At 59.0% G+C, this 166,529-nt stretch carries 135 protein-coding genes, 1 other RNA gene and 1 pseudogene (1 of these 137 cut by a window edge); 72 read left to right on the forward strand and 65 right to left on the reverse strand.

Going from position 1 to position 166,529, the window contains the following annotated elements; all coding sequences use genetic code 11:
- The 3 genes in view from AC3WK5_RS18700 to rloA are tightly spaced (at most 5 nt apart) and all read right to left on the reverse strand, a layout consistent with a single transcriptional unit that may run on beyond the window.
- Positions 1-657: the 5' portion of an alpha-L-glutamate ligase-like protein gene (locus AC3WK5_RS18700; protein WP_103315382.1), read on the reverse strand. The gene continues 330 nt to the left of window position 1, outside the view; only the first 657 of its 987 coding nucleotides appear in the window; the start codon lies at positions 655-657; its stop codon lies beyond the left edge, outside the window.
- Complete coding sequence (gene rloB, locus AC3WK5_RS18705; protein ID WP_054593264.1) at positions 657-2,189, reverse strand: osmotic stress tolerance membrane protein RloB; 1,533 nt, start codon at positions 2,187-2,189, stop codon at positions 657-659. The genes AC3WK5_RS18700 and rloB overlap by 1 nt, the downstream gene beginning before the upstream one ends.
- Before the next feature lie 5 nt (positions 2,190-2,194).
- Positions 2,195-2,734: a retropepsin-like aspartic peptidase RloA gene (gene rloA / locus AC3WK5_RS18710; RefSeq protein WP_103315381.1), complete on the reverse strand. Its 540-nt coding sequence runs from the start codon at positions 2,732-2,734 to the stop codon at positions 2,195-2,197.
- A gap of 270 nt (positions 2,735-3,004) precedes the next feature.
- On the opposite strand from rloA, the gene AC3WK5_RS18715 reads away from it, so the two are divergent.
- From AC3WK5_RS18715 to prpD, 6 genes are all read left to right on the forward strand, one after another.
- Positions 3,005-3,727: a GntR family transcriptional regulator gene (locus AC3WK5_RS18715; RefSeq protein WP_019689463.1), complete on the forward strand. Its 723-nt coding sequence runs from the start codon at positions 3,005-3,007 to the stop codon at positions 3,725-3,727.
- Positions 3,724-4,617, forward strand: coding sequence for a methylisocitrate lyase (gene prpB / locus AC3WK5_RS18720; protein WP_054593262.1), 894 nt, complete (start codon positions 3,724-3,726; stop codon positions 4,615-4,617). The genes AC3WK5_RS18715 and prpB overlap by 4 nt, the downstream gene beginning before the upstream one ends.
- A 67-nt stretch (positions 4,618-4,684) precedes the next feature.
- The gene (prpC, locus tag AC3WK5_RS18725; protein WP_054593261.1) at positions 4,685-5,812 is read left to right on the forward strand and encodes a bifunctional 2-methylcitrate synthase/citrate synthase; all 1,128 of its coding nucleotides are present in this window, start codon (positions 4,685-4,687) and stop codon (positions 5,810-5,812) included.
- A gap of 209 nt (positions 5,813-6,021) precedes the next feature.
- Positions 6,022-8,616: a Fe/S-dependent 2-methylisocitrate dehydratase AcnD gene (gene acnD / locus AC3WK5_RS18730; RefSeq protein WP_054593260.1), complete on the forward strand. Its 2,595-nt coding sequence runs from the start codon at positions 6,022-6,024 to the stop codon at positions 8,614-8,616.
- Between the two features lie 54 nt (positions 8,617-8,670).
- Positions 8,671-9,861 carry a 2-methylaconitate cis-trans isomerase PrpF gene (prpF, locus tag AC3WK5_RS18735; RefSeq protein ID WP_103315380.1) on the forward strand — a complete coding sequence of 397 codons (1,191 nt, stop codon included), beginning with the start codon at positions 8,671-8,673 and terminating at the stop codon, positions 9,859-9,861.
- 208 nt (positions 9,862-10,069) lie between these two features.
- Positions 10,070-11,554 (forward strand): 2-methylcitrate dehydratase, encoded by a 1,485-nt coding sequence (gene prpD / locus AC3WK5_RS18740; RefSeq protein ID WP_103315379.1) that lies wholly within the window; start codon positions 10,070-10,072, stop codon positions 11,552-11,554.
- Between the two features lie 20 nt (positions 11,555-11,574).
- Here the strand turns inward: prpD and ppsR are convergent, their stop codons facing one another.
- Positions 11,575-12,393 carry a posphoenolpyruvate synthetase regulatory kinase/phosphorylase PpsR gene (gene ppsR, locus AC3WK5_RS18745; protein WP_054593257.1) on the reverse strand — a complete coding sequence of 273 codons (819 nt, stop codon included), beginning with the start codon at positions 12,391-12,393 and terminating at the stop codon, positions 11,575-11,577.
- A 176-nt stretch (positions 12,394-12,569) separates the two neighbouring features.
- Between ppsR and ppsA the strand changes: the two genes are divergently transcribed.
- From ppsA to AC3WK5_RS18790, 9 genes are all read left to right on the forward strand, one after another.
- Complete coding sequence (gene ppsA, locus AC3WK5_RS18750) at positions 12,570-14,945, forward strand: phosphoenolpyruvate synthase (protein WP_103315378.1); 2,376 nt, start codon at positions 12,570-12,572, stop codon at positions 14,943-14,945.
- A 101-nt stretch (positions 14,946-15,046) separates the two neighbouring features.
- Positions 15,047-16,036, forward strand: a complete 990-nt coding sequence (locus AC3WK5_RS18755) for an alpha/beta fold hydrolase (protein ID WP_103315377.1) — start codon at positions 15,047-15,049, stop codon at positions 16,034-16,036.
- A gap of 100 nt (positions 16,037-16,136) precedes the next feature.
- On the forward strand, positions 16,137-16,436 hold the full coding sequence (locus tag AC3WK5_RS18760; protein ID WP_054593254.1) for a Rieske (2Fe-2S) protein: 300 nt from the start codon (positions 16,137-16,139) through the stop codon (positions 16,434-16,436).
- Positions 16,437-16,520: 84 nt separating this feature from the next.
- On the forward strand, positions 16,521-17,012 hold the full coding sequence (rraA, locus tag AC3WK5_RS18765) for a ribonuclease E activity regulator RraA (RefSeq protein ID WP_054593253.1): 492 nt from the start codon (positions 16,521-16,523) through the stop codon (positions 17,010-17,012).
- A gap of 26 nt (positions 17,013-17,038) precedes the next feature.
- Complete coding sequence (locus tag AC3WK5_RS18770) at positions 17,039-18,034, forward strand: zinc transporter ZntB (RefSeq protein WP_103315376.1); 996 nt, start codon at positions 17,039-17,041, stop codon at positions 18,032-18,034.
- A gap of 63 nt (positions 18,035-18,097) precedes the next feature.
- The gene (locus tag AC3WK5_RS18775; RefSeq protein WP_054593251.1) at positions 18,098-18,343 is read left to right on the forward strand and encodes a hypothetical protein; all 246 of its coding nucleotides are present in this window, start codon (positions 18,098-18,100) and stop codon (positions 18,341-18,343) included.
- A gap of 2 nt (positions 18,344-18,345) precedes the next feature.
- The gene (locus AC3WK5_RS18780) at positions 18,346-19,170 is read left to right on the forward strand and encodes a mechanosensitive ion channel family protein (RefSeq protein WP_103315375.1); all 825 of its coding nucleotides are present in this window, start codon (positions 18,346-18,348) and stop codon (positions 19,168-19,170) included.
- A 90-nt stretch (positions 19,171-19,260) separates the two neighbouring features.
- The gene (gene sigX, locus AC3WK5_RS18785; RefSeq protein WP_075949123.1) at positions 19,261-19,851 is read left to right on the forward strand and encodes an RNA polymerase sigma factor SigX; all 591 of its coding nucleotides are present in this window, start codon (positions 19,261-19,263) and stop codon (positions 19,849-19,851) included.
- A gap of 107 nt (positions 19,852-19,958) precedes the next feature.
- Positions 19,959-20,933 (forward strand): OmpA family protein, encoded by a 975-nt coding sequence (locus AC3WK5_RS18790; RefSeq protein WP_103315374.1) that lies wholly within the window; start codon positions 19,959-19,961, stop codon positions 20,931-20,933.
- A 105-nt stretch (positions 20,934-21,038) separates the two neighbouring features.
- Here AC3WK5_RS18790 and cobA read toward each other — a convergent pair whose 3' ends face one another.
- The 8 genes from cobA to AC3WK5_RS18830 form a co-directional block, all read right to left on the reverse strand.
- On the reverse strand, positions 21,039-21,812 hold the full coding sequence (gene cobA, locus AC3WK5_RS18795; RefSeq protein ID WP_103315373.1) for a uroporphyrinogen-III C-methyltransferase: 774 nt from the start codon (positions 21,810-21,812) through the stop codon (positions 21,039-21,041).
- Positions 21,813-21,822: 10 nt separating this feature from the next.
- Positions 21,823-24,540, reverse strand: coding sequence for a nitrate reductase (locus AC3WK5_RS18800; protein ID WP_103315372.1), 2,718 nt, complete (start codon positions 24,538-24,540; stop codon positions 21,823-21,825).
- Positions 24,540-24,857: a nitrite reductase small subunit NirD gene (nirD, locus tag AC3WK5_RS18805; RefSeq protein WP_103315371.1), complete on the reverse strand. Its 318-nt coding sequence runs from the start codon at positions 24,855-24,857 to the stop codon at positions 24,540-24,542. Before nirD ends, AC3WK5_RS18800 begins: the two co-directional genes overlap by 1 nt.
- A complete protein-coding gene (gene nirB / locus AC3WK5_RS18810; RefSeq protein ID WP_054593245.1) occupies positions 24,854-27,307 on the reverse strand; it encodes a nitrite reductase large subunit NirB in 2,454 nt (817 codons plus the stop codon). Before nirB ends, nirD begins: the two co-directional genes overlap by 4 nt.
- A gap of 470 nt (positions 27,308-27,777) precedes the next feature.
- Positions 27,778-29,448: a bifunctional protein-serine/threonine kinase/phosphatase gene (locus tag AC3WK5_RS18815; RefSeq protein ID WP_103315370.1), complete on the reverse strand. Its 1,671-nt coding sequence runs from the start codon at positions 29,446-29,448 to the stop codon at positions 27,778-27,780.
- Positions 29,449-29,455: 7 nt separating this feature from the next.
- Positions 29,456-30,667 carry a nitrate/nitrite transporter gene (locus tag AC3WK5_RS18820; RefSeq protein WP_054593243.1) on the reverse strand — a complete coding sequence of 404 codons (1,212 nt, stop codon included), beginning with the start codon at positions 30,665-30,667 and terminating at the stop codon, positions 29,456-29,458.
- Between the two features lie 380 nt (positions 30,668-31,047).
- Positions 31,048-31,623 carry an ANTAR domain-containing response regulator gene (locus tag AC3WK5_RS18825; protein ID WP_054593242.1) on the reverse strand — a complete coding sequence of 192 codons (576 nt, stop codon included), beginning with the start codon at positions 31,621-31,623 and terminating at the stop codon, positions 31,048-31,050.
- A gap of 15 nt (positions 31,624-31,638) precedes the next feature.
- On the reverse strand, positions 31,639-32,850 hold the full coding sequence (locus AC3WK5_RS18830; protein ID WP_103315424.1) for a CmpA/NrtA family ABC transporter substrate-binding protein: 1,212 nt from the start codon (positions 32,848-32,850) through the stop codon (positions 31,639-31,641).
- A gap of 249 nt (positions 32,851-33,099) precedes the next feature.
- Between AC3WK5_RS18830 and AC3WK5_RS18835 the strand changes: the two genes are divergently transcribed.
- The gene (locus AC3WK5_RS18835) at positions 33,100-34,119 is read left to right on the forward strand and encodes a quinone-dependent dihydroorotate dehydrogenase (RefSeq protein ID WP_054593241.1); all 1,020 of its coding nucleotides are present in this window, start codon (positions 33,100-33,102) and stop codon (positions 34,117-34,119) included.
- Between the two features lie 307 nt (positions 34,120-34,426).
- On the opposite strand, the gene rmf is transcribed toward AC3WK5_RS18835, so the two are convergent.
- Entirely contained in the window at positions 34,427-34,642 is a 216-nt protein-coding gene (gene rmf / locus AC3WK5_RS18840) for a ribosome modulation factor (RefSeq protein ID WP_003223300.1), read from the reverse strand.
- Between the two features lie 545 nt (positions 34,643-35,187).
- Between rmf and rlmKL the strand changes: the two genes are divergently transcribed.
- A complete protein-coding gene (gene rlmKL, locus AC3WK5_RS18845; RefSeq protein WP_103315369.1) occupies positions 35,188-37,458 on the forward strand; it encodes a bifunctional 23S rRNA (guanine(2069)-N(7))-methyltransferase RlmK/23S rRNA (guanine(2445)-N(2))-methyltransferase RlmL in 2,271 nt (756 codons plus the stop codon).
- Positions 37,459-37,596: 138 nt separating this feature from the next.
- A complete protein-coding gene (locus AC3WK5_RS18850; RefSeq protein ID WP_103315368.1) occupies positions 37,597-39,996 on the forward strand; it encodes a sensor domain-containing diguanylate cyclase in 2,400 nt (799 codons plus the stop codon).
- Positions 39,997-40,181: 185 nt separating this feature from the next.
- Here the strand turns inward: AC3WK5_RS18850 and dacB are convergent, their stop codons facing one another.
- Positions 40,182-41,642, reverse strand: a complete 1,461-nt coding sequence (dacB, locus tag AC3WK5_RS18855; protein WP_103315367.1) for a D-alanyl-D-alanine carboxypeptidase/D-alanyl-D-alanine endopeptidase — start codon at positions 41,640-41,642, stop codon at positions 40,182-40,184.
- Positions 41,643-41,876: 234 nt separating this feature from the next.
- On the opposite strand from dacB, the gene AC3WK5_RS18860 reads away from it, so the two are divergent.
- Complete coding sequence (locus tag AC3WK5_RS18860; protein WP_054593237.1) at positions 41,877-42,221, forward strand: YggL family protein; 345 nt, start codon at positions 41,877-41,879, stop codon at positions 42,219-42,221.
- 46 nt (positions 42,222-42,267) lie between these two features.
- Here AC3WK5_RS18860 and AC3WK5_RS18865 read toward each other — a convergent pair whose 3' ends face one another.
- The gene (locus AC3WK5_RS18865; protein WP_103315366.1) at positions 42,268-43,458 is read right to left on the reverse strand and encodes a benzoate/H(+) symporter BenE family transporter; all 1,191 of its coding nucleotides are present in this window, start codon (positions 43,456-43,458) and stop codon (positions 42,268-42,270) included.
- Between the two features lie 376 nt (positions 43,459-43,834).
- Between AC3WK5_RS18865 and AC3WK5_RS18870 the strand changes: the two genes are divergently transcribed.
- Entirely contained in the window at positions 43,835-44,599 is a 765-nt protein-coding gene (locus AC3WK5_RS18870) for a GntR family transcriptional regulator (RefSeq protein WP_103315365.1), read from the forward strand.
- Positions 44,600-44,797: 198 nt separating this feature from the next.
- Here the strand turns inward: AC3WK5_RS18870 and guaD are convergent, their stop codons facing one another.
- The 4 genes from guaD to xdhA form a co-directional block, all read right to left on the reverse strand.
- On the reverse strand, positions 44,798-46,102 hold the full coding sequence (gene guaD / locus AC3WK5_RS18875) for a guanine deaminase (RefSeq protein ID WP_103315364.1): 1,305 nt from the start codon (positions 46,100-46,102) through the stop codon (positions 44,798-44,800).
- A gap of 24 nt (positions 46,103-46,126) precedes the next feature.
- Complete coding sequence (xdhC, locus tag AC3WK5_RS18880) at positions 46,127-46,969, reverse strand: xanthine dehydrogenase accessory protein XdhC (protein ID WP_103315363.1); 843 nt, start codon at positions 46,967-46,969, stop codon at positions 46,127-46,129.
- A 138-nt stretch (positions 46,970-47,107) separates the two neighbouring features.
- Entirely contained in the window at positions 47,108-49,507 is a 2,400-nt protein-coding gene (gene xdhB, locus AC3WK5_RS18885; protein ID WP_103315362.1) for a xanthine dehydrogenase molybdopterin binding subunit, read from the reverse strand.
- Positions 49,500-50,969, reverse strand: a complete 1,470-nt coding sequence (xdhA, locus tag AC3WK5_RS18890) for a xanthine dehydrogenase small subunit (protein ID WP_103315361.1) — start codon at positions 50,967-50,969, stop codon at positions 49,500-49,502. The genes xdhB and xdhA overlap by 8 nt, the downstream gene beginning before the upstream one ends.
- A 266-nt stretch (positions 50,970-51,235) precedes the next feature.
- On the opposite strand from xdhA, the gene AC3WK5_RS18895 reads away from it, so the two are divergent.
- The 5 genes from AC3WK5_RS18895 to ffs all read left to right on the forward strand — a co-directional run bounded on the left by AC3WK5_RS18895 (position 51,236) and on the right by ffs (position 59,360).
- Positions 51,236-51,895, forward strand: coding sequence for a GntR family transcriptional regulator (locus AC3WK5_RS18895; protein WP_103315360.1), 660 nt, complete (start codon positions 51,236-51,238; stop codon positions 51,893-51,895).
- A 2-nt stretch (positions 51,896-51,897) separates the two neighbouring features.
- On the forward strand, positions 51,898-55,386 hold the full coding sequence (gene smc, locus AC3WK5_RS18900; protein ID WP_103315359.1) for a chromosome segregation protein SMC: 3,489 nt from the start codon (positions 51,898-51,900) through the stop codon (positions 55,384-55,386).
- Positions 55,387-55,642: 256 nt separating this feature from the next.
- A complete protein-coding gene (zipA, locus tag AC3WK5_RS18905; protein ID WP_103315358.1) occupies positions 55,643-56,491 on the forward strand; it encodes a cell division protein ZipA in 849 nt (282 codons plus the stop codon).
- Positions 56,492-56,704: 213 nt separating this feature from the next.
- Positions 56,705-59,062, forward strand: a complete 2,358-nt coding sequence (ligA, locus tag AC3WK5_RS18910; RefSeq protein WP_103315357.1) for an NAD-dependent DNA ligase LigA — start codon at positions 56,705-56,707, stop codon at positions 59,060-59,062.
- Positions 59,063-59,263: 201 nt separating this feature from the next.
- Positions 59,264-59,360: signal recognition particle sRNA small type (gene ffs / locus AC3WK5_RS18915), an RNA gene on the forward strand.
- 119 nt (positions 59,361-59,479) lie between these two features.
- Here the strand turns inward: ffs and AC3WK5_RS18920 are convergent.
- Both AC3WK5_RS18920 and AC3WK5_RS18925 read right to left on the reverse strand, forming a co-directional pair.
- Positions 59,480-59,848, reverse strand: a complete 369-nt coding sequence (locus AC3WK5_RS18920) for a VOC family protein (protein ID WP_103315356.1) — start codon at positions 59,846-59,848, stop codon at positions 59,480-59,482.
- 136 nt (positions 59,849-59,984) lie between these two features.
- On the reverse strand, positions 59,985-60,299 hold the full coding sequence (locus AC3WK5_RS18925; RefSeq protein ID WP_054593225.1) for a helix-turn-helix domain-containing protein: 315 nt from the start codon (positions 60,297-60,299) through the stop codon (positions 59,985-59,987).
- 490 nt (positions 60,300-60,789) lie between these two features.
- Between AC3WK5_RS18925 and AC3WK5_RS18930 the strand changes: the two genes are divergently transcribed.
- The gene (locus AC3WK5_RS18930; protein WP_054593224.1) at positions 60,790-62,490 is read left to right on the forward strand and encodes a putative bifunctional diguanylate cyclase/phosphodiesterase; all 1,701 of its coding nucleotides are present in this window, start codon (positions 60,790-60,792) and stop codon (positions 62,488-62,490) included.
- Between the two features lie 3 nt (positions 62,491-62,493).
- Here the strand turns inward: AC3WK5_RS18930 and AC3WK5_RS18935 are convergent, their stop codons facing one another.
- Positions 62,494-63,252: a substrate-binding periplasmic protein gene (locus AC3WK5_RS18935; RefSeq protein ID WP_103315355.1), complete on the reverse strand. Its 759-nt coding sequence runs from the start codon at positions 63,250-63,252 to the stop codon at positions 62,494-62,496.
- Between the two features lie 146 nt (positions 63,253-63,398).
- On the opposite strand from AC3WK5_RS18935, the gene dnaX reads away from it, so the two are divergent.
- From dnaX to AC3WK5_RS18955, 4 genes are all read left to right on the forward strand, one after another.
- Positions 63,399-65,510, forward strand: a complete 2,112-nt coding sequence (gene dnaX, locus AC3WK5_RS18940; RefSeq protein ID WP_103315354.1) for a DNA polymerase III subunit gamma/tau — start codon at positions 63,399-63,401, stop codon at positions 65,508-65,510.
- 67 nt (positions 65,511-65,577) lie between these two features.
- Positions 65,578-65,916 (forward strand): YbaB/EbfC family nucleoid-associated protein, encoded by a 339-nt coding sequence (locus AC3WK5_RS18945; RefSeq protein ID WP_008028561.1) that lies wholly within the window; start codon positions 65,578-65,580, stop codon positions 65,914-65,916.
- Positions 65,917-66,238: 322 nt separating this feature from the next.
- Positions 66,239-66,841 (forward strand): recombination mediator RecR, encoded by a 603-nt coding sequence (gene recR, locus AC3WK5_RS18950; protein ID WP_103315353.1) that lies wholly within the window; start codon positions 66,239-66,241, stop codon positions 66,839-66,841.
- 206 nt (positions 66,842-67,047) lie between these two features.
- A complete protein-coding gene (locus AC3WK5_RS18955; RefSeq protein WP_103315352.1) occupies positions 67,048-68,196 on the forward strand; it encodes an acyl-CoA dehydrogenase family protein in 1,149 nt (382 codons plus the stop codon).
- Between the two features lie 120 nt (positions 68,197-68,316).
- Here AC3WK5_RS18955 and AC3WK5_RS18960 read toward each other — a convergent pair whose 3' ends face one another.
- From AC3WK5_RS18960 to ccoG, 8 genes are all read right to left on the reverse strand, one after another.
- On the reverse strand, positions 68,317-68,865 hold the full coding sequence (locus tag AC3WK5_RS18960; RefSeq protein WP_103315351.1) for an adenine phosphoribosyltransferase: 549 nt from the start codon (positions 68,863-68,865) through the stop codon (positions 68,317-68,319).
- Between the two features lie 78 nt (positions 68,866-68,943).
- A complete protein-coding gene (fnr, locus tag AC3WK5_RS18965) occupies positions 68,944-69,678 on the reverse strand; it encodes a fumarate/nitrate reduction transcriptional regulator Fnr (RefSeq protein ID WP_054593218.1) in 735 nt (244 codons plus the stop codon).
- Between the two features lie 79 nt (positions 69,679-69,757).
- Positions 69,758-71,140, reverse strand: coding sequence for an oxygen-independent coproporphyrinogen III oxidase (hemN, locus tag AC3WK5_RS18970; RefSeq protein ID WP_103315350.1), 1,383 nt, complete (start codon positions 71,138-71,140; stop codon positions 69,758-69,760).
- Between the two features lie 318 nt (positions 71,141-71,458).
- Positions 71,459-72,142, reverse strand: a complete 684-nt coding sequence (locus tag AC3WK5_RS18975; protein WP_103315349.1) for a sulfite exporter TauE/SafE family protein — start codon at positions 72,140-72,142, stop codon at positions 71,459-71,461.
- Complete coding sequence (ccoS, locus tag AC3WK5_RS18980) at positions 72,135-72,365, reverse strand: cbb3-type cytochrome oxidase assembly protein CcoS (RefSeq protein WP_019689547.1); 231 nt, start codon at positions 72,363-72,365, stop codon at positions 72,135-72,137. Before ccoS ends, AC3WK5_RS18975 begins: the two co-directional genes overlap by 8 nt.
- Before the next feature lie 22 nt (positions 72,366-72,387).
- Positions 72,388-74,838 carry a heavy metal translocating P-type ATPase gene (locus AC3WK5_RS18985; protein ID WP_103315348.1) on the reverse strand — a complete coding sequence of 817 codons (2,451 nt, stop codon included), beginning with the start codon at positions 74,836-74,838 and terminating at the stop codon, positions 72,388-72,390.
- Positions 74,839-74,994: 156 nt separating this feature from the next.
- Positions 74,995-75,534 (reverse strand): FixH family protein, encoded by a 540-nt coding sequence (locus tag AC3WK5_RS18990; protein WP_054593213.1) that lies wholly within the window; start codon positions 75,532-75,534, stop codon positions 74,995-74,997.
- Between the two features lie 11 nt (positions 75,535-75,545).
- Positions 75,546-76,961 carry a cytochrome c oxidase accessory protein CcoG gene (gene ccoG / locus AC3WK5_RS18995; RefSeq protein WP_103315347.1) on the reverse strand — a complete coding sequence of 472 codons (1,416 nt, stop codon included), beginning with the start codon at positions 76,959-76,961 and terminating at the stop codon, positions 75,546-75,548.
- Positions 76,962-77,433: 472 nt separating this feature from the next.
- Between ccoG and AC3WK5_RS19000 the strand changes: the two genes are divergently transcribed.
- Positions 77,434-78,444: a metallophosphoesterase family protein gene (locus AC3WK5_RS19000; RefSeq protein ID WP_103315346.1), complete on the forward strand. Its 1,011-nt coding sequence runs from the start codon at positions 77,434-77,436 to the stop codon at positions 78,442-78,444.
- 78 nt (positions 78,445-78,522) lie between these two features.
- Here the strand turns inward: AC3WK5_RS19000 and ccoP (AC3WK5_RS19005) are convergent, their stop codons facing one another.
- The 8 genes from ccoP (AC3WK5_RS19005) to ccoN (AC3WK5_RS19040) form a co-directional block, all read right to left on the reverse strand.
- Entirely contained in the window at positions 78,523-79,500 is a 978-nt protein-coding gene (ccoP, locus tag AC3WK5_RS19005) for a cytochrome-c oxidase, cbb3-type subunit III (protein ID WP_054593210.1), read from the reverse strand.
- On the reverse strand, positions 79,497-79,682 hold the full coding sequence (locus AC3WK5_RS19010; RefSeq protein WP_003175465.1) for a CcoQ/FixQ family Cbb3-type cytochrome c oxidase assembly chaperone: 186 nt from the start codon (positions 79,680-79,682) through the stop codon (positions 79,497-79,499). Before AC3WK5_RS19010 ends, ccoP (AC3WK5_RS19005) begins: the two co-directional genes overlap by 4 nt.
- 5 nt (positions 79,683-79,687) lie before the next feature.
- The gene (gene ccoO / locus AC3WK5_RS19015; protein WP_054593209.1) at positions 79,688-80,296 is read right to left on the reverse strand and encodes a cytochrome-c oxidase, cbb3-type subunit II; all 609 of its coding nucleotides are present in this window, start codon (positions 80,294-80,296) and stop codon (positions 79,688-79,690) included.
- Complete coding sequence (ccoN, locus tag AC3WK5_RS19020) at positions 80,296-81,738, reverse strand: cytochrome-c oxidase, cbb3-type subunit I (RefSeq protein WP_054593208.1); 1,443 nt, start codon at positions 81,736-81,738, stop codon at positions 80,296-80,298. The genes ccoO (AC3WK5_RS19015) and ccoN (AC3WK5_RS19020) overlap by 1 nt, the downstream gene beginning before the upstream one ends.
- A 483-nt stretch (positions 81,739-82,221) precedes the next feature.
- Positions 82,222-83,175 carry a cytochrome-c oxidase, cbb3-type subunit III gene (ccoP, locus tag AC3WK5_RS19025; RefSeq protein WP_054593207.1) on the reverse strand — a complete coding sequence of 318 codons (954 nt, stop codon included), beginning with the start codon at positions 83,173-83,175 and terminating at the stop codon, positions 82,222-82,224.
- Entirely contained in the window at positions 83,172-83,378 is a 207-nt protein-coding gene (locus AC3WK5_RS19030) for a cbb3-type cytochrome oxidase subunit 3 (protein WP_103315423.1), read from the reverse strand. Before AC3WK5_RS19030 ends, ccoP (AC3WK5_RS19025) begins: the two co-directional genes overlap by 4 nt.
- A gap of 9 nt (positions 83,379-83,387) precedes the next feature.
- Positions 83,388-83,996 carry a cytochrome-c oxidase, cbb3-type subunit II gene (gene ccoO, locus AC3WK5_RS19035; protein WP_103315345.1) on the reverse strand — a complete coding sequence of 203 codons (609 nt, stop codon included), beginning with the start codon at positions 83,994-83,996 and terminating at the stop codon, positions 83,388-83,390.
- 10 nt (positions 83,997-84,006) lie between these two features.
- Positions 84,007-85,431: a cytochrome-c oxidase, cbb3-type subunit I gene (ccoN, locus tag AC3WK5_RS19040; protein WP_103315344.1), complete on the reverse strand. Its 1,425-nt coding sequence runs from the start codon at positions 85,429-85,431 to the stop codon at positions 84,007-84,009.
- A 98-nt stretch (positions 85,432-85,529) separates the two neighbouring features.
- On the opposite strand from ccoN (AC3WK5_RS19040), the gene AC3WK5_RS19045 reads away from it, so the two are divergent.
- Positions 85,530-86,207 carry an alpha/beta family hydrolase gene (locus AC3WK5_RS19045; RefSeq protein ID WP_103315343.1) on the forward strand — a complete coding sequence of 226 codons (678 nt, stop codon included), beginning with the start codon at positions 85,530-85,532 and terminating at the stop codon, positions 86,205-86,207.
- Between the two features lie 206 nt (positions 86,208-86,413).
- Here AC3WK5_RS19045 and AC3WK5_RS19050 read toward each other — a convergent pair whose 3' ends face one another.
- The 3 genes from AC3WK5_RS19050 to acnA form a co-directional block, all read right to left on the reverse strand.
- Positions 86,414-87,979 carry a methyl-accepting chemotaxis protein gene (locus AC3WK5_RS19050; RefSeq protein ID WP_103315342.1) on the reverse strand — a complete coding sequence of 522 codons (1,566 nt, stop codon included), beginning with the start codon at positions 87,977-87,979 and terminating at the stop codon, positions 86,414-86,416.
- A gap of 100 nt (positions 87,980-88,079) precedes the next feature.
- Positions 88,080-88,871 (reverse strand): CPBP family intramembrane glutamic endopeptidase, encoded by a 792-nt coding sequence (locus tag AC3WK5_RS19055; protein WP_103315341.1) that lies wholly within the window; start codon positions 88,869-88,871, stop codon positions 88,080-88,082.
- Between the two features lie 124 nt (positions 88,872-88,995).
- Positions 88,996-91,746, reverse strand: coding sequence for an aconitate hydratase AcnA (gene acnA, locus AC3WK5_RS19060; protein WP_103315340.1), 2,751 nt, complete (start codon positions 91,744-91,746; stop codon positions 88,996-88,998).
- 222 nt (positions 91,747-91,968) lie between these two features.
- On the opposite strand from acnA, the gene rlmM reads away from it, so the two are divergent.
- Both rlmM and tusA read left to right on the forward strand, forming a co-directional pair.
- Positions 91,969-93,042 carry a 23S rRNA (cytidine(2498)-2'-O)-methyltransferase RlmM gene (gene rlmM / locus AC3WK5_RS19065; RefSeq protein WP_103315339.1) on the forward strand — a complete coding sequence of 358 codons (1,074 nt, stop codon included), beginning with the start codon at positions 91,969-91,971 and terminating at the stop codon, positions 93,040-93,042.
- 228 nt (positions 93,043-93,270) lie between these two features.
- Complete coding sequence (gene tusA, locus AC3WK5_RS19070; RefSeq protein WP_054593199.1) at positions 93,271-93,522, forward strand: sulfurtransferase TusA; 252 nt, start codon at positions 93,271-93,273, stop codon at positions 93,520-93,522.
- 48 nt (positions 93,523-93,570) lie between these two features.
- Here the strand turns inward: tusA and AC3WK5_RS19075 are convergent, their stop codons facing one another.
- Complete coding sequence (locus AC3WK5_RS19075; RefSeq protein ID WP_103315338.1) at positions 93,571-94,980, reverse strand: MATE family efflux transporter; 1,410 nt, start codon at positions 94,978-94,980, stop codon at positions 93,571-93,573.
- Positions 94,981-95,314: 334 nt separating this feature from the next.
- On the opposite strand from AC3WK5_RS19075, the gene pdxB reads away from it, so the two are divergent.
- Positions 95,315-96,457, forward strand: a complete 1,143-nt coding sequence (gene pdxB, locus AC3WK5_RS19080; RefSeq protein ID WP_103315337.1) for a 4-phosphoerythronate dehydrogenase PdxB — start codon at positions 95,315-95,317, stop codon at positions 96,455-96,457.
- Positions 96,458-96,644: 187 nt separating this feature from the next.
- Here pdxB and AC3WK5_RS19085 read toward each other — a convergent pair whose 3' ends face one another.
- On the reverse strand, positions 96,645-96,824 hold the full coding sequence (locus AC3WK5_RS19085) for a PA1571 family protein (RefSeq protein ID WP_019689567.1): 180 nt from the start codon (positions 96,822-96,824) through the stop codon (positions 96,645-96,647).
- A gap of 258 nt (positions 96,825-97,082) precedes the next feature.
- On the opposite strand from AC3WK5_RS19085, the gene AC3WK5_RS19090 reads away from it, so the two are divergent.
- Positions 97,083-98,882 (forward strand): ABC transporter transmembrane domain-containing protein, encoded by a 1,800-nt coding sequence (locus AC3WK5_RS19090; protein ID WP_177474749.1) that lies wholly within the window; start codon positions 97,083-97,085, stop codon positions 98,880-98,882.
- A 142-nt stretch (positions 98,883-99,024) separates the two neighbouring features.
- Here AC3WK5_RS19090 and AC3WK5_RS19095 read toward each other — a convergent pair whose 3' ends face one another.
- A complete protein-coding gene (locus AC3WK5_RS19095) occupies positions 99,025-100,953 on the reverse strand; it encodes a transglycosylase SLT domain-containing protein (RefSeq protein WP_054593196.1) in 1,929 nt (642 codons plus the stop codon).
- A gap of 213 nt (positions 100,954-101,166) precedes the next feature.
- Here AC3WK5_RS19095 and AC3WK5_RS19100 point away from each other — a divergent pair, with 213 nt between their 5' ends.
- Positions 101,167-103,083 carry an ATP-binding cassette domain-containing protein gene (locus AC3WK5_RS19100; RefSeq protein WP_054593195.1) on the forward strand — a complete coding sequence of 639 codons (1,917 nt, stop codon included), beginning with the start codon at positions 101,167-101,169 and terminating at the stop codon, positions 103,081-103,083.
- Positions 103,084-103,262: 179 nt separating this feature from the next.
- On the opposite strand, the gene AC3WK5_RS19105 is transcribed toward AC3WK5_RS19100, so the two are convergent.
- The gene (locus AC3WK5_RS19105) at positions 103,263-103,700 is read right to left on the reverse strand and encodes a universal stress protein (RefSeq protein ID WP_019689573.1); all 438 of its coding nucleotides are present in this window, start codon (positions 103,698-103,700) and stop codon (positions 103,263-103,265) included.
- Positions 103,701-103,804: 104 nt separating this feature from the next.
- Here AC3WK5_RS19105 and AC3WK5_RS19110 point away from each other — a divergent pair, with 104 nt between their 5' ends.
- The 7 genes from AC3WK5_RS19110 to AC3WK5_RS19140 all read left to right on the forward strand — a co-directional run bounded on the left by AC3WK5_RS19110 (position 103,805) and on the right by AC3WK5_RS19140 (position 112,260).
- Positions 103,805-104,242, forward strand: a complete 438-nt coding sequence (locus tag AC3WK5_RS19110) for a hypothetical protein (protein ID WP_103315336.1) — start codon at positions 103,805-103,807, stop codon at positions 104,240-104,242.
- 538 nt (positions 104,243-104,780) lie between these two features.
- Positions 104,781-106,928 carry a fatty acid oxidation complex subunit alpha FadB gene (gene fadB / locus AC3WK5_RS19115; protein ID WP_103315335.1) on the forward strand — a complete coding sequence of 716 codons (2,148 nt, stop codon included), beginning with the start codon at positions 104,781-104,783 and terminating at the stop codon, positions 106,926-106,928.
- A gap of 30 nt (positions 106,929-106,958) precedes the next feature.
- Positions 106,959-108,134, forward strand: a complete 1,176-nt coding sequence (gene fadA, locus AC3WK5_RS19120) for an acetyl-CoA C-acyltransferase FadA (protein ID WP_019692749.1) — start codon at positions 106,959-106,961, stop codon at positions 108,132-108,134.
- 100 nt (positions 108,135-108,234) lie between these two features.
- A complete protein-coding gene (locus AC3WK5_RS19125) occupies positions 108,235-108,471 on the forward strand; it encodes a DUF1653 domain-containing protein (RefSeq protein WP_019692748.1) in 237 nt (78 codons plus the stop codon).
- Positions 108,472-108,585: 114 nt separating this feature from the next.
- Positions 108,586-111,207, forward strand: a complete 2,622-nt coding sequence (gene topA / locus AC3WK5_RS19130; protein ID WP_054593192.1) for a type I DNA topoisomerase — start codon at positions 108,586-108,588, stop codon at positions 111,205-111,207.
- A 143-nt stretch (positions 111,208-111,350) separates the two neighbouring features.
- Positions 111,351-111,875 carry a DUF6586 family protein gene (locus AC3WK5_RS19135; RefSeq protein WP_054593191.1) on the forward strand — a complete coding sequence of 175 codons (525 nt, stop codon included), beginning with the start codon at positions 111,351-111,353 and terminating at the stop codon, positions 111,873-111,875.
- A gap of 151 nt (positions 111,876-112,026) precedes the next feature.
- Positions 112,027-112,260 (forward strand): hypothetical protein, encoded by a 234-nt coding sequence (locus tag AC3WK5_RS19140; protein WP_019692745.1) that lies wholly within the window; start codon positions 112,027-112,029, stop codon positions 112,258-112,260.
- 106 nt (positions 112,261-112,366) lie between these two features.
- On the opposite strand, the gene sulA is transcribed toward AC3WK5_RS19140, so the two are convergent.
- Positions 112,367-112,840, reverse strand: coding sequence for an SOS-induced cell division inhibitor SulA (gene sulA, locus AC3WK5_RS19145; protein WP_103315334.1), 474 nt, complete (start codon positions 112,838-112,840; stop codon positions 112,367-112,369).
- A gap of 10 nt (positions 112,841-112,850) precedes the next feature.
- Positions 112,851-113,459 carry a transcriptional repressor LexA gene (lexA, locus tag AC3WK5_RS19150; protein WP_054593187.1) on the reverse strand — a complete coding sequence of 203 codons (609 nt, stop codon included), beginning with the start codon at positions 113,457-113,459 and terminating at the stop codon, positions 112,851-112,853.
- Between the two features lie 252 nt (positions 113,460-113,711).
- Between lexA and AC3WK5_RS19155 the strand changes: the two genes are divergently transcribed.
- Genes AC3WK5_RS19155 through AC3WK5_RS19170 form a run of 4 tightly spaced genes read left to right on the forward strand, consistent with a single transcriptional unit; the run spans position 113,712 to position 116,377 of the window.
- Complete coding sequence (locus AC3WK5_RS19155; RefSeq protein WP_054593186.1) at positions 113,712-114,419, forward strand: TetR/AcrR family transcriptional regulator; 708 nt, start codon at positions 113,712-113,714, stop codon at positions 114,417-114,419.
- A 48-nt stretch (positions 114,420-114,467) separates the two neighbouring features.
- Positions 114,468-114,620 (forward strand): hypothetical protein, encoded by a 153-nt coding sequence (locus tag AC3WK5_RS19160; protein ID WP_158248910.1) that lies wholly within the window; start codon positions 114,468-114,470, stop codon positions 114,618-114,620.
- Positions 114,617-115,627 carry a beta-N-acetylhexosaminidase gene (nagZ, locus tag AC3WK5_RS19165; protein ID WP_103315333.1) on the forward strand — a complete coding sequence of 337 codons (1,011 nt, stop codon included), beginning with the start codon at positions 114,617-114,619 and terminating at the stop codon, positions 115,625-115,627. Before AC3WK5_RS19160 ends, nagZ begins: the two co-directional genes overlap by 4 nt.
- A gap of 12 nt (positions 115,628-115,639) precedes the next feature.
- A complete protein-coding gene (locus AC3WK5_RS19170) occupies positions 115,640-116,377 on the forward strand; it encodes an S-methyl-5'-thioinosine phosphorylase (protein ID WP_103315332.1) in 738 nt (245 codons plus the stop codon).
- A gap of 134 nt (positions 116,378-116,511) precedes the next feature.
- Here the strand turns inward: AC3WK5_RS19170 and AC3WK5_RS19175 are convergent, their stop codons facing one another.
- Genes AC3WK5_RS19175 through mfd form a run of 3 tightly spaced genes read right to left on the reverse strand, consistent with a single transcriptional unit; the run spans position 116,512 to position 123,240 of the window.
- Entirely contained in the window at positions 116,512-119,202 is a 2,691-nt protein-coding gene (locus AC3WK5_RS19175) for a DEAD/DEAH box helicase (protein WP_103315331.1), read from the reverse strand.
- 11 nt (positions 119,203-119,213) lie between these two features.
- Entirely contained in the window at positions 119,214-119,780 is a 567-nt protein-coding gene (locus AC3WK5_RS19180) for a CsiV family protein (protein WP_054593182.1), read from the reverse strand.
- Positions 119,781-119,790: 10 nt separating this feature from the next.
- Entirely contained in the window at positions 119,791-123,240 is a 3,450-nt protein-coding gene (mfd, locus tag AC3WK5_RS19185) for a transcription-repair coupling factor (RefSeq protein WP_103315330.1), read from the reverse strand.
- 168 nt (positions 123,241-123,408) lie between these two features.
- Between mfd and AC3WK5_RS19190 the strand changes: the two genes are divergently transcribed.
- The 6 genes from AC3WK5_RS19190 (at position 123,409) to AC3WK5_RS19215 (ending at position 133,067) form a co-directional block, all read left to right on the forward strand.
- On the forward strand, positions 123,409-124,872 hold the full coding sequence (locus tag AC3WK5_RS19190) for a glyceraldehyde-3-phosphate dehydrogenase (RefSeq protein ID WP_103315329.1): 1,464 nt from the start codon (positions 123,409-123,411) through the stop codon (positions 124,870-124,872).
- 169 nt (positions 124,873-125,041) lie between these two features.
- Positions 125,042-126,202 (forward strand): class C beta-lactamase, encoded by a 1,161-nt coding sequence (ampC, locus tag AC3WK5_RS19195; RefSeq protein WP_103315328.1) that lies wholly within the window; start codon positions 125,042-125,044, stop codon positions 126,200-126,202.
- A 790-nt stretch (positions 126,203-126,992) separates the two neighbouring features.
- Positions 126,993-128,201: an HlyD family secretion protein gene (locus tag AC3WK5_RS19200; protein ID WP_103315327.1), complete on the forward strand. Its 1,209-nt coding sequence runs from the start codon at positions 126,993-126,995 to the stop codon at positions 128,199-128,201.
- Complete coding sequence (locus tag AC3WK5_RS19205; RefSeq protein WP_103315326.1) at positions 128,201-129,466, forward strand: hypothetical protein; 1,266 nt, start codon at positions 128,201-128,203, stop codon at positions 129,464-129,466. Before AC3WK5_RS19200 ends, AC3WK5_RS19205 begins: the two co-directional genes overlap by 1 nt.
- 1 nt (position 129,467) lies before the next feature.
- Positions 129,468-131,618, forward strand: coding sequence for a glycosyltransferase family 2 protein (locus AC3WK5_RS19210; protein WP_103315325.1), 2,151 nt, complete (start codon positions 129,468-129,470; stop codon positions 131,616-131,618).
- 9 nt (positions 131,619-131,627) lie between these two features.
- The gene (locus AC3WK5_RS19215; RefSeq protein ID WP_103315324.1) at positions 131,628-133,067 is read left to right on the forward strand and encodes an efflux transporter outer membrane subunit; all 1,440 of its coding nucleotides are present in this window, start codon (positions 131,628-131,630) and stop codon (positions 133,065-133,067) included.
- A 119-nt stretch (positions 133,068-133,186) separates the two neighbouring features.
- On the opposite strand, the gene AC3WK5_RS19220 is transcribed toward AC3WK5_RS19215, so the two are convergent.
- Positions 133,187-134,488, reverse strand: a complete 1,302-nt coding sequence (locus tag AC3WK5_RS19220; RefSeq protein WP_054593174.1) for an MFS transporter — start codon at positions 134,486-134,488, stop codon at positions 133,187-133,189.
- 279 nt (positions 134,489-134,767) lie between these two features.
- On the opposite strand from AC3WK5_RS19220, the gene AC3WK5_RS19225 reads away from it, so the two are divergent.
- Positions 134,768-135,754, forward strand: coding sequence for an FAD:protein FMN transferase (locus AC3WK5_RS19225; protein ID WP_371919117.1), 987 nt, complete (start codon positions 134,768-134,770; stop codon positions 135,752-135,754).
- 210 nt (positions 135,755-135,964) lie between these two features.
- Positions 135,965-137,359: a Si-specific NAD(P)(+) transhydrogenase gene (sthA, locus tag AC3WK5_RS19230; RefSeq protein ID WP_103315322.1), complete on the forward strand. Its 1,395-nt coding sequence runs from the start codon at positions 135,965-135,967 to the stop codon at positions 137,357-137,359.
- Between the two features lie 42 nt (positions 137,360-137,401).
- Here the strand turns inward: sthA and AC3WK5_RS19235 are convergent, their stop codons facing one another.
- Together AC3WK5_RS19235 and AC3WK5_RS19240 are read right to left on the reverse strand one after the other, a co-directional pair.
- Entirely contained in the window at positions 137,402-138,124 is a 723-nt protein-coding gene (locus tag AC3WK5_RS19235) for a glycerophosphodiester phosphodiesterase (protein ID WP_054593172.1), read from the reverse strand.
- A gap of 13 nt (positions 138,125-138,137) precedes the next feature.
- The gene (locus AC3WK5_RS19240; RefSeq protein ID WP_054593171.1) at positions 138,138-138,722 is read right to left on the reverse strand and encodes a PilZ domain-containing protein; all 585 of its coding nucleotides are present in this window, start codon (positions 138,720-138,722) and stop codon (positions 138,138-138,140) included.
- 94 nt (positions 138,723-138,816) lie between these two features.
- Here AC3WK5_RS19240 and AC3WK5_RS19245 point away from each other — a divergent pair, with 94 nt between their 5' ends.
- From AC3WK5_RS19245 to AC3WK5_RS19255, 3 genes are all read left to right on the forward strand, one after another.
- Entirely contained in the window at positions 138,817-140,067 is a 1,251-nt protein-coding gene (locus AC3WK5_RS19245) for a lipoprotein-releasing ABC transporter permease subunit (RefSeq protein WP_103315321.1), read from the forward strand.
- 7 nt (positions 140,068-140,074) lie between these two features.
- On the forward strand, positions 140,075-140,758 hold the full coding sequence (lolD, locus tag AC3WK5_RS19250) for a lipoprotein-releasing ABC transporter ATP-binding protein LolD (protein ID WP_173859959.1): 684 nt from the start codon (positions 140,075-140,077) through the stop codon (positions 140,756-140,758).
- A gap of 66 nt (positions 140,759-140,824) precedes the next feature.
- Complete coding sequence (locus tag AC3WK5_RS19255; RefSeq protein WP_103315320.1) at positions 140,825-142,069, forward strand: lipoprotein-releasing ABC transporter permease subunit; 1,245 nt, start codon at positions 140,825-140,827, stop codon at positions 142,067-142,069.
- A 58-nt stretch (positions 142,070-142,127) separates the two neighbouring features.
- Here the strand turns inward: AC3WK5_RS19255 and AC3WK5_RS19260 are convergent, their stop codons facing one another.
- Positions 142,128-143,489: a heavy metal sensor histidine kinase gene (locus tag AC3WK5_RS19260; protein WP_103315319.1), complete on the reverse strand. Its 1,362-nt coding sequence runs from the start codon at positions 143,487-143,489 to the stop codon at positions 142,128-142,130.
- Positions 143,489-144,169, reverse strand: coding sequence for a heavy metal response regulator transcription factor (locus tag AC3WK5_RS19265; RefSeq protein ID WP_103315318.1), 681 nt, complete (start codon positions 144,167-144,169; stop codon positions 143,489-143,491). The genes AC3WK5_RS19260 and AC3WK5_RS19265 overlap by 1 nt, the downstream gene beginning before the upstream one ends.
- A gap of 155 nt (positions 144,170-144,324) precedes the next feature.
- On the opposite strand from AC3WK5_RS19265, the gene copI reads away from it, so the two are divergent.
- Both copI and queF read left to right on the forward strand, forming a co-directional pair.
- Positions 144,325-144,882, forward strand: coding sequence for a copper-resistant cuproprotein CopI (gene copI, locus AC3WK5_RS19270; protein ID WP_103315317.1), 558 nt, complete (start codon positions 144,325-144,327; stop codon positions 144,880-144,882).
- Between the two features lie 61 nt (positions 144,883-144,943).
- On the forward strand, positions 144,944-145,774 hold the full coding sequence (queF, locus tag AC3WK5_RS19275) for an NADPH-dependent 7-cyano-7-deazaguanine reductase QueF (protein WP_103315316.1): 831 nt from the start codon (positions 144,944-144,946) through the stop codon (positions 145,772-145,774).
- A gap of 170 nt (positions 145,775-145,944) precedes the next feature.
- On the opposite strand, the gene AC3WK5_RS19280 is transcribed toward queF, so the two are convergent.
- Positions 145,945-146,208: a DUF4404 family protein gene (locus tag AC3WK5_RS19280; protein ID WP_054593163.1), complete on the reverse strand. Its 264-nt coding sequence runs from the start codon at positions 146,206-146,208 to the stop codon at positions 145,945-145,947.
- Positions 146,209-146,331: 123 nt separating this feature from the next.
- Positions 146,332-146,952: an HAD superfamily inactivated hydrolase PcrP gene (gene pcrP / locus AC3WK5_RS19285; RefSeq protein WP_103315315.1), complete on the reverse strand. Its 621-nt coding sequence runs from the start codon at positions 146,950-146,952 to the stop codon at positions 146,332-146,334.
- Positions 146,953-147,154: 202 nt separating this feature from the next.
- On the opposite strand from pcrP, the gene AC3WK5_RS19290 reads away from it, so the two are divergent.
- Positions 147,155-147,844, forward strand: a complete 690-nt coding sequence (locus AC3WK5_RS19290) for an MlaA family lipoprotein (RefSeq protein WP_054593161.1) — start codon at positions 147,155-147,157, stop codon at positions 147,842-147,844.
- Positions 147,845-147,907: 63 nt separating this feature from the next.
- Here AC3WK5_RS19290 and AC3WK5_RS19295 read toward each other — a convergent pair whose 3' ends face one another.
- Entirely contained in the window at positions 147,908-148,207 is a 300-nt protein-coding gene (locus AC3WK5_RS19295; protein ID WP_103315314.1) for a PilZ domain-containing protein, read from the reverse strand.
- Between the two features lie 276 nt (positions 148,208-148,483).
- Between AC3WK5_RS19295 and rssB the strand changes: the two genes are divergently transcribed.
- Together rssB and rssC are read left to right on the forward strand one after the other, a co-directional pair.
- Positions 148,484-149,665, forward strand: coding sequence for a two-component system response regulator RssB (gene rssB, locus AC3WK5_RS19300; RefSeq protein ID WP_103315313.1), 1,182 nt, complete (start codon positions 148,484-148,486; stop codon positions 149,663-149,665).
- Entirely contained in the window at positions 149,665-150,147 is a 483-nt protein-coding gene (gene rssC, locus AC3WK5_RS19305; RefSeq protein WP_054593158.1) for an anti-sigma factor antagonist RssC, read from the forward strand. The genes rssB and rssC overlap by 1 nt, the downstream gene beginning before the upstream one ends.
- A 123-nt stretch (positions 150,148-150,270) precedes the next feature.
- Here the strand turns inward: rssC and tal are convergent, their stop codons facing one another.
- From tal to AC3WK5_RS19320, 3 genes are all read right to left on the reverse strand, one after another.
- Entirely contained in the window at positions 150,271-151,197 is a 927-nt protein-coding gene (gene tal / locus AC3WK5_RS19310) for a transaldolase (RefSeq protein ID WP_103315312.1), read from the reverse strand.
- A 229-nt stretch (positions 151,198-151,426) separates the two neighbouring features.
- The gene (locus tag AC3WK5_RS19315; protein WP_371919157.1) at positions 151,427-151,924 is read right to left on the reverse strand and encodes an RES family NAD+ phosphorylase; all 498 of its coding nucleotides are present in this window, start codon (positions 151,922-151,924) and stop codon (positions 151,427-151,429) included.
- Positions 151,924-152,394 (reverse strand): Xre family toxin-antitoxin system antitoxin, encoded by a 471-nt coding sequence (locus AC3WK5_RS19320; RefSeq protein WP_019692710.1) that lies wholly within the window; start codon positions 152,392-152,394, stop codon positions 151,924-151,926. Before AC3WK5_RS19320 ends, AC3WK5_RS19315 begins: the two co-directional genes overlap by 1 nt.
- A gap of 368 nt (positions 152,395-152,762) precedes the next feature.
- Here AC3WK5_RS19320 and AC3WK5_RS19325 point away from each other — a divergent pair, with 368 nt between their 5' ends.
- Genes AC3WK5_RS19325 through AC3WK5_RS19340 form a run of 4 tightly spaced genes read left to right on the forward strand, consistent with a single transcriptional unit; the run spans position 152,763 to position 160,178 of the window.
- Positions 152,763-154,112, forward strand: coding sequence for a condensin subunit MukF (locus AC3WK5_RS19325; RefSeq protein WP_103315310.1), 1,350 nt, complete (start codon positions 152,763-152,765; stop codon positions 154,110-154,112).
- Positions 154,112-154,789, forward strand: a complete 678-nt coding sequence (locus AC3WK5_RS19330; protein WP_103315309.1) for a chromosome partition protein MukE — start codon at positions 154,112-154,114, stop codon at positions 154,787-154,789. Before AC3WK5_RS19325 ends, AC3WK5_RS19330 begins: the two co-directional genes overlap by 1 nt.
- On the forward strand, positions 154,786-159,204 hold the full coding sequence (gene mukB / locus AC3WK5_RS19335; protein ID WP_103315308.1) for a chromosome partition protein MukB: 4,419 nt from the start codon (positions 154,786-154,788) through the stop codon (positions 159,202-159,204). Before AC3WK5_RS19330 ends, mukB begins: the two co-directional genes overlap by 4 nt.
- The gene (locus tag AC3WK5_RS19340; protein ID WP_103315307.1) at positions 159,204-160,178 is read left to right on the forward strand and encodes a Wadjet anti-phage system protein JetD domain-containing protein; all 975 of its coding nucleotides are present in this window, start codon (positions 159,204-159,206) and stop codon (positions 160,176-160,178) included. Before mukB ends, AC3WK5_RS19340 begins: the two co-directional genes overlap by 1 nt.
- A 16-nt stretch (positions 160,179-160,194) precedes the next feature.
- Here AC3WK5_RS19340 and dusA read toward each other — a convergent pair whose 3' ends face one another.
- Positions 160,195-161,196 carry a tRNA dihydrouridine(20/20a) synthase DusA gene (gene dusA, locus AC3WK5_RS19345; RefSeq protein ID WP_103315306.1) on the reverse strand — a complete coding sequence of 334 codons (1,002 nt, stop codon included), beginning with the start codon at positions 161,194-161,196 and terminating at the stop codon, positions 160,195-160,197.
- A 202-nt stretch (positions 161,197-161,398) separates the two neighbouring features.
- Here dusA and AC3WK5_RS19350 point away from each other — a divergent pair, with 202 nt between their 5' ends.
- The 4 genes from AC3WK5_RS19350 (at position 161,399) to AC3WK5_RS19365 (ending at position 164,077) form a co-directional block, all read left to right on the forward strand.
- Complete coding sequence (locus AC3WK5_RS19350; protein WP_103315305.1) at positions 161,399-161,866, forward strand: cupin domain-containing protein; 468 nt, start codon at positions 161,399-161,401, stop codon at positions 161,864-161,866.
- Positions 161,867-161,930: 64 nt separating this feature from the next.
- Complete coding sequence (locus tag AC3WK5_RS19355; RefSeq protein ID WP_256585134.1) at positions 161,931-162,431, forward strand: AraC family transcriptional regulator; 501 nt, start codon at positions 161,931-161,933, stop codon at positions 162,429-162,431.
- Between the two features lie 342 nt (positions 162,432-162,773).
- Complete coding sequence (locus AC3WK5_RS19360; protein ID WP_103315304.1) at positions 162,774-163,658, forward strand: ParA family protein; 885 nt, start codon at positions 162,774-162,776, stop codon at positions 163,656-163,658.
- A complete protein-coding gene (locus AC3WK5_RS19365) occupies positions 163,655-164,077 on the forward strand; it encodes a hypothetical protein (RefSeq protein ID WP_218275942.1) in 423 nt (140 codons plus the stop codon). Before AC3WK5_RS19360 ends, AC3WK5_RS19365 begins: the two co-directional genes overlap by 4 nt.
- Before the next feature lie 258 nt (positions 164,078-164,335).
- Here the strand turns inward: AC3WK5_RS19365 and AC3WK5_RS19370 are convergent, their stop codons facing one another.
- From AC3WK5_RS19370 to AC3WK5_RS19380, 3 genes and pseudogenes are all read right to left on the reverse strand, one after another.
- Positions 164,336-164,806, reverse strand: a complete 471-nt coding sequence (locus AC3WK5_RS19370) for a J domain-containing protein (RefSeq protein ID WP_146039802.1) — start codon at positions 164,804-164,806, stop codon at positions 164,336-164,338.
- A gap of 97 nt (positions 164,807-164,903) precedes the next feature.
- Positions 164,904-165,896, reverse strand: coding sequence for an HNH endonuclease (locus AC3WK5_RS19375; RefSeq protein ID WP_103315302.1), 993 nt, complete (start codon positions 165,894-165,896; stop codon positions 164,904-164,906).
- A gap of 69 nt (positions 165,897-165,965) precedes the next feature.
- Positions 165,966-166,180: pseudogene (locus AC3WK5_RS19380) on the reverse strand (hypothetical protein).
- Positions 166,181-166,529 lie beyond the last annotated feature (349 nt).

Below are 166,529 nucleotides of genomic sequence, written 5' to 3' on the forward strand. Positions count from 1 at the left end.
GTGTTTGAGAATGAACTTGTTCAGCCAGGTGCCGCGCAAGGTCATGCCGGTGGCCAGGTCGACACCGACGCCGATAGCGCCCTGGTGCAGGTTGGCCTTGCCGCTGGATTGCCGGGTGGGCAAGCGCAGCATGGCCATCACCGGGTAACCCATCAGCACGATGATGCGGATGTCCGGCACGCCTTCATAGCTGATGCTTTTGAAGATCTGGTCGGGAATCACCCGGTATTCGATCAGCGCGCGGTCGCGGTGACCGCCCAGGGAATACAGGCCGGTCAGAATGCTGGAGATCTGGTGCTCGATTTCTTCATGGCTGATGATCCTTCCGGAAACCGTGCGGTACTGGCCCTCGAAACGGTCGGCGATCACCAGGATGCCGTCACCGCCGGCACCCTGTGCCGGTTTGATCACGAAGTCGCTGTGGTTGCCGATGATTTCGCCGAGTTTGTCGATTTCTTTCTCGGTGGAGATCACGCCGTACATCTCCGGCACGTGAATGCCGGCCTTGATTGCACGTTCCTTGGTGATGATCTTGTCATCGACAATCGGATACAGGCTGCGCTTGTTGTACTTGAGTACGTAGTCCGCGTTGCGCCGATTGATGCCCATGATGCCCCGGGCGTGCAGGGCCTTCCAGGTCTTCCAGAAACCAAACATTACGAATCGGCCTTGACGAAGGCTTTGAAGCGCATCAGCTCGGTCAGGCGGTAGCCGCGATAGCGACCCATGGCCAGCATGAAACCTACCAGGATCAACAGGATCGCCGGGAAGGTGAACACAAAATAAACCAGTTCCGGAATGCTCATGATCAGGTGTCCCAGAGAGGCGGCGAACAGCGTACCAATCGCGACTTTCAGCGCATGCCCGGCGCCACGTTCTTCCCAGGTGATCGACAGGCGTTCGATGGTCATGGTCAGGATCACCATCGGGAACAGCGCTACCGACAGCCCACGCTCCAGCCCCAGTTTATGGCTGAACAGGCTGATGGCGGCAATCAGCACCACAACGAAGGTCAGCACCACCGACAGCCTCGGGAGCATTTGCAACTTCAGGTGCTCAAGGTAGGAGCGCAACGAAAGCCCCAGTGCCGTGATCACTGTAAACAGCGTAATGCCGAAACCCAACCCGGTTTCGCGAAAGGCCAGGGCAACCAGCACCGGGGTAAAGGTGCCAAGGGTCTGCAAGCCGATCAGGTTGCGCAGGATCAGGATAACCAGCACGCCGATCGGGATCATCACCATGATCATGAAGGTTTGCTGGGTTTGCAGCGGCAAGCCGTACAGCGAGTAATCGAGGAAGCTGGCGTCGGTATTTTCGTCGGTCAGCTTGGCCAGGCGAATGGCGTTCATTTCGCTGTTGTTCAGGCTGAAGGTGACGTTGGCCTTCTTGCCACCCTCGACGGTGATCAGGTTGTCATCGCCGGTCCACCACAGCAGGCGATCGGTGGGCAGGCCTTGCTCGCCGGTTTCCGGGTTGAAGTACAGCCAGTCAGTGCCGTTGAAGCTACGTAGCCAGAGCTCCGGGGTTTGCGGCTGATCGGCGACCAGGCGGATGGTGTGGACCTTTTCCAACGGTACGTGGGCGATGGACAGCAGCAGTTCGACGATTTTCGCTTTGTGCGCTGGTGACGGATCGCCGGCCAGCAGCAGTTTTGCATTGTCGTCATTGGAATTGTTGACGCGTTTGATCGCTTCGCCGATGAAGGTCTCGACGTCTGCCGAGTGCTGGCGAATCGGCGCGAGCAGGGCGTCGGCGGCGACTTTCTCCGGGCCTTCGACGGCGATGCTGTCGCGGAAGGTCGGGCCTTTGACTTTGGATTTTTCACCGGTGTAGCGCTTGGTCAGCACCAGGCGGTAGTAAAGCGTCTGGTTGCCCTTGGCCCGGCGTGCCGACCAGGTGACCTTGCGGTTGCCGTCGACGCGGTTGACTGCAACGCCATAGTTGTTGGAGATAAAGCTTTCATTGAGGCTGACGTAGTCGCGACTCAGCGGTGGCACGAACATCTGGATCTTGACCGGGTCCTTGGCACTGGCGACGAACTCGACCTTGGCGTCGATGTTCCACAAGTCGTCGGTGGCGTCTTCGGTCACCGGAATGCCCAGCACGAAAATCTGATAGGCCGTAACTGAAAGGCCCAGCACCACCAATAGGGTGATCAGGATTTTCAGGTGGAGGGTAAGGGAGCGCATGGGCATTACTCTGCGGTATGAGCGTCGACGGCGCAGGCGGGTTTGCCAGCAGCGTATTTAAGACTCGGGTCGACCAGCGCATCAAAGCGTTTCAAGGCTTCGGAACCGATCAAGAGCGGGAATTGGAATGCACTTCGGTCGGTCAGGTTAACTTCTATGCTGCGCAACGCCGTGCCCATGCAGATATCCAGCTCGATCACCGGGCGAGCGGTGTACTGCTTGCCTTCCTCGGGATCGAAGTCGCCAGCGCGGCGTTTGATTTTGCTGACGCGTGCCAATGGGCGCTCGATCGGGTGCGAGTGGGCGGTGTCGATGGCCAGATAAAAGCGCACCCACGATTCGCCATTGCGTTTGAAGCGCTTGATGTCACGGGCACTGAGGGAGGCGGTTTTGGCCCCGGTGTCGAGTTTGGCCGCGACTTCCAGGTCGATTCCTGCCAACTGCGCGTATTCGTTGAGACCGTACACAGTCTTTTCACCCGCGATAGCGAGACCTGGCAGGCAGAGGAGTAGACAGATCAACAGGGTGAAGGGCTTGAGTCTCATAGATCCTGGCGCGGCGCCGTCCGTTCTTCAGTTCAAGGCGACTGGCATTGCTGCACAAGCTCCTTCTAGTGCCTGCCATAAAAAGATGACAGACAAATGCGGGCGGCATTCTAGCACGGTGGTTTTATGGCGCCAGCCGCGGGTCAGTCCTTTACTTAGGTTTTACTTACGGCGTTTATTAGACGATTGTCGACAATAGTTCTTTTTCCTTTGACTGGTTGCGCGATATTGGTTAGTTTTTGGCGCATTGGCTTATGAGGTGTCGACAATATGCTGGATCAACTTGATCCCCCGGTGATGGCGTCAGACGATTCGGAAACCCTTTCCGAAAACGTCTTCCGACGCATTCAGGCGGCCATCGTCAAAGGCGAGATCGCCCCGGGCAGCAAGATTTCCGAGCCTGAACTGGCGCGCACTTACGGCATCAGTCGTGGGCCGTTGCGTGAGGCGATCCATCGTCTCGAAGGTCAACGCCTGCTGGTCCGCGTCCCGCACGTAGGGGCGAGGGTGGTGTCGCTGAGTCACGCCGAACTGCTTGAGCTCTACGAAATTCGCGAGTCCCTGGAAGGCATGGCCTGTCGTCTGGCCGCCGAGCGCATGACCACCGAAGAAATCGACGAGTTGCGTCAGGTGCTGGAAACCCATGAGCGCGATGCGGCGTTTCAGGCAGGCGTCGGCTATTACCAGCAGGAAGGCGATTTCGACTTTCACTACCGAATCATTCAAGGCAGCGGCAACCGCACGCTGACGCAAATGCTCTGCGGCGAGCTGTATCAGCTGGTGCGCATGTACCGCATCCAGTTTTCCGCCACGCCCAATCGGCCGCGCCAGGCGTTTGCCGAGCACCACCGGATTCTCGATGCCATCGCCGACCGTGACGGTGAATTGGCCGAGTTGTTGATGCGTCGTCACATCGGCGCTTCAAAACGCAATATCGCCCGTCACTATCAGGACGGAGCCCATCAGACAGCCACTCCACGAGGTGAGTCATGAGTTCGAACAAGAGCACACCAGGCCAGCGTTTCCGCGATGCGGTTGCCAGCGAGCATCCTTTGCAAGTGGTCGGCACGATCAACGCCAACCATGCGCTGCTGGCCAAACGCGCCGGTTTCAAGGCTATTTATCTGTCCGGTGGCGGGGTCGCTGCCGGTTCTCTCGGTGTGCCGGACCTGGGGATTACCGGGCTCGATGACGTGTTGACCGACGTACGCCGGATCACCGATGTCTGCGACCTGCCGCTGTTGGTGGACGTGGACACAGGTTTTGGTTCCTCGGCATTCAACGTCGCGCGCACCGTGAAGTCGATGATCAAGTTCGGCGCGGCAGCGATTCATATCGAAGACCAGGTTGGTGCCAAACGCTGCGGTCATCGCCCGAATAAAGAAATCGTTTCCCAGCAGGAAATGGTCGACCGGATCAAGGCGGCAGTCGATGCGCGCACCGATGACAGCTTCGTGATCATGGCCCGCACCGACGCCCTGGCGGTGGAAGGTCTGGAGTCGGCACTGGATCGCGCCGCGGCGTGCATCGAAGCCGGCGCCGACATGGTGTTCCCGGAAGCTATCACCGAACTGGACATGTACAAGCTGTTCGCCAGCCGCGTCAAAGCGCCAATCCTGGCCAACATCACCGAGTTCGGCGCCACGCCGCTGTACACCACCGAACAGCTGAAAGCCGCCGATGTGTCGCTGGTGCTGTACCCGCTGTCGGCCTTTCGCGCGATGAACAAAGCAGCGGAAAACGTCTACACCGCGATCCGTCGCGACGGTACGCAACAGAACGTCATCGACACCATGCAGACCCGCATGGAGCTTTACGATCGCATCGATTACCACACCTTCGAGCAGAAGCTCGATGCGTTGTTTGCCCAGAAAAAGGGTTGATCGGCAATACTCGATTCATCGTTTAGATGTTGCAGATTCCCTAACAAATTCAAGATTGGAGACAGCAATGGCCGAAGCAAAAGTATTGAGTGGCGCCGGTCTGCGTGGCCAGGTGGCCGGGCAAACCGCATTGTCCACCGTAGGGCAAGAGGGCGCAGGCCTGACCTATCGCGGCTATGACGTTCGCGAATTGGCGGCCCAGGCGCATTTTGAAGAAGTGGCGTACATGCTGTTGTACGGCGAACTGCCGAACAAGGCGCAACTGGCCGCCTACATCAACAAACTGAGCAAGCTGCGTGACCTGCCGCAAGCCCTGAAGGAAGTGCTCGAACGCATCCCGGCCGACGCCCACCCGATGGACGTGATGCGCACCGGTTGCTCGTTCCTCGGCAACCTTGAGCCGGAGCATGACTTCTCCGAGCAACATGACAAAACCGACCGGCTGCTGGCCGCGTTCCCGGCGATCATGTGCTACTGGTATCGCTTCAGCCATGACGGCAAACGCATCAACTGCGTGACCGATGAAGAGTCGATTGGCGGGCACTTCCTGCACCTGCTGCACGACAAGAAGCCGAGCGAGCTGCACGTCAAGGTGATGAACGTTTCGCTGATCCTTTATGCGGAACACGAGTTCAACGCATCGACCTTCACCGCCCGCGTGTGCGCATCGACCTTGTCCGACCTGTTCTCCTGCGTTACCGCGGCCATCGGTTCCCTGCGCGGCCCGCTGCATGGCGGCGCCAACGAAGCGGCGATGGAAATGATCGAGCGCTTCGCGTCGCCGCAAGAGGCGATCAAAGGCACCCTCGACATGCTTGCGCGCAAAGACAAGATCATGGGTTTTGGTCACGCGATCTACAAAGACAACGATCCGCGTAATGAAGTGATCAAGGGCTGGTCGAAAAAGCTCTCTGACGAAGTCGGCGACACCGTGTTGTTCCCGGTGTCCGAAGCCATCGACAAGACCATGTGGGAACAGAAGAAGCTGTTCCCCAACGCGGACTTCTACCATGCCTCGGCATACCACTTCATGGGCATTCCGACCAAGCTGTTCACGCCGATTTTCGTCTGCTCGCGCCTGACCGGCTGGGCGGCGCATGTGTTCGAACAGCGTGCCAATAACCGAATCATCCGCCCGAGCGCCGAGTACGTCGGCGTCGAACAGCGCAAGTTCGTGCCAATCGAACAACGCTGACCGGTGGAGCCTGAAAGACGCTGATTTTTCTATGTGGTAATTGGACCCTGTGGGAGCGGGCTTGCTCGCGAAGACGGACTGACATTCAACATTGATGTCGACTGAAGCACCGCTTTCGCGAGCAAGCCCGCTCCCACATTTAAAGGTATTCCAACCACAGGCCGGCGCCAGGCCCCACCTTTTGTAATCACCGTGACCGAGTCCTGACGATGAACACAGATTTCCGCAAATCGCTGCCCGGCAGCCATCTGGATTACTTCGACACCCGCGCGGCAGTCGAGGCCATCCAGCCCGGCGCCTATGACACCCTGCCGTACACCTCTCGCGTACTGGCGGAAAACCTGGTGCGCCGCTGCGACCCGGCCACGCTCACCGAATCCCTGAAACAGTTCATCGAGCGCAAACGCGACCTCGATTTCCCATGGTTCCCGGCCCGCGTGGTGTGCCACGACATTCTTGGCCAGACCGCCCTGGTCGATCTCGCTGGCCTGCGTGATGCCATTGCCCTTCAAGGTGGTGATCCAGCGCAAGTGAACCCGGTGGTACCGACGCAATTGATCGTCGACCACTCCCTGGCCGTCGAGCGCGGTGGCTTCGATCCGGAAGCGTTCGAAAAGAACCGCGCCATCGAAGACCGTCGTAATGAAGACCGTTTTCACTTTATCAACTGGACCAAAAAGGCCTTCAAGAACGTCGACGTGATTCCGCCAGGCAACGGCATCATGCACCAGATCAACCTGGAGAAAATGTCGCCGGTGATCCAGGTGCGTGACGGCGTGGCCTTCCCGGATACCTGCGTCGGCACCGACAGTCACACCCCGCATGTCGATGCCCTGGGCGTGATCGCCATCGGTGTTGGCGGTCTGGAAGCGGAAAGCGTGATGCTCGGCCGTGCCTCCTGGATGCGTCTGCCGGAAAGCGTCGGCGTCGAACTCACCGGCAAGCTGCAACCAGGCATCACCGCCACCGACATGGTGCTGGCGCTGACTGAGTTCCTGCGCAAGCAAAAAGTCGTTGGAGCCTGGCTGGAGTTCTTCGGTGAAGGCGCCTCCGCGCTGACCCTCGGCGACCGTGCAACCATTTCCAACATGGCTCCGGAATACGGCGCCACCGCGGCGATGTTCTACATCGACCAGCAGACCATCGACTACCTGAAACTCACCGGCCGCGAAGACGAGCAGGTGCAGTTGGTCGAAAATTACGCCAAGACCACAGGCCTGTGGGCCGATAGCCTGAAGGGCGCGCAATACGAGCGCGGCTTGACCTTCGACCTGTCTTCGGTGGTGCGCAACATGGCGGGGCCGAGCAATCCTCACGCCCGTGTCGCTACGTCTGATCTCGCGGCCCAGGGCATCTCCGGCCAGTGGGACGATGTGCCCGGCCAAATGCCGGACGGCGCGGTGATCATTGCCGCCATCACCAGTTGCACCAACACCAGCAACCCGCGCAACGTCATCGCTGCAGGCCTGTTGGCACGCAATGCCAATAAGCTCGGCTTGACCCGCAAGCCGTGGGTCAAATCGTCCCTCGCACCGGGTTCGAAAACCGTGGCGTTGTACCTCGATGAAGCCGGCCTGACTTCTGAACTGGAGCAACTCGGTTTCGGCGTGGTGGCATTCGCCTGCACCACTTGCAACGGCATGTCCGGTGCGCTGGACCCGGTGATCCAGCAAGAGATCATCGACCGCGACCTGTACGCCACTGCCGTGTTGTCGGGTAACCGCAACTTCGACGGCCGGATTCACCCGTACGCCAAGCAGGCGTTCCTCGCGTCGCCACCGCTGGTGGTGGCTTACGCCATTGCCGGGACCATCCGTTTCGACATCGAAAAAGACGTGTTGGGCCTGTCGGCGGATGGCAAGGAAATCCGCCTCAAGGACATCTGGCCGAGCGACGAAGAGATCGACGCGGTGGTCAAGGCATCGGTCAAGCCGGAGCAGTTCCGTCAGGTCTACATCCCGATGTTTGCCATCCACGAAGACACCGGCCCGAAAGTCAAACCGTTGTACGACTGGCGCGAGATGAGCACCTACATCCGTCGTCCGCCGTACTGGGAAGGTGCACTGGCCGGGGCGCGTCCACTCAAGGGCATGCGCCCGTTGGCGGTGCTGCCGGACAATATCACCACCGATCACCTGTCGCCGTCCAACGCCATCATGCTCGACAGCGCCGCTGGCGAATACCTGGCGAAAATGGGCTTGCCGGAAGAGGACTTCAACTCCTACGCGACACACCGCGGTGACCACTTGACTGCGCAACGCGCGACTTTCGCCAACCCGAAACTGTTCAACGAAATGGTTCAGGAAAATGGCAAGGTCAAGCAGGGTTCGCTGGCGCGTGTCGAGCCGGAAGGCCAGGTCATGCGCATGTGGGAAGCCATCGAAACCTACATGGAGCGCAAACAGCCGCTGATCATCATCGCCGGCGCCGACTACGGTCAGGGTTCGTCCCGTGACTGGGCCGCCAAGGGTGTGCGTCTGGCCGGAGTCGAAGCCATTGCTGCCGAAGGTTTCGAGCGCATCCACCGCACCAACCTGGTGGGCATGGGCGTGTTGCCGCTGGAGTTCAAGCCGGGCACCGACCGCAAGACGCTGGGCATCGATGGCACTGAAACTTTCGATGTGATCGGCGAGCGCACGCCGCGGGCCACGCTGACCCTGGTCATCACCCGCAAGAACGGTGAACAGGTGTCGGTGCCGGTTACCTGCCGTCTCGACACTGCTGAAGAAGTTTCGATCTATGAAGCCGGCGGCGTGTTGCAGCGTTTCGCCCAGGACTTCCTTGAATCGGCTGTTGCTGTCTAACGCGACTTGCCGGGGCAGGGCGGTGACGTCCTGCTCCGGCGCATAAGGAACATTATGGCCCACGTACCTCAGATCAAGATTCCCGCCACCTACATGCGCGGTGGCACCAGCAAAGGCGTGTTCTTCAGTCTGCAAGACCTGCCTGAATCGGCGCAGGTTCCGGGCCCGTCTCGCGACGCGCTGTTGTTGCGCGTGATCGGCAGCCCTGACCCGTATGAAAAGCAAATCGATGGTATGGGCGGGGCGACCTCCAGCACCAGCAAAACGGTGATCGTGTCCAAGAGCATCAAGGCCGATCACGATGTCGATTACCTGTTCGGTCAGGTCTCCATCGACAAGCCTTTTGTCGACTGGAGCGGTAACTGCGGCAACCTCTCGGCGGCGGTCGGTTCGTTCGCCATCAGCAGCGGTCTGGTCGAGGCCAGTCGCGTTCCACGTAACGGTATCGCGGTGGTGCGCATCTGGCAGGCCAATATCGGCAAGACCATCATTGCCCACGTGCCGATCACTGACGGCGCGGTGCAGGAAACCGGTGATTTCGAACTCGATGGCGTGACCTTTCCGGCCGCTGAGGTGCAGCTCGAATTCATGAACCCTGCGGCCGAGGAAGAGGGCGCAGGCGGCTCGATGTTCCCGACCGGCAACCTGGTCGATGACCTGGAAGTGCCTGGTGTCGGCACGCTCAAAGTGACCATGATCAACGCCGGCATTCCGACCATCTTCGTTAACGCCGAAGCCATCGGCTACACCGGCACCGAGTTGCAGGGCGATATCAACGGCGACCCGAAAGCGCTGGCGATGTTCGAGACCATTCGTGCGTATGGCGCGCTGCGCATGGGGCTGATCCAGAATCTTGAAGACGCCGCCAAGCGTCAGCACACCCCCAAGGTGGCGTTCGTCGCACAGCCTGCCGATTACCTCGCTTCCAGCGGCAAGCCGGTGGCGGCAGGCGATGTCGACCTGTTAGTTCGGGCACTGTCCATGGGCAAGTTGCACCACGCGATGATGGGCACGGCTGCTGTAGCGATTGGCACCGCGGCAGCGATTGACGGCACGCTGGTCAACCTCGCCGCGGGCGGTATTCCTCGCAACGCGGTGCGCTTCGGCCATCCGTCAGGCACCTTGCGGGTGGGCGCCGAAGCCCAACAGGTCGATGGCGAATGGACCGTGACCAAAGCCATCATGAGCCGCAGTGCGCGAGTATTGATGGAAGGCTGGGTGCGCGTGCCGGGCGATTCTTTCTGAGGTAATGCAAACCCGAAGTGAACCCTGTGGGAGCGGGCTTGCTCGCGAAGACGGACTGACATTCAACATTGATGTCGGCTGATACACCCTCTTCGCGAGCAAGCCCGCTCCCACATTCAATCCCGTTCCTACAATAAGAAAGATTAGCCCCCGAGATTGATCCTGAACCGAGGTCCCATTTACGAACCACTGCCAGAGTGAATCGAACATGAGCGCCAACGTCGACCTGAACATTCGTCCCGACTACGACAAGGTCCTGCAGGACATTGCCGATTACGTTCTCAATTTCAAGATCGAGTCCAAAGAGGCGCTGGACACCGCCCGCAATTGCCTGATGGACACCCTCGGTTGCGGCCTGTTGGCCCTGCGCTTTCCCGAATGCACCAAACACCTGGGTCCTATCGTTGAAGGCACAGTCGTGCCTTTTGGCGCACGTGTTCCCGGCACCCATTTTCGTCTCGACCCGGTAAAAGCGGCGTGGGACATCGGCTGTATCGTCCGCTGGCTCGATTACAACGACACCTGGCTGGCTGCCGAGTGGGGCCATCCGTCCGATAACCTCGGCGGGATCCTCGCGGTTGCCGACCACCTGTCGCAAAAACGCGTGGCCAATGGCGATGCGCCGCTGACCATGCGAGCGGTGCTGGACGCGATGATCATGGCCCACGAGATTCAGGGTGTGATTGCCCTGGAGAACTCCTTCAACCGGGTTGGCCTGGACCATGTGCTGCTGGTCAAAGTCGCCTCGACGGCGGTGACCGCGAAACTGATGGGTGCCAATCGCGAGCAACTGTTGGCGGCGCTGTCCCACGCGTTTGTCGATGGTCAGGCACTGCGCACTTACCGTCATGCGCCGAACGCCGGTTCGCGCAAGTCCTGGGCAGCGGGCGATGCCTCCAGTCGTGGCGTGCGGTTGGCGGACATCGCCATGCGTGGCGAGATGGGCATTCCGGGCGTATTGACGGCGCCGCAATGGGGTTTCTACGACGTGCTGTTCAGCCATACCAACAAGGACCTGGCGCTCAAGCCCGCAGATAAACGCACGTTCAGCCTCGCGCAGAAGTACGGCACTTACGTGATGGAAAACGTGCTGTTCAAGATCAGTTTCCCGGCCGAGTTTCACGCGCAAACCGCTTGCGAAGCGGCGGTGACCCTGCACCCGCAGGTGAGCAATCGTCTGGATGAAATCGACAAGATCGTTATCACCACTCACGAGTCGGCGATTCGTATCATTTCCAAGGTCGGCCAACTGGCCAATGCCGCCGACCGCGATCACTGCATCCAGTACATGACCGCCGTGCCGCTGGCCTTCGGCACTCTGGTGGCTGAACAGTACGAAGACGAGTTTCACGCGGCGCACCCGATCATCGACGAGTTGCGCGAGAAGATGGTCATTGTCGAAGAGCCGCGCTACACCCGCGAGTACCTGGAGGCTGACAAGCGGTCTATTGCCAACGCCTTGCAAGTGTTCTTCAAGGACGGCTCAAGCACCGGACAAGTGGTGGTCGAATACCCGATTGGTCATCGTCGTCGCCGCGCCGAGGGCATTCCCTTGCTGGAGGACAAGTTCAAGGCCAATCTGGCAACCCGATTCACTGCACAACGGTCGGCGCAGATCTTTGCCTTGTGCCAGGATCAGGCAAAGCTCGAGGCTACGCCGGTTAACCGTTTCATGGATCTCTTCGTGATCTGAAGCTGAACCCGCGGCAGCTCCTACTTGAAGCGCCGCTCGACGCCTTTTTCCACCAGGATCTTCGCCGAAATCTCTTCCACGGAAAAATGCGTGGAGTTGATGTGTGCGATGTTCTCGCGGCGGAACAGGTTTTCGACTTCACGCACTTCGAACTCGCACTGGGCGTAGCTCGAGTAGCGGCTATTGGGCTTGCGTTCGTTGCGGATCGCGGTGAGACGGTCCGGATCGATGGTCAGGCCAAACAGCTTGTGCTTGTGGGCGCGCAATGCCGATGGCAGTTGCAGGCGCTCCATGTCGTCTTCGGTCAGCGGGTAGTTGGCCGCGCGAATGCCGAATTGCATGGCCATGTACAGGCAGGTCGGGGTTTTGCCGCAGCGCGACACGCCGACCAGGATCAGGTCGGCCTTGTCGTAATAGTGGGTGCGGGCGCCGTCGTCGTTGTCGAGGGCGAAGTTCACTGCCTCGATACGCTCCATGTAATTGGAGTTGTGGCCAATGGAGTGGGACTTGCCGACCGAATACGACGAGTGTTCGCTCAGTTCCTGCTCGAGCGGCGCGAGGAAGGTCGAGAAAATGTCGATCATGAAACCATTGGAGGTCGCGAGGATCTCACGAATATCCTGGTTGACGATCGTGTCGAAGATGATCGGACGAAATCCGTCCTTTTCGGCGGCCATATTGATTTGTTGTACCATGGCCCGCGCTTTGTCCACGTTGTCGATGTACGGTCGTATGACTTTGCTGAAGGTAATGTTTTCGAACTGCGCCAACAGGCTTTGACCCAGGGTTTCGGCTGTAATGCCCGTGCCATCGGAGATAAAGAAAGCAGATCGTTTCATTTGCGCCTTGGGCCTTAAGCTGGTGACGATTCTTGGATATGATAGGCGCGGTTTGTCGGCCTGGATTGGCCCGCATTCTCACTTATTTTCCAGGTCCAGGCCATATTGCTGGCAAATGCTCCTGATGAGCTGCCGGCGCCCTGAGCTTTTCCAACACAGTTAGTGGAGAGATCACCTTGGTAGAGTACGTAGTTTCCCTCGATAAGCTCGGCGTCCATGATGTAGAGCATGTGGGGGGCAAGAACGCATCCCTGGGCGAGATGATCAGTAATCTTGCAGGTGCCGGTGTATCGGTCCCGGGTGGCTTCGCCACGACGGCTCAGGCTTATCGTGATTTTCTCGAATTAAGTGGTTTGAACGACCAGATCCACGCAGCCCTCGACGCGCTGGACGTCGACGACGTGAACGCCCTGGCGAAAACCGGTGCGCAAATCCGTCAATGGATCATGGAAGCCGAGTTCCCGGAGAAGCTCAACGCCGAAATCCGCACCGCGTTCGCCACGCTGTCGGCCGGTAACCCGGACATGGCCGTGGCCGTGCGCTCTTCGGCAACGGCTGAAGACTTGCCGGACGCTTCCTTTGCCGGTCAGCAGGAAACCTTCCTGAACATCCGCGGCGTCGAAAACGTCATTCGCGCTGCCAAGGAAGTGTTTGCTTCCCTGTTCAACGACCGTGCCATTTCCTACCGCGTGCACCAGGGCTTCGACCATAAACTGGTTGCCCTGTCGGCCGGCGTACAGCGCATGGTCCGTTCGGAAACCGGCACTGCTGGCGTAATGTTCACCCTCGATACCGAATCCGGCTTCCGTGACGTAGTGTTTATCACCGGCGCCTACGGCCTGGGCGAAACCGTCGTGCAGGGCGCGGTGAACCCGGATGAGTTCTACGTCCACAAAGGCACGCTGGCAGCCGGGCGTCCGGCGATTCTGCGCCGTAACCTGGGCAGCAAAGCCATCAAGATGATCTACGGCGACGAAGCCAAGGCCGGTCGTTCGGTCAAGACTGTCGATGTCGACAAGGCCGAGCGTGCACGTTTCTGCCTGACCGATGCTGAAGTCAGCGAACTGGCCAAGCAGGCGATGATCATCGAGAAGCACTACAAGTGCCCGATGGACATCGAATGGGCCAAAGACGGTGACGACGGCAAGCTGTACATCGTTCAGGCTCGCCCTGAAACCGTGAAAAGCCGTACCCACGCCAACGTCATGGAACGTTACCTGCTGAAAGAAACCGGCACCGTGCTGGTGGAAGGTCGCGCCATCGGCCAGCGCATCGGCGCCGGTAAAGTGCGCATCATCAAAGACGTTTCCGAGATGGACAAAGTCCAGCCGGGCGACGTTCTGGTTTCCGATATGACCGACCCGGACTGGGAACCGGTCATGAAGCGCGCCAGCGCCATCGTCACCAACCGTGGCGGCCGTACCTGCCACGCGGCGATTATTGCGCGTGAGCTGGGGATCCCGGCCGTCGTGGGTTGCGGTAACGCCACCGAACTGTTGAAAGACGGCCAGGGCGTGACCGTTTCCTGCGCTGAAGGCGACACCGGTTTCATCTTCGAAGGCGAGCTGGGCTTCGACATCAAGAAAAACTCCGTCGACGCCATGCCGGAACTGCCATTCAAAATCATGATGAACGTCGGTAACCCGGATCGCGCCTTCGATTTCGCGCAGTTGCCGAACGCCGGTGTGGGCCTGGCCCGTCTGGAGTTCATCATCAACCGCATGATCGGCGTGCACCCTAAAGCACTGCTGAACTACGACGGCCTGCCGTTGGAAATCAAGGAAAGCGTCGATAAGCGCATTGCCGGATACAACGATCCGGTCGGCTTCTACGTCGAGAAACTGGTCGAGGGCATCAGCACCCTGGCTGCCGCGTTCTGGCCGAAAAAGGTCATCGTGCGTCTGTCGGACTTCAAGTCCAACGAATACGCCAACCTGATCGGCGGCAAGCTCTACGAGCCGGAAGAAGAAAACCCGATGCTGGGCTTCCGTGGCGCTTCGCGTTACATCAGCGAGTCGTTCCGTGACTGCTTCGAACTCGAATGCCGCGCGCTGAAACGCGTGCGCAACGAGATGGGCCTGACCAACGTCGAAATCATGGTGCCGTTTGTCCGTACCCTGGGCGAAGCCAGCCAGGTTGTGGAGCTGTTGGCCGAAAACGGCCTGGCCCGTGGCGAAAACGGTCTGCGCGTCATCATGATGTGCGAACTGCCGTCCAACGCGATCCTTGCTGAAGAGTTCCTCGAGTTCTTCGACGGTTTCTCCATCGGCTCCAACGACCTGACCCAGCTGACCCTGGGCCTGGACCGCGACTCCGGGATCATCGCGCATCTGTTCGACGAGCGTAATCCAGCGGTCAAGAAGCTGCTGTCCAACGCGATTCAGGCCTGTAACAAGGCCGGCAAATACATCGGTATTTGCGGCCAGGGCCCTTCCGACCACCCAGACCTGGCCAAGTGGCTGATGGAACAGGGTATCGAAAGCGTTTCGTTGAACCCCGATTCCGTACTGGAAACCTGGTTCTTCCTGGCTGAAGGTCAGGCTGAAGTCTGATCCGTGAATGAAGCCCGGGTCGGCTACACTGCTGACACGGGCTTTAAGATTCAAGTAGGGCGGGCTCCGGTGGACGCCGCCCTTTTTTGTGCAAGAGCATTATGCAAAGCAGCAGCAACCTGTTTCCTGTCGCCTTGATCAGCGCCGAGCGTCGCGGCGATCTGAGCGAGGACGTCTATCGTTTGAAACCCGGCAACAGCCCGGACGGCACCGTAGAACTGGCGGTTACCCGCCTGGGTATGGCCGATGAGCCCGCCGTGCGTGGCGTTCCGGTGATTTTGCTGCATGGCAGCTTTTCCAATCGGCGTTTCTGGTTTTCCCCCAAAGGCCTTGGTCTGGGCGCCTATCTGGCGCGTGCCGGCTTTGATGTGTGGATACCGGAAATGCGCGGTCACGGCTTGTCCCAGCGCAACCAGAACTATCGAAAGAACCGCGTTGCCGACTATGCCCGTTACGATCTGCCGGCGATTGCTGCGTTCGTTCGTGAGCAAAGCGCTCAGGTTCCGCACTGGATTGGCCATTCACTGGGCGGCATCACCCTGGCGGCAGCGCTGGGTGGTCAGTACCTGGGCGAGCCTGCCGTGGCCTCTGCGGCATTTTTTGGTACGCAGGTCAGTCGCACCTATTGGCCGTTGAAAATTCCCCCGGTGGAGTGGAGCGGGCGGTTCATCCTGAAGCGTTTCGCGCAAATTTCGGGCTCTCGCCTCAAGCGTGGTCCGGAGGACGAGCCGATAGGCCTGGCCCTGGAGGGCATGCGCTGGTACGGCCTGTTCGGACGTTTCGGCGATGCCGAGAAAGACTGGTGGGCCGGGCTGGCAGAGGTTCAGGTGCCGGTCCTGGGCGTCAGCGCGACCAGCGATCATCAGGACCCGGATTGGGCGTGTCGCAAGCTGTTCGATCAGATCGGTTCCGAGCACAAGCAGTTCATCTGCCTGGGGCGCGACCAGGGTTTTTCGGATAATTTCGGGCATGTTGAAATGCTTGTCAGCAAAGCTGCTCAGGCCGAAGTCTGGCCGTTGGTGCAGCGCTGGCTGACAGATCCGCAGGCGCCGTTGTTGGCTGATAAGCCGAGTTTGGCGACAGCAGTCTGAGTACGAATGCTCTGACAAGAGCGTTTCACTCCGATCAGCGAACGGCTAAGATATGACGCATTGAGCTGTTCTGGTCACAAACGGTTGTTGAGTCGACCTTATGTTCGTACCGCTTGAGCGTCTGATCAATCTGAATGAAGGTTATCGGCGGACGTTCCAGGTTGAAGGGCGTAGCCTGCTGCTGTTGGTGCTGGATAATCAGCCGTTGTTGCTGATAGACAGCTGCCCGCACCAAGGCTCGCCGCTCGGCAGCGCGACATTGTCGGGAAATATTCTGCGTTGTCAGCGCCACGGTATCGAGTTTCAGTTGCCCAGCGGCGTGCCGGTACAGGCACAGTGCCCTGGCTTGAGTATGCTGAAGGTGGCTTACAAGGGTGATCGCGTCGGGATCGATGTTTAACCGTGGCGAATACACATTCAATACCGTAACCCCTGCGATTTTCGACAGCCCACGATCTGTTCTTTCTCTTACAGGAGTTTCTCGATGAACCATTACCTTACTCCCGACCTGTGTGATGCCTACCCGGAACTGGTGCAGGTGCTTGAGCCGATGTTCAGCAATTTTGGTGGCCGTGACTCCTTTGGCGGCGAAATCGTTACCATCAAGTGCTTCGAAGACAACTCGCTGGTCAAGGAGCAGGTCGAGCACAAAGGGAATGGCAAGGTGCTGGTGGTCGATGGCGGTGGTTCGCTGCGCCGCGCATTGCTGGGCGACATGATCGCCGAGAAAGCCGTGAAAAACGGCTGGGAAGGGCTGGTTATCTACGGCTGCATCCGTGATGTCGACGTTATCGCGCAAACCGACCTGGGCGTGCAGGCGCTGGCCAGCCACCCGATGAAAACCGACAGGCGTGGCGTCGGTGAGCTGAACATTGCGGTAACCTTCGCCGGCGTGACTTTCCGTCCGGGTGAATACATTTACGCGGACAATAACGGCGTGATCGTCTCGCCAAGTCCGCTGAAGATGCCAGAATAAACAGCCGATTCAAGCCAGGGGTGAGGATGTTCGAGGAAGAAAACGCGCAGTGGGGGCTGGTGCATGCCCTGGTGCTGGATGGTAAAGGTGGTGCGCGTTGGCTTGCCCGGACTGAACTGGATGACCTGCAACTGCAACCTCATGAAAGCCTTTGGCTGCATTGGGACCGTAGTCACCCGCAAACTCAGACCTGGTTGCGTAAATCCAGCGGTCTGAGTGAGTTCAGCTGTGACCTGCTCCTCGAAGAGAACACCCGGCCGCGCCTGTTGGCGCTGCCGGACTCCGAGTTGTTACTGTTTCTGCGCGGAATCAACCTCAACCCGGGTGCCGAGCCTGAAGACATGGTGTCGGTGCGGATCTTCGCCTCTGCTCAGCGGGTCATTTCCCTGCGTTTACGCCCGTTGCGCGCCACCGATGAGTTGCTGGTGCAACTGACTGAGGGCAAGGGGCCGAAAACCACCTCCGAACTGGTCCTTTATATGGCTCAGTACCTCACCCATAAAGTGCAGGATCTGGTCAGTGATCTCTCCGAAATCGTCGATGACGAAGAAGAAAAGCTGGATGCCGACGAACGGTATACTCCGGAACATGGCGCCATTGTGCAGATCCGTCGGCGAGCGGCAGGACTGAAGCGCTTCCTTGCTCCGCAGCGGGATATTTTCGGCCAGCTGACGCGGATAAAACTGCCATGGTTTGTCGACGACGACGGCGACTACTGGAACGAATTGAACAACAGCCTGACGCGTTACCTGGAAGAGCTGGAATTGACCCGGGAGCGCGTGGGGCTTGTGCTGGAGACCGAAGACCGGCGTTTGAACGTGCACATGAATCGCATCATGTACCGCTTCGGGATCATCACCGGGATCTTTTTGCCGATGAGTTTTCTGACCGGTTTGCTCGGGATAAACGTCGGCGGAATTCCTTTTTCCGGGAACCCTTATGGCTTCGTGATTGCCTGCCTGATGATGGTGACAGTAGGGGTGGGGCAGTGGTGGTTGTTCCGGCGTTTGCGCTGGGTATGAGGGAGAGCCATGTGACCCGAAGAATTTTGATCGCGTCTTTCACAGATATCACGAGAGGTGCGTATGCACGATCCGTTTGAACAGTCCTTGCGCGACATGCTCAAGGCATCACCGTCCACCCGTGACGACGATGCCTGTCTGGGGCGTGTGCTGAAAACCGCCAACCGCCAGGTTGGCGCCGGTGATCTGTTCAGTCTGCTGGGCCGCTGGCTGCCCGCGCTGATGATCGCCCTGAATAACGGATCGGCCCATGTCATGCCGGTTTCCCGTCATAAACCTGCTGCCCGCACTGCTGATAAGGCTGATTGAATATGGAACTTGATCTCTGGACTCAGAGCCTCGTCACGGCAATGACCGCGTTGTGGACCAAGGTAGCGAACTTCATTCCGAACCTGTTCGGCGCACTGGTAGTGCTTCTGCTGGGGTTTGTCGTGGCCAAGCTGCTCGACACCCTGCTCTCGAAATTGCTTGCAAAACTGGGCCTGGATCGCTTGATGGGCGGTACCGGCTTGACCAAGCTGCTGTCCCGCGCAGGGCTGCGGGTGCCGATTTCTACGCTGATCGGCAAGATCGTTTATTGGTTCGTTTTGCTGATTTTCCTGGTTTCTGCTGCAGAATCCCTTGGCTTGGAGCGAGTTTCGGCTACGCTCGACATGCTGGCACTGTATTTGCCGAAAGTATTTGGTGCCGCGCTGGTGTTGCTGGTGGGCGTATTGCTCGCTCAATTGGCCAACGGGCTGGTGCGTGGCGCCGCAGAAGGCGTAGGGCTGGATTACGCATCGGGCCTTGGACGTATCGCTCAGGGCCTGGTGATCATCATCAGTATTTCGGTTGCGATCAGTCAGCTTGAAGTCAAAACAGACCTGCTGAACCATGTGATCGTGATTGTCTTGATTACCGTTGGTCTGGCAGTTGCCTTGGCCATGGGCTTGGGAAGCCGGGAAATCGCTGGTCAGATCCTTGCTGGAATCTATGTGCGTGAGTTGTATCAGGTTGGGCAACAAGTGCGTGTTGGTGAGGTCGAAGGTCAGATCGAAGAGATCGGCACGGTTAAAACTACATTGCTGACCGATGAGGGTGAGCTAGTCTCACTTTCCAATCGGATCCTCCTGGAACAGCATGTTAGTAGCCGCTAACCCGGCAAACCCTGCTAATGTATGCCGCCGCAAAATGCCCGATACGATGGGCTGCGGCGGACATTGACCTGACTGTCGGCCCGACTTGTTTTGAATAAAGCCCAATCGCTATCCATGCGCTACGACCCCCGCGAGCTCTCTGATGAGGAGTTGGTCGCGCGCTCGCACACGGAGCTGTTTCACGTGACGCGCGCCTACGAAGAGCTGATGCGGCGTTATCAGAGAACATTATTTAACGTTTGTGCACGGTATCTTGGGAACGATCGTGATGCAGATGATGTCTGTCAGGAAGTGATGTTGAAGGTGTTGTACGGTCTGAAGAACTTCGAGGGTAAATCGAAGTTCAAAACGTGGCTCTACAGCATCACGTACAACGAATGCATCACACAGTATCGGAAGGAGCGGCGTAAGCGTCGCTTGATGGATGCTTTGAGTCTGGACCCCCTTGAGGAAGCGTCTGAAGAGAAGGCGCCGAAACCTGAGGAAAAGGGTGGACTTGATCGCTGGTTAGTGTATGTGAACCCGATTGACCGAGAAATTCTAGTGCTACGATTTGTCGCAGAGTTGGAGTTTCAGGAGATCGCGGACATCATGCACATGGGTTTGAGTGCAACGAAAATGCGGTACAAACGCGCTCTTGACAAATTGCGTGAGAAATTTGCGGGCATCGCTGAAACTTAGTTCAGCGCAAATATTTCTTACGTGTAGGCAAGTTCTGATAGACTTGCCGCCGAGTTGTCCCCCGGTTTGCGGGACTGCTTTACAATCACCAGATGGGGATTTAACGGATGAAACTGAAAAACACCTTGGGCTTGGCCATTGGTTCTCTTATTGCCGCTACTTCGTTCGGCGCTCTGGCACAAGGCCAAGGCGCGGTCGAAGGGGAAGCATTCTGGGGCAAAACCTGGAACCACAGCGTCGATTCCTACCAGAACGGCCGCACTCCTGGCGTCTCGATCGGCTACTTCCTGACCGATGACGTGTCTGTGAACGCGACCTATCGCAAAGACGAATACACTCGTTCGGACACCGACACTGGCAACCAGCGGATCAAAGGCGATCACTTCGGTCTGAAATCCCAGTACCACTTCGGTACCGTAGGCGACGCTATCCGTCCTTACGTTGAAGGCGGTGTATCCCACGGCAGCATGACCAACGTCGCTGCTGACGGTCACACTGGTCGTGACAAGTCCACCTACCTGACCACTGGCGCTGGCGCCAAGTGGTACATGACCGACAACCTGTACGCTCGTGCTGGCGTTGAAGCCGACTACAAGCTGGACAACGGTCGTTGGGACTACCAGGCTCTGATCGGCCTGGGTGTTAACTTCGGCGGCACTGGCGGCAAAGTTGCTCCAGCTCCAGTAGCTCCGGCACCGGCTCCAGAGCCAGTTGCAGAAGCTCCAGTTGCTGAAGTTGTTCGCGTTCAACTGGACGTGAAATTCGACTTCAACAAGGCTGTTGTTAAGCCAAACAGCTACGGCGACGTGAAGAACCTGGCTGACTTCATGAAGCAGTACCCGAACACCACCACCGTAGTTGAAGGTCACACCGACAACGTCGGTCCTGACGCTTACAACCAGAAGCTGTCCCAGCGTCGTGCTGACGCTGTTAAGCAAGTTCTGGTCAAAGACGGCGTTGAAGCTAACCGCGTTCACTCGGTTGGTTATGGCAAGTCCCGCCCAATTGCTGACAACAGCACTGAAGCTGGCCGCGCTGCAAACCGTCGCGTAGAAGCGCAGGTTGAAGCTACCGCTAAGTAATTAGCCTGGTAGTTCGGAAAAGCCCGGCTTAGGCCGGGCTTTTCTTTGTCTGCGATTTAGCTTTTTGAAAGATCGTCCGAGCGCGGTCCGAGCCTTTGAGGGCGCTTACGCCAGGTTAGCGTTCCAGAACTCTTCTCTAGAAGCTGTTGCAGGCTGCGATCTCTTGGCATTGTCACTGGCAGCCACCGCACCGATCACCAGGATCGCCGGGCTTTTCAGTTGGAAGCTGTGGGCATCTTCCTGCATCGCTGTCAGGCTGCTCCGACATTCACGCTGGTGTGGCAATGAAGCATTTTCAATCATCGCCACGGGCGTATCAGCCGCCATCCCACCGGCGAGCAATTGCTCGCCAATTGAGCTCAATTTCGCCACGCCCATGTAAATCACCAGCGTCGTACCGCTTTGGGCCAAGGCTCGCCAGTTAAGCTCGCTGTCGTCCTGAGTGTGCGCGGTGACCAGAGTTACGCCGCGGGCAACGCCGCGCAGGGTCAGGGGAATATCGCATTGCGTTGCGCCGGCCAGGCCTGCGGTGATGCCATTGACCAACTCCACTTCAATCTCGCGCTCGCGTAGCCACTGCGCTTCTTCACCGCCACGCCCGAAAATGCACGGATCGCCGCCCTTGAGCCGCACCACACACTTGCCTTGGCGGGCATAACGCAGCATCAAGCGATGAATGAACGCCTGCGGAGTAGAGCGACAGCCACCACGTTTGCCGACCGCAATGATTCGTGCCTGCGGGCAATGCACCAGCACCGCGTCGTTGACCAGGTCATCGATCAGCACCACATCGGCTTCGTTCAGCGCCCGTACAGCTTTGAGGGTCAGCAATTCGGGGTCACCGGGACCTGCACCCACCAACCAGACTTTTGCGCTCATGTTCTATTCCTCACGAGGTGATTGCGATGGGCTGCACATTGGCCGCCAACAGACGCTTGATTTCCGGGACACAGGAGCCGCATTGCGTGCCGCAACCGAGTTGTTGTTTCAGGCCCTGCAAATCCAGGCCACTGCGAATGCCAGCGCACACCGCGCTTTCGCTGACGTTCTTGCAGTTGCACAGAGTTTTCGTGGCGCTGACGGATGAGCCCGCACTGCCGGGTGGCGTGCTCAACGGTGCCAAGAGCCAGCGCCGCAGTTGTTCGTCGGCGCGGCCTTCCAGCCAGAGGTTTTGCAGCCAGTGTTGGGCAAGGGTTTCACCGGCCAGGCGAATGGCGGTAATCCGGCCCTGTTCGATGCGCACGCGTTTGCCAATGGCGCGCCGTGGATCGTCGTAAGCCAGGACCGGGCCATCGTTGAGTCCCAGTTGCTGATCGATGGCATGCAGCCGTTGCGGGTCGGGTGCCTGGGCGCTGGCAGCGCGTATCAGCAGCGCTGGGCGTTCACGGCCGGCCAAGCTGAGGCTGGCATAGGAAAAGTCCTCACAGAGCGGTCGTAAGGTCTCGAAATGCTGCTGAACATCGCCCTCAACCAGTGCGAATAAATGCCAGGGCAGCTTTACCGGCTCGATACGCACGCCGCTGTGTTTGAGTTCGGGTTGCTTCGACAGGGGATCGAATGCCGGCTGCGTGAGCGTATTGACGCCACCCTTGAGGAAACGGTCTCCCCAGTGCATCGGCAGAAATGCCTGGCCCGGGCGCACACTGTCATCACTGCCGACCGCAACGATCACGCTGCCTCGACGGCTTTTGAGGTTGACCAGATCGCCGGTCTGCAGTCGATAGCGACGCAGTTCATCAGGGTGCAGGCTCAGCAGGGCTTCGCTGACGTGGCCGAACAATTGTGCAGCCGTGCCGGTGCGGCTCATGCCGTGCCATTGATCGCGCAGGCGCCCGGTGATCAGGGTCAGCGGAAAGCGTGCGTCACGCTGCTCCTTGGCCGCGCGATATGGATCGGCGACAAACTGTGCACGGCCGCTCTCTGTAGGGAAAATCCCGTCCGCGTAAAGCCGTGGCGTTCCGCTCGAGGCGCCGTCCGGGAACGGCCATTGCTGCGGGCCGAGGCGATCGAGCAGCGCATGGCTGATCCCGCAGAGGTCCAGATCGCGTCCGCGTGTCAGTTGTTTGTATTCATCGAAGACCTGCGCCGGTTGTTCGAAAGCAAACAGGCTGGGCTGTCCTGGACGCAGACGCCGCTCCAGGCGTTGTGCGAAATCCACTGTGATCGCCCAGTCCGGGCGCGCTTCACCCGGTGCGTTGATGGCGCGGCGAACATGGGAAATCCGCCGTTCGGAGTTGGTCACCGTGCCTTCTTTCTCACCCCAACTGGCGGCCGGCAGCAGCAGGTCGGCAAACGGCGCGGTTTCGGTGGTGCGAAAGGCTTCTTGCAGCACCACGAATGGGCAAGCCTGCAATGCAGCGCGCACGGTGTGCTGATCCGGCAGCGACTGCGCAGGGTTGGTGCAGGCGATCCACAATGCTTTGATCTTGCCGCTCTGGACCTGTTCGAACAGTTCAATGGCAGTTAGCCCGGTGGTGTCAGGTAGTTTTTCGACACCCCAGTAAGCCGCCACTTCGGCGCGATGTTGCGCATTGGCTGCTTCGCGATGGCCAGGCAGCAAGTTCGACAAACTGCCGGTTTCGCGCCCGCCCATGGCATTCGGCTGACCGGTAAGCGAGAAGGGGCCGGCGCCCGGCCGACCGATTTGCCCGGTGGCCAGGTGCAGGTTGATCAGTGCACTGTTTTTTGCGCTGCCAGCGGTGGACTGGTTCAACCCCATGCACCACAGCGAGAGAAAACCGGTTGAGGTGCCGACCCACTCGGCGCATTGCTGCAGCTGTTCAACGCTGACCCCGCAGAGTTGCGCGACCATTTGCGGGGTGTAATCGCGTACCAGGCTTTTCAGTTCGGCCAAGCCTTCGGTGTGCGCCTTGATGAACTCACGGTCGACCCAGTCTTCCCACAACAGCAGGTGCAAAATTCCGTGGAACAGCGCGACATCGGTACCCGGCAGAATGGCCAGGTGCAGGTCGGCAAGGTCACAGGTGTCAGTACGTCGAGGGTCAATGACGATGACTTTCATCTGTGGTCGGCGGGATTTGGCTTCTTCCAGTCGACGAAACAGCACCGGATGAGCGTAGGCCATGTTGCTGCCGACGATCATTACGCAATCGCTCAGCTCAAGGTCTTCATAGCTGCATGGAGGGGCGTCGGCGCCCAGGCTGCGCTTGTAGCCGACCACCGCCGACGACATGCAGAGTCGCGAATTACTGTCGATGTTGTTGGTGCCGACCAGCGCCCGGGCCAACTTGTTGAAGGCGTAATAGTCTTCCGTCAGCAGTTGCCCGGAGATATAGAACGCCACGCTGTCCGGGCCGTGCTCGGCGATGGTGTCGGCGAACACGCTGGTGGCGTGATCGAGGGCGGTGTCCCAATCGGTACGGCTGCGGGCCATACCTTTGCCGAGGCGCAGTTCCGGGTACAGCGCCCGTGCCGCGAGGTCGCCGGTGAGGTGCAGGGTCGAGCCTTTGCTGCACAGCTTGCCGAAGTTGGCCGGGTGCGTCGGGTCGCCGCTGACGCCGAGGATCTGCTCGCCGTCATGCTCGATCAGTACGCCGCAGCCCACCCCGCAATAACAGCAGGTCGAGGCGGTCGTCTGGCGGCTCATCAGCCTGCTTCCCGCAGAGCCAGCATGACCCGACCGTTCTCCACCCGTGCCGGATGGTGATGAGCGCAGCCGACATCAGGCGCCAGGGCCTCACCGGACTCCAGGTCGATCTGCCAGTTGTGCAACGGGCAAGCGACGCGTTTACCGTAGATCAGTCCTTGGGACAGCGGTCCGCCCTTGTGTGGGCAGCGGTCGTCGAGTGCGAAAACCTCATCGTCGCTGGTGCGAAAAATCGCGATGTCACCTTTGGGGCCGCTGACGATGCGCGAGCCCAAGGCGTTGATTTCTTCGAGTGCGCAGATATCCAGCCAGTTCATGCCGGCACCTCCAGGTTTTTCACGGGGATCACATCGAACTCCTTCTTCAGCAATGGTTGCTCAAGACGTTCTTTCCATGGGTCCTGCTCGAACGACAGGGAGAATTGCAGCCGGTCGTTGAGCGCTTTGCGGCGCTCCGGGTCTTCCAGCACGGCTTTCTTGATGTGCTCCATGCCGACCCGTTGCAGGTAGTGCACGGTGCGCTCGAGGTAGAAGGCTTCTTCGCGGTACAGCTGTAGGAAAGCGCCGTTGTACTCGCGCACCTCTTCGGCGGTTTTCAATTTGACGAAGAATTCCGCGACCTCGGTTTTGATCCCGCCGTTGCCGCCGATGTACATCTCCCAGCCAGAATCGACGCCGATGATTCCGACGTCCTTGATCCCGGCTTCCGAGCAGTTGCGCGGGCAACCTGAGACCGCCAGCTTGACCTTGTGCGGCGACCACATGTTGAACAGGTCATGCTCCAGTTCAATGCCCAGTTGCGTGGAGTTTTGCGTACCGAAGCGGCAGAACTCGCTGCCGACGCAGGTTTTCACCGTGCGAATCGATTTGCCGTAGGCATGGCCGGACGGCATGTCGAGGTCCTTCCAGACGCCGGGCAGATCCTGCTTCTTGATCCCCAGCAAGTCGATGCGTTGGCCGCCCGTGACCTTGACCATGGGCACGTTGTACTTGTCGGCGACATCGGCAATGCGCCGCAGCTCCGAAGGATTGGTCACACCGCCCCACATCCGAGGGACTACAGAGTACGTGCCGTCTTTCTGAATGTTGGCGTGGGCCCGTTCGTTGATCAGCCGTGATTGCGGATCGTCCTTGGCCTCGCCTGGCCATGTGGAAATCAGGTAGTAATTGAGCGCCGGACGGCAGGTGGCGCAGCCATTCGGGGTACGCCAGTTCAGGTAGCTCATGGTCCCGGCGATGGTCAGCAGATGCTCTTCGCGGATCGCCTGGCGGATCTGTCCGTGGTTGAGGTCGCTGCAACCGCAGATGGCTTTTTCGCTTTTCGGTTTGACGTCCGCCGCGCCGCCGACGGTGTTGATCAGGATCTGTTCCACCAGTCCGGCGCAAGAGCCGCAGGAGCTGGCCGCTTTGGTGTGTTTCTTGACCTCATCGACACTGAACAGCCCGTGTTCCTGAATCGCCTTGACGATGGTGCCCTTGCAGACGCCATTGCAACCGCAGACTTCGGCGTTGTCAGCCATGCTCATGGCTTTGTCCTGGCCTTGATGGCCTACATCGCCCAGAGCGTTTTCGCCAAACATCAGGTGATCGCGGATCTCGCCGATGGCGTGGTTCTCGCGAATCTGCCGGAAATACCAGCCGCCATCCGCGGTGTCGCCGTACAGACAGGCACCGACCAGCACGTCATCCTTGATCACCAGTTTTTTATAGACCCCGCCGATCGGGTCGGAGAGGGTGATGGTTTCGGTGCCTTCGCCGCCCATGAAGTCGCCAGCGGAGAACAGGTCGATGCCGGTGACTTTCAATTTGGTCGAGGTCACCGAGCCCGAATAGCGGGCAAACCCCAGTTGCGCCAAGTGGTTGGCGCAGACCTTGGCCTGCTCGAACAGTGGCGCTACCAGGCCGTAGGCGATGCCGCGGTGACTGGCGCATTCGCCGATCGCATAGATGCGCGGGTCATAGGTTTGCAGGGTGTCGTTGACCAGAATCCCGCGGTTGCACGGGATGCCGGATTTTTCCGCGAGTTCGGTATTGGGGCGAATGCCGGCAGCCATCACCACAAGGTCAGCGGGAATGATGTCGCCGTTCTTGAACTGCACCGAGCCGACCCGGCCATTGCCGGCGTCGTGCAGGGCCTGGGTCTGTTCGCACAGGCGAAAGTGCAAGCCGCGTCCTTCCAGGGCAGTTTGCAGCAACTGGCCGCTGGTTTTGTCCAGTTGCCGCTCCAGCAACCACTCGCCGAGGTGCACCACGGTCACGTGCATGCCGCGCAGCATCAGCCCATTGGCCGCTTCAAGGCCGAGCAGGCCGCCGCCGATGACCACCGCGTGCTTGTGGGTCTTGGCGGTGTCGATCATGACCTGGGTGTCGGCGATGTCGCGGTAACCGATGACGCCTTCCAGGGTATTGCCCGGAATCGGCAGGATAAACGGCGTCGAGCCGGTGGCGATCAGCAGCCGGTCGTATTCGGCTTCGCTGCCATCTTCGGCGATGACCCGGCGTTTGACCCGGTCGATTTCCACTACCTTGCGGTTGAGCAGCAGTTTGATGTTGTTTTCCAGGTACCAATCAAGATCGTTAAGCACGATCTCTTCAAAGGTCTGCTCACCCGCCAGCACCGGCGAAAGAAGAATGCGGTTGTAGTTGGTGTGGGGCTCGGCACCGAAGACCGTGATGTCATACAGCTCGCTGCTCAGCTTGAGCAATTCTTCCAGGGTGCGAACCCCGGCCATGCCATTGCCGATCATCACCAGTTTTAGTTTTTTCATCAGGTTCTCCGGGGAGCTCAGGCTTGCCTCATCAGGGCGGTCAGGCTGGCTCGACAAATTTTGCGCAAACAAAAAAAGGCGTCCCGCTAGTTACCTAGCGAGGACGCCTTTGTCCTGGTCCCGTTCTCTCGGGAAGCACGCCCTTCGTCGTTGAAGGCCGGGCTTTATGTCTGTTGGAAAAGGTAATGCAGAGGTCGTGCCAAATCGGCAGAGGGCGTGGTTTTGTTGGGTTCTGCTTCGTTAAGCAGTGTCGGGTTTGAGCTTTTTGCACCAAATCAAGGCGCGCCGCCCAGTCATGGCGCGGAGAAGACCTGTGGCGAGGGAGCTTGCTCCCGCTCGAGTGCGCAGCACTCGTAAAACCTGAAACCGTGGTCTGCCTGAAACACCGCGATTGAAGGTTTGGGGTCGCTTCGCCCGAGCGCGGACCGACCCGCGGGAGCAAGCTCCCTCGCCACAAGGGGGTGTTTGACTCAGGAATGGAGCAGCAGATACAACAACACCAGATTGATCAGCAGCGACACCAGCGCCAACGTCCGCCACACCTTCAACGGTTCACGTTCCAGCAACGGCCTGGGCCGTACACTCAAACTGCGTCGTTCGCCTTGTTCCAGCAGCAGTAACCATTCCTCCGCCGTTTCATAGCGTTGCGCCGGGTCGGCGCACACCGCACGCTCCAGGCTTTGTCCCAGCCAGTCGGGTAAATCCGGCCGATAACGATTGGCGTTGATTGGCAGGCCAAAGCGCGGACGTTGAAAGGCTTCGATTTCGCCGTAGGGATAATGCCCGGTGGCCAGGTAATAAAGCGTCACGCCGACGGCATACAGATCCTGTTGCGGTGTCGGTGGACTCCCGTTGAACGCTTCCGGGGCGATATAACTCGGGGTGCCCGGCAGCGCGTTCGATTGGTCTTCGGATAAACCGGTGCAGTATGCCAGGCCGAAATCCAGCAGCCGTAACTCACCGTCCTCAGACAGCAGCAGGTTTTCCGGTTTGATGTCGCGATGGAAGATCTGCCGCCGATGCAGCATGCCCACCGCCCGCAGCAAACGTTCGGCCAGTTGTTGCCATTGGGGCAGCGGCAACGGACCGTTTTGCGCGAATAGCTCGGCCAGGGTCACCCCCGGATACTCGCGCATTACGTAATACAGGTGCTGACGTTGCGCCGCCGGGTGAACTTCCGGAAAGCTTCGACCGGCAACGCGCTTGAGAAACCACTCTTCAGAGAGCAGCGCCTGGGCGGCCGTGGTGTCGTTGTTCAACGATGAGGGAAGCGTCTTCAGTAGCCAGGGCTGTTGCTGCCCATCACGAACACGGTAAATCAGTGACTGCTGACTTTGCCCGAGCAGCCTCTCGACGTGCCAGCCCTCGAAGGCCTGACCGGGTTTGAGCGGCGGTGGCAATGGCCATTGCTGCAGCTGGATCAGCGTATCGCCGATGCTCGTTTCGCCGAGGGTGTCGACCCGTACCAGCAGCGCACTGGCGTTGTCCTGACTACCGGCCAGGTGAGCGGCGTTGACCAGGGTTTGCGCCGCGCTGTCGAGGTCGGGTTGATCACGCAGAATGGCGGCGATGGCGGTGTCGCCCAGCGTCGCCCAAACGCCGTCGCTCAGCAGGACGAAACTCTCGCCGGCGCGCAATTCGCCGTCGAGAAAGTCCAGCACCAGATGCTGATCCAGCCCCAATGCGCGCTTGAGCACATGCTGCATGCCCGGTTGTTCCCAGACGTGGTCCTCAGTGATGCGCTGCAACTGGTCGGCGTGCCAGCGATACACCCGACAATCGCCAACATGCGCCAACGTGAAGCGACGACCGCGCAGCACTAGCGCGCTGACGGTGGTGAGCAATGGCTGGCCGCCGCCATTGGCCTGCAACCAGCGATTCTGCGCCAGTAGCAGGCGGTCCAGCGCTTGCGCCACAGCCCAGGTTTGCGGCGTGGCGTAGTAATCGAGGGCCAGGGCCTGCAAGGTTGCCCTGGCTGCTAGCCCGCCATCGGCGCATTGACTGACGCCGTCGGCGATGGCGAACAGAAACCCCTTGCTCGCCGCCAGTTCAGCGGCGGGCGTGACCAGGCGCAGGGCGTCCTGGTTTTCGTCCCGTGGGCCGATGGCGCTGGCCTCGGCGAAGCTCAATTGCAGGCTCATTGGCGCATCATACCCGCGCGGCAGTCACAGCAGCCGAACCCCATGTAGTTCTCCAGCGGCGCTTGACCCCGTGCAGGCCAAACCAGGCCAGGACACCGAGGCTGGCGAACAACCACAAGGCCAGTTGATAGCTACCAGTGCTCTGCTTGATCGCACCCATGCCCGCTGCGAGGGCGAAACCACCGATGCCGCCTGCCATGCCGATCAACCCGGTCATCACGCCGATTTCGCGGCGAAAGCGTTGTGGCACCAGCTGGAACACCGCACCGTTACCCGCGCCAAGGCCGAGCATGGTGCAGACGAACAGAGCCAGCGCAGCGTAAGAACTGGGCAGGTTGAAACCCACGGCAGCAATGCAGGTCGCGGCCAGCGTGTACATCACCAGCAAGGTGCGAATACCACCGAAACGATCCGCCAGTGCACCACCGAGTGGCCGCATCAAACTGCCGCCGAACACGCAGGCTGCGGTGTAGTAGCCAGCGGTGACCGGGCTCAGGCCGTATTGGTCGTTGAAGTAGCCGGGCAGGGCGCTGGCCAGGCCGATGAAGCCGCCGAAGGTCACGCTGTAGAAAAACATGAACCACCAGCTGTCGCGGTCACCGAGGGCCTTGAAGTAGTCAGTCATGGATTTGGCTTTCGGCCGTTCAGGTGCGTTTTTCGCCAGCCAGGCGAAGATAATCAGCGTCAGGATCAGCGGGATCAGTGCAAAGCCAAAGACGTTGCTCCAGCCAAACGAGGCCGCCAGCATCGGGGCGATCAGCGCAGCGAATACCGTGCCCGAGTTGCCCGCACCGGCGATGCCCATCGCCTTGCCTTGATGCTGTGGCGGATACCACTGCGAGGCCAGGGGCAGGGCGACCGCGAACGAGGCGCCGGCCATGCCGAGGAACAGGCCCAGCAGCAGCGCTTGTTCGTAGCTGTGGATGCCCAGCTTCCAGGCGCCAAACAGGGCGCAAATCACGATCACTTGACCGATCAGCCCGGCGGTTTTCGGTGACAGACGATCTGCCAGCAGTCCCATCACGAAGCGCAGGAACGCCCCGGCCAGAATCGGCGTGGCCACCACGAGCCCGCGTTGCTGGGTGGTCAGGTGCAAGTCGGCGGCGATTTGCACTGCCAGTGGACCCAGCAGGTACCAGACCATGAAGCTCAGGTCGAAATACAGAAAGGCCGAGAAGAGTGTCGGGGTATGGCCGGATTTCCAGAAGCTTGAATTCATCGCGCACCTCAGCTGTGAAGAGTCTCGAAGGGAGTCATGAGCTTTGCGGTGGCGCGCCGCGACGGCCGCACCACCGGCCCCGGGCTGTGGGGCCAAAACGAAAAAACGCCGCAACCCGCTGCACTTGCGCGAAAGGGGTATGCGACGTCTTTGTCGTAGGTGGGGCAACCGCCGTTGGTTACCTGTGTGGTTTACCTAGCGAGATCTGTGCCAATAACTAGCTATTGTGGCGAGGGAGCTTGCTCCCGTCGGCCGGTCCGCGCTCGGGCGGATCAGTCGTGATCTGGCTGACGGGCTTTAACTGACACTATGCGCTGGCGGGTTTTGGGGGGGCGCTTCGCACCCCAGCGGGAGCAAGCTCCCTCGCCACAAAGATCGGCTCAGCCCAGCAACTCGCTCATGGCAATGATCTGTTCGGCCACCTGGATCAGTTTCTGCTGACGGCTCATGGCCTGGCGGCGCATCAGGGTGTAGGCCTGTTCTTCATTGCAGTCCTTCATTTTCATCAGCAAGCCCTTGGCCAGTTCAATGCGCTTGCGCTCGGCCAGTTGCTGGTCGCGGGCCTGGAGTTGGGCACGTAAGGCCTGATCGCTTTCAAAGCGTGCCATGGCCACGTCGAGGATCGGTTGCAGGCGCGCGGCATGAATGCCTTCGACGATGTAGGCACTGACGCCGGACTTGATCGCCTGGCGCATCACGTCCGGGTCGTGCTCGTCGGTGAACATCACGATGGGCCGTGGCTGGTCGCGGCTGACCAGCACCACTTGCTCCAGCACATCGCGGCTCGGTGACTCGGTATCGATCAGGATCACGTCCGGACGCACCGTTTCGACGCGCGCAGGCAGGTCGACGGTCAGGCCTGACTCATCGATCACCTCAAACCCGGCTTCGGTCAGCGCGGCCTTGAGCCGCCCGACCTTTTTCGCGGTGTCGTTGATCAGCAGGATACGCAACATATTTGCAGCCTCCTGTCAGCGGCGGGCGAGAAGAGCGGGGGTGTCGGCCATGGCGTGCAGCTTGAAGCTGCGGGCATACGCCGCCGGGTCCGAGCCATTCCATATTTTACCGTCGATCAACTGGCTGCTGCGCATTTCCTGATCCCGGGCCGCGATGCCCAGCGCACTGGCGGCATCGCGATAGACACCAAGTTGCTGGACCTGACGCGCCACCTGCAGATAGTCCGGGTCTTCGCGCAGCAGGCCCCAGCGCCGGAATTGGGTCATGAACCACATGCCGTCGGAAAGGTACGGCAGGTTGACGTCGCCACCGCCATGGAAGCGCAACGCGTGAGGGTCCTGCCAGCGATTGCCCAGGCCGTCGGCATAATCGCCCAGCAAGCGCGGTTCGATGCAGTCGAGCGGTGCATCCAGGTATTCGGCAGCACTCAACAGTTGCGCGGTGCTGCGGCGGTTTTCCGTGCTTTGTTCAATGAAGCGGCTGGCCTCCAGGACTGCCATGACCAGTGCCCGTGCGGTGTTCGGGTATTGCTCGACGAAGGCGCGGGTGCAGCCGAGGACTTTTTCCGGGTGGTCGGGCCAGATGGTCTGGCTTGTCGCCAGGGTGAAGCCGAGGTTCTGCTTCACCGCACTGGCGCTCCAGGGTTCGCCGACGCAGAAACCGTCGATCCGTCCGGCCTGCAAGTGCGCGACCATTTGTGGCGGTGGCACCACGACGCTGTCGACATCCTGCAACGGATGGATGCCCTGGCTCGCCAGCCAGTAATACAACCACATGGCGTGGGTGCCAGTGGGGAAGGTCTGGGCGAAGGTGAGTTTTGGGCGACTTTGGTGCACGTGACGTTCCAGCGCTTCAGGACCGGTCACGCCCAGCGCTTGCAGGCCATGAGAAAGGTTGATGCTCTGGCCGTTCTGGTTCAGCCCCATCAGCACGGCCATGTCCGTCGCGGCGACGCCGCCAATGCCCAGATGCACCGCATAGATCAAACCATAGAGGCTGTGGGCGGCATCCAGTTCGCCGCTGACCAGTTTGTCCCGCAGGTTGGCCCACGACGACTGGCGCTTGAGGTTCAGGGTCAACCCGTAGGGTTGGGCGAAGCCCTGAGTCGCCGCAACCACCACGGATGCGCAGTCGCTCAGGGCCATGAAACCGAGGTTGATCGCGGTCTTTTCCGGGGCATCGCTGCCATTGACCCAGGCCAGCGGTCCTGCTTCAGGTTCAGTCATCACATAAGCACCTTGCATGAAAAAAGCGCCGTACCCAGGCCCCAAGTGCAAACCAGGCCAGGTGACGACGCCGTTGTCCTTTTTAATCGTTACCTGGCACGCATCCCGCCATTGGCATGGGTGCCGATGTGAGTACCAGTGCAAGGCATATGCCACTGATGGCTGATTTCATCGCGCACCTCGCTTGCGACCCCGATGCACGGCTATAATCGCCGCCTTATTTCGCCGCCAACCGAGTCAAGCCCGCCCATGTATACCCTGGCCCGCCAACTGCTGTTCAAACTCTCCCCGGAAACCTCCCACGATCTGTCCCTGGACCTGATCGGCGCAGGTGGGCGTTTGGGTCTCAATGGCTTGCTGTGCAAGGCGCCAGCGCAGTTGCCAGTGAATGTCATGGGCCTGGACTTTCCAAACCCGGTGGGGCTGGCGGCCGGTCTGGACAAGAACGGTGCGGCGATCGACGGGTTTGCGCAGTTGGGTTTCGGCTTCGTTGAAATCGGCACCATCACCCCGCGTCCGCAACCGGGCAATCCCAAGCCACGGATTTTCCGCTTGCCGCAAGCCGAGGCGATCATCAACCGCATGGGATTCAACAACCTCGGCGTCGATCATCTGCTGGCGCGTGTGGCAGCGGCCAAATACAAGGGCGTGCTGGGGATCAACATCGGCAAGAACTTCGACACGCCGGTTGAGCGTGCGGTCGACGACTACCTGATCTGCCTGGACAAGGTTTACGCCCACGCCAGTTACGTGACGGTCAACGTCAGCTCGCCGAACACTCCGGGCCTGCGCAGCCTGCAGTTTGGCGATTCGCTCAAGCAACTGCTCGAAGCCTTGCGTCAGCGTCAGGAAGATCTGGCTCAACGCCACGGCAAGCGTGTACCGCTGGCGATCAAGATTGCACCGGACATGACTGACGAAGAAACCGTTCAGGTGGCACAAGCGCTGATCGACACCGGGATGGACGCGGTAATTGCGACCAACACCACCCTGAGCCGCGTAGGCGTCGAAGGCATGGAATACGGTGACGAGGCGGGCGGCTTGTCCGGCGCTCCGGTGCGCGACAAGAGCACTCACACGGTCAAGGTGTTGGCAGCCGAGTTGGCCGGGCGTTTGCCGATCATCGCGGTGGGCGGTATTACCGAAGGCAAGCACGCGGCTGAGAAAATCGCTGCGGGCGCCAGCCTGGTGCAGCTCTACTCTGGCTTCATCTATAAGGGCCCGGCGCTGATTCGCGAATCGGTGGATGCGATCGCCGCCCTGAGATAACCCAAACCCACGTGGTGAGAGGCCTTTGTGGTGAGGGAGCTTGCTCCCGCTGGGGCGCGAAGCGGCCCTAAAATCAGCAAATGCGGTGCATCAGGAATAACGCGGTGTCTGGATAGGGGCCGCTTCGCTGCCCAGCGGGAGCAAGCTCCCTCGCCACACAGTATTTCATCGTTGGTTTTGAGTTGATTGCAGGCATAAAAAAGGGCTCCTCGAAGGAGCCCTTGGGCCGAAGCCCGCCGTCCGGAGAGGACGTGCGTGGTTAAGTCGTTACCTGTTCAGATTTTCGTGTCGGAGTGTGTGCCCTGTTTTAGCCGACGGCGTGAAGTTCGTTGAGTCTATGGATTCCCGCAGTGCCGGTCATACCGTCCCAGTTGTCGCCGCGTCCTTCTCGCCAGCCGTTGATCCAGGCTTGGCGTACCGACGGTAGAGTAAAGGGGCAAAGCTCACGGGATTTTCCACCAACGCCATATTGATATCCGCGCAAAAATGCTCTTTCCAACGGATCACGCTTAAGTCTTCTCATAGGGTGTTTCCCTCACTTGTTGACTGTATTTGTCGCGTCGACCTCGATTGAGGTCAGGCAGAAAAATTTCTGCCGTTGGTGGCTCGCTGCCGGCGTCACGAGCCAAGGTGTTGACGTCGTTGCGGCGTCAACCTGTGTTGAGTTCTAACCAATGCGTCACATCGAGGGAATGATCGTTTTGTCATAAGGACGTAACGATAATGATGCTAAGGCCATAAGTAACACGATGTAATTCCCGTGTTCATTGACCAAAGCTCGCTATGATCAGCCTTTCACTGGATGATGAGGCTAATGATTGAGTAAAAATGTCCACCCGTTGCACTCGGGTACTATTCGACGAAGGGTCGAGTTATGACATTTTGTTGCACAGAATTTTTTATCTGCCCTGGCATCTAAGCTCATTCAACCGGTTGGTTGGGTGAGCGGCCAGGGTGGGGCGGCACACTTTCGTGCCACGCGAGCGCTCTTCAAGAAAAGCGCTTGATTGAAAACCGAGCGGTCAATGCGTTGCCCGTTCACTTATTGCTAAAGGCCCTGGAACTCCCATGTCGGATCGTTACGAACTCTTCCTCACTTGCCCCAAGGGCCTCGAAGGCCTGCTGATCGAGGAAGCCGTCGGGCTTGGCCTTGAGGAAGCGCGTGAGCACACGTCGGCTGTGCGCGGCATGGCCGACATGGAAACGGCTTATCGCCTGTGCCTGTGGTCGCGTCTGGCCAACCGGGTGCTGCTGGTACTCAAGCGTTTCCCGATGAAGGATGCCGAAGACCTGTACCACGGCGTGCTGGATATCGAGTGGCAAGACCATATGCTCAATGACGGCACCCTGGCCGTCGAATTCAGCGGTCACGGCTCGGGCATCGACAACACGCACTTTGGCGCCCTGAAAGTGAAGGACGCCATCGTCGACAAGCTGCGCACCCCATCGGGTGAGCGTCCGTCCATCGACAAGCTCAATCCGGACCTGCGCATTCACCTGCGCCTGGACCGTGGCGAAGCGATTCTGTCCCTCGATCTATCCGGCCACAGCCTGCACCAGCGCGGCTATCGCCTGCAGCAAGGTGCGGCGCCGCTGAAGGAAAACCTCGCGGCAGCGATTCTGATCCGCTCCGGCTGGCCACGCATTGCGGCTGAAGGCGGCGCCCTGGCTGACCCGATGTGCGGTGTCGGTACATTCCTCGTCGAAGCCGCGATGATCGCTGCCGACATGGCGCCGAACCTGCGTCGCGAGCAGTGGGGCTTCACCGCCTGGCTCGGTCACGTGCCGGCGCTGTGGAAAAAACTTCACGAAGAAGCCGTCGCCCGCGCCGCTGCCGGTCTGGCCAAGCCGCCGCTGTGGATTCGCGGTTACGAAGCCGACCCACGGCTGATTCAACCGGGCCGCAATAACGTCGAGCGCGCAGGCCTGAGTGAGTGGATCAAGATCTACCAGGGTGAAGTCGCAACCTTCGAGCCGCGTCCGGACCAGAACCAGAAAGGCCTGGTGATCTGCAACCCTCCGTACGGCGAGCGTCTGGGCGACGAGGCGAGCTTGCTCTATCTCTATCAGAACCTCGGCGAGCGTCTGCGCCAGGCCTGCCTGAACTGGGAAGCGGCGGTGTTCACCGGCGCACCGGACCTGGGCAAGCGCATGGGTATTCGCAGCCACAAACAGTATTCGTTCTGGAACGGCGCCTTGCCGTGCAAATTGCTGCTGATCAAAGTACTGCCGGACCAGTTCGTCACAGGGGAGCGTCGTACCCCGGAGCAGCGTCAGGCCGAACGCGAGCAGGCGGCTTATGATCAGTCGCCGGCCGAGCCGCAAGAGCGTCAGTACAACAAGAACGGCAACCCGATCAAGCCTGCGCCGGCACCGGCTCCCGTTATTGAACAGCCACGTCTGAGCGAAGGCGGGCAGATGTTTGCCAACCGCCTGCAAAAAAACCTCAAGGCGCTGGGCAAGTGGGTCAAGCGTGAAGGTGTCGACTGCTACCGCGTTTACGATGCCGACATGCCGGAATACTCCATGGCCATCGACCTGTATCACGACTGGGTCCACGTGCAGGAATATGCGGCGCCGAAGTCGATCGATCCGGAAAAAGCCTCGGCGCGGATGTTCGATGCGTTGGCAGCCATTCCGCAGGCCTTGAACATCGACAAAAACCGCGTGGTCGTCAAACGTCGCGAGCGTCAGAGCGGCACCAAGCAGTACGAGCGCCAGAGCGCGCAGGGCAAGTTCACCGAGGTGAACGAAGGCGGCGTGAAGTTGCTGGTCAACCTGACCGACTACCTCGACACCGGCCTGTTCCTGGATCACCGTCCAATGCGTTTGCGGATTCAGAAAGAGGCCGCCGGCAAGCGCTTCCTCAACCTGTATTGCTACACCGCAACCGCCAGCGTTCATGCAGCCAAGGGCGGCGCGCGCAGCACCACCAGCGTCGACCTGTCGAAAACCTACCTGGATTGGGCGCGTCGCAACCTGTCGCTGAACGGTTTCTCCGACAAGAACCGTCTGGAGCAGGGCGACGTGATGGCCTGGCTGGAAGCCAACCGTGACGAGTTCGACATGATCTTTATCGATCCGCCGACCTTCTCCAACTCCAAGCGCATGGAAGGGATCTTCGACGTGCAGCGTGACCACGTGCAGTTGCTGGACCTGGCCATGGCCCGCCTGGCGCCGGGTGGTGTGTTGTATTTCTCCAACAACTTCCGCAAGTTCCAGCTCGAAGAAAACCTCACGGCGCGCTATGCCGTCGAGGAGATCACCGCACAAACCATCGACCCGGACTTTGCCCGCAACGGCAAGATCCATCGCGCCTGGAAAATCATGGCGCGCTGAGGCCTGATTGGATCCACAGAGCCTTGATTTTTCGAGGTTCTGTGGTCTTTTTACGCTGGCTAATCTAATGGCTAATGGCTATAACATCACTCAAAGCCAAGGTGACGCCAAAGCACGCTGGCGTTTTGAGTTTCGCTTATGCCGTTGCACGCCGTACGACCCAAGATCCTGGGCTTGATCAGTGAAGATGTTTCGGCCTGGCTCGTTGCGCTGCTGGTGTTGCTGGCCGGGGGCGTACTGACGGGGCTGCTCGCCTGGGCCAGCTTCAATGCGCAGCATCAGCAGATGGCACAGCGTTTCCAAATGCTGGTCAGCGAGCGCAAGAGCCGGATTGCCGAGCGTTTCGACGATCAGGAGCAGCGCCTTGATAGCCTGCGGCGATTCTTCGTCAACTCCGAGTCGGTTTCCCGTGAGGAGTTCGACGGCTTTACCAAAGCACTGTTGCACAGGACTCAGGCCTACGCCTGGGCGCCGCTGGTTGCCCGCAGTGAGCGTTCCGCGTTCGAGCAACGGGTGCGCGAACAAGGTAAAGCAGGATTTTCCATCCGCGATCTGACACCTTCCGCAGAGCTGCAACCTGCCGCCTTGCGCGATGAATACGCGCCGGTGTTGTACAGCCAGGCGCTAGGCTCAAAAGCCGCGCCGCTGGGTTTTGATTTGCTCTCGGAACCGACACGTCGGGCAACTCTGGAAAGGGCCCGCACCCTCAACGCGATGGCGGTGTCCGAGCCCACGCTGCTGATTGGCGTCGATCCTGAATATGCCCATGGCGTGCTGCTGGTCGAGCCGGTTTTGCGCGGTACCGCAGCGTCAGCTCATGACGCTACGCCCCTTGGTTATGTGCTGGCAGTGATCAGCATGCGTCAGTTGGTAGTCGATGGTTTTCCGTTGCCCGGGCAGGACAACCTTGTGGTGCAGATTCGTGATCGGGCACAGGGCGCTCAGGCGCAAGCGCTCTACGAATCTACCAACCCGGTGGCGAATCAGCCGCTGCATTACAGCTCGATGTTGCGACTGGGCGAACATGTCTACGATCTCGATATTCGTACCAGCAGCGTGTTTGAACATGCCACTCATTCGGCAGTTGCCAGCCTGATCGTGATGGGGACGCTGTTGAGCGTGCTGCTCAGTGCCTTGCTCTACATTCTGGTCAGTCAACGGCAACGAGCGCTGGCGCTGGTCGAGCAACGTACCCGCGAGTTGCGCCTGCGAGAACAGGAGTTGAGCGGCGCTCATGGTCAATTACGCGGGGTACTGGCCGCGGCGACCCAAGTGGCGGTGATTGCCACCAACCTGCGCGGTGTGATCACAACGTTCAATGCCGGTGCCGAGCATATGCTCGGCTATCGCAGTGTCGATGTGTTGGGACAGGCGACCCTGGAAAGCCTGCATCTGCCCGCTGAGCTGGAAGCGCGAGCCGTGGAACTCAGTCAGCGTTACTGCAAGCCGGTGCCGGGCTGTCAGGCGATGCTGGTGGAAGGTGGCAAAGCGGGTGGGCATGAAGCGCGTGAATGGACCTTGGTGCGCCAGGACGGCAGCCATCTGACGGTGAACATGCTCGCCACCGCAGTGCTTGATGAGCAGGGGCTGTGGGTCGGGAATCTGGCGATCTGCATCGACATTACCGAGAGTAAACGCGTGCATGAAGCGTTGGCCGCGCGCGATTTACTGCTCAAGAAACTCAGCGCTCATGTGCCGGGCGGCATTTATCAATTCAAGATGGCGGCAGACGGGCGCTTCAGTGTGATCTACGCCAGTGATGGCATTCGCGATATTTACGAAATCGACCCGGACGTACTGCAACAGAACGCCGAGGCCATTTTCGAGCGGATCCATCCGCAGGATGTCGCTCGGGTGCGTGCCTCGATCCGGGTCTCTTCGTTAAAGCTCAGCCCGTGGCGCGAAGAGTACCGCGTTCAGTTGCCGGTCCGTGGTCTGCGTTGGGTACGCGGTGAGGCAACGCCGGAAGAACTGCCCGGCGGCGGGGTGTTGTGGCATGGCTACATTTCGGATATTTCCGACCTCAAGCGGGTCGAGGAAGAGCTTCGCGCCTTGTCGGTGACCGACTCGCTGACCGGCATTCACAATCGACGCTATTTCCAGGAGCGGTTGACCATGGAAATGGCCCGGGTCGAGCGAGGTGTCGGGGACTTGGCGGTGATCATGCTGGATATCGATCACTTCAAACGTATCAATGATGTGTACGGCCATGCGGCAGGCGATCGGGTGTTGCAGGCGATCTGTCAGCGCATTCGCCAACGCTTGCGGCGCACCGATGTGTTCTGTCGCCTGGGAGGCGAGGAATTCATGGTGTTGTGTCCGGACACCGACGGGCAGCATGCCCATACGTTGGCCGTCGAGCTATGGCAGAGCTTGCGCAATGCGCCTATCGAGGGCCTGGGCACGGTGACTGCCAGCTTTGGTATCGCCAGTTGGCGTTCCGGGGAGGGGGCTGATGCCTTGCTGTTGCGCGCTGACTCGGGGGTTTATGCGGCGAAGCAGGCCGGGCGGGATCGGGTTGAGATGGAACTGGTGTAGGCCGGTACGCACAAGCTTTTGTGGCGAGGGGGCTTGTCGGAACGCCGAACCGCCCCGTTCGGCGGCGAAGCCGTCGTAAAACCGTCTGACACATTACGTCTGAAAAACCGCATTCACTGATCTTGGGGTCGCTGCGCAACCCAGCGGGGGCAAGCCCCCTCGCCACATGATTGATCTGAAAGACGTTAAAGCGCCGACTCGGTCGTTGCCAGTTTCGGCTGGCGGTACAGGTCCAGCAGCACCTGATCGAGCACCGTATGCGCACCAAAAGGTGCCGGATCGTTGAGGATCGCAACCACTGCCCAGGTGTTGCCATTGTTGTCGCGGCTGAAGCCGGCGATGGCGCGCACAGTGTTCAGGGTGCCGGTCTTGACGTGTGCTTCACCCCGCATCGCGGTGGTCTTGAGGCGTTTGCGCATGGTGCCGTCCATGCCGCTGATCGGCAGCGAGCTGACGAACTCGGCCGAGTACGGGCTTCTCCAGGCAGCCTGCAGCATGCTCGCCATTTCACGGGCGCTGACCCGTTCGGCACGCGACAGGCCCGAACCGTTCTCCATCACCAGGTGCGGCGCGGTGATGCCTTTCTTCGCCAGCCACTGACGCACTACGCGTTGTGCGGCTTTTGCATCGTCAGCATCGGCATCGGTACGGTATTTCGCGCCCAGGCTGAGGAACAGCTGCTGAGCCATGGTGTTGTTACTGTATTTGTTGATATCGCGGATGATTTCCGCCAGGTCCGGCGAGAACGCCCGCGCCAGTACCTTGGCATCCTTTGGTACGGCGGCCAGACGATCCTTGCCCTGGATGCTGCCACCCAGTTCCTGCCAGATTGCCCGTACGGCGCCGGCGGTGTAGGTCGCATGATCGAGCAGCGAAAGGTACGTCTGCGAGCTGCAGCCGTCGGCCAACTGGCCTGCAACGGTCACGCTCACGCTGCCGTCGGCCTGGGTTACCGGGTTGTAGCGCACGCCCCCGGAACACTGTTTGCCGCTAAGCGCTTTGACCTGGTTGTCGATGCGAATACTGGCGATCGGTGGTTCGACCGACACCAGCACCTTGCCCGAGTCGTTGCGAGCTACGAAGCGCAAGGCCTTGAGGTTGACCATCAGCGCGTCGGGCTTGACCAGGAACGGCTTGTTCTCGTCTTTACCATCGTCATTGAATTCGGGAAGTTGCGGCTGGACGAAGAAGCTGCGGTCCAGCACCAGGTCACCGGTAACTTGCTGCACGCCATTGGCTCGCAGGTCACGCATCAGCAGCCAGAGTTTTTCCATGTTCAGCTTTGGGTCGCCGCCACCCTTGAGGTACAGGTTGCCGTGCAGGATGCCGCCATTGAGGGTGCCGTCGGTGTAGAACTCGGTTTTCCACTGGTGGTTCGGGCCAAGCATTTCCAGCGCGGCGTAGGTAGTGACCAGTTTCATGGTCGAGGCCGGATTGACTGAAACGTCAGCGTTGAAAATGGTCGGTGTGCCCGGGCCGTTGAGTGGGATCATCACCAGCGACAGGGCGCTGTCCTGCAGCTTGCTGGCTTTGAGTGCTTTTTCAACGCTGGGTGGCAGGGTGGTGTTGACCGGGGCAGCGGAAACAGGGAAGGCCAGCGGTACAAGCAGGCTGGCGAGAAGCAATGGACGCAAAGATTTGATCATCTGAAATAAAACCCTACTGCCGAGGGGGAAAAAGATGAGGGCATGAGAATAAATTCCCTCGGTGGTCGCGAAAGTGTCGGCATTATGCCCCAAGGAGTAGCGGCTTGTGCCGTATCCAAAGGGCCGAATCCGCTATTTTTTTACCGGCGGTAGGCGCAAGCCGCCAGAGAATCGGGCAAACCACGGCTTAAACTGCTAAAGTGCCGCCCGTTATTACTTTTGAGGATTGTTCCAATGGCGACTAACCGTTCCCAGCGTCTGCGCAAAAAACTCTGCGTCGATGAATTTCAAGAGCTGGGTTTCGAACTGAACCTGGATTTCAAAGAAGATCTGGCTGATGAGGCTGTTGACGCTTTCCTCGACGCGTTTCTGAAAGAAGCCATGGAAGCTAACGGCCTCGGCTACGTTGGCGGCGACGACTACGGTCTGGTTTGCCTGCAAAAACGTGGCTCGGTCAGCGCTGAACAACGCGCCGCCGTTGAAGCCTGGCTGAAAGCCCGCACCGAGCTGACCAGCGTAGAAGTCAGCCCGTTGCTGGACGTTTGGTACCCGGAAAAGCCGATCAATCCGGTAGCCTGATGTTCAAAAAAACGGCGACCTGAAGGTCGCCGTTTTTTTTTGCATTTCAGGCATTGCGCCAATTCAGAATCATTAACGTAATCACCCCCGCCACAATTCCCCAAAATGCCGAGCCAATGGAAAACAGCGTCAGCCCCGACGCAGTGACCATAAAGGTGATCAATGCCGCTTCACGCTCCTTCACTTGCGCCATAGCGATGCTCAGGCCGTTGATGATCGAGCCGAATAGCGCCAGCGCGGCAATCGACAGCACCAGCTCTTTTGGCAAGGCGGCGAACAGCGCTGCGAGCGTTGCGCCAAAGACCCCGGCAATCCCGTAGAAAATCCCGCACCAGACGGCCGCGGTGTAACGCTTGTTGCGATCTTCATGGGCGTGTGGCCCGGTGCAGATTGCGGCACTGATCGCTGCCAGGTTGATCCCGTGGGAGCCAAATGGCGCCAGCAACAGTGAGGCGATGCCGGTGGTGGTGATCAGCGGCGAGGCCGGCACGTTGTAGCCATCTGCGCGTAACACGGCGATGCCGGGCATGTTCTGCGAGGTCATGGCCACCACGAACAATGGAATGCCGATGCTGATGGTCGCCGCGAGGGAGAAGTGCGGGGTGGTCCAGACCGGGGTGGCCACTTCCAGATGAAAACCGCTGAAATCCAGCAGGCCCATGACGCCGGACAATGCAGTGCCGATCAGCAGCGCCGCCAGCACCGCATAACGCGGCGACAGGCGCTTGACCACCAGATAGGTGAAAAACATCCCCAATACCAGGCCCGTGCGGTGCTGGGCAGCGACGAAAATTTCGCTGCCGATCTTGAACAGAATCCCCGCCAGCAACGCCGCCGCCAGTGACGCGGGAATGCGTTTGACCAAGCGTTCGAAACTGCCGGTCATGCCGCAAAGGGTGACGAGCACAGCGCAGGTGATGTAAGCGCCAATCGCCTCGCCGTAGGTCACGCCCGAAAGGCTGGTGATCAGCAGCGCCGCGCCGGGCGTCGACCAGGCGATGGTGATCGGTGTGCGATAACGCAAGGACAAACCGATCGAGCACACGGCCATTCCAATCGAAATCGCCCAGATCCACGATGAAATTTGCCCGCTGGTCAGGCCCGCCGCCTGGCCGGCCTGGAACATCAGCACCAGCGAGCTGGTGTAGCCGGTCATCATGGCGATGAACCCGGCGACGATGGCCGAAGGTGAAGTGTCGGCCAATGGGCGAAGTTGCGCGTGAGTGGCGTCGGTCATGGCGCAGTGTTCCTTGTTCTTGATATACGAATAAAGTCCGCAGCTACCCGTGTGGCGAGGGAGCTTGCTCGCGCTCGGCCGCGCAGCGGTCGTAATGTGTGAGCGAGGTTATCTGAATAAACGAGTCGGCAGGTTTCAGGACTGCTGCGCAGTCCAACGGGAGCAAGCTCCCTCGCCACGGGCCAAGTGTTCAAGCCTAAACTTAAACGTGGCAGCTCGTTGCAATACAGCCGGGGGCGTATATGGCCGTACAGTCGTGTTGCCACCAGCGGTTGTGTACAATGTGCTGTGTTTTTTACGCAATACTTGCCAGCGACCCTCTGTGCCGTATTACAGTCACAGTCAATTCGCCGCAGTTCTCCCGACTCGAGTGCCCATGAACGAACAGTTGCAGCCCCTCAAGAAACAACCGCGAGCAGGCAAAGCCGGCCGCAGCGGAACCCAGGACGATATCGTCTATGCGCATATCTTCGAGGCCATCCTCGAACAGCGCCTGGCGCCCGGTACAAAGTTGAGCGAAGAGGCGCTGGGAGAAATTTTCGGGGTCAGTCGCACCATCATTCGCCGCGCGCTGTCGCGTCTGGCCCACGAAGGCGTGGTGCTGTTGCGTCCCAACCGGGGTGCCGTGGTTGCCAGCCCGAGTGTCGAAGAGGCCCGTCAGGTATTCATGGCGCGGCGTCTGGTCGAGAAGGCGATCACTGAACTGGCAGTCGTACACGCGACGGCCGAACAGATTGCCGAGCTGCGGCAAATGGTCAACGACGAGCGCGACAGCTTCTCCCGTGGCGACCGCGGTGCCGGTATCCGGCTGTCTGGCGAGTTCCACCTGAAGCTGGCCGAGGCGGCGAAGAACGCCCCGCTGATCAGCTTCCAGCGCAGCCTGGTGTCGCAGACTTCGTTGATCATCGCCCAGTATGAAAGCGGTAACCGCTCGCACTGTTCCTACGATGAACACACTCAGCTGATCGACGCCATCGAGGCCCGCGACGCCGACCTGGCGGTGAACCTGATGATGCATCACATGGATCACATCGACAGCAAGCTCAACCTCGACGAAGAAAGCGCCTCGGACGATTTGCATGCGGTGTTCTCGCACCTGTTGCAGACCAAAAAGCCGGGGCGGCCAACCGCCAAACTCTGAGTCGAGTCAGAGCCACCGAGTTGCGTCTTTCGCGAGCAAGCCCGCTCCCACACTCGTTATGTGCTGAATCCACTATCTGTGGTCTGGCATAAATCTAATGTGGGAGCGGGCTTGCTCGCGAAAGCGGTCTTAAAGACACAAAAAAATCCCCCGTTGCCTGTTTCTCAAGGCAGCGGGGGATTTTTGTTTCAGAAGGGCTTAGCGCTGGTGCACCAGATTCCCCGCCGCGTAAGTTTGCAGAACAGTTCGGTCATCCCCCAATGTCATCAGCACAAACAGCGTCTCGGCGATGCTCTTGGCCTGTTTCAGGCGATAGCCGAGCAGCGGCGTGGCGTTGTAGTCCAGCACCAGGAAGTCGGCGTCGGTGCCCGGTTGCAGGGTGCCGATCTTGTCTTCCAGGCGCAGTGCGCGGGCACCGCCGAGGGTTGCCAGGTACAGCGATTTGAACGGGCTCAGGCGTGCGCCTTGTAGCTGCATGACTTTGTAGGCTTCGTTCAGGGTTTGCAGCAGTGAGAAACTGGTGCCGCCACCGATGTCAGTGCCCAGGCCGACGTTCAGGTTGTGCTTCTCGGCCATCGGCAGGTTGAACAGACCACTGCCGAGGAAGAAGTTCGAGGTCGGGCAGAAGGCGATCGCCGAACCGGTTTCGGCCAGGCGTGCGCATTCGTCATCGCACAGGTGCACGCCGTGCGCGAATACCGAGCGTTCACCGAGCAATTTGTAGTGGTCGTAGACGTCCAGGTAGCCCTTGCGCTCCGGGAACAGTTCCTTGACCCATTCGATTTCCTGCAGGTTTTCACTGATGTGGGTCTGCATGTACAGGTCGGGGTATTCGCTGAGCAACTGGCCGGCCAGGGTCAGTTGTTCCGGGGTGCTGGTCGGTGCGAAACGTGGCGTCACTGCGTAGTGCAGGCGACCCTTGCCGTGCCAGCGTTCGATCAGCGCCTTGCTGTCGACATAGCTGGATTCGGCGGTGTCGGTCAGGTAATCCGGGGCGTTGCGGTCCATCATCACCTTGCCGGCGATCATCCGCAGGTCGAGCGTCCGTGCCGCTTCGAAGAACGAGTCCACCGATTGCGGGTGCACGCTGCCGAACACCAGCGCGGTGGTGGTGCCGTTGCGCAGCAGTTCCTTGATGAAGATACCGGCGACTTCTTCGGCGTGGGCCTTGTCAGCGAATTGGCTTTCACACGGGAAGGTGTAGGTGTTCAGCCAATCCAGCAATTGTTCGCCGTACGCGCCGACCATGCCGGTTTGCGGCAGGTGAATGTGCGTATCGATGAAGCCCGGCGTGATCAGCGCATCCTGGTAATGGTTGACTTGAATGTCGGCGGGCAGGCTGGCGAGCAGTTCGCAGGCAGGGCCGACGGCACTGATCTGGCCGTTTTCAGTCACCAGCAAGCCGTCTTCGAAATACTCGTAGGAGGCTTCGATACCCACCACGGCTGGGTCGGCGATGCTGTGCAGAATGGCGGCACGGTAGGCTTTGCGAGTCAAAGGCATTGTCGTTCTCGGTTCGTGGCTTTTTTAGTTCGAAGCGTGACTGCGGCGTGAGGCGGGCAGCAGTTTGGCAATAGGTTCGGCTTTCGCGCCGTGCTGGCCGAAATTCGCGTTATAGGTGGCGATGATTTCGCCGGCGATGGAGATGGCGATTTCCACCGGCAACTTGCCTTTGACCTCACCCAGGCCCATCGGGCAGCGCATGCGTTGCAGCACGGCATTGTCGAAACCGCGCTCGCGCAGGCGGTGTTCGAACTTCACCCGTTTGGTCTTCGAGCCGATCAGGCCGAAGTAGGCGAAGTCGTTGCGCTTGAGGATTGCCGCGGTGAGTTCCAGGTCGAGCTGGTGATTGTGGGTCATGACGATGCAGTAACTGCCAGCGGGCAGGTCGTCGATTTCGTCCACCGGTTCTTCGGCGACGATTTTACGCACGCCGTGGGGGATCTGTTCGGGGAACTCGGCTTCCCGCGAATCGATCCAGCGCACCCGGCAGGGCAGGCTGGCCAGCAACGGCACCAACGCCCGACCGACGTGGCCGGCACCAAATACGGCGATCTGTGCCTGTACCTGGCCCATGGGTTCGAACAGCAGCACCGTGACGCCGCCGCAGCATTGACCGAGGCTGGCGCCGAGGGTGAAACGCTCCAGGTGGGTGTCCTGTTTGCCGCTGGCAAGCATCTCCCGGGCGACCTGCATGGCCTTGTATTCCAGGTGCCCGCCACCGATGGTGTCGAACGCCTGCGTGGCGCTGACGACCATCTTCGAGCCGGCATTGCGCGGCGTTGAGCCGAGCTCTTCGATGATGGTCACCAACACGCAGGGTTCACCCTGGTTTTGCAGGTCGGCGAGGGCGTCGATCCAGTTGTACATGTTCACCTCAACATCTGCGTTGTCTGTTCGGGCCTCATCGCGAGCAGGCTCGCTCCCACATTGGATTTGTACAGGTCCAACAATCAGCACATAACCCTGTGGGAGCGAGCCTGCTCGCGATTGGCCGCGACGCGGTCTTTACAGCGAAGCCAGTTCGGTCTCGACTTCCACGGCTTTCACCGCCTTCAACTGGCGCATCTGCTCACAGCCCCACAACACCCGCTCCGGTGTGGCCGGTGCGTCGATTTTCGGCTGATGTCGGTAATCGCCCAGGCTCGCCACCGCATCCTTGATCGCGCACCAGACGGATATGCCGAGCATGAACGGCGGTTCGCCCACGGCTTTGGAATGGAACACCGTGTCTTCCGGGTTCTTGCGGTTTTCCACCAGCTTGACCCGCAAATCCAGCGGCATGTCGGCGACCGCCGGGATCTTGTAGCTGGCCGGGCCGTTGGTCATCAGTTTGCCCTTGGCATTCCAGACCAGCTCTTCCATGGTCAGCCAGCCCATGCCCTGGATGAAGCCACCTTCGACCTGGCCCATGTCGATGGCCGGGTTCAGCGAGGCGCCGACGTCATGCAGGATATCGGTGCGGAGCATTTTGTATTCGCCGGTGAGGGTGTCGACGATCACCTCGGCGCAGGCTGCGCCAAACGCGTAGTAGTAGAACGGCCGGCCGCGTGCCTGGCTACGGTCGTAGTAGATTTTCGGAGTCTTGTAGAAGCCGGTGCTGGACAGCGACACCTGGGCGAAATACGCCTGCTGGATCAGTTCTTCGAAGGTCAGGATCTGATCGCGAACCCGCACGTGGCCGTTGTGAAACTCCACGTCTTCTTCGCTGACCGCATACTTGCGCGCGGCAAATTCCACCAGGCGTTGCTTGATGATTTCGGCGGCGTTTTGCGCAGCCTTGCCGTTCAGGTCGGCACCGCTGGACGCGGCGGTCGGCGAGGTGTTCGGCACTTTGTCGGTGTTGGTCGCGGTGATCTGCACACGGTCGATTTCAACCTGGAACACTTCGGCCACGACTTGCGCGACTTTGACGTTCAAGCCCTGGCCCATTTCGGTGCCGCCGTGGTTCAGGTGAATGCTGCCGTCGGTGTAGACGTGAATCAGCGCACCGGCCTGGTTGAGGAAGCTGGCGGTGAAGGAAATACCGAATTTCACCGGGGTCAGCGCCAGGCCTTTTTTCAGGATCGGGCTGTTGGCGTTGTAGCGGCGGATCGCTTCGCGGCGTTCGGCGTACTGGCTGCTTTCTTCCAGCTCGGCGGTGATTTCCTCGAGCATGTTGTGTTCGACGGTCTGGTAGTAATGGGTGACGTTGCGCTCGGTCTTGCCGTAGTAGTTGGCCTTGCGCACCGCCAGCGGGTCGAGGCCCAGATGACGGGCGATGGCGTCCATCACTTCTTCGATGGCGACCATTCCTTGCGGGCCGCCAAAGCCGCGATAGGCGGTGTTCGACGCGGTGTTGGTCTTGCAGCGGTGACCGTTGATGGTCGCGTCGCCCAGGTAGTACGAGTTGTCCGAGTGGAACATCGCCCGGTCGACGATCGACGCCGACAGGTCCGGTGAACAACCGCAGTTGCCGGCCAGTTCCAGCTGGATGCCGTGCAGGCGTCCGCTGTCGTCGAAGCCGACATCGTATTCAATGTAGAACGGGTGACGCTTGCCGGTCATCAGCATGTCTTCGACCCGTGGCAGACGCATTTTGGTCGGCTGTCCGGTCAGGTGCGCGATCACCGCGCAGAGGCAGGCCGGGCTGGCGGCCTGGGTTTCCTTGCCGCCGAAACCACCGCCCATGCGGCGCATGTCGACGACGATTTTGTTCATCGAGACGTCGAGTACTTCCGCCACCAGTTTCTGCACTTCGGTGGGGTTCTGGGTCGAGCAGTAGACGATCATGCCGCCGTCTTCGGTCGGCATCACCGAAGAGATCTGGGTTTCCAGATAGAAGTGTTCCTGGCCGCCGATGTGCAGCGTGCCTTGAATCCGGTGCTCGGCAGTCGCCAGCGCAGTGGCCGAGTCGCCGCGCTTGTGGGTGTGGCTGTCGAGCACGAAATGGCGTTTGCGCAAGGCTTCGACGACGTCGAGCACCGGCTCCAGATCTTCGTATTCGATGATCGCGGCCATGGCCGCCTTGCGCGCGGTATCCAGGTCTTTCGCGGCCACCGCGAGCACCGGCTGACCGACGAATTGCACGTCGTCGATGGCCAGTAAGGGGTCGCCCGGCAACAATGGGCCGATGTCTTTCAGGCCCGGTACGTCCTCGTGGGTAATGGCGATGCGCACGCCTTCGAAGGCGTAGCAGGGCTTAGTGTCGATGCTGATGATTTTCGCGTGGGCACGGTCCGAGAGTCGCGCGTAAACGTGCAGCTGATTCGGGAATTCCAGCCGGTCGTCGATGTACTGCGCTTCACCGGACACGTGTTTGTCGGCGCTGTCGTGCTTGACGCTGCGACCGACACCGGTGGTCAGGTCCTTGGCAAACAGTTCGGCCAGTTCGGCTTGGGTCTTCTCGACTTTGTGATGGTTAGACATAAGCGGTCACCCGAGTCTCGATGTGCGGTGTTTGCAGTTCGATGAAGTATTTACGCAGCAGGTTCTGCGCGCTGAGCAGGCGGTATTCCTTGCTCGCACGGAAGTCCGTGAGCGGTGTGAAGTCTTGCGCAAGGGCGGCGCAGGCACGTTCGACCGTTGTCTGCCCTTGAGAAAGTGAACTCCACTGCGCGCCGAGCAGTGCGGCTTCGCAGCTTTTCGCGCGTTTCGGCGTCGCGGCCATGCCGCCGAACGCGACGCGGGCGTCGGCAACCACGCCGTTTTCGATGCGCAGGTTGAATGCCGCGCAGACCGCGGAAATGTCATCGTCCAGACGCTTGGAGACCTTGTAGGCGCGGAACAGTTGTTCCGCGCTGGCACGCGGCACGATGATCTTTTCGATGAACTCGCTTTCCTGGCGCGCAGTGACCCGGTAATCGATGAAATAGTCTTCCAGTGCCAGCGTGCGGCGGGTTTCGCCTTTGCACAAAACAATCTGTGCGCCCAGGGCGATCAGCAGCGGAGGTGAGTCACCAATCGGCGAGGCGTTGCCGATGTTGCCGCCGAGGGTGCCCTGATTGCGGATTTGCAAGGAGGCGAAGCGTTGCAGCAATTCGCCGAAGTCCGGGTACTCGGCCTCGAGGGCATCGTAGCAGTCGGAGAGGGCGGTGGCGGCGCCGATTTCCAGGCGATCGTCAAAGCGCTCGATGCGCTTCATTTCTGCGACGTTGCCGACGTAGATCATCACCGGCAGCGTGCGGTGGAACTGGGTCACTTCCAGCGCCAGGTCGGTACCGCCGGCCAACAGTTTGGCTTGCGGATAGGCGTCGTAGAGGTCGGCCAGATCGGCGACGGTCAGTGGCACCAGGCAGCGTTTATCGCCGCTGTTCAGTTCACCGGTGTCGGTCGGAGCAATGGCTTTCAGGCGAGCGATGGTTTCGGCTTCGCGAGCATCGAACTGGTCGGGCTGTTTGGCGCTGCACACTTGTTCGGCGGCGGCGAGGATCGGCCGGTAGCCGGTGCAGCGGCAGAGGTTGCCGGCGAGGGCTTCGTGAGCTTTGTGGGAATCGGCGTGATCGCTGTTTTTCTGTAGCGCGAACAATGACATTACAAAGCCCGGTGTGCAGAAGCCGCACTGTGAGCCATGGCACTCGACCATGGCTTTTTGCACGCTGTGCAGCTTGCCTTGGTGTTTGAGGTCTTCGACGCTGATCAGCTGTTTGCCGTGCAGTGACGAAACAAACGTCAGGCACGAGTTGAGGCTGCGATAGCGAATGTGTTCGCGGCCGTTGTCATCGGTCTGCAATTCACCGACCACCACCGTACACGCGCCACAGTCACCGCTGGCGCAACCTTCTTTGGTACCGGGTTTGCCCAAATGTTCGCGCAGATAGTTGAGCACGGTCAGGTTTGGGTCCAGGGCGTGCTCGCTACGGAGTTCCTGGTTAAGTAAAAACTGGATCACGGAAGGCCTCGCAGACTCATTATTGTTGTTAACCGACGAACCTGAATTTATCAGGTCTGACCTTTCGGTCAATGATTTTCTGACTTGGGGGTCAGGAAAAATCGCTTTTGCCGATCAACAGTGGCTTATTTCATTATTGACCCTCTCGGGATACCTCGCTTTTTGCTTGAATCGTGCCAAATTCCGCTGGCTTGGCCCTGCGCCATCACCCCGCAAGTGCGCTACACTGCGCCGCTTGTACAGATCGAAGAGTTTGAAGGAAAACCATGACGTTCAAGGCGCCGGACAGCCTCGCCGAGCAAATTGCTCACCACCTCGCCGAACGCATCATTCGCGGCGACCTCAAGCCCGGAGAGCGCATCCAGGAACAGAAGGTCACGCTGGCCCTCAATGTAAGCCGCGGCTCGGTTCGCGAAGCCTTGCTGATTCTCGAGCGCCGGCACCTGATCGCCATCTTGCCGCGTCGTGGTGCTCATGTGACCGAACTCACCGCACACAAGGTGCAGAGCCTGTGCACGCTGATGAGCGAGCTGTACATCCTGCTTGGTAATTCAGTGGCCAGTGGCTGGCAGGTTCAGGCCGACATGGCGCCGTTCGTGCAAATCCAGCAGCGCCTGATCGCCAGTTACGAGCGTCAGGACATCCGCGCCTTTGTCGAAGACAGCTTCAGCGTGATGCGCGCGGCGTACCCATTCGCCAATAATCCGTACTTGCAGGAAACCGTCGAGAACCTGCAACCGGCCATGAGCCGTGCGTATTTTCTCGCCCTGGAACAGCGCAAGGCCGAGATGAGTGAGTTCCTCGAGCTGTTCGAGCGCTTGCTCGCGGCCGTGCTGGCTCGTGATCTGCCAGAGATTCGCGTCGTGCTCTCGGCTTATGCCCGGCGCAGTTGCGATCTGGTGCTGTCTGCCTTGCCGGTTGCCTGAGCGTGCGGCTCAAGTGCATCAAACTGGCGGGGTTCAAATCCTTCGTCGACCCGACCACGGTGAACTTCCCCAGTAACATGGCGGCGGTGGTCGGGCCCAACGGTTGCGGCAAGTCGAACATCATCGACGCCGTACGCTGGGTGATGGGCGAGAGCTCGGCCAAGAACTTGCGCGGCGAGTCGATGACCGACGTCATCTTCAACGGCTCTACCAGTCGCAAACCGGTGAGCCAGGCAAGCATCGAACTGGTTTTCGACAACTCCGACGGCACGTTGCTCGGTGAATACGCGGCTTACGCGGAGATTTCCATTCGCCGCAAAGTCACCCGCGACAGCCAGACCACGTATTACCTCAACGGCACCAAATGCCGTCGCCGCGATATCACCGACATTTTTCTCGGTACCGGCCTGGGCCCGCGCAGCTACTCGATCATCGAACAAGGGATGATCTCCAAGCTGATCGAGTCCAAGCCGGAAGACCTGCGCAACTTCATTGAAGAAGCGGCGGGGATCTCCAAGTACAAGGAGCGCCGGCGCGAGACCGAAAACCGCATCCGTCGCACCCACGAAAACCTCGCCCGCCTGACCGATCTGCGTGATGAGCTGGAACGTCAGCTCGAACGCTTGCATCGTCAGGCCCAGGCGGCCGAAAAGTATCAGGAATACAAAGCCGAAGAGCGTCAGCTCAAGGCACAACTGTCGGCGCTACGCTGGCAGGAATTGAACGAACAGGTTGGCCAGCGCGAAGCAATCATTGGCAACCAGGAAATCAGTTTCGAAGCCCTGGTCGCTGAACAGCGCAATGCCGATGCGAGCATCGAGCGGCTGCGCGACGGTCATCACGACCTGTCTGAGCGCTTCAATCTGGTGCAGGGACGTTTCTATTCGGTCGGCGGCGACATCGCCCGGGTCGAGCAAAGCATCCAGCACGGCCAGCAGCGTTTGCGTCAGTTGCAGGATGACCTCAAGGAAGCCGAGCGTTCGCGCCTGGAAACCGAGTCGCACCTGGGCCACGACCGCACCTTGCTGGCAACTCTCGGCGAAGAGCTGGACCTGCTCACGCCTGAGCAGGAAGTCACCAGCGCCGCCGCTGAAGAGGCCGCCGCCGCGCTGGAAGAATCCGAAACCACCATGCACGGCTGGCAGGAGCAGTGGGACAGTTTTAACCTGCGCTCGGCCGAGCCACGGCGTCAGGCTGAAGTCCAGCAGTCGCGCATCCAGCAGCTGGAAACCAGCATGGAACGCCTGGCCGAGCGCCAACGTCGCTTGGCCGAAGAGCGCGACCTGTTGTCGGCAGCCCCGGAAGACGCGGCGATTCTCGATCTGAGTGAACAGCTCGCCGCCAGTGAAGCGACCCTCGAAGATTTGCAGGCCAGCGAAGAAGCGCAGGTCGAGCGGCTTGAGCAGTTGCGTCAGGAACTGCAACTGGCCCTGCAAAACCAGCAGCAGGCGCAGGGTGACTTGCAACGGCTCAACGGGCGCCTGGCCTCGCTGGAGGCGTTGCAGCAAGCGGCGCTCGATCCGGGCACCGGCGCCGCCGAGTGGTTGCGTGAACAGCATCTGGCCGAACGCCCGCGTCTGGCCGAAGGCTTGAAGGTTGAGGCGGGTTGGGAGCTGGCGGTGGAAACCGTGCTCGGTGCCGACCTGCAAGCCGTGCTGGTCGATGACTTCGCGGGCTTCGATCTGTCCGGCTTTGCCCAAGGCGATCTGCGTTTGCTCAGCCCGGCCAGCGATGGAGTGCGGATCCCCGGCAGCCTGCTCGACAAAGTTGAGGCGCAGATCGATCTGTCGCCGTGGCTGGGGCAGGTCAAACCGGTGGACAGTCTTGAACAAGCGCTGTCGCTGCGTGGGCAATTGTCGGTTGGCGAAAGCCTGATCAGCCGTGATGGCTACTGGGTTGGGCGGCACTTTTTGCGGGTGCGCCGCGCCAGTGAGGCCGAGAGCGGCATGTTGGCGCGCGGGCAGGAAATCCAGCGTCTGGGGCTTGAGCGCGAAGAGCGTGAAGCCACCGTCGAGACGCTGGAAACCACCTTGCAAAACCTGCGCGCCCAGCAGCGTCAGCAAGAGAATGGCCGCGAACACCTGCGCCGTTTGCTGCAGGACGAAGCGCGCCAGCAAGGCGAATTGAAAGCTCAGTTGTCGGCCGGCAAAGCCAAGGCCGAGCAACTGATGCTGCGCCGCACACGGCTCGACGAAGAGCTCGGTGAACTGGCGGAGCAGCGTGCGCTGGAGCATGAACAGATTGGCGAGTCGCGCCTGCAATTGCAGGAAGCCCTCGACAGCATGGCGATCGACACCGAACAGCGCGAATTGCTGCTGGCTCAGCGCGACAGCTTGCGCGAACGCCTGGATCGGGTGCGGCAGGAGGCCCGTCAGCATAAAGACCATGCGCACCAATTGGCGGTGCGTCTGGGCTCGCTCAAGGCGCAACACGATTCAACCCGTCAGGCACTGGAACGGCTGGAATTGCAGTCCGAGCGCCTAACTGAAAAGCGCGAGCAGCTCAGTCTTAATCTGGAGGAGGGCGAAGCGCCGCTGGAAGAGTTGCGGCTCAAGCTTGAAGAGTTGCTCGACAAGCGCATGAGCGTCGACGAAGAACTCAGAACCGCACAGATCGCCCTGGAAGATGCCGACCGCGAATTGCGTGATGCCGAGAAACGCCGCAGCCAGGCCGAGCAGCAATCACAGCTGATCCGTGGTCAACTTGAACAGCAGCGCATGGAATGGCAGGCCCTGACCGTGCGCCGCAAGACCTTGCAGGATCAATTGCTCGAAGACGGCTATGACCTGCAGGGGGTGCTCGCCACTCTGGTGGCTGAAGCGAACGAAAAAGACGCTGAAGAAGAGCTCGAGCGCATTGCTGCGCGAATTCAGCGACTGGGCGCGATCAACCTCGCGGCTATCGACGAGTACCAGCAGCAGTCCGAGCGCAAGCGTTATCTGGATGCTCAGGACGCTGACCTGGTGGAAGCGCTCGACACCCTGGAAAACGTCATTCGCAAGATCGACAAGGAAACCCGCAATCGCTTCAAAGATACCTTTGATCAGATTAACGGTGGATTGCAGGCGCTTTTTCCAAAAGTTTTCGGTGGAGGCAGCGCTTATTTGGAACTGACGGGCGAAGATCTACTCGATACAGGGGTGACGATCATGGCGCGTCCGCCCGGGAAGAAGAACAGCACCATCCATTTGCTGTCAGGCGGTGAAAAAGCCCTGACGGCATTGGCGCTGGTTTTTGCGATCTTCAAGCTGAACCCGGCGCCGTTTTGCATGCTCGACGAAGTTGACGCACCTTTGGATGACGCTAACGTTGGACGCTATGCCCGATTGGTGAAAGAGATGTCGCAAACGGTGCAGTTCATCTATATCACCCACAACAAGATCGCCATGGAAATGGCCGACCAATTGATGGGGGTCACGATGCACGAGCCTGGTTGTTCGCGTCTGGTAGCCGTGGATGTCGAGGAGGCGATGGCGATGGTGGACGCCTGAGTCATGGCGCGTAGGCCAGATATTTGCGGGAATCAGGGATTTTTACCCACAGAGAATGCTGGCTAATCGACATAATGGCTGAAGCCATTGTGACTGACGGTGTAAAGTTATCTTTGGTCGTGCTAGTTTAATGTCAATTTTTCGTATGCGTGGGCAAAACGCCATTCAGAACATAGAGTTGGCGCCACGTTTTAAAGCGGTTTACAGCTTGTAAACCCCTTATTTTCCAGCATTTTTTATAGAGGCACGGGATTACATGGAAATCGGTCTGCGCGAGTGGCTGATCGTCATCGGCATTATTGTCATTGCCGGTATTCTTTTTGATGGCTGGCGGCGCATGCGCGGCGGCAAGGGCAAGCTGAAGTTTCGCCTGGACCGAAGCCTGTCCAACCTGCCGGACGAGGACAGTGGTGCCGAACTGCTGGGCCCGCCACGCGTGCTGGATACCCATAAAGAACCGCAACTCGACGAGCATGACTTGCCGTCGGTGAGCATGCCTGCCCGTGAGCCGCGTGAGTCGGGCTCCAAGCGCAGCAAGCGTGGTGGCGAGCCATCCCAGGGCGACCTGAATTTGAATCTGGACCTGGATGGCGGCCCGAGCTTCAGCAGTCGTGATGATTTCCCGGACGAAACCAAATCGTCGAGCGCTGCAGTCAATAAAGAACAGCCGCAGGCAGAAGAAGTCCTGGTCATCAGCGTGATCTGCCGTGACCCGGGCGGATTCAAAGGCCCGGCCCTGTTGCAGAACATCCTGGAAAGCGGTCTGCGTTTTGGCGAGATGGATATCTTCCATCGTCACGAAAGCATGGCCGGCAACGGCGAAGTGCTGTTCTCCATGGCCAACGCGGTCAAGCCTGGCGTGTTCGATCTGGACGATATCGATCTGTTCAGCACCCCGGCTGTCAGCTTCTTCCTCGGTTTGCCAGGCCCGCGCCACCCGAAACAGGCCTTCGACGTGATGGTCGCCGCTGCCCGCAAACTGTCTCAGGAGCTCAATGGCGAACTGAAAGACGATCAGCGCAGCGTACTGACCGCTCAGACCATCGAGCACTACCGTCAACGTATCGTCGAGTTCGAGCGTCGCGCCCTGACCCAGAAGCGCTGATATCGAATGGTCAAGCTCTCTATGACTAGAGAGCTTCTTGTGGCGAGGGAGCTTGCTCCCGCTGGGCTGCGAAGCGGCCCCATTCTGGTTTACGACGGCTTCGCCGCCGAGCGGGAGCAAGCTCCCTCGCCACAGAATCTGCGTCTTTACGCGATATCGTATTTTGAAGATTGAGCAGCCTCGGCTGCTCTTTTGCTTTATGAGAGAGCACCCATGACCGCCGTTGAAAAACGCATTCTAGAGCTGCGCGCTGAGCTGGATCAGCACAACTACCGTTACTACGTTCTCGACGAGCCGAGCATTCCGGACGCCGAATACGATCGGCTGTTCCATGAGCTCAAGGCGCTGGAAACGGCAAATCCCGAGCTGGTCACTGTCGACTCGCCGACCCAGCGGGTTGGCGGTGCGGCGCTTGCAGCATTCACTCAAGTGCGGCACGAAGTGCCGATGCTCAGCCTCGGTAACGCCTTCGAAGAAAACGACATGCGCGAGTTCGATCGCCGGGTCACCGAAGGTCTGGATTTGCCGGCCGGCGATTTGTTTGGCGCTGGCGCCGAGGTGGAGTACAGCTGCGAACCGAAGCTCGATGGCCTGGCGGTCAGCTTGCTGTATCAGGACGGCATGCTGGTGCGTGGTGCTACTCGCGGCGACGGCACCACCGGTGAAGACATCAGCGTCAACGTGCGCACGGTGCGCAACATTCCGCTCAAGCTGCAGGGCAGCGGCTGGCCGTCGACCCTGGAAGTGCGCGGCGAAGTGTATATGTCCAAGGCTGGTTTCGATCGCCTGAACGCCGCGCAACTGGAAGCCGGCGGCAAAACCTTCGCCAACCCGCGCAACGCCGCGGCAGGCAGCTTGCGTCAGCTGGATTCGAAGATTACCGCCAGTCGCCCACTGGAGTTTTGCTGCTACGGTCTCGGCCAGGTCTCGGCCGAGATTGCCGACACGCACATCGGCAATCTGCAACAACTCAAGCTATGGGGCTTGCCGGTCAGTCACGAGTTGAAACTGGCCAAGGGTATTGGTGAATGCCTGGATTACTACCGCGATATCGGCGAGCGCCGTAATGCGCTGCCTTATGAAATCGATGGTGTGGTGTTCAAGGTCAACAGCCTCGCCTCGCAGCGTGAGCTGGGCTTTCGTGCTCGCGAGCCGCGCTGGGCAATTGCCCACAAGTTTCCGGCGATGGAAGAGCTCACCGAGTTGCTCGACGTGGAGTTCCAGGTCGGTCGAACCGGTGCAGTCACTCCGGTTGCACGCTTGAAACCGGTGAAAGTGGCGGGTGTGACCGTGTCCAACGCGACATTGCACAACATGGACGAAGTCGCGCGTCTGGGCTTGATGATCGGCGATACGGTGATCATTCGCCGCGCCGGTGACGTGATCCCGCAAGTGGTGCAAGTGGTTACCGAGCGTCGCCCGGAAAATGCCCGTCCCGTGCAGATTCCCAAGTGCTGCCCGGTCTGTGGTTCGCATGTCGAGCGCACGCAGTTGGTCAAGCGCAGCAAGGGTCGCGAAACGCTCAGCGAAGGGGCGGTGTATCGTTGTGTCGGGCGTCTGGCCTGTGGGGCCCAGCTCAAGCAAGCGATCATCCATTTCGTTTCGCGCCGGGCCATGGACATCGAGGGGCTGGGCGAGAAGAGCGTCGAGCAGTTGGTGGATGAAGGTCTGGTCAGTTCGCCGGCGGATTTGTACGCCTTGAGCTTCGAACAGATCGTCGACCTTGAAGGGTTCGCCGAGTTGTCGAGCAAGAACTTGCTCAGCGCGATTGCCGACAGCAAGAAACCGGGTTTGGCGCGCTTCATCTACGCCCTCGGTATTCCGGATGTCGGCGAAGAGACGGCCAAGGTCCTGGCGCGCTCGCTGGCATCGCTTGCGCGGATTCAGCAGGCATTGCCGCAGGTGCTGACGTACTTGCCGGATGTCGGCCTGGAAGTCGCCTACGAGATTCACAGCTTCTTCGAAGACGCGCACAACCGGAAGGTGATCGAAGAACTGCTCAAGCATGGCCTGGAGATTCAGGATCAGGGCGAATTGGGCGCCGAGTTTGCCGCCAGTACCACGCTGGGCGGGATGATCGACAAGCTGAACATTCCCTCGGTCGGACCGGGCGGGGCGCAGAAGTTGGCTGACAAGTTCGGTTCGCTGGAAGCGATCATCAGCGCCGACTGGCTGGACATGCGCCAGGCGCTGCCGGAGAAGCAGGCCAACGCCGTTCGGGAATTCTTCGCCATCGAGCAGAACCGTCGGTTGGCGCTGGATGCCGAGCAGCAGTTGCGCGACTTTGGCATGCATTGGCAAAGCGAGAAAAAAGTCGTCGAAGGCTTGCCGCTGGCAGGCCAGACCTGGGTGCTCACCGGCTCTCTGGAGCTGATGAGCCGTGACGTCGCCAAGGACAAGCTCGAAAGCCTCGGCGCCAAGGTGGCGGGCTCGGTGTCGGCCAAGACTTACTGTGTAGTGGCGGGGCCTGGCGCCGGCTCCAAATTGGTCAAGGCCAATGAGCTGGGGTTGAAGGTGCTGGACGAAGAAGCGTTCGTGGCGTTTTTGGCCGGGCACGGCATTACTGCCTGAAGTCGGCAAGGTCGCAGCCTTCGGCAGTTCCTGCGGGGCAATGTATGCATGTAGGAGCTGCCGTAGGCCGCGACCTTTTCAAGACCAACGCATGTCCTTGAACCGGTTCATATTTTTTAATCTGCGCGAACGGTTGTAACTTCGTCTCAGATAGGTACAATGGCGCGGCTCGCCGTCAGGTGAGCGTCGTTATGGTGACCCCATCGGTCCCCCCGCAACGATTACCCGTGAACCTGGTCAGATCCGGAAGGAAGCAGCCACAGCGGGAACATTGTGTGCCGGGGTGTGGCTGGTGGGGTCGCCACCTTAACGCCAAGCCTTCATTCGCAAGGCTTGTGATCCTCAAAAAAATCCAGAATTTTTATCTCATTGATCTTTCCTGATCGATGCCTTGCTTCGTCCAAAATAACCTCGCCGTCATTCCGAAAGCGCAAACACCCGCAGCCGATGCCCATCCGGATCGAGCGCCACGAAGGTGTAGCCGAAATCCAGTTCAATCGGCTCTTGGGCGATGCGCAGCCCTTGTGCGGTCCATGCTGCGTACAGCGTGTCAACTGCCTGTTGGTCGGCCACCGAGAATCCCAGTTCGCCGCCACCGCCCGCCGCTTCGGCTGCAGGTTCCACGGTGTGCCTGGACCACAACCCAAGTTTTACACCCGAATCGAGAATGAACAGCGCAAAGGTCGGTTGTAGTTCAACCGGTGGTTTGTCGAGCAGGCGGCTATAGAAGTTGGCGCTGGTGGCGGGGCTGTCGACGTACAGCAGCAGGTAATGTTGGGCGTTCATGGCGACTCCGATGTCGTTGGCGTTGATGGCTCAAGCCTAAACGGTCGGTCTGTCAGTTTCTGTCAGTAGTCGATAGCAAAAGAGCAGGCAGGTGTATCAATCCAATACACGTGCCTGCTCTTTTTTGTTTCTGGCTCTAAGGCTTGGACAAGGCCTGGTCTACCGCCGCGATCAGCTTTCCCAGATCCTTCGGGGTGGCTTTGTGTATGACACCGAACAAATACGCTCGCTGTTCGTCTTCGTCGCCAAGATCGGCAAAAAACGCTTTGAGCTTCACTCCCAGCACATCGGCAAGCATGAACAGGGCTTCCACGCTGGGGGTATAGGTGCCGGTTTCGAAGCGGCTGATGGTTTTGGGGTCAAAACCGGTTTTTTCACCGAGTTCAGCCTGAGTAAGCCCCGCCACCTTGCGATAGCGTCTTATGGCTGGACCCAAACTTGAAATTTGCATCGCTCAATTCCCATTTAGAATCAAGAACTTAACGATAGATTTTTGCATTAGACAACTGCATGATCCATCACCTTGCTTTGCAAAATGTGATGTATTTCGTAGAATCCCCGTTTCGTACAGGCATTTGGTGACCTGGCTTCATAAGTCCAGGCAATGTGAGACGGCCAGCATTGCGTTACCTCGCAGGGTGTGCAGAGACGCCGCCGACGACGCGAAATGCCGTTTCAATATTACCAGAGTCGGTGTTTTTGGCGTGCCTGTACGAGGCCTCTGAGCCTAGTTGATCTTCGTTTGTTCGGGGGCCATCAAATGCTGTTCATGGAGTTTTAACGTGCATCTGAATTTGCCGGCCCGCTCTTTTACAAGGATGTTGCCCTGGCAGCATCACGCGCTGCGACCCTCTGCGCAGTGCCGCATCCTTCAAAACATCTCTTCCGGGCGTTGTGCGCTGGTCGAGCGGTACAACCGCTAGCCACAGTGAGCCGGACTCATGGATGAGAAGTACCGCAGGGCCGTAGATGCAGCCGCCATTTTTTCCGAGACAGACCTGGCGGGGCGCATTACTTACGTCAACGATTTGTTTTGCGCAGTGTCTGGCTACAGTCGCGAGGAGTTGTTGGGGGCCAATCACCGCATCCTCAATTCAGGTCTGCATCCTGACGATTTCTTCACAACGATGTGGCGCACGGTTGCCCTGGGCAAAGTCTGGAAGGGCGAAATCTGCAACCGGTCCAAAGACGGTAGCCTGAATTGGGTCGACAGCACCATGGTGCCGGTGCTGGATGAGTCGACCGGACGGGTTCATCGGTATCTGTCGATTTGCTTCGATATCAGTGAAAAGCGGCAGTTGCTGCACTCGCTGCAATGGCGGGTCGGCCATGACGTCCTGACCGGCCTGCCCAATCGGGCGTATCTCTCCGACTTGCTCGAGCAGGCCCTGGATTATTCTCGCATCGAGAAGGTGCCGTTGGCGGTGTGCATGCTCGACCTCGACGGCTTCAAGGCGGTCAATGACGGCTATGGTCACGCCAGCGGCGACTTGTTGCTGGTCGAGGTGGCCAAGCGTCTGCGCACCATCGTTCGCGGCGAGGATGTGGTGGCGCGGCTGGCCGGGGACGAGTTCGTGCTGATCTTGCGGTTTGTGCGCGATATGCCGGAATTGCGCGCGGCGCTGCATCGCGTGCTCGAGGCGATCTCTGCGCCGTACTCGATTCTGGGCAAGGACATCAATGTGTTTGCCAGCATCGGTGTCACGTTGTTCCCGGTCGATAGCGAAGATGCGGAAACCCTGCTGCGCCATGCCGATCAGGCAATGTACGTGGCCAAGCAGAGCGGGCGTAACCGATTCCACCTGTTTGATGTGGTGCGCGACCAAGAGGTCAAGGCCACTCACCAGACGGTTGCGCGGGTGCGTCAGGCCTTGCTCAACGATGAGCTGCGCCTGCATTTTCAGCCCAAGGTCAATATGCGCTGCGGTGCGGTGGTTGGTTTCGAAGCGTTGCTGCGCTGGGAGCACCCGCAGGATGGCCTGGTGCCGCCCAGGGAGTTTCTGCCGTTTGTCGAGGAGACGGACCTGATCGTCGATATTGGCGAATGGGTGATGGAGCAGGTTCTGGCGCAGTTGTCGCGATGGCAAAAGAACGGTCAACGCTGGCCGGTCAGCGTCAACATCGCTGCCCGGCATTTTCAGCGGGCGGACTTTTTTGATCGGCTCAAGACCGTGCTTGCACGGCACGCCTGGGTCGCGCCCCAGTTGCTTGACCTGGAGATTGTCGAGTCGGTGGCGATCGAGAATATTCAGCACGTCAGCACCTGCCTGCAGGCCTGTCAGGCGCTGGGCGTAAGGTTTTCCCTGGGGGATTTTGGCACGGGTTATTCGTCGCTGAGTTACCTCAAGCGTCTGCACACGCAAACCATCAAGATCGATAAGTCATTTGTGCGCGACATACTGCATGATCGCGATGATCTGGCGTTGACCACCGCAGTCATTGGTCTTGCCCGGGCGTTTGGGCGAGAGGTGATCGCCGAGGGCCTGGAAAGCATCGAGCATGGCGAGTTGCTGTTGCGCCTGGGCTGTGAGGTAGCGCAGGGCTATTTCATTGCGCGGCCGATGCCGGCCAGCGAGGTGCCGGGCTGGGTCGAGGCCTTCGTCGCACCAACCCGGTGGCAGACGCTGGACCAGGCGGTCTGAGGCTTACTGGTCGGCCAGGGTCGGTTCGTTGGTTCCGGTGTAGAGCCTGATGATGTCGTCGACTTCCCCGGACATTTTCATCTTGAGCAGCGTTTGCAGAATCAACTGGACCGGCAGTCTTGGGTCGTTACGCACGTAGCAGCCGACGTTTTGCTCCTGCAACACCGCGACTGCCCGCAATGGCTGGTCGGGCAACAGTTGCAGGTTGACCCAGTCCAGGGCCCATTGATTGCTGACAGCGTAGTGATTGCGGCCGGCCGCCAGCTTTCGTAGCACCTGTTCCTGATTGCGCGCATCGTCGCGTTTGAGTTGGCCGCTGTCGAAGAGTGGTTGCAGGGTCGGATAGCTGTAGCCGAGTACGGTGCCGATCGGCTGCACAGGAAGGCTGGCAGGGATGACCGAGGCAGGAGAGCCTTGCGTGCTGACTAGCACGTCGCGTTGAAACCACAACGGAACGCTCCAGAGATAGTCTGCGGACTGATTTGGTAGCCAGGACTGCGCCGCGTAGCAGCGGATGTCGATTTCCCCGTGCTCCATGGCGCTTTGCACGCGTGCGCGGGCCAGCACGTGAAACTCGGCCGGCAGTCCCAGTTGTGTGGCCAGGCTGAGCATCACATCGTACAGAATGCCCTGGGTCGGTCGGCCATGATCGATTTGCACCATGGGCATCGCCCAGCTGTCGGTGATCGCAAAGCGCAAGGGGGCAGGCGCACCAGTAGCGCTGACGCTGATCAACAGCAAAGCCCCCAAGGCTGAACGCATAAATTCTCCAGCAATAAGACCGGCAGGAACCGATTAAAACGGATCCAAATACCAGCTTAGCCAGATTAGCGGAGCACACCGGATGCAATTTTGGCCTTGCTCCGCTAGCATTACCCGCTTCCGCTTCCCAGTTGCGACGGTTTTCGATGAGTTATCAGGTTCTTGCACGTAAATGGCGTCCGCGCTCGTTCCGCGAAATGGTCGGCCAGACCCATGTGCTCAAGGCTCTGATCAATGCCTTGGACAGCCAGCGGCTGCACCACGCCTATCTTTTTACCGGTACCCGGGGTGTGGGCAAGACCACCATCGCGCGGATCATTGCCAAATGTCTGAACTGTGAGACAGGTATCACGTCGACGCCATGTGGCGAGTGCTCGGTGTGCCGCGAAATCGATGAAGGGCGCTTTGTCGACCTGATCGAGATCGACGCCGCGAGCCGGACCAAGGTCGAGGACACCCGTGAGCTGCTCGATAACGTGCAGTACGCGCCGAGCCGTGGGCGCTTCAAGGTCTACCTGATCGACGAAGTGCACATGCTCTCCAGCCATTCCTTCAATGCGCTGTTGAAAACCCTCGAAGAGCCGCCGCCCTACGTCAAGTTCATCCTGGCGACCACCGATCCACAGAAACTTCCGGCAACGATTCTGTCGCGGTGCCTGCAGTTCTCGCTGAAAAACATGACGCCGGAGCGTGTGGTCGAGCATTTGACCCATGTGCTGAGCGTCGAGAATGTGCCGTTCGAAGACGATGCGCTGTGGCTGTTGGGCCGCGCTGCCGACGGTTCGATGCGCGATGCCATGAGCCTCACCGACCAGGCCATTGCCTTCGGTGAAGGCAAGGTCATGGCGGCCGACGTGCGGGCTATGCTCGGCACGCTCGATCACGGTCAGGTCTACGACGTCCTGCACGCGCTGCTCGATGGCGATGCCAAGGCGTTGCTCGAAGCGGTGCGGCATCTGGCCGAGCAGGGCCCGGACTGGAATGGCGTGCTGTCGGAAATTCTTAACGTGCTGCACCGCGTCGCGATTGCCCAGGCCTTGCCTGAGGGCGTCGATAACGGTCATGGCGACCGCGATCGGGTGTTGGCGCTGGCTCAGGCCTTGCCAGCCGAAGACGTGCAGTTCTATTACCAGATGGGCTTGATTGGTCGCCGCGATTTGCCGCTGGCGCCGGACCCGCGCGGCGGATTCGAAATGGTCTTGCTGCGAATGCTCGCGTTCCGCCCGGCAGACACTGCAGACGCGCCGAGGCAGCCGCTAAAGCCAGTGGGGATCAGCCAGGCCACAGTTGATTCCGCAAACTCAGTGGCTGGCGCACCGCGTGTTGCGCCGGTAGTTGCGCCTGCTTCCGTTGCCGCTGCACCTGTCGCTGCGGCGCCGGTCCAGCCGGTTGCCGAGGTGGTTGAACCAGTGCCGACACCTGAGCCTGTTGCTCCAGTGGTCGTGCCTGCGTCGGTGGTCGAAGCGGTGGCTGAACCCGTGGCCATTGTCGAAGAAGTCGTCGACTTGCCCTGGAACGATCCGGTAGAGCCTGAGATCGTGCAGCAACCGGCTGTCGAGCCGGTGCTGGAGACGATTGCCGAGCAGCCTGACCTGACGCCAATACCGACGCCGACTCCGGATAGCGTTGTACCCGATGCACCGGAGTGGGTGGCAGCGCCGATTCCCGAGCCGTCGGTGGCTGAAGTCGACGCCGCCACGCCGGACATGGACCTGGATGACGAGCCGCCGCTGGACGAGGACTACATCGAGCCGGACATGGATTCGGCCTATAGTTACCTCGATGAGCTGGCCAGTGAGCACGCCGCAGAACCCGCGCCGGCCCCCGAACCTGAACCGGCTGCGATGCCGGCCACAGGGCTGGCATTGCAATGGCTGGAGCTGTTCCCGAAATTGCCGATTTCCGGCATGACCGGCAGCATCGCCGCCAACTGCACGCTGATTGCCGTCGATGGCGACCACTGGTTGCTGCACCTGGACCCGGCCCACAGCGCGCTGTTCAACGCGACTCAACAACGCCGGCTGAACGATGCGCTGAACCAATATCACCAGCGCACCCTGACGGTGAGCATCGAGCTGATCAAGCCTGAGCAGGAAACCCCGGCCCAGGCGGCTTCGCGTCGACGTGCCGACCGCCAGCGCGAGGCTGAGGACTCGATCCACGGCGATCCGTTCATCCAGCAAATGATGCAACAGTTCGGCGCGGTGATCCGTAACGATACTATTGAACCTGTCGAGGCTCTGGTCAGCCAGGGCTAATAACTGAAGGTGTTCGGCCCACTGGGCCGGGCGCTGTTTTGATCCAAGTACTTTTGAGGTGATTCCCATGATGAAAGGTGGCATGGCCGGCCTGATGAAGCAGGCGCAGCAGATGCAGGAAAAAATGGCCAAGATGCAGGAAGAGCTGGCCAACGCCGAAGTCACCGGTAAAGCCGGTGGCGATATGGTCACTGTGGTGATGACCGGTCGTCACGACGTCAAGCGCGTGACCATCGATCCAAGCCTGGTCGAAGGCCTGAGCGAGGACGACAAGGAGATGCTGGAGGCCGTGTTCGCCGCTGCCGTCAACGACGCCGTCCGCAAGATCGAAGCCAACAGCCAGGACAAAATGTCCGGCATGACCGCAGGCATGCAACTGCCGCCGGGCATGAAACTGCCATTCTGATTCGCTGACGCGTCGGATGGTCTACAAAAATGCCAGGCATCGCGCCTGGCATTTTTGTTTCTGTGACACAAAGTTCGTTTTTGTGGCGAGGGGGCTTGTCGGAACGCCGCACCGCCCCGTTCGGCTGCGAAGCAGCCGTAATTCAGGCAATCGTGTTCTTTCAGGAGCGTAGCATTGTCTGGATTGCGACCGCTTCGCGCTCGAACGGGGGCAAGCCCCCTCGCCACAGTGAAAGCAAAATCATTGCTGCAGATGAGCATTTGACGCTGGCCAGAGGCGCGGGTATAAACCGCGTCTTGTTGATATGTCGGACGTTTCCCCCATGAGCTTCAGCCCTTTGATTCGCCAACTGATCGACGCCTTACGCACCTTGCCCGGTGTCGGTCAGAAAACCGCCCAGCGCATGGCGTTGCAACTGCTCGAGCGTGATCGCAGCGGCGGCTCGCGGCTGGCGCTGGCCCTGAGTCAGGCCATGGAAGGGGTCGGTCATTGCCGACTGTGCCGCACACTGACCGAAGACGATCTGTGCCCGCAATGCGCGGACCCTCGCCGCGACGACACCTTACTGTGCGTGGTCGAAGGGCCGATGGATGTCTACGCCGTGGAGCAGACCGGGTTTCGCGGTCGCTACTTCGTGCTCAAGGGGCATTTGTCGCCACTCGACGGCCTGGGCCCGGAAGCCATCGGCATTCCGCAATTGCTGGCGCGGATCGAAGAGGCGGGTACGTTCACTGAAGTCATCCTGGCCACCAACCCGACGGTTGAAGGTGAAGCGACAGCGCACTACATCGCCCAGTTGCTCAGCAATAAAGGCCTGATTGCTTCGCGCATCGCCCATGGTGTGCCGTTGGGTGGCGAGCTTGAACTGGTGGATGGCGGGACATTGGCCCACTCCTTCGCGGGGCGTAAGCCAATCGCGTTGTAACGGTGTTGTCTGGGCCGACGCCTTCGCGAGCAAGCCCGCTCCCACATTTGACCTCTGTCGTACACAAGATTTGTGTCTGTAGAAGATCCAGTGTGGGAGCGGGCTTGCCCGCGAATGGCGCGCCGCGGTCTCCCTGACTCACACAATTCTATTGAAAACCAAGCAAGCGCTCGGTAAGTTCGCTGAACCTTCAGTGGAGCTCGCCGATGCCTGCCTTTCAGGAATACTTCGACCCTGGCCATCAGTTGGTCCGTGACAGCGTACGACGTTTCGTTGAGCGCGAGATTCTTCCGGACATCGATCAGTGGGAGGAAGCCGAGGGCTTTCCTCGTGAGCTTTACCTCAAGGCCGGTGCAGCGGGCATTCTCGGGATTGGCTATCCCGAAGCGCTGGGTGGCAGCCACGAAGGTGATCTGTTCGCCAAGATCGCCGCCACTGAAGAACTGATGCGCTGTGGTTCTGGCGGGCTGGTGGCGGGGCTGGGCTCGCTGGACATCGGCCTGCCGCCAATCCTCAAATGGGCAAGGCCCGAGGTGCGCGAGCGAGTGGTGCCGCAAGTCCTTTGCGGTAAAAAAATCAGCGCGCTGGCAGTTACCGAGCCCAGCGGCGGCTCCGATGTGGCCAACCTGCAAACCCGCGCCGTGCGTGACGGGGATTACTACCGGGTCAGTGGCAGCAAAACCTTTATCACCAGCGGTGTTCGCGCGGATTTTTATACCGTCGCGGTGCGCACCGGTGAGCCGGGATTTGGCGGCATCAGCCTGCTGCTGATCGAGAAGGGCATGCCAGGATTCACTGTCGGTCGTCAGCTGAAAAAAATGGGCTGGTGGGCGTCGGATACCGCCGAGCTGTTTTTCGATGATTGCCGTGTGCCGGTGGGCAACCTGATCGGCGTCGAGAACATGGGCTTTGCCTGCATCATGGGCAACTTTCAAAACGAGCGCCTGGCGTTGGCATTGATGGCCAACATGACTGCGCAACTGGCGCTGGAAGAAAGCCTGAAATGGGCCCGGCAGCGCGAAGCGTTCGGCAAGCCGATTGGCAGGTTTCAGGTGCTCAAGCATCGCTTGGCGGAGATGGCCACGGCGCTGGAAGTCTCCCGGGAGTTCACCTATCGCCAGGCCGCGAAAATGGCGGCGGGGCAGAGCGTGATCAAGGAAATATCCATGGCCAAGAATGTGGCCACCGACACGGCTGATCGCATCACCAGCGACGCGGTGCAGATCCTCGGTGGGTTGGGCTACATGCGTGAAAGTCTGGTGGAGCGGCTGTACCGCGACAGCCGGATCCTGTCCATTGGCGGCGGTACGCGGGAAGTGATGAATGAAATCATCAGCAAGCAGATGGGGCTTTGATCTGGTCTGAGCGGCTCAGTGTGGCGGCGCCCCCATCGCGGGCAAGCCTTGCTCCTACAGGAGACGGTGCTTTTCGTAGGAGCAAGGCTTGCCCGCGAGGGCGTCGGTGACGACGCCGACTTATCTTTCGTTCAACGCAAACTGTGTCAGGCAGAACGTCGGGATGCCCATGTCTTCCAGGCGCTGGGAGCCGCCCAGTTCCGGCAGGTCGATAATTGCCGCGGCTTCGAAAACCCGCGCGCCCATGCGCCGAATCAGGTTGGCCGCAGCGATCAGCGTACCGCCAGTGGCGATCAGGTCATCGAAGATCAGCACCGAGTCGCCTTCGCAAAGGCTGTCGGCGTGAACTTCAAGAAAAGCTTCGCCGTACTCGGTCTGATACCCCTCGGACAGTACGTCAGCCGGCAGTTTGCCTTGCTTGCGAAACAGCACCAGTGGCTTGTTCAACTGATAGGCGAGGATCGAGCCGATCAGGAAACCGCGCGCATCCATGGCGCCGATATGCGTGAAGTCGGCCTCGACATAGCGGTGCGCAAAGCTGTCCATCACCAGACGCAGGGCCTTCGGGGACTGGAACAGCGGGGTGATGTCGCGAAAGATCACGCCCGGCTTTGGAAAATCGATCACGGGGCGGATCAGGGATTTGATGTCGAAGGAGTCGATGACCATCGTCGAGGTGTCCTGGCAGGCTACAAACGGCGAAGTATAACTGCGGCCGGGCGGGTTCGCTCAGCCGCAATCGCAACGTCAGCCTTCGACCGAGCCACCGGCCAGTGCACACAGCTGGATCGGGTCGAGGATGTGCACTTCCTTGCCTTCGGCGGCAATCAGCTCGTTCTGCTGGAAGCGCGTGAACACCCGGGACACTGTTTCAACGGCGAGGCCCAAGTAGTTACCGATTTCGTTGCGCGACATGCTCAGGCGGAACTGGTTGGCAGAGAATCCGCGTGCGCGGAAACGTGCTGACAGGTTGACCAGGAACGTGGCGATGCGCTCGTCAGCGGTCTTTTTCGAGAGCAGAAGCATCATTTGCTGGTCGTCACGAATCTCGCGGCTCATCACGCGCATCAATTGGCGGCGCAACTGTGGCAGTTGCAGGGCCAGTTCATCGAGACGTTCGAAAGGAATTTCGCACACCGAGGTGGTTTCCAGTGCCTGGGCTGAAACCGGGTGACTCTCGGTGTCCATGCCCGACAAGCCCACCAGTTCACTCGGCAGGTGGAAGCCGGTGATCTGTTCTTCGCCGCCATCGCTCAGGCTGAAGGTTTTCAACGCGCCGGAGCGTACTGCAAAAACGGAATCGAACTGATCGCTCTGACGGAACAGAAACTCGCCTTTTTTCAGCGGGCGACCACGTTTGACGATATCGTCCAGCGCATCCATGTCTTCCAGATTCAGCGAAAGTGGCAGGCAGAGGGGTGCCAGGCTGCAATCCTTGCAATGTGCCTGGCTGTGAGCGCGCAGTTTAACTGGCTCGGACATTTCTTAGATCCTTGTGGGAAAACACACATAAGACGTAAGGGTAACCCACGCAATGACATCGAAGCCAGCCTATGGTGTCTTAAATTACCCGAGAGAAACGTTGGCGATTCTGTTGTTCCAGGTAGGCATCGAAGACCATGCACACCGAACGGACCAGTAACCTTCCGGCCGGCAGGACCACGATTTTTTCGCTGTCGAGTTCGATCAGGCCATCCTCGGCCATGGCCTGCAACTGCGGCCAGAGCTCGCTGAAGTAGCCGCGAAAATCGATGTTGAAGGCCTGCTCGATCTGGGCGAATGCCAGGCTGAACGTACAGATCAGCTGCTGAATCACTGCCCGCCGCAGACGGTCGTCCTGGTTGCACAGCAAACCACGGCTGGTGCCCGGTTGCGCGCTGGCCAGAGTGTTTTGGTACTGATTCAGGTCGCTGCTGTTCTGGCAGTACAAATCGCCGATCTGGCTGATGGCCGACACGCCAAGACCGATCAGGTCGCAATGGCCGTGGGTGGTGTAACCCTGGAAGTTGCGTTGTAGCGTCGACTCTTCCTGTGCGATGGCCAGCTCATCATCCGGCAGGGCGAAATGGTCCATGCCGATGTAGCGATAACCGGCGGCGGTCAGTTGCTCGATGGTGCGCTGAAGCATGTTCAGCTTTTCGGCGGGGGCCGGCAGGTCGCTGCTGTTGATTCGCCGCTGTGGCATGAAACGTTCGGGCAGGTGCGCGTAGTTGAACACCGAGAGCCGATCCGGTTGCAGGTTGATGACTTCGTCCACGGTGCGGGCGAAGCTCTCGGCGGTTTGCTTGGGCAGGCCGTAGATCAGGTCGATATTGATCGAGCGGAACTGCAAGGTGCGCGCCGCCTCGATCACTGCGCGGGTTTCTTCCAGGCTCTGCAGGCGGTTGACCGCACGCTGTACGGCCGGGTCAAGGTCTTGCAGGCCGATGCTGACCCGGTTGAAACCCAACTCGCGCAGCAGGCCCATGGTTGACCAGTCGGCTTCGCGTGGGTCGATCTCGATGCCGTAATCGCCAGAGTCATCGTCCAGCAGGTTGAAATGCTTGCGCAGTTGCGCCATCAACTGGCGCAGTTCGTCGTGGCTGAGAAAGGTCGGGGTGCCGCCGCCGAAATGCAGTTGCTCGACTTTCTGGTTCGGGTCCAGGTGACAGGCGATCAGCTGGATTTCCTGTTCCAGGCGCTGCAGGTAGGGCAGGGCGCGGCCACGGTCCTTGGTGATGACTTTGTTGCAGGCGCAGTAGTAGCAGATGTTTGCGCAGAACGGCACGTGCACATATAGCGACAGTGGGCGCAGGGCCTTGCGGCTTTCGCGCAGGGCATGGAACAGATCGAAAGTACCGACCTGACTATTGAATTGCACCGCGGTCGGATACGAGGTGTAGCGTGGTCCCGCCAGGTCGTAACGGCGGATCAGATCTGTGTCCCAACGAATGGCGTCGAGCATGCGGGCATTCCCCCGGATAGGCTGGCAGTGGTGGCGAGTCTAGGGGGTGCGACGTTGGGGCATCTTGATTTGCATCAAGGGTAACCGGAAGTGGTGCGGCCCTTTGTAGCAGCTGCCGCAGGCCGCGTTCGAGGACGTAGTCCTCGCAAATACGATGCATGCGGTTTCACTGAGACAGCGAGGTGGATGGTTTTACTTGTGGCGAGGGGGCTTGCCCCCGTTCGGCTGCGCAGCAGTCGTAAGATCATAGGCAGGATACGATTGCAGATTTTGGGGCCGCTTCGCAGCCCAGCGGGGGCAAGCCCCCTCGCCACAGTTTTAGTGCCCCATCAACCAATGCTGATGCGGTCCCGGCAAGGTCCAGATACCAAACAGGATCACCAGCAAGCCGCCGGTCATGCGCACGCTGCGTTTGCGCAGTAACGCCGTGACCCGTTCGGCCGCAAGGCCAGTGGCCAACAAAACCGGCCAGGTGCCAAGGCCAAACGCGAGCATCAACAACGCGCTGTCGATGGCATTGCCCTGGCTGGCAGACCACAACAGCGTGCTGTAGACCAAACCGCACGGCAGCCAGCCCCAGAGTGCGCCGAGCAGCAACGCACGCGGCAGGCTCGACACCGGCAACAAACGGTTGGCAACGGGTTGTATGTAGCGCCACAGGCCACGTCCCAGGCTTTCGATGCGGGTCAGGCCACTCCACCAGCCGGCCAGGTACAGGCCCATGGCGATCAGCAGCAAGCCGGCGAGGATGCGCATGAACATCGCCGCCGGGCTGTTGGCCACCGCCCATCCCGCCAGGCCGATCAGCAGACCGGCAGTGGCGTAACTGAGAATCCGCCCGAGGTTGTACGCCAGCAACAGGCGAAAGCGCCGGCTGCGCTGTTCCTTGGGAATCGCCAGGGTCAACGCGCCCATCAACCCGCCACACATGCCCAGGCAATGCCCGCCGCCGAGCAGGCCAAGGATCACCGCAGAAACCAGCAGTGGCGCCAACTCAAGCATGAGGCGGGGCCTTGTCGCTCGGCTTGGCCGGATCGGTCGGCGCGTGACCGCTGGCTTCGTCGACTGCTGCCTGATGGCTCGGGTCCTGGTCGTCGAACAGGATGCTGTGGGCCGGACCGTCGAGGTCGTCGTACTGACCGCTGTCGACCGCCCAGAAGAAAATGTAAATGGCGATGGCGACGATCAGCAGCGCTGCCGGGATCATCACATAAAGAGCTGGCATCTGGACTCCATGCCTGACCGGATCAAACCGGTAGCGGGCGGGTGACTGGCGTGGCGCTGGCGCTTGGCTGGCTCGGCATGCGAGTCAGGCGAAGTGCATTGAGTACCACGGTCAGCGAACTGATCGACATGCCGACCGCGGCCCATACCGGAGTGATCCAGCCGAGGGCGGCGAACGGCAACATGAAGCCATTGTACAGCCCGGCCCACAGCAGGTTCTCGATGATTACCCGACGTGTACGCCGGGCCAGGCTGAAGGCTTGCACCAAGGCGTCGAGACGATTGGACAGCAGCACCGCATCGGCGCTGGTTTTCGCCAGATCGGTGGCCGAGCCCATGGCCACGCTGATGTCGGCGGCGGCCAGCACCGGCACGTCGTTGACCCCGTCGCCGAGCATCAACACCTTGCGGCCCTGCTGGTGCAACTGCTTGAGCACCTGCAGCTTGTCATCCGGGCGCAAGCCGCCGCGGAACTCGTCGATACCCAACTCGGCGGCGACACTGGCAACCATCGGCGAGCTGTCGCCGGACAGCAGCAACGTGCGCCAACCGCGTGCTTTACACGCCGCGAGCAGCGCTGGTGCGTCGTTGCGCAGGCGGTCGTCGAGCACGAACCAGGCCAGCGCGCCATGGCTGTCGCCAAGCAACAGCCATTGACCGGCTTCATCCGGGATTGCCGGCACAGCACAGCCGCTGAGTTCGCAGACAAATGCCGGTTGACCGATGCGCAGGCGCTGTTCGCCGACCCGGCCCTCAAGGCCCAGTCCTGGGGTGCTGAGGACTTCTTCGGCGGCCAGCGGCGCTCGGCCAAAGGCGCGGGCAATCGGGTGTTCAGAACGGCTCTCCAGGGCGGCGGCGAGGCCCAGGCACTGATCGCTGTCGAGTGCGCCCAGTGCTCGAATCGAACGCAAGGCCAGGCGACCTTCGGTGAGTGTGCCGGTTTTGTCGAAAATTACCGTGTCGATTTGATTCAGGCCTTCCAGCACGTGGCCGCGGGTCAGCAGCAGGCCGAGTTTGTGCAAGGTTCCGGTGGCGGCGGTGAGTGCGGTCGGCGTGGCCAGTGACAAGGCGCAGGGGCAGGTCGCGACCAGCATCGCCAGCACGATCCAGAAGGCGCGGGATGCATCCAGCTCCCACCAGAGCAAACCGATGGCAGCAGCGGCAATCAGCGACAACAGCAGGAACCACTGCGCAGCGCGGTCGGCAATTTCTGCCAGTCGCGGCTTCTCGGCCTGGGCGCGATCGAGCAGGCGGACGATAGCCGAGAGGCGAGTGTCCTGGCCCAGCGCGAGCACTTCGACGGTCAGTGCGCCCTCGACATTCAGGGTGCCGGCCGTCACCGCATCGCCGAGCGTCCGGGGTTGCGGCAGGTACTCACCGGTCAGCAGCGACTCATCGATGCTCGACTGGCCATCGAGGATTTTGCCGTCGGCCGGGAGGATGGCGCCGGGGTGCACCAAAACATGGTCACCGAGACGCAACTCGCTGAGCAGGATGCGCTCGCTCTGGCCGTCCGCACTCAGGCGCAGGCACGATGCGGGCAGCAGGTTCACCAATTGTGCGGTGGCGGCGGCGGTGCGTTCACGGGCGCGGCGCTCCAGATAGCGGCCCGCCAATAGAAACAGCGCAAACATCCCGACCGCGTCGAAATACAGCTCGCCGACGCCAGTGATTGAGGTCCAGATCCCGGCGAGGTAGGCGCCGCCGATGGCCAGCGACACGGAAACGTCCATGGTCAGGTGGCGGGTGCGCAGATCGCGCATCGCACCTTTGAAAAACGGCGCGCAGCTGTAGAACACAATCGGCGTGGTCAGGAACAGAGCGACCCAGCGCAGGATGGTGTGCAGCTCGGGGCTGAGGTCGATATTGAATTCCGGCCAGGTGGCCATGGTCGCCATCATTGCCTGGAACCACAGCAAGCCGGCGACGCCCAGTTGGCGCAGGGCCAGGCGGTTTTCGCTGGCCAGTTGTTCGCTGGCGCGGTCGGCCTGGTAGGGGTGGGCGGCATAACCGATGTGACGCAGTTCGCTAAGCAGCTGGCTCAACGGCAACTGGCTGTCGGTCCAGCGCACGTGCAGGCGATGGTTGGACAGGTTCAGGCGCGCCTCGGCCACGGCCGGCAGGCTGCGCAGGTGTTTCTCGATCAGCCAGCCGCAGGCCGCGCAGCTGATGCCTTCCATCAGCAAGGTGGTTTCAGCGAGTTCGCCTTCGTGGCGAACAAACGGTTGTTGCACGTCGGCGCGGTCATACAGCGCCAGTTCGTCCACCAGTTGCACCGGCAAGGCTTCAGGGTTGGCCGAAGCCTCGCTGCGATGGCTGTAATAGTGCTCCAGCCCGCCCGCGACAATCGCCTCGGCCACGGCCTGGCAACCCGGACAGCAGAGCTCGCGGGTTTCGCCGAGGATGACGGCGGTAAACCGGCTGCCGGAGGGAACGGGCAGGGCGCAGTGGTAGCAAGGCGTTGGGGTGGTCATGGGGTTTTCACTAGTGCCGCTGAATCTCTGTCGTCGGGTAGGGCCTCTTCGCGAGCAAGCCCGCTCCCACATTAGATTTGTGTCGTGCACAATTTTGAGTGCGCTGAAGATCCAGTGTGGGAGCGGGCTTGCTCGCGAATGCGCGAAGCGCAGGTGTTACTGCTTCAGATCTTCCGCGCCTTGCAGCGGTTCGTCACCGAGCAGCAAATGCTTGTCGTGGCCAATCTGTTCTTCTTCGAACAGGCGCCACACGTGATCGTCCTGGCTGCCCAGCAGCTCGACGAAGCGCCGGCCTTCGATCTTGTCGGTCAACTGGCCGATATAACGACCCGGTTCGGCCGCGCTTCGGGTCAGGGTGATCTTGCGATCTTTATCCGGCTGGGTTGGCGAGATCAGGTTCAGTTCGAGGGTCGCTGGCGTGCTGTTGCCGGTCAGGCGCACGTCGACTTCACCGGTCACCTCATCCAGATGCACGTTGGCGCGCAACAGCAGGGTCTGGGCCAGCAACTCGCGGTCCAGCGAACGGTTGATGCCTTTGCCCGCCTCGTAGTAATTGTCGTTGACCAGGTTGTCCGGGTTTTTCACGGCAATGGTCACCATGGACAAGGTCAGGGTCACCGAACAGGTCAGAATCCCAATGATGATCCATGGCCAGAGGTGCTTGTACCAGGGGCTGGTGGCAGTTGCTGCGGGCATGATGACTTCTCTCAACGAATTTGTGGGCCGATGAATCGGCTCTTGGCTTCAACGTGGACGCTGTTGTCGTCGGCATCCTTGAGGGTGAATTTCACCTCGTTGGTGCTGGACGGCAGTTGTTCCGGTGCACTCGACAGCTCGACCGGCATGCTGAAGATTTCGCCAGCAGCCACCTTGATCTCGCGCTTGCCTTGCAACTTGAGATCCGGCAGTCCTGAGGCTTCCAGCACGTAAGTGTGGTCGCGCTGGTCCTTGTTCATGACTTTGAGGCTATAGACGTTCTCGATCCGGCCTTCGGCGTTTTCGCGGTACAGCACACGGTCCTTGCTGACATCGAAGCCGACCAGCGAGCGCATGAAGAACGCGGTGATCAGCAAGCTGATCATGGCCAGCAACACCAGCGCGTAGCCGATCAGGCGCGGACGCAGTTTATGGGTTTTTTGCCCGGACAGGTTGTGCTCGGTGGTGTAGCTGATCAGCCCGCGCGGGTAGTCCATTTTGTCCATGATGCTGTCGCAGGCATCGATGCAGGCGGCACAGCCAATGCACTCGATCTGCAAGCCGTCACGGATGTCGATGCCGGTCGGGCACACCTGAACGCACATGGTGCAGTCGATGCAGTCGCCCAGGCCCTGAGCCTTGTAGTCGATGCCTTTTTTGCGCGGACCACGGGCTTCGCCGCGGCGCGGGTCGTAGGAGACGATCAGCGTGTCCTTGTCGAACATCACGCTCTGGAAGCGCGCGTAAGGGCACATGTAGATACACACCTGTTCGCGCAACCAGCCGGCGTTGCCGTAAGTGGCGAGGGTGAAGAAGCCGACCCAGAAATACGACCAGCCATCAGCCTGGCCGGTGAAGAAGTCGATCGTCAGTTCACGAATCGGTGAGAAGTAGCCGACAAAGGTCATGCCGGTGACGAAACCGATCAACAACCACATCGTGTGTTTGCTGAGTTTGCGCAAGAACTTGTTGGCGCTCATTGGCGCCTTGTCGAGCTTGATGCGCTGGTTGCGGTCGCCTTCGGTGACCTTCTCGCACCACATGAAAATCCAGGTCCAGACACTTTGCGGACAGGTATAGCCGCACCAGATGCGTCCGGCATACACGGTAATGAAGAACAGGCCGAAGGCGCTGATGATCAACAGGCCGGACAGCAGGATGAAATCCTGCGGCCAGAAGGTCGCACCGAAGATGAAGAATTTGCGCTCTGGCAGGTTCCACCAGACCGCCTGGTGACCGCCCCAATTGAGCCAGACCGTGCCGAAATACAGCAGGAACAACGCGGCGCCGCCCGCCATCCGCAAATTGCGGAACAGGCCGGTGAAGGCGCGGGTGTAGATTTTTTCCCGAGAGGCGTAGAGATCGACGCTGTTATTTGCGTTCTTGGCAGGCGGGGTGACGTCGTGTACCGGAATCTGGTTGCTCATCATTGCATCCCACGGCAGTGGAAAAATGCCTCGGTCAGTACGTGCCGACCGCGGTCAAAAAGGGTGTTGCAGTGGCGTAATGATACGCCTGTCGCTCTAGCTCAAGGGTGCGACCTTTGGTCGCGTTGGTGGAAATTCGTAGATGGTGTAGCAAATGTAACAAATCGTGATGCAGATCAATTGACTTGTTGAGTATAGCTATCCGTCCGCCCAGGGTTACTACCGCGCGCCTGCAAGGGGCGTACCGACTCCGATTCCCTCATCCACCTCCTTCCACTGTCTGACATTCATTGGCGCTGGACTATATAGAACATTTTTTAGTGAGTGTTTTGAAGTGTGCGAGTGTCAGTGGATGTTGGAAATATCCGCTGTTGATCTGCAGAGGTCGGTAGTTTGTTAATTATCAAGGGGCGATATATTTTGCAGTTGCCGCTATGGAGTGGCTGTTAAATATCGATGGAAATGGACTTCTATGACTTTATATAAAGAGCGTGTGTGGCTGGTGTGTCTTGCGCTGGCGTTGGTTATCCCTGTGGTCTATGGCGCCTCGTCGGCAGAGACGCCGCGCCATATGGTGTTTGTATCGGATTCGCAATACCCCTGGACTGATCTCACGGATGATAATCTTCCGGACCCCAACAAGGAGGCGCGCTCAAAAGAGCTGATAGAGTTGCAGTACTCCGATATTTCAAGTTTCAGGAAGTTGAATGGCGGGGCATCCCGCATACCGGTGATGATTAACGGTGATATCACAGCCTTTGGTCATGGTGGCGAACGTTCATACATGAAGTCGGTTTTCGAGAATAAACTGGAGGGGCTATATGATTACGGGCTGGGTAATCATGACTATGCCAATAACGTGGACGACTGTTTCCTGAATAGCTGTGCGGCTGGCAGTGTCAACGATCTCAAGGAGCGCTACTGGGGAAAAGTCGAATCCATGGATCTGGCGGCAAGAAGCTCGGGCGTGGGGACGATCTTTTATGGCAGCCTCGCTTACTCGAAAAATGTCGGTGATGTGCACATGGTTCAACTGAATAATGAACCGACCTATACCGTCAGTTTTACCTCCGGCAATCCATTTGCTCCGACAGTGTTTGAAATTACCCCTGCGCTTGACTGGCTGGAGGGGGATCTAAAGAGCGCTCGGGAGCAGGGCAAGATCATTATTCTTAATATGCACAAGGTTTTCGATTGGAAGGGTGATGACGAGCAAATTGCACGATTTCAACAAATGCTCGAAAAATACCGGGTGACGGCGGTCTTTGGTGGGCATGATCACTGGGGCGCGGGGACTTACTTTGATTGGGGCAAGTCACAGTACTTTGGTGATGTACCGGTCTTTCTAAGCGGCTCTGCCTCCCAACAAACTTATCTGATTGCCAGTTTTACCGCTGACCGGCAGTCGCTGGCGGTCAGCGTTGTCCGCAACAGTAACTGGCCAAGCCGAAAGCTCGATCAGGTCATTCCGGTCTTGAAGTAGGCAAATGAATGACGGAAATGAAAACGGCCCCGCCAGATCACTGGCGGGGCCGTTTTTTAGTGCGATCACGCGTTTGCCTTACTCGGCGTCAGCAGCTTTCTCACCGTGAGACAGGCTGTAGACGTAAGCGGCCAGCAGGTGAACCTTGTCGTTGCCTTGCAGCTGTTCTTGCGCAGGCATCTGGCCCTGACGGCCGTAACGGATGGTCTGCTGCAGTTGAGCGAAGCTCGAACCGTAGATGAACGCGGCCGGGTGGGTCAGGTTAGGTGCGCCCATGGCTGGGGTGCCTTTACCTTCCGGACCGTGGCAAGCCACGCAGTTGGCAGCGAAAATCTTCTGGCCGGCAACCGGGTCGGCCTTGGCGCCTTCCGGCAGCTTGCGGCCATCGAGGTTGGTCAGCACGAACGCGGCAACATCACTGACGCCTTGCTCGCCGATCACTTCACCCCAGGCTGGCATCATCGCGTGACGGCCGCCCATGATGGTGGTCTTGATGGTTTGTGGCTCGCCGCCCCAACGCCAGTCTTCGTCGGTCAGGTTAGGGAAGCCGTAAGCGCCTTTGGCGTCGGAGCCATGGCAAACCGAGCAGTTGGAGGCGAACAGGCGGCCACCCATCTTCAGGGCTTGTGGGTCCTTGGCAACTTCTTCAATTGGCATGGCTGCGAATTTGGCGAAGATCGGACCGAACTTGGCGTCCGATTTGGCCATTTCCTTTTCCCACTCGTGAACGCCGGTCCAGCCGGACTGGCCGTTGGCGAACGCGGTCTGCTTCTCGTTGTCGAGGTAGCCGTAACCCGGCAGCAGGCCTTTCCAGTTGCCCAGGCCCGGGTACAGCACCAGGTAGCCGAGGGCGAAGATGATGGTGCCGACAAACAGCATGAACCACCATTTCGGCAGCGGGTTGTCATACTCCTCGATCCCGTCGAAGGCGTGGCCAACCGTCTCATCCGTCTGCTCGGCGCGCTGGCCCTTGCGGGTCGACAGCAGCAGCCAGGTCAGGGCGAAAATGGTACCCAGACTGAGGACTGTGACGTACAGACTCCAGAACGTAGTCATTCTTTGTTACTCCTAGAAGCTTGCTCGACGTGCTTGATGGCTTCGGGATCATCCGCGAAAGGCAGCAAGGTCGCGTCTTCAAACTCCGACTTGCGCTTGGGGCTGAACACCCACAGCGCCAGACCGATAAAGGCAACCATCACGACAACGGTGCCCAGGCCACGAATCATCCCGATATCCATCCAGATCACCGTTTGCTTTTGATGATGGTGCCCAGGCCTTGCAGATAGGCCACCAGCGCGTCCATTTCGGTTTTGCCCTTCACGGCATCTTTTGCACCGGCGATGTCTTCGTCGGTGTAAGGAACGCCGAGGGTGCGCAAGACTTCCATTTTCTTCGCGGTGTCCTTGCCGTCGAGCTTGTTTTCCACGAGGAACGGGTAAGCCGGCATTTTCGACTCTGGCACCACGTTGCGCGGGTTGTACAAGTGCGCACGCTGCCAGTCATCGGAGTAACGACCGCCAACGCGGGCCAGGTCCGGACCGGTACGCTTGGAGCCCCACAGGAACGGGTGGTCCCAGACGCTTTCACCGGCTACCGAGTAGTGGCCATAACGTTCGGTTTCAGCACGGAACGGACGGATCATCTGCGAGTGGCAGCCGACACAACCGTTGGCGATGAAAATGTCACGGCCTTCAAGTTCCAGCGCCGGGCGTGGCTTCATGCCTTCAACCGGCTTGTTGGTCACGTCCTGAAAAAACAACGGGACGATCTGGGTCAGGCCGCCGATGCTGACGGCGATGACCATGAAGAAGGCCAGCAGGCCAATATTCTTCTCGACTGCTTCATGCTTCATCAGTGAGCTCCAACGACAGCGATCTGAGCGGCGGCTTCAGCATCTTCCGGATTCGAGGCGCGTACGGTGCGGAACACGTTGTACGCCATGAACAGCATGCCGCTGGCAAAGAACGCACCGCCAAGGGCGCGAACGATGAAACCAGGGTGGCTGGCTTGCAGGGCTTCAACGAAGGAGTAGGTGAGGGTGCCGTCATCGTTGATTGCACGCCACATCAGGCCCTGGGTGATGCCGTTGACCCACATCGAAGCGATGTAGAGCACGGTGCCGATAGTCGCGAGCCAGAAGTGCGTGTTGATCAGGCCGATGCTGTGCATCTGCGCACGACCGAAGATTTTCGGGATCATGTGGTACAGCGCACCGATCGAAATCATCGCTACCCAGCCCAAGGCACCGGCGTGTACGTGGCCGATGGTCCAGTCAGTGTAGTGAGACAGCGAGTTGACAGTCTTGATGGCCATCATCGGGCCTTCGAAGGTCGACATGCCGTAGAACGCCAGGGACACGACCAAAAAGCGCAGGATCGGGTCGGTGCGCAGCTTATGCCAGGCGCCCGACAGGGTCATCATGCCGTTGATCATGCCGCCCCAGCTTGGCGCCAGCAGGATGATCGACATCGCCATGCCCAGCGACTGAGCCCAGTCCGGCAGTGCGGTGTAGTGCAGGTGGTGCGGGCCAGCCCAGATGTACAGGGTGATCAGTGCCCAGAAGTGCACGATCGACAGGCGATACGAGTAGATCGGACGCTCGGCCTGTTTCGGCACGAAGTAGTACATCATCCCCAGGAAGCCGGTGGTCAGGAAGAAACCTACCGCGTTGTGGCCGTACCACCACTGGATCATGGCATCAGTCGCACCGGCGTACGCCGAGTAGGACTTGAAGAAGCTGACCGGCAAGGACGCGTGGTTGACGATGTGCAGCATCGCCGTCACGACGATGAAGGCACCGTAGAACCAGTTACCGACATAGATGTGCTTGGTTTTGCGCTTGACGATGGTGCCGAAGAACACCAGGCCGTAGGTGACCCAGACGATAGCCAGCAGGATAGCCAGGGGCCATTCCAGTTCCGCGTATTCCTTGGTGGTGGTGTAACCCAGCGGCAAGGTAACGATCGCGCCGACGATCACCGCTTGCCAACCCCAGAAGTGGAAGGCGGCGAGGCTGTCGGAAATCAGTCGCGTTTGGCAGGTTCGCTGCACGACGTAATAGGAAGTGGCAAACAGTGCACAACCACCGAAGGCGAAAATCACCAGGTTGGTGTGCAACGGGCGTAGGCGTCCAAACGTCGTCCACGGCAGGCCGAAATTCAACTCCGGCCAGACCAGTTGTGAGGCGATGAAGACACCGAGCCCCATGCCAAGGATCCCCCAGACCACCGTCATGATGGCGAACTGGCGGACTACCTTATAGTTATAAGCAGTCGGACTGATTGCTGTGCTCATTCTAAGGTTCCACGGTTTAGGTGTTTTATTAGGGATAAAAATCGGTCGCAAGTATGGAGAAAGCGGGGGGTCATTGCAACGCGCCATGACCTGCGTCAATGCTTTCAAAAGCTGATTCTGCGGCCTTTCCATGCTCCGCGTAGGGACAAAATTGCCCATGGACAAAATGTCTCGGCGGACCAAAAAGGCGAGGGGGTCGGGTCAGGTGTAACTGGGTGTGTTCAAACGAGGCGGGCAGGTGACAGACGGCAATTTGCGCGACAGCCGGTATCTACCAGCCTTTGCGGCCTGTCATCGAACAGATTCGTCGAACGCATCGTGTACGGTTGACCTTTGACCGGCTGTTGCCAGTCCGCTTCGAAGCAAGCGTAGACGCGAATCCACCGAACCGAAAGGCAGACCAATTGAGGGGTGCGACAATGCGTCGCAAAGGAGCAGGGAACTGCCGCATTCGGGTGAATGCAGCAGTTGGGCAGTGAAGATTTATTCGGTTTTGCTTTCAGCCTGCAAACGCTCGGCGTTCGGGCTGTGAGACAAGCTGTACACATACGCGGCCAGCAGTTGCACCTTGTCGTTGCCGAGCAGTTCGTGCTGCGCCGGCATCTGACCCTGGCGACCATGGCGAATGGTCTGTTGCAGTTGCGTCAGGCTGGTGCCGTAGATGAAACCTGCCGGTTGCGTCAGGTTTGGCGCCCCCATCAGTTCCGTGCCCTGGCCGTTTGCACCGTGACAGGCTACGCAAGTGGTGCTGAACGTTTGCTGTCCGGCTTGCAGGTCAGCACCGCTGTCGGCTGGCAACGGCAGGCCGGCGAGTTCGTGACGCACATACGCCGCGACATTTTTCACCCCGGTCTCACCCAGTACGTCACCCCAGGCCGGCATGGCCGCCATGCGTCCGCCCATGATCGTGGTCTTGATGGTTTCGGCACTGCCGCCCCAACGCCAGATGTTGTCGGCGAGGTTGGGGAAACCAAACGCGCCCTTGGCATCCGAGCCGTGGCAGACCGCGCAGTTGGAGGCAAACAGGCGTCCGCCCATTTTCAGCGCTTGCGGATCCTTGGCGACTTCTTCCACGGGCATGGCCGAGAATTTGGCGTAGATCGGCCCGAACTTGGCGTCGGCCTTGGCCATCTCCCGGTCCCATTCCTTGGTCTGGGTCCAGCCGTCCTGATAGCCGGGCAGTACGCCTTTCCAGTTGCCCAGGCCCGGATAAAGGATCAGGTAGCCGACGGCAAACACCAGGGTCCCGGCGAACAGCATGAACCACCACTGCGGCAGCGGATTGTCGTACTCCTCGATGCCGTCGAAGCTGTGGCCCATGGTCTGGTCGACGCTGCCCTTGGTTTCGCCCTTGCGGGTGCCGATCAGCAGCCACGTCAGGCCGATCAGGCTGCCAATGGTCAGTACGCAGATCCACGTACTCCAGAAGGTGGTCATGGCCGGGTACTCCTTGTTGTTGCTGTTTCTTGGCTAGTGGTGTCGTCGGGTTGCGGTTCGTCGGCAAAAGGCAGCAGACGCGCTTCGGCGAAATCCGGGCTGCGTTTGCCGTTGAACACCCACAGCGCCAGTCCGACAAACGCTACGAAGACGACGACGGTGCCCAGGCCGCGGATCATTCCGCTACTTAATTCAAAGAACATGGCCATGGCTCACCTCTTGCTCTTGATCGCAGTGCCGAGCACTTGCAGGTAGGCGACGAGCGCGTCCATTTCGGTCTTGCCCTTGAGCGTTTCGACGCTGCCTGCAATGTCTTCGTCGGTGTACGGAACGCCGAGGGTACGCATGGTCCGCAACTTGGTTTCGGTGTGGCTGCTGTCCAGCGTGTTGGCCACCAGCCATGGGTAGGCGGGCATCTTCGACTCGGGCACCACGTTGCGCGGGTTGTACAAGTGCGCGCGGTGCCAGTCTTCCGAGTAGCGACCGCCGACCCGGGCCAGGTCCGGACCGGTGCGCTTGGAGCCCCACAGGAACGGGTGATCCCAGACGCTTTCACCGGCCACCGAGTAGTGGCCGTAGCGCTCGGTCTCGGCGCGGAACGGGCGAATCATCTGCGAGTGGCATTGCACGCAACCTTCGCGGATGTAGATGTCGCGACCTTCGAGCTGCAGCGCGGTGTAAGGCTTCATGCCTTCGACCGGCTTGTTGGTGACGTCCTGGAAGAACAGCGGGACGATCTGGGTCAGACCGCCGATGCTCACCGCGAAGACCATCAGCAGCAACAGCAGGCCGACGTTTTTCTCAATCGTTTCGTGTTTCATGGCGGACTCCTCAGGCCATCTGCGCCGCGGCGGCGACTTCGGCTGGCTGTGCGGCACGCACGGTGCGCCAGGTGTTGTAAGCCATCAGCAGCATGCCGCTGAAGAAGATCGCGCCGCCCACCAGTCGCACGACGTAGCCTGGGTGGCTGGCCACCAGGGTTTCGACGAAGGAGTAGGTCAGCGTGCCGTCTTCGTTGACCGCGCGCCACATCAGGCCCTGGGCGATGCCGTTGACCCACATCGAGGCGATGTAGAGCACGGTGCCGATGGTGGCAAGCCAGAAGTGCGCGTTGATCAGGCCGAGGCTGTGCATCTGCGTGCGGCCGAAGATTTTCGGGATCATGTGGTACAGCGCGCCGATCGAGATCATTGCCACCCAGCCGAGTGCGCCGGCATGTACGTGGCCGATGGTCCAGTCGGTGTAGTGGGAGAGGGCGTTGACCGTCTTGATCGCCATCATCGGCCCTTCGAAGGTCGACATGCCGTAGAACGCCAGCGACACCACTAAAAAGCGCAGGATTGGGTCGCTGCGTAACTTATGCCAGGCGCCCGAGAGGGTCATCATGCCGTTGATCATCCCGCCCCAGCTCGGTGCCAGCAGGATCAGCGACATCACCATGCCCAGCGACTGCGCCCAATCCGGCAGCGCGGTGTAGTGCAAATGGTGCGGGCCGGCCCAGATGTACAGGGTGATCAGTGCCCAGAAGTGCACGATCGACAGGCGATACGAGTACACCGGACGTTCGGCCTGTTTCGGCACGAAGTAATACATCATCCCGAGGAAACCGGCGGTGAGGAAAAACCCTACTGCGTTGTGCCCGTACCACCACTGCACCATGGCATCCGTCGCACCGCCGTAGGCCGAGTAGGACTTGGTCCAGCTCACCGGCAGGGAGGCGTGGTTGACGATATGCAGGATGGCCACGGTGATGATGAACGCACCGAAGAACCAGTTACCGACGTAGATGTGCTTGGTCTTGCGCTTCATCAGTGTGCCGAAGAACACGACGCCGTAGGCGACCCAGACGATGGCGATCAAAATGGCGATCGGCCATTCCAGCTCGGCGTATTCCTTGGAAGTGGTGTAGCCCAGCGGCAGGCTGATGGCGGCCAGGACAATGACCAACTGCCAGCCCCAGAAGCAGAATGCGGCGATTTTCGGCGCGAACAGCTGCGTCTGGCAGGTACGTTGCACCGAATAGAAGGAGGCTGCGAACAGGGCGCAGCCGCCGAACGCGAAGATCACCGCGTTGGTGTGCAGCGGGCGCAAACGGCCGAAGCTGGTCCAGGGCAAATTGAAGTTGAGTTCAGGCCAGACCAATTGAGCCGCGAGAAAAACCCCGAGCCCCATGCCGACGATGCCCCACACCACCGTCATAATGGCGAATTGGCGGACCACCTTGTAGTTATAGGCGGTACTTAAAGAAGTGTTCATGGTTCCCCATCCACGGTTCAGCCGAAGTGAAAGCGTCCGCGCGAGGCGATGACGCTCCCTTCGCCTGGAGTTATAGGCAGATTAAAAGCGAGGCAAGCATGGACAAACAGCACAAGGCCAGTATTGACGGGGATCAATGGGCGCAGTGCGTGCAGGATCGCGGATGGCTGTGGGACGCCGCCTCGGTGCCGGCATCGGCGACGCTGATTCTCGCCCATGGCGCCGGCGCACCGATGGACAGTGACTGGATGAGCGACATCGCCGCACGCCTTGCCGGGCTTGGCGTCAACGTGTTGCGTTTCGAGTTTCCGTACATGGCGCAACGGCGCATCGACGGTGGCAAGCGTCCACCGAATCCGACGCCCAAATTGCTCGAATGCTGGCGTGATGTGTATGCCGTGGTGCGACGCCATGTCGCTGGGCGTCTGGCCATTGGCGGCAAGTCCATGGGCGGGCGCATGGCCAGTTTGCTGGCCGATGAGCTGGGCGCGGATGCGCTGGTGTGTCTGGGATATCCGTTTTACGCGGTGGGCAAACCGGAGAAGCCGCGAGTCGAGCATCTGGCCGGGCTCAAGACCCCGACGCTGATTGTGCAGGGTGAGCGGGATGCGTTGGGGAATCGTGAGGCGGTCGAGGGTTATACGTTAGCGTCGAGTATCGAGGTGCTTTGGCTGGTGGCTGGCGATCATGATTTGAAGCCGTTGAAGGCTTCGGGCTTTACTCATGAACAGCATTTGGCGGCTGCGGCCAGCAAGGTGGCAGCATTTCTCCTGTGAGTTATGCGGTGGTAGTGAGGGCCTCTTCGCGAGCAAACCCGCTCCCACATTAAATCTCGGGTGTACGCAAGTTCTGTGAACGACCGAGAACCAATGTGGGAGCGGGCTTGCTCGCGAAAGCGATCTACCGGGTGATATCACTTTCAGATTGGCAATAAAAAACCCGGAAGCATCACCTCCCGGGTTTTTGTATTTGCCAGCAACGATCAGCGGTTAAACCGCTCCACCAACGAATACTGGGTATTCGCCGTACGGGTCAGCTCTTCACTCAGTAACGCCGAGTTCTGTGCCTGTTCCGAGGTCTGGTCGGCCAGTTGCGCAATGGTGCTGATGTTGCGGCTGATCTCTTCGGCTACTGCACTTTGCTCTTCGGTCGCGGCAGCGATTTGGGTGGTCATGTCGGTGATGTTGGCTACCGCTTCGCTGATACCCACCAGAGCCTGGTCGGCTTCCAGAACCCGCGCCACGCCTTCTTCAGCCTGACGGTGACCCGCTTCCATGGTTTGCACCGCGGTGCTGGCGGTCTGCTGGAGCTTGGCGATCAGGGTGTGGATTTGCCCGGTCGACTCGCTGGTGCGTTGCGCCAGTTGCCTTACTTCGTCGGCAACCACCGCAAAACCACGGCCCATCTCACCGGCGCGAGCCGCTTCGATGGCCGCGTTCAAGGCCAGCAGGTTGGTCTGGTCGGCAATGCCTTTGATCACATCGACCACGCCACCGATTTCGTCGCTGTCCTTGGCCAATTGGGTCACGGTCAGGCCGGTTTCGCCGACCACCACCGACAGGCGCTGGATCGCGTCACGGGTTTCACCGGCGATATCACGGCCACGACCGGTCAGGCGATTGGCTTCCTGGGTCGCGTCAGCGGTGCGTTGCACGTGGCTGGCGACTTCCTGGGTGGTGGCGGCCATCTGGTTGACGGCGGTCGCCACTTGCTCGGTCTCGACGCGCTGACGTTCCAGGCCGGTCGAGCTTTTGTGCGCCAGGGTGTCGGACTGTCGAGCTTGCTCGTTCAGGTGCTCGGCGGTGTCTTGCAGGCGAGTCAGGCAGGTTTTCAGACGGGCTTCCTGACTGAGGATCGACATTTCCAGGCGCGCTTGAGCGCCGCGGCTGTCGGTGTACATCTGCGCAATCAGCGGGTCGGATGTGGTCTGCTCGGCCAGGCGCAGCAAGCGCTTGAGGCCTCGCTGTTGCCAGCTCAAGCCCAGCAGGCCAAGCGGCACGGACAGCCCGGCAGCCAGCGCAAAACCCCACTGCGAGTTGAGTGTGGCGCCGATCATGAAGCTCAACTGGCTGACCAGAATGAATGGCAACCAGTCCTGTAGCACCGGCAGCCACTTGTCTGTTTGAGGAATCGCCGACTTGCCCTGATTGATGCGTTGGTAGAGCGCTTCGGCGCGGCGGATCTGTTCGGCGCTGGGCTTGACCCGCACCGACTCGTAACCGACCACCTGATTGCCGTCGAATACCGGTGTGACATAGGCGTTAACCCAGTAGTGGTCACCAGTCTTGCAGCGATTCTTGACAATGCCCATCCATGGCAAGCCTTGTTTCAGTGTGCCCCACATGTGCGCGAAGACCGCAGGTGGAACGTCGGGGTGACGGACCAGGTTGTGCGGTGCACGGATCAGCTCTTCACGAGAAAACCCGCTGATTTCGACGAAAGCATCGTTGCAGTAGGTGATCACGCCTTTGGCATCGGTCGTGGAAATCAACCGTTGCTGAGCCGGAAAGGTCCGTTCGCGTTGTGTAATGGGCTGGTTATTACGCATGGCTTTTTCAATCCGCAAGGCTTTGACAGGGTGTCGGCAGTGCCAGGAATAAATTGAAATTATTTTTCAATATTCAGCACTGGCGCACACTCCTTGATCTTCAACCCGCCAGCATTGGGTAGGTAAAGAGGCCGAAGTGCAGCAGATTCAAACCAAAGTGCGTGGCGATGGCGGCCCCCAGCCCACCGAAACGGTACGCCAGCCCATAACCGAACCCGGCAAGGCTCGCCAGCAGTACCCATTGCCAGCCAGCGCCGAGGTGCGCCAGACCGAACAACACTGTGGCGCCAAGCAGGGCGAGGTGTTCGCCGTAGCGCAGGTTCTTCAGACAGCGACTCAAACCGCCCTGGATGTAACCGCGAAACAGCGCCTCCTCGACCAGCGTCACCAGCAGCAGGTTGTTCAGCACCCAGAGCCAGGCTTTATCGGGCCACTTCGGTGCCCAACTGATCATACCCAGCAGCAGCGCACCACCAAGAGCGGCCAGCGCGCTCAAGGTCAGTGCCGCGGCGGTGGCATACAGCGAAAGGCGCAGGGAGCGGCGACCGACAATCCACGGGCACACCAGCAACAGCCAGAAGCCAATCAGTGGTTTGTCCAGATTCAGGTACATGGAAAACGGCACGGCATCCGCGCTGAAGCGTTCCGGGCCGATACCACGACCGTTGTAGAAACCGGGAAGCCAGTGCATGGCCAGCGCCACCGCCAGGAAAACGAACAGGCCGTGACCCAGGACGCGGCCGACCTGGATCTGTGGTTGGCGAACGGCAAAGCCGGCAAACGCTAACAACCCGACGGAAATGGCCGCCAGCCAGCCGAGGTGGCTGTAGACCAGGGCCAGTGCGTAGCCGATGGAGAGGAGTGCCAGATAGAGCCATGGCAGAGCAATCATGTGAAATCCTTGTGTCTGAGATTCTGCGAGCCACCTCGCTCCCACAGGAAGCGGTGCGATTAAAGGGACGTTCGCGACTCAAACAAAAACACCGTCCGAAGACGGTGTTTTTGTCAGTGCGACATTATGAAGCAATTAGTTGCCGCAACACGTAATGCAGGATCCCTCCCGCCTTGAAGTATTCCACTTCGTTCAACGTGTCGATCCGGCACAACACCTCCACCTTCTCGCTGCTGCCGTCCTCGCGGGTGATCACCAGCGTCAGGTTCATGCGCGGTGTCAGCTCGACGCCCGTCAGCCCTTGAATGTCGAGTGTTTCCTTGCCGGTCAGGTTCAGGCTCTTGCGGTTCTGGTCGAGCTTGAATTGCAGCGGCAGCACGCCCATGCCCACCAGGTTGGAGCGGTGAATCCGTTCGAAGCTCTCGGCAATCACCGCTTTGACGCCCAACAGGTTGGTACCCTTGGCCGCCCAGTCACGGCTTGAACCGGTGCCGTATTCCTGACCCGCAATCACCACCAGCGGGGTGCCCGCCGCTTGATAGCGCATGGCGGCGTCGTAGATCGCCAGTTTCTCCCCGGTCGGAATGTAGAGCGTATTGCCGCCTTCTTCGCCACCAAGCATTTCGTTGCGAATGCGGATGTTGGCAAACGTGCCGCGCATCATCACTTCGTGGTTACCGCGACGTGAGCCGTAAGAGTTGAAGTCTCGCGGTTCCACACCTTGTTCACGCAGGTAACGTCCGGCCGGGCTGTCGGCCTTGATGTTGCCGGCGGGGGAGATGTGGTCGGTGGTCACTGAATCGCCGAGCAGCGCCAGTACGCGTGCACCGCTGATGTCCTGAATCACCGGCAGCGGGCCGGAAATGTCATCGAAGAACGGCGGATGCTGGATGTAGGTGGAATCCTTCTGCCAGACGTAGGTCGCCGCTTGCGGGACTTCGATGGCTTGCCACTGCGCGTCTCCGGCAAACACCTCGGCGTATTCCTTATGGAACATCGCGGTGTCGACCTGCGCCACGGCGTCGGCGATTTCCTTGCTACTCGGCCAGATGTCCCGCAGGTACACCGGTTTGCCATCCTTGCCTTCACCTAGCGGCTCGCTGCTGATGTCCATGCGCACGCTGCCGGCCAAGGCATACGCGACGACCAGCGGCGGGGAGGCCAGCCAGTTGGTTTTCACCAGAGGGTGCACGCGACCTTCGAAGTTGCGGTTGCCGGACAGCACCGAGGCGACGGCCAGGTCGGAGCTCTGGATGGCTTTTTCAATCGGTTCCAGCAACGGCCCGGAGTTACCGATACAGGTGGTGCAGCCGTAGCCGACCAGTGAAAAGCCCAATTCATCGAGGTATTGGGTCAGGCCGGCGGCCTTGTAGTAGTCGGTAACCACTTTGGAGCCCGGCGCCAGAGAACTCTTCACCCACGGTTTGCGCTTGAGGCCTTTCTCCACGGCTTTCTTGGCCACCAGCCCGGCCGCCATCATCACACTCGGGTTGGAGGTGTTGGTGCACGAGGTGATGGCGGCAATCACCACGGCACCGTTTTTCAGCCGATACGTCTGGCCCTCGTACTCGTAGTCCGCTTCGCTTACAAGATCGGCATTGCCGACCGCGACGCCACCGCCACCTTCGCTTTCGAGGCGACCTTCTTCCTTGCTGGTGGGGCGGGCAGGCTTGACTTGCAGGCCGAGGAAGTCAGTGAACGCCTGGGCGACATTTGGCAGCGACACCCGGTCTTGCGGGCGTTTGGGGCCGGCGAGGCTGGCTTCGACGCTGCTCATGTCCAGCGCCAGGCTGTCTGTGAACACCGGCTCCTGGCCGGGCAGACGCCACAGGCCCTGGGTTTTGCAGTAGGCCTCGACCAGTTTGACCACGGCGCTGGGCCGACCGGACAGGCGCAGGTACTCCAGCGTCACTTCGTCCACCGGGAAAAAGCCGCAGGTGGCGCCGTATTCCGGGGCCATGTTGGCGATGGTTGCGCGATCCGCCAGCGGCAACTCGGCGAGGCCATCACCGTAAAATTCGACGAATTTGCCGACCACGCCTTTCTTGCGCAGCATCTGGGTGACGGTCAGCACCAGGTCGGTGGCGGTGATGCCTTCCTTGAGCTTGCCGGTGAGTTTGAAACCGATCACTTCCGGGATCAGCATCGACACCGGTTGGCCGAGCATCGCCGCTTCCGCTTCGATGCCGCCAACGCCCCAGCCGAGTACGCCGAGGCCGTTGATCATGGTGGTGTGGGAATCGGTGCCCACCAGCGTATCGGGGAAGGCATAGGTGCGGTCGTCTTCATCCTTGGTCCACACCGTGCGGCCAAGGTATTCCAGGTTGACCTGGTGACAGATGCCCGTGCCCGGCGGCACCACGCTGAAGTTGTCGAAGGCGCTCTGGCCCCAGCGCAGAAAGGCGTAACGCTCGCCATTACGCTGCATTTCGATGTCGACGTTCTGGGTGAAGGCCGTGCTGCTGGCGAATTTGTCGACCATCACCGAGTGGTCGATCACCAGGTCCACCGGCGACAGCGGATTGATTCGCTGCGGATCGCCGCCGGCCTTGGCCATGGCGGCGCGCATGGCCGCGAGGTCGACCACCGCCGGCACACCGGTGAAATCCTGCATCAACACGCGTGCGGGGCGGTACTGGATTTCCCGATCGCTGCGCCGTTCTTTGAGCCAGGCGGCGAGGGCCTTGAGGTCGGCGCCGGTGACGGTTTTTTCGTCCTCCCAGCGCAGCAGGTTTTCCAGAAGCACTTTGAGCGACATCGGCAGCTTGTCGAGATCGCCCAAGGACTTTGCGGCTTCCGGCAAGCTGAAATAATGGTAGGTCTTGTCGTCTATTTTCAGCGTTTTAAGGGTCTTCAGACTATCGAGGGACGGCATTGAAATGACTCCTTTGGGTCCGCACGGCTACGGACTGGCGGGACAGACAGAGTTCTTAACCTAGCCCTGTTTGGACATTAAGGCTAATAACCGGACGCTATGGACAAGTCCGGCGTTGCGAACTCGGCTATCATGCGCCGGTTTTCGTGACAGGCTTTGCTTCAACGCAAGTCTGGGCATCGCGCAGTGGTTGAATGTCTCGCCATCTGCCCAGGAGTAAGAATGAACACCCTCTTTATGCATTGCCGGCCGGGCTTCGAAGGCGAAGTCTGTTCCGAGATTTCCGAACACGCCGCGCGGCTGAACGTGGCCGGTTATGCCAAGGCCAAAGCCGCCAGCGCCTGCGCCGAGTTTGTCTGTACCGAAGAAGATGGCGCCGAGCGCCTGATGCGCGGCCAGCGTTTCGCCGAGCTGATTTTTCCGCGCCAATGGGCCCGCGGGATCTTCATCAATCTGCCGGAAACCGACCGCATCAGCGTGATCCTTGCCCATTTGGCGAGCTTCCCGATGTGCGGCAGCCTGTGGCTGGAAGTGGTCGATACCAACGACGGCAAAGAGCTGTCGAACTTCTGCAAGAAATTCGAAGGCCCGCTGCGCAAGGCGCTGACTGGAGCCGGCAAACTGGTGGAAGACCCCAACAAGCCGCGTTTGCTGCTGACTTTCAAAAGCGGCCGTGAAGTATTCGTCGGCCTGGCCGAAGCCAACAACTCGGCGATGTGGCCGATGGGCATTCCGCGTTTGAAGTTTCCGCGTGAAGCGCCCAGCCGTTCGACCCTGAAGCTGGAAGAGGCGTGGCACCACTTCATCCCGCGTGATCAGTGGGACGAGCGGCTGCACAGCGACATGACCGGCGTCGACCTTGGCGCCGCGCCGGGCGGCTGGACCTGGCAACTGGTCAATCGCGGCATGCTGGTGACGGCGATCGATAACGGTCCGATGGCTGAAAGCCTGATGGACACCGGGCTGGTTCAGCACTTGATGGCGGACGGTTTTACCTTCAAGCCCAAGCAACCGGTGGACTGGATGGTCTGCGACATCGTCGAGAAGCCTGCGCGCAACGCGGCGATGCTGGAAGAGTGGATCGGCGAGGGGCATTGCCGCGAGGCGGTGGTCAACCTGAAGCTGCCGATGAAGCAACGTTATGCCGAAGTGAAGCGCTTGCTTGAGCGCATTGCAGAAGGCTTCAAGGCGCGTGGCATTCGGGTCGATATCGGCTGCAAACAGCTGTACCACGACCGCGAAGAAGTGACCTGCCATTTGCGCCGGCATGACGTAAAGAAACCGAAAACCCGCTGATTTCTATCCGCGGGGGTTTGTGTGGCGAGGGAGCTTGCTCCCGCTGGGCTGCGAAGCAGCCCTGAAACCAGCGTCCCAGTAGCAACAGGCACGAACACCGAGTGCACAGGTTTTACGACGGCTTCGCCGCCGAGCGGGAGCAAGCTCCCTCGCCACAGTTACGCGTTGTACGATCTGTTAAGTGAGCCGACATTGCGCGACAATGCCGGCCAGTTTCAGGAGTGAATCATGAGTGAAATGATTGATACGCCGGTAGACGGCACCCTCGACGCCACCGGCCTCAATTGCCCGGAGCCGGTGATGATGCTGCACCAGCACGTGCGCGACCTGCCAGCTGGCGGCCTGCTGAAGGTGATCGCCACCGACCCGTCGACCCGTCGCGATATCCCGAAGTTCTGCGTGTTTCTTGGCCATGAGCTGGTCGAGCAACAGGAAGATGCCGGGACCTATCTGTACTGGATTCGCAAGAAGTCCGATTAACGGACCCGAAAAAAGGCCTGCGTTTGCAGGCCTTCTTTTTACCGTCGTTTAACTCGCTGCCCGACTGATGCGGATTCGCTTGCGCGCACTGCGCGTCAGGCGAATCGAGAGCATCAGCGCCGCACAACTCAGGCCTGCAATCAGACCTTCCCACAGCCCACTCGGGCCGCTGGCCGGGCCGAACCAGTCGGTCAACCCCAACACGTATCCCACCGGCAGGCCGATCCCCCAATAGGCGAACAACGTCAGGATCATGGTCGCCCGGGTATCCTGGTAACCGCGCAGGGCGCCGGCGCAGATCACTTGGATAGCATCGGAAAACTGGTACAGCGCGGCATAGACGATCAGCATCGAGGCGATCTGGATGACAGTCTTGTCGGCGGTGTAAATCGAGGCGATGGGTTCGCGCAGAAGCAGAATCAGGCTCGCCGAGAATGCGGCAAACACCAGCGCCGCGCCCAGGCCGACTTTCGCCGCGAAGCTCGCCTGATACGGGTTCCCGGCTCCCAGTGCCTGACCCACCCGTACGGTGACCGCCATCCCCAGGGAATAAGGAATCATGAACAGCAGCGAGCTGATGTTCAGGGCAATCTGGTGCCCGGCCACGACGGTTGATCCGAGGCTGCCGATCAGCAGGGCGATGACCGCAAAGATGCTGGACTCGGCAAATACCGCGATACCGATCGGCAGGCCGATGCCGACCAAGCGTTTGATCACCGCCCACTGCGGACGATCGAAACGCACCAATACACGCGTGGGGGCATAGAAGGGCGCCCAGCGGGTCCAACCGGCCATGCTCAGTGCCATGAACCACATGACGATGCCGCTGGCCCAGCCGCAACCGACGCCGCCGAGGGCCGGCAGGCCGAAATGGCCATAGATCAGCGCGTAGTTCACTGGAATGTTCAGCAATAAACCACCCACGCCAATGACCATGCTTGGACGGGTGCGACCCATGGCATCGCTGTAGCAGCGCAGTACGTAGTAGAAGGCAATGCCGGGAAAGCCGAAGGCGATACCGTGCAAGTAGCCCATGCTCGGCTCAATCAACTGCGGGTCGACTTTCATCCAGTGCAGGATCGGCTCGGCGCTAAGCAGCAGGCCACTGCCTGTCAGTCCGACACAGAGTGCCAGCCACAAGGCCTGGCGTGCCAGAGGCGCAATTTCGTCGTGCTGCTTTGCGCCGAAGCGTTGGGCGATCTTGGGAGTGGTGGCCAGCAGAACGCCGGTCATCAGCAGGTAGATCGGAATCCAGATCGAGTTACCCAGTGCGACCGCAGCCAAGTCCCGTGGGCTGACTCTGCCCGCCATCACTGCATCGACGAAACCCATGGCGGTGGTTGCCAGTTGCGCGATCATGATCGGCAGCGCCAGGCCAAGCAGGCTTTTAAGCTCCAGGCGAACCCGGGCCGGGCGGTTGAGGGAAGTAGCGGCGAGGCTGTCAGTTACGGAATTCACAGGCGAAGCGTCCAGAGAGGATTGATGCGCGGGGCGGCGCATTCTACGCGTTGACGCCGTAGTCAGGAAAAATCCTGTGTTAGGGATTTGTAATCGGTTGCCGGACGTTTCGACATCCCTGTGGAGAGGGGGCTTGCCCCCGTTCGGCCGGTCCGCGCTCGGGCGAAGCAGTTGCTAATCCATTGCGCGCGGTGTGTCTGATATTACCCTGGCGTCTTTCAGGCCTGCTTCGCAGCCCAACGGGAGCAAGCTCCCTCGCCACAAGTAGTGCATTGCCTGCTGGCTCATCACCTTCATCTACGCCTACACTGCCGATCCGCCAAAGGAGCCTGCCATGCTGATTGTTGCCGACGAAAATATCCCGCTGCTCGATGCGTTCTTTGAAGGTTTCGGTGAAATACGCCGCGTACCGGGACGCTCCATCGACCGTGCCACTGTCGAACAGGCCGATGTGCTACTGGTGCGCTCGGTGACCAACGTCGACCGCGACTTGCTCGAAGGCAGCAACGTGCGGTTTGTCGGCACCTGCACTATTGGTACGGATCACCTGGATCTGGATTACTTCCAGCAGGCCGGCATCACCTGGTCCAGCGCGCCGGGTTGCAATGCCCGAGGCGTGGTCGACTACGTGTTGGGCAGCCTGCTGACCCTGGCCGAAATCGAAGGTGTCGAGCTGGCCGAGCGCACTTACGGGGTGGTTGGTGCCGGTGAAGTCGGTGGTCGGCTGGTCAAGGTCCTGCAAGGTCTGGGCTGGAAAGTGCTGGTCTGCGACCCGCCGCGTCAGGCGGCCGAAGGCGGCGAATTCGTTAGCCTGGAGCAGATCATCGGGCAATGCGACGTTATCAGTTTGCACACTCCGTTGAGCAACAACGCCGAGCATTCGACCTGGCACCTGTTTGACCAAAACCGCTTGAACCAGCTCAAGCCTGGCGCCTGGCTGATCAATGCCAGCCGAGGTCCGGTGGTGGACAACACTGCGCTGCGTGAAGTGTTGCTCGCGCGCGAAGACCTGCAAGCGGTGCTGGACGTGTGGGAAGGCGAGCCGAGCGTCGATATCGGCTTGGCCGAGTTGTGTGTGATCGCCACCCCGCATATCGCCGGTTACAGCCTCGACGGCAAGCAGCGCGGGACCGCGCAGATCTATCAGGCGTTTTGCCAGTTCCTCGGGCAGCCGGCCCAGGTCTCCCTTGATGAATTGTTGCCTGCACCGTGGCTGGCGCAAGTCCACTTGAACGCCAGTTGTGATCCGGCCTGGGCCTTGGCGATGGTCTGCCGTGGCGTGTACGACCCGCGTCGTGATGACGCGGATTTCCGCCGTAGCCTGGTGGTCAGCGGTGCCGAACAGCGCACGGCGTTTGACTTGCTGCGCAAGCATTACCCTGAACGGCGTGAGATTGACGGGCTGAAGGTACGCATTGAGGGCGAGTCGCCGGCGTTGCGGCAAATGGTGGCGGCGTTGGGGGCTGTGGTCGTCTAGGGATCGAGTCGACCCATTCGCGAGCAAGCCCGCTCCCACACTGGATCAAGTCGAGCTGGAAATTTGCGTTCGACACATATTCCGTGTGGGAGCGGGCTTGCTCGCGAATGGCCGCGCCGCAATTCTTCGATAAACGTCCATAAAAAACCCGGCCAAGGGGCCGGGTCGGAAGACGTGAGGCTATGCATCAATCTTGCTTGGCAGGCTTGACCAACCGTTGTTCCAGTTCGCGGCACGCACTCTGGATCATATCTTCAGTGATCGGTACTTCGCGCCCTTGAGCGTCAATGATGGAGCATCCCAGAGACTGGTCTGGCCGGGTGCGGATCACTTGAATCTTGTCATCGCTGCTGTTTTGCAAGGACATGGCCTGTCTCCTCATCAGGTTGTGCATTTACTGTAGAGCCACCAAATGACCAAGCTGTGACAACTCCCTACAGGGGACAAGGCGGCAATACCAGTCCATCAGAAATAACCCGGGACTTCTAGCCGGACTTTAGACCGATAACGTCTAGGCTCTATTGTCAGCGGTCATATTTAACCTGACTCATTGTGATTTACAGCGTTGCGGCGGATCGACCGGTGTAGGCTTGGCCAGGTTGATTCTTTCAGTTAGCGCTTTCGGATGATCCTGATGCTGTCTGCCCGTCACCGCCGCGCGATTCGCCTGGTCAGTCGTTTTGTTGCACCTTACCGTTGGCAGGCGCTCGGTGCCTTGCTGGCGCTGATCGTCACTGCCGGCATTACCTTGTCCATGGGGCAGGGCATTCGCCTGCTGGTGGACCAGGGCTTCATGACCCAGTCACCGCAGTTGCTCAACCAGTCCATCGGCGTGTTCATGTTGCTGGTGTTGGGCCTTGCGATCGGCACTTTCATGCGTTTTTACCTGGTGTCGTGGATCGGTGAGCGTTGCGTGGCCGATATCCGTCAACAGGTGTTCAATCATTTGATTTACCTGCACCCGGGGTTCTACGAGAACAACCGCAGCTCGGAGATCCAGTCGCGTCTGACGGCCGATACCACGCTGCTGCAATCGGTGATCGGCTCGTCGCTGTCGCTGTTCCTGCGCAATTTGCTGATGGTCATCGGCGGAGTCGTGCTGCTGTTTATCACCAACCCGAAACTCACCAGCATTGTGGTGGTGACGCTGCCATTGGTGATCGCACCGATTCTGATCTTCGGTCGCCGGGTTCGCCGCCTGTCGCGCTTGAGCCAGGATCGCATTGCCGACATCGGCAGCTATGTGTCGGAATCGCTCGGCCAGATCAAGACCGTGCAGGCCTATAACCATCAGGTGCAGGACGAGCAGCGCTTCGCCGTCACCGTGGAAGAGGCTTTCGATACCGCACGCAAACGTATCGTCCAGCGCGCCTGGCTGATTACCCTGGTGATCATGCTGGTGCTGGGGGCGGTCGCGGTGATGCTCTGGGTCGGCGGTATGGACGTGATCGCCGGGCGCATTTCCGCGGGTGAGCTGGCGGCCTTCGTGTTCTACAGCCTGATCGTCGGCAGTGCCTTTGGCACCTTGAGCGAAGTGATTGGCGAGCTGCAGCGGGCGGCCGGAGCGGCTGAACGAATTGCCGAGTTGCTGCGCTCGGAAAACATCATCCAGCCACCGGTCTCGGGGCAAGTGACATTGCCTGATCGAGTGCGTGGCGATTTGCTGCTCGAAGATCTACGTTTTTCCTACCCGTCACGGCCCGAAAGCTACGCTATCGATGGTTTGAGTCTGGCCATCAAGGCCGGCGAAACCCTCGCGCTGGTCGGACCTTCGGGGGCCGGCAAGTCGACGGTTTATGACCTGCTGCTGCGCTTTTACGATCCGATCGCGGGCCGCATCCTGCTTGATGGCGTGCCGCTGACCCAACTTGATCCTATGGATTTGCGCCGTTGTTTCGCGCTGGTGTCGCAAAACCCGGCGCTGTTCTTCGGCAGCATCGAAGAGAACATCCGCTATGGCAAACCCTCGGCGACCCTGGCTCAGGTCCAGGAAGCGGCGAAGATTGCCTACGCCCACGACTTCATCGAAAAAATGCCGGATGGCTACCAGACGCACCTGGGCGATGGCGGTCTCGGACTTTCCGGCGGTCAGCGTCAGCGCCTGGCCATCGCCCGGGCGTTATTGGTGGATGCACCGATCCTGCTGCTGGACGAAGCCACCAGCGCCCTCGATGCGCAAAGTGAACACCTGATCCAGCAAGCACTGCCCAGCCTGATGAAAAACCGCACCACGCTGGTCATCGCCCATCGCCTGGCCACGGTAAAGAACGCCGACCGGATCGCGGTGATGGACCAGGGAAAACTGATAGCAGTGGGTACACACCAGGAACTGCTCGCCAGCAATGCGCTGTATGCGCGGCTGGCGGCGTTGCAGTTTGTAGGCGCCGCCGAAGAAGGCGATCTTTTCGACGGAGCGACCAAGTAACCGACCAAGTAACCGACTAAGTAACCGACCAAGTAGGCCTTCACAAAAAATGCCCGCATCTTTCAATGCGGGCATTTTTGTCAGCGCCTCATGCTAAAGCTTTCCGAAGTCCGGATCAAAAGATCGCAGGCTGCGCCAGCTCCTACTGATCGTCGAAGTACCGCTCATGCCAATCCACCAGCGGTTGAGGTGAATTGAGCTTCTGGCCGTAGATCACCGAATAAGACAGCACGTTCTGTACGTACTGGCGGGTTTCATCGAACGGGATGCTTTCCACCCAGACATCGAAGCTCAGGTGGTTGGCACCGCTCAGCCACTGGCGAACACGACCTGGGCCGGCGTTGTAGGCGGCGGTGGCGAGGACCCGGTTGCCGTTGAACTGGCTGTGGACCTGACTCAGGTAGGCAGCGCCGAGCTGGATGTTTTTGTCCGGGTCCAGCACTTGCTGCGGCGAGGCCAGCGGAATGCTGAACTTGCGCGCGGTTTCCTTGGCGGTGCCGGGCATCAACTGCATCAGGCCGCTGGCGCCGACGCCGGAGCGGGCATCGTCCATGAAAGCACTTTCCTGGCGGGTGATGGCGAACACCCAGCTCGAATGCAGGCCGCGGACCTTGGCTTCACGTACCAGGGTATCGCGGTGGGCCATCGGGAACCGAATGTCCAGATCGTCCCAGTACTGCGCCTGGCTGATGGTGCGGATCGCCGGGAAATACCATTTCAGGTCGTACGCCAGTTTTGCCTGGGCAACCATTTCGTCACGGCTAAAGTGACGGCTGACGTGATACCACTCGCGGCGCCCGTCGACGATCTGCCCCCGGGCAAGGAATTCCAGCGCCCGACGTATACCCGGTGTATTGCGAACCTTATTGATCAGCGCCGGGCTCAACATCAGTGGCTTGTTGATCAGCGAGTAAGGCGATTGCGAACGGTCAGCGGCAAGGAACCCATAGAAGTCGCGCTCACGGGCCAGACTCTTGTACAGGGTTTGCGCTTCCGGGTTTTGTGGTTGGGCCAGCTCCAGGCTGCGGGCCTTCCAGTAGCGCCAGCGATTGGTCAGGGCCAGATCCTGTGGCAGGCGGCTGGTCAACTGATAGGCTTCGTCCCAGCGCGCCAGGCGCAACAGCAAGCGCAAGCGCCATTCGGATACGGTGTTGTCACGCAGCTCCGGGTCGTACTTGGTCATGACATCAAGGGCGCGGCTGTCGAAACGACGGGCCAGGGTCAGGCCGATTTCACGGGCGATGGCGACCTTTTCGTCGCGAGAGAAATGCATGCTGACGGCATAGCTGTCGAGCAGGGCCATCGCCCGGTCCGGATCCTGGCGCGCGAAGCGGCGCAGGCCAAGACTGACAATGTCAGACATGGCTTCATCGGCCGGGGTGAAGCGCGAAGGCTGGTCGAGCATTTCGGGTCTTTGCGCGACATCAACCAATAAACGCCCACGCGATGCCAGGGTGGTCATGTTGTTGATCAAACTGTTGGCCAGCGCATAGTTGCGTGCGTGAGCCGCGAGTTTGAGGCGTTCCCAGCGTTTCTGTTCGGTCAGTTGGCCCTCGGCGGCCCATTGCGCAAACAACGAGTCGCAGGTTTCAGGCTGGGATTTGCCGGTTAGCCAGAGTTTGTCAGCGTTGGCGTAACCTTCGGATTTGAGGTTGTGACCGATCTGGTATTGCGCATTGAGGCAGTCCAGTTCAGTGAAATTGAGCTTGGGGTCGTAGTATTTGACGAAGGTCGCCCAGTCGCCCCGCTCAGCCAGCCAGCGCAACCAGCGCAATTTCATCCAGTTGGCTTGCGGCAGGTCGCCGTGCTCGGCGAGGAACCTTTCGATTTCATCGTTGCTCGCGGTTTTCAGGCGCGCCGTCAACTCGTCATAGGCCAGATACGGCTCCAGCGGGTAATCGCTCAGCTCCTGGCTGTAGCGAAAATACGGACCTGTATCGCCTTTGGCCAAGGCGCGCTTGGCTTCGTCGTAATACTGGCGTTGGGTAGACAAGTCCACCGCCTGGGCGGATTGAACGGCAGCGGCAGAAAGAAGCAAACAGGATAAAAAACTGAAAAGGCGACTGCGCATGAGACATCCGGGCAGAAAAAACACGACAAGTGCCTGCAAATGCGAGCACTGATTATTTATAGCTTAGCCTTTTGCCAGCAACCGGCGAAAGCTTTGCCGGCTCGTCGGTACAAGATCGCAACAAATGTTGTGCAGAGTGCTTCGACATTGAAAATGCCGGCCTTCTGACGTCGCAAGTCAGGTAGAATGCGCGCCCGGTTTTTGGAGAAGCTCATGACCCTGCTCAAATTCAGCGATGTGTCCCTTGCTTTCGGCGCTATGCCGTTGTTGGACAAGGTGTCCTGGCAGATCGCCCGTGGTGAGCGGGTGTGCATCATCGGCCGCAACGGCACTGGCAAATCCAGCATGATGAAGCTGGTCAAGGGCGATCAGAAGCCTGATGACGGCTCCGTCTGGCGCGCACCAGGCCTCAAGATCGGCGAATTACCGCAAGAACTGCCGGTGGCCGACGAGCGGACAGTGTTCGACGTGGTTGCCGAAGGCCTGGACGGTGTGGGCGAACTGCTCGCGCAGTATCACCACCTGAGCCAGAACATCGTCACCGACGCTGATCTGGACAAACTGATGCACGTCCAGCACGACCTCGAAGCTCGCGATGGCTGGCGTTTGCAGCAATTGGTCGACAGCACCCTGAGCCGCCTGCAATTGCCGGCTGACAAAACCCTCGCCGAATTGTCCGGCGGCTGGCGTCGTCGCGTCCTGCTGGCACAGGCCCTGGTTTCCGAACCGGATCTGCTGCTGCTCGACGAACCGACCAACCACCTGGACATCGGTGCGATTGCCTGGCTCGAAGAGGCGTTGAAGGATTTCCAGGGCGCCGTGCTGTTCATTACGCACGACCGTTCTTTCCTGCAAAACCTGGCAACTCGCATCCTGGAGCTGGATCGCGGCGGCCTGATCGACTGGAACGGCGACTACGCCAGCTTCCTCGTGCACAAGGAAGCCACGCTGGCCGCTGAAGAAACCGCCAACGCGTTGTTCGACAAGAAACTGGCCCAGGAAGAAGTCTGGATCCGCCAGGGCATCAAGGCTCGTCGCACCCGTAACGAAGGTCGAGTTCGCGCCCTCAAGGCGCTGCGCGTCGAGCGTAGCGAGCGTCGTGAGCGGACCGGCAAGGCCAATATTCAGCTGGATACCGCTGACAAGTCCGGCAAGCAGGTGATGGTCCTCGAGAACGTCAGCTTTGCCCACCCGGATGGCCCGTTCCTGATCAAGGATTTCTCTATGGTCCTGCAGCGCGGCGACCGTATCGGTCTGCTGGGCGCCAACGGTACCGGCAAAACCACCTTGCTGAAGCTGATGCTCAGTGGTTTGCAGCCAACCAGCGGTACAGTCGAAGAGGGCACTCGCATCGACGTGGCCTATTTCGACCAGTTGCGCCATCAGCTGGATCTGGAAAAGACCGTGATCGACAACGTCGCCGAAGGTCGCGACTTTATCGATATCGACGGTCAGAGCCGTCACGTACTGAGTTACCTCGGCGACTTCCTGTTCAGCCCGCAGCGTGCCCGCACGCCGGTCAAGGCGTTGTCGGGTGGTGAGCGTGCGCGTCTGTTGCTGGCCAAGTTGTTCAGCAAACCGGCTAACCTGCTGGTACTCGACGAACCGACCAACGACCTCGACGTGGAAACCCTCGAGCTGCTCGAAGAGGTCTTGCTGACCTTCAACGGCACCGTGCTGATGGTCAGTCACGACCGGGCATTCCTCGATAACGTGGTCACCAGTACCCTGGTCTTCGAAGGTGAAGGCAAGGTTCGTGAATACGTCGGTGGTTATCAGGACTGGCTGCGTCAGGGTGGCTCGCCGCGCCTGCTGGGCGTGACCGAGAGCAAATCCGGCAAGGCCGACCTGAACTCTGCGGTCGTCACCGCAGCGCCTGCACCCGTGGTGGCTCAAGAAGCGCCAGTGGCCAAGAAAAAGCTCAGCTACAAGCTGCAACGCGAGCTGGAAGCGTTGCCGGGCGATATCGATGCCAAGGAACAGCAGATCGCCAAGGTGCAAGCCGAAATGGCCGATGCGGGTTTCTATCAGCGTCCTGCTGCCGAAACCGCCAAGGTCATCGCGCAGCTTGAGCAACTGCAAGCGGAACTCGACGTATTGGTCGAGCGCTGGGCCGAGCTGGATGCCTGATTGATCCTGTTATGAAAAAGCCCGGCGTTCAGTAATGAGCGCCGGGCTTTTCATATGGAATGCGATTTTATGTGGGAGCTGGCTTGCCTGCGATGGCGTCACCTCGGTCTTTGCATTGCCTGTAATGGTCCCATCGCGGGCAAGCCCGGCTCCTACACTGGATCTCCATTTGGACGTATTCAGCTTTTGATCAGGCGCACCGCCAGCACATCGCAAGGTGCACCGTGCAGCACGTCATTGGCGGTGGAACCCAGCAGCAGTGCGAGGCCGTGGCGGCCATGACTGCCGACGACGATCAGGTCGCATTCCTGTTCCTTGGCCATATGATGGATTTCCTGGCGTGGCTGGCCATAGGTCAAGTGGCTGTATTCTTTGGAAAGTTCAGGATATTTGTTGATCAGGCGCTCGAGGCGCTCCTTGGCCTGGTCGAATTGCTGTTGCTGCAACTGCGACAGGTCCATCGGCACGTCACCACCAAAGGCCATGGCCATCGGTTCGACAATATGAACCAGGGACAATTTGGCACCGTTGCTGACCGATAACTCGCGAGCACGGTGAATCACAGGATCGCACTCTTCGGTTAGATCTACGGCGACCAGAATATGGTGGTAGGGCATGAGGTGCTCCTCCTGAGGATTGCGATAACGGTAAGTATGGCTGGTTTCAAGCGGATTGGTTCTGACTGGGGTCAATCCGCCCATCAAGAATCGGGAGTACAGATATGACGGTCTGGATAGTGGTGTCAATCCTCGCAGTGGTGCTGAGCCCGCTGGCATGGCTGCGGCCTTCGCGTAAACAGGGGGGGCAGATGGCCTTGCGCATGGAGGCGCGGCGTATTGGCCTGGCCATGCAGCTGGCGCCGCAGGAGTGGCCGCATTGGCTGGAGCCAGCGCCGCCCAGCCCGTGTGCGCAATACCATCGGCCGCGACGGGGCAATCAGCCGGCGTGCTGGATTTATTGGCAAAGTGCGCCAGGCGTGTGGGTCAATCAATGGCGAGAGGTTTGTCAGGATGAGTCGTTGCTGATCCATTTCCGGAAGTTGCCGGCCAACGTCTACAAGGTTGAGGCCGACAAGCAAATGATCACCTTGTATTGGGGGGAGCGGGGCGAGGCCAGTGTATTGAATGAGATCGATGCCGTGCTGAAGGCATTAGCCTGAAACGCAGCGCCTACACACAGGCAATAAAAAGCCCGACATCGTCATCGGGCTGGAGTGGCCAGGCAGGCCGGTAATTCGCTGAATCGTCACGCTGCCCAAGGCGTGGCGTTGATCTTGCGCTTGGCGTTCGCCATAAGCGCCTCTGTTTTTTCGTTTATCGTCCCCGGCCAGCGTAGCTTGTATTTCGAGTTGCGCAGCTAATTAGGGCGACGTTTCTAAATATTGATTCTATGAATAGTTGAACATGCATCCGCGTGTTGCAGGTCTTCGTGGTACGGATATGACCGCAAAGTCGAGTGATAACCCGTCTTTTGGGCGATTGACAATTGTCGGAAATTCCGTGAAGGTGGCGTACCCAAATCAAACGGGCGTATGAATTGAGCGTTTGTATTACAGACGGCTCCTACAGAATCCCGACTATCGCGTTGGCGGGTGTGCCTGGTGGGATGGCGTTAGCATCGACGGTAACGTCCATGCCGAGCCAGAACGTCAGCGTCCGACGTGTACTGTTCAGCTTCCATATCGTGGAGATCAGTTGATGATTTACGAAGGTAAAGCCATCACGGTTAAGGCTCTTGAAAGTGGCATCGTCGAATTGAAATTCGACCTCAAGGGTGAGTCCGTCAACAAGTTCAACCGTCTAACCCTGAACGAACTACGTTCGGCCGTAGACGCCATCAAGGCAGATGCGTCGGTCAAGGGTGTGATCGTCAGCAGTGGCAAGGACGTATTCATCGTCGGTGCCGACATCACCGAATTCGTCGATAACTTCAAGCTGCCGGATGCAGAGCTGGTTGCTGGCAACCTCGAAGCCAACAAGATTTTCAGCGATTTCGAAGACCTCAATGTACCAACCGTGGCCGCGATCAACGGCATCGCTTTGGGTGGCGGTCTGGAAATGTGCCTGGCGGCGGACTACCGCGTCATGTCCACCACGGCCAAGATCGGTCTGCCGGAAGTCAAACTGGGCATCTACCCAGGCTTCGGCGGTACCGTTCGCCTGCCGCGCATCATCGGTGCCGACAACGCCATCGAGTGGATTGCCGCTGGTAAGGAAAACCGTCCGGAAGATGCGCTGAAAGTCGGCGCAGTCGATGCGGTGGTCGCTCCAGAGAAGCTGCAGGAAGCGGCCCTGGAACTGATCAAGCGCGCCATTTCCGGCGAGTTCGATTACAAGGCCAAGCGTCAGCCGAAGCTGGAAAAGCTCAAGCTGAACGCCATCGAGCAAATGATGGCTTTCGAAACCGCCAAAGGTTTCGTGGCCGGTCAGGCTGGTCCGAACTACCCGGCACCGGTTGAAGCGATCAAGACGATCCAGAAAGCCGCGAACTTCGGTCGCGACAAGGCTCTGGAAGTTGAAGCCGCCGGCTTCGTCAAACTGGCCAAGACCTCTGCTGCGCAGAGCTTGATCGGTCTGTTCCTGAACGATCAGGAGCTGAAGAAAAAAGCCAAGGCCTACGACGAAATCGCCAAAGACGTGAAACAGGCTGCCGTACTCGGCGCCGGTATCATGGGCGGCGGTATCGCTTACCAGTCGGCGTCAAAAGGCACACCGATCCTGATGAAGGACATCAACGAGCACGGTATCGAGCAGGGGCTGGCTGAAGCCGCGAAACTGCTGGTTGGCCGCGTTGATAAAGGCCGCATGACCGCTGCCAAAATGGCCGAAGTGCTCAACGGCATTCGTCCAACCCTGTCCTACGGTGATTTCGGTCACGTCGACCTGGTCGTCGAAGCCGTTGTCGAGAACCCTAAGGTCAAGCAAGCGGTATTGGCCGAAGTCGAAGACAAGGTCAAAGAGGACACCATCCTCGCGTCGAACACCTCGACCATTTCCATCAGCCTGTTGGCCAAGGCCCTCAAGCGTCCGGAAAACTTCGTCGGCATGCACTTCTTCAACCCGGTGCACATGATGCCGCTGGTTGAAGTCATTCGTGGCGAGAAGTCCAGCGAGCTGGCCGTTGCCACCACCGTTGCCTACGCCAAGAAAATGGGCAAGAACCCGATCGTCGTCAACGACTGCCCGGGCTTCCTGGTCAACCGCGTACTGTTCCCGTACTTCGGCGGTTTCGCCAAGTTGGTCAGCGCCGGTGTGGATTTCGTCCGGATCGACAAGATCATGGAAAAATTCGGCTGGCCAATGGGCCCGGCGTACCTGATGGACGTGGTCGGTATCGACACCGGTCACCACGGTCGTGACGTGATGGCTGAAGGCTTCCCGGACCGCATGAAAGACGACCGTCGTTCGGCCGTTGACGTGCTCTATGAAGCCAAGCGCCTGGGCCAGAAGAACGGCAAGGGCTTCTACGCCTACGAGACCGACAAGCGCGGCAAGCAGAAGAAAGTAGCCGATCCGTCGGTACTCGAAGTGCTCAAGCCAATCGTCTTCGAACAGCGTGAAGTGACCGACGAAGACATCATCAACTGGATGATGATCCCGCTGTGCCTGGAAACCGTGCGTTGCCTGGAAGACGGCATCGTCGAAACCGCTGCCGAAGCCGACATGGGTCTGGTCTACGGTATTGGTTTCCCTCCATTCCGTGGCGGTGCACTGCGCTACATCGACGCAATCGGTGTTGCAGAGTTCGTTGCCCTGGCTGACCAGTACGCTGATTTGGGCGCGCTGTACCACCCGACCGAGAAGCTGCGCGAGATGGCCAAAAACGGCCAGAGCTTCTTCGGTTAAGCGCCCACACTAGAGCGAGAGTGAAATTATATGAGCTTGAATCCTAGAGACGTCGTGATTGTCGACTTCGGTCGTACTCCGATGGGCCGCTCCAAGGGCGGCATGCACCGCAACACCCGCGCCGAAGACATGTCGGCACACCTGATCAGCAAGTTGCTGGAACGCAACGTCAAGGTCGACCCGAGCGAAGTCGAAGACGTGATCTGGGGCTGCGTGAACCAGACCTTGGAGCAGGGCTGGAACATCGCCCGCATGGCGTCCTTGATGACTCAGATCCCGCACACGGCTGCCGGCCAGACCGTCAGCCGCCTGTGTGGCTCGTCGATGAGTGCATTGCACACCGCAGCGCAAGCGATCATGACCGGTAATGGTGACGTGTTCGTGGTTGGCGGCGTCGAGCATATGGGTCACGTGAGCATGATGCACGGTGTCGATCCGAACCCGCACATGTCGCTGTACGCGGCGAAAGCCTCGGGCATGATGGGCCTGACCGCTGAAATGCTCGGCAAAATGCACGGCATTACCCGTGAGCAGCAAGATGCCTTCGGCGTGCGCTCCCACCAACTCGCTCATAAAGCGACGGTGGAAGGCAAGTTCAAAGACGAAATCATCCCGATGCAGGGTTACGACGAGAACGGTTTCCTGAAACTGTTCGACTACGACGAAACCATCCGTCCGGAAACTACCCTGGAAAGCCTGGCGGCGTTGAAGCCGGCGTTCAATCCAAAGGGTGGCACCGTGACAGCCGGTACTTCGTCGCAGATCACCGATGGTGCTTCGTGCATGATCGTGATGTCGGCGCAGCGTGCACAGGACCTGGGCATCCAGCCGATGGCGGTGATCCGCTCGATGGCAGTGGCAGGTGTGGATCCGGCGATCATGGGCTATGGTCCAGTACCGGCGACACAGAAAGCACTGAAGCGTGCAGGTCTGGGTATTGCCGATATCGACTTCTTCGAACTCAACGAAGCTTTCGCTGCACAGGCCCTGCCAGTGCTGAAAGATTTGAAAGTGCTCGACAAGATGAACGAGAAGGTTAACCTGCACGGCGGCGCGATCGCCCTGGGCCACCCATTTGGTTGCTCCGGTGCACGTATCTCCGGCACGCTGCTCAATGTAATGAAGCAGAATGGCGGCACCTTCGGTGTATCGACCATGTGCATTGGCCTCGGCCAGGGCATTGCCACCGTTTTCGAACGCGTTTAAGCGATTCGTCGACGGAAGCCGGGGCCAAGTGCCCCGGTTTTTGTTTTTCTGAAGATTTTTTTTGTTTTTTATTTCAAGTGATTTGAGTGAGGGCCAGACCATGCCGATACAACCAGGGCTCTACCAGCATTACAAAGGTCCGCAGTACCGCGTATTCAGTGTTGCGCGGCATTCCGAGACCGAAGAAGAAGTGGTCTTCTACCAAGCCCTGTATGGCGATTACGGCTTTTGGGTGCGTCCCTTGAGCATGTTCCTGGAGTCGGTCGAAGTTGACGGCGAACAGGTCCCACGCTTTGCTTTGGTGCAGGCCGAACCAAGCCTTTTTTCAAGGCCATAAGCTGAGAGCGCGCAGAACCCTGCGCTTGACCTCACCTTGTTGCCACTATATATAGCGGTGCCGCGTCAGGCGCCAACCGCCTTTCACTTCTAGAATTCAGGAATTTTCTGATCCATGGGCAAATCGCTGGTCATTGTGGAATCCCCGGCTAAGGCCAAGACCATCAACAAGTATCTGGGTAACCAATACGTGGTGAAGTCGAGTATCGGCCATATCCGAGACCTGCCCACCAGCGGTTCGGCTAGCGCCAGCAAAGAGCCTGCTGCCAAGCGCGGCAAGGCTGCTGCTGGTGAAGTGCCGGCGCTGTCGCCTAAAGAAAAGGCGCGCAAGCAGCTGGTCTCGCGCATGGGTGTCGATCCCGATCATGGCTGGAAAGCCAAGTACGAGATCCTCCCGGGCAAGGAAAAGGTCATCGAAGAGCTGCGCCGGCTCGCCAAAGATGCTGACACCATCTATCTCGCAACCGACTTGGATCGCGAGGGGGAAGCCATTGCCTGGCACCTGCGCGAAGCCATAGGTGGTGATGACAGCCGCTACAAGCGCGTGGTGTTCAACGAAATCACCAAGAAGGCGATTCAGGAAGCCTTCTCCCAGCCGGGCGAGCTGGACATCGATCGGGTCAATGCCCAGCAGGCGCGTCGCTTCCTCGACCGCGTGGTGGGTTACATGGTTTCGCCGCTGCTGTGGGCCAAGATCGCTCGCGGTCTGTCTGCCGGCCGTGTGCAATCGGTAGCCGTGAAGCTGGTGGTGGAGCGTGAGCGCGAGATTCGCGCGTTCAACCCGGAAGAGTATTGGGAAGTTCACGCTGACCTCGGCACTGCCAAGGGCGCCAATGTGCGTTTTGAAGTGGCCCGTGAAAACGGCGAAGCCTTCAAGCCGCTCAACGAAGCCCAGGCCATGGCTGCGCTGGAGAAGCTCAAGGCTTCCAGCTACACCATCGCCAAGCGCGAAGACAAGCCGACCAGCAGCAAGCCGTCGGCACCGTTCATTACGTCCACACTGCAACAGGCTGCCAGTAACCGCCTGGGCTTCGGCGTGAAGAAAACCATGATGATGGCCCAGCGTCTGTACGAAGCTGGCTACATCACTTACATGCGTACCGACTCGACCAACCTCTCGGTTGATGCCGTGGCGATGGCGCGTACTTATATTGAAGGTGAGTTCGGTAGCAAGTACCTGCCGGAAACACCGAACGTCTACAGCAGCAAGGAAGGCGCGCAAGAAGCTCACGAAGCGATTCGTCCTTCTGACGTGAATACCGATCCAAGCAAGCTGTCGGGCATGGAGCGTGACGCTGAGCGTCTCTACGAGCTGATCTGGCGCCAATTCGTCGCGTGCCAGATGCTGCCGGCGAAATACCTGTCGACCACCGTCAGCGTCGCAGCTAGCGGCTTCGAGCTGCGTGCCAAGGGCCGCATCCTGAAGTTCGACGGTTACACCCGCGTCATGCCGCAAATGGCCAAGCCTGGCGACGACGATGTGCTGCCGGACATGGCTCAAGGCGATGTGCTGAAGCTGATCAAGCTTGATCCAAGCCAGCACTTCACCAAGCCGCCGGCACGTTACTCGGAAGCGAGCCTGGTTAAAGAAATGGAAAAACGCGGTATCGGTCGTCCTTCGACCTACGCGGCGATCATTTCGACTATCCAGGACCGCGGTTACGTCGCGCTGCACAACCGTCGTTTCTACTCGGAAAAGATGGGTGACATCGTCACCGAGCGTCTGTCCGAAAGCTTCTCGAACCTGATGGACTACGGCTTCACCGCGGGCATGGAAGAGAACCTCGATGACGTCGCCCAGGGCGAGCGCGACTGGAAAAACGTGCTGGACGAGTTCTACGGCGACTTCAAGAAGAAACTCGAAGTAGCCGAGAGCGCGGAAAACGGCATGCGTGCCAATCAGCCGGTCATGACCGACATTCCGTGCCTCACCTGCGGTCGTCCGATGCAGATTCGTACCGCATCGACCGGTGTGTTCCTTGGTTGCTCGGGCTATAGCCTGCCACCAAAAGAGCGCTGCAAAGCCACTGTCAACCTGGTACCGGGCGATGAAATCGCTGCGGACGACGAGGGTGAGTCGGAGTCTTTGGTGCTGCGTGGCAAGCATCGCTGCCCGATCTGCAGTACCGCGATGGATGCTTACCTGCTGGATGAGAAGCGCAAGCTGCACATCTGCGGTAACAACCCGGATTGCGCAGGTTACGAGATCGAAGAAGGCAGCTATCGCATCAAGGGCTACGAAGGTCCGAGCCTGGAGTGCGATAAGTGCGGCAGCGAAATGCAGTTGAAGACTGGTCGTTTCGGCAAGTTCTTCGGTTGCACCAACGCGACCTGCAAGAACACCCGCAAACTGCTGAAGAGCGGTGACGCGGCACCGCCGAAGATGGATCCGGTGAAGATGCCCGAGCTCAAGTGCGAGAAGGTCAACGACACCTACATTCTGCGTGACGGTGCTTCCGGCCTGTTCCTGGCGGCGAGCCAGTTCCCGAAAAACCGCGAGACCCGTGCTCCGCTGGTGATCGAGATCGTGCCGCACAAGGATGAGATCGATCCGAAGTACCACTTCCTCTGCGCGGCGCCGAAGAAGGACCCGGATGGTCTCCCGGCAGTGATCCGTTACAGCCGCAAGACCAAGGAGCAGTACGTGCAGACCGAAGTCGAAGGCAAGCCTACCGGTTGGAAGGCATTCTACGACGGTGGCAAGTGGGTGGTTGAAGACAAGCGCGTAGCCAAATAATCGGGCAATGCGACGCCAAAGGCCGCATGCGAACCCTCGGGTTTTCATGCGGCCTTTTGTTTTGTGCTTGCGGTCGGCTTGTCTGATCCATGACACTGTCAGACCTGCATTACGCGTCTTATTTCGTTGTGGAGACTGCCGTCATGGCCTTTGAGCTCTATACCCGTACCAATCAGAAAATTTACTTTGCCGGTCTGTCGCTTGAGGCGCTGGCCCGGGCGGAAGAGGGGCGGGCAATGAATTCCCTGGCGCTGATCCAGGCCGGGCGTGAGTCAGCGTTGTTTCACTTGTACGGCGCACTGCTGGGCTTGTGTCATGAGATTGCCGGTTTTTACCGTTTGCCTCAGGCCAATGCACCGCGAGCAGAATTGTTGCTGACTCGTGAAGTGCTCGAGACCATCGCTATTCCGGAAATGGCGGAGATGGTCGAGTTGGCGAATAACCCTGAAACCTGGCTGGCAAAGCTTTTGGCTGCCCATGCCGCGCTGTTTCAACCGCCACGCGTGCCGCACAAGCCCAAGGGTGACGTGACCCAACCGCTGATCATGGCGGTTAACCTCGATGAAGAAGAGGCGCCTCAAGAGTTGAGTCGAGAAGAGCTGGAAAGCTGGCGTCAGAACCTCAAGGACTTGGCGATTCGGTTTCGCGAAGGGTTGAATGAGTGCTGAATCTGCGCACGGAATGCTGAGTGTTCAGTGATGGCCATGGATCAGGGATGATCTTCAGCATGGGTTTCGGTGACGTGCAGCCGGTCAAGATCCCGAGCGAAGCCGCGCTGATGGCTATATAATCCCCGCCTTTCGTGGAGAACAGACTTTTATGCCAACGTCCTTTCTAGAAATTGTCGAACTGCCAGACGGCCGTATTGAGCTGCGCAGAGCTGAGGACGAGGGTTCTCTGGTGACTTTGAACTTCTCTGAAGACGCCAAAGCGTTCCTGCAGGGCCAGCACGTTGAAGTCGCCAAGGCGATGTTGAGCGTGGGTGTGCAGATGGCTGGACGCTTGGTTGAAGGCGAATTCGACAAAGAAGAAGGGCCGCGGATTCTTCATTGATTCCGTTCGTCGGCTTTTCGCAGGGCATCATTTCACGTTGATGTTACAGATTGGCTTCTCTGTCCTGGAGAAGCCCTGCGCCTTTCAAGTGCACAGTGAGTGTCACTTAGCCCAGCCGAATATTCAGACTTTGAGCATCCCCGGTACGGGCGGCGCTGATCAGCTGTTGGCGCGCGCTGGAACTCAACGGGTTCAGCCAGCTTACAACGGTGTGACTGCGGCCCAGGCGCAAGGCTTCGCACGCCAGTTGCTGGGCGCTTTGTGTTCCCCGAGGTTGTAGCAACAGAATGCGTTCGCGGTTCAGGCCGGCATCTCGCAGCCAGGCTTGAGTCAGGCTGGCGGGTGGCGCGATCAGTGTCAGCCAGCGAGCGTCCTTGTCCTGGCTCAACTCTCTGAGGATGGGGGCCAGAAGGTTCAGGCAGCTCCCAGCCGCACCACGCAATGACAGCTCACTGAACACTTCGGGTTCGGCGCTCCAGGGTGACTCGACCACGTCTTTGAGAGTCGGCGCCAACGGCTGCGCCATGAACGCTTCGAACAGCGGAAGTTGTGTGTGCTGTGGTGTGTGAGGGAACTGCATAACGCCTCCTTTAGCGGCGAATGACGCCGACACTCAAGCCTTCGATCACCAGGTCCTGATCTTTCAGGTTCACTTCGATCGGGGCAAACTCGGGGTTTTCGGCAATCAGCCAGACTTTGCTGCCGTCGCGCTTGAAACGCTTGACGGTCACCTCGTCGCCGATCCGCGCAACCACGATCTGGCCGTTACGGGCCTCGCGCGTGGTGTGCACGGCGAGCAGGTCGCCGTCGAAAATCCCCACGTCCTTCATGCTCATGCCGTGAACGCGCAACAAATAGTCGGCGCGTGGATGGAAGAAGGAAGGATTGATGTTGCAGGATTCTTCGATGTGTTGTTGAGCGAGAATCGGGGCGCCGGCAGCAACTCGGCCAATGATCGGCAAGGTGGACTCGTCGGCCTTGGCTTCGAAGCCCGGGATGCGAATGCCGCGTGAGGCGCCGGGCGTCATTTCGATTGCACCCTTGCGCGCCAGTGCCTTGAGGTGTTCTTCCGCAGCATTGGGCGACTTGAAGCCAAGCTCCAGGGCGATTTCTGCACGGGTCGGCGGATAGCCGTTGTCTTCGAGGCAGCGTTTGATAAAAGCCAGAATCTCAGCTTGGCGTGGCGTCAGTTTTATCATGTCGATCGCTCTGTCTTTTTATACAGTGACTGGGATTATATACAGTGGAGTGGTCTTGGCAATCCTCCTTTTTTATCTGACCGCTGGACGGTCGGTTTACAGATCGTCAGCTTGCTGCTTGTAGGACTGGCTACAGCTCCCGACTTGTATGGTTAAATAGCTGACCGACCGTTCGCAAAACGAACAGGCAGGCTTGACAATGCTCAGGCTGAAACGTATGTTTCAAACAAGTGTTTGTCAGGCGGAGTAGCCATGGCCCAGTCGGAAACCGTTGAACGCATTCTCGATGCTGCCGAGCAGTTGTTCGCGGAAAAAGGTTTTGCCGAAACTTCATTGCGGCTGATCACCAGCAAGGCTGGGGTCAATCTGGCGGCAGTGAATTATCATTTCGGCTCAAAGAAGGCCTTGATTCAGGCAGTCTTCTCGCGTTTTCTCGGGCCTTTCTGCATCAGCCTCGATCGTGAGCTGGAGCGCCGTCAGGCCAAGCCGGACAGCAAGCCGAGCCTTGAAGAACTGCTGGAAATTCTCGTCGAACAAGCCCTTGTGGTGCAGCCACGCAGCGGCAACGATTTGTCTATCTTCATGCGCCTGTTGGGGCTGGCATTCAGTCAGAGCCAGGGGCATTTGCGGCGTTACCTGGAAGACATGTACGGCAAGGTATTCCGTCGTTACATGCTGCTGGTCAATGAAGCCGCGCCGCGTATTCCGCCTATCGAACTGTTCTGGCGCGTGCACTTCATGCTCGGCGCAGCGGCGTTCAGCATGTCGGGGATCAAGGCCTTGCGCGCTATCGCCGAGACCGATTTCGGGGTGAACACCTCGATCGAGCAGGTGATGCGTCTGATGGTGCCGTTCCTGGCTGCTGGCATGCGCGCAGAAACCGGCGTCACCGACGAGGCCATGGCATCGGCCCAGTTGCGTCCTCGCAGCAAATCGGCACCCGTCGCCGCCAAGGTTTAACAGTTCACGGGTGGGCGCGGCAGCTTACATCCGCTAAGCTAGCCGCCCATGCCGACTCTCGTTTCAGACCCGCTCGATTTCTCTTTTACCGACCACGTTCCGCCGGGTATTACCCTTGGCGGCGAAGTCGTGTGTCTGCATCGGGCCGGGCTCTTCAAAGATGCGCCGCGCGCGCTTTTCGTTATCAAGGAATTTTTATGACTGCTGGCCTGCAAGGCTCGTTGATGGTGGACGTCGCCGGTACCTGGCTGACGGCCGAAGATCGCCAACTGTTGCGTCAGCCCGAAGTGGGTGGACTGATCATTTTTGCGCGCAATATCGAGCATCCACGCCAGGTCCGAGAGTTGAGTGCGTCGATTCGTGCGGTGCGTCCTGACCTGCTGTTGGCGGTGGACCAGGAGGGCGGTCGGGTGCAGCGCCTGCGTCAGGGTTTCGTGCGTCTGCCTGCCATGCGGGCGATTGCTGACAACCCGAACGCCGAATACCTGGCCGAGCAATGTGGTTGGATCATGGCGACCGAAGTGCTGGCTGTCGGCCTCGACTTGAGCTTTGCCCCGGTGCTGGACCTCGACTACCAGCGCAGTGCCGTGGTCGGCACCCGTTCGTTCGAAGGTGATCCGGAACGTGTGGCCTTGCTGGCGGGGGCGTTCATTCGCGGCATGAACAGCGCCGGCATGGCGGCGACCGGCAAGCACTTCCCTGGCCATGGCTGGGCGGAGGCCGATTCGCACGTCGCGATTCCGAATGACGAGCGCAGTCTGGAGGAAATCCGCGCCAAGGACCTCGTGCCGTTCGCACGCTTGAGCAAGCAGCTGGCGGCGGTGATGCCTGCTCACGTGATCTACCCACAGGTCGACTCGCAGCCCGCCGGCTTCTCGCGCCGCTGGCTGCAGGACATCCTGCGCGGAGAATTACAGTTTAACGGGGTGATCTTCAGTGACGATCTGTCGATGGCCGGTGCTCATGTGGTCGGCGACGCTGCCAGCCGGATCGAAGCGGCGCTGTCTGCAGGTTGCGACATGGGCCTGGTGTGCAATGACCGTGCGGCCGCCGAACTGGCGCTGAGCGCAGCTCAACGCCTGAAGGTCAAGCCGTCTGCACGCATCGCGCGGATGCGCAGCCTGTCGTTCGCCAGCACCGATTACCGGCAGGATCCGCGCTGGCTTACCGCTCTTGGCGCGCTCAAAGATGCCCAACTGATTGATTAAGGACTTTTTACAATGACGGTTTACGCGATTATCGGTGGCACCGGCCTGACCCAGCTCGAAGGCTTGAGCATTCGCCAGTCATTGGCTCTGGACACGCCGTACGGCGCACCATCGGCCGAGATCCAGGTCGGTGAATACGCCGGGCGTGAAGTGCTGTTTCTCGCTCGTCACGGCCATCCGCACCGTTTTCCGCCGCATCAGGTGAATTATCGGGCCAACCTGTGGGCATTGAAGCAGGCGGGCGCGCAGGCGATTCTGGCGGTCAATGCGGTCGGTGGGATTCATGCCGCCATGGGCACCGGACATTTCTGCGTGCCTCATCAATTGATCGATTACACCAGTGGTCGCCAGCACACCTATTTTGCCGATGACCTGGAGCAGGTCACCCACATCGATTTCAGCTATCCCTACAGCGAACCATTGCGCGAGCAGTTGATTGCGGCGTTGGCAGCTGAAGGCTGTGCCTATAGCAGTCACGGTGTGTATGCCTGCACCCAGGGCCCGCGGCTGGAAACCGTTGCCGAGATCGCCCGCCTGGAGCGTGATGGCTGCGACATCGTCGGCATGACCGGTATGCCGGAAGCGGCATTGGCTCGCGAGCTGGAGCTGGATTACGCGTGTCTGGCGCTGGTGGTGAACCCGGCGGCGGGCAAATCGACGGCGGTGATTACCATGGCCGAGATCGAGCAAGCGCTGCATGACGGAATGGGCAAAGTGAAGTCGACGTTGGCGCGGGTGCTTAAAGGTTAAGCATTCGTTACACCGAGTTGACCCCATCGCGGGCAAGCCTTGCTCCTACAGATCCATGTTGACCGCAAATATCGCGATCGACTCAAAAACCGTAGGAGCAAGGCTTGCCCGCGATGGCGATCTTGCAGTCACCGCTAAATCTTCGATTTGTCCGGCAACGGCGCAAACAACGCTTCGATATCGTCGCTCTGCAGCTTCCAGTCCCCGGTCGAACGCCCATCCAGTACGCCGGCCGCGAGGTCGGACTTTTCCTTTTGCAGGTGCTGGATTTTTTCTTCGACGGTGCCGCGGGCAATCATCTTGTAGACGAACACCGGCTTCTCCTGGCCGATCCGGTAAGCGCGGTCGGTGGCCTGGTTTTCCGTTGCCGGGTTCCACCATGGATCATAGTGAATCACCGTGTCGGCTTCTGTCAGGTTCAGGCCAACGCCGCCTGCTTTCAGGCTGATCAGGAAAATCTGACGCTTGCCACTCTGGAAATCCTTCACCGGCGTGCGTCGATCGCGGGTTTGCCCGGTCAGCAGTGCGTAAGCGATGCCGCGTTTATTCAGCTCGTCTTCGATCAGCGAGAGCATCGAGGTGAACTGTGAAAACAGCAGGATCTTGCGGCCTTCTTCGAACAGTTCCTCAAGCATCTCCATCAGGCTGTCGAGCTTGCCCGAGGTGCTGCCGCGCGTGGGCAGGGCGGCCTCATTGACCAGCCGCAGGTCGCAGCACACCTGCCGCAGCTTGAGCAGCGCTTCAAGAATGATGATCTGACTGCGCGCCACGCCTTTGCGGGTGATCTCGTCGCGGACTTTCTTGTCCATGGCCAGGCGCATGGTTTCGTAAACGTCGCGCTGCGCCTCGTTGAGCTCGACCCAATGGACGATCTCGGTCTTCGGCGGCAGTTCTGTGGCGACCTGTTCCTTGGTTCGACGCAACAGGAACGGCTTGATCCGACCGTTCAGGTGTTGCAGTCGTACATCGCTGGCGCGTTTTTCGATCGGTACGCGGTAATCGCGATTGAAGCTTTTCACGTCGCCCAACCAGCCGGGCAGCAGGAAGTGAAACAGCGACCACAGCTCGCCCAGGTGATTTTCCAGTGGTGTGCCGCTCAGGCATAGGCGCTGGCGGGCATTGAGCTCTCGCGCCGCATGAGCGGCCTTGCTGTTGGGGTTCTTGATGTATTGCGCTTCGTCGAGCACTAGCACATGTAATGGCTGCGTTGCCAAGCGTTCGACATCCTTGGGCAGCAGCGCATACGTGGTGAGGATCAGGTCGTATTCGGCCAAATGCTCAAAATGCTTTTTACGTCCAGTGCCATACAGCGCCAGCACTTTGAGTTGTGGAGCAAAGTGCGCCGCTTCGTCGAGCCAGTTGGGAATCAGGCTGGTGGGCATTACCACCATGCACGGCCGGTCCAGGCGGCCGGCGTTTTTCTCGGTCAGCACATGCGCCAGGGTCTGTAGGGTTTTGCCCAGGCCCATGTCGTCCGCAAGGATGCCGCCGACTTCCAGTTGCCGCAGCGACTGCATCCAGCTCAAGCCTTCAAGCTGGTAAGGCCGTAATGTGGCGTTCAGCCCTTCGGGCGCTTCGGTCGTGTAATCCTTGATGTCACGCAGGCGCTGGGCGAAGGTGCGGATGTGCTCGCCACCTTCCCAAAGCAGAGGCATGTCTTCCAGCGGATTCAGGCGAGTGGCGTCGGCGCTGCTCAGGCGCAACTTGGTTTCGCCGGGCTCTTGCAGGTAAAACTCGCCAAGGGTCGCCAGCACAGGCTTTAAACGACCGAGCGGCAGCGCGACCTGCAAAGGGCCGGATTCGGCGTTCGGACGGTGCGGGATGTTCACCAGGATCAACTCATCGTCGCGGCGTCTGGCCAGGCGTTCCGGGTTGAGAATCTCGGTGTGCGAGCGCATCAGGTTCAGCAGGATCGGCAGCAGGCTCAGGCGCTCGCCATTGACGATAATCCCCAGCTCCAGATCAAACCAGTCGCGCTCCGGCGCCTCTTCGACCGTGGCGTACCAGTCATCGACCGCCGTCAGGTCAAAGCCGAAGTCTTCGTCAATCTGCAGCTCCCAGCCTTGGGTGCGTAACTTAGGCAGCTCATTGAGAGTGAACGTCAGCCAGGCGCTGTCGTTGACCATCTCATACAGTTCGCCGGCGCTTTCCGGCAAGGCTTTGCTTTGGCGGGTCGCCACTCTGAATCCAAGGATTCGCAGCTGTTCCCGGTAGGCTTTTTCGACGTCAGGCTGGCGTTTGATTCGTAGCGTTTGCTGTTCCTGTCGGATCAGGATGTCGGCATTTTTCTGCCCGCTGACGTATTCATCCAGATAGTTGAACGACAGCGCGGCACGGTGCTGGATATAGCGCTGCATTTTGCCATTGCGCGGTTCGAAGGCGCTGAACTCGATGCTCGCCAGCCACAGGCGCGGCACCGGTTGCACGTTGTCCACCAGCAGTTGTGGCAAAGGTGCGGGCGTACGGTTTTCAAGCACTGCCTGAAGTTTTTCCAGCAGCTCGGCGTCTTTGGCGGCGGCCGGGTACTCAAGGGTTTCCTGGACTTTGAGCAGCACTGCAGCGCAATGCTTGCAGTTAACGCGCACTGGGCAACTGCACGTTGCATCGACCAGTAACAGAGTGTCTTTGGTGGATTCGCGCAGCGTAATGGTCTGGCGGTAAACATTGCCGCCAGAGCCTTCGCAACTGGCGGTGATGGTGCTGTCGCCGGCCTCGACGATCCTGGTGCGATTTTCCAGTGCGTAGCGGCGGCCACGCTCCAGGCTTTGTTCCTTGAATCGGCTGACCCAGGAAGGGGCCAGGGGTTTGCTCAGGTTCGCGGGCATGGGGACTTCAATCAGTCCGGGAGAACGTCAGGGACTGGCGGACGCGCAGGTGCAGTGAGCGACGTGATTTTGATCAGCAGCGCCAGGTGGCCGTTGTCGAGGTAGTTGAGCTGACCGTTTTTGGTGTGGCTTTGCTGCTTCAGGCGTTCGCTGGCGGTAACCCGGCCATAGGCATCGAACTGGTTGACCCAGAAGTTCGCGTCGACATCGGTGAAGCGCCCGAGCTTCAGGTTCAGCGAGCCTTCGATCGGAAACTGGCCGAATTGCTCCTTGCCGTCGCTGATCGAGATTTTTCTCGCGTCCTCGCCAAGACTCTGTTGCCAGGCCTTGTGTAGCAACACCGTGTAATCGCCGCTGGCGCGCAGTTTTTCAGCCTCGGCATTCAGGCTTGGGGTGCGCAGGCTGTCGGCACTGATCGGCCGTGCGCCGGCAGCCCAGTCTTCCGGTGCGGTGCGGCTGGTAATGGCCGGCACGGCGTTCTGGCGGAACAGGATCATTTCAACCTGATACAAGCTGTCGGCAAACGCCGTCGGGGCAACGAGGGTCAACAATAGGGTCAATGAGCGAAACAGGCGCATGCGGCGTCCTTCAAGCAGATTTTGGAGTGAGGTGCTCAAACAGCGCCTCCACTGTATTAAAGCGCTCTTCCGGGCGCTCCATCGGCACCATGAATTTGAACATCGTGGCGCCTTCGAATTTGTAGCGTTTGGGTTGGCCCTGGATCAGCTTGATCAGTACCAGCGGATCGACCGGCGTTTGTGCGCCGAACTCGATACGACCGCCTTGCGGGCCGCCGTCGACTTTCTTGATCCCCAGTTGCTCGGCCTGCAGTTTCAGCAAGGTCATGCGCACCAGGTTCTTGGTCGGTTCCGGCAGCAGGCCGAAGCGGTCGATCATCTCCACTTGCAGGTCCTTGAGGCCATCCTCGTCGGTCGCCGATGCTATGCGTTTGTAGAGGATCAGTCGTGCGTGGACGTCCGGCAGGTAGTCTTCCGGGATCAGCGCCGGCAAGCGCAGGTTGATTTCCGGACCGCCACCCAGCGGTTGATCAAGGTTTGGCTGCTCGCCCTTGCGGATGGATTTAACCGCGCGTTCGAGCATTTCCATGTACAGGGTGAAGCCGACGGCCTGGATCTGCCCGCTCTGACCGTCGCCCAGCAGTTCGCCGGCGCCACGGATTTCCAGGTCGTTGGTGGCCAGCACGAAGCCTGCACCAAGGTCCTGGGTGTTGGCGATCGCTTCCAGGCGTTTTTCCGCATCTGGCGTGATCTGTTGACGCGGCGGTGTCAGCAGGTAGGCATACGCCTGGTGGTGACTGCGACCGACGCGGCCACGCAATTGATGCAACTGCGCCAGGCCGAACTTGTCGGCACGCTCGATGATGATGGTGTTGGCGCTCGGCACGTCAATGCCGGTCTCGATGATGGTCGAGGCGATCAGCACATTGAAGCGCTTGTGATAGAAGTCGCTCATCACCTGTTCGAGTTCGCGCTCGCGCATCTGCCCATGACCGATGCCGATCCGTGCTTCCGGCACCAGCTCGGCGAGATCGGCGGCACATTTCTCGATGGTTTTCACATCGTTGTGCAGGTAATAGACCTGGCCGCCACGCAGCAACTCACGGAGCAGGGCCTCTTTGACCGTGCTCTTGTTCTGTTCCATGACGAAGGTGCGCACCGACAAACGTCGCGCTGGTGGCGTGGCGATGATCGACAGATCACGCATGCCCGACACCGCCATGTTCAGCGTGCGCGGAATCGGCGTGGCGGTCAGGGTCAGGATGTCGACTTCGCTGCGCAGGGCCTTGAGCTGTTCCTTCTGACGAACACCAAAGCGGTGTTCTTCGTCGATGATCACCAGCCCGAGGTTTTTGATCTTCACGTCGTCTTGCAGCAGCTTGTGCGTGCCGATGACGATGTCGATCTTGCCTTCGGCGAGGTCGGCAACGGCGGCATTCACTTCCTTGGTCGACTTGAAGCGGCTCATCACTTCCACGGTCACTGGCCAGTCGGCGAAGCGGTCGCGGAAGCTGTTGTAGTGTTGCTGGGCGAGCAGGGTGGTCGGCACCAGAATCGCGACCTGACGGCCGCCGTGCACGGCAATGAATGCCGCACGCATCGCCACTTCGGTCTTGCCGAAACCGACGTCGCCGCAGACCAGTCGGTCCATTGGTCTCGGCGCGAGCATGTCTTCGCGTACCGCGTCGATGGTGGTTTGCTGGTCCGGGGTTTCTTCGAACGGGAAGCCGGCGCTGAAGGTTGCGTAATCGGCTTTCGGATCTGCAAAGGCATAACCTTCGCGAGCCGCGCGGCGAGCATAGATGTCGAGCAGTTCGGCGGCGACGTCACGCACCTGTTCAGCGGCTTTGCGTTTGGCTTTTTGCCAGGTCTCGGAGCCGAGGCGATGCAGCGGCGCCAGTGCATCGTCGCTGCCGGTGTAGCGGGCGATCAAATGCAGGTTGGCCACCGGCACATAAAGCTTGGCGCCCTCGGCGTATTCGAGGGTCAGGAACTCGGCGGCCTGGTTTTCGATTTCCAGGGTCGCGAGGCCCAGGTAACGGCCAACGCCATGATCGATATGCACCACCGGTGCGCCTTCACGCAGCTCGGTGAGGTTTTTGATCACGGCATCGTTATTGGCGTCGGCGCGTTTCTCGCGGCGACGGCGCTGCATCACTCGCTGACCGAACAACGGGCTTTCGGCAATCAGTGCCAGGGCCGGATCGTCCAGCACCAGGCCTTCGTCCAGCGGTGCGATGGTGATCGCCAGGCGTTCTTTGCTGGCGACGAAATCCGGCCAGCTGTCGACGGTTTTCGGTCGCAGCTTCAGGCGTTCCAACAGTTCCAGCAGCACTTCGCGGCGACCGGCCGATTCGGCGGTAAACAGCACGCGACCGGAAAACCCATCGAGGAAATTCGACAGTGCTTCCAGCGGCTGGTTGGCCTTGGCTTCGATGGCCAGGTTCGGCAACGGTGTAGCGGGAAAACGTTCGCGGCCGACACCGGTTTCGACGTCTTGCTGGCTGGCGACCACCCGTGGCCAGTTCTTGAGACGTGCGAAGCAGTCTTCCACCGGAAGGAACAACTCGGCCGGCGGCAACAACGGCCGGGATGGATCGACACGGCGCTCTTCGTAGCGGTTGCGCACATCGTTCCAGAAATTCTCCGCCGCCTGTTCGATGCCCGGCAGGGAGAACACCTGGGTGTCTTGCGGCAGGTAGTCGAACAGCGTCGAGGTTTCGTCGAAGAACAGCGGCAGGTAGTACTCGATACCGGCCGGTGTAATCCCGCTGCTCAGGTCCTGGAAGATCGGGCAGCGCCGGAAGTCGACATCGAAGCGCTCACGGAAGCGTGCCTTGAAACGGGTCACGGCTTCTTTTTGCAGCGGGAATTCTTTGGCGGGCAGCAGCCGGACCGATTCGACCTTGTCGATGGAGCGCTGGTTTTCCGGGTCGAAGGTACGCAGGGTCTCGATTTCGTCATCGAACAGGTCGATGCGGTAGGGCAGTTTGCTGCCCATCGGGAACAGGTCGATCAGCGCGCCGCGTACCGCGAATTCGCCGTGCTCATAAACCGTGTCGACACAGCGATAGCCGCTGGCTTCCAGTCGCGTGCGCATTTGCTCGACGTCGAGCTTCTGGCCGATATCCAGCACCAGGCTGCTGCCGAGCAGGAACTTGGTGGGGGCCAGGCGATGTAGGGCGGTGGTGATCGGCACTACCAAAACGCCATGGCTCAACTCGGGCAGGCGATACAGGCTGGAGATGCGCTGCGATATAATGTCCTGGTGCGGCGAGAACAGGTCGTAAGGCAGGGTTTCCCAGTCCGGGAAATGCAGCACCGGCAAATCGGGGGCGAAGAAACTCAGCTCCTGTTCCAGCCGTTCGGCACTTTGGCTGTCGGCGGTCAGTAGCAGGGTAAAGCGCTTGGCAGCGCTGGCGGCCTCGGCAATGGCCAGGCTCAGGGCGGCACCGGGCAGGTTTCCCCAATGCTGTTTACCTGCCGCGGCAGGGAGAAGCGGTAGACGCAGAACGGGCACGGAAGGTTGAGCTCCAGCGTTGCGACAAAGTCGGTAATTGTAGCGGGCGAAGGTGCCGGCTGTCAGTTGCAGACTACCGCCGACGAAAGGAAAAGCATGTTGCGATAGGCGTGCATTGCTCCGCAGACGACTCGGCGGCATAATGTAGCCCCTTTTTTCAGCCCCTACATGTGGAAGGTTCCCGTGACTCAGAAGCCCGACCAGTGTCTTGGTGAATGGATCGACCGTGAAGCACTCGCAGAAGCGATGATTCCGCTTATCGGTCAGCTTTACCGCAATAACAACGTGGTGAGCTCGATCTATGGCCGCAGCCTGATCAACCAGTCTGTCATCGCGATTCTCAAAGCTCACCGCTTTGCTCGCCATCGTCAGTCCGATGACGCCGAACTGTCCGTTCACGAAACATTCCCACTGCTCAAAGCGATGAGCGAGCTCAAGCTCGGCGCCGCTTCGGTAGACCTGGGCAAGCTGGCGGTCAAGTTCAAGGCCGAAGGCAAAGGCCGCACTGCCGAGCAGTTCGTCCGTGAAGAACTGGCCGACGTTGTAGGCCAACAGAACGCTTCCGCACGCAAAGGCACTGACGTTGTACTGTACGGCTTCGGTCGTATCGGCCGTCTGCTGGCGCGCATCCTGATTGAAAAAACCGGCGGTGGCGACGGCCTGCGTCTGCGTGCCATCGTTGTGCGCAAAGGCGCTGAAAACGACCTGATCAAACGCGCCAGCCTGCTGCGTCGCGATTCGGTTCATGGTCCGTTCAACGGCACCATCACCATCGACGAAGCCAACAACACCATCACCGCCAACGGCAACCTGATCCAGGTTATCTACGCGAAGAACCCGACTGAAGTGGACTACACCCAGTACGGCATCAAAGACGCTCTGTTGGTGGACAACACCGGTGTATGGCGTGACGCCGAGGGCCTGGGCCAGCACCTGGCTTGCCCGGGCGTCGACCGCGTTGTTCTGACCGCGCCTGGCAAAGGCAAGCTGAAGAACATCGTTCACGGCATCAACCACGGTGAAATCACCGCTGACGACAAGATCGTTTCCGCCGCCTCCTGCACCACCAACGCCATCGTGCCGGTGCTCAAGGCTGTGAACGACAAGTTCGGCATCATCAACGGTCACGTTGAAACGGTTCACTCGTACACCAACGACCAGAACCTGATCGACAACTTCCACAAAGGCGATCGCCGTGGTCGTAGCGCCGCGCTGAACATGGTAATCACCGAGACCGGTGCTGCTACCGCTGCTGCCAAGGCCCTGCCTGAGCTGGCCGGCAAGCTGACCGGTAACGCGATCCGTGTTCCAACGCCGAACGTGTCGATGGCAATCCTCAACCTGAACCTTGAGAAAGCCGCCACCCGTGAAGAGATGAACGAGTACCTGCGCTACATGGCGCTGCACTCCGATCTGCATAAGCAAATCGACTTCGTCAACTCGCAGGAAGTGGTTTCGACCGACTTCGTTGGCTCGCGCCACGCAGGTGTTGTGGACGCTGAAGCGACCATCAGCCAAGACAACCGCGTTGTTCTGTACGTTTGGTACGACAACGAATTTGGTTACAGCTGCCAGGTGGTTCGCGTGATGGAAGACATGGCCGGTGTAAACCCACCAGCATTCCCGCGCTAAGCCTTAGCCGCACCTGAAAGCGCCCCGACTTGTCGGGGCGTTTTTGTTTGTGTGGCTTGCCTGGCTGGCCTGCGGAGTCGGCGAAATATTTTGTGATAAATCGCTTCCGGAGCCGTCGCATCAAAGTGATAGGTTTGCCCGCGATCAAAAAGACCTGAGGACCACTTGTATGCGTTTTATCGCAAAGCCTTGCGCAGCATTGCTATTGCTGGCCAGCACCGTCTCTTTCGGCAACCTCGCCATGGCGAATGCCAAGCAGTCGGATATCGACAGCATCGTGCAAGATGCCGCCCAGGCGGTCATGCAGCAGTACAACATTCCCGGCCTGGCCATTGCGGTGACTGCTAATGGCAAGCAGCAGTTCTACAACTTCGGCGTGGCCTCAAAGGAAACACAGCAAAAGGTCACGAGCGACACACTGTTTGAAATCGGCTCGATCAGTAAAACCTTCACGGCCACCCTGGCGACCTACGCTGAGGCCAACGGTCAGCTTTCTCTTACTGACCACCCCGGCAAGTACCTGCCTGAGCTCGCGGGTAGCCCGTTCGATAAAGCGACGCTGATCAATCTGGCGACCCATACCGCAGGCGGCTTCCCCTTGCAGGTGCCTGATCAGGTACAGAACAACCAGCAGCTGATGGACTACTTCAAGGCGTGGCAGCCGACGTATGCGCCGGGTGCTCAACGAACCTATGCCAACCCCAGCATCGGGGCGCTGGGCATGATTACCGCAATCAGCATGAAGATGCCGTTCGCGGTGGCTCTGGAACAGCAACTCTTCCCGGCGCTCGGTATGCCTAACAGCTTCATCAACATCCCGGCGAGCAAGCTGTCGCTCTATGCTCAGGGTTACAACAAGCAGGATGTCCCGGTCAGGTTGAATTCCGGTGTGCTGGGTGACGAGGCCTACTCGGTAAAAACCAGCTCCACGGACCTGATTCGCTTTGTCGAGGCCAACCTGGGCGTTGCGAAGGTCGAAGCAAAACTCGGTCGCGCACTGATGGAGACGCACAGGGGCTATTTCCAGCTAGGTCCAATGACTCAAGACCTGATCTGGGAGCAGTACGACTACCCGGTGCAACTGAGTGCACTGGTTGAAGGCAACGCCGACAAGATGATTTACGACAGTCATGTCGTTACGGCATTAAACCCGCCCCTGGCACCACGGGAGGCAGTCTGGATCAACAAGACGGGGGCGACCGGCGGGTTCTCTGCTTATGTGGCCTTCGTCCCAGAGAAGAAGTTTGGCATTGTGGTGTTGGCCAACAAGAGTTACCCCAACGAACCTCGGGTGCGCCTGGCGCATCGGATCCTGAGTGAACTGGATTAATCTTCGCTGACGGAGGATTGAGTGGCGGCCGATGTGAACTCTCCAGCGTTGCCGCGCTAAGCCCTGGCTGCACATGAAAACGCCCCGACTTGTCGGGGCGTTTTCATGTGCAATGGTTCATTATAAGGAGCCATTAGACATCATCCATTAAATTAGACCTGTTCATGCGTCACCCGCTATGTCCGGTCGGTGCGTTGTAGTTATATCGTTTTATTCTTGATATGTGCCAAATCAGAACGCTGTAAAGATCGACAGGTTATCGCTATAAAAATTCAATAATAAAAAAATCCTCAAATAAAATAAGCAGTTGCAATAGGGGAGTGTTGTTACTTGCTTTATGTGGATCCAATACAGGGTGCGTTCAATAATTGACGCCATTTTATTGAATGGCTCGCTGCTTGACAGCGATGGGTGCTGAAATTAGTGTCTCCCCCTGGCAGCTCCGGCACCGGCCGGGGTTGGGTGACAGCAAATTGCCTGTATTGTCGGGCAAGTACTCACGGTAACTTTCAAAACTTTGGCACAACTTTGGCAGTGCTGTTTTAAAGATGGTGGCGTTTAATGTGCGTCATGATGGCAACTAATACTCCAAAAAGACAGGGAACTTATTCCTGCTCACATCACACTGAATCTAAATAAACCGTGCTGGCTTTATTGCTGTCCGGGGAGTTGATGATCCGCTTTCGTTGATCCTGCTTAATGTGTTTTGCGGTTACGTTCTAATCGGGCATGACGGCTGCGCAGTGCTGACATATAGCCGTGTATTCATGGCTTATTGGGAGAATTAAACATGGCAGAAGAACGCTCAAGGTTTTTTTCATGGTCCCTGTTGCCGCGTCTGGTGGGCTTGGGTGTCCTGGTATTTATCATCTGGCTGTTGCTCTCGACGTTGCTGATGCCGCTGGTGTCGACATCGGCGACACGGGCAATTTTGAATGCACCGGTCATTCTGCTGACGACACCCATCGAGGGGGTAGTGAATTCGCTTGAGGTCAAACCCGGCTCGACCTTTACCCAGGGCCAGAAGATTGCGGTGGTTGAAAACCCGCGGGCTAACCAGGAGACGTTGTTGACCCTGCAAACCCGGCGTTTGACCCTGGAGCAGGAGCTATCATCATCGGCCAGCCAGGCCGAGCACGACCAGCAGTATTACGACGAGTTGGAGAAAACCAGCCAGCGCTATCAATCGGCGTTTCATACTCGTCAGCTCTATGCACAACGTGCGCTGAAGGCCGAGAGCACTGCCGCCAGCGCCCGCTTGACGGACGCACAGGAAACCCTCGATCGCAACCTCGAGTTGTTCACTCAAGGGGCGGTCAGTGGCGCGGTCGTCGCCGCCTCGAAAGCCAAGTTGGCCTCGTTGGAGGGGGCGGCAGAGTCCGTCCGTTCACAGCTGCGAATCAATGACGGTGATGTCAATGCCGCCAATAAGCAGGTCTACCTTGACCCTGATCAGTTGCGCATGTTCGACCTCAGCGCGCAGATGACCACCCTGAAACTGAGCCTGGAAAATCAGGCCCGCAATCGCGAGACCTATCAACGCGAACTCGACAATCTCAACCACCTGATCGAAACCGAACAGAACCGGGTCAAGTTGACGGCTGGCTATGAGGTCACGGCGTATTCGTCCGGCACGGTTCAAGAGCTGTTGGCGCCCCAAGGGACGGTGGTGCAAGCCGGGTCGACTTTGCTGCGCGCCACCAACTGCAAAGAAAGCTATGTCGTCGCGGTGTTTCCGGAACGCGTGGCCAGCAAGATTGATCACGACAGTGTCCTGACGGTGAGAATCCATGGCCTGGACGAACCGCTCAAGGCCAATGTCGTGCAGTTGTTATCCAGCACTAAGGATATTCGCCCTAACAGCTACAGCGTTCCTTTCCCGTATGCCGAGCAGAACTCGGTGTACGTCGTCGGTACTTTTGCCAATGACCTCACCGACAGTCAGCGCGCCATGACCTGCAATCCAGGGCTATGGGCCAGCGCCGAGGTATCTCACTGATGAGTCCGCGCAACGTTGTGCAATGGCCGTGGCTGCCGGGCCTGATCGGGGTGATGCTGATGACCGGCGGGGGATCTGCGCTGGCAGCGCAAGCCAGGCCGCAACTGGCGGCGATGACCTGTGCAGCGCTGGATCACGCGGTGCAATCGCAAGCGGCGGGGCCGGTGTTGCTGGCCAGTTACCCGCCGCTGGACGGTCAGCCGGCGCCAATCCAGGCGTTGCGTGGGGTTGCGTTCACCTACGACAACGCCTTGGCCAGCATCGCCTTGTTTGCCTGTGGTAAAGCCGAGTCGGCGCGACGGATTGCCGATGCGCTGGCCTTCGCCACGACCCACGACCCGGAATATCAGGATGGACGCTTGCGCAACGCCTACGCGGCAGGCCCGGTGGGTTCGTCGTCGATGCGCCTGCCGGGTTATTGGAGCGTAGAGCGCAATGCCTGGAATCAGGACGCCTATCAGGTCAGCAGTGCCACCGGCAATCAGGCCTGGGCCGCGTTGGCGTTGTTGGAGGCGTTGCGCCAGAGCGGTGATTCCTCTTACCTGGAGGCCGCTCGCAAAGTGTTGCAGTGGTCCGGGAAAAACACTTATGACGGACAGGCCCCCGCGGGTTTCAGCGGCGGTTACTACGGGTATTTCCCCAAGCAGATCCAGCAGACCTGGAAGTCCACCGAACATAACGTCGACCTGGCGGCAGCCTGGTCGGCACTCAACACGGCTGCGCCCGACCCGGGCTCGGCGCACCAGGCGCAGATTGCCCGGCAATTCGTGTCGAGTCAGTGGGACGCCGGGGAAGGGCGCTTTCTGATTGGCACCGGGAAGGATGGTCGAACCTCGGACCGCCAGCGTTCAGGACTGGACGCACAGATCTGGCCCTTGATCGCCTTGAGTGATCCTCCTACGGACTGGCGGCGCGTCTTCACGTTTATCGATCAGGCGCACCGCTCGGGTGCCGGGTACGGCTTCAACCGCGACCCGGACGGTTTATGGACCGAGGGCACCGCGCAAACCGCCGCCGTGGCGAGCTTGAGCGGTATGAAGGAAAAGGTGCAGCCGTTGTGGAATGTGTTGCTGGCCCAACAGGCCGGCAATGGCTGGCTGTTTGCTACACCCGCACCGCGTATCAGTACCGGGTTGGCGATCGGCCCGGACTCAACAACCAACGACTTTTTCTATTACCACCTGCCTCACTTGGGCGCTACAGCATGGGCCGCGATCGCTGCTACCGGCATCAACCCCTTTACCGGTTTTCAAGAGGCTGACTGACATGCAGGCACTGGACACGCTGCAACTTGTGCAAATCAATTTCTGGACCGTGGTCGCGGTGACTCTGTTCACCTGCCTGACGCACCGTGATCAATGGATGGCACGTGCCGGTTTCGGAGCCTTGACCGCGCTGTTGTTGATCAATTACGTGGCCTGGCGGATTCGCGACACCTTGCCCGATGGACACGCAGGATTTGCCTCGGTCTGGGCTTACGCGTTCCTGTTTTTCGAAATGTTGGCGATCGGCTACACGCTGTTTTCGATCATCGTCCTGCTCTGTCGCTCGGATCACCACGCCAGTGCCGATGCCGGGGAGCAACGTTTGCGTGCCCAAGGCCAATCGGTGCCGGCGGTGGATGTGTTCATCGCCACCTACAACGAAGGCCTCGAGATCCTGGAAAAAACCATCATCGCCGCCCAGGCGATCGACTACCCCAACGTGACCATCTGGGTGCTCGACGATACCCGCCGCGACTGGTTGCGCGACTATTGCGCCGAGGTCGGTGTGCAATACGCCCGACGTCCCGACAATTCCCACGCCAAGGCCGGTAACCTGAACAACGGCCTGCGTCTGTCGGCGGCCAGCAGCAATGCGCCGTACATACTGGTGCTCGACGCCGACTTCGCCCCGCAGCAGCCGATCCTGATGCGCACCCTGGGATTGTTCGACGATCCCAAGGTCGGCCTGGTGCAGACGCCGCAGTTCTACTACAACCCCGATCCGATTCAGCACAACCTCGGTTCATCCAACTGCTGGGTCGATGAGCAGCGAGTGTTCTTCGACGTCTACCAGCCGGCCAAGGATGGTTGGGATACCGCGTTTTGCGTGGGTACTTCGTTTGTCGTGCGGCGTGATCTGATCACTGAAATGGGTGGCTTTCCGACGGGTTCGGTCTGCGAAGACATCTACACCAGCTGCCGTCTGCAGCAAAAAGGCTACGTCACCCGCTGGTTGAATGAGCGACTGTCGATCGGTTTGTCCGCCGAGGGGTTGACCGAGTACATCAATCAGCGTGGACGCTGGTGCCTGGGGACGATCCAGGTCGCGCTGCTCAAAGAGGGCCCCTTGCGCGGTCGTGGCTACTCACTCAATGAACGGCTGCACTTCGTGCATGGCTTGATGCACTGGTTCTCCAAGCCATTCATCCTGATGATGCTGGTGTCGCCGGTGTTGTATTGGTATTTCGGTATTGCCGGGTTCTACGCCCATCCGGCGGATTTCATGGCCTTCGGCATGCCGGCGTTGATTGCATTCTGGGGCTACGGGACGTGGGTCACTGACCGGCGTACCTTGCCGATTTTTACCGAGGTCACCCAAATCGTCGCCTCACTGGCGGTGACGGCGACGATCCTCAGCGCCATGGTCCGGCCGTTCGGCCGACCCTTCAAGGTCACGGCAAAGGGCCTGGATCGTTCACGCACAACGGTCCACTGGAAGTTGTTCGGGTTCTTTTTTGCGCTGACACTGTTCTCGCAAATAGGCGCTTACATCACCATCAGCAACGCGGCTGCGTTCGACGGCAATATGCTGTTCAACCTGTTCTGGACGGTGGTTGCGCTGATCTACAACCTGGCCACCCTGGTGGCGTGTGTTGACCGGCCACGCTTGCACGGCGAAGAGCGCTTTCCTTTCGATAAACCCAGTGGGTTGCGCTTCGCCGGCAAAACCCTGGCGGGCCAACTGGTGGATATATCGCTGAGTGGCGCCTCCATTTCCTGTGCCGTTGCGTCATTGATCAAGCCCGGGCTGCGGGGGCAGGTGTGGATCAATAAGCTCGGCTGGCTGGATATCGAGGTCATGCGTCATCACGGCGAGGACCGTTTGGGCTTGAAGTTCATCGACCTTGACGAAACGCTTCGACGCCGGCTGATCGCGCGGCTGTTCAGCGAGGCGCCGATCAACGTGGTCGGCAAGGCTGAACCAGGACTGGCTTTCGGCACCTTGTTGCGGCGCTCGTTGCTCGGCGAGAAGCGCACGGCGCCGCGTTCGCGGCGGCCGGCCAAGGCGCCGTCCTACAGCTCACTGCCTGGATTACGCCCGATCAGCCTCCGTTCGCGTCAGCAAGCACTGCCGCAAATCAGCACCACCCGCTCAGGTCTTTGGGCTTTCCTTCTCACTCCGTTACGAGCCTTGCTCGGCCAACGTTTGTAGGTGCGCCTCATGAACAGACGCTTATCCACCTCATGTTTCATATCGCTGTTATTGCTCGGCGGTTGTTCTCTGGAACCCAAATACGAGAAACCGGAGGCGCCGATCGATCAGCAATGGCCAGCCAGTTCGGCCAGTGACTGTTGCAGCGCCAAGCAGGCGTTCGACAAGGATTGGCACGGCTTCGTGCTCGATGACCGACTGCGCCAGTTGATCGACCTGGCCTTGAAGAACAATCGCAGCCTGCGTCAGTTCGAGGCGGGCGTCGAGGAGGCGAGGGCAGGGTACGCCGGTGCCGAATCCGGGCTGTTTCCCTCCATCGGACTCAACACCTACGCCGGCCGCAGCAAGTTTCCGTCACAGGTCAGGACGCAGGGAGGCGGCGTCAGTTCAGGCAGCACGTCCAACACCTTTCAGGCCAGCGGTGGCTTTACGTCTTATGAGTTGGACCTGTTCGGGCGCATCCGCAGTCAGCGAAACGCCGCGGGCGCGCGCTTCGAGGCGACCGAGGCGGACTATCAGACGGCTCGCCTGGCGTTGATCGGTGAAGTGGCCAGCACCTGGCTTAGCCTCAAGGCCAATCAGAATCTGCTCGACCTCGCACAAAACACCTACAAGTCCCAGGACCACTACGGTGAGTTGTTGCGCAAGAGCTACAACCTGGGCTCCAGTGCTCAAATCGATGTTCACCAGGCGGATGCGCAAACCAACACGGCGGCGGTTCAGATCAACACGTACCGCATGCAGGTGGCGCAGAACATGAATGCGCTGCAGGTGTTGGTCGGGCAGCCGGTGCCGGTTGGGTTGTTGCCCTCTGGCGTGCTGGGTGAGCAGTTGGCAACCGCCGATGTGCCCGCCGGGTTGCCGTCGTCACTGATTGCGCGGCGGCCCGACATCATGGCCGCCGAAGCCTTGTTGCGAGCGACCAATGCGGACATCGGCGCAGCCCGCAGCGCGTACTTCCCGACCTTTTCGCTGACCTCGGCATTAGGTGGCCTGACCGGTGACTTTTCGCGATTGTTGAGTGCGCCGGCCGAGTTCTGGTCGGTGGCTCTGGCGGGGTCGTTGACCCTGATCGACGGCGGTGCGCGAAAGGCGCAGGTGGACGCCAGCCATGCGCGGTTCAACGGGCAGACGGCGGCGTATGAAGCCACGGTGCAGAACGCTTTCCGCGAAGCCGCCAATGCCCTCAACGCCCGCCAGGAGATGCTTACCCAGGTCGACTATCAGAAGCGTCTGGTGGCGGATTATCAAGCAGCCTACCGACAATCCCGATTGCGTTTCGAGGCGGGGATGGACAGCTACTTTTCGACGATGGACGCGCAGCGTTCGTTATTCGACGCGCAGCAGAAGCTGACGCAAATGGAGCTGGCGCGGGAGATCAATCAGGTGGACTTGTACAAGGCGCTGGGCGGGGGCTGGAGTCAGTCGGTGAAAATGGCGAACCGATAATCTGTGGTGTTCTGGCGCGACTCTTCGCGGGCAAGCCTTGCTCCTACAGGTTTTGTGTCGGTCACAGATTCAGAATCCGATCGAAATCCTGTAGGAGCATGGCTTGCCAGCGATGCGATTTAGCGGGTGCCGCCGACCACAGCAGCCTGCGCGGTGCGCAGTTCATGCCGGTTGCCACGGAACAGCACCAGCGTTGCGATCAAGCCAAGTACCGCTGCGCCGCTCAACCAGATACCCGGTGCTGCCTTGTTGTCCAGCACGTGGATCAGGTAAGTACAGGCCGCCGGGGTGAAGCCGCCAAAGGTTGCAGTCGCCAGGCTGTAAGCCAGGGAGAAACCGGTGGTGCGGACTTCAATCGGCATGATTTCGGTCAGGGCCACCACCATGGCGCCGTTGTACGAGCCATAGAGGAACGACAACCACAACTCGACGATCAGCAGATGGCTGAAGCTCGGGTTGGCGACCAGCCAGGACAGCGCCGGGTAAGCCGTCAGGATCGCCAGAATGGTCGCCGCCAGCAGCAGCGGTTTACGGCCGATCTTGTCGGACAGCGCACCCATCACCGGCAGCCAGAAGAAGTTCGACAGGCCGATGCACACGGTGACCAGCAACGCGTCGAAGTCCGACAGGTGCAGCTCGGCTTTACCGAACGTCGGGGTGTAGGCGGTGATCAGGTAGAACGACACGGTGGTCATCACCACCAGCGCCATGCCGGCCAGCACGATGCCGAAGTTCTGACTGATCGAGCGGACGATGTCTCTCAGACTTGGGCGATGTTTACGCGCCTGGAATTCAGGGGTTTCTTCCAGCGAACGACGAATGATGAAAATCGCCGGAACGATCATGCAGCCGACCAGGAACGGCACGCGCCATCCCCAATCACCCATTTGCTCGGGGCTCAGCCAGTGGTTGAGGCCCACACCCAGCAAACCGGCAAACACCACCGCTGCTTGTTGGCTGGCGGACTGCCAACTGACGAAAAAGCCCTTACGGCCAGGTGTCGAGATTTCTGCCAGGTAAACCGACACACCGCCCAGTTCCACGCCGGCCGAGAAGCCTTGCAGCAAACGGCCGAACAGCACGATCAGCGGTGCAGCGACACCAAGGGTCGCATAACCCGGCACACAGGCAATCAGCACGGTGCCGGCAGCCATCAGTGCGAGGGTGATGATCAAACCTTTGCGACGGCCGTGACGGTCGATGTAGGCGCCGAGAAAAATTGCACCAAGTGGGCGCATGAGGAAGCCGGCACCGAAGGTGGCCAGTGACAACATCAGGGAAGCGAAAGCACTGTCGGCAGGGAAGAAGGTTTTGGCGATGGCCGTGGCATAGAAGCCGTAGACCATGAAGTCGAACATCTCTAGGAAGTTGCCGCTGACAACGCGAAATATCGCTTTGCCCTTGCCCGTAGTCGAGGCCATTTGATCTTACTCACTTTGGCTGTCTTATTAGAAATCCCTGGTCTTGAAACATCCTTACTGACGGGTCTGGTCTGTGCCGGTGCCTCGAACAGTTTTGTAACGATATGTGTAAGAGGAACGGTAGGCAACCAATAGTTAGCGTGCTGCTTAAACGTTATAGCCATGAGCCAGCCCTCTCCCACAGTTCTATCGCATAATGGCGGGCCTTGGCGTTCTGTCGGGGGGGAACTCTTTGGGGAGGAGTGCGTGTTGTTGAACTGGCGATCGGGTGTTTTCTTGGTGCTTGTCGGCGCCTTATCGGGCTGCGGTAACGGCGATTCCCTGGAAAGCTTTGGCGGCCCGACCATGGGCAGCACGTATTCGGTCAAATACATCCGCCATCCGGGGGCTCCCGGGCCGGTCGAGGTGCAGAAGCAGGTCGAGTCGATTCTGGCCGAGATCGACCGGCAGCTGTCGACCTACCGCAGTGATTCCGACATCGAGCGATTCAATGGTTTACCGGCCAATAGCTGTCAGCCAATGCCGGAGCCGGTCTTGCAGTTGGTCAAGGTAGGCGAGCAGCTCTCAGAGACGAGCGACGGTTCCTACGACCTGACGGTGGAGCCGCTGCTGAACCTTTGGGGGTTCGGCCCACAATCGCGCGATGAAAAAGTCCCAAGCGCCGAAGCCTTGGCTTTGGCCCGACAACGCGTTGGTTATGCGCATCTGCGGATTGAAGGCGATCAGCTATGCAAGGACGCGCCGGTCGAGGTGGACTTCGGCAGCATTGGCGCCGGGTACGCCGTCGACAGGATCGCTGCGAAGTTGCAGGAACTGGGTATCGACAGCTTCATCGCCGATGCCACCGGCGAACTCAAGGCCGTTGGCAAGAAACTCGACGGGTCGCCCTGGAAGATTGCGCTGGAGGAGCCACGCGATGACCAGCAGGTTGTCGAGCGGGTGATCACGCTGGACGGCAACGGTGTTTCGACCTCAGGCGACTACCGCAATTACTTCATGCAGGATGGCCGGCGCTATTCCCACACGTTCGATGCCCGAACCGGCGCGCCGATCACTCATACCCTGGCGTCCGTCACGGTGATTAATCCTTCGACGCTGATGGCCGATGGCTTATCGACGCTGTTGCTGATTCTTGGCCCCGAGCGCGGTTGGGACTACGCCGAAAAGCATGATATCGGTGCATTTTTTGTGATTCGAACCGATACAGGCTTTGTCACGCGAACCAGTCAGGCTTTTGACCGCCTGAGTGCCGAAAAAGCCAAGTAAATACGGTGTGATGGACACTCACGGTTGGCGTTGTAGTGCAGGCAAAACTAGCCTACGACGCGACCAAGGGTTAATGTGCGCGGCGTTGACGCTTCTATAGACTGTGTCCGGGTTCTCGACTGACCCCAAATTGTTCCTTCATGCCGCAAGACCGGCATGATTTAGCCGCAGGTGCCAACGGGGTGCCGCGGCCTGTTCTGAGGAGTACGCATGGCTGTCTACAACTACGACGTGGTGGTGTTGGGTTCCGGCCCGGCGGGAGAAGGCGCGGCAATGAACGCCGCCAAAGCAGGGCGCAAAGTGGCGATGGTCGATAGTCGTCGCCAGGTCGGCGGCAACTGCACCCACCTTGGCACTATCCCGTCCAAGGCCTTGCGTCACTCGGTCCGGCAGATCATGCAGTTCAACACCAACCCGATGTTCCGGGCCATTGGTGAGCCGCGCTGGTTCTCGTTTCCGGACGTACTGAAAAGCGCCGAAAAAGTCATTGCCAAACAAGTCGCCTCGCGCACCGGTTACTACGCGCGCAATCGGGTCGACGTGTTCTTCGGCACCGGCAGCTTCGCTGACGAGCAAACCATCGAAGTGGTCTGCGCCAACGGCGTGGTCGAAAAACTGGTGGCCAAGCACATCATCATCGCCACCGGCTCGCGTCCGTATCGCCCGGCCGACATCGATTTCCACCACCCGCGTATCTACGATAGCGACACCATCCTCAGCCTCGGCCACACCCCGCGCAAACTCATCGTTTACGGCGCCGGCGTGATTGGTTGCGAATACGCCTCGATCTTCAGTGGTCTGGGCGTGCTGGTCGAACTGGTGGACAACCGCGGTCAGCTGCTGAGCTTCCTCGACTCGGAAATCTCCCAGGCGCTGAGCTACCACTTCAGCAACAACAACATCACCGTGCGTCACAACGAAGATTACGATCGCGTTGAAGGCGTGGACAACGGGGTGATCCTGCACCTCAAGTCCGGCAAGAAGATCAAGGCCGACGCCTTGCTCTGGTGCAACGGCCGTACCGGTAATACCGACGCGTTGGGCCTGGAAAACATCGGCGTGAAGGTCAACAGCCGTGGCCAGATCGAAGTTGACCAGAACTATCGCACCTGCATCCAGAACATCTACGGCGCAGGCGACGTGATTGGCTGGCCGAGCCTGGCCAGTGCCGCCCACGACCAGGGGCGTTCGGCCGCTGGCAGCATTGTCGATAACAACAGCTGGCGTTTCGTCAACGACGTACCGACCGGGATCTACACCATTCCGGAGATCAGCTCGATCGGCAAGAACGAGCAAGAGCTGACCCAGGCCAAAGTACCGTACGAAGTCGGCAAGGCGTTCTTCAAGAGCATGGCGCGTGCGCAGATCGCCGGCGAGCCGCAAGGCATGCTGAAGATCCTGTTCCACCGCGAGACGCTGGAAGTGCTCGGCGTGCACTGCTTCGGTTATCAGGCATCGGAGATCGTCCACATCGGTCAGGCGATCATGAACCAGCCGGGTGAGCAGAACACGTTGAAGTACTTCGTCAACACCACGTTCAACTACCCGACCATGGCCGAAGCCTATCGGGTAGCGGCCTACGACGGCCTCAACCGGCTTTTTTGAGCGGCTCCGGCCGGTGGCCTGAGCCGGCCGGGGAGACCGATTTCAGCAATTCTCGAGAGTGGCGCTGGCCAAACCGGGAAAGTCTGTAATCAGGCTGTCAACGCCGAAATCAGCGAGCCTGCGCATTAGCGCAGGTTCGTTGACTGTCCATACTGACACATGCAGACCTTGTCGCTGCGCCTTCTGCAGGCGTTCCGGCGTACACAGGGTCCAGTTCAGTGCCAGAATCTCACAGCCATAACTTTGCGCGACCTTCAGCGGGTCGAGCCAGGCATATTCGGCGACCAGTCCACGCGACACATCCGGAACCAGATCGACTGCGGCCTTCAGCACTTCGCGCGAGCTCGAGGTGATGGTGACCTTGTCCAGCAAGCCAAAGCGTTGCGCCATTTCGCGAATCGCCAGCACCGTCGTCGCCGCACGCATACGCGACGCGCTCTTGACCTCTAACTGCCAGTGTTCGAAATCGCACTTTTCGAACAGCTCTTCCAGCCGTGGAATCGGGCATGGCTTGATCCAGCCCGGACCACCCTTGCGCGCATCGTAGGTCACCAGTTCTGCCGCCGTATGCTCGACCACCTTGCCGCGACGCTCGGTGGTGCGCTTGAGCGTCGGGTCGTGGATGACCATCAACTCGCCGTCCATGGACAGGTGCAGGTCCAGTTCGCAACGGCGTACGCCGTGCTTGAGGCATTCCTGGAAACTGCTCAGAGTGTTTTCCGGTGCTTCGCCTTTGGCGCCGCGGTGGCCGTAGATTAGGGTCACGGGTCTTCCTTAATTAATTGCCTGATTCGTTTTGCTCGCGTGCCAGGCGTCGCTCATGCGCCTGTTTCTGCAAGATATAGCGGGCCAGCAGCTGTCGTTGCGCATCGGTCAGGGCTTCGAATTCGGTGCCAATCTCGAAGGTGCCGAAGCTTTCCGGTTCACAGTGAGTAACCTTGGCCCGCAACAGCAGGCCCAGTGCTTGCGGCATCAACAACAGCTTGATCGCCAGATGGCTGCCGGTCGGGTAGGCGAGGTGGTGCTCGAACTCGATGCCGCCTTCCGACAGCACCACGTGCTGCGGCTCACCGAACTTGCCGAGCACGGTGTGTGCCACGACCTGGCTCAGCAGGTCGATGCGCTTGTTCATGACCTTCAGATAGTTGGCGGTGTTTCGATCCCGCTCACTGATCTGGCGCAGCAAGTGCTGCGACTCGAATTCGCTCAGGTGCAGTTCGCTGAGCAGGTTGAACAGCGGGGAAGCATCCTGCAACACTTCCTGACCTGCCGCTTCGAGGGCAGACAGGGGCCGAATTTCCAGTGCGATCGTGTCCTCGATACGGTAGTATTCGCGGCGATCTTCTTCATCTAATGTCGACATGGCGAACCCATGGTAGCGGCGGTGGTCTGAGTGTAAAGCTGGTTATCGACCCCCGCCACAAGGACGTTCCTTTTCCCTCCGAACAAGCCCCGACATGTTCAGACCTCTCTTCGTATTTATCGGCACGCGTTATACCCGTGCAAAGCGTCGCAATCATTTTGTGTCGTTCATTTCCCTGACTTCGATGATCGGACTCGCTCTCGGCGTGGTCGTGATGATCGTGGTGCTGTCGGTGATGAACGGCTTCGATCATGAGATGCGCACCCGCGTGCTGGGCATGGTGCCCCACGCGACCATCGAGTCCGGTGAGCCCATCAGCGACTGGCAAAGCCTGGCCGCCAAGGTCCAGCAGAACCCTGAGGTGGTGGCGGTTGCGCCGTTCACCCAGATGCAGGGTTTGCTGACCAACAACGGCCAGGTGCAGAAAGTCCTGCTCAATGCCGTCGACCCGGATCAGGAGCGCAAAGTCTCGATCATCGACAACTTCATGACGCAGGGCAAACTCGACGACCTGTCGCCGGGCAGCTTCGGCATCGTGATCGGTGACAAGGCCGCGACCAAGCTCGGCGTGGGTCTCGGCGACAAGCTGACCTTCGTCGCCCCGGAGGTCACCGTGACCCCGGCCGGGATGTTCCCGCGGATGAAGCGCTTCACCGTGGTCGGCATTTTCCATGTCGGCGCCGGTGAGCTGGATGGCTACCTGGGGCTGACCAATCTGGATGACCTGGCGCGCCTGCATCGCTGGAAGCCGGATCAGGTCCAGGGCTTGCGACTGAAGTTCGACGATTTGTTCCAGGCGCCTCGCACCGCTTGGAACATTGCGCAAAACCTGGATGGAGACCATTACTACGCCCGTGACTGGACCCGCACCCACGGCAACCTGTATCAGGCGATCCGCATGGAAAAAGCCATGATCGGCCTGCTGTTGCTGCTGATCGTTGCGGTGGCCGCGTTCAACATCATTTCGACGCTGGTGATGGTGGTGAACGACAAGAAGGGCGATATCGCGATCCTGCGGACCCTTGGTTCTACGCCGGGCCAGATCATGGCGATCTTCATGGTTCAGGGCACGGTGATCGGTGTGGTCGGCACGGCGATCGGCGCCGTGGTCGGCATGTTCGCCGCACTGAATGTCAGCGCCGCGATTTCCGCCCTCGAAGGCCTGATCGGGCACAAATTCCTTAACGCCGACGTGTACTTCATCGACTACCTGCCGTCGCAACTGATGGCTGAAGACGTGTTGATGGTCTGCGGCGCGGCGTTGGTCCTGAGTTTCCTCGCCACCCTTTATCCAGCCTGGCGTGCTGCGCGCACCCAGCCTGCGGAGGCGCTACGTTATGAGTGATTTGGGTATGAGTACGAAAGCAGTCTTGAGTTGCCGCGACCTGGGTAAAGCCTACGAGGAAGGCCCGGAATCGGTGGTGGTGTTGTCCGGTTTGCAGCTGGAGCTGCATCCGGGTGAGCGAGTGGCGATTGTCGGCACCTCCGGTTCCGGTAAAAGTACCTTGCTCAACCTGCTTGGCGGCCTTGATACGCCGACCAAAGGCAGTGTCTGGCTGGCCGGTGAAGAGCTGTCGGCGCTCAACGAAAAGGCCCGTGGCCTGTTGCGTAACCGCTCGCTGGGCTTTGTTTACCAGTTTCACCACTTGCTGCCCGAGTTCACCGCGCTGGAAAACGTCTGCATGCCGCTGTTGATCGGCCGCACCGCGATCCCGGAAGCCCGTCAGCGCGCCACGGCCTTGCTGGAGCGGGTAGGGCTGGGCCATCGTCTGGAGCACAAACCGGCCGAACTGTCTGGTGGCGAGCGTCAGCGCGTGGCCATCGCCCGCGCGTTGGTGAACAAGCCAGGGCTGGTGATGCTCGATGAGCCGACCGGTAACCTCGACTCCCATACCGCCCAGGGCATTCAGGACTTGATGCTGGAACTCAGCACGTCGATGCGCACCGCGTTCCTGGTGGTGACCCACGACATGAACCTGGCTCGCCAGATGGATCGCGTCCTGCACCTGCAGGAAGGTCGTCTCACTCCCATCTGATTGGCCGAAACCCGGCACGACTGAAAAGCGTGTCGGGTCTTTTATTTTTATACGGTGCCCCAGCGAATGTTCAGACCGTTATCGATCTTTATCGGCACGCGCTATACCCGCGCCAAGCGCCGCAATCGCTTTGTTTCGTTTATCTCGATGACCTCGATGATCGGCCTCGCCCTGGGCGTGCTGGCGATGATCGTGGTGTTGTCGGTGATGAACGGCTTCCAGCGCGAAATGAGCTCGCGCATCCTCGGCATGGTCCCCCACGCGACCATCGTTGGCGTCAAGCCGATCGACGATTGGCAGCCTGTCGCGGCCACAGCCATGAAAAACCCTGAAGTGACGGCCGCCGTGCCGTTCACCGAGATGGAAGGCATGCTGTCGTACAAGGGCTCGATGCAGCCGATCCAGATCAGCGGCGTTGATCCGGCACAGGAAGGCAAAGTCTCCATCGTCGCCCAGCATATCGTGCAGGGACGTCTGGACGACTTGAAGCCGGGCGAGTTCGGGGTGGTGGTCGGTGAAATCACCGCACGCCGCTTCCGCTTGAACGTCGGCGACAAAATTACCCTGATCGTGCCGGAAGTCAGCACCGCACCGGGTGGTATCACACCGCGCATGCAGCGGCTGAATGTGGTTGGCGTGTTCAAGGTCGGTGCCGAACTCGACGGCTCGATGGCGCTGATCCACGTTGCCGATGCAGCGCAAATGCAGCATTGGCAACCGAATCAGGTGCAAAGCGTGCGCCTGGCGGTGAAAGACCTGTACGCCGCCCCCAAGGTCTCGTCAGACATTGCAGGCGGGCTGGGCGCCGACTTCAAGGCCGATGACTGGACCCACACTCAAGGCAGCCTGTTCAGCGCCATGAAGATGGAAAAAACCATGATCGGCCTGTTGCTGCTGATGATCGTGGCGGTCGCTGCATTCAACATCATCGCCACCTTGATCATGGTGGTGAACGACAAAGGCGCGGACATCGCGATCCTGCGGACCATCGGCGCCACACCTCGGCAGATCATGGCGATCTTCATGGTTCAGGGCACGGTGATCGGTGTCGTCGGCACGCTGATTGGCGGCATCCTCGGGGTGATCGCGGCGTTGAACGTGAGTGAGATGGTCGGTTGGCTGGAGCGCGTGACTGGCCAGCATATCTTCAGCTCCGACGTGTACTTCGTCAGCAACTTGCCATCGGAACTGCAGGGTGGTGACGTGCTGCTGATCTGCTCGGCGGGCTTCATCATGAGCTTCCTGGCCACGGTATACCCGGCCTGGCGCGCCGCGAAGATCGAACCGGCCACTGCGTTGCGCTATTCGTAAGTCCAGGCACCGCACCTGATCGTTCCCCCGCGTGGGAACGATCAGGTTCCGGCTGTCCTCAAACCCCCTTCGGCAACTGCATCAAAAACCGTGTCCACCCCTGGCCTGATTCGCAACGAATCGTCCCGCCATGAGCGCGGATGATCGACTGAGTGATCGCCAGCCCCAACCCTGCATGCTCGCTACTGCCTTCATGGCGCGCCGGGTCTGCGCGGTAGAACCGGTCAAACAATCGCGGCAACAGTTCTTCAGAAATCCCCTCGCCGCTGTTTTCAACACTCAGGCTCAAGCCCTTTGGTTCATCGACAATCCGCACTTGAACCTCACCGTTTGGCGGGGTGAAGCGCAGTGCGTTGTCCAGCAGATTGGAGAGGGCGCGGCGCAACATGCTGCGGTCGCCGTTGAGGCTGGCGTCGCCGAGACGGGTCAGCTTGACTCGTGCGTCTTCGGCCAATGGTGCGTAAAACTCCAGCAACAGATCCACCTCCTCGGCCAGTTGCAGCGGTTCGCGTTTTGGCGTCAGTAAGCCGTGATCGGCCTTGGCCAGATACAGCATGTCGTTGACCAGCTGCGCCATCCATTGCAGCTCTTCGAGGTTGCTGTGCAGCGCCTCGCGGTAATCTTCCAGGTCGCGCGGGCGGGTGAGGGTGACCTGAGTGTGGGTCAGCAGGTTCGACAACGGTGTGCGCAGTTCGTGGGCGATGTCGGCGGAGAAGGCTGACAGACGCTGGAACGAGTCGTCGAGACGGCCGAGCATGGCGTTAAACGTGTGAGCCAGATTGGCGAGCTCGGCGGGCATTTGATCTTCGGGCAGGCGCTGGGTCAGCGAGCTGGCGGACACCCCGGCGGCCACTTCACTCATGCGCCGCAACGGTCGCAAACCACTGCGTGCCGCCCACGCACCGAGCAGCGCGGTGGCTAGCGCCGACAGGCCGACGGTCAGCCAGATCAAATGCTGCATGCGCTGCAAAAAGTGCTGATGGTGAGTGATGTCGAGCATCAGAATCAGCTGCGCGGAATCGGTCTTGCCCGGCTCCAGCGCGGCGCTGTAGACCCGATACGCCGTGTCGGCGCTGTGCAAGCTGTGAAGACCGGAGCGGGTTGGCAAGTCGTCGGGGAGGTTCGCGGCACTGTCGAACCAAACGTGACCATCGGCGCCGCGCACCCGTAATGCCAGGTCCGGCTGATGGCTCATTTCATCCTGCAGTCCGGCTTTTCGTTCGGCGAACAACCGCGGGTCGTCGGAGCCGGCCAAGACACTGCGCAGGGCGATCAGCTTGCCGTCGAGCAATTGCTGGTCGAGTTCAATGAAGTGCGTCTCGCTGGCGCGGCTGAACAGCACACCAGCGAACAATGAAACCACCGCCGTACAGGCGGCAAACAACAGTGCCAGACGGCCGCTCAGGGACAGGCGGCGCATCAGGCGGGACGCTCTTCAAGCACATAACCCATGCCGCGTACGGTATGAATCAACTTGTTCGGGAAGTCGTCGTCGATCTTCAGGCGTAGCCGGCGGATCGCCACTTCAATGACATTGGTGTCACTGTCGAAATTCATGTCCCAGACCTGCGAAGCGATCAGCGATTTAGGCAGCACTTCGCCCTGGCGGCGCAAGAGCAGTTCCAGCAGGGCGAATTCCTTGGCAGTCAGGTCGATGCGCTGGCCGCTACGCTCGACTCGGCGGCGAATCAGGTCCAGCCGCAAGTCGGCCAGTTGCAGGCTGGTTTCTTGCGGTGCCGCGCTGCCACGACGTAACAGGCTACGCACGCGGGCCAGCAGTTCGGAAAAGGCGAAAGGCTTGACCAGGTAATCGTCGGCGCCCAGTTCCAGGCCATGAACCCGATCTTCCACGGCATCGCGGGCGGTGAGAAACAGCACCGGGATGTCCAGGCCAGCGTTACGTACCGCTTGCAGAATCTGCCAGCCGTCACGGCCGGGGAGCATCACGTCGAGAATCAGCAGCGCGTAATCGCCGGTCAGCGCGAGGTGCTGACCGGTGTTGCCGTCGGCCACCAGTTCGACGTTGAAGCCGGCCTCGGTCAGGCCTTGGCGCAAGTAGTGGCCGGTTTTCGGTTGGTCTTCGACGATCAGCAATTTCATGGGCAACTCGAGGTCAATGGAACAGGTGCGTTATACCGTGGCGGGCGGCGATGCAGTGCAACCTTACAAAGTTGTAATCTGGCTGTCAGCTGGCTGGCAGTGGCGCAACAGTAGAGTTTCCCACAGGCTGAACCTTATCTTGTTGGAGTGTGATCATGATGTTGCATCATCGATTGGTGCTTGCCGGCTGTTTGCTGGTGTTGAGTTTTCCCGTATGGGCCTCGCCGGCACAGACCTACGACTTCGGCACGCCGGCCCCGGCGGCGAAGGCTACGCGCAGCGTCGAAATCGTCATGAGCGATATGTCGTTCACGCCCAGGACGCTGGACATCAAAGCCGGTGAGACGGTGCGTTTTGTGCTGATCAATAAAGGCCAGTTACTGCACGAATTCAACCTGGGCGATGCGGCGATGCATGCTGCGCATCAACAGGAAATGCTGAAAATGCAACAGGGCGGCATGCTCACCCCGACCATGATGAAAAGCGCTCCCATGGACCACGGCTCGATGGCGGGCATGGATCACAACTCGATGCCAGGCATGGATCACGGCGCAAGCATGAAGCACGATGATCCGAACAGCGTGCTGATTGAACCGGGCAAAACCACCGAATTGACCTGGACCTTCAAGAAAGCCAGCAATCTGGAGTTCGCCTGCAATATTCCCGGCCACTATCAGGCAGGTATGGTCGGCAAATTGACTGTCAGTCAGTAAGCACTCAAAGGCGGGAGCAAAGGCTGGTAGAATCCGCTGATTCTTTAGTCAGGTTTCCGCCATGCATCCCGCAGCCGAACATTCGCCGCTGGGCAAATCCAGCGAATACATCGCCACGTACACGCCGTCCTTGCTGTTCCCGATCCCGCGCACCGCGAAATGGGCCGAGCTGGGCCTGACGGCGCAAACCCTGCCGTACAAGGGCGTGGATTTCTGGAACTGCTTTGAACTGTCCTGGCTGCTGCCATCGGGCAAGCCGGTGGTGGCCATTGGCGAATTCAGTATCCCGGCGGACTCGCCGAACATCATCGAGTCGAAGTCGTTCAAGTTGTACCTGAACTCGCTGAACCAGACACCGTTCGCCGATACCCAAAGCCTTGAAGCCACGCTGGTGAATGACCTGTCGGCCGCCGCGGGCAAGCCGGTGGGCGTGCGTATTCGCAGCTTGAACGAGGTCGAGGCTGAAGGCGTTGTAGCGCTGCCAGGCGTGTGCATCGATGATCTGGATATCAGCGTCAGCAACTACGAGCATCCGCGCCCGGAACTGCTGCGTTGCGACGATTCGCGCATCGTTGAAGAAAGCGTGCACAGCCATCTGCTCAAATCCAATTGCCCGGTCACCAGCCAGCCGGACTGGGGCAGTGTCGCGGTCGAGTACCGTGGCGCGGCGCTGGATCACGCCAGTCTGCTGGCTTATCTGGTGAGCTTCCGTCAGCACTCGGACTTCCACGAGCAGTGCGTAGAACGGATCTTCCTCGACCTGCAACGCTTGCTGAAACCGGAAAAACTGACCGTGTATGCGCGTTACGTGCGTCGCGGCGGGCTGGATATCAACCCGTATCGCAGCACTGAAGAAGTGCAACTGCCGAACCATCGCCTGGTCCGCCAATAAAGATCTAATGTGGGAGCGGGCTTGCTCGCGAAGGCGGAGTTACATTCAACATTGATGCTGAATGTGATGGCCCCTTCGCGAGCAAGCCCGCTCCCACAGGGATTGCATTGCAGATCGCACAAATGAAAAAGCCCCGCTATCGCTAGCGGGGCTTTTTTGCATTCGCAGGGTCAGATTCCGATGTTGCCCAGGGTCTGCACGATGTTGCGCAACACGGTGGCCAGCGCCGGGTGGTCCACTTCAAAACGCTCCACGGCAAGGTTGACGCCGTCCGCCAGGCTGCTGTCCTGCGTCGCGGTTTCGAGTTTGATCTGCGCCTCAATCTTCTGCATCAGTTCTTGCAGGTGTTCACGTTCTTCCAGCGTGAGCGGTGGGTTCTGCTCCAGTTGCTCGCGCAGGGCGTTGAGCTGTTCTTGCAGTTCGCGGGCAGGCATGGCGTTCTTCCTTTTATCGATAGGCACTGGCATAGACCGCAGCGATGGGCCAAAGGTCTGCATCTGGCCTTTAGATTAATCCACTGGCGAGCGAAGTGCATGATCTTGATCAAGAACGGCCGATCAGGGCTTTTCACCCTTGTGTCGGCGCAGGCCGATGTCTGACAGGCAGGTGTCGAGTTCACCCAGGTGATCGATCACCGAGTGCACGCCAAGGCCGAACAGTTGCACGGTCGCCTTGCCGCGCTTGAACTCGCGTTCCTGCTGACTCAAGGCTTGCCACTCACTGGGTGTCATCCCGCAAAGCGAGCCGCAGGACGCCAGGCCGATGGTCCAGAGCCCGGCGTTGAGACCTGATTGCAGCAAGCGCGGTTCGCCGCTGACCAACACGCAACCGTCCAGGCGATCGATGTTCAGCGCCATCAAGGCTTGCCAGCACGCATCGGGGGACGGCCATTGCCCCACGTTCAGCGTGCGCGGGCTGGCGGTGAGCCAGTCCGGCAGAGAAGTGGCCAGCGCGAGACTTTGCGCGTGCGGCAATTCGTCGAGCCAGGCACACGGAATGCCTTGAAGTTGCAGACGGTTCAGCGCTTCCAGGGCGCCCGGTGTCAGGTGCGCTCGTTCAGCGGTGTCGTTGTTGTTCTGACGGCTGCGGGCGCCGAAATCCACCAGACAGCCGCTGAGACCGAAGAGCACGGCGGTCGGGTTGGGAATGTTCTGGGGGAGGGATTGGGCGTGGGGCATTTCTACGTCCCTGAAATAATCTCGGAGATTAGGGATGCCCCGTGACAGTTGAGTGACATCGGGATGAAGCGGCCACACCAAGACCGGGTCGCCGCAGGGTGTTTCTCGGGTGACTGCCTAAAAATACTTATCCACCTTATACTAGCGCGCTTATCGCCCGGGTATTGAGGCCCGCGCCAGTACAGTCCAAGGAGTTTTTTCTATGCGCTGGAGCAATCGTCTAGCTCGACTATGTATGTGTGCCAGTGTGTTGCTGGTTCCGTTCGCTGCCCAGGCGGCGTCGGAAGATGACCCTTGGGAAAGCATTAACCGTCCGATCTACAAGTTCAACGATGTACTGGACACCTACGCTTTGAAGCCGATTGCTCAGGGCTATCAGTTCATTACGCCGACGTTTCTCTCGGACGGCATTCACAACATGTTCCGCAACATCGGTGACGTCGGCAACCTGGCCAACGACATCCTGCAGGCCAAGCCGCGCGCCGCTGGCGTCGATACGGCTCGCGTGCTGATGAACACCACCATCGGCCTGGCCGGGTTCTTCGATGTGGGCACCAAAATGGGCCTGCAACGCAATGACGAAGACTTTGGCCAGACCCTTGGCCACTGGGGCGTGCCTAGCGGTCCTTACGTCATGCTGCCGTTCTTCGGCCCGAGCACGGTGCGTGATGCACCGTCCATATACGTCGATACCTACGCCAAACCCTACCGCTACATGAACGACATTCCGGCGCGCAATATGGCGCTTGGCATGAGCGTGATCGACACCCGTGCCAGCCTGTTGTCGAGCGAGAAGCTGATCACCGGCGACAAATACATCTTCATTCGCAACGCTTACCTGCAGAACCGCGAATTCAAGGTCAAAGACGGCAAGGTGGAAGACGATTTTTAAATCGTCACCCACGCAACAACAAGAAGGCGGCCATTTGGCCGCCTTCTTTGTTTGAGTTCGTGCTCAATTCATTTTCAGGATTGTAAGCCCAAGTTTCTGACCGCCAGCGTCCTGTTGAGCCACCCAGACCACTTCGGTCTCGGCTTCCAGGCCCTTGAGCGCGGCATGCTCGGAATCGATGCGTACGTTCAGCGTGTCGCCCACTTGAAACGAACGGGCCGCCTGAACCTGCATACCGCTGCTGGAAAGGTCGATACAGACGGCTGGAATCAAATCGCCAGCGTGAATCAATGTGACATCCGCATCGACCCTCATGCGGATGTAGTCGCGCTTTTCACTGTAGTCACGATCGCTTTGGCTCATGGGCTCGATCCTTCCATTGTGTTGCGGTTTTGACTGTTCTTATAACTCCCGGTGATTTGCGATGTAAAGACGCCTGATGAGCATCGGCGTGAGCTTGAAACGCCTCGCGGATGGGAGTACCGTCTGCGCCTTAGAAGGGCACCTCTGATGAACACGCTTGTAGGGCAAATGCTCGAAAGCGGTGCGACAGAGAGGCTAGAAAGCGAATCCAGTAGTGTGTGCCGGGCCGAATGCCCTGCCAGCTACGCCAACCTAATTCTGGCGCCGTTTGCCCACATGCAAAAAACCAGTGCCACGCTGCTGATAATCGATGACGACGAAGTAGTACGCGCGAGTCTCGCGGCCTATTTGGAAGACAGTGGGTTCAGCGTCCTTCAGGCCAGCAATGGCCAGCAGGGGCTTCAGGTCTTCAAGAAAAACCAACCCGATCTGGTGATCTGCGATCTGCGCATGCCGCAGATGGGCGGGCTTGAACTCATTCGTCAGGTCACCGACCTTTCGCCGCAAACGCCGGTGATCGTGGTGTCGGGTGCCGGTGTGATGAACGACGCCGTCGAGGCCTTGCGCCTGGGCGCCGCGGACTACCTGATCAAGCCGCTGGAAGATCTGGCCGTACTCGAGCACTCCGTGCGCCGGGCTCTGGATCGTGCGCGCCTGCTGCTGGAAAACCAGCGCTATCGGGTAAAACTCGAAACCGCCAACCGCGAGCTCGAAGCCAGCCTGAACCTGTTGCAGGAAGACCAGAACGCCGGGCGCCAGGTGCAGATGAACATGTTGCCGGTCAGTCCCTGGGCGATTGACGAGTTCAAGTTCGCGCACCAGATCATCCCGTCGCTGTACCTGTCGGGCGACTTCGTTGACTACTTTCGGGTCGACGAGCGCCGGGTAGCCTTCTACCTGGCGGACGTTTCAGGCCATGGCGCTTCATCGGCATTCGTGACCGTGCTGCTGAAATTCATGACCACGCGCTTGCTGTTTGAATCCAAGCGCAACGGCACCTTGCCGGAATTCACCCCTTCAGAGGTCCTTGGTCATATCAACCGAGGGCTGATCAGCTGTAAGCTGGGCAAACATGTCACGATGGTCGGTGGAGTCATCGACGAGGAGACGGGTTTGTTGACCTATAGCATCGGCGGACACCTGCCGTTGCCAGTGTTGTACACGCCAGACAGTGTGAGTTATCTCGAAGGGCGCGGCCTGCCGGTGGGCTTGTTCAATGAAGCCATCTACGAAGACCACGTTATCGAGCTGCCACCGACGTTCAGCCTGACGCTGATGTCTGATGGCATTCTGGACCTTTTGCCAGAACCTACACTCAAAGAGAAAGAGGCTGCCTTACCTGAACGGGTAAGAACGGCGGGCGGCAGCCTGGATGGCTTGCGGCAGGTTTTTGGATTGGCCACGCTAGGGGAGATGCCGGATGATATCGCCCTGTTGGTGTTGAGCAGGAATCTTTAATGAGTACCGGTAGAATCCAGTTCGCCGAGCAGGACGGCACCTTCGTCTTGAAGTTTGTCGGTGAAGTTCGCCTGACCCTGTGTTCGGCGTTGGATGCGACTATTGAGCGGATCTTCAGCGCGTTGAATTTCAACGCGATCGTGATCGATCTGACCGAAACCCGCAGTATCGACAGCACCACCCTGGGCCTGCTGGCCAAGCTGTCGATCATGTCGCGGCAAAAGGTCGGCCTGCTGCCGACCGTCGTCACCACCCACGAAGACATCACGCGGCTGCTGGAGTCCATGGGCTTCGAGCAAGTGTTCAACATCGTTGACCGCCCGATTCCGTGCCCGGAATGCCTGACCGACCTGCCTGACCAGGATCAGTCCGAAGAAGTGGTGCGGATCAAGGTGCTGGAAGCGCACAAGATCCTCATGGGCCTGAACGACTCCAACCGCGAAGCATTCCATGACTTGGTGAACGCCCTGGAGCGTCACTGAGGCAAGGCTGGACCTGTGACGAGGGAGCTTGCTCCCGTTGGGTTGCGAAGCAGCCCTAAAATCAGCGCACAAAAAAGGGCGAACCTGTGAGGGTTCGCCCTTTTTGCGCTTGCCTGGATCAGATCACAGCTTGGCTTGCAGCAGCGCCTCAAGCTTTTCCTGGTCACGAGCGAACTGACGAATACCTTCAGCCAGTTTCTCGGTCGCCATGGCGTCCTCATTCGACGCCCAGCGGAACTGCGCTTCCGTCAGGCTCTGACGCGCTTCGCCGGAGTGGCCTGGCGCCAGCTTGCGTTCCAGTTTGCCGGTGTCGGCCGCCAGTTTCTCGATCAGGTCCGGGCTGATGGTCAGGCGATCACAGCCGGCCAGTTGCTCGATCTGATTCAGATTGCGGAAGCTCGCACCCATGACCACAGTCTTGTAGTCATTGGCCTTGTAGTAGTTGTAGATGCGCGTCACCGACTGCACGCCCGGATCATCGGCACCGGTGTAGTCGTTGCCGTTGGCTTTCTTGTACCAGTCGTAGATGCGGCCCACGAACGGCGAAATCAGGAACACCCCGGCCTCGGCACAGGCAACCGCCTGGGCGAAGGAGAACAGCAGCGTCAGGTTGGTCTGAATACCTTCGCGTTCCAGCTTCTCGGCGGCGCGGATGCCTTCCCAGGTGGACGCGATCTTGATCAGCACGCGGTCGCGGCCAATGCCGGCCTTTTCGTACAGCTCGATCAGACGGTGCGCGCGTTTCAATACGGCGTCAGTGTCGAACGACAGGCGCGCATCCACTTCAGTGGAAATACGCCCCGGAATCACTTTCAGAATCTCTTGACCGACCGCGACCCCAAAGCGGTCGCTGGCCAGGCCCACGTCGCCTTTGCAGTCGCTGACACAGGCGTTCAGCAAATTGGCGTATGCAGGAATGGCCGCCGCTTTCAGCAGCAGGGAAGGGTTGGTGGTGGCATCCACCGGTTTAACGCGAGCGATTGCCTCGAAGTCGCCGGTATCGGCCACTACGGTGGTGAATTGTTTGAGTTGTTCCAGCTTGGAAGTCATGAGCGTGCTCTATCCTGTGGGTCTGTTGACATTACCCGAGCGCTGACAGCCACTCAAGGGCGCAAATGCGTAACAACGGCCTGGGCAGCAACAACCTGAGAACAGGCGTTTGAAAGGCCCGGCGCTATCCGTTAAATACGATGCTGAAATGGCTTACAGGTTCAAAGGAAGTGACGGGTAGCGGCAAGAGAGAAGCTGCCGATCCGAGTTGTCCCTAATGGGTGGCTAGTCAGCGAACTGGCGGGTTCAAGCGAGTATCGAGGGCAAACCGTTCTTGCCGGACAACCTCAAACAACCCCTCAGCCAAATCTGGATTCATTATGATGTTCCAGCTATGTCGAGAGACTGCCGATGGAATCAGGATGAACGGGTGTAGCGCCAGTAGATCATCTCCGAATTTCTGTTGGCCAAGGCTAGGTGTACCCGGTACCAGCCAGTTCGGGTTTGGGACATCGTCAGGAGTTACGCGATGCACATGGGATAGATCGATGACGCGTGCGCCAGTCAGTACATGGGGGACCGCATCGAGCGCACGAAAGCCTTTATGGACGGCGACTTCAAGGATGGCCGTAGAAGGATCGGCAGAGCTATATACCGCTTTTACTCCCTTCGAATTCCATCGACCACCACCCAATTCTGCACCGATCCCACTGAACCATGTCGCAGAGTGCTCTTTGCGGTCCAGTCTCCAGAGGTAGACCTCCTTACTACCAAGCGGTAAGTCCATCAAGAATAGACTCCATATTCCATACGGGTCAGGAAGTCGTCGACCAACTCAAAGCCCACCTGAGTGGTCAGTAAATCCATTGGTGCGCGCCCCTCAAGCCCAAGCGCGGGCGTTACCATCCAGTTCGCCGATTCCTGCCGGTCGCCAAAAACCTCCTCTGCTTTACTGAATATCTTGGCTAACCGCCAGGCACTGCTGCTTTGCTCGGACGTCAGCGGCTCCGGATTCTTGATGCGGCGTTGTAGGGTGCGATCAGAAATTCCAATGATTTTGACGAAAACCTGCTTGTCTTTGAATCGATTGATGGACTGAACGAAGCTGATCACCACATCTGAAGGAAACCCTTTTTCGATGAGCTCATGAACCTCGAATGCAGTTCGCGCGTGGGGTGGCCGGCTACCAAATAATAGCTGCAGCGGCTTGGTTGGATCCTGAGATTGGTAATGATGTGTTTCGACTTGAGCTGTCATGGGTGGCTACCTCGTGCGTGCCATTTGGCGAAAGTATAGGGCCATATGGCGAGAGTGGCGAATTTTTGAATTGAGGGAGCCAAGAGCGCCGAGATAGGGCCGCAAGCTGCCAGCGGCTGACTACGGCCCAATTTTCGATAATGTTGGAGGAAGCTGCCTGGCGAAGGCTGATTCCTACCGCGCCTGTCCGCGTGATCTGACTTACGCAGCAGTAAAACGTGACTACCATCGTGTAATGATCGAGCGACTAGCTCCCTGTCGAACGATTTTCAGGTTTTGAAGGCGCGGACTACTGCACTGAGCTGATGTCCGCCATGCTGGGGAGCAGTTTGGTCAGCGTTCCTGTTTGATCGTAGAGGAGGGGACGTATGGAACAGCTCAATGAGCAGTCTAAGGAAGGCATTATCACATCTGCACCAGCCGATCCTAGTCGTGTCATCGCCTCACTGTCCCGCGACGGAGTCAGTCTCGAGCTGAAGACAATTGACCTTTGTTTTCTGGCCGGGCTCTATCTGCGCGCAGACAAGGCTGCTCTGGCGTCGTTCGAGGAGGAAGTGCTCGTGGATCTATTTGGTCAGGTCTGCGATATCGTCGAACCCACTGCGGAAAATCCACGTAAACGTGCCACTCATGCCATTCAACGCATGCGCGAGCAGCGCATGCTCGCTCGTGTTGATGGCGCGGGCGTAGTTCAAGCGGGCGAATACGCCCTGACTAGACTGGCAGCTGCGGTAGTGGAGTATTTTTTAGCGGATGAGGCCCTCACTCGAGAGAGTCTGACGCTGCTGACTGGCACCCTTCGTGCGCAATTGGTCGCGATATTGGAGGCTGCAAAAAAGGCAGGGGATGAACGGGCGTGGCGGGAGGGAGTTATCGGGCCGCTGCGGGTGACGGTGGGTGATCTGGTGGCGGGCATCGAGCGTCGTCAACGCGGACTTGATGCTCAGCAGGAGGAGGTGCAGTCCGAGATCGCTCAGTTGTTGGTAACCGATTGGTTTCATGCAGTGGATCGCTGTCAGGCACTGCTGGATACCACGACAGTCACACTACGTGAGCTTAACGAGGTTTTGCTACGTGACACTCATCACCTGGTCGAATCTCTACAGCACATCCAGTCGCTTGCCAACGTGGCTCAGTATGTCGAAGCCGAAGAGGTTGCTCAGCGCGTGATCGAGCACATTGACCGTATAGCCGATTGGGGAGGTGCCCGGCAGCACGCTTGGTCTGAATACTATCGACGGGTGCATCGTTATCTACGCGATGTAGTTCGACTGGATCCTGATCGGGCGTTGAGTCAGCGGCTGCTTGATCAATTGGCTGCCTGGCCATCGAAGCCATTTTATCTACTGGTAACGCAGGTGCCTTCGATTCGCCTTTTACGTTCGCTAGAACTTAAAGTCGAGCGTCCGGCGGTGGAACGTGCTCGAGTTGATCGTGAGACGAATCCGCAATGGGTCGAGCCTGAGGATAGGATCGCAGATATAGAGGCCCTGACCAAAGCAGCCGTTGAGGGCGGTGCCGGCACGCTTACTGCGGTGCTTGAGCAGGTACTTGCCGCGCTCCCCTTATCTGAGCATTACCTGGCTGTCGGGCGGGTAGCGAGCGTACTAGTCAAAATTGTCCAGGTTTCCAGTGCAAGAGAACGTCAATGGGAAATGGTGCTCGGTAAGCTGGAAGTCGAGGAGTGGGGCATAGGCATGAATAAGGAGAAGTTTTAATGGAGGCAGGATTCCAAACTCTCGAATCGGTCATCGGCGATGAGAGTTTTCCCGAAGTTGACCTGATGCTGCGACGTGGCCGTCATATCGGTCGCGACGACGGTCTGCTTTACGAGTATTTGGTCGATGCCCAGACGCTGCTCGAGCTTTTTTACCACCGGTTTGGTTGTGAGTTGGTTCAGCGTAGCGACGGCTTTTTTTACTTGCTCCCCACCGGAGACCGACTAGGCCGCCGACAGTTATCCGCAAGTGAAATGTTAGTCGGGCAGACGCTCGCACTACTTTATCTGGACCCCTCCACCCTTCAGCACTCCGGGGTGGTGAGCCGCGATGATGTATTGCAGCGGCTGTCGGGGTTACTTGGTGCCAAACGATTGTTCTTTGCACTTAATCCGCGCAAACGCAGCGAGCGTAACTACATCGAGCACACGGCGGGTGAATCCATCCGTTCGCAAATGGCAGAAGTGTTGCGTCGTCTGGCTGAGTTGGGTTTTATCGACATTTTCGAGGAGAACCGTATTCGGATGCGCCCGGCGTTGATGCGTTTTGCGGACCCGGTACGTGGTCTTGAGGATTCCCAGTCAGCGCTTGAGCAACTGGTCAGTCGTGGCGAGTTGGCAGTCGGGAGCAGCGAGGATGAAGAAAGCGCACAGAGTGAAGAAGGGAGCGATTCATGAGCCGAACGCGCGCCGTTGCTCTGGCCTTGGTGAACTGGAAAGGTGTGTTCTATGAACGGTATTTGCTTGATCGGCATGTCACTGCGTTGGAAGGTGCCAATGGTTCAGGTAAGACCACAGTAATGATTGCTGCCTACGTCGTGTTATTGCCTGATATGTCACGGCTGCGCTTCACCAACCTTGGCGAGACAGGCGCGACGGGTGGCGATAAAGGGATCTGGGGGCGGCTAGGCGAAGCGGGGCGGCCCTCATACGTCGTCCTTGAGTTTTCTCTGGAGGGGCAGCGTCGCCTGATTGCCGGTGTACAGCTGGAACGCAAAGGTGAACCTTCTGTAGACCCCACTCCATTCATTATTTCAGGCTTGGAAGATAAGGTTCGCCTACAGGACTTGTTGTTGCTTCCCCAAGGTGACAGCGAAGTGGTGCCTGAACTGCAAGAGCTGCGCGAGACCAGCGCTCGGCTCGGTGGGCGCCTGCAGGTATTCCCTTCAGCTCGGGAATACTTCGCGACGCTGTTCGAACAGGGCGTGCTGCCGATGCGGATGGGCATCGATGAGGAGCGCAACAAATTCAACGAAATGCTACGTACCAGCATGACGGGCGGAATTTCCCGCGCGTTGACATCGGAGCTCCGCGGTTTTCTGCTCAAAGAGGAGAACGGCTTGGCCGATACCCTTCAGCGCATGAAGGCCAACCTCGATGCTTGCAGACGTACCCGCACAGAAGTACAGGAGTCGCGGCGTCTGGAACAGGAAATCGGTGATGTGTTCAACGCTGGTCAGGCGATGTTCACAGCAGCCTTTCTGGCCGTTCGCGAGCGCGCCGATGAGTTAGAGCGCCGAGTGGCTGAAGCGCAAAGACTCTATGCAGAAGCAACGCAAGCTTATGCCCATGCCGAACAGGCTCTAGTCGTAACCGAAGGGGAACTGGAGGCGGCCGAGGTACAGCTTATTGAAACTAGTCATTTGCTCACGCAGGCAAAGGATTGGTTCGTGCGCATGCGTGATGCAGTTGCAGCGGTACAAGCCTTGAATCACTGCCGAGAGGTTTTGGAGGCGGCGGAGGTCGAGGCTGCGCAGGCACTTGAGCAGCGGCAACACGCCGAAGATATCTTTGAGCGTCGACGCGAAGAGCGCCATCGTGCGCAGAACGACTACGAAATAGCCGTCCAGGGGCAGATCGACCTGGAGGCAGGTATCGGGGAGCTATACCGTCGCGCGGGAGCCTATCGACAGGCGACGTTGCGTCTTAAGGAGGTGCAGGAGTTATTGGCAGTTCAAGCAATCGTCGTTGCCGAATTTGACGGTTGGCAAGTTCACTCCCGCCATGAGCTCGAAGCGGTTGATCGAGAGCGCCGTACGCTGACGACTCGGCTGGCCGATGCAGAGGATCATCGGCAACGCCATGGTGTCGCAATGGCGGCCCTGCTTGCCGTGGTTGGTGAGATACCCATAGTGGCGACCGAGGCATATCAGGTCGCTGGTGATGTCTTGAGTCGTTACCGTGATGAGTTGGTCTTGGCAGAACGCCTGCCGTCGATCGCTCGAGCCATCGAGTCTCAGCGTCCGCTTGTGGAGCATCAGGCGAGGGCTCGCCTGCTGGCTGATCAATTGGCTATCGTTTGGCCAATAGAGTCGGCTGCTCAGACGATTAGATCGTTACTGAGCGGTGTTGAAGCCGAGCGTAGTGTTTATGAGCAGAATAGTCGTGACGCCCAACAGATACTTCAGTCTACTCAAGCCGAGATGCAAAACATGGAGGTCAGGCAATTTGAGCTCAATGCACTGGAGCCGCTTTGGCGTGAACACGCCGCGAGAGCATTGCAGATCAGCGAACATTTGGGTGTTCAACTAATCAACCGGGCCGATTTGAACTCAGCGCGTATTGCACTGGATAAAGAGCTTTCCGAGATACGAGACATTGAAGCTGCCACCCAGATAGAACACGAGCGCCTGATTCACGAGTCCCGGATGTTACTCACGTCTGGAGGCCCATTCCCAACGGAGCTTCTGCGTTTGCGCGATCAGATCGGTGCTGATTTGCTGGCCGCTAATTTCGACGACGTGGGACTTCATGAGGCGGCAGTATTGGAAGCACGACTTGGCCCATTGAGTCAGGCGCTTGTTGTCGATGATCCTGAGGAAGTTGCTAAGCGTCTGCATCAACGCTCTCAATCATTGGTTGATGTATTGCTGATATCGAGAGATGCCAACCTGGAGTCTTGGCTACTCGCATCCGAGCTGGACGTTGGCAATGATAGTGATGTGATCGTGTCGGAGGGTATGGCATTACGCGTTTCGAGAGTCCCGGAACGCCCGCGGCTTGGCCGACGAGCTCGGGAGGTCCGGGCTCAGGAGTTACGTGCCGAGGCAGAAGTCCGAGCGTTGGCGCTGGACGCTTTGCACAGTAAACGAAGTTTTTTGGAGCGTTTGGTTGATGAGGGGAATCAGTTATTGGCCGAGCATGGGCTATGGCTTTCTGAGGACCCAGCGTTAACCAAAGTCGCATTGCGGCAGCGGATTGTAGCAGCAGAAGTATTGAGCGAATCGCTTCGCACAAAAGTCTTGAGTTACGACCAAGCGGTTCAAGCACTTGTATCTCGCCTCGAAGGCTTGCGTACTCTGTTGTCGGATGCCTTCATGCTCGAAGAGTCGGATCATGCCGAACGCTTGGCCGAGCTGGAAGACGAACAGCGGGACGCCTTGACTGCTCAGCAAGTGACAGCGCGCAATAAGCCTTCCGTGGACATCATTGAGAGGGACATGACCGTATTGCGTCAGTTACCGTTGGAAACTGATGAGGTCGAACGGTTACGTCTGCGTGTTGCGGGTCTCCAGGGTCAAAGAGAGCGTCTGATGTCAGCAATCGAGTCACTTGATTTTCTGGTTGCTAACAGCCACGCACTTGACTGGTCTGATGCTCCACTGCGATTGGAGGTTGAACAGGCGCTACTTCCAGCACTTAAGGCGCAACTTGATGAGGCAAAGTCGGCTCAGACGGCTGCTGAGGTGGCTGAAAACGATGCGCAAAAGTTGCATGGTGTAGCAACCGAACACTGTCAGCTTGCCAACCTTGCGTGGCAGACTGCCTTGCGAGACAACGCTACCGCCATCAGCCGTTTCGAGGCGTTGGCAATTCCATCACCCAGTGTGGCGGCCTTGGGGGAAGCCGAGAAAGAAGTTGAACGCATTGACGAAGCGTTGAAAGCGCAGAATGACAATCGCGACACATTGGTAGAGTCGATTGGAAAGCAGAAAAATATAGTCGAGACCGCTCAGCAGAGAATGAACTCGATGAGTGAAAAACTGGCCAGCGAGCGACGCGAAGCCGATCCCGCAATCACGCGATGGGAACATTTGCAGGAAATGGTCGCCGCCAATGGTTTGAAGGCAGGAATCCAGTCATCAAGCGAGCAGTTCAATGAGGAGCGCGGATCACCCAATTTGCGTCAGCGGGCTCAGGCTTTTCGCATTTTACTGCTTGAACGTCTCAGGCATGCGCAGGGTGGTGATGCGCTAGTGAAGCAGTTCGAACAGCAGGAAAATGCGGACGCTACCTCTGATGATGTGCATCTGGATCTTTGGCTCACTGTTCGGAATTGGTTACGGCATCGACTACCTGCACAAATCGCAGAAGTCGATGATCCACGTGAATCCCTGCGTCGCCTTCGTGAGCAGCTATCTGGTTTGGAAGAGCGCCTGATGCGTCAGGAAAGCGATCTGCGCGGTGCAAGCGAGGATGTTGCCCGTGGCATCGATGTACAGGTACGTAAGGCGCGCGGTCAGGTCAATCGTCTCAATCAACGTTTGGAAGGTGTTAGTTTCGGTAGCATCCAGAGTATCCGTGTGCGCTTGAGTCCGGTCGAGCGGATGGAAAACGTCTTGCACGCACTACGCGACGGAGCTGCTCAGCAACTGTTGTTTCAGGAAAACATGCCGATCGAAGATGCTCTGGTCGAAATTTTCCAACGTTACGGTGGAAGCAAGAGCGGCGGGCAGCGTTTGCTTGACTATCGAGAGTACGTACATCTGCAAGTGGAAATCCGTCGTATGGCGGGTTCTGATTGGGAAGTTGCCAATCCAACGCGGCTATCGACCGGGGAAGCCATTGGAGTCGGTGCGGCGTTGATGATTGTGATCCTCAGTGAATGGGAGCGCGATGCCAACTTGCTACGTGGCAGGAGATCCCACGGTTCATTACGATTTTTGTTTCTCGACGAAGCTAATCGCCTTGATCCGGATAATCTCGGTGTGTTGTTTGATTTGTGCCAGACGTTGGATCTGCAACTGTTGATTGCTGCGCCCGAGGTCGCTCGTGTTGAAGGTAATACCACCTATCGCTTAGTCCGTGATATCACCCCGGATGGGCGAGAGGAGGTGCGGGTTACTGGACGACGTACACGGGCGGACTCTTGATGTGGCAGACACCGCAGCAATGTCTGGCACTGCTTGAATTGCTTGTGCGCTCAACACTAAAGCGTCGTAGTTCGCAAAGTATCGTTTTTGATGTGCTGGCTGAGCTTCCCTGGACCCGCGCAACCGGGCGTCGGGATGAAATTGCTCTGGTGACAGATCGTCGTGCTGAGCTCGTTGAACTGATCGAGCGTGTTTGGCCGCAGTGGCATGAAGTGCTGGCGCAATTGACAGCTAACGATTTACCACCCACGCCAGAAGGTTGGGGAAAGCTGCAAGACACTCATCGCGCCGACAACTTGCCATTACTCCCATCTCGCCTTAACCAACGTACAGCGGCGGCGTTGGTTGCACCGCATTCCAAGGCGTTGCTTACAGCGAGCAGACGAGTAGCTCTTGGCACAACTGAAGCAACCCACGACGGGTTGGCCAGAATACGACCCACTCGGGGGCTGATGGGGCGGAGTCCGAGGGGGGATCTGGATCTTGAAGCATTGGCATACGTACTTGGGGAACTACCTATCCCAGAGCGTGCTTTGCGGGACGGGCTAGTGCTTGAGGGGACAATTCGCGCCGTATTGCTGGTGGAAAATCTGGGCACCTGGCGTGATTTCCCTGAAATGGAAGGCTGGTTGCTGGTCCATGTTCCCGGTTGGGATACTGCAACAGTACTCTTGCTGTTGAACTGTATTGGTCCAGACATACCAATGATCCACTTCGGTGATCTGGACCCTAATGGGGTCCGCATTTATCTACATCTACGGGAGAAATGCCCTAGATTGCGCTGGTTTGTTCCATCGTTTTGGAGCGAATGCGTCAAACCCCGATCGCTTGGTAAACCATGGCCTGCTGATCTTCATATGGTCGACGTCCCAGCATTGCTGGGAGATCTTATAAAGAGCAAGAGCTGGCTCGAACAGGAGCCACTGGTGGTCGATGTCAGAATAGTGAGGGCGTTAGAGGCACTATTACAGTGATAACTGCCGTCGCGGGCTAGCGCCCCTCCAACAACTCCGCCGCCTGATCCAGCAACGCCAAAGGCTCTTTAGCCTTGTGAATATCCACCGACAACAACTGCCGAAACTTGCGCGCCCCCGGAAAACCGGTGCCCAAGCCCAACACATGCCGAGTGATATGGTGCATCGCACCGCCAGCGTCCAGGTGCGCAGCGATATAAGGCCGCAACTGTGCCAGCGCCTCAGCCCGCGAAATCACCGGCGCCGTGCTGCCGAAAAGTTGCTGATCCACCTCAGCCATCACATAAGGATTGTGATACGCCTCACGGCCCAGCATCACGCCGTCAAAGGTCTGCAAATGCTCGTGACAGGCCTCCAGCGTCTTGATTCCACCGTTGAGAATAATCTCCAGTTCCGGGAAATCCGTCTTCAACTGCGCCGCCACGTCATAGCGCAACGGTGGAATGTCCCGATTCTCCTTCGGCGACAACCCCTCCAGAATCGCAATCCGCGCGTGCACGGTAAAACTGGTGCAGCCGGCATCCCGAACCGTCCCGACGAAATCACACAGCTGCGCGTAACTGTCCCGCCCATTGATCCCGATCCGGTGCTTCACCGTCACCGGAATCGACACCGCATCGCGCATCGCCTTCACACACTCCGCCACCAACACCGGATGCGCCATCAGGCACGCACCAATCATATTGTTCTGCACCCGATCACTCGGACAGCCGACATTGAGGTTCACCTCGTCGTAACCGTGCTCCTGCGCCATGCGCGCGCACGCGGCCAGGTCGGCTGGGACGCTACCGCCTAACTGCAGCGCGAGCGGGTGTTCGGCTTCGTTGTGACGGAGGAAACGCTCGTGATCGCCATTGAGGAGCGCGCCGGTGGTGACCATTTCTGTGTAGAGGAGCGCGTGCTTGGAGAGCAGGCGCAGGAAGAAACGGCAATGGCGGTCGGTCCAATCCATCATCGGGGCGACGGAGAAGCGGCGGGAGAGGGATTGGGGTGTGGTTGGCGTGGTAAGTAAGGGCATGGGTATCTGGATCGGTGGGGCGAGGCGGCAGTTTATCAGGAATGGGGTGGGATGGCTGAAAAGGGGGGAGCGCTGTGTCGGGTGTCTCGGTGTGCCTTCAACCCTGGACTATTATGATCAGTTAGGCAGGCAGTCTTCGTAGGCCAATGCTTGTGTGCTCAATCCCCCCCGACCTCGTTCAAACCGCACTGAGGAGAACACGATGAACAGCAATCTCGCAGCGTTATCCGTTGTCTTTGCGATGGGTTGCCTTGGGTCATCAACGGGGTGGGCTGAGCCCGGCGCTTACATCATGGTTACCCCAAAAGACATCAAGTGGGCCGATAACCCTGCTTTACCAAAGGGGGCAAAAACCGCCGTCATCCAGGGCGACCCTAAGGCTGGCCCATATATCGTGCGAGTAAAACTCCCGCCGAACTATATTATTCCCGCCCACACTCATCCCGACGAGCGCACGGTCACCGTGATCTCGGGTACGTGGTATCACGGTGATGGGGATAAATTCGATGCGACAAAACTGCATGAGTTTCCGGTCGGAAGTATTTTTGGCGAGGGTCACGTGAGGCACTTTGGGGCAAGCAAGGGCACAGAGGTCATCCTTCAGGTGGAGGGCCCAGGCCCAAACGGGATTGACTACGTCAACCCGGCAGACGATCCAAGAAAAAAATAGTGTTCACGCTGTAATTCGGGGACAGACACATGATGTCTGGATTGAGTGATTAAGCAGCTGCCAAATGAATCGTGGTCTGTCCCCGATTTGCTCTTTCATGTTGCTCGAAGCTAATGACACACAGCCGGGTGGAGCATTGATGGTGTCGCGCCTCATCGACCTTGTGGTCATTCGCATACTACGAACGTGGGTTCAGCAAGGTGCTGCTTCAGGATGGCTGAGGGCCTTGTCTGATGCACGTGTCGCTCGTGCTCTGAAAGCGATCCACGAAGCGCCCGGTCAGCAGTGGAGCATCAATGCACTGGCGGCGATTGCTGGCATGTCACGGTCCAACTTCTGCGAGCGGTTCAACACGCTGGTAGGACGTCCCCCTTTGCGATATCAGAATGAGTGGCGGTTGACGCTAGCCAAAAACATGCTTTTGAAGGGACACAGTCGTGTTGGTGAGGTCGGCTTCGCGATTGGATATGAATCGGAAGCTGCTTTTAGCCGTGCCTACAAAGCTTTTTTCGGTCGCTCGCCGCGTGACGATAACACCTGGACTGCCCCTGAAGGTCAGAATTAAATCGAGGCGTTTGGAGGCTTAGTTCTCGATAGTCAATGGGTGTCCCCTTTATTTGGAAAAGGTTTAGGGCAAAATCAGGGCAGATTCGGGGGCGCGATAGGCAGCAGCACGCCACGCGACTAGGATGAAATCGCCTTGTTTGATGGCCTGCAGCGGTCGACAGAGACGTCTGAAGGATTCTAAATCAAAGGGAACGCCCATTATGGTCCGGACCGGGCTGGGGACGTGGTCATTGGTGCTCGATACGGTGCTGTGTAAGAATAGCCGTCGATAAGGAAAGCTGACGTTGAGATTGGATGGGCGTTTTTCAGCGTCAGTTATATAAAATTTAGGAGTGAGCGTATGGCAACCGTTGTAGGTTTTATCAGTGAGAAAGGAGGCGTTGGTAAGACTACGTCGTGTTATCACGTGGCTGTTGCGTTGAATCGTTACCATGGTAAAAGAGTATTGGTGATAGATGCGGATTATCAGCGTGGAGGAATTTCTGGTAGATTTTTTCCAGATTTAATTGAAGATTTCGGTACCGTAAATCCAGTAGGTTCTACGTTGTATCAGAAGTTCCAGCAGCTATACAGTGCCACGGTTCAAACTTCTGATATAGATATAGTTCAGTTTACTGATGGGCTTGATTTGGCGCCGGCTGATTTTCGATTGTCTACCGTATCAGTGAATAAGCTACCAAGTACAAATAATATTAGAGAGAATAACTTCTCTCTGCTTGCACATATGAAGACAATTGATTTGGTTTTACGTCCGCTTCATGAGCAATATGACTATGTGTTGATAGACTCTCATCCTGAGATTTCGGATGTTTTGAAGTCTATAATATACGCCTCTCATTACTGTGTGTCCCCCGTAAAACTTGACAGGCAGTCAGCAATTGGTGTTGCGTCAGTTATGGCTGAGATTTCGAATGTTAACTCTGATATAGCTATGATTCGAAGTGCTTTGAATATAGAGGATGACTATCAAAATACTATCTTCTCTGGCGCAATCGGGATGATGGCGAGAGAGTATGCAGAGGCTTTGAAGTATACAGAGCATTCCGAGTACAATCTTCTGAGAAGATCTGGGCCGGTGTTTGAGAACTACGTTACAGAGGGTGATGGATTAAGGATGGCTGCTGCAAACAGACAGGCAGTTTATGATGTCGGTGGAGCTAATGCTGCAAAACAGGCTCAGCAGTTTCGTGACTTAACAGTTGAATTTATGCGGACATGCCCATGATTGATCTTACTCAGTTGATTTCCTGGCTTGGTGTCGAAGGTGCGCAAGCAGGTTTAGATAAAAGTGATTTGACGATATCCGAGATCTTGGATTTGATGCCCGGGGATAAACCGCCTATAAATAGCAAGATGCGGCGACTTGACGTTATTGATATGGTCATTGATCTCAAGCGTAAGGAGCTTTATAAGACTCCAGAAGAACTCATGGATATGGATATCGATGCGCTGAAGTTGTATTTTTCTGACTATAGATTTACTAGGCAGGAGCTCTTGACCTTGCTTGAGGCCTTGGATATTCGACCAAGTGGCGAAGCACGAAAAAAACTGAATGACTTTGCCGCTCGAGAGATAAGCGAGATAGGCCGCTTTAGGCGTGTGGCTCATGGGAAACCTACAGTCGAAAATACTCGGATAAAATAAAGTCAGCGCAATAGTATGTTTTGTATTGCTGGCTAGATTGCATGACGCAATGAGAGGCTTCGAATTCAGAAAGGCGGGGCTTCTCATTTTTGCGATTGTAGGCTTCGCTTGATATGACTTCGACTCCGTCCGGAAAATCTCAGCATGGCAGCGACAAGCTTGCGACAGGATTCTCTATCTGCTCGCTTAATTGCTAGGTACGCTCCGCCTGGGCCGTCCTACAGAGGGGGAAGGCCCGGAGCGTACTTCAGCAAATTGTTAGGCTTTCGTAAGCTGGTCAAACACCTGTTGTATTAGCTGGAATAACTGCGTATCACCACCTTTGTCTGGGTGAAGCCGCTGACGTAATGAGCGATACCTATTTTTTAGCTCATCTGGTTGAGGAAAACTGGAAAATCCAAAGATTTCGTAATATTTCATGGAGCTGTTTGATTCTTGGGGCCAAGATGAATTGCGCCGTAGGCTTTCATTTTCTCTGTACATTTCATCGTAAGCAGCTTGGAGTCGAGAGACCTCTTGTCTCAGTCTATTGATTTCAAGCTTTTCATTTTCTTTAAAAATTTCTACCGCCCGTAATGGAGTCGGAGCCGTAATTTCGCAACAAGCTATGAATCCTTGAGCATACAAAGCGCTTATTTCATTGCTTATCATTCCGTATGGTCCATTGGGGATGGCAAGGATTACTTTATCTTTTCTGATTAATGTATATGGGTGTAAAGGCGCAAACACAATTCATCTCGCTCAAGAAATTGACTGTAAATAGAATCAAAGGGGGCAGGTTTATTCATGCCATGGAAATAGGTTGTTTTTCAGTTCGGGCGAACGGTCAGCGATGGAGTGCCCGCTCGGCCCGTTTCATGGCCGCAGCGACCCTCTTTTCCCATTCGGCTGGAAGTTCAATTGTGAGTTCTAGATTGTAAGCTCCGGAAGTAGGATTAGGTGTTATTATTTCTGTTAGAAGCTTAGGTATTTTGGCTGTTTGTTCAATTATTTCACCTGCCACACCGATGAATAGGTCACGTACCTCCGAAAAGTCGTCATCTACTCTCGTAAAGCGAACCGATTCCTCCCATAGCAATGTATTAGAACAAACTTCTCCATAAAGTCTACAAGCGCTGACGATGTCAACGTCACTTCCTGCAATACCTGGCTCGCCCCACGTTCGGGCTAATTCAAAGTTGGTGAGATTACTAAATGCGGCCACGATTAACAGTATCTCTTGTGACTTGTCACTAAGCCATGAAAACGAATCTTCTCTATCTATACGCTGAATGGATCTTGTATATAGCCCGCGCTTCAGTGCATCCCATCGCTGTGCTGTAGGAGCTATTTCAAATCTTAGAACCTCTGCAGTAAGCAAATACTCCCAGTACGCATCCTTTTCGATAATTAATCGCTCAGCAAGATAACTCAATCTACCAAATTCTTCGAGATGTCGTTTTTCATACCTATGTCTAACTTCTGCAGCGGTTTTCCCGATCTGCTCAGAAATTTGTTTTTCATGCTCACGCTGCCACTCAAACAAAAGGCCCGGTGGGTACCTGCTGGGACTATCATCAATTTTCTTGTGACAGTTCCCGCACAACCAGATTGCATTGGTAATTGCACTGCGATCAGAGGACGCCATTTTCTCATCATATCGAGCGGAGCCAGGGTGAGCCCCATATATATGCGCGGCCTCTCCCACATTAACAGAACCATTGGGCTCACTTGTTGGCCCACTTGTGACGGCTCCACAATCAGGGTTTGCGCATCGATTAGCCGCTCTTTTTGCCAATGTTGCGATGACAGATTGTTTGAAGCGATCGTCGGTACTCATTACTTCTCCCCAAATGAATGGTAGGCAGCGGCCAAGCCTGAAAGTCCGTTTTTGGCCGATAGCTGGCGGTTACATGAGGCCCAATCCCTTCGGTCGAGCCAAGCCTTGCTTGATATGACCTGCGTTTTCGCCAATTGCGTGAAGCGTCCCTCGCACGGTCTCGCCCAACTCTGCAATGTTTTGTCGTTCTGCCCACAGGTTAGCTCCATCACTGCCGCTTCCAGGGCCAGTTGATTGTGATATAGCCTTTCCAGCACATCCGTCAGTGAGTACTCGCTTGCCACGATTACCGACTCCTTTCGAAAGAACTCAAGCATAGCAGCGACAGTGCTCGTGATTGGGGCCGAAACTGGTTGCTTAATTTTTGCTACAGAAAACGGAGCAGACGGAAAGAAGCAGAAGTTGGAGAATGGTATTGGTACGAAAGTGGTACGGAGAATATCATGTGGCTCTGAGAGCCTTTGTTTACAAAGCAAAGATGCTTAATGCGGCCAACTCATCATCGGGGCTATGGGGAGCAAGTAGAGGAGTTTTTTACGATTGAATCCAGCTTCCAGGGGGTGTCAGAAATTTTGTGTTCGGGCATAACATGAGTAAGAGGTGCATGTATGCCAACCAAAAAGAAACCTGCGT

The sequence above is a fragment of the Pseudomonas sp. FW306-02-D09B genome, assembly GCF_058782685.1.

Bases quoted from the DNA above. Each gene is read 5' to 3' on its own strand.
- rloB (WP_054593264.1), bottom strand. From the start codon at position 2,189: ATGCGCTCCCTTACCCTCCACCTGAAAATCCTGATCACCCTATTGGTG.
- rloA (WP_103315381.1), bottom strand. From the start codon at position 2,734: ATGAGACTCAAGCCCTTCACCCTGTTGATCTGTCTACTCCTCTGCCTG.
- AC3WK5_RS18715 (WP_019689463.1), top strand. From the start codon at position 3,005: ATGCTGGATCAACTTGATCCCCCGGTGATGGCGTCAGACGATTCGGAA.
- prpB (WP_054593262.1), top strand. From the start codon at position 3,724: ATGAGTTCGAACAAGAGCACACCAGGCCAGCGTTTCCGCGATGCGGTT.
- prpC (WP_054593261.1), top strand. From the start codon at position 4,685: ATGGCCGAAGCAAAAGTATTGAGTGGCGCCGGTCTGCGTGGCCAGGTG.
- acnD (WP_054593260.1), top strand. From the start codon at position 6,022: ATGAACACAGATTTCCGCAAATCGCTGCCCGGCAGCCATCTGGATTAC.
- prpF (WP_103315380.1), top strand. From the start codon at position 8,671: ATGGCCCACGTACCTCAGATCAAGATTCCCGCCACCTACATGCGCGGT.
- prpD (WP_103315379.1), top strand. From the start codon at position 10,070: ATGAGCGCCAACGTCGACCTGAACATTCGTCCCGACTACGACAAGGTC.
- ppsR (WP_054593257.1), bottom strand. From the start codon at position 12,393: ATGAAACGATCTGCTTTCTTTATCTCCGATGGCACGGGCATTACAGCC.
- AC3WK5_RS18755 (WP_103315377.1), top strand. From the start codon at position 15,047: ATGCAAAGCAGCAGCAACCTGTTTCCTGTCGCCTTGATCAGCGCCGAG.
- AC3WK5_RS18760 (WP_054593254.1), top strand. From the start codon at position 16,137: ATGTTCGTACCGCTTGAGCGTCTGATCAATCTGAATGAAGGTTATCGG.
- rraA (WP_054593253.1), top strand. From the start codon at position 16,521: ATGAACCATTACCTTACTCCCGACCTGTGTGATGCCTACCCGGAACTG.
- AC3WK5_RS18770 (WP_103315376.1), top strand. From the start codon at position 17,039: ATGTTCGAGGAAGAAAACGCGCAGTGGGGGCTGGTGCATGCCCTGGTG.
- AC3WK5_RS18775 (WP_054593251.1), top strand. From the start codon at position 18,098: ATGCACGATCCGTTTGAACAGTCCTTGCGCGACATGCTCAAGGCATCA.
- AC3WK5_RS18780 (WP_103315375.1), top strand. From the start codon at position 18,346: ATGGAACTTGATCTCTGGACTCAGAGCCTCGTCACGGCAATGACCGCG.
- AC3WK5_RS18790 (WP_103315374.1), top strand. From the start codon at position 19,959: ATGAAACTGAAAAACACCTTGGGCTTGGCCATTGGTTCTCTTATTGCC.
- cobA (WP_103315373.1), bottom strand. From the start codon at position 21,812: ATGAGCGCAAAAGTCTGGTTGGTGGGTGCAGGTCCCGGTGACCCCGAA.
- AC3WK5_RS18800 (WP_103315372.1), bottom strand. From the start codon at position 24,540: ATGAGCCGCCAGACGACCGCCTCGACCTGCTGTTATTGCGGGGTGGGC.
- nirD (WP_103315371.1), bottom strand. From the start codon at position 24,857: ATGAACTGGCTGGATATCTGCGCACTCGAAGAAATCAACGCCTTGGGC.
- nirB (WP_054593245.1), bottom strand. From the start codon at position 27,307: ATGAAAAAACTAAAACTGGTGATGATCGGCAATGGCATGGCCGGGGTT.
- AC3WK5_RS18815 (WP_103315370.1), bottom strand. From the start codon at position 29,448: ATGAGCCTGCAATTGAGCTTCGCCGAGGCCAGCGCCATCGGCCCACGG.
- AC3WK5_RS18820 (WP_054593243.1), bottom strand. From the start codon at position 30,667: ATGAATTCAAGCTTCTGGAAATCCGGCCATACCCCGACACTCTTCTCG.
- AC3WK5_RS18825 (WP_054593242.1), bottom strand. From the start codon at position 31,623: ATGTTGCGTATCCTGCTGATCAACGACACCGCGAAAAAGGTCGGGCGG.
- AC3WK5_RS18830 (WP_103315424.1), bottom strand. From the start codon at position 32,850: ATGACTGAACCTGAAGCAGGACCGCTGGCCTGGGTCAATGGCAGCGAT.
- AC3WK5_RS18835 (WP_054593241.1), top strand. From the start codon at position 33,100: ATGTATACCCTGGCCCGCCAACTGCTGTTCAAACTCTCCCCGGAAACC.
- rmf (WP_003223300.1), bottom strand. From the start codon at position 34,642: ATGAGAAGACTTAAGCGTGATCCGTTGGAAAGAGCATTTTTGCGCGGA.
- rlmKL (WP_103315369.1), top strand. From the start codon at position 35,188: ATGTCGGATCGTTACGAACTCTTCCTCACTTGCCCCAAGGGCCTCGAA.
- AC3WK5_RS18850 (WP_103315368.1), top strand. From the start codon at position 37,597: ATGCCGTTGCACGCCGTACGACCCAAGATCCTGGGCTTGATCAGTGAA.
- dacB (WP_103315367.1), bottom strand. From the start codon at position 41,642: ATGATCAAATCTTTGCGTCCATTGCTTCTCGCCAGCCTGCTTGTACCG.
- AC3WK5_RS18860 (WP_054593237.1), top strand. From the start codon at position 41,877: ATGGCGACTAACCGTTCCCAGCGTCTGCGCAAAAAACTCTGCGTCGAT.
- AC3WK5_RS18865 (WP_103315366.1), bottom strand. From the start codon at position 43,458: ATGACCGACGCCACTCACGCGCAACTTCGCCCATTGGCCGACACTTCA.
- AC3WK5_RS18870 (WP_103315365.1), top strand. From the start codon at position 43,835: ATGAACGAACAGTTGCAGCCCCTCAAGAAACAACCGCGAGCAGGCAAA.
- guaD (WP_103315364.1), bottom strand. From the start codon at position 46,102: ATGCCTTTGACTCGCAAAGCCTACCGTGCCGCCATTCTGCACAGCATC.
- xdhC (WP_103315363.1), bottom strand. From the start codon at position 46,969: ATGTACAACTGGATCGACGCCCTCGCCGACCTGCAAAACCAGGGTGAA.
- xdhB (WP_103315362.1), bottom strand. From the start codon at position 49,507: ATGTCTAACCATCACAAAGTCGAGAAGACCCAAGCCGAACTGGCCGAA.
- AC3WK5_RS18895 (WP_103315360.1), top strand. From the start codon at position 51,236: ATGACGTTCAAGGCGCCGGACAGCCTCGCCGAGCAAATTGCTCACCAC.
- zipA (WP_103315358.1), top strand. From the start codon at position 55,643: ATGGAAATCGGTCTGCGCGAGTGGCTGATCGTCATCGGCATTATTGTC.
- ligA (WP_103315357.1), top strand. From the start codon at position 56,705: ATGACCGCCGTTGAAAAACGCATTCTAGAGCTGCGCGCTGAGCTGGAT.
- AC3WK5_RS18920 (WP_103315356.1), bottom strand. From the start codon at position 59,848: ATGAACGCCCAACATTACCTGCTGCTGTACGTCGACAGCCCCGCCACC.
- AC3WK5_RS18925 (WP_054593225.1), bottom strand. From the start codon at position 60,299: ATGCAAATTTCAAGTTTGGGTCCAGCCATAAGACGCTATCGCAAGGTG.
- AC3WK5_RS18930 (WP_054593224.1), top strand. From the start codon at position 60,790: ATGGATGAGAAGTACCGCAGGGCCGTAGATGCAGCCGCCATTTTTTCC.
- AC3WK5_RS18935 (WP_103315355.1), bottom strand. From the start codon at position 63,252: ATGCGTTCAGCCTTGGGGGCTTTGCTGTTGATCAGCGTCAGCGCTACT.
- dnaX (WP_103315354.1), top strand. From the start codon at position 63,399: ATGAGTTATCAGGTTCTTGCACGTAAATGGCGTCCGCGCTCGTTCCGC.
- AC3WK5_RS18945 (WP_008028561.1), top strand. From the start codon at position 65,578: ATGATGAAAGGTGGCATGGCCGGCCTGATGAAGCAGGCGCAGCAGATG.
- recR (WP_103315353.1), top strand. From the start codon at position 66,239: ATGAGCTTCAGCCCTTTGATTCGCCAACTGATCGACGCCTTACGCACC.
- AC3WK5_RS18955 (WP_103315352.1), top strand. From the start codon at position 67,048: ATGCCTGCCTTTCAGGAATACTTCGACCCTGGCCATCAGTTGGTCCGT.
- AC3WK5_RS18960 (WP_103315351.1), bottom strand. From the start codon at position 68,865: ATGGTCATCGACTCCTTCGACATCAAATCCCTGATCCGCCCCGTGATC.
- fnr (WP_054593218.1), bottom strand. From the start codon at position 69,678: ATGTCCGAGCCAGTTAAACTGCGCGCTCACAGCCAGGCACATTGCAAG.
- hemN (WP_103315350.1), bottom strand. From the start codon at position 71,140: ATGCTCGACGCCATTCGTTGGGACACAGATCTGATCCGCCGTTACGAC.
- AC3WK5_RS18975 (WP_103315349.1), bottom strand. From the start codon at position 72,142: ATGCTTGAGTTGGCGCCACTGCTGGTTTCTGCGGTGATCCTTGGCCTG.
- ccoS (WP_019689547.1), bottom strand. From the start codon at position 72,365: ATGCCAGCTCTTTATGTGATGATCCCGGCAGCGCTGCTGATCGTCGCC.
- AC3WK5_RS18985 (WP_103315348.1), bottom strand. From the start codon at position 74,838: ATGACCACCCCAACGCCTTGCTACCACTGCGCCCTGCCCGTTCCCTCC.
- AC3WK5_RS18990 (WP_054593213.1), bottom strand. From the start codon at position 75,534: ATGCCCGCAGCAACTGCCACCAGCCCCTGGTACAAGCACCTCTGGCCA.
- ccoG (WP_103315347.1), bottom strand. From the start codon at position 76,961: ATGAGCAACCAGATTCCGGTACACGACGTCACCCCGCCTGCCAAGAAC.
- AC3WK5_RS19000 (WP_103315346.1), top strand. From the start codon at position 77,434: ATGACTTTATATAAAGAGCGTGTGTGGCTGGTGTGTCTTGCGCTGGCG.
- ccoP (WP_054593210.1), bottom strand. From the start codon at position 79,500: ATGACTACGTTCTGGAGTCTGTACGTCACAGTCCTCAGTCTGGGTACC.
- AC3WK5_RS19010 (WP_003175465.1), bottom strand. From the start codon at position 79,682: ATGGATATCGGGATGATTCGTGGCCTGGGCACCGTTGTCGTGATGGTT.
- ccoO (WP_054593209.1), bottom strand. From the start codon at position 80,296: ATGAAGCATGAAGCAGTCGAGAAGAATATTGGCCTGCTGGCCTTCTTC.
- ccoN (WP_054593208.1), bottom strand. From the start codon at position 81,738: ATGAGCACAGCAATCAGTCCGACTGCTTATAACTATAAGGTAGTCCGC.
- ccoP (WP_054593207.1), bottom strand. From the start codon at position 83,175: ATGACCACCTTCTGGAGTACGTGGATCTGCGTACTGACCATTGGCAGC.
- AC3WK5_RS19030 (WP_103315423.1), bottom strand. From the start codon at position 83,378: ATGTTCTTTGAATTAAGTAGCGGAATGATCCGCGGCCTGGGCACCGTC.
- ccoO (WP_103315345.1), bottom strand. From the start codon at position 83,996: ATGAAACACGAAACGATTGAGAAAAACGTCGGCCTGCTGTTGCTGCTG.
- ccoN (WP_103315344.1), bottom strand. From the start codon at position 85,431: ATGAACACTTCTTTAAGTACCGCCTATAACTACAAGGTGGTCCGCCAA.
- AC3WK5_RS19045 (WP_103315343.1), top strand. From the start codon at position 85,530: ATGGACAAACAGCACAAGGCCAGTATTGACGGGGATCAATGGGCGCAG.
- AC3WK5_RS19050 (WP_103315342.1), bottom strand. From the start codon at position 87,979: ATGCGTAATAACCAGCCCATTACACAACGCGAACGGACCTTTCCGGCT.
- AC3WK5_RS19055 (WP_103315341.1), bottom strand. From the start codon at position 88,871: ATGATTGCTCTGCCATGGCTCTATCTGGCACTCCTCTCCATCGGCTAC.
- acnA (WP_103315340.1), bottom strand. From the start codon at position 91,746: ATGCCGTCCCTCGATAGTCTGAAGACCCTTAAAACGCTGAAAATAGAC.
- rlmM (WP_103315339.1), top strand. From the start codon at position 91,969: ATGAACACCCTCTTTATGCATTGCCGGCCGGGCTTCGAAGGCGAAGTC.
- tusA (WP_054593199.1), top strand. From the start codon at position 93,271: ATGAGTGAAATGATTGATACGCCGGTAGACGGCACCCTCGACGCCACC.
- pdxB (WP_103315337.1), top strand. From the start codon at position 95,315: ATGCTGATTGTTGCCGACGAAAATATCCCGCTGCTCGATGCGTTCTTT.
- AC3WK5_RS19085 (WP_019689567.1), bottom strand. From the start codon at position 96,824: ATGTCCTTGCAAAACAGCAGCGATGACAAGATTCAAGTGATCCGCACC.
- AC3WK5_RS19090 (WP_177474749.1), top strand. From the start codon at position 97,083: ATGATCCTGATGCTGTCTGCCCGTCACCGCCGCGCGATTCGCCTGGTC.
- AC3WK5_RS19095 (WP_054593196.1), bottom strand. From the start codon at position 100,953: ATGCGCAGTCGCCTTTTCAGTTTTTTATCCTGTTTGCTTCTTTCTGCC.
- AC3WK5_RS19100 (WP_054593195.1), top strand. From the start codon at position 101,167: ATGACCCTGCTCAAATTCAGCGATGTGTCCCTTGCTTTCGGCGCTATG.
- AC3WK5_RS19105 (WP_019689573.1), bottom strand. From the start codon at position 103,700: ATGCCCTACCACCATATTCTGGTCGCCGTAGATCTAACCGAAGAGTGC.
- AC3WK5_RS19110 (WP_103315336.1), top strand. From the start codon at position 103,805: ATGACGGTCTGGATAGTGGTGTCAATCCTCGCAGTGGTGCTGAGCCCG.
- fadB (WP_103315335.1), top strand. From the start codon at position 104,781: ATGATTTACGAAGGTAAAGCCATCACGGTTAAGGCTCTTGAAAGTGGC.
- fadA (WP_019692749.1), top strand. From the start codon at position 106,959: ATGAGCTTGAATCCTAGAGACGTCGTGATTGTCGACTTCGGTCGTACT.
- AC3WK5_RS19125 (WP_019692748.1), top strand. From the start codon at position 108,235: ATGCCGATACAACCAGGGCTCTACCAGCATTACAAAGGTCCGCAGTAC.
- topA (WP_054593192.1), top strand. From the start codon at position 108,586: ATGGGCAAATCGCTGGTCATTGTGGAATCCCCGGCTAAGGCCAAGACC.
- AC3WK5_RS19135 (WP_054593191.1), top strand. From the start codon at position 111,351: ATGGCCTTTGAGCTCTATACCCGTACCAATCAGAAAATTTACTTTGCC.
- AC3WK5_RS19140 (WP_019692745.1), top strand. From the start codon at position 112,027: ATGCCAACGTCCTTTCTAGAAATTGTCGAACTGCCAGACGGCCGTATT.
- sulA (WP_103315334.1), bottom strand. From the start codon at position 112,840: ATGCAGTTCCCTCACACACCACAGCACACACAACTTCCGCTGTTCGAA.
- lexA (WP_054593187.1), bottom strand. From the start codon at position 113,459: ATGATAAAACTGACGCCACGCCAAGCTGAGATTCTGGCTTTTATCAAA.
- AC3WK5_RS19155 (WP_054593186.1), top strand. From the start codon at position 113,712: ATGGCCCAGTCGGAAACCGTTGAACGCATTCTCGATGCTGCCGAGCAG.
- AC3WK5_RS19160 (WP_158248910.1), top strand. From the start codon at position 114,468: ATGCCGACTCTCGTTTCAGACCCGCTCGATTTCTCTTTTACCGACCAC.
- nagZ (WP_103315333.1), top strand. From the start codon at position 114,617: ATGACTGCTGGCCTGCAAGGCTCGTTGATGGTGGACGTCGCCGGTACC.
- AC3WK5_RS19170 (WP_103315332.1), top strand. From the start codon at position 115,640: ATGACGGTTTACGCGATTATCGGTGGCACCGGCCTGACCCAGCTCGAA.
- AC3WK5_RS19175 (WP_103315331.1), bottom strand. From the start codon at position 119,202: ATGCCCGCGAACCTGAGCAAACCCCTGGCCCCTTCCTGGGTCAGCCGA.
- AC3WK5_RS19180 (WP_054593182.1), bottom strand. From the start codon at position 119,780: ATGCGCCTGTTTCGCTCATTGACCCTATTGTTGACCCTCGTTGCCCCG.
- AC3WK5_RS19190 (WP_103315329.1), top strand. From the start codon at position 123,409: ATGTGGAAGGTTCCCGTGACTCAGAAGCCCGACCAGTGTCTTGGTGAA.
- ampC (WP_103315328.1), top strand. From the start codon at position 125,042: ATGCGTTTTATCGCAAAGCCTTGCGCAGCATTGCTATTGCTGGCCAGC.
- AC3WK5_RS19200 (WP_103315327.1), top strand. From the start codon at position 126,993: ATGGCAGAAGAACGCTCAAGGTTTTTTTCATGGTCCCTGTTGCCGCGT.
- AC3WK5_RS19205 (WP_103315326.1), top strand. From the start codon at position 128,201: ATGAGTCCGCGCAACGTTGTGCAATGGCCGTGGCTGCCGGGCCTGATC.
- AC3WK5_RS19210 (WP_103315325.1), top strand. From the start codon at position 129,468: ATGCAGGCACTGGACACGCTGCAACTTGTGCAAATCAATTTCTGGACC.
- AC3WK5_RS19215 (WP_103315324.1), top strand. From the start codon at position 131,628: ATGAACAGACGCTTATCCACCTCATGTTTCATATCGCTGTTATTGCTC.
- AC3WK5_RS19220 (WP_054593174.1), bottom strand. From the start codon at position 134,488: ATGGCCTCGACTACGGGCAAGGGCAAAGCGATATTTCGCGTTGTCAGC.
- sthA (WP_103315322.1), top strand. From the start codon at position 135,965: ATGGCTGTCTACAACTACGACGTGGTGGTGTTGGGTTCCGGCCCGGCG.
- AC3WK5_RS19240 (WP_054593171.1), bottom strand. From the start codon at position 138,722: ATGTCGACATTAGATGAAGAAGATCGCCGCGAATACTACCGTATCGAG.
- AC3WK5_RS19245 (WP_103315321.1), top strand. From the start codon at position 138,817: ATGTTCAGACCTCTCTTCGTATTTATCGGCACGCGTTATACCCGTGCA.
- lolD (WP_173859959.1), top strand. From the start codon at position 140,075: ATGAGTACGAAAGCAGTCTTGAGTTGCCGCGACCTGGGTAAAGCCTAC.
- AC3WK5_RS19255 (WP_103315320.1), top strand. From the start codon at position 140,825: ATGTTCAGACCGTTATCGATCTTTATCGGCACGCGCTATACCCGCGCC.
- AC3WK5_RS19260 (WP_103315319.1), bottom strand. From the start codon at position 143,489: ATGCGCCGCCTGTCCCTGAGCGGCCGTCTGGCACTGTTGTTTGCCGCC.
- AC3WK5_RS19265 (WP_103315318.1), bottom strand. From the start codon at position 144,169: ATGAAATTGCTGATCGTCGAAGACCAACCGAAAACCGGCCACTACTTG.
- copI (WP_103315317.1), top strand. From the start codon at position 144,325: ATGATGTTGCATCATCGATTGGTGCTTGCCGGCTGTTTGCTGGTGTTG.
- queF (WP_103315316.1), top strand. From the start codon at position 144,944: ATGCATCCCGCAGCCGAACATTCGCCGCTGGGCAAATCCAGCGAATAC.
- AC3WK5_RS19280 (WP_054593163.1), bottom strand. From the start codon at position 146,208: ATGCCTGCCCGCGAACTGCAAGAACAGCTCAACGCCCTGCGCGAGCAA.
- pcrP (WP_103315315.1), bottom strand. From the start codon at position 146,952: ATGCCCCACGCCCAATCCCTCCCCCAGAACATTCCCAACCCGACCGCC.
- AC3WK5_RS19290 (WP_054593161.1), top strand. From the start codon at position 147,155: ATGCGCTGGAGCAATCGTCTAGCTCGACTATGTATGTGTGCCAGTGTG.
- AC3WK5_RS19295 (WP_103315314.1), bottom strand. From the start codon at position 148,207: ATGAGCCAAAGCGATCGTGACTACAGTGAAAAGCGCGACTACATCCGC.
- rssB (WP_103315313.1), top strand. From the start codon at position 148,484: ATGCAAAAAACCAGTGCCACGCTGCTGATAATCGATGACGACGAAGTA.
- rssC (WP_054593158.1), top strand. From the start codon at position 149,665: ATGAGTACCGGTAGAATCCAGTTCGCCGAGCAGGACGGCACCTTCGTC.
- tal (WP_103315312.1), bottom strand. From the start codon at position 151,197: ATGACTTCCAAGCTGGAACAACTCAAACAATTCACCACCGTAGTGGCC.
- AC3WK5_RS19315 (WP_371919157.1), bottom strand. From the start codon at position 151,924: ATGGACTTACCGCTTGGTAGTAAGGAGGTCTACCTCTGGAGACTGGAC.
- AC3WK5_RS19320 (WP_019692710.1), bottom strand. From the start codon at position 152,394: ATGACAGCTCAAGTCGAAACACATCATTACCAATCTCAGGATCCAACC.
- AC3WK5_RS19325 (WP_103315310.1), top strand. From the start codon at position 152,763: ATGGAACAGCTCAATGAGCAGTCTAAGGAAGGCATTATCACATCTGCA.
- AC3WK5_RS19330 (WP_103315309.1), top strand. From the start codon at position 154,112: ATGGAGGCAGGATTCCAAACTCTCGAATCGGTCATCGGCGATGAGAGT.
- mukB (WP_103315308.1), top strand. From the start codon at position 154,786: ATGAGCCGAACGCGCGCCGTTGCTCTGGCCTTGGTGAACTGGAAAGGT.
- AC3WK5_RS19340 (WP_103315307.1), top strand. From the start codon at position 159,204: ATGTGGCAGACACCGCAGCAATGTCTGGCACTGCTTGAATTGCTTGTG.
- dusA (WP_103315306.1), bottom strand. From the start codon at position 161,196: ATGCCCTTACTTACCACGCCAACCACACCCCAATCCCTCTCCCGCCGC.
- AC3WK5_RS19350 (WP_103315305.1), top strand. From the start codon at position 161,399: ATGAACAGCAATCTCGCAGCGTTATCCGTTGTCTTTGCGATGGGTTGC.
- AC3WK5_RS19355 (WP_256585134.1), top strand. From the start codon at position 161,931: ATGAATCGTGGTCTGTCCCCGATTTGCTCTTTCATGTTGCTCGAAGCT.
- AC3WK5_RS19360 (WP_103315304.1), top strand. From the start codon at position 162,774: ATGGCAACCGTTGTAGGTTTTATCAGTGAGAAAGGAGGCGTTGGTAAG.
- AC3WK5_RS19365 (WP_218275942.1), top strand. From the start codon at position 163,655: ATGATTGATCTTACTCAGTTGATTTCCTGGCTTGGTGTCGAAGGTGCG.
- AC3WK5_RS19375 (WP_103315302.1), bottom strand. From the start codon at position 165,896: ATGAGTACCGACGATCGCTTCAAACAATCTGTCATCGCAACATTGGCA.